Source organism: Dyadobacter sp. CECT 9275, from assembly GCF_907164905.1.
GTDB lineage: Bacteria > Bacteroidota > Bacteroidia > Cytophagales > Spirosomataceae > Dyadobacter > Dyadobacter helix.
The window spans coordinates 4,081,373-4,293,963 of the sequence record NZ_CAJRAF010000002.1; the positions used below are offsets into that span (position 1 = coordinate 4,081,373).

Genomic DNA, 212,591 nt, shown 5'->3' on the forward strand with positions numbered 1-212,591 from the left:
GCATCTACACTTTTGGCACTTCTTGGAACGGTAATCGGTATGATCAAGGCCTTCGCCGCTCTGGGTACTTCCGGATCTCCGGATTCAGCTGCTCTTGCAACGGGTATCTCTGAAGCCCTTATCAACACAGCACTTGGAATTGGTACTTCTGCAATTGCAACCATTTCTTATGCTTATCTGAACAGCCGTGTTGACGATCTTACTTACAGCATTGACGAGATAGGAATGAGCCTTCAGTCAAATTTTGCTGCACATTATTAATAGTTTGAAACTATTAATATGAAAGTTTCGTTAATATCTAAAAAACTTATATATTTGCTATGGGAAAAGTAAGGCCTAAGAAGCATGCGCCACATACTGATATGACGGCGATGACTGATGTGGCGTTCTTACTTCTGACATTCTTTATCATGACGGCTACCTTTAAGTCGAACGAGGCGGAGATTACTACTCCAACTTCGATTTCGCAAATCAAGGTGCCTGATGACAAAATAATGATCATAAGTATCGACAAAGACGGGAAGGTGTTTTTTGGTGTGGATGCTCAACCCGTACGTGTTGCAATGCTTGAAAACATTGCGCAGGCAAAAGGGATAACATTCACGGATACCGAAAAAGCGAAGTTTGCTCTGCAGAGTAGTTTTGGAGTGCCTCTGAACCAGTTGAAACCTTGGTTGAATATGCCAAAGGAGAAAATGGCCGAGGTGAAACAACCAGGTATTCCTGTAGATTCAACCGGAGCAAGTGAACTGGCTGACTGGGTATATGCAGCGCGTAAAGCAGATAACCTGCTTCGGATTGCACTGAAAGGAGATAACTTGTCTAAGTTCCCTGTTTTTAAGGATGTACTTGCCAATCTGCAGTCGCAGAATATCAACAAGTTTAATCTTATTACAGGTAGTGAACAAGCTCCTGCCGGTTACGGAGATGAGCCTGCTAAAGAATAAAATGTTTAAAATTTAACTTTTAATAAACATGGCAGCAATTGAAGAATCGGGTGGTGGTGGTCATGGTAAAGGTGATGGTAAGGTAAGAGGCAAGAAAATGTCCACCCGAGTGGACATGACACCAATGGTGGACTTAGGTTTCTTACTTATTACATTTTTCATGTTGGCAACGACAATGTCTAAGCCAACCTCCATGACACTTGCAGTACCTGATAAAATTGACGATCCAAAGGAGGAAAAGTCCGAGCCATTGAAGGCATCCAAAGTGTTAACTCTTTTTATGGGGGACAATGACGATGTATACTATCTGGATGGTGTAGCGGCGGATGACGAGAAAGCGGAAGCATCACTTAAAACAACCCGTTACGGGTTTGATTTGAGGAGTGTGATTTTTGCCTCTCAAAAAAGGATCAATTCGCAAAATCCAAAGGATGAAAAAGGAAATGACCCTTTTGTAGTGGTAATCAAGCCTACGGCAGTTTCTACCTATAAAAACATGGTGGATGTACTGGACGAAATGGCCATTACGAAATCGAAGCGTTATGCACTTGTAGATAACCTGACGGATTCTGAGAAGAAGTTACTGGGAGATAAAATTGTCCCAAAAGATAAATAAAATATTTAACCAATTAATCAAAACGCCATGGCAGAATTGAGCCCTAATGCGACATTGGACGACATCGTGTTCGCCGATCGTAATAAGGCGTATGGTGCGTTTTCACTCCGCCAGGGATACCGTGCGGATGTGACCAAGGCTACTCTTATTGGTGCAGCTCTTTTCATTCTTGCGATGTTTACTCCTTCCATTTTGAGTAAATTTTCGGCAGCGGAAGAAGAAGCACCGATGGTAGAAGTTGACTTGATGAAAATTCCACCTCCGCCAATAGATCCAGCAGAGCCACCACCACCGCCACCGCCACCGGTTGAACAACCTAAGGTGAATACGGTAAAGTTTTTGCCTCCTGAGGTAAAAAAGGATGAAGAGGTTCCAGAGGAAACGCCACCACCAACAGTAGAAGAAATTAAAGAAGCTGTTGTTGCCAATAAGACGGTTGAAGGTGACCCGAACGCAAATGAACTGATTGTTGCGCCGGAAGCTGTGGCTGCACCAAGCAAGGGAGCTGTTGTAGAAGCTGCTCCGGAGCCTGAGAAGGTTTTTACAGTTGTAGAGCAACAACCAGAATTTCCGGGAGGTACTTCTGAAATGTACAAATATCTTGGTAAAAACATCAAATATCCCAGCGCGGCTTCCCGTGCTAACGTTTCTGGACGTGTATTTATGTCTTTCGTAGTAAATACGGATGGAAGTATTCAGGATGTTCAGGTACTTAAAGGTTTGGGTTTTGGTTGTGACGAGGAAGCCATCCGTGTGGTGAAAGCCATGCCGAAATGGAAACCTGGAAAGCAATCGGGACGTGCAGTACGCGTAAAGTACAATTTGCCGATTAACTTCCAGCTAGAGTAACTCATGAGGGATAAACCATTGCATGAGAAGATCACTGATCTATCCTCTGTGTTAATGGCTTTAACATATGCAGGAGGAGGGATCTATCTGATCTTCTCCTCCTTGTCTTTTAGGTTTATGCCTGTTGGAAGTGTACCCAGATACGCTTTAGCTGGCATACTTATTTTGTATGGTTTTTACAGAGGTTACAGAGTGTGGAAAAATAGAGCCTGAGATCTGATATGAGGAAGTCAATTTTGAGCAAGGTACTTTTAATGCTTGTGTTGGGTCTGGCTTTTTATCACTGTTCAACAGATACGAAGCTTGACAACCCTACTCAGGGAGAAATAACCATTGCGGCGGATGAGTCTTTGAAGCCTTTGGTTGACGAACTCACAAACGGGTATGAGGGAATTTACCCCAATACTCATTTTAATGTTGATTATAAACCTGAACAGGAGGCTATTCTGCAACTACTGCAGGATAGTGCCAGGATTATATTTTCTACGAGGCAGCTGAACGAGAAAGAGAAGGAAATTATCAGAAAGCAAAAAGATACCCAAAAATTCCAGCATATTGCAACCGATGGCCTGGCGCTCGTGGTTGGAAAGGAAAATCGCGACAGTACGATAACCTTTAACGAGGTGAGGGGTATTTTTGAAGGTAAGATCAAAAGTTGGGCGGAACTTAAAGGAAGCAACCAGACGGGACTGATTACACTTGTTTTTGATAATGTTAATGCCAGTAATCTGAATTTTGTGATGAACAAATTTGGTTTGAAAGACATTAATCATCTTCGGATTATAGCTGCCGGATCCAACGAAAGGGTCATTGAAAGTGTAAGGTCCAACCCTTTATATCTCGGTTTCATTGGCGTAAGCTGGATTAGTAACGGGCATGAACTGAGGTCAGAAAACCTGTCTCGCGGTATTAAGGTCATGGGGATATCAGTGAGTGATAATCCAAAATCTGTTGCAGAATATATTCAGCCGTTTCAGGCAGGTCTTGAGTTTAAGAAATACCCGCTGCACCGGGATGTTTATATTTTGAGCAGGGAAGGATATCCGGGCCTGGGCGGGGGATTAATGACGTACATAGCCCGCGACGTGGGTGGTTTGATTATCCAAAAAATGGGGTTGCTGCCAACTATTCCATATCCCCGGGAGCTGGAGATTACAACAGGCAAAAATTTTTAGTATTGCCATGACATTTTAGTACATTTGGGATTTGTTATTGAAACACCAAATTTTTTATCATTATATTAACTGGGTAAAAAATGAACAGAAACATGAAAATTAAATTATTGACGCTGGTTTTAAGTGTTATTGCACTAGTGGAGGTACACGCACAAACGGTTCAGGATGGATTGGCATTGATTCATTCAGAAAAGTTGAATGAAGCGGGGGGCGTGTTTAAGAAACTGGCTGAGGGGACACCGTCTGCAGATAATCAATATTATCTGGGTTATTATTACATACAAGCTGGTCAGTTGGATGAGGCTCAGAAGGCTTTCGAAAAAGGGCTTCAGCTAGACGAAAAGTCCTATATTAATCAGGTTGGTCTGGGTACTGTGGCATTAGGTAAAGGTGATAAGGCAAAGGCAAAAGAGCTGTTCGATGAAGCGGAAAAGAAGAAGAAAAAGGATGCTGAAGTTCTTTTCAGAATTGGAGAGGCCTATACTTTGTTTGAAAAAAATAATGATCCTGCCGAGGCGATCCGTTTATTGGACGAAGCAATAAAACGGGATAAAAATCTTGCAGATGCTTACATCGCAAAAGGGGATGCTTTGATTTTACGTAATGAAGGGGGTGCCGCAGCTACTGCTTATGAATACGCTTTGACAGCGAAACCTAACTATGCAGTTGCTTATAACCGAATTGGCAAGATCTTCCTGAGAGGTAAAAATTATAATCTGGCATTAGAAAACTACAAGAAGGCTATCGAATCCGATGCCAACTTTGCACCAGCTTACAAAGATCTGGCAGAGCTGTACTTCTTTGCTCAGAAATTTAAACAGGCTGCGGAAAACTTTGATCTGTACCTCCAGAAAAGCGGTAATACAGATCCTGCCATGCAGCTGAGAGCGTCCAAGTTCGCTTTCACAGCTGATGATTATCCTAAATCACTGCAATTATTGGAAGCGGTAAAAGGCAAGACAAACGACCCTATGGTTAATCGTATGTATGGCTGGTCTTATTTTAAAACCAACGAGCCCGATAAAGCAATCGAAAATTTGAACGAACTTATCAAAGTAGCTCCTGAAAAGGTTATAGCAGACGACTATAAATACCTGGGGCGTTCCTATAATCTTAAAGCAGCTGCGGAGAGTAAGCCATATGATTCCCTCGGCGTATTGTATATGCTAAAAGGAGCAGATCTGGATACAAACAAAACGGAAGCTGCAACAACCTATAAAGAAGTTGCTGCTTTATATTATGCTGCCAAGGATTTCTCTAATGCTGCCAAGGCATATAAGAAGGGAATTGCGCTGGATACAACTAAGGCATCTCCGAATGACTATTTCTATTTGGGACTTTCTAACTTCCAGCAAGGTACTGCCATTCAGCCGGCTGGTTCGCCTGATAGTCTAGCGAACTTGCAAAAGAAAAGAGCATTTTATGCTTCGGCAGATTCGAGCTTTGCTATTGTAACGGCTAAAACCCCTGAATGGCCAATTGGATATTACTGGAGAGCCAGCTCGTTGTACAATGCATACGATAGACAGGAAAATATTGATAAGGGAATATCAGCACCGTATTATGAAAAGCTTGCTGAGCTTGCCGAGAAAGATGCTGATCCTTCTAAATATAAAGGGTACCTTAAATTAGCTTACGGTTATCTGGCATTCTATTATCAGACTACCAAGAACGATCCAGCCAAAGCAAAGGAATTCTGGGAGAAACTTTTGAAAATAGACCCTGAAAATGCCAGTGCAAAAGAAGCGCTTGGACTGGCAGTGGCTCCGGCTGCTGAAGCAGGTAAACCAGCGGCGGTTAAAAAGAAATAGGATATATTGGTGATATTACGCATTAAACCCCGCCAGGAATCATCCTGGCGGGGTTTAATGCGTAATATGAAGTTTATAAAGCAGAAAAGTTTTAATAAGTCAAAATGATAGCCGTTTTTCAGGATCTGCTATCATTTAATATAATTAGATTTTGGTAAGGTTTTCCACTTTTTTATTTTTATTTCTTAGGTTTATCATACGTATACGGGGCCAATCTACCCGAATTGTTGTAAAAGATATCTGATCGCAGCGGAGGGCAAGTGGTAAATATTTGCCACTACACAAAGGTGCTCCGTATGCGGATGTTGTCTTTTACATGTGGTTAGGTTGGGACCGGAGGTGAATACCGGAATAGTTCTGAAAACCCATCAATAGCGTTTTGAATCAAAATTCTCTTTCTTTTTACCTTCAAAAATTCCGATATTGTCCGGTACTGAGAAAATGGCGCAAGTATTGGCGGATGTCTTAGGAATCCCTTATTAATTCGTTGATGTGGCGTTATACAAAACGGAATGATCACATCCTTGCTATCTCAGAAATTTCATAAGCACACGCTTCTATACAATTTTCATGCTGGTACCTAACAGGGACCGCTAAGTTTCTGAGCCCGAATTCCCATAACAGTCCCGGAAGAGCCAGGGAAGGTCTGTTGATGCGAATAATTTCCTGTGATTATACATAGAGTGTCTTATGTTTGGATATAACAGAAGTACTATACCCATTCTGTTTGCAGAAAGTACAATATGTATATTAGGATGAATGGATACAAGTGAAATATCCATGGTTCAGAGATGATATTCAACAATTAATGCAGCGGATGATCTTTCAATCTCGTATGCTAAAATATGACTCATAATTAACCTCCTCATTAAAATACCTAATATGGAAATTAAGCCGCCTGAATATGTCACAATCGAATATGCCCCAGCGGTTCAGCCGCCGGTACTTCAAAGAGTTATAATTATAGATGTCCTGCGCGGATTTGCTCTTTTTGGAATATTGCTAATTCATTCCGTCCAGAAATTCTTAGGTACCTCTCAGGCTAAGCTGGAAGGTATGAGCAGCACCGAGAATCTGTTAAGGGATTCAATAGAATTTTTGATAGAGGATAAGTTTTATATAATCTTTTCAATTTTATTCGGATGGAGTTTCAATAACATGTATCAGCGTGCGCTCGACAGAGGGGAGCCGTTCCTGATTTTTTTTGTTACCCGTCTTACCGTGCTACTGGCAATTGGTGCATTTCATTCACTTTTTTTTAGCTCCGACATCCTGGAAACCTACGCGGTACTAGGATTGGTGTTGGTGATTTGTCATAATACTAGTAGGAGAAATCTACTTATACTGACAATTATGTTATCTATTTTGGGTCTGATCGCCGCTACTTATCAGCGGCAATTATCAGACATAACGGCGTTGGTCAGGCAAGGAAATATTTTGATTCCCTCTAAATTAAGTTATCTGATTAATACCGGAAGATTGTTTACTACAAGTGCAATGCTTCTCTTCGGACTTTATGCTGGAAAAAGTAAAATTTTTGAACATCTATGCCTTAGTCGGTTTCTAAGACAACGTGTATTGTTAATTATTGAATTGTTATTCTTGTTGAGTTGCATGCTTCTGATAAAAGTATTATTTACCGCATCGGCAGACACAACTGCAGCCTTATTTCAGAACACTTGTTTTGCAATACTGAATTTTACCCTTTCAGGTATGTATATCGTACTTGTGATAATGTTATATCACTATGTCTTTTTTAACAAACTATTTCAGAGTTTTATTGCAGTAGGAAAGCTCAGTATCACTAGTTACCTGATGCAATCCATTTTTTTGCAGGTTTTTTATAATCTGAATGATGGATTGAAAATGGGTTTCTATGGAGGGTTATCAATAACCATATTATTTTTCTTTGGACAAATCGTTTTTGCCAAGATATGGTTACGTTATTTTAAATACGGACCTGTTGAATGGGTTTGGCGCAGGCTTACCTACGCTATTTCAAGTAGAATCTAGTAACAGCTTGGCTTGGAGGCTGTCTTTGAAGACAGCCTCGTTATTTTTGGAGTGAGCCAGATCCGAGCCCTCTGTTTTACTTATTTTTGGTTAGAAGGCGGATGAAGTTGGTGCCTTAGGTCTTGATTCGACCAAGAAGAACCAGAAGTATGAGTCCAAATTTTCCTAAGAAAGAGGGAAGCAGTTGTTAAGAACGGGTAAATGAACCGTACTGTAATGCTCGTAACACCAAAGCTTTAAACGCTTAACCTCCGCAGGCATTAACATACGAATCGCCTTCCTCAACTCTTTTTCGAATAATCTGCTGTCAAAACTTACCTTGTGCAGAATAATTTTAATGTATTCAAGCATCGAGGCCATAGTATTATGTAGTTTTGTGGTTTAGGGAAGAAATTGCTAAAAACGGTAATTAGATATCTAAGCGGTACCAGAACATAATCACCATAAATGTAACGAATTTATTTGATGAAATTATATGTTGCGTTGGGTATAATTTTGTGTTTTTCTTGCACTATTTCCGCTCAGGGGGTTAACGAAAGTATGTCGATAGAATTTAACGGGAAAGTCTTGAAAATTTCGGAGCCACTGATTATTTCTGTACTTATTAAAGATTCTGAATCGAGGCCGGCGATTATTTTTCCGGAGATAACCGGTCTGGAAAAGCGAAGTAAATCGGCTACGAGCGCTATAAACATTGTCGATGGCAGAAAAGTTGTGGATCAGACCATCAGTCAGGAATATTTTGCACCGAAGCCAGGTACCTATGTCATCCCTGAATTTTCGATTCCGGTTAACGCTACCCGGCTGTTTTCTGAGGAAACGTCGATTGTTTTTACGGCCACCGGCGAGGAAGAAGTTATGTTAGGTTCGGATGCTATACTTCCTGAGCCGGAAACGGGTAGGGAAACCATTTTTTTTTCGGTTCAGGCTGACAAGAAAGGTGTTTTCATAAGAGAGGGGTTCTCTTTGCGTATTTCTCTGTATATCTCTGAGGATGCGCCCGTGGAAATGGAGTTTTATCGGTTCAATGAGCAATTGCAGCAAATCCTCAAAAAGGTGAGGCCCGCAGGCTGCTGGGAGGAAAATACAGGCATTGAGGAAATTGTGAGGAGGAAGGTAGTCATAACGGGTAAGAATTATACGGAGTATAATATGTATCAGTCTGAATTTTTTCCTCTTACTGCGGGAGACATCAATATTCCTTCCGTCACACTGGATATGCTGGTAATCGACAGGATGGGGACGGTTAATTCAGAAAAGCGGATTATCAAATCATTTTCTTCAAAGCCTCTCAGGATAGTTGTCAGCCAGCTCCCGCCACATCCATTAAGGGATCAGGTGGCGGTGGGGGAATACCGGTTGGTGGAGGACCTATCCAGTCAAATGGTGTATCCCGGTGAAAGTATCAGGTATGTTTTTAAGGTGGAGGGGAGTGGCAATATTGCGGCCATTCCGGCACCTGAAATCCAGGCCAATTCTGCTTTTGATTTTTATCCGCCTGATGCCAGCCAGGTGGTGAAGCGAAGCGCCGCCGGGGTGACGGGTGAAAAAGGGTTTAATTATTTTGTTGTGCCCCGAAAGGACGGGAAGTTTCCACTGGGGAGATATTTCCAATGGATTTATTTTAATACCGCCAGGGTCAGATATGATACGCTGCGTTCTGTTAAAATTTTGGAAGTAAGGGGCGAAGATTACAAACTTGGGAATATATCTTTGAGTAGTTCTTTGGGATTGTATGACAATCTGGAAAATCTGGACACCACTCGAAAGACAATTAATTATAAAGAATTACTAAAAAATCTGACCAGCGCTGTAGCTATTTTGTTACTGATAGCAATGGTTTGGGTCATCAGAAAATAATATTATGGGTAGTACATACGGAAAAATTTTTAAGATAGCCACTTTTGGAGAATCTCATGGGGTTGGTATTGGTGTTGTGATAGAGGGTTGTCCGGCAGGTGTTGGTTTTGATACCGACTTTATCCAGAGCGAACTGACCAGACGGAAACCAGGGCAGTCACGGATAACCACGCAACGCCGTGAGGCGGACGAGTTTGAAGTACTTTCAGGGGTTTTTGAAGGTAAAACAACGGGTACCCCAATTGCAATGATTATCCGTAATGAAGACCAGCGAAGCAAGGACTATTCACATATAGCGGCTCAGTACCGGCCTTCCCATGCCGATTACACTTATCAGGAAAAATATGGAGTTCGTGATTATCGTGGAGGAGGACGTAGTTCTGCAAGGGAAACTGCCGCCCGTGTTGCGGCAGGAGCATTGGCCAAGTTACTTTTAGCGGATCTGGGAGTCAGGGTTCAGGCTTATGTGTCGCAGGTAGGAAAACTGAAGCTTTCAAAGGAATATGCACAACTGGATCTCTCACTGACAGAAACCAATGCGGTGAGGTGTCCGGAGCCTGAGATGGCTGGGCAAATGTTCGATTATATTGACGAAGTCCGTAAAAAAGGGGATTCCGTTGGCGGAGTAGTCAATTGCGTGATACAAGGAGCACCAGTGGGATGGGGAGAGCCTGTTTTCGATAAACTCCATGCCGAATTGGGGAAGGCAATGCTCAGTATTAATGCTGTAAAGGGATTTGAATACGGCTCCGGTTTCGCTGGCGTTGAAATGCTCGGTTCGGAGCATAACGATGCCTTTTTCATAGATGGAAATGAGAAGGTTCATACGCGTACCAACCATTCAGGAGGTATCCAGGGCGGAATTTCAAATGGGGAAGATATTTATTTCAAGGTAGCATTTAAGCCTGTGGCGACTATCATGCAGGACCAGGAAAGCATTGATCAGCATGGAAACATCGCCATTGTACAAGGAAAAGGACGGCACGATCCGTGTGTGGTACCACGTGCAGTCCCCATTGTAGAAGCTATGGCTGCTCTTGTCCTCGCAGACTTCTACCTGCGAAACAAAACTAGTAAGCTGGCATAGGGGTTCTTTGACGGGTCTACTTTGCTTTTTTCCTTCGATGGTTAAGGTAGAGGACGAGCCAAATGGTCCCAAGAAAGAGAATGGCCAGACCCGTAAGGATTGTAGTATGGCTAACTATATGGTTTTGCTTTGACAGGAAAACGCCAATGATGACAACGACCATGCCTGTCACTAAAATCATTATCGCATGAGATAAACTAAGTTTCACACCGATCTATCCATTCGTTCAACAGACATCAAACGTAACTCAGGAGCTACTTTCAATCGAATGTAGTAAATTATACTTTAAAATAATCCGGGAAGTTGTAGAAAATAAAAAAGGGCCAAACGGCCCTTTTTTATTTTCGGTAAAATCCGATCTCAGATTACCTGAGTTTTTCCAGGAATAGCCACTGGATATAATCCATCAGGACCTGGAAGAACTTTGGGCAGAGCATCCCATGCCAGTCTGTCAGGGAACAAATTGATATCCGACTTCAAAGCTTCGTCCCACTTAATCAGCTTTCCAGAATACGTCGCCATACGCCCCATAATGGAAGTCATAGTACTTTTTGCGCCATTTTCTGCGTCAGCAAATTTGTATTCTCCCTTCGCAATAGCCGCAAATAACTCGTCGTGCTCAACCTGATATGGGTTTTTGTCCCCCTTGTCGTCATGCTGGTATAACACCCCGCCTTTATAATCTTTGAGTATTGTTTTTTTGCCGTCGAAGCTATCGATTCGGCCTTTGGTTCCTACGAAAGCTTCGTCAACGCGGTTCCATGTTCCTTCAAACTGGCGGCATTGGCTCGATATAACCGTTCCGTCTGCATAGACCAGATCAAGTGTATGGTGATCAAAAATCTCACCATAAGCTTTACCCGTACGCACCTGGCGGCCACCGGTTCCCTGGATCTGTACGGGGTAGCCACCTTTTACCCAGTTGGCCACATCAATATTGTGAACGTGCTGTTCAGAAATATGATCACCACAAAGCCAGTTGAAGTAATACCAGTTACGCATCTGATATTCCATTTCTGTCTGGTTAGGCTGGCGTTCTTTCATCCAGGGGCTGCTTCCCACCCAATATACCTGTCCGCCTACAATATCACCCAGTGCGCCATCGTGAATTCTTTTAATTGCTTCACGATAATTTGCCTGATAGTGGCGCTGCAGACCAACCACCACATTTAATTTTTTCCTCTTGGCTTCCTCAGCAACTTCCAGCACTTTTCTGATTCCCGGAGCATCCGTTGCCACAGGTTTTTCCATGAAAATATGCTTACCTTGTTTCACCGCTTCTTCAAAATGCCATGGTCGAAACCCGGGAGGGGTGGCCAGAATGACAACATCCACCTCTTTTAATGCGATGGCTTTCTTAAAAGCGTCAAAACCAACAAACTTGCGCTCATCAGGTACATCCACCTTTGTTTTTGTATCAACTACCGCACCGGCAGCATTTTTATATTTTTTCGCTGTAAGGTTTTTATAAGAGTCGTCAAGCCTGTCCTTGAAAGCATCTGCCATTGCCACGATCTGTACGTTTTGAGCAGTACTTAGTGCCTGTGCCGCAGCGCCAGTTCCGCGCCCGCCGCAGCCGATCAGTGCTACTCTGATGGTTTCATCCACCGCGCTGTGAAAGCCATATCCTGTTGCAGGCTTCAGCATCGCTCCTCCGGCAAAAAGGCCTGTGGCTTTGAGAAAATCTCTTCTATTTTGTTCCATTTTTAAAAGGTTAAGAGTTTAATATGGGATCAATAATCTTCGATCAGTTTTGGACTGTAATAGGCGTCAATTTCAGCCTTTGATGGGACTTTGAGCGGGCGCACTATTCTGAATCCTACAAAAGACGCACTGGTCATCCACCATTCGCTTTTGGGAAGCTGAGGGTCCAAAATCTTCCATTCGGGTTTAGATGCGGTACGTGCGGCACTTCTCAAGTCGGTGGGCTCGTCATCCCAAGAACCACCTCTTACAGCAGTTGGGTAAAGCTCAGTAACCGGTGCATAGGTTTGTCCTGCGGGATGTTTGGCGTAATAATCCGGAATATACTGATCCAGAGTCCATTCCATTACATTACCGTGCATATCATAAAGCCCCCAGGCGTTAGGCTTTTTCTGTCCGATTTTTTTGTAAGAAGCATCGCTGTTTTTACGGTACCAGGCATATTCATCAATTTTTGATGCATCGTTTCCAAAGGAATAAGCTGTTTTTGAACCCGCTCTGCAGGCATACTCCCATTCGGCTTCGGTAGGTAGCCTGTAAAATATCCCTGTTTTTTCATACAGCCATTTGCAAAAGAGAATGGCCGCGTATTGTGTCATGTTGATCGCAGGGTAACCCGAGCGGCCCATGCCGAAAGACATATCTACATAAGGAGGACTTGGCCTGGTACTTGCATCTGTTTTTAGTACACTTTTTTCAGGGTCCGGATGCCTTGCAGCCATTTCCTTCTCCATATTTTTGAAGGCATACAGATCATAAATGTCCCAAATCACTTCATGTTTACCCATCCAGAAGGGCTCAATTTTAACTTTATGCTGAGGGCCTTCATCTGGCCTGCGTCCTTTTTCCGTAGCCGGACTTCCCATGGTAAACTCGCCACCGGGAATGGCAACCATATCATAAACCTGCGGACTTCCACCGATTACCTGGGTGTAATTCTTAAAACTGGGATCTTGAGCGTGAACTTTTAAACTAAGAAAAACGGTGGTGATTAGGTAAAAAACTTTCTTGTACATGATAAAATGATGTGTTCTATGGAACCATATAACTGAATATAAAGAGCAATATTATGGTATTTACCTAATGAAAACGAATTTTTTCTTTCTTCTTTGATAACTGTTCTACCTTTGCAGTTAAAGAATTTGTTTTTAACTCATGAATTATCTTTCAGCAGAAAATATTTCCAAGTCATTTGCCGATCAATGGCTTTTCAGAAACATCAGTTTTGGAGTGAACAGGGGCGACAAGATAGCACTAATTGGTACCAACGGAACCGGAAAGACTACGTTTCTAAATATACTTACAGGGAAAATACCAGCCGATGAAGGCGAAGTTGGTTTAAGGAAGGATATCCGGCTGGGCTATCTGGACCAAAGCCCGGCTTTTGATGAAACGCTGCCTGTACTGGAGGTAATCTTCTCTTCCAATAATCCGGTTGCCCAGGTGGTGAAACGGTACGAACACGCCATTGAAACGGATAACCACGATGAGCTGGCGGAGGTAATGGAGGACATGGATAAATACAACGCGTGGGATTTTGAGTATAAAACGAAAGAGATCCTGGGACGTTTGGGTATTCATAATACTGAAAGTCTATACGGAACGCTGTCGGGCGGGCAAAGGAAAAGGGTTGCACTGGCGAAGGTATTACTGGAAGACCCCGATCTGCTGATCTTGGATGAGCCAACCAACCACCTTGACCTGGTTACAGTTGAATGGCTGGAGCAATACCTTAATACCCAAAATACAACTTTACTGGTAGTTACCCACGACCGGTATTTTTTGGATACTGTTTGCAACCAGGTTTTGGAACTGGACCATGGATCTGCGTACACTTACAAGGGTAATTATTCCTATTTCCTTGAAAAGAAGGCGGAGCGGGAGGAAGCCGAAGCAGCGGGCATTGACAAAGCAAGGAATCTGATGCGCAAGGAACTGGAGTGGATCAGGCGACAGCCCAAGGCACGGGGAACCAAAGCCAAATATCGGGTAGATGCCTTTGAAGATTTAAAGGAAAAAGCTAGTCAGAAAAAGTTTGATGCGCAGCTGGAGCTTAATGTTCGTACGTCGAGACTGGGCAGCAAGATCATTGAACTGGAAAATATCAGTAAAGGTTTTGGGGAACGCCAACTCATCAAAAACTTCGAATATACTTTCCGGAAGGGTGACAGGATCGGCATTGTAGGGCAGAACGGAATGGGGAAATCTACTTTGCTGAATATGATCACCGGAGAGCTGCTGCCGGACAAAGGTACCATTGTGAAGGGTGAAACAGTGCAGTTTGGTTATTATAAGCAGTCTGACCTTGTTTTTGATGAAAGCCAGCGTGTAATAGATATCGTAAAGGATGTAGCCGAAGTGGTACAGCTGGGAACGGGAGAAACCGTAACGGTTGGCCATCTGTTACAGGCGTTCCTGTTTTCTCCGGCCAAACAGTATGATTTTGTCTCTAAACTGAGCGGGGGTGAGAAGAGGAGACTGCAGCTTCTCCTGATCCTGATCAAACAGCCTAATTTCCTGATCCTGGATGAGCCTACCAACGACCTTGACATTAGTAGCCTGAATGTACTGGAGGAGTTCCTTTTAAACTTCCCTGGCTGTCTGATCATCGTATCGCACGACCGGTACTTCCTTGATCGTTTGGTGGAGCATATCTTTGTTTTTGAAGGAGAGGGCCGTATCAGTGATTTCCCGGGCAACTATACAGAACTGAGAGATTATCAGGACGAAAAGGAAAGAACCGAGAAGCATAGCGCGACAGTGGTGAAGGAAATTCCTGCTGTGGTAAAAGAAGAGGTGGTGGTAGCTCCGAAAGTGGAGGCTGTCAAACGCAAGCTAAGCTATAAGGAACAACGAGAAATGGAGAGCCTTGAAAAGGAACTAGCGGAGCTGGAAGTAAAGAAAGGCCAGTTTGTTGAAAAACTTAATGCGGGAGGTACCCATGGAGAACTCATGGAATGGTCTAATCAGATCGAAGAAATAGGGCGGAAAATGGAGGATAAAGAATTACGTTGGCTTGAACTATCGGAAAATGCTTAATTTTGGAATCCTCAGGTCAATTCCTTTTAAAATGTCCGTAATATTTGATTATGAACGATATCGCTGAATTTTTCCAGTATATATTGAATTCCGAAGAAATTATCCGGACGGGTGGTCTCATGGTCATTACTTTTATTGTTTTTGCTGAAAATGGCCTGTTTTTCGCTTTTTTTCTTCCAGGAGATTATCTTGTTTTTTTGGCAGGTGTTTTTTGCGGAACGGGAATACTGGACGTCCCTATTGCTATTTTACTGATCTGCATGTTTACGGCTGCCGTTCTGGGCTCTTTGCTGGGCTATATTTTCGGCAAATACTTCGGAGGTATTTTTGAGAACCGGCCCGATTCTTTTTTCTTTAAGAAAAAACACATAGAAACGACCCGGAAGTATTTTGAAAAATATGGTAGCAGAACACTTATCATCAGTAGGTTCCTGCCCATAGTCCGCACTTTTGCACCCATTCTGGCCGGTTTGGTGAGAATGTCTTTTCCAGGTTTCTTAACCAATAATGTTGTGGGAGCCGGAATCTGGATAGGAACGCTCACCGGAGGCGGATACCTTTTTGGCGAGCGCTTCCCCTGGATTGTAGATTACGTGCAGTACATCATTTTGTTCTTCCTGGCCATCACCACTTTCACGGTGATCAGGGGATATTTGAATGCCCGTAGAGAAATGAACTGACCCAGGGCCTATGCCTGCTTTTCTTCTTCGTCCCTGAACCAGCCTGCATAGGTCAGGTAATTATTGGCAGTCCGGTTCATTGCCTCGGCTAGTTCGGGACTCACATTTTTCAGAAAAGTAGCAGGGTTGCCCGCATAAATGGTTCTGGCGGGGACGCGGGTACCTTGGGTGACGATGGCGCCAGCTGCTATGATGGAACCCTCGCCAACAACGGCACCGTCCATTACGATAGCACCCATTCCGATCAAAACATGATCCTCGATTGTACAACCATGCACAATGGCGTTGTGGGCAACCGAAACATAATTGCCGATAATGGTGCTGAACCTTTGATAGGTACAATGGATGACAGCGCCATCCTGAATGTTGGAATGACTTCCGATGCGTATACTGTTTACATCTCCACGGATCACAGCGTTGAACCAGACGGTACAATGGGAACCCAGTTCTACATCTCCGACGATAGTAGAATTTTCTGCAAACCAGCATTCATCGCCAAACTGCGGGGTAAAACCCCTTACTGATTTTATAAGTGCCATATCAGAATCGGTTAGTTAGTCGAAAGCAAAAGCTCTTTCAAAAGCCAAAGTAGCCAAAAGCTGGATGCATGCGCCTAAGAGTTGATAAAAATTGTTTCTGAAAATAAAAATATTTAGTTTACCATTGGATTCATCGGACCATGAAAATCTTTTTCTATCGTGAACGTAGCAAAGGGAAGTTTGTTAATTGCCAAGCCCTATCTGGGAGACCCTAATTTTGAAAGGGGGGTGATATTACTGTGCGAGTATAACCAGCAAGGCAGCTTTGGTTTTGTGCTTAACCAAGTGACCGACCTGCTCCTTGGTGATGTGCTTGAGGAGACGATCTACCAGGACATTCCATTACACTTGGGTGGGCCGGTAGAAAAAAGCACGCTGCATTTTATACACAGGCGGCCGGATCTTATTTCAGGAGGCGATGAGATAATGAAAGGAGTATTTTGGGGAGGAGATTTCACCAAAGTAAAAACATTGCTGAATATCAACAGTCTCAAACCGCAGGACCTGCGCTTTTTTATTGGATATTCTGGCTGGAGCGGCGGCCAGCTTGATGATGAGCTTAGCCAGGAATCCTGGATTGTCACCAAAACAAATCCGGAGTTTATTTTTACTACTCCGCCAGGTGATTTCTGGCGAGAAATCCTTCGTAACATGGGAGGGGAATACCGCTCTATTGCCCATTATCCCATAGATCCGCGTTGGAACTGATCCCTGAAAATAAACTCACCTGTCTTTCAATTTGGACTGTCAAGACCGCTAATGGACTCATAGTCGGATTTAATCCGGGATACTTCTTTGGTCAGGAAATGTTGCAGCTGCTCATTAAATAGTTTTTTGTTTTCCTCTGAAAGTGCAGCATACAAATCCTTTAGTTCCTGATTAATGGCGGCGCGTTCTTCATTGGTTCCTGCATTCATGGACCGGATGTGATAACGCTTGAAATCGAATTCCATTTTCTCTCTCATTTAAATTGAATGCAAAGTTCGCCGTTAAAAGCAGAAATCCCGCCATTCAAAACATTAAAAATCCTTTAAACATTGCGATACATGATTTTTGTCAGTGGAACCGAACGAGAACCAGAACACTAACGTTAACTACCAGTATTTTATCATTTTTTGGTATGAACCGAACCATTTTTTTTATAATTCTTACCTTTATTCTCGTATCCATTGACTGGTATATCTGGCAGGGATTAAAATTAGCAATCCGAAATTTTACCCCAGGTACCCAGCGGCTGATCAGCGGCTTCTACTGGACGTTTACGGCGCTTACGTTACTGGCATACGTAGCCATGCAGCTGCTGCCGCCAGACTATTTCAGCCGGACTGCCCGGACTTTCGTTTTTGCTTTTATTGCGATACCTTATTTATCCAAACTGCTGGGGGTAGTTGTTTTGCTGGTAGATGATATCCGCAGGTTTCTTCAGTGGATGGTCAGCCTGGTCTTTCCTTCGGCAGCATCTGTTTCTCCTGATACGGGAGAGAAAGTAATACCTCGTTCCGAATTTCTTGCCAAAACTGCGATGGTAGCAGGTGCCGGGCTGATGGGTACCTTTGCTTTCGGAATCATATCTGGTGCCCACGACTACCGGATCAGGCGGGTGAAAGTGGCATTAAAAAACCTTCCCAAAGCCTTTGACGGAATTAAAATAGCTCAGCTATCCGATATCCATTCGGGGAGTTTTTTTAACAGAACGGCTGTGAAAGGTGGTGTGGAGATGCTCATGAAGGAAAAACCGGATATTGCTTTTTTTACCGGTGATCTGGTGAATGACAAGGCGGTTGAAGTGAAGGATTATATTGATATTTTCAACAAACTTAAGGCCCCCTTGGGAGTGCATTCCACGTTGGGAAACCACGACTATGGAGATTACGTGCAGTGGGCTTCTCCCGAAATAAAACACAGGAACCTGGAAGATCTGAAAAAGGCGCATGCCTTGCTGGGCTGGAATCTGATGCTGGATGAGAACAGAGCCATTGAGGTGGACGGAGAGCAGATCGGGCTGATCGGTATCCAGAACTGGGGAGCAGGTAATTTTGCAAAATACGGTAGTCTCGAAAAAGCCTATAAAGGTGCGGAGGACTATCCGGTAAAGCTTTTACTTTCCCATGACCCAAGCCACTGGCAGGCTCAGGTATTGCCTGGTTATCAGGATATTGATATTGCTTTTGCCGGGCATACCCATGGCATGCAGTTTGGTGTTGAAATTGCCGGCCTGAAATGGAGCCCGGTGCAGTACAGATACAAACAGTGGGCCGGGCTTTATCAGGAAAAAGATCAATATTTGTATGTGAACCGGGGATTTGGATATCTTGGATATCCCGGCCGGGTAGGGATCCTGCCCGAAATTACGATTATGGAATTGGTAAAAGCATAATTCGGATCAAAACCGGATACCTAAATAACGTATTGAGCGTTCATTTAGTAAACAAAAGCAAAAGGGTATGAAAAAGTTGTTTTCCTTTTTTCTCATATTTGTATTATTCTTTGGTGTCTTTACGTCAGGATCAGCCCGTGCTGAAACAGCATCGGTAAAAACTGAAAAGATATTTGGTAAAAAGAAAAAGTTTAAGGGATATAAAAAGCCAAGATCAAAGAAATTCCTCGGAATTTTTAAAAGAAAAACGGATTGCGGCTGTCCTAATCATTAAGAACTCTTTTTGATCTGATTTTTGTACATATTCAAGGGTAAGCATTGTTTTCAATCTGCTAAAGATTCGATTGCTTTTGCTTACTTTTGTATTTTATAACCATCTAACATCGGCATTGTTAGCCTCACATTGAATGAAAGTTAATCTTCACAGCCAGGATAAATTTGAAAATCGTCATCACGGGAAGGATGATATGGAATTACAGGAAATGCTCAGCGTTGTGGGCGTATCCGCTCTGGATGAATTGATTGAACAGACATTGCCTTCGGCAATTCGTTTACAGAAACCGTTGAACCTGCCTCGCCCCAAAACGGAACAGGAGTTTCTTGCAAGTATCAAAAAGCTTTCGCGTAAAAATATCATTTTCAAATCCTATATCGGAGCAGGCTACTATGATACCATCACGCCTGCTGTAATACTTCGTAACATACTGGAAAATCCGGCGTGGTATACCGCTTATACGCCATATCAGGCAGAGATAGCGCAGGGAAGGCTGGAAATGTTACTTAACTTCCAAACGGTGATTACAGATCTTACCGGTCTGGAAATAGCAAACGCCTCTCTTCTGGATGAAGCAACGGCCGCTGCCGAGGCTATGACCATGTTGCATAGTGTACGTCCTTCGGCCAGGAAGAAGGCGGATACTTTTTTTGTTTCGGAACTTTGTCACCCGCAAACTATTGATCTGGTCAAGACAAGAGCCAAACCCATTGGAATTGAAGTAGTAGTGGGGAATCATTTGGAACTGGACATTACGAATGAGAATTTGTATGGTGTGCTGGTACAATATCCGGCTACTAACGGTGAGGTAATTGACTACACTGATTTTATTGCCGCGGCACATGAGGCAAACCTGCTGGTTGCTGTGGCGGCGGATCTGCTTGCGCTGACTTTATTGAAATCGCCAGGAGAAATGGGGGCGGATGTCGTAGTCGGTTCTTCCCAGCGTTTTGGTGTGCCTATGGGATATGGCGGCCCGCATGCAGCTTTTTTTGCCACCAGGGATACTTTCAAAAGGCATATTCCGGGAAGAATTATAGGTGTGTCTGTGGATTCAGAAGGAAACCGAGCGCTGAGAATGGCGCTGCAAACCCGCGAGCAACATATCCGCAGGGAAAAAGCTACTTCAAATATTTGCACCGCCCAAGTTCTGCTCGCGGTGATCGCAGGTGCTTATTCAGTTTATCATGGACCGCAGGGTATTAAAAACATTGCGCAGCGGGTACATGGCCTTACCCGGCTTTTTGTAGATACTGTTGGTAAATTCAACTACAACGTTGTCACAAAGACGTATTTTGATACGGTAACCATTGAAACAACGCTGGCCAAAAAGCTCAGGGAACAGGCTGAAAAGTGGGGTATTAATCTCAGATATACTAACGATGAAACCGTTACGGTGTCGTTTGATGAAGCCAAGTCATTTCAGGATGTAATTGATCTGTTGAATGTATTTGCAGAGGTTTCCGGATTTTCGGGTGAAATGGTTATTGATGAGGAGATAGATCTGAATATACCTGAAAATCTGGCGCGTCAGTCTGCTTATCTTACGCATCCGATTTTCAATACGCACCATACCGAGCATGAAATGCTAAGGTATCTGAAATCACTTGAGAACAAAGATTTATCGCTGGTTCATTCCATGATATCGCTGGGTAGCTGTACCATGAAACTGAATGCAACTGCCGAGATGATACCTCTTACTTGGCCCGAATTTGGTGCCATTCACCCGTTTGCACCTACCAATCAGGTGGGAGGTTATGCGCAGCTGATTACCGAGCTGAACGCATGGCTTTGTGAGGTGACCGGCTTTGCTGCGATGTCCTTCCAGCCAAATTCAGGTGCACAAGGCGAATATGCGGGCTTGATGGCTATCCGGGCATATCATGACAACCGGGGTGACAGTCACCGGAACGTTGCACTGATCCCTTCATCTGCTCACGGGACAAATCCCGCATCGGCCGTCATGGCGGGAATGAAAGTGGTGGTTACCAAATGCGACGAACGGGGTAATATTGATGTGGCGGATCTGCGGCAAAAAGCAGAACAATATAGCAATGAACTTTCCTGCCTCATGGTGACGTACCCATCCACGCATGGGGTATATGAAGAAAGTATTATCGAAATATGTGAAATGATCCATTCATTTGGTGGCCAGGTTTACATGGACGGAGCCAATATGAATGCGCAGGTTGGTCTGACCAGCCCGGCTACCATCGGTGCCGATGTTTGCCACCTTAATCTTCACAAAACATTCTGTATCCCGCACGGAGGAGGTGGCCCGGGTGTAGGCCCCATCGGGGTGGCTGAGCACCTGGTACCATTCTTACCAGCTCATGTCAATTTCAGCAAATTACCCGAGCATCTTTCAAATGGCGAGGCGGGAGCTGTTTCTGCTGCACCGTATGGCAGTGCCAGCATTCTTACCATTTCATACGCCTACATTGCGATGATGGGGGGAGAGGGGCTTACAAACGCTACCAAGCTGGCTATACTGAACGCCAATTATATTAAGGAAAGGCTTAACGGACATTTTGAAGTTTTGTATACCGGAACCAACGGCCGTTGTGCCCATGAAATGATCCTGGACTGTCGTCCGTTTAAAGCGGCCGGCATTGAGGCGGAAGATCTTGCCAAACGTCTGATGGATTATGGATTCCACGCACCCACATTATCCTTCCCGGTAGCAGGTACGTTAATGATCGAACCTACGGAATCGGAATCTAAAACGGAGTTGGACAGGTTTTGCGACACAATGATCTCAATTCGTAATGAAATAAGGGAAGTAGAGGAGGGAGTAGCTGATAAGACTGACAATGTGTTAAAAAATGCTCCTCATACCGCCCGAGTAGTAATGAGCGAAAACTGGAATCGGTCGTACAGTCGGGAAAAGGCTGTTTTTCCTTTGGCACATTTACGTTTCAATAAATTTTGGCCGAGTGTCAGCAGGATTGACAGCGCCTATGGCGACCGCAATCTGATCTGTTCCTGTATTCCGGTTGAAGAGTATGCAGAGGCTTAGGAATAACAGATATCCTAATCAAAAACAAGGGAGGCGGTCAGATCTGACCGCCTCCCTTGTTTTTGATATCATCCTAAATTTTTCTGAGCTTCTCTGTTGTTTCAATCCTATTAGAAATGCCGTTCGCCAATTTCACGTTTACCCAGCATCACTGCTCCCACCATTGCCACTAAAAGCAGGATGGAGATCAGTTCAAAGGGAAACAGATAATCACGAAACAGTAAATGACCAAGACTTTCGATCATACCAACCTGTGAATCAAAAGTTTCAGGATTGTAACCGGTTATCACACTTTTGCGGTATGCCCCGAAGAGAATAACGAAGACGGTACCACCCACGATGGTAGCAGCTATTTTGGTAAGGTTAGTTTTGGATTCTTCATGATCCTGTTTGATATTCAGAAACATGATCACAAAAAGAAACAGTACCATAATGGCTCCAGAGTAAACGATAATATTAACCGCAGCAAGAAACTGGGCGTTCAGAAGAATGTAGTGTCCGGATAGTGTAAAAAAAGTGAGAATCAGATATAACACGCTATGAATTGGATTGCGTGCGATGATCACCATCAATGCGCTGAGAATGGTCAGAAACGAGAGGAAGTAAAAGAAAGAAAGAGACGGATTCATAATATGGTAATAAGTGTCTGCCAGATTTTTTAATCAAAAGTTCAAGGAACCGCACGCGGGATCACATTCGTTACTTCTCCGTTGGTACGTTTTACATCCAGGGTACGGGCCTCTTCTTTGGTCCATGCTTCCCTTGTATAGCGGTTGTTCATATCCTCTACAAGCATATCTTTTCCCCAGATCACCTGGTCGCGTTCTGTAAAAACAGGAACAAATTCATCATGACGCAGGTACACAGCCTGTTTAGGGCAAGCTTCTTCACATAATCCGCAGAAAATACAGCGGAGCATATTCACTTCGTAAACAGCAGCGTATTTTTCTTCACGATAAAGTGTTTCTTCCCCCTTTTCGCGCTCAGCAGCCACCATGGAAATAGCCTCTGCCGGACAGGCAACGGCACATAACCCACAGGCGGTACATCTTTCGCGCCCGTCTTCGTCTCTTTTCAGGATATGCCTTCCCCGGAAAACAGGCCCAAGGTAGCGCTTTACTTCCGGATACTCAATGGTCACTTTTTTCGCAAAAAAGTGCTTGATCGTAATGGCCAGCCCCGTTGCGATTGCAGGTAGGTAAGCCCTTTCCATCAAGGTCATTTCTTTATTGCTTACTTGCTTTGAGCGATTTGTCAATTGCATGGCAAAGTATTTTTATGGCATGGCAGTTATTACTGCCTCAATTTTTCAATATACTTCCCGAGGCTGTCCCATATAAAGATACCACCGGATTGTTAATTCTATTCTAATTCAGCAATGCTGTAATGAGCGGTTTCAGGAACAAAACACCAGCTCCGGTAATGATTATGTTGATAATCGCCAGCGGTATAAGTTTTTTCCAGCCCAGATTCATCAGCTGGTCATAACGGAAACGAGGGATTGTCCAGCGTACCCACATGTAAAAGAAGACAAAGAACAGCGCTTTTCCGAAGAAAACAGCCGTACCAATGAGCGTGGCTACATTATGGCCCGTGGTGGTACCCAATGAGGCGGTAAGCTGATTGTAAACCCAATCCATTCCGGGATAATTATATCCGCCAAAATATAGGACAGAAATAATGGCCGAGGAAATAAACATGTTGATGTATTCTGCAAACAGGTAAAAACCAAGTTTCATGCTGCCATATTCGGTGTGATAGCCACCCACAAGTTCCGTTTCGCATTCAGGGAGGTCAAACGGTACCCTGTTACATTCTGCAAAAGAACAGGTTATAAAAATGATAAAGCCAAGCGGTTGGTAAAAAATATTCCAGTTTCCTCCATGCTGCTGTGATACAATTTCGCCCAAAGATAATGAGCTGCTCATCATTAGAATAGCGATGAGAGAAAGCCCCATAGCTACTTCGTAACTGATGTTCTGCGATGCAGCACGGATGGCTCCAAGTAGGGAAAATTTATTATTTGAAGCCCAGCCGCCCACCATAATACCATATACCCCAAGGGCAACCACACCAAATACATACAAGATACCAATATTGGACTCTACGCCCTGTAAAGGAACTTCAAAGCCATTAAAACGGAACGTGCTGCCAAAGGGAATTACAGCACTGGCCAGAAGTGCGGTGAGCATGGCAAGGCTGGGACCTGCAATAAAAAGCCACTTGTTAGCTAATGCCGGGATGAAATCTTCTTTGAAAAACATCTTACCTGCATCTGCCAGTGGCTGTAAAAGCCCCCCTGGCCCCGCGCGGTTGGGCCCCATCCTGTCCTGGATAAAACCAGCCACCTTCCGCTCGCCCCAGGTGGAATACATGGCGATCAGCAGCGTGAGTACAAATACGCCGAGTATGGTGACGGTCTTGATGATAAACTCAGTTAATTCCATTTTAGAAGGTATTCAAATTAATTATTTCGTGCCGATAAAGACCGATGGTTTGCCTTATCATTGTTTTCAATACTTTGGTGGCGGATGGTGTCTTCATCCGTCACGTAGGGCCGGGAATCATCAATTTTCTTAAATTGTGAAGCCGCTAGCTGTAATGCAAAGTCTGGTTTTTTGACGAGATCAGCCCGGTATTTATTAGCCGAGATCACGGAGCTTCTTTTCACTTTGGTTGGCCCTTCAAGCGTCCATTCGCTGGTTTTCTTTCTTTCAAACCGGCATTTGTTGCAGATGAATTCGTTGACTTCACCCCATGTATTTTTACGGGCTGTCACACGGATGACCTCATCACCACGGTACCAGAGCGTCACTTTACCGGAACATTTGTCACAGTCACAGTGGGCGTCTTCCGGTTTGGAGAACCATACCCGGTTTTTAAAACGATAAGTTTTATCCGTTAGCGCTCCTACCGGACACACGTCGATGATGTTTCCGGAGAAATCGTTATCAATACTTTTCTGAATGTAGGTACTTATTTCAGATGCATCACCCCGGTTCATTACACCATGGACGCGTTTATTGGTAATTTGATCAGCTGTATAAACACACCTGTAGCAGAGGATACAGCGGGTCATGTGAAGCTGTACGTAGGGGCCGATATCTTCTTTTTCAAAAGTACGGCGTTCTTCCTCGTAACGGGTTTTTACAGAACCGTGTTCAAATGCAAAATCCTGCAGGTGGCATTCTCCGGCCTGGTCACATATGGGGCAGTCCAGGGGATGGTTGATGAGCAGGAATTCAACAATTCCTTTTCTGGTCTCAAGAACCGCAGGGTTAGTAGTATTCTCAACAACCATACCTTCCTGAACCTGTGTAATACAGGAGGGTACAAGTTTTGGCATAGGCCGGGGATCCTTGGCGGAGCCTTGGGCAACCCTTACCAGACAAGCTCTGCACTTACCGCCGGAGGCTGGAAGGGGCTTGTAGTAACACATGGCAGGAGGTACCAGGCCGGTTTGACTTTCGTCCGCCTCGGCAATTTTTCTGGCCGCCTGCATGATGGTTGTTCCCGGCGCCACTTCCACCTCAATGCCGTCGAAGGTTATCTTAACTAATTGTGGTTTTATTTCTTCCATGCCAATTAATATTTAGTGCCGCTGATCAATCTGCTTCAAAGATCTCATAGGCACCAATGGTTTTATCAGTTCTAAGGTGTTGAGTGAAGATAATGTTTTTATCAATCCAATGATAAGAATTTTTTAATCCCCATTACACCAATGCCATTTCGCCCTGATACACCGCACCAGGCTGCGAGGCCTCCTGCGGATGGGTGATATGCCAAACGAATTCATCACGGAAATGCCTTACTGCACTGGCTACCGGCCAGGCCGCGGCATCGCCAAGGGGACAAATGGTGTTCCCTTCTATTTTCTTGGAAATATCTACAAGCAAATCTATGTCGTGCATGCTACCATGACCGTGTTCAATGCGGTGGAGGACTTTTTCCATCCAGCCTGTTCCCTCACGGCAAGGGCTGCATTGTCCGCAGGATTCGTGGTGATAGAACCGCGAAAAATTCCATGTATTTTTAACGATACAAGCCGTTTCGTCGAATACAATAAAACCTCCTGATCCAAGCATGGTACCCGTGGCAAAACCACCGTCGGACAATGATTCATAACTCATGAGCCGGTTTTCACCATTGGCTGTTTTCATGATCAGATGTGCAGGAAGAATAGGTACCGAGGAGCCTCCTGCCACCAGAGCCTTCAGGTGATGTCCCTTTCGGATACCGCCGCAGTATTCATCGGAATTCATAAATTCTTCAACACTCAGGCCGAGTTCTATTTCGTAAACACCCGGTTTCTGGATGTGTCCTGATGCCGAAATAAGTTTTGTACCCGTGCTTCGGCCCAGGCCAATACCTGCATAGGCATCACCACCATTGTTGATGATCCAGGGCATATTGGAAATGGACTCCACGTTGTTAACAACAGTGGGGCTTTGGTAAAGGCCCTTCACGGCCGGGAATGGCGGTTTGTTTCTTGGATTTCCTCGTTTTCCTTCTAAAGATTCCAGCAAGGCAGTTTCTTCACCACATATATAGGCACCGCCTCCGGGCTGTACAACCAGTTCAAGATCATAACCCGAACCCAGAATGTTTTTACCCAGAAATCCTTTTGCCTTTGCTTCTTCAATGGCCTGTTCCAAAATACGAATGACGTACATCAGCTCTCCGCGTACGTAAATGAAAGATTTGTTGGCACCAAGAGCGTAACTGGAAACAATCATTCCCTCCACCAAAAGGTGAGGTATGGTTTTCATCAGGAAGTGATCCTTGAAAGTCCCCGGCTCCGATTCATCCGCATTGCAAACCAGGTAACGGGGTATGCCTTCGGGCTTGGCAAGGAAACCCCATTTCATTCCCATCGGGAAACCCGCTCCGCCTCGTCCTCTCACACCAGATTTTTTCGCTTCTTCCACCACTTCGTCGGGAGTCATGGTTTTCAGCGCTTTTTCTACCGCAGTATATCCTCCGTTTTTTCTGTAAACATCGAAGGTTTCAATTCCGGGAATATGGATGTGTTCCGTTAATATTTTCTTAGCCATTTCAGGATATATGATTAGCTGCCTGTGAAAAGCTTACTTACTAAGTTCGTCAATAATTTCGTCAACCTTTTCTTTGGTCAGGTTCATGTAGTATTTTTCCCGGATCTGAAAAACCGGTCCCCAGCCGCAAGCAGCGAGGCACTCTACTTCTTTGATCGTAAAAAGGCCGTCGGGTGTGGTCTGCCCGGCTTCTATCCCCAGCTTTTGTCTGAGATAGTTGTAAATCTCTTCTCCTCCCATCAGGCAGCAGGGGCCTGTACGGCAATATTCTATCACATGTTTTCCAACAGGATCCACGTGATACATGGTATAGAATGTAGCAACTTCATACACCTCAACCGGCTTGATATTCAGGATTTCTGCAACGTAATCCATCGTTTCGCTGCTTACCCAACCCCACTGCTCCTGCGCAAGGTGCAGAATGGGCAGTAATGCCGATTTCTGGCGACCTTCCGGATATCTTGCTATGATTTCTTTTACTTTAACCAGTCGTTCGGGGGTAAACGCTACGGTGTTTGGAGTATCAGTCATTGTTTTGCTAACTAGGTATTTTCAAATCTTCTGAAAGGTTAAATGACTATGTTTATCAAGGCTCGGACCAGGGAACAACCATGAGACACATTTTATTCAACGCTGTTCTTTCAAAATATCATTTTGTTTGGCTCAGGCATCCAGTTCACCGGCGATCACATTGAGGCTACTCATGGTAAGAATAGCGTCTGAAAGTGAGCTTCCCTTGCACATTTCCGGGTATGCCTGATAATATATAAAACTTGGTCTGCGGAAATGCAGCCTGTACGGAGCCCTTCCTCCGTCACTGATCAGATAAAAACCGAGTTCTCCGTTTCCGCCTTCCACAGAGTGATATACCTCCCCAATGGGGGCATCAATCTCACCCATTACTATTTTAAAATGATAGATTAGTGCCTCCATGCTCCGATATACTTCTTTTTTAGGAGGCAGATAAAATTCCGGAGCATCCGCATAGTAGGGGCCTTCCGGCAGGTTGTTGATAGCCTGTTCCACTATTTTCAGGCTTTGCCACATTTCTTCATTCCTGACCATGTAGCGGTCATAGGTGTCTCCGTTCTGGCCAACGGGTATGCTGAAATCAAAATCTTCGTACGAAGAATACGGATTCATTACCCTGACGTCGTAATCCAAACCTGCTGCTCTTAGGTTTGGGCCTGTAAAGCCATAAGATAATGCGCGCTCCTGAGAAATAGGACCAACATTAATGGTACGGTCCATGAAGATACGGTTACGGTTGAGAAGCTTTTCCAGTTCTCTTAAAACCGGTGGGAAGGTTTTGATGAATTCATGTATCTTTCTGATCGCCGTGCTGGAAAGGTCTCTTTCCATACCGCCCACACGGCCCATGTTGGTTGTCAGACGGGCACCGCAAACCTCTTCATATATTTCATATATTTCTTCCCTTTTCTGCATCACATATAAAAAGCCGGTGAAGGCTCCAGTATCCACACCCAGGATACTGTTACAGATGATATGGTCGGATATCCGTGCGAGCTCCATCATGATCACCCTGATGTACTGTGCCCTTTTGGGGACTTCTACCTGAAGGAGTTTTTCTACTGTCATGTGCCATCCCAGATTATTAATGGGAGACGAACAGTAATTCATCCGGTCGGTAAGTGTTGTGATCTGATAAAAGGGCCGTCTTTCGGCAATTTTCTCGAATGCCCTGTGGATATATCCGATGGTCTGCTCACCTGAAACAATTTTTTCACCATCCATTTTGAGGATGTTCTGAAAAATTCCATGTGTGGCAGGGTGGGTAGGCCCAAGGTTAAGGGTAGTCAGTTCTTCAACCAGCTCGGGTAATTCCGAGTTAGCAGGAACATTACGCGGTAATAATTCAATATCTGCCATAGCTTTATACTATTCTATGAGATTTACCTTCCAAAAAGTGCGTCAATCTTATCCTCCCGGGTAGCATCTTCGAGGGGGTATTCCTTGCGCATCGGGAAATAATCCATTTCTTCAATATTCAAAATTCGCTTAAGATTCGGATGGCCGTCAAAAATGATCCCAAAGAAATCATAGGTTTCGCGTTCCATCCAGTTGGCACTGGCATACAGGCCTGTGGCGGTAGGTATATGAATATCCAGCTGTGAGAGGGATACTTTGATCCTCACACGGAAGTTATGGATGAAGCTATGTAAATGATACACGACCATGAATTCCTTGCCGGCGTTATCGGGGTAATGGATCCCGGTGATGTCGGTAAGGAAGGTAATCTGGTAGTTTTTATGTGTGTTCAGAAATTCGAGCAGCGATATAATTTCTTCGCGTGTGGTGGAGAGCGTCAGTAGCCCGTATGGCTCCTCAAAATCAAAAACCTGATCCCCGAATTTTCCTAAAATTTCCTCTGCTACCTCCTGATTGCTAAGCATACGGTTATTGTATATTATAAGATTCCAGCAAGTGCTTATATTCATCGGTATTACGCCGACGGAGTTTTTCATTTTGAGCAAGGTACTGAACCTGCATGAGGCCGTCAATGATCTGTTCGGGCCGGGGAGGGCATCCTGGTACGTACACATCCACGGGGATGATCCTGTCGATACCCTGCAGTACACTGTAGGTATCAAATATTCCTCCGCTGGATGCGCAGGCTCCTACCGCCATCACCCAACGTGGTTCAGCCATCTGCAGATATACCTGTTTTACTACGGGTGCCATTTTTTTGGCGATGGTCCCCATTACCATCAGCAGGTCGGCCTGGCGGGGCGAAAAACTCGGACGTTCCGATCCAAAGCGGGAAATGTCATAATGTGCACCCATGGTGGCCATAAATTCAATTCCGCAGCAGGACGTTGCGAAAGGAAGCGGCCATAACGAATAACTGCGGGCTAATCCGATCGCCTCATCAAAGGAGGTTGCAAAAAAACCTGAACCGCTATGCCCCTGAGGTGCTTCTGCTATTGTTACTTCTTTCATAATATGCCAGTGTTGCGATATTCAATGATCTACTCTTCCCAGTTCAGTACTCCCTTGCGTATCACATAGTAAAACCCGGACAGAAGGAGCGCCATAAAAACTAACATTTCTATGAAACCAAACATTCCCAATCCTTTAAAGTTAACTGCCCAGGGATACATAAAAATAACCTCTACGTCGAAGAGGACAAACAGTATCGCCACCAGAAAATATTTAACGGAAATAGGTGTCCGGGCATCTCCAACGGATTCTATACCACATTCAAAGGGGTCGTCCTTTAACTTGCTTTTGCGGCTTGGGCCTATCAGGTGGGTGACGATCATGGTACCGCCTATAAAACCCACGGCCAGCAGAAACTGAACGATAATAGGAAGATAGTCTGATGGAAGATACGTATTTTTCATTTTTAATTAACAGGCATGTTGTACTGAATTCTGCCACAAATCAAAGAAATGGCAGTTTGCGCTCTTTCTTTCAAAGTTAGTTGCTGCAAATTTATCAATCAAATTCTTTGGTTTTTCTTTTGTCTAATTAGTTTCATACTAAATAAGCCCCGGATGGCCGGGGCTTATGAAACACTAAAATATGGGAAGGTTACCTGATGACGACCTGCTTGGTGAGACTTTGCCCTTCTCCCACCACTTTGAGAATGTACTTTCCGGAAGCTAATTGCTCAATCGGTAAATCAACCCTGCTTTTAAGAAGCGGAATGGTCTTGTGGAAAATCTCTCTGCCAAAAATGTCGTACATGGTAATCACTGCATTCCGGATATCATCTCTAGATTCGATATAGACGTAACTTTCCTGGCTGGGATTGGGGTATATCACCACTTCGTTCTGTTCGTTTGTCTTGAAATCTCTGGCGGAGGTATCGGAGTAGCAGGTCAGGGAATTGTTGCCAATTGTAAATACCACTTTCGCTTTTGTAGAATAAGTACCGGTTTTCAGGATCTTAATAATTTTGGCGGTGGTATCTGTGTCAGAGCCGGGTCTGCGCCATATGAATACTTCTCCCAGCTGCTGCTGACTAATATTTGCGGTAATACTGAATGGCCCGGAGGATTCAATGACCGGCTTATCAATTTTGGGCTGGATGGTCAGGGAAGCGTCGGAGGATTTTTCGGATGTACATCCGAAAATGTTTGACCTTTGCACGTAATAACTGCCGCTTTCAGCAATTTTGGCAGCAGCACCTGTTGCTACCAGGGTGTTACTTGTTTTTTCGTACCAGCTAAAGATATCATTCGCGCCATTTACCGAAAAGGTGAAGGTGGAGTCGGCACAAGCCTGTTGCTGACCTTGCTGGATGATAGAGGGAGTGGCGGGCTTGGCGTTATTTTCAAGTACCACCACCGGCGTTAATATTGAGTTACCGCTGGCATCTTTTACCGTTGCCCGGTAGGTGCCCGCATTGGTAACCCTGATTGAATTGCCGGTTGCTCCGGTATTCCATTGGTAGGAGGCATATCCGGCAGGTAAGGTAATCGTAACGGCATTGTTTTCGGTTACGCAGGTAGCTGATATCTGGGGCAGCGGAGCGGGGGCCAGAGGGGTCACCGTCGAGAAAAACCTTGCATCCAGTACATTATACCAGGCATTTGCAAGAATCTTTAGGGCTTCGTTTCCAACAAAGTGGGTTCTGTCGGGAAGGCGCTCTGGTACCAGCGGGTCCGTTTCGGGGCCAGGGTATGTTGGATTGAAAGGGGTATCGATGACGGCGTTCTGCGCTGCGATGATATTGGGGAACGTTCTGTTGGGCGTCTGGGAGTTTTCCGAGGTACGGGATGTCCTGGCAATTACCCAGGTGATTCTTTTTCCGCCGGTCTCATTACCAAGGCGGTTCATAATGTTTTGCAGATGGTCGCGGTAGGTTGAAGCCGGGGTTCCGAAAAGGCCATCCGTTTCTCCCTGCATCCATAAAATGGCCCGTACACCATACTGATTGGCGTAGTTTCTGGCCGCGATCCTGAGATTGGCATAAGGCATCTGATCGGGGTAAACAAAACCGCCGTATTTGTTTTTTGTAGGAAGTCCTTGCGAACTCAGTGCCCAGTTTTCAATGGAGGTGCCTTCCCATGCAGTGTTGATAAAAAGCACGGGTACGTTTAGCCTGGCTACCAGCTGATCTCCCAAGGTCCCCCAGCACCATGCACTCTGGCCCCGGGGGGACATGATGCTCAGATCTGAGGTTATTTTTGCAAACTCCGGAGGTGTGGGATCGGTGAGCCGATCCACACCATCATTGTTATAGTTGGATATATACATGACCCGGTCATCAACGGCCGACGGGCCTGGGTAATTTTTAAGGCCTTGCGCATTGGACTGTCCTGAAATGATAAAAACTTCCCCCACGCCCAATCTTTCGAGCACGTCACGGCCAACGACAGTCCCTGCTGAAATGGCTCGTATTTCAACAGCATACCAGCCTCCGGCGAGTGTGATATTCCCTGCAAAAACGCCTCCTTTAGGAGCTGCCTGCAGAACATCCCAGGGGGTTTCAATTCCCTGTCCTAAAATGACAGGTACCGCCCTTACCTCGATTTTATCAACCGGTATGCTAAAGGTTCCATTGATGGTAACTGTTCTTTTACCAGTGGCGTCCTGCTGATACACAGCCCGGGGTACCGGAGATGTGATTTTGATTTGAGAAAATACTGCCGAAGGTATGATACAAAACAAAAGAAAAGCCTTTGCCACTACCTGGTTAATAAAGTTATTGTACATTTTAATCTTTGAACAAGTAAAGTTTCTCAAATTCAGAAAGATAGTTCTAATAGCTATTGGCTCTGTTTACCGAATTATGCAACTGCAAATTTAAAAGATTATTTTGGCTATAATATAACTATTCCGGTTTTTTGAATAGACTAATTTACGCAGGTCTTAATGAGACAGAACGATTTTTTGTGCTCCGCTGTAATCAGAGGATATGATCCGGATGATATAGATGCCTGTCGAAAGGTCCGAAATGTTAAAAATCTTTTGTCCGTCAAATTTATTTACAAGAAAACTTTTGTGAATAACACCGCGGCTATCCATGACCTCCACTCTTGCATTGCTGATATTCTGGATGGTTTCAACGGTTATTATACCTGTACTTACGGGGTTGGGATAAACAACCATACCGCCGGTGGTCATATCTGCCGAAAAGATGAAAGGGGCCGAGAAGTCGGAATAGCAGCTTAATGTGGGACTGTAGACCACGGTATTATTGACGGTATATGTTCCGGACTGCACGACCTTGATTGTTGTACTTTTTTCCGATAAAACGGTCCCGTCTCTGAGCCACACATGATCTCCGTCGTTGATGTTGTTTTCCGATATCAGCGTGTAGGTTCCTGTTTTTCTGATCGTGGGAGTAGAAGGGGTGGGTTTAACATCTACCAGGATTGCTGTAGAGTATGGAGAATAGCAACCTTTGTCGTCCACAATACGGGCCGCGTAAGATCCGGAAGTGGTAACGTCTATAATTTCCGCTTCCTGACCACTCGTCCAGAAAAACGTTTGTCCTTCTGACGCCTGCAGCTGCACGGTATCTCCGTCACAAAATGTGGTAAGTCCCAGTGCGGTGGTTTTGGGGGCAGGAGGAAGTGCCAATGTTTGGGTGCTGATCTGATTACTCGGATCGGAGTAGCACTGGAATTCATTGATAGTCTGGACTGTATAAGAGCCTGCTGTGGTGATGGTGACGCTCTGGGAAGACTCGCCATTGCTCCATAAATAACCCACGGCGGTTGTCGATTCCAATTTGACACTCAAATCGGCACAAAAGGTTGTGGGGCCGACAGCCGTGATAGCAGGCTGTGGAGGCAGGGGATTCTTTACAACTTTGGTAACAGCAGAGGCGATGGAAATGCAACCCTTTTCATCTTTGGCTGAGATCGTAAAATCGCCGCTTTCGCGTATATCAATTTCACGGTTACCTGATCCGTTACTCCAGACGTAGCTGTAGGCTTCACTACTGCGGAGGGTGGTGTAATCCCGTTCGCAGAAAGTAGTAGGCCTCAGGGCGGTGACGGAAGGTGTGGCAGGCAGCGGATTCACCTTGACAACCACTTCGTCTGATCTGGATTCACAGCCATTACCGTCTCTCTGAGTCAAAGAAAAAGTACCGGATACTTTGACCGGTATAGTCTTCGAGGTGGCCGTTGTACTCCAAATGTTGCCGGTATCATAGTTTGAAGTCATGTTAAGTGTACCTCCGTCGCAAAATTCGGTAGGACCACTCAGGCTAATCTGGGGCCGGGCGGGAAGCGGATTGACTTTTACCGTAAGGGGATCTGAATCTGGTGAAAAACATCCCAGGTTGTCAAGCGCTCTGACCCGGTAGTCTCCGGATACCTTGGCGGCTATAGTTGCAGTGGTTTCTCCATTGGACCATACACTTTTTACGGCAGAGCTGGACTGCAAATTTACACTCCCGCCATCACAAAATGTGACAGCTCCGCCGGCAGTAATCGTGGGTTTGGGTGGTAAGGGGGCGTTCAGTACGGATATGGCATATTTGTCAGAAGTAGCTTCGCAGCCATAAATATTTTTGGTAGTAACGGTGTATTCGCCTCCCGTGGTAACACCTAGTCGCTGGCCTGCAAAACCGTTATTCCAGGTTACGTTTTCATTGGTGCTGGCTATTAAAACAGCTGTGTTTCCGATACAAACCGGATTGCTCCCTTCCAGCGTAATGGAAGGTTTGCCTGGCTGTATGGGCTCACTGATGCGGATCTCCGGGGAATAGATGAAATTCCCTTTGTCATCCCGGGCCACAGCGCGATAACTGCCGTTACCAACTTGAATGGTATTTCCGTTCTGTCCGCCAGACCAGGATATGGAATTATAACCGACAGCATCCACACTGATATTGACGGAATTATTTCCAGAACAGGAAATGCTTGGCCGTAGCGGACCCTGGCCTGTTTGCGGTTGCGACTGCGAAAAAAAGGAGTCGTTGAGCTGATTATTCCAAGCCGAGGCAAGTTCTGTTATTCCTGGCCCGTTGAAGTGAACTCCTTCTCCATTGCCACTTCCTTCTTGGCGGGGAATTTGGATTAAATCGGTATTAGGTCCTGCAAAAACATTGGCTACATTATTGATCACCTTTTTCTGGCCTTCAATCGTATTATTATTAGTGCCATGTGCATTATCATAGGAGGTAAGGGCCACCATCCAGCTTACATTTTTGCCGCTTTCGTTCCGACTGGCATCAATAACCGCTTTAAGATCACTAGCATATTCATCTGTTGTGGCAGGGAACAGATTTTCCGCTTCTCCCTGCTCCCATAACACCGCCCTAACGCCGGTAATAGGAACGTAGTACTGCATTACCCATCGCAGGTTAATATAGGGCATTCCGCTTGGAGAATAGGGCAAGGGGACATAAGGCGAAAAGGAGGTACCCGTGATACCTTCGCGCCAGGATTTTACCCGGGTACCTTCAAAAGCTGTATTGTAGAACAGAATCGGAACATCTAATTTTGATGCCAGCAGATCACCAAGCCGGCCCCAGGCCCAGGCAGACTCCCCTCTGGGGGATATGCTGGAGGAAGAATTCAGGTGACTGAAATGGGGATAGGGCAGGCCGGAAGCCTGCATATCGTTGGTATTGTTATAATTGACACAACTCACCCGGTCATCTGCTGCATCTGGCGAGCCCCGGTTCAGAAAACCCTGGCCGTTGGATTGTCCGCTGATAATGAAAACTTCTCCCGCCCCAACATGTTCAACAGACGAGGTACCAACCACTTGGTCGCCCAGCATTCCACGAACTTCCAACCGGTACCATCCACCGATAATTTCTATGCTTCCTGAGTAGAACCCACCCTGAACATTGGACTGGATGGTTTGCCAGTCTGTGGAATTCCCGCCGTCCCCGATCTTCGTAACTTTGGCATCGACGCGATCAATGCGCCTTGTGTAGTTGCCGCCAATATGAATTGTAGCGTGATTGGTGTTATTCCTCTGAAAGACAGCCCTATCCATGGGATAATCGATGCTTAACTGGCCGTAAGAATTAGCAGGTAAGAGAGAACAGAATAGAAATGCTACTGTTAAAAGTCGCAGACAAAATATCATGATAACCCAGAATTTCAAGACAAAGTATCGTTGGAGACACCAAAATTGCAATAAAAGGTTGCCTCGGGCAAAAAAAATTATCTAACGGGTAACGTCTCGTTGATAGATCTCCAGATAGCGTCTTTTAATTGTTCTATTCCTTCTTGAGTTATTGCAGAAATGGGTATAACCCGAATTTCGGCAGGGGCAGTTAATTTTAGTTCATCCCATTCTTCGGGTAAAAGAATATCCATTTTGGAAACCGCCAGGATACGGTTTTTGTCGAGCAAAGAGGGGTTATACAGACGGAGCTCCTGCAGCAAGGTCTGATATTCTGCATTGATATTTTCGGTTGTTGCCGGAATCAGAAAGAGTAGGATAGAATTTCGTTCAATATGTCTTAGAAACCGTAGCCCCAGTCCTTTGCCCTGCGAAGCTCCTTCGATAATCCCCGGGATATCCGCCATGACAAAGGATTTGAAATCCCTGTAGGAAACCACACCCAGGTTCGGTACCAGGGTGGTAAAAGGGTAATCGGCAATTTCGGGCCTGGCCGCTGAAACTGCCGACAGTAATGTTGACTTTCCTGCATTGGGGAAACCCACCAGTCCAACATCCGCAAGTACCTTAAGTTCAAGAATTACCCAGGCTTCAAGTCCTGCTTCGCCGGGTTGGGCATACTGCGGGGTTTGATTGGTGGATGATTTAAAATGGTCGTTTCCCATTCCGCCGCGCCCGCCTCGCAGCAGAATTACCTGTTGGCCATCCTCCGTAATTTCGAACAGTTCCTCACCTGTCTCCGCCAGTTTGGCAATGGTGCCGAGTGGTACTTCCAGTATGATATCCTTCCCTTCGGCGCCGGATCTTCTGCCGCCTTCTCCGCCTTTTCCGTCAAAAGCTTTGATATGCTTTGTGTATTTAAGGTGGAGCAGTGTCCAGAGCTGGGCATTTCCTTTCAGAATTACGTGTCCGCCGCGCCCGCCATCACCGCCATCGGGCCCGCCTTTTTCGACGTGTTTTTCTCTGCGGAAGTGCATGGAACCCGCACCACCCGCGCCCGACTTGACATTTAACTTTACGTAATCAATGAAATTGGAAGAGGCCATAAATTTTAATTCTGAAAATATTAATTAGCCAATTGCCTCTGTAATCATCTGGAAGATAGTTTCTACTTCTCCGATACCGTCAATAGATGTGTATTTATTTTGGGACTGATAATATTCCGCAACCGGCGTGGTCTTTGTGTTATACTCATGTATTCTCTTGCTGATCAGTTCTTCGTTCTGATCATCTGGCCTTCCGGAGGTTTTTCCCCGGTTTAAGAGACGGGCCAGTAATTCATTGTCATCCACCACCAAAGCCACCATCAGGGTAATGGACTCGTTATAGGTAGCAAGCAGTGCGTCAAGTGCCTCAGCTTGTTTGACTGTTCTTGGAAAACCATCAAAAATGAATCCTGCTGCATTTCGGTGTTCCTTAAGCTTATTATCAATCATCCCGATCACCACCTCATCAGGAACAAGTATCCCCTGGTCCATCAACGTTTTGGCTTTTAGCCCAAGCTCGGATCCTGCCTGGATCTCTGACCGCAAAAGATCTCCCGTTGAAAGGTGGATCAGCTTATATTTTGCTATTATTTTCTCACTTTGGGTGCCTTTCCCAGCGCCCGGAGGGCCAAAAAGTATAAGATTGAGCATGGTGGCTTAATAATTGGATGTCGCTTTTTCAGGTTGATTTTCGGCAAATTTACAATTCTTACCACATGACAGCCTAATTATCATCAATATTTTCCAATAAAAAATCCCCTTAGTTATCAAAAACAAGGGGATTTTTAAGAAAGCCAGAAATGGCTCAGGGAATAACAATCCTTTTTACTGCTCCGTCTTCATTTTGTACAACGGTAACAAACAGCGTTCCTTTGGCATTTTTCTTTATTTCAACTTGTCCCACAAACTCTCCGGAAAAGTCTTTTATTTCTTTTTTGCCCACTTCCTTTCCTCTCGTATCGGTTACCATAATGGCAACATCCCCCTTGCCAGGAGCCAGGAAACGAACGTTCAGGCTGCCATTATCGGGATTGTTGCTATAAACATTAAGCCCTTTTATCGAAGAAGGCTTCTGCACCTCTTTGTGCCATAAGTCACCCATTCGTTCGCCCCAGTCTTCCATATCTTTCATCATTACCTTTGCCTTTGGCTTGAAATCCCTTTCGAAGTTACGAAGATGGGTACGTAGCTTTTCGGTATCGAAATCGAAATCATGGTTGAAGTTATCGTTATAGTGAAATGCTAGCGGCTCCCGCTCATCGCGGTGGTTCATAATCGTTTGCTTTTTCCTGCGGGTGGTAATGCTGGGGCCATCGCCATCATCCACTGTTACCGAAACGGTTCGGTTTTCCTTGCCATCCACACCAAGGGAGTCCAGAACCTTATCTACAAATGCCTTGCGTTCCTGGTCAGACATTTTAGGCATCACATAGCTTTTTTCAATATCACGGATCTTGCCATTATTATCCTCTGTCACTTTGATTTTAATCGAAGTTTTTTGAGATTCACCTGATTGGGCAAAAGCAATATCCGGCAGCACCATGCAGGCCATAACCATCATGTATACTACCATTCCTTTGAGTCGTAAGTGCTTCATGTCTTTGATGTTAAGTGAATGAAAGTTGGACCATTACAAAATTATCAGTTGTTCACCGGCAGTGCTGTTAAATTATGTTAAAAGCATGAACAGCGCCTGTTTTCACTGTAAATTTGTTAATATGAGGTAAGGACGGGAAACAGGTATGTGCCGTTGCATGTGATCAAAAAATGATGACAAAAAGAAAAATTCAGATTATAGTAGGCCTGATGTGCCTTGCCCTGATTGGGCTGATCGGCTTCCAGTGGTACTGGATCAGGGAGGCCATTGGTATAAGGAACGATCAGTTTGACCATAAAGTAGCTGAATCAGTACAGCAGCTGATACATCGCCTCGAAAAGCAGGAAATGATGTATCTGTTACAGCAACGTATCGAAAGTGAGCAGCAAAAAAACCGGCTGGACAGGATTGCGCAGCTGCGAAATATGCCTTTGAAGAAGTCTCCCGCTCCAGCTAGGGAGGTAAAACAAGAGCCCAAGGCGCCCTCAAAATTCGAAGTATTTCTCGGTCCGAACGGAGAAGAGATACATTACCAGATTGTGACGGAAGCCGTTCCGACGGATGTTTTAAGCCCCAATATCCGCATCATGGCGGAGCATCAGCAGCAGATTATAGAGGAGTTTTTTCAGGCCCAGCAATTCGGGATGGCGGGTATGGACGAGTTCGTGAAGAGGCGCATGGACGATGAGCGCCGCCTTGGCAATGTATTTAATGAAGCCTTTGCCGCAACCGGGAAGCCATTGAATACAAAGACCGGAGAGGTACAGCGGGATTCGGTCCGCCAGTTCAGGAGTTACAAGGGCCAACGAGTGAAGGACGGCCGTGCCCCGATTATCCGTGACCTTACGATTAACGGACAAAACCCCGACAGGGTGAATCTGCTGCGGGATGTAATGAAGGATCTGATGTATACCAAAAGGCCAATTCAGGAACGTGTGAACCGTTTTCTGCTGGATACCCTGTTAAAAAAGGAACTGAATGAAAATGGTATCACCTTGTCTTATGAGTTTGCAGTACAGGAAAATGAGAATAATAATTTTGTGTTCTCAACCGCCGGACAGAAGATCGGAGACTGGCAGGCCAAATCATTTAAAGCAGCGCTTTTTCCTAACGAAACCACCCAGGCTCAGAATTACTTGTATGTATATTTCCCAGATCAGGAAAAGTATATCTTAAGCAATATGAGCGTAATGTTCGGTGGGTCCGGTATCCTGATCCTCGTGGTGATGACCTGCTTCTATATGGCTGTTACCACAATCCTGCGGCAAAAAAAGCTCTCTGATATTAAAAATGATTTTATCAACAACATGACCCATGAATTTAAAACGCCGATCTCTACCATTGCACTGGCAACGGATATGGCGCAGGAAAACGCAAGCCAGGCGGATGAGGCTATAAAGGCTTCCCGGATGTCGCGGTATCTGGGGATTATCCGGGAAGAAAATAAAAGACTGGGCGTCCATGTTGAAAAGGTACTGCAGATGGCATTGCTCGACAAAGGGGAAGTGAAGCTCAAAAAAGGATTGGTAGATATGAACGACCTGCTGACGGGCGCCTTGAACAGTATGAGTATGCAGATCGAGCAGCGGGGCGGGCAGGTCGGCCTGGAATTAGAAGCCGAGGAGCAGACCATAGAAGGAGACGAGGTGCATTTGTCCAATATCATGAAAAACCTGATTGACAATGCCATTAAGTATTCTCCCCAGGAACTGACCATCGGTATTTCAACCCGGAATGTAAATGATGGTATCCTGATATCCATTTCTGATAAGGGAATGGGAATGAACAAGGAACAGCAGCACAGAATATTTGATACCTTTTACCGTGTACCAACAGGGAATGTTCATGATGTGAAAGGCTTCGGACTGGGATTGAGTTATGTAAAAAAAATGGTGGAAGCTCATCACGGAACGGTGCGTGTAGAAAGCAAAGTGGGAGCAGGGAGTACATTTGTGCTGTGGTTTCCCAACGTTACGCCGCTATAATATTTTAGAAAATTTGCGATTCAAATCCTAACTTGCCTGCTTTTTAAGGCAGTAACGTGCGACTTAACGCAAATTTTTAGCTACAAAATGATTTCCAAAACTTATGCCCCGCAGGAAATAGAGGACAAATGGTATTCCTACTGGATTGAAAACAGATATTTTAATTCAAAACCTAATCCCAAAAAAGAACCCTATACCATTGTAATTCCGCCACCCAATGTAACTGGCGTGTTACACATGGGGCACATGCTCAATAATACGATACAGGACATTCTGATCCGCAAGGCCCGGATGGAGGGAAAAGAGGCCTGCTGGGTACCCGGCACGGATCACGCCTCCATTGCCACCGAAGCAAAAGTGGTAGCTATGCTGAAAGAAAGAGGTATCAGTAAAAATGACCTCACCCGGGATGAGTTTCTTGAGTACTGCTGGGAGTGGACGCACAAATATGGCGGTATCATTTTGAAACAGCTCCGGAAACTGGGTGCTTCCTGTGACTGGGAACGCACCAGGTTCACTATGGAACCTGACCTGTACGATTCGGTTATTGACGTATTCATTGATCTGTACAATAAAGGAGATATTTACCGCGGACACCGCATGGTGAACTGGGATCCGCAGGCCCGTACTACGGTTTCGGATGAGGAGGTGATCATGAAGGAGGTAAATCAGAAACTGGTTTATCTGCGCTACGAACTGGTGGGTGCGGCGGATGCCGAGCACGGGGTAATTGTGGCCACCACGAGGCCGGAAACCATCATGGCCGATGTGGCTGTTTGTGTTAATCCCAATGACGAGCGTTATCAGCACCTCATAGGCAGGGAGGTTCGCATTCCGCTCATCAACAGGGCTATCCCCATTATTGCGGACGACTATGTGGAAATGGAATTTGGAACGGGCTGCCTTAAGGTAACCCCTGCACATGATACCAATGATTACGAACTGGGCAAGAGGCATAACCTTCCGATTATAGATCTGCTGAATGAAGACGGAACACTCAACGAAAAGGCACAGATACTGGTGGGAGAGGACCGTTTTGCGGCTCGTAAAAAGATCATCCGGTTGCTGGACGAATCGGGTAGTCTGGTAAAAACAGAAGAATATAAATCCAACGTAGGACATTCGGAAAGGACGGATTCCGTCATCGAACCAAGGCTTTCGGAACAATGGTTTTTGAAAATGGCAAAAATTAGCCAGCCCGCTTTCGAAAACGTAATGAACGATACGGTCCAGCTTATTCCACCTAAGTTTAAAAATACCTACCGGCATTGGATGGAAAATGTCCGTGACTGGAACATCAGCCGTCAGTTATGGTGGGGGCATCGGATCCCTGCCTTCTACCTTAAAGATGGTACGCTGATTGTAGCAAAAAATAAACGTGAGGCTTTGCGTAAAGCACAGCACGACTACCAGCTGTTTGCTCTTACGGAAGAAGATATCGAACAGGACCCGGATGTGCTGGATACCTGGTTTTCGTCCTGGCTGTGGCCTATATCGGTTTTTAACGGTATAAAAGAGCCTGAAAACGAAGATATCCAATATTACTACCCGACCAATGACCTCGTAACAGCACCGGAGATTCTCTTCTTCTGGGTGGCGAGGATGATTATTGCCGGTTACGAATACAAGGGTACTTATCCTTTTAAAAACGTATATCTCACAGGGATCGTGAGGGATAAACTCGGGCGAAAAATGTCCAAATCCCTGGGTAACTCACCGGATCCTATCGATCTTATTGAGCAATACGGTGCAGATAGTATCCGTACCGGTATGTTATTTACCTCCCAGGCAGGAAATGACCTGCCTTATGATGAAAAACTGATTGAGCAGGGCCGAAATTTCTGTAACAAGATATGGAATGCGTTCAGGCTGGTGAAGGGATGGACGATAAACCCGGAAACCGCCTTTTCTGGTAATCCTTCGTTTGGATCACTTTGGGTTAATTATCAAAACATGGACAATGAAATCGCATGGTTTGAGTCCAAATTCAACCAGACGTTGCTAGAGGTTCAGGACCATTTTTCGAAGTTCAGGATTTCAGATGCCCTCAACGCCGTGTATAAGCTGATATGGGACGATTTCTGTGCGCAGTACCTTGAAATGATCAAACCGGAGTTTGGTCAGCCGATAGAAGAAGTTGTTTACATGATCACCCTCGATTTCTTTGACCGGTTGATGCGTCTGGCTCATCCGTTCATGCCATTTATAACGGAGGAAATCTGGCAGAATATTGCGGACAGAGATAACAAGGAATCGATTTGTATCGCCAGTTTTCCCAAACCAGGATTGGTCAATTCGGCTTTGTTAAACGATTTTGATATACTGTTTGAACTGGTATCGGCTATCCGGAACGTACGGAATAGCAAAAACGTCAGCCCTAAAACAGCCCTTCCTTTGGCAATAAGAACAGAATGGAAGGCCAGGTACGAAAAGCTGGAACCTCTGATCAAAAAACTAGCCAATACCGAAAGTATCACCTATGTTGAAGGAGATGTGGCAGGTACATCTTTCCGTGTCAGGGCTGACGAATTTTTTGTAAATCTGGAAGGGGAGGTTAATGTAGAAGAGGAAAGGGAAAGTTTGTTAAAAGAACTGGAGTATACCGAGGGATTTCTGAATTCGGTTATCAAAAAGCTCTCCAATGAACGGTTTGTACAGAATGCCAAAGGGGATATCGTGGAAAAGGAGCGCCAGAAACAGGCGGATGCGGAAGCTAAGATTGTAACGTTGAAGGAAGCGTTGTCGCGGTTATCCTGATACTTGTTGCCAGGAAGCGTAGCCATTGGGCTCTCACTTCCTGGCAATAATTTGAATTCACTTTGATTTTATGAACTTGGAGCTTTCTTCTGTCCCGTTGGTAAAAATAAGTTTAAGCAGGTAGGTACCGGTGGACAAATTTTCAACATTAATTTCCGGATTCGGAGTACTATCTGACTGATACATGACCTGGCCGTTGGTGTTCAGGATTTGTACCTTTTCAACAGGCTCTGTTTCGTTTGACGAAAAAGTAAGTGTCTTACTGACCGGATTCGGATAAACCGATAATTTTTCTTTATCGAAAGTAACATTTACAATCCGGCTATAGCCGAATGTATTGTCACGATCGATCATTTTCAGCCGGTAAAGGTTATTGCCGTTGGCGGGAGAAGCATCGGTAAGGCCATAAGTTGAAATGGCATCTTTCACATCCCCCTGAGCCATTACCGTACCAATGGTCGTCCAATGCTTGCCATCATTGCTTCTTTGAACTTCAAACCGGTCGCTGTTTGTCTCTGATGAGGTTTGCCAGGAAAGTACCGCCGTTTTTCCTTCGGGACGTGCTTTAAAGTCGATGAGTGTCACAGGCAGCGCTGTATTGACTGCGAAAGAGGTAGTGACCGTTTTATTCATACAGCCACTGCGTTTTACCAGCATGGTGTAGGTATAGGAACCTTCTGTCTGTGGAGCAGTGATGCTGATGGAATTTCCGGAAACATTATTCACACCGTTGCCACTCCAGGTGTACAGGGCTCTGTCGCATTCTGCTCCTGAACATGTGGTATTTAAGGTCACCGATTCCCCGGGCCTTACCGATGAGTTGGAAGGAGAGGCGGATAGGGAAAACGTACAGGGGAGATAGTTAGATGTGCTCCAGATACTTTCCCAGTAGCCGTCGTCCTGCATTTTAATCGAAATGGGCTTGGCGTCTGCAGTAGCCCAATCCCTGCCTCCCAGCGTCTGCCATTGGTCAAAGAGAGCGTTGCCGGTAAAGACATTCGGAAAAATGTTGATAGAAACAGGCGCTGACCGGGTTGGTGGAGTATAAGCTGTATTGATGTATTTTTGTTTGTTAAGGGCAATTCCTTCTGCAAGCTGAGCAATTTCATTGTCATAAAAGTGCATGGCAATGTGAACATAGTCCGCTCCGTGAACAAATGCACGTTCGAACCAGGATGTTGCCAAACCTCCCCAAATACCGGATCCTCCACTGGGCTGGCCCAAATCCTCGGGGTCAAATTCGACAGCCGCAATTTTATTAATATTAGAGCCTTTTATACAATCAATCCCGGATATTTTCCGCCACAGATCACTGTCATTGGTACCATCGGAGGTGTAAATTCCATCACCCAGATCCAGCGCCAGCGGAAGCGAGCTGTTGTGAAGGTGACGAATATTTCCCTGCTGCCCACCAAAATCGGAAGCAAAAAACAGTACTTTGATGGAAGAGCTTCTTGCTTTAACGGTTTGATAGAACTTTTTATACAGATTGAGCAAGCCCCAGGCAGCAAACCTGTGAAAATCGCGGCCAATTTCTGAGTTCCAGTCCACATCAGCTGGCTGAGGGGCCTCGGTTCTGTTATATGTATTCCTCCCCCAGGTAATGGTGTTGGCGCCGGGGTATCTGCGCGTTAAGAAATCGTTTCTCCAGGCCATCCTTGCTTTGTAGTCATACATCCCGATATAGGTAACATCATTTTTGGACAAACTGGGGACATAATATTCTTCCGTTGGGTTATTACCCACTTCAACGTAAAGTATTTTTGAATAATAATCCGAAAGCTGGCTCAGGGCGTGATCAACATAGGCCAGGAATTTTGTATTGGCCGCATCGGAATAAAGGGAAGGGCATGTGTGGGCAATGTTTGTTTGGACGAGCGTGCTATCCTGGATCCGGGAAATATCAGGACTACTGAAATAGGTATCATTCCATGAGCCAGGCCGCAGATAGGAAAAGTGCAGGGCTACCTTCATATTAAGATCCACAATTGCTTTGATGGCTGCCTTAAGTTTATCTCCCTGGTAATTGCCAGCCGTAGGCTCATAATGGTTCCATTCGATATGCAGCCGCACTGCCGTGGGGCTGGCACTCATCTGGCTACCGCCCGATGGAGTATGCGTTAAATTAGCAAATTTTTGGATATACGTCCATTGATTATCGGCAATACCGTTGGTGGTGTTGCGGTCAAATCCATATCCTGTGGTGTTTAGGATGATCTCCCGCTGAGCATGTGAGTTATGGCAGCAGATAAAAAAAAACAGGGGGAAGAGGAACTGTCTGACCAGAGATGGAAAGATAAAACTAACTTTTTTCAGGGAACTTTTTTGTTGCATACTTAATAGATAATACCTACAACTTTGGCTTAAAGAAACTATAAAATGTAGTTTTAGTATTTTGTGGTGTAGAATATTTACTACAAAACGAGGCTGTAGAGAGCTTTTGTTCATATAAACCAAAGTACTTATTTCCGGCTTTCCAAATTTTTCTTCAAAAAATGTACTATTTTCTTAGTAGAATTTATTTTGAAACAAGGATAGAGATCCTTTTGTTTTGATCAACACAGCAGAAAACCCATTTCATTGGGTAAAAAGCACCATGTGAATTTGTTTATAACAAAAGCGGGCACCTGATTCATGATGAACCAGGTGCCCGCTTTCAGAATGGCGAAACGGATCGGTTATACTAATTTCTTATATTTTATGCGGGTTGGCGTAGCTTCCGATCCCAGCCGCTTTTTCCGGTTCTCTTCGTATTCCGAAAAGTTTCCTTCAAACCAATACACCTGTGAATTTCCTTCAAAAGCAAGGATATGGGTTGCCACCCTGTCCAGGAACCACCTGTCGTGCGAGATGATCACTGCACAGCCTGCAAAGTTTTCGAGGCCCTCTTCCAGTGCCCGCAGGGTATTCACGTCGAGGTCGTTGGTAGGTTCATCCAGTAACAAAAGATTACCGCCTTCTTTGAGTGTCATGGCCAGATGCACACGGTTTCTTTCTCCACCCGAGAGCGTCCCCACTTTTTTCTCCTGGTCGCCGCCACCAAAATTGAACCTGCTGACGTATGCCCTTGCGTTGGCCTGCTTTCCGGCCATCATGATCCAGTCATTGCCGTCAGCAATACTTTGGTACACTGTTTTGGCTGGGTCCAGGTTATCATGTTCCTGATCTACGTAGGCGAGCTGTACGGTTTCTCCCACTTCAAAATGCCCGCTCATCGGTTTTAGCTGGCCGGTAATTAATTTAAAAAGAGTGGTTTTACCTGCGCCGTTCGGCCCAATTATACCTACAATACCATTGGGCGGTAATGCGAAATTCAGATTTTCGTAAAGAAGGCGGTCGCCAAAACCCATGGAAACGTCGTGAGCTTCAATCACCTTGCTACCAAGACGGGGGCCCGCCGGAATGAAGATTTCCAGTTTTTCTTCTTTTTCACGTCCTTCTTCTCCCAGCAGTTTTTCGTAAGCTCCAAGGCGTGCCTTCGATTTTGCCTGGCGTGCTTTAGGCGAAAGACGTACCCATTCCAGTTCCCGCTGTAAAGTTTTCTGGCGTTTGGATTCAGTTTTTTCCTCCTTCTTCAGGCGTTCCTGTTTTTGCTCAAGCCAGGAAGAATAATTTCCTTTCCAGGGGATACCTTCTCCACGGTCGAGCTCCAGTATCCAGCCCGCAACGTTGTCTAGAAAGTACCTGTCGTGGGTAACTGCAATGACGGTACCTTTGTATTGCCTTAAATGTTCTTCAAGCCAGAGTACCGACTCTGCATCCAGGTGGTTGGTAGGCTCATCGAGCAAAAGCACGTCGGGCTGGCGCAATAATAAACGGCAGAGAGCAACGCGTCTTTTCTCACCACCTGACAGTGTGGAGATAAGTGCATCGGATGGCGGGCACCGGAGCGCATCCATTGCTACTTCCAGGCGATTATCAAGATTCCAGGCATCCAGGGCGTCCAGTTTTTCTTGAACCTCCCCCTGCCTTTCCAGAAGCTTGTCAAAATCGGCATCTTCTTCCCCGAATGCTTCATTGATCTGGTCAAACTCTTTCAGGAGATTTACAATTTCCTGAACGCCTTCTTCCACCACTTCACGAACTGTTTTGGCAGGATCGAGTTTGGGCTCTTGTTCCAGCATACCTACGGAGTATCCCGGGGAGAAAACCACATCCCCCTGAATATCCTTATCTATGCCCGCAATGACACGCAGCAAGGTTGATTTTCCTGATCCGTTAAGACCCAGAACACCGATTTTTGCACCGTAAAAAAATGATAAATAAATGTTTTTTATAATATGCCGGTTGGGGGGAATGATTTTGTTAACACCCGACATTGAGAAAATAATGGTTTCGTTACTCATTTTTTAGTTAATTTGTGCGTAACAAATATCGTTATATATTCCCTACACTTAGCAGATAAAAATTGAAATAATGGAAAATGCCACATTGAATGATGAATACGGCTATGTTAAAGACAGCAAAGTATTTTTAAAAGGGTATCTGGATTATCCGGACAGGCAAATTGGAGAAGTTAAGAGGACCGAACAGGAAGCCATTGATTACTTTAAAAACCGCTTCAACATTGTACTTAACAAGGTGGAGCAGCTTGAGAACGAAATCGATGAGGCGCTTAACAAAGGTTCTTACCTTACAAAGCTCATTCAGCTGCAGCGTAAGTTAAAAGGTTTCGACGCGCTGGGTGATTTTGTACCGCTGCTCAACAGGCTGGCAGAAAAAGAAGAGTATCTCAAAGGGCTGATCGAAGTAAATCAGCTAAAAAATCTTGAGATCAAAAGAGCGCTTATTGAGGACGTTAAAGTGGCGGCAGCTGTAGAGGACTATGCGGCGGCTACCGACCAGATCCAGGAAATTAAAGCCAAATGGATCAGGACGGGCCCGGTGGAAAAGGAATACCAGGAAGAGGTGGAATCAACGTTCCAGCAGATTCTGGATGATTTCTTTCAGCGGCGCAGAGACTTTTTTGATGAGCAGAACCGTGTGAACCAGCAAAGGATTGACGAATACGAACGTCTGATCAAGATCACCAAAACGCTGAGCTACTCGCGTGATCTGGACGATGCCTATGCCAAGGCACGTGATGTACGTAATGCGTGGAACAATGTGGGAGAGGTACCTCCGAAACGCTTTTTTAAAGTGAACAAAGCATACAGACACTTTTTAAAGTTGTTTTATGACAAGTACAACCTTGCCAAAGGCATTGAACCCAAAGTGCGTGTAGACCCGCGGGTTTTGGAACAGCAAAAACTGCTGCAGACCGCGGAACAACTCTTGCGATCGCCCGATATTATATCTGCTTCTAACGAAGCGAAGGTGTTGCTAAGCAAATGGAAGGAGATCAAAATTCCTTTTAAACTGGTAGATAAGGAAGTTGCGGACCGTTTCAGGATGGTTTGTGATAAAATATTTGAACTTAGTTACCTGGCACGGGTGATCAGCAGGAAATATCCCGCTTTTGAAATGAAGAGCCAGGAAGAGCAGCTGAGAACTAAGTACCGTGAGCTGGAATGGCTGGCGAAAAGGGAAAAAAGCGACCTTGAATTTGCTATCCTTGAATTTGACAGAACTGCTACCGGCGATCCAGAGCTCGATAAACAAGCCATGGGGCGTATCAATATTCAGAAACGTAAGGTAGCGATGAAAGAACGTATCCTTTCGGAATTTGAACGGAAGCTTAAGTCAATCTCCTGATGATGATGTAAAGTATGAGGAGTGAAAGTTAAAAGGGAAGAATAAAGAGTGAAGAGTATATGCTTTAGCTTTCAGTACTTTGATTTTAAAATCAGGTTAGTCTGTCCGTAACGACGATTTTTTAATAACAAGATTCGACTGAAGTACCCTGGTTTCGAAAGAAGCCGGGGTACTTTTGCTTTCAATCAGATCTAACAGAAGAGAGGTCGCGTGTTGGCCCATTTCAAAGGAAGGTTGCGTAACCGAGGTAACAGGCGGGTCCATCAGGGATGACATCGCCAGATCGCAAAAACCGACAACCGCGACGTCGTCGGGCATACGGTAACCCAGCTGGCGCAATGCCAGATGTATCCCCATGGTAAGCCTTTCGCTTGCGCCGAAAATGGCATCCGGCCGGTTTTTCAGTGCCATAAGCTGGTAAGTTCTATCGGTTCCTCCGGCCTGCGTGATTTCGGTATGCATCACCCATTCTTCCCTGAACTCAATCTGATGTTTGATCAGCGCGTCACGGTAGCCCTCCAGCCGGTTGGCTGTGATGGATACCTGCTGCGGACCAGCTATGTGTGCAATGGACCGGCAGCCCTGGTGGATAAGATGTTCGGTTGCATCGAAGGCTCCCTTGTAATCGTCTACTCTAACCTTGTGGCTGTTCATGGATTCACTCACCCTGTCAAAGTATACCACCGGTATTTCCTGTTCCTGTAATTCGGTGAAATGATCTGTGTTTTCCGACTGGCTGCAAATGGCCACAACCAGGCCGTCCACCCGGCGCATGGCAATATGGCGGGTCACAGCAAGTTCCCGTTCCAGCTGTTCGTGACTTTGGTATATCATCGTATGGTACCCCCGGCTGTATGCGATGTCTTCTACACCGCCAATTACCGACGAGTAAAACCGGTTGGCAATATCTGGTACAATTACTCCAATGGTTTGTGTCTTATTTTTAAGCAGACCCAGCGCAATAGGATTGGGGGAATATCGAAGCGCTTCGGCAAGGTCGATCACCTTTTTCTTTGTTTCCGTACTGATTTCCGAACTGTCGCGCAGAGCCCGGGATACGGTGGATTTTGAAATGTTCAGCTGCCGGGCAATTTCTTTAATAGTAACAGAAGGTTTTTTCATGAAAGTATTAGTAAAATAATCCAATTCTTATATTTTCTCTTAAAAATACAATAATCTAAACAAGTTGCAAAAAAAAGAAAAGTTGGCCTGTTTTCCGGGAAGTTCCGGAGTTTCGGGAACGGTTCCGGGAACGGTTGCGTAAACTTATTGATTTTTTACAAGAATATTTTTTGCATAAAAGCGATTTCTATTTTAACATAGGGAACTGATTGATGAAACCAGCAGGTGAGCCGATAAGGGCTATCCAGGAAATTTTCTATTCTTAACCTATATGAATCTTATGGAATCTAAGACATCTTCTCCTTCCTCGCTGGCAGGCAGCCCCCCGAAAAATGTTTTGGAAAGTTTGTTCGGCAAAGTGGTGACAAAAGGAGATTATTATGCTTTCCGTGAGCTTTTCACACACCACTACAGGTCTCTGTGTAACTATGCCATGCGGGTGGTGGTCACCAGAGAAATTGCAGAGGAAGTGGTTTCGGATGTATTCGTCAAACTCTGGAAAAATCGGGAACAGATTGAGGTCCATACCTCATTTCAGGCTTATATTTACCGGGCGGTCAGAAATCAGGCACTCGATTACCTCAAGCTGCGCGTGCATCGCCAGTATGAGCGCGAGTCTCTGGATGCTGTCCAATGGAACCTGACACACGCCGACCATTTCTCACCCGTGGAAGAAATGTCTTTCAACGAAATTTACGATCATATAGAAGGTTGTATCAAAGACCTGCCCAGGCAGTGCCAGCTGATTTTCAGGTTGAGTCGCGAGGAAGGCCTGCGGTATAGAGATATCGCCGAAAAACTTGATATATCGGTCAAAACGGTAGAAACTCAAATGAGCAGGGCCCTGAAAGTCCTTCGTGAAAGAGTACCTGAACACAGGCTGGTTGCCTGATTCCAGCAGTTTTTTGATAGACTGCCGGTTGAGAATTTTTCAAAAACGTATTTCCATTTACTAATAACCCAGGGTAATCGTAAACCAAGGTCGGGACCCGGCAGGGGAACGAATTACAAACTGTTAATACTTATGTCTTTAGAACAAACATGGCGCTGGTTCGGACCTAATGATCCGGTATCTCTCAGCGATATCCGCCAGGCAGGAGCAACCGGTATTGTTACTGCATTACATCATGTTCCCAACGGTCAGGTGTGGGAAACGGAAGAAATCCTTCAGCGCAAACAAATGATTGAAGAAGCAGGGCTTACCTGGTCGGTTGTGGAAAGTGTACCGGTACATGAATCGATAAAAACCCGCACAGGAAATTATCAGCAGTATATTGATAACTACAAGCAATCGCTGGTGAACCTTGGTAAATGCGGCATTGATACAGTTTGCTACAATTTCATGCCCATTCTGGACTGGACGCGGACAGACCTTGATGCTCCCATGAAAGACGGTTCAACGGGGTTAAGATTTGATGCAACACAATTTGCGGCATTTGACCTGCTGCTCCTGAAACGTCCCGAAGCCCAGGAACTGTATACGCCTGAGCAAAAGGAGAAGGCCGGTAAGTGGCTTCAGGCGGCGTCGGAAGACGAAGTCAGGCTCTTGGTCAGGAATATTATAGCAGGGCTGCCGGGCTCTGAAGAAAGTTTCACGATCGAAGAGTTCAGGAGCGTGCTGGAAACTTACAAACATGTGGGTGACTTTGAGTTAAGAACCCATTTGTATCAGTTCATTCGGGCAATTGGGCCGGTGGCTGAGGAGGCCGGGATACGCCTGGCGATCCATCCGGATGACCCTCCCTATCCTATTTTGGGACTACCCCGGGTTGTGAGCACCGAACTGGATGCCGCTGAACTTTTGCAGGCTTATGACAGCACGGCCAACGGGATTTGTTTCTGCACCGGCTCTTATGGCGTAAGGCCTGACAATGATCTTTCCGGTATGGTTTCACGCCTGGGGAACCGTATCCATTTCGTTCATTTACGCGCTACCAAGCGGGAAGCGGACGGTAGTTTCTATGAAGCCGACCACCTGGATGGAGATGTGGATATGTATGCGGTGATGAAAGCTTTGCTTACCGAACAAAAACGACGGGTTGAGGAAGGAAGGACTGACCTGAGAATGCCTTTCCGCCCTGACCACGGGCACAGGATGCTGGATGACCTGTCGGCTGTGAAACGAACCAATCCGGGATATACTGCCATCGGCAGGCTGCGCGGACTCGCCGAATTGCGCGGTTTGGAGTATGGAATAGAACGAAGCCTGTAAACCAAAATGCTATGATAACAGCACCCACATCCACTGCCAGAAAAACTTTCGTAGATGAAGATTTTCTCCTGAGATCGGAAACTGCGCGTATCCTGTACCATGATTATGCAAAGGAGATGCCGATCATTGATTATCACTGTCACCTGCCACCCGATCAGATCGCGGCGGATAAGCAGTTTGAGAACCTTACACAAATCTGGCTCTATGGCGATCATTATAAATGGCGGGCTATGCGTGCCAACGGTATCAACGAAAAATATTGTACCGGCGAAGCCAGTGACTGGGAGAAATTTGAACAATGGGCGGCAACCGTTCCGTACACCATGCGTAACCCGCTTTATCACTGGACGCACCTGGAACTCCTGAGATATTTTGATATAGATATCCTCCTGAATAAAGATTCTGCCCGTGAGATATACGATGAATGTTCGGCTAAGTTAAAAAGGCCTGATTTTAGCGTACGCAGCTTAATGAACCGGATGAAGGTTGAAGTGGTATGTACGACCGACGATCCGACCGATTCACTGCAGTATCATAGTGAAATTTCAGCCAGCGGTTTTGGGATCAAGGTACTTCCCACTTTCCGTCCGGACAAAGCGATGTTGCTGATCGATTCCCCTGCTGATTTTATTTTATACCTTGATAAGCTGGCGGTTTCGGCCGGAATGGGGAAAATCGACAGCTACGCTTCTCTGCTGGCCGCCATGCAGAACCGGCATGATTTTTTCAGTGCAATGGGCGGGAAACTTTCGGATCATGGACTTGAGCATATTTATGCCTCCTTTGATGAAGAAGCCGCCAAACGTGCTTTCGCAAAAACACTGGCCGGGGAAGCGGCCTCGGAGCAGGAAAGGACCGCTTTTAAATCCGTTCTGCTTTTTGATCTTGCCAAAATGGACCATGCCAAGGGCTGGACGCAGCAGTTCCACCTGGGTGCTCTCAGAAATAATAATGAGCGGATGCTGCGTGAGCTTGGCCCGGACACCGGCTGGGATTCTATCGGAGATTACAGCCAGGCAGAAACATTGTCGCGTTTTCTGAACAAGCTGGATTCAACCAATCAACTCGCCAAAACGATACTGTATAATTTAAATCCTGGCGACAATGAAGTACTGGCCACCATGACCGGAAACTATAACGATGGAACCGTTGCCGGAAAAATGCAGTTTGGCTCGGGCTGGTGGTTTCTGGACCAGAAGGATGGTATGGAAAGGCAGATCAATGCACTTTCCAATATGGGACTTTTGAGCCGGTTTGTAGGTATGCTCACTGATTCCCGTAGTTTTTTATCATATCCCCGGCATGAATATTTCCGCCGGATCCTTTGCAATCTCATCGGGCAGGATGTTGAAAACGGAGAATTGCCAAAAGATATCCCATGGCTTGGTAAGCTGGTTTCAGATATTTCTTACAACAATGCCAAAAATTATTTCGGCTTTTAAAGGGGAGATTTGATACGGACAAGCCTTGTTGCCAAATAAAATAGCCCGGAACATGATGTTTGGGGCTATTTTAATTTACAATCCTTTATTTTTGAACCAATATTTATTTTAATTAAAAATCCCCCGGTCAAGTTGTTCAACCAGATCAACAGGACCGGCATTTCCGAAACATGGCTCAGATTATCTCCTTCGGGGAAGTATTAATGCGACTTTCCACTCCCGGTTTTTCCCGTTTTGAACAGGCCCGCCAAATGGACGTCACCTATGCGGGTGGTGAGGCAAATGTATCCACAGCCTTGGCTTATTGGGGACATCATACCGCCCACGTTACGCGTTTCCCGGCTTCACCCATTGGAAGGGCGGCGGCGCAGTATCTTCATTTTCATGGTGTCGATATTTCGCATATCCTATACGGTGGACCGCGGATGGCCGTTTATTTCCTTGAAACCGGGGCAGCACTGAGAGGAAGCCAGATCGTGTACGACCGGGCCAATTCTTCACTGGCTGAAATAGATCCGAAAGAGATTGATTGGGATGTTATTCTGAAAGATGCAAAGTGGTTTCACTGGGCGGGAATAACACCGGCATTGTCGCAAGGTGCGGCTGACGCGCTGCTTGACGGTATCAAAACGGCCAGGAAATATGGTCTGACGGTTTCAGGGGATATCTTTTATCGTGCCAATTTGTGGAAGTACGGGAAGAAACCTTCGGATATATTACCCGAGCTCACAGCCGGAACCGATATTGTCATAGCCAACAAGGAGAATATTCTTGAAATATTCGGTATCGGTGGAGAAGACTTTCAGGCAGCATGTATCAATTTGCAAAAGGAATTTCCTCAGGTCAAAACAATTGTGGATACCAAACGAACCTCCATCAGCGCCTCACATAATCTGCTCAGGGCCTATTTGTGGAATGGGAAAGAGCTGCTGGAAACTGACGATATCGAGATCAACCCCATTGTAGACCGCGTAGGCGGAGGGGATGCCTTCATTGCCGGGCTGATCCACGGGCTCATTACCTTTGAAGATCAGCAGAAAGCGCTGGAATTCGGAGTGGCGGCGTCAGCACTTAAACATACGATTGAAGGAGATGCCTTGATATCCACCATTTCGGAAGTAGAAGCAATTCGTCAGGGAGAAACCAGCGGAAGGATTAAGCGGTAATCTTGAGAACCATTCACGCGCCAGTTAGCGTTCATATAGTCAGTAAGAATTCAGAAAAAAGTTAACCGCCGAAAGCCAAAAGCTAACGGCCATCCAAATATGGCGACAATAGATAAAGATACGACATTGATCCTGCTGAACGAGATCGGCATATTACCATTGTTCTACGATGCAGATTTTGAAATAGCGAAAAGGGTTGTTGAAGCAAGTTATAAGGGAGGAGCAAGAGTATTCGAATTTACCAATCGGGGAGAAAACGCATATCCGGTTTTTGTTAAACTGCTGGAATACATAGCGGAAAACCTACCAGGCATGGGGCTGGGAATTGGTACTATATATGATGCCGAGACGGCTCAGAAGTACATTGACGCCGGAACGGATTTTATTGTTACACCCTGTCTGAACCCGGAGGTAGGGAAAGCTTGCGTGAAGGCAGACATTCCCTGGATACCGGGTGTTTCCACCCTCACAGAGATATATAATGCCAGGCAGGCCGGTGCGCAGGTAGTAAAATTATTCCCCGGAGAAGTGGTGGGTTCAAAATTTGTGAAGGCGATCAAAGGACCGATGCCTGACGTTAAAATTATGGTAACCGGAGGAGTGCAGCCGACTGCTGAAAGTATTACTGAATGGTTTGGAGCCGGGGCCTATGCGGTAGGTCTGGGATCAAACCTTTTTCCAAAAGATATCATAGCGCAGGGTAATTATGAATGGATCGCGCAAAAGGTTTCGGAGAGCATTGCTTTGGTAAAACAATTCAGAGGAGAGGCCTGAAAAATTACGGCAAGATGTGAAGAAAAAAACGGCTTTTCGGGCAATCCCGGGAGCCGTTTTTTGTATCCATGCCGGCTCATTTTTTAGTAAAGCTGTATGAGAGTTCCTTGCCCTCCTACCAATTCTTGCTAACTTCGCTCCGAATCAGCTTGCGATCATACCAATGAGTCAGAATTTATCTTCAGGAAACATACATTTCATATCGATCGGTGGCAGTGTTATGCATAATCTAGCCATTGAATTACATTTAAAAGGATTTAACGTAACCGGCTCCGACGACGAGATTTATGAACCGTCTCTGAGCCGTCTGGCAGCGTATAACCTACTGCCGGGCAGTATGGGTTGGTATCCTGAAAAGATCACCACTTCGCTGGACGCGGTGATTCTGGGCATGCATGCCAGGGAGGACAACCCGGAGCTTGCCAAAGCCCGGGAATTGGGTATTAAGGTATACTCTTATCCGGAATACATTTTTGAACACAGCCAGAATAAGCAGCGGGTGGTCATTGCCGGGAGTCATGGAAAGACAACCATCACTTCCATGATCCTGCACGTCTTAAAATTCAATAACAGGCTGTTTGATTACCTTGTAGGTGCGCAGCTGGAAGGTTTTGACAACATGGTAAAGCTATCGAAAAACGCTCCGCTTATCGTGATTGAAGGAGATGAGTACTTTACTTCACCCCTGGATAAAACTCCGAAATTTATGCACTATCAGCCGCATATGGTGTTAATAAGCGGAATAGCCTGGGATCACTTTAATGTTTTCCCGACCTGGGAATCTTACGTGAAACAATTTGAGTTACTCGCGGATTCCATTCCGAAAGCAGGGGCGATCATCTTTGATGAAACAGATAATATGCTTGAGGTGATTGGCCGGAAAGGACGTGCAGATGTTGCCGCAATTCCCTATGCTGCGCATCCTTCTAAAATTTCCGAGGGGAAAACAGTCCTGCTGGCAGAAGGTGGCAAGGAGTTTCCGGTTCTGGTTTTTGGGGAGCATAATATGAAAAATGTGAGTGGAGCCAAGGCTGTTTGTGAACGGCTTGGGATAGCGGATGATGCTTTTTACAATGCGATCAGTACTTTTAAAGGAGCCTCCAAAAGGCTGGAACTGCTGGGGAGCAATGCAACTGTGAATATCTACCGGGATTTTGCCCACGCACCTTCGAAGGTAGAAGCTACTGCCAATGCTGTTCAGGAGCAGTTTCCCAACCGGGAGCTGATTGCCTGTGCCGAACTGCATACTTTCAGCAGCCTGAACAAAGCATTTCTGAAACAATACAGGAGAAAACTGGATGCAGCGGATATTGCGGTGGTGTATTACAATCCGGAGACGATCGAGCATAAAAGACTTGAACCGCTAAGCGAGGAAGATATAAGAACTGCTTTCAAGCGGGACGACTTGCACGTTTTTACAGATTCGGACAAGTTGGCTGCATTTTTGTTGTCTCATAATTGGGAAAATAGGAACCTCCTGTTAATGAGTTCAGGGACCTTCGGAGGGTTGAACCTCCAGACGCTGAAAGAAGATATTCTAAAATAGGATCATCCATACCATATGAAATCTGTTGTAGTATACTGTGGTTCTAATCCGGGAGCGAACCCGGTTTATCAGGAACAGGCATATCTGCTGGGAAGGGAGCTTGCCGGAAAGGGGATACATGTTATTTACGGCGGAGGCAAGGTTGGGTTAATGGGTCGCGTTGCCGACGGGGCTCTGGAGAACGGAGGTACTGTTACAGGCATTATCCCTAATTTTCTTGCGAAACTCGAGGTGGCGCATCAAACCCTCACGGAACTTCAGCTGGTGGATACCATGCATGAGAGAAAAGCACAAATGGTATCCATATCAGACGGTGTAATTGCGTTGCCCGGAGGATATGGTACTTTTGACGAGCTTTTTGAAATTCTGGCCTGGGTGCAGCTCCGAATTTATGACGGACCGGTTGGTTTGCTTAATATCAACGGGTTTTATGATTTGCTACTCCTTCAGCTCGATAAAATGGTGGAGGAAGGTTTTTTGAGGCCGGAAAACCGTCAATTGCTATTAGTTGATCAGGAAGTAAATTCTCTTCTGTTGAGAATGGAAGAATTCAGGGGAAAACATCAGGGAAATAAGCCGCTGGATCTTTCGTTATACGTTGAAAATAAAAAGGATTAAACAGTATTTTAGCTATTGTATAAGATAGGCCCGCTAAGCCTGCCTTCCTGACATTCATACATACACCCTTCGTTATTAAAAAAAATGCGGTTTTTACTATTCATTCCATCCTTTTTTCTGATCCACCAAATGGCTTGGGCACAGTTAGAAAATCTGGGAAAGACGGTCAATTCAGAGTATAACGAAATTGCCCCTATCATTTCTCCGGATGGTAAAACCATTTATTTCTCACGGATCAGTCATCCCCAGAATACCAAGGGTGCCAAAGGAAGCCAGGATATATGGTATTCCGAACTGCGAAACGATAAATGGGGGCTGGCAAGAAGATTACCCTCACCGCTGAATAAAGAGGATTACAATAGCCTGTACAGTATCACTCCTGACGGCAATACAATGCTGATAAAAGGAGCCTATAAAAACGGCGTGTATGAGACCCGGGGGTTTTCAATCAGTAAAAAAACAGCCCGGGGCTGGGGGCCTCCTAACAAAATAGACGTTCCGGGATACACCAAAATCAGCAAGGGACAGTTTGACTGCGGATACTTGTCCAATGACGGGAAAGTACTGGTGATGTCTTTTAGCGAAAAGAAGAATAGCAAGGTGGATGACCTCTACGTCAGTTTTAAACAGAAAGACGGAAGCTGGTCCAAGCCGTTAAACCTGGGTCCTGAAATCAATAGCGAGGAATTTACCGAAACAACACCTTTCCTTGCCTCTGACGGTGTAACCATTTATTTTTCCAGCGACAGGAAAGGGGGGCAGGGAAGTAACGATATTTATTACAGTAAACGTATTGATAAATCCTGGAAGCGATGGAGCCGCCCGGTAAACTTGGGGCCGGCAATCAATACCGACGGCTATGATGCCTATTACACCATTTCTGCCCTGGGAGATTATGCATACATGGTCTCGTTCAAGGATACCGAAGGAAAGGGGGATATTGTCAGGTATAACCTGCGTCCCAAACCCGTACCGGGTGATTCTTCCAAAACGCCTGTTGCATTGATTCCCGCCCCGGATCCGGTAGTTATGATCAGCGGTAAAGTGATTGATTCCAAAACCGGCAGGCCGATTGAAGCAACGATCATTTATGAAAATCTGGCGGATGGCGAGGAAGTGGGTACGGCAACTACCAATCCTACCACAGGGGAATATAAGATCGTACTGCCTTACGGACTGAAGTTAAGTATGCGTGCGGTAGCCCCTAATTTCATTGCGGAGGGCGAAAATGTAGATCTGACGGATACAACCGGTCAGGGAGAGAAAGGTTTTAAGGAAATTGCGAACAAGTCCTTAAAACTGATACCCATTGAAGAAGGACAGGTGGTGCGGCTTAATAATATTTTCTTTGCGACCGGGAAATCCACCCTGAGCAATGAATCTTTTCCTGAACTGAACCGTATTGCCATCACAATGACCGAAAATAAAACGCTTGAAATAGAACTCGGCGGGCATACAGACAATGTTGGCGGCAATGATTTTAACCTTAAACTTTCTCAGGATCGCGCGGATGCTGTCAGGGAGTATCTCATCGGAAAAGGCATAGAACCGGATCGGGTAGCGAGCAGAGGATATGGTGAAACGGTTCCTGTTGCAAAAAATGATACCCCGGAGGGCCAGCGGCTCAACCGCCGTGTGGAGTTTCGGATCCTGAAGAAATAAGGATATCTCCGCTCATTTTGTTTTCCGTCTCTTATGACATTAGGCGAAACCTACCTTTTGAAATCTGTCCTTTACCAATATGGCTCAGAAAAAATCTCCTGCTCTTGGTTTTATTTTCGTAACACTGCTTATTGATATCATTGGTCTGGGTATCATTATTCCGGTAATGCCCAAACTGATCGCTGAGCTCACGGGTGACAGTATCAGCGAGGCCTCTCGGGACGGAGGCTGGTTACTGTTTGCCTATTCCTTCACCCAGTTCATCTGTGCGCCAATTATTGGTGGCCTGAGCGACCGATTTGGCCGTCGGCCCGTTTTGCTGGCATCCCTGTTCGGCTTTGGTATTGATTATATATTTCTGGCTTTTGCCCCTACACTGGCCTGGCTTTACGTAGGCAGGGTAATCGCCGGACTCATGGGAGCAAGTTTTACAACAGGAGCCGCCTACATAGCAGATATCAGCACTCCTGAAAAAAGGGCGGCTAATTTTGGATTACTTGGAGCGGCATTCGGGCTGGGGTTCATCATCGGACCTGTGATGGGGGGACTGTTGGGACAGTACGGGTCCCGTGTGCCGTTTATGGCTGCTGCCGGGCTTTCACTGCTCAACTTTTTGTATGGTTATTTCATTTTACCAGAATCTTTGCTGCCCGAAAACCGGAGGAAATTTGAATGGGGCAGAGCCAATCCGATAGGATCGCTGCAGCGGCTGAAAAATTATCCGGTTATTTACGGGTTAATCGCCTCTCTCACCCTGCTGTACATCGCACTTCACGCAGTCCAGAGTAACTGGTCCTTTTATGTGATCGAAAAATTTGGCTGGAACGAAGCACAGATTGGGTATTCTCTGGGAGCCGTCGGGTTGTTAAGTGCATTTATTCAGGGATATCTGATCAGGCTTATTTTGCCGAAGCTTGGACAAAAACGCGGTGTTTATCTGGGACTGCTCTTATACGCTGTGGGCTTTGGCCTTTATGCGTTTGCCTCGGAAGGCTGGACTATGTACGTTTTCATGATACCTTATATCCTTGGCAGTATTGCCGGGCCCTCATTACAAGGAATTATTTCAACCCAGGTAGCACGAAATGAGCAGGGTGAATTACAGGGAGCCCTGACAAGCCTTCAAAGCCTCACTTCCATTATTGGGCCTCCGTTAATGACCAACCTTTTTGCGGTATTCACAAAGGCTGGGACACAACTCTATTTTCCGGGAGCGCCAATGCTCGTGGCTGCATTCCTTACGTTGATCAGCACTTTTTTGGCAAGAAGAAGTTTGAAGAAAAACTTTGAGCACTAGTGATAAAGGACCACCAGAAATAAAAATACAACCAGCCAAAGAGCATCCACAAAATGCCAGTAACGGGTAATGAGTTTGATCCGGAGCCTGTTGGGGGGATTCACACTGTAGACAAAAGAATCTACGTAGGTTCTGTTTTTGACGGCTTTTCTGAAAAGCATGGCCAGGTAAACAACACCAACAAGAATATGAAGTAAATGCAGGCTGGTCAGAAGATACACGAAACCGATGGAAGTATTGTGCTTTACAAAAACCCAGCTGTCGGCCATCTCAATCCAACCGTTGCTTTGCAGTAAAATAAAGATGATCCCCAAGATAAGGGTGGAACCAAGAAAAACACGGTAATGCAAAAACCTTTCCTGAACAAAAGCCAGGTTGGCTTCGTGCAGCGTTATACTGCTGAACAGGATTACAAGCGTGCTGAGCCAGAAAAGATCAGGAAGTGATACGTAATTTCCGCTAGAAGTATCAGCTTTCAAAAGATAGGTAATAAAAATAGCAGCGAATAAAATTGAACTGCCTGCCACACCTAGCCAAAGCATGAAACCAAACGGCTCTCGGCGTTTGGTGAAAAGATTTTCCTGCGATTTGGTTGAGTGCTTGGGACTCATTTTTTCTATGGCTATCTTTTTAATCCGGAACAAGTCCAAAGTTCAGGTGAATATAACGCTTAGTTTTAAGGTTATGACATACCTTTAAGTAAAAATTATACTAAATAACCCTGCCAGGTCAGATATTGAGCATACATGGGTGCTAAATTTATTTCTTTTTCAAAAATTCCATATACGGTGGACCCTGATCCCGTCATGGACGCATAAACGGCACCCTGGGTATACAGGCTATTTTTTATTTCAGAAAGTACCTGATATTTAGAAAAAAGACTATCCTCAAAATCATTCTTTACTGCATCCTTCCAGCTGTGCAATGGCTGTTTGAGTAGTTCCCTTAAATCCTTTTCAGGCTTTTGGGGAACAATACCTGCATAGGCATCTGCGGTTGAAATGTGCAGGCCAGGGTTGATGAGGGTAATCCATTTGCCGGTCAAATTCAATGTAATCGGTTCAAAATGATCTCCTTTTGAAAAACAGTAGGCGGGCTCGTTTACAAGAAAAAAAGCGCAGTCACTCCCCAGTCTGCGGGCATAGGCGAGTTGTTTTTCCAGGGAAATTCCGAGAGAAAACAAATCGTTGAGGGCTTTGATGGTGAATGCAGCATCAGCGGACCCTCCTCCAAGCCCCGCCCCTATGGGGACTGTTTTAAGCAAATGTATGTCCACATGGGGTAAATGATAGTCAGCCGCAAGCAACTGGTAGGTTTTTAAGCACAAATTATGCTGAGGCGCGCCGGGGATATCAATTCCTGAGGATTTAAATGACAATTCATCAGCAGGCAGAATCTCCAGAGCGTCTGTCCAGCCCACGGGATAAAAGCATGATTCAATATTATGAAAACCGTCGTTGCGTTTTTCAATAATATTTAATCCAATATTGATCTTTGCATTTGGAAATACAACCATAACCGTTACTTATTGACATTGCAAATATCAGTACTAATTTCTGAACCACTTTCCTGAACCATCCTGATTTTACTTAATGAGAAGACATAAAATAACAACGGTACGTTGCATGACAGTATTAACAGATGAAAAACACGATTGAAAAGATAAACAGTTTCGGGCTCGACGAATCCCTTGTTCCGCTGCTGTCGTCTCTGCTGATCAAAGCGGAGTATCCGAAGGGCCACGTGCTGATTCGTGAAGGCCGTAACGAAAGGTCCTTGTATTTCCTTGAAACAGGTATTGCCCGAGCTTTTTCTAACAAGGAAGAAAAGGAAGTGACTTTCTGGTTTGGAAAGGAGGGAGACGTACTGCTTTCCTTAAAAAGCTATTTTGCCAATGAACCGGGTTATGAAAGTATTGAATTGCTTGAAAAGGCTGTGGTTTATCAGCTCAGTCATCAGTTGCTGGCCCGTCTTTACGATACCAATGTTCAGCTTGCCAACTGGGGACGGAAGTTTGCAGAATATGAGTTGATATTGGCCGAGGAGCGCCATATTTCCAGGCATTTTAAAACGGCTTCTGAGCGTTATGATGATTTTATGATCCGTTTCCCCGGCTTGATCAACCGTGTTAAGCTCAGTCATGTGGCGTCCTATCTGGGCATCAGCCAGGTATCTTTAAGTCGTATCAGGGGAGAAAGAAGATGATGTTTTTTTACAATTGTTAAATTTTCTGCACTACCGTCTTCCGACCTTTGCAAGAGGATCTTCCAGCTGCACCTTGTAAACCAGTGGCTGCGAAGGTTTGGATTTAACAACAGGATGATGGCTTGGTTATATCTTTTGGCGGCAGGTTTGTTTGAAGTGGGATTTACTGCGTCCTTGAAACTATCCGGGAATTTTTCAAACATTCGCTGGAGTATTGTTTTCCTGGTTTGCGTTTCGATGAGCTTTTTATTGCTCAACAAAGCGGCACAAACCATACCACTGGGTACTGCTTATGCCGTCTGGACGGGTATAGGGGCAGTAGGAACTGTGGTGACCGGCATCGTTCTGTTTAGGGAGCCGTCAGACTTTTGGCGCCTTTTCTTTGTATTTCTCCTGATAGGTGCGCTGATCGGTTTAAAAATAGTTTCGAAATAACTCTGCGTGCTTTCTGCAAGTGGAGTTCATTCTCCCCAGCGCCATTCCTGGCCAATCACCAGTTCCTGTTTCAGCCCCTGCGAGATGAGGAAATCTCTTGTTTTGGTATCCGACAGTTTTTTGACAGCCAGTGTTTCGGCATTGGCAAGTGCATAAAGGTACATGGAAGCAACACGTACGGTATTTTCAAGCTGTGGTTTATTTACAAGAGAAAAATCGTCACAATCAGCATGATAACATTGCAAGACATTGGGATCCAGGTGGCCCGACAGGCCTGCAATGGGGATTCCTTCCAGCATAAATGGCTGGTGGTCGCTGTGCAACCCGGCGCGATTGCTGAGTTCATTTTTGTAGGAGGGGTGCACGTTTTGGACAGACTGGCTCACGCCTCTGAAAAAGGGCTCCATATCGTCACGCCCGAATATATTGACACCTCTTGGATCGTTGGTCATGTCGAGGTTCATCATGTAACCAACTTTATTGATATCTCCCGTTCTTTTTAATTCACTTACAAAATGCTTCGAGCCTAAAAGTCCCTGTTCTTCTCCCATGAACAGTACAAACTGAATCGTACGCTCCGGCTTGATCTTTAATTTACGGAACGTGCGGGCAATATCCATCACCGCGAATGAGCCGATTCCGTTGTCGATCGCGCCAGTAGCCAGATCCCACGAATCAAGGTGGCCGCCAATAATTACTTTTTCATCTGATTTTCCTTTTAAAGTAGCAACGACATTCCGGGCCTTGATGGCCCTGGAAATATTGTGCATGCTGATTTGCGCCTCCAGAGGGCCTTCTTCCGCTATCCATTTTCTGAGTTCAGTTCCGCTGTCATTTGAAATGCTGACTGCCGGAATGGAAATAATGGCGCCTGTTACCGAAGCTGTCCCTGTCAGCAGGATTTTTCCCGGTGCTCCGTTTACCATAATAATGCCGTTGGCACCGTATTTAATGGCAAGTGCCGTTTTTTCAGACCTGTGCAGGTTTTTTTTGCCTGTAACCCCCGAAAGCCCTATGTTGGCAAGCACAATTTTACCTTTGACTTTGTTTTTTGCGCTCTCAAAGTCTTCTTCCAGGCCGTTGCCCACGTCCACAATTTCGCCCTGGAGGTTGGCGTCAACAGGGGAGTGCGCAAGAGAAACCACGGGAATATCCCTGAAATTATCGCTGCTTCCTGGTGCTACACTCAGCGTAACCGTATCACGCATCCAGGCTTCCACTTCAAAGGGCTGGTAAACAACGTCCGTAAAGCCGTATTGTCTTAAAAGCGTGTAAGCGTATTCCTCCGCTTTTTCCCCGTTGGCACTTCCTGTAAGGCGGTGCCCGATGGTGCTGGTTGCTATCTCCAGTGTTTCATACACCTTGCTATGTTTTCTGATCTCGTTATCGAGGCGTGAAAAGGGTTTGTCCCAATTCTTTTCACTGAACCTAAATCCGGTAAAGCATAACAAAATGCTGCCAGCCACAACCACCAGTACATTTCTTTTCATAATTCCTTTATATGGCAATTTGTTGTCAAAAGTCTAAATTTTATGGGAAAGTCCAGTAATTTTTAGCTTTATTAAAGTTAACACAATTTAGGCTGCAAATTGATTCCCCTGACAGCGAGAACTTTTCAAAACAGTCATCATTTTTTATATATGAAAATTAACAGGGCAGCACAAATTCTGATATTGGTTATAAAGTGTAGAATTAACACTTTATAATGTGAGTGATTTTGGGATAAATTCATCAAATTTGTGTGATTTAGTATTAATCTTTCTGTAAAATAGCATTTAAAGTTCCTGTATGTATTTCTTAGGATTTGATTTAGGCAGTTCTTCTGTAAAGGCATGTTTACTGAATGCCGAAACTGGTCAGGCAGTTGCCTCGGCATTTTTTCCTGAAAAAGAAATGGCCATCGCCTCTCCCAAGTCCGGTTATGCTGAGCAGCAACCTGACCTCTGGTGGGAAAATGCCTGCCTGGCTGCCAAGGCCGTCATGCAAAAATCGGGTGTTTCGCCGGATGCGGTAGGTGCAATAGGTATCTCGTATCAGATGCATGGGCTGGTTGTGGTCGACAAGGACCTGAATGTGCTGCGGCCGTCGATCATCTGGTGTGACAGCCGGGCAGTTGAAGTGGGTAACAAGGCCATGGAAGCTTTGGGTGAAGCGTATGTTCTGCCGCACCTGCTCAATTCTCCAGGAAATTTTACTGCTTCCAAGCTGGCCTGGGTAAAACAAAACGAGCCTGATGTTTTTGCCAAAGTTTATAAATTCATGTTGCCGGGAGATTACCTGGCGGCGCGGATGACCGGGGATATCGTAACAACACCATCCGGGTTGTCCGAAGGGATTTTCTGGGATTTTGTTGGTGAAAAACCCGCTGCTTTTCTTTTTGATTATTTTGGCTTTTCACCCGATCTGCTTCCGGAGGTATTGCCGTCGTTTTCGGAGCAGGGAAGACTTACCGCCGAGGCTGCGTCCGTACTGGGGCTCAAGGCAAGGATACCCATTACATACCGTGCAGGTGATCAGCCCAATAATGCTTTTTCGCTTAATGTACTGGAGCCGGGCGAGGTGGCGGCAACTGCTGGTACTTCAGGTGTGGTGTACGGGGTAAGCGAACAAATCAAATTTGACCCACAGTCCCGCGTGAATACTTTTCTCCACGTAAACCCGATCGCCGACGCAGCCCGTTATGGGGTATTACTTTGTGTTAACGGTACGGGAAGTCTCAACGGCTGGCTAAGGAATATTCTTTTACAGGGAAGCCTGTCTTACCCTGATATGAACCAGATAGGCTCACAAGCCCCGGTTGGTTCCGACGGGCTGTTATGTTATCCTTTCGGAAACGGAGCGGAACGGATGCTGGAAAACCGTGATCCAGGGGCTACTTTCCAGGGGTTACAGTTCAGCAGGCACGGATTGAGCCATTGGACGCGTGCAGCTCAGGAGGGGATTGTTTTCGCCCTTTATTATGGAATGGAAATTATGGAGACGGTCGGGGTATCTCTCAAAAATATCCGTGCCGGGGAAGCCAATATGTTTTTAAGCCCGGTTTTCAGGGAAACATTTGCCAATGTTTCGGGGGCCAGTGTAGAGTTATACAATACCGATGGCGCGCAGGGTGCGGCCAGGGCGGCCGGTTTTGGACTCGGCTATTATAAAACCAGGGAAGAGGCGTTTGTAGGCCTGTCCGCCGTTAAAACCATTGAGCCGGACACACAGCTGATTGACGCTACCCGTAATGCTTATGCCGACTGGAAAGCTGCAATGCCCGAATAGCAAGATATGAAGCCGTTAAGTTTTGAAAACAACACTTAACGGCTTCTCTGGTATACAAGATCAGCACTCATGCTTTTGAATCCTGCGTTTTTTTTGCTTCCTCCACTTTGAAGGCTACGATTTCGACCATACGCACCGTCTGATTCTCTTTGTTCTGATACTGCCTGTAGCTGAGCCTCCCTTCAACAGATACCATTTTCCCTCTCTCAAGAAACTTTTCGCAGCGTTCGGCCAGCTGGCCCCAGGCTACGATATTGTGCCAGGCTGTGTTTTTTACCTCTTCTTTGTTTTTGTTTAAATAGGTTTCATTGGTGGCCAGAGAAAAGGTTGCCACTTTACCGGTACCGAAATCTTTCACATTAATTTCGCGTCCCACGTTTCCGATTAATTTAACTGCGTTCATGTCCGTTTTTGTTTATAGGTGAATGTTGATAAGTCCGATGCAAACCGGCCTGACAAAGGTGAAAGGTTTGATTTGCATTCCTCGGTTAATAATCATTTACAGTCACCTATAAGCATTTGTAAGCGTTTACAAATGGTAAATGGAAGGGCTATCAACCAAGGAGGGAATTGATTATATTGCATGGATTTACACTTCCGAAACTAAAAATGAAACACTTATGAAGAATTGTCTGGAATGCGATAAGCCGCTGATGGGGCGGGTCGACAAGAAATTCTGTTCTGACATGTGCCGGAACAGCTATAACAACCGGCTCAATTCCGATTCACATAATCTTATCAGGAATATCAATAACCAGCTCCGCAGAAATCGCAGAATTCTGGAAGAGTTATGCCCGGAGGAAAAGGCCCGTACCAGCAAGAGTTTTTTGATCACCAAAGGATTTGACTTTAACCTCCTCACCAGCGTGCGTCCCACGCAGAAGGGAAGTATTTATCATTTTGTTTACGACTACGGCTATCTCGAACTTGAAAACGACTTTTACCTGATCGTAAAAGATAACAGGCTGGAAAAACAGCTGTCCGGCTCCAAGGATTACGGCAAGGCTGATAGCTAATTGCCACAGGTAAAACAGATCAGTACATTGCCGTTTTTAAAATAAAAGTATTTTTGCATTTCAATACAAACAACCACGTGATGAAAAGAGTTAGTCTGAGCGATTCCGGTCCCAAAGTTTCGGAAGCAATATATGGTTTCTGGAGATGGACGGACGAAGGATCGGAAACCACCGCCAAAATTGAAAAAACGGTTAATCTGTGTCTGGAACTGGGTATTAATACTTTTGACCACGCAGATGTTTACGGAAATTTTGCAGTGGAAGAGCATTTCGGTAAGCTCATTCAACGTAAATCGTTCAATCGGCAGGATCTTGTATTGTTCAGTAAATGCGGGATAAGGAAATCGGAAAACGGGCATTTTAATTATTTTGACACTTCCAGGGACCACATTGTTAACAGCATTGACGGTTCGTTGAAGAGGCTGAAAACCGATTATCTGGATATTTTTCTGTTACAACAAAGTGATTTCCTGGCCGATCCCGAGGAAACCGCCGGTGCACTGGCGGAAATCGTGAAGTCGGGCAAGGCACGGCATATCGGGGTCACCAATTTTTCGGTTTTTCAGCACCAGTTACTGGCGTCCTACCTGAGGTTGCCGATCGTGACCAACCATATCGAACTGAATCTGATGAATACGTCAGCTATCGAAGACGGCCGGATCGACTTCATCAAGCAGAGCTATAGCAAACCACTGGCCTGGGCACCACTTGCAGGAGGGAAAATCCTGAATGGGACAGACGAAAAAATTGTGCTGCTGAGGGCCAAACTTGAAAGCATCGGTAAGAAATATAATGCTAACATTGAGCAAATGGCGGTTGCCTGGCTTATGAAACTAGGGACATTACCCATCATTGGTTCCATGGCGGAAAGCCGGATCCGCAATGCAGCGAGCGCATCAGACATTAAACTGGAACGTCAGGACTGGTATGAGATCTACCAGTTTGCCGTGAGATAACCGTTGTCAGGATTTATTCTTTCAGCTGCTTTGCATCCAGTTTCCGGATAATCTGTTTTTTGTCAAACAGTAGTCTCCAGAGCGCGAAGCCGGTTTTTTGAGATACCGCGCAGGCCTTGCAAATGACATTGTCTCCTGGTACGGGAGTGTTGTATACCAGCAGCGAATCGTTAAGCTGCTGGATATTATCTTTACTTGTCGGGTTGTTTTTGGCGCTGTAAAGGTATGCCTGCAAGAGCTCCTTTTCTTTGGGGAATAGTATTTTACTGGCAGTATCTGCCTCGGTGAGCAGGTGTATCGCCACGCCGTATTCTTTTCGCAGAGCGGCCAGCACGGGGATTGTTTCCGGGTTTTTGCAAACTTCACCTGCTTTGTCCGGAAAGGCCGTAATTTCCTTCTCAAGCGCTTTTTGGGCGATCTGGGATATTTTTTTACCCCATTCATCCACCGTGTAGATCAGCTGGGTATTGGTTACACGTTTGATCTGGCTTGCCTTTATTTCCTTTGAAAGCTCTTTGGTATTGTCGAGCCGTTTGGAATTACAGCTTAAAAAGACAGTAGAAAAAGTCAGTAGGAGGATAAGGTTTTTCATAACAAGATCGGTACAGCATTGGAAATGGATATGCAAAGCAACAAACGGAAATTGATTAATCAATTTTTTTCGGGCTTAAACATTGGCGGAAATGTCAGCAGGAAGCCCAAAGTGGAACAATCGTGCGCATTGACATAGCAACCGAATATTCCGTATCTTTGTGCCCCGAACAAGTTGGGTAATAGATACCAGTGCATCATGAAAGATAAGTTAGAAGCCATAAAAGAGCGGTTTGAAGAAGTTTCCCAGCAGATTATACAGCCAGAAATTGTTTCTGACTCCAGTAGATATTCCAAGATCAGCAAGGAGTACAAGGAGCTAGGCCGTATTGTGGAGCAGTATGAGAAATTACAGAAGTTACAGAAAGATATAGCAGGCACCAAGGAGCTCATTGCTACTGAAAAGGATGAGGAACTGCGTGAAATGGCAAAAGAAGAGCTGGATGATCTTAACCCGAAACTGGAAGAACTGGAACAGACGATCAAAGAACTGCTGATCCCCAAAGATCCTAATGATAGCCGGAATATAATCCTGGAGGTAAGAGGAGGAACTGGTGGCGATGAAGCCGCTATTTTTGCCGGTGACCTTTTCAGGATGTACCAGCGTTTTTTTGAAAAAATGGGCTGGCGGTCGTCTATCATGGATTTTACGGAAGGTACCAACGGCGGGTATAAGGAAATTATCTGTAAAGTGGAGGGAGAGGACGTATATGGTAAGATGAAATTTGAATCAGGCGTACACCGCGTTCAGCGTGTTCCGCAGACCGAATCTCAGGGGCGTATACATACCTCGGCCGCGTCGGTGGCGGTGTTGCCTGAAGCGGAAGAGGTGGATGTGCAGATCAACATGAATGATGTAAGGGTTGATACCTTCCAGTCGTCAGGTGCTGGCGGACAGTCTGTTAACACCACATACTCCGCCGTGAGGCTCACCCACATTCCTTCCGGGCTTGTTGTGAGCTGCCAGGATGAGCGGTCGCAGCTGAAAAACAAAGACCGGGCTTTGAGTGTGTTGCGGTCACGCCTTTATGAAATTGAACTGAAGAAACACAACGATGCCATCAGCTCGCAGCGTAAATCTATGGTAGGAAGCGGTGACCGTTCGGACAAGATCAGGACCTACAACTACCCTCAGAGCCGCATCACGGATCATCGTATTGGTTACACCGTTTACAATCTTCCTGCGGTGATGGAAGGAGACATCGGAGATTTTATAGAGCAACTGCGTATCGCCGAAAACGCGGAGCGTATGCAGGAGGGAGAGACTGTGTAAGTTTCAAAAATATTTATAAGACAAATCAAGTCTTGGCTAATTCATATTAGGCGTGGCGAAAGTCACGCTTTTTTATGATATACCGGGAGGTTTAATCCTTTTTAAATTCTCAATATCTTCCAAATCCTTTGGTCTACCAAGCGCCAGCTTGTGTTTGATCAGGTCGTTGTAGCCTATCACCGAAATTTCAACCCCGTTTCTGGTAAATACTTCCCTTCTCATGTAGGCCTCGATGAATTTTGCCGGAGTGTTTAGTTTTGGCAGAAGGTCGAACGTACAGTCCTGCAGATCATACTGGAAGAATTCGGGCTTTGGGGGATTTTCGGCCTTATGCTTTTTTACGTCAATTTGAAGATCTTCTAAGGCATCAAGCAAATGGAAGTAGTTATCGTAAGATGGGCTGTATCAGATATCTATATCGGGCTTATCTACATATTCGCCATTTCTTCCTATCGTTTGCCTGAAATACCCGTGATAACCCACAGCTAGTCCGCCGACTATCGGACATCGTGTTTTTTTAATGCGGTAGCGATATTAACCAGGGTCTCATAGATATTCATGCTGAGACACTACCTTAACGAATGGCTTTTGTTTGTAGCAAGGGATTTTCCTTTTACATCGTCACCCCTAAGAAAATAGACAAGGCCCTCGAATTTTTCCTGAAGATCCCTTAATACGTCAGCGCTAACCGTATTGGTTTTTGCGTTGGCTTTCAGCTGTTCGAGGCTTTCGTATTTGGTTAGCTTACTCATGAGAAATTACCTTTTTTCTATCAGAACAGAGAAAGTACAAATGTAGTGCAAAAAGTCAATGAGAAATTAAATGATGCCCTGGAAATAGTCTGGATATAGCCGAAAAATAAACTTGGAGTGTCCAGTTGTATGCACATGAGGGATTTTTATTTCAATAAAAAAATGACCTGATAAGAGTTTACTGGGCGCTATTTAGGCACTGTAATATAATGCCAGCGAAAAATACATTTATTTCATTAAAGCCATTGTTGACGTTTAAAGGGGTTTTTACAAAACCACCAAAAATTAAAAGACCGCCTCTCTCTTTTCCATACAGCTATCTCACAGCAAAAAGAGTTGGGTAAATTTTCGTTTTATAATCTTCGAAAGCTTCTTTTTTATGATAATTTTCTCCGAAGAAAGTAATCACTTCATGAAATTCTCTTGCCTTCATATAACCGGGTAAGGGCTGGATCATCTGAAATTGATCGTCCAGGAAAACTGTGGTAGGGTAGCTGGGCTGATTGTTCGTCAGAGACAAAGCAAGCTGGTGAACCCTGTTTTCGGGAAGGTATTCAAATTTTAGGTTCCCCAGAATGACGGGCTTGGTTTGCTCCGCATTGAACTTGACGGCGTAAAATTTTTCGTTTATATATTGGGCCACTTTCGGATTTTTAAAAGTTTCGCGGTCCATTACCTTGCACCAGCCACACCAGTCGGTATATACATCAATCAAAATTTTGCGCGGTTCCAGCTGCATTTTTGCATAAGCCTGCTCTATTGTCAGCCATTGGATAGCTGCATTTTTCGGAACATCTGCATCAGACCGGAAGCCTGTTAATGCCAGCATACAGGAAGCAAAAAGAAATGCCGGGAAAATTAGTTTCTTCATACCGAAATGAATTTCTTTCTGAACAAGTTTATATGGCGTATTAGTTTCGGAATCAATAACGGCATACCTTATCAATTTTAATACAGAAAAATGACAGCGAACCAGGTATCCGGAATTAAAGCGTAGGTTCTGCTTTTTCAGTTTTATTTTTAGCCGCGGATATCAGTATTCCGCCGACAATGATCAGCACCATACCGGTGAGCATGGACAGGGAGGGAATGGCTTCGCCCATTATAAATCCGAGGATTGAAGAAAAAAGGATGTTGGAATATCCCACAGCGGCTACTCTGCCCGCCTTGTCATACGTGAAAGACTGAGTAAGCATTCTTTGGCCGATCAGCGCGGCTAAACCCAGGGCCAGAAAACCAGCCCATTGGGACGTCTCAACCGGCCAGCGAAAAGTGCCCAACAGGAAATTAAGAGCGGGTATTGGAAAATAGGTACCTGCAACCATCGATAGTATGGGCATCAATATCCCGCTCAGCATGAATGACAGGATGATGGCGCGGGTATCGTAAACCTGGCCAAGCTGACGAATGGAAAGATAGGAAACGGCTGTGAGTAAGGCATTGCCCAGTCCGAGGGCATTGTCTTTAAGAGAAACCGAAAGGTCGGGCCGGAAAACAAAAAGAATTCCTACAAAACCAATAAAAATAGCGCTCCATTCCTTGGGTGTTAGTTTTTCTCCTATTAACAGCCATGAAAACAATGCAAGGAAAATAGGATAGGTATACTGGTAGGTAGAAGCTCTGCCCAGCCCTAATACCTGGATCGCATAAAAGAGCATGTATAACGATAATGTACCCACAATTCCCCTGAATACCAGCAATCCCAATTTTCCGCCACCTTTTTGTTCAAACGGACGTTTCCTGATACTTGCATATACGAACACCACACCGACTATATTTCTGAAAAAAACAAGCTGAACAGTATGGAAATCTTTTCCGAGCCATTTGGAAAGAGCTGAGGTAAGCGAGAAGAAAAAAGCGGCGCCAAGCATCAGAAATATTCCTTTTTGCGAGGCAGGTATTGCGAAACGATTTGTTACTGTGGAAATCAAAGCAAGGATTTTTATACAAAGATATTATTTTAAAATGATGCAGTTTTGCAAATGCCATGCAGAAACGATTCCAAATTAATTACCTTTGTGCCGTTTTGGTGCCTGAGGCTGTGATGTACAGTCCAATGGCTTAATAGGGAATCCCGTAGATCCGGGAGCTGTCCCCGCAACTGTAAGTCTTAAAAGGTTGATTTTAAACTTCAGGCCACTGTCCGGCATGGATGGGAAGGCGCAAAATCAATACGACGAGCCAGGAGACCTGCCAATCATTTTGTTGCACTGCTTTCGGTGGAAAGGCATTGATTAACAGTTGTGTTATGGTTCAGTCGGTGTTTTATTGCGGGTTTGGTCGGGTTCGGCGTACTTTTCTTTGTACGTTGGTTTTCCTGTTTCCGGCCTTTGGATTAATGGCACAAAAAGATACTGTTTTTCTGGATCCTGTGACAGTGAAAGGTTTTACTCCCCACAAATATATGGCGGGGCTGAGGGTGCAGAAAATCGATTCATCCATTATTCAGCGGTTCAGGTTTCAGAATATTACAGAATTGCTTTTACAAAATAGCTCCCTCGCTTTCAGGAACTACGGGCCCGGACAGTTGAGTACCGTTGCCTTCAGAGGAACATCTTCGAATCACACCGCGGTACTCTGGAATGGCGTCAACATTAATTCCGCCAGCCTGGGGCAGACAGATTTTTCGACCATACCGGTGGCCGGTTTTGAACAGCTATCCGTTCTGTATGGTTCGGCGGCGAGCCTGGTTGGCTCAGATGCCGTGGGAGGGAGCATCCTGCTTGAAAGTGGCCCTGCTCCTTTATCCTATGGTTTTTCGGTTGGGCGCCGGCACGAGAGTTTCCGGAACAATCAGACCCAGTTATCAGGCCATTATTTTTCACATTTGAAAAGGGGATGGACTTTTGCGGGGAAAACAGCTGCATACAATTATCGTATGATGAATCGTTTTCCTTATTCAGAAAGGCAAAGTATACCGGTTTTACATTCCGAAACTTTTCAAAAAGGTATTGTACAGGACCTGATTTTTAAATCAGAAAAGGATCATGAGTTATCGGCACATATCTGGCTTACCGACAACAAGCTTACCCTGACGCCCGGAGATACCGCCGGTCGTGAGCTGACACGGACAACAGCTTACCGAGCCATGATCAGATACCACACCGGAGATTTTTCGTTCCGTACCTCCTGGGTGCGGGATGTTATTGATTATGGAAAAGGGAATTATGCGTTGCTTGATCACGCGGTTACCGACAGGCTTGCTGGCAGGGGAGAGTATGAATTCAGACGGAATATTGGTGATTCCGGTAATTATGTGAACGTACGTGCCGGAGGTGAATTCACCCATTACCTTGCGCGGATCGCCGGATACGAAAGGCCGTCCGTTTCTGAGAACCGCGGTGACGTATTTTTGCTGACCCGTTTGCAGGCGTCTTCCAGGTTGGCGGTGGCAGTAAACCTTCGGCAGGCTTTCATCACTAAATACAGTCCGCCGATTACTCCGTCCTTCGGAGGAGATTTTTTATTAATAAAACTGGCAGATTATACCCTGAAAGCGAGGGGTACCGTTTCCAGAAGTTACCGTGTACCTACCTTAAATGAACGGTACTGGAAAGCGCTGGGGAATCCCGACATCCGTCCAGAAACCGGCTGGAACAAGGAAGTAGGACTTGACGACAGGTATCTCATCAATGACCGCAATATTTTGACTACCTCCCTGACTGTTTACCATAACCGCGTCAGCAACTGGACTTACTGGAATCCGGCAAAAAATTACCGTGTTGAGAATCTGCAGCAGGTTCTGGCACGGGGTATTGAAGCACAGGCCAGCTGGACTTTGCAGGCGGTGGCATGGAGAACAAGCTTGCAGATGGGTTACGCATACACCAAAAGTACCCAGGAAAAGGCATATGATGCTTATTCTGCTGACGTCATTGGAAAGCAGCTGGTATTTGTGCCGATGCATAACGGAAATTTAAGCGCGTCCGTACAGTACAAAAAGACGAAAATTACCGGTCAGTTGCAGGCTATCAGCAGGCGGTACACTACTTTTGATCATTTGAGGTCACTGGATGGTTATGGCTTGGTGAATCTTTCAGCAGAAACTACTTTTACAACCAGGCAAATACATTTTATGGTACAAGGGCAGGTTAATAATCTTCTGGATACGTTTTATCTTAATGTCCGTAACAATGCCATGCCCGGAAGAAGTTTTGCCCTGAGCCTCGTGGTGTCATTTAAAGGAAATGCAGTCAAAAAAATATGATTAATGCGCCGGAGATCGTGCTGGCTTTACAATTTTACCAATCTTTTAAGAACAATGAAAAAACAATTATTCAGGATTTTAACAGCAACAGCGGTATCTCTTACAGTGTGGTCATGTAACCAAAGTGATCCAGCGCCCAAGGGGGACTATGCTCAGGGGGTGTTTGTGATAAATGAAGGTAATTTTACCCAAAACAACGGCAGTATTTCTTATTTCTCAAGAGAAGGGGGGCCGGCAGATGACGATATTTTTAAGGCAGTTAACGGTTTGGAATTAAAAGGAGGTGTTCAGGGTTATGCCGTGGCAGGCAATAATGGGCTCATTCTGGTTGACAACTCGGCGGCAGGTTTGGACAAAGTGGAAATTGTGGAGGCTAATACGTTTAAAAAAGTGGCTACAATAGGAACACCGGATATAGAAAATCCCCGCAGAGTAATAGCAATCAGCAGTGCCAAGGCATATGTATCATGCTGGGGAACAAATGCCGATTATACCTATCGTACGGGATATGTGGCTGTGATTGATTTAGCTACCAACAAGGTTATTAAAAAAATTGATATTCTGGGCGGTCCCGAAAATATGGTACTTCACGAGGGTAAAGTTTTTGTAGGAACAGTTTCTTATGGCGGAGGTAAGGCACTTAACGTAATCAATACCAGTTCGGATCAGATCGTGAAAACCATATCCACTCCAGGTGGAGCGCCGTCACCCATCGGGATTGACGCTAACGGGAAGTTATGGGTTGGGGCAGGAATTGAGGCCAGCAAAATTGACCCGGTTACCTATGCTGTGGAAACTACTTTAAAGATAGGAGAGAATGCGACAAAATCTGCCGGTAATTTTGTGTTTGGAACTGACAAGAAGACGATTTTCTTTGTTCTTTCTTATTATGATGCTAACTATGTAACGCATGGCGAAACATATAAATTCGGAATTGCGGATACGAAGATCAGCCTCACTACACCTTTGATCAAACGTGTTTTTACCGGTCTTGCTGTAGATCCTTCGCAGGGGCTGATTTATGCGGGCGTTACGCCATCTTATGCGCAGGCGGGATATGCAGTTCGTTACCGGACAGACGGTTCTGTGGTTGATTCCATCAAAGTGGGTATTGCTCCAACCGGATTTTTCTTCAAATAGGAAGCGGAATAAATTCCAATACTGATCATAAAAAAATGGGCCTCGAAGCCCATTTTTTTATGATATTTTATGCTCTTCCTATTTAAAGAAACCCTGGGGGTCAGGCATTTTTGATTTGAGAAGCTCTACAAACTCAAAGTTCAGCTGAGCAAAATCCAGAGAACGGCCTTTGTGTAAATGTTCCCAGGACTTTTCAAATTCATTCAGATTAAAATGTAACAAAGCCAGGTTATACTGGCCAAGGGCGTATGTAGAATCCTGGGTAATGGCACGAGTCAATAACGTTTTTGCTTCTTCCAGTTCTTCGGGACGGTTGGTAATGGCAAAAAGTTTAAGATCCACCGTAGACAAATCCACGAGCAGCGGTACATTGTTTCCCTGTATATTAAGACCTCTGCTCAGCATATCCTTTGCCTGTACCCAATCTTCCCGCTGATAAGATACTACACCCAGGCCCCAGTAAGCATCAACATTTTTGTCGTTCAGCAAATGGGCCAGGTTAAAACGGTAACATGCGGTGTCCAAAGATCCTTCCTGCAGATATTCCCATGCTCTTGCGGTGAAAAAATTGCTCGCTTCCTCCCGGGACGAGAACGATTTGTCACATTCACTCAGGAAACGGATTTCTTCATCAATTTGCTCGGAACTCTTACTGCCTTCTCCATAAAGGGGTAAAATGCGTTTTTCTTTAAGCTCAAGAGGGCGTTTTTGCGAAATATTAGTGTCAGAGGCAGGTCCGGCACTTGCTAAATGAGTGTTTTGTGCTAAGCTCAAAACAGGCATTAAAGTAGTGAACCAGATAACAACAGATTTTTTCATAAAATACTCAAATAGAGAACAGGTTTCTATTGTCCAAATTAAACGGAATTATTGAAAATGTATTGTATTATCTTCTTTTACTTCGTCCGGAGCTGTTTCTTTTAGAGTGTTGTGCTTTTACGGAGGATTTTACAGGCGGCCTGAAAGTCTTTTTCTTTTCATGAAAAGCCCCCAAAAATGTAGGATCTTCTCTTCGTCGCTGGTTATCTATTTCGCGGAGCATTTCCTGTTGTTCTTCTTTGGGAGTGGGAAGGATTTCCAGTTCTTCGGGAAGGTCGGTCCGGGGAATTTCCATCCTGATGATCTTCTCAATCTTCCGGATGTGATATTCATCGGCCATGGTCATGAAGGTAATAGCCTGCCCGACGTGGTTTGCACGCCCGGTCCTTCCGATCCGGTGCACATAGTCTTCGTAGATCAGCGGCACATCGAAATTAATGACATGACTTACCTCGGTAACATCAATGCCCCGTGAGGCAACGTCGGTTGCCACCATCACTCTCACTGAACCCTCCCGAAAGGCATCCATGGCATTTGTACGGGTATTTTGTCCCTTGTTGGCATGAATCACGCGTATCTCTTCCTCAGGAACTACTTTTCGGAGCAGATATTTGTATACGTTCCCGGCTACTTCCCTGCTTCTGGTGAAGATCAGCACACGTCTGAAAACTTCCGTATCTTCCAGCAGTAGGGTCAGCAGGTTCACCTTGGTCCTGAAATTAGGAAGTTCGTATAACACCTGTTCCACCATCTCGGCAGTTGTGGCCTGCTGGGTTACTTCCACCCGGGTAGGGAATTCAAGGAATTCGTAGGAAAGCCTCTCTACTTTATCTGCAAAAGTGGCCGAAAAAAGTAAATTCTGACGTTTTCGGGGCAATACCTCCAAAAGCCGGCGTATCTGCGGCATGAAACCCATGTCCATCATTTTGTCAGCTTCATCCAGCACCAGGGTAGTCAGTTGTTTTAGAATCACGTCCTCTTTGAGGTACAGGTCCATCAGCCTGCCAGGCGTGGCCACTATGATATCCACACCTTGATGGATGGCTTCGATCTGGGATTTGGGCCCCAGGCCACCGTAAAGAGCAACGGTTCGCAGGTCGGTATATTTGCTAAGCTGGTTAATGGAGCCGGCAATCTGCATCACCAGCTCCCGGGTGGGGGCCAGTATCAGTGCCCTTGCATGCTGGCCCTGGGCATATTTTATCTTCATCAGAATAGGCAATACATACGCGGCTGTTTTACCGGTTCCTGTTTGTGCTATTCCGAGTACATCGTGGCCTGCCATGGCCATGGGTATGGCTTGTTCCTGTACAGGGGTTGGCTGGGTGTAACCGGCATCCTCAATCGCATTGAGTAATTGCCGGTTAAGTTTAAATTGTTCGAAGGAGTTCAACGTCTCTTGCATCCTGCAAAGGTACGAAAACTAAATCAGTCGGTATCCATTATGCTTTTACAGCCTCCTGAACCATAAGCCGGGAGCCTATAAATAGAGGTGACCGTTGGTGGAATGTTGTTGGAACAATGTCAAGAATGCTGCCAAACCCGTCGCTCGCTCCTCCGCCCGATTGTTCTGAAATAAAGGCGAGAGGATAACATTCGTAGATCAGCCTGAGTTTTCCCCTGAGGTCTTTTTTGGTGGAAGGGTAAAGATATATACCCCCTTTGAGCAGATTTCTATGAAAATCGCTCACCAGGGAGCCGATGTACCTTGCGCTGAACTCGTTTTTCTTGCAGTGGACAATATAGTCCTGAACGGATTGGAGGTAACTGTTATAATGTCCCTCGTTTACGGAAAAAGTGGTTCCGTTGGCGGGTGAGCAAATGTTTTTATGTGATAGTATAAATTCTCCGAGAGACTGGTCCAGGGTAAAGCCGTTCACACCGTTGCCGGTAGAGTACACCAGCATAGTGGAAGAGCCGTACAAGATATAACCGGCCGCCACCTGTTTACGGCCACCTTGCAGGAAATCTTCGCGGGTAGCCGGTGCGCCCATGGGAGAAACCCGGCGGTAAATGGAAAAGATGGTACCGATGGATACCCCCACATCTATATTGGAAGAACCGTCCAGCGGATCCATGGCTACTACATACTTACCTTGGTTATTGCCTGTATGAATAATTTCTTCCTCTTCTTCTGATAAAATAGCACAGGCCTCACCACCGTTTTTGAGTGCACGTATAAAACGTATGTTGGCAATGATATCCAGTTTCTGCTGGTTTTCGCCCTGTACATTTTCAGTCCCGTTTCCTCCGGCGATATCCACCAGGCCCGCTCGGTTAATTTCCCTGTTAATGATTTTACCGGCCAGTGCTATATCCCTGAGCAACTGGGAAAGCTCTCCCGTAGCATACGGGAATGTACTTTGGTTTCCCATGATGAATCGGTCGAGCGTAACGCCAACGGGCAGTGCAAGTTCCTGAACAGTTTTAGAAATCATAACATTGAGTTTTAGGTTTTTTATGCTAATCGTTAAGGAAGTTAAGGCTTCCTTTTGCATATTTCAAAACGATTGATAACATAAATATTTTTGCCCTGAAAAGATCGAATTTGCTCAATATTAAGTAATTGGCAGGATAGGGGTGCTGCGGTTAAATCTTCGTCTGCGAGTGTTTTACTTCTTTTTTAATCCTGCCCTTTCCGGAGATGTAATAATACACCTCTGATTTCGGAATAGGAAAAATCGTCGCCCAGAGCAGTCTTTGCTTCACTCAAAGAAATGCTGCGGCCGGTAGTAAAGAAATCGGTGATCTGGCTGACTTTTTCGGCAGGATACAGCTCACGAATGTCCAGCTCATCGATGGCGATATAATGATGCAGGTGCGATTCGATCGTGGAGACACTTAATCCGCGGTCTTCTGCGATTTTTTCCAGCGGAACTCCCTCTCTGAACATCTCAAGGCTCACGGCTTTGGTATCAGGTTTTGCTTTTTTCACCGGGGCAATCACCGTTTGCTGTCGTTCTATACCATTTTCTTCACAATAAGTATTAATCATATCCAGCACCTGGCTGCCATACTGACGTACTTTTGTCTTGCCAATGCCTTTGATACTTTCCAGTTCTGCGGGGGTAGAGGGCAGTTTCTCGGTCAGTTCCTTAATGGCTTTCTGGGGCATGACGATGTACACCGGCACATTTTTCTGATCGGCTACCTGGTCTCTCCACTCTTTGATGGTTTTATATAAATCGTTGTGAAGTAAGCCTTTGCCGGTAGTTGTGGGTGCTTTTTGCGAGGTTTTAACTTTCAGTTTAAATTCAATATCGGCGTTGGCTTTCACGCGCAGGTATTGGGCAGTATTAAAATTTTCCTTAGCGGTAATCAGCGTTTCATGTTTCAGAAAAACACTTTTCTGAAAGTTTTCAAATGCTTCAAGAATAAGTTTCCTGACCGCCTGGTTGTCGGTATCCAGATTCATTTCTGTTGCGAGTGAGGTAAGCAGATCCGTTTTTTCAAGAAAGTAGGCACTTGCTTTTTGAATCCGTACCTGGGCATCACTGTTTTCTTCAGGCAACCCTCCTGAGAGAAACAGCTGTGATAACTGGGACCTGAATTTTTGAGCTACCGTCTGAATGGAAGTCTGGCTTATTTCCAGGAGTTGCTTGGATACCCTGATGGTTTCGGCATCCAGAATGCCGGTATTGCCTGAGAGAACCCTGTCCAGCTGAAACAGGTTTCGGTGAAGAGCGGAAAAGTCGAAAAGCTCATAAATAAGGGATTGTTGAAAGCTGATTTTTTCACTTTCAAGCCGTTGACTGTCCGGTTGATTTTTGCTTACTTCTTTGGTATAAACAGATATGGCGCCGTCTGTAATCACACTTCTCTCCCCGATCGGACTTCTCAGTACCATACCTTCATAACTTTTGCAGCGGCTGAGTGCTACATAAACCTGTCCGTGAGCAAAGGAAAGTTTTGCGTCGATAATTGCTTTTTCAAATGTAAGTCCCTGGCTTTTATGAATCGTGATTGCCCAGGCAAGTTTCAGCGGAAACTGTGTAAAACTGCCTATGACCTGCTCGTCAATTTCCTTTGTCTCCTGGTTCAGTACATATTTTACATTCGTCCATTCTTCCGGTTTTACGGGTATCTCAGCGTATTCACCTTTACATTTTACATAAATGGTGCCGCTATCTATTCTTGATACGAAACCAATTTTACCATTATAAAAAAGCTTGTCTCTCGATGAGTCATTTTTGACAAACATGACCTGTGCTCCGGTTTTCAGGCTCAGATCATAATTGGTAGGGTAGCTGTATTCAGGGAAATCACCATCGGTTTTTGCTTCGAAATACTCAGGTTCACCGGGTAGTGTTTTTAATTTGGTATGGTTTATTTCCTGCGCGGTGGAGTTGTGCGTCGTCAGCGTGATGTAACCTTCATCATCCGCGGGGACAAAATCCGGAAGGTATCTCTGGTTCAGATAGGCCAGGGTATCCGCATCCAGCCGGTTCTCGCGGATATGGTTGAGCAGATCGATAAACCTGTCGTCCGACTGGCGGTAGATATGCGTGAGTTCTATCCTGACAGGATCGGACTTTTGCAGGGCATGGCTGCTGAAAAAGAAAATCGTATCGTAATGTTCTTTCAGCATGCTCCATTCCTCGTCCTTAATAACCGGCGACAACTGGTGCAGATCCCCGATCATCAGCAACTGTACCCCGCCAAAGGGCTTTTCACGGTCTTTGTATCGTCGGAGTACCTCATCGATTCCATCCAGCATATCAGCTCTCACCATACTGATCTCATCAATCACCAGCAGATCCAGGCTTTTGATCAGGTTAATCTTTTCGCGGCTGAATTTCTGGTATTGCTGGGCAGACAAAAAGCTGCCCGGAATGTGCGGCCCGAAGGGCAGCTGGAAAAAGGAATGGATGGTGACCCCTCCGGCATTGATTGCGGCAACGCCTGTTGGGGCTACAATCGCCATGCGTTTGTGGAGTGTTTTTTTTAGATTATGCAGAAACGTTGTTTTGCCCGTTCCCGCCTTACCGGTCAGGAAAATATTCTTGTTGGTGAAATGTACAAATTCGGCAGCTAGTGCTAGTGTGGTGTTAGGTATCATGGCCGTGTCTCCTTAGGGTATTCAAAAGGTACTATAAAATTAGATTTTTTCTCAATCTAACCACTCATTAAGTCCGGATATCTGGAGGGTGTCACCGCATTTTGTATATACCAATGCGGGCACGTTATTGTTTTTTTATTGAATTTTTGTTTCATAAAATTCAATAATTGTTTAATATTGTTGAAATAATAATCGAAAATGATAAGAAACCTGCCGCATAAATGTCCGAGCTGTGAAGCAAGATTAAAGGTTTCAGCACTCACCTGCGAGGTTTGCGAAACCGTTGTGTCAGGCAGGTTTGAACTCCCACAGCTTGCCCAGCTCACCCGAAATGAACAGGAGTTTATCCTGGATTTTGTACGAAGTAGCGGAAGTTTAAAAGAAATGGCTCAAAAGCTGGGGCTCAGTTATCCTACTGTGCGGAATTTACTCGATGATATCATCATAAAATTAAACACGAATGAATAATACCCAACCCATCAACCGGACCCGCTGGTTATTTAATCCTTTCATATACCTGGGTGGAGAAATCGCCCTTCTGACGGGAATTTTCGGGATGTTTATCACTTCTGTTGTGGCATATTTCAGCCATGCGCACTTAGACGGTGTGCTGGATCTGCATATTGGAACACCGTCTTCTTATTGGGTTTTCGCGGCCGAAAGCATGATGGACTGGGCGGCGGTTGTGGTTGTTTTTTATCCTTTGAGCCTGGTACTATCCAAATCAAAAATACGGCTGATAGACATTGCCGGAACCATGGCACTGGCCAGGCTCCCGATGTTTTTCGGAGTTGTTATTGCGTTTTTGCCTCCCTTGCAGGGATTACCAGGCGGGCAGATCAGCACACTGGCCATTGCCTGCTCTTTCCTGATTCTGATACCGGTGATCTGGCTGGTCACCCTGATGTACCATGCCTTCACAATTTCTGCCAACCTGAAAGGGAACCGGGCCGTATTCGGATTTATCGGCGGGCTGCTGGCTGCTGAAATTTTGTCCAAAGTATTGATCGGTTATCTGATCATTCTATACCTGTCATGAAAAAAATACTATTCAGCGTTATTGCGTTTTTGGGATCACTTACCCTTTTTGCCCAGAATATTTCCGGCGACTGGCAGGGAATACTTAAAGTACCCGGCGGCCAGCTGAGGCTGGTCATACACATCACGGGGGAAGGTGATGGTTATTCAGCAACTATGGACAGCCCGGACCAGAACGCCAAAGGTTTCCCGGTTTCCTCTATTTCCTGTAAGGATTCGGTGCTTACTTTTTCCATCAGTAACATCGGTGCAAGTTATACAGGCAAGCTTGGGAAGGACCATGTTTTTGTAGGAACTTTCAGTCAGGGCGGACAGCCTTTCCCACTGGACCTTACGCGCGGATCGGCAGAAAAGGACAAGCCACGCAGGCCGCAAACACCTTTCCCTCCGTTTCCTTACCTGAGCGAGCAGGTGAGGTTTGACAATAAAACAGCGGGCAACAGCCTGGCAGGTACCCTTACTATCCCTAAGGGTGAAGGCAAATTCCCAGCCGTTATTTTAATTTCGGGGAGCGGCGCACAAAACCGTGACGAGGAGATTTTTGAACACAAACCTTTTCTGGTCCTGGCGGATCACCTGACGCAAAACGGCATAGCAGTCCTTAGGTATGACGACAGGGGCGTGGGGGCTTCCACCGGGGATATCAGCCTTGCTACTTCCAAGGATTTTGCGTCAGACGTAAGGGCTGCACTGGCTTATCTGCAAACCAGAAAAGAAATTAATACCGATAAAATCGGGCTGATAGGGCACAGCGAAGGAGGGCTCATCGCACCCATGCTGGCGTCAAAATCCAGGGATATTGCATTTATCGTTTTGCTCGCGGGGCCTGGTTTACCAGGGGATGAGCTGTTGTTACTTCAGTCGCGGGTGATGGGCAAGACCGCTGGTGTTGGTACCGAACAGCTGGAAAGTGCCGGCAAGTTATACCGGAAAGCGTATGATATCGTGAAACAGAATCAGGAACCTGAGCCAGGAAAGGCCCCGTTAAAAGTGCACTTTGAAGAATTCTTTTTTCACTCAAAACAATTTGCAGATGCCAGCCAGAAGGCGGCATATATCAATCAGCAGGTGATACTGCTGACTTCGCCCTGGATGAATTTCTTTATACAATATGATCCGGTGCCTGCGCTCGAAAATGTAAAATGTCCGGTGCTGGCTCTGAACGGAGAGAAAGATGTGCAGGTGCCTCCAAAGGAAAATCTTCCGGCTATTAAAACTGCGCTGCTAAAAGCAGGAAACAAGGATTTTGAAGTTAAAGAACTACCCGGCCTGAACCATCTTTTTCAGGAAGCGGGCACGGGGCTGCCTTCCGAATATGGCATCATTGAACAAACCTTTTCACCCATTGCTTTAAAAGAAATCACATCCTGGATTACCATTCACACCCGATAGCGTTATGTTATACATTGCAGCTTTTCTTTCGGTTATTTTTATTTCGGTTGGCTTCATTATTACTCCGAAAAATGCGAGATATATATTATCCGGATACAATACCATGTCGGAGACGGAACGGGCAAAGGTTGATATAACATTCTATCTTCGGCTTTTTCGCAGGTTTCATATTTTTCTCGGCATATCCTTATTTGCTGTTACTGCCGCACTGACAGTGATAAACAATAATATCGCCAGTATGTTCATGGTCACTTATCCGGTGCTGGCCTATATATATCTGGTTGTCAAAAGCAAGGTACTTTATGCTGGCAGGAACAAAGCGGGTACTTACGTGGGCGTATTCGTTTTACTGATTGTAGCTGCTGTCATTGGTGTTTCATTTGCTGATTTTAAAAGCAGCGAACTTGTGATAACCACTGATAGACTGGAGATTGAAGGCACCTTTGGAACAAGTGTACCTCGGGAAAAAATTGATTCCGTTCTGTTGGTACCTGCATTGCCGACTATTTCTTACAAGACATACGGCTTTGCGGCGGGGGATTATGCAAAAGGGGACTTCCGTACCAAAGACCGCAGAACGGTAAAACTGTATGTCAATAAAAAGATAAGCCCTTCTATTTTGCTGAAAACCAGCTCGGGAGATATTTATTATAACTCCGACAAGCTTGATATGCCTGCGCTTTACAATAAAATAATACAGTGGAAAGGTAAGTAATTGGTATTTTTAGTATCCTTTTGGTACCAAACCTTTCATGCACATGCGAGCCGCCTCACTGCTTCTGCTTATTCTTTTTCAAAGCTTTATTCCTCAAAAAGCAGCTGGCCAGGAGGCAAAGCTGCTCAATACTTTTCAGGTTAAGGAAGCAAAACAGGCCGTGGCCGTAGATAAGACTCATTTCTACGTAATCAACAACAGTACCATCCGTAAGTATGAGAAAGTTTCGGGCAAACTTGTTGCGGAGTGGGATGGAACTTCGGAAGGTATTAAACACCTGAACAGCGGAGTGGTGATCCGCGGCAGGCTGTATTGTGCAAACTCCAACTATCCCGAAATTCCAATGACAAGTGCCGTTGAGATTTTTGATGTGCAATCCATGAATCACATTGGGAATCACAGTTTTGGTATTGCGCAGCATGGCTCACTTACCTGGATCGATCAGAAGGACGGTTTCTGGTACATCGGTTTTGCGCATTACGCTGGCAAGGAATCCAGCGAGGGAAAGGATGTGCGGTGGACAACCTTGGTGAAATACAACCTGGACTGGCAGCAGCAGGAAGCATGGGTATTTCCAAGGAAGATCATCGAACTTTTCACTCCCAAAAGTAATTCGGGCGGTGCATGGGGAGCGGATAATGTGCTTTACTGTACCGGGCACGACAGAGAAGAGGTATATGCCCTGAAAATTCCCAGATCGGGTTATACCCTGGAGTATATCAGGACAATACCTGCGCCAATACAGGGCCAGGGAATTGCCATAGATGTTTCGGTAAAAGGAAAAACAATCCTGTACGGGATTAACCGGGCGCAGAACACCGTCACCGTTTCCGAAATCGAAGGGGAGAATCCCCGTTGAATTTGCTGCTTTTTACCTGCTAAACCTTTTGAAATGATAAACTTAAGATACCTGTACTTCTCCTTATGGCTTCTAGCGGTTGCTGTCCATCCCGGTTTCGGGCAAGCAAAAAACAAAACGCTCATTGTCTTTTTCGATGGCCTCAGACCCGACTATATTACCGCCGAACAAATGCCCAACCTCTTCGGATTCAGTAAAAAGGCCAGCAGAGGAAATCATCATCACAGCGTTTTCCCGACCGTAACCCGCGTAAATTCTGCCTCTTATGCCACGGGCTCTTATCCTGGCACACATGGGCTGCTGGGCAATTCGGTATACTTCCCGCAGATTGTTTCCAACAAAGCGATAGGCACTGGGATTGGTGACCTCACGAAAATCTCCAATAGTACATCGGGAAAGTTGCTGACTGCGGTTTCACTGGGGGAAGTGCTGCAAACGGCCGGAGAGCGCATGTTTGTGTACAGCTCGGGAACCACGGGACAGGCATTTCTCCAGAATCATAAAGTAGGCAAAGGAGCTATCATCAATCCCGACCTGGTATTGCCGGAAACCTTAAAAGCAGAGATTATCCGGGAAGCGGGGCCTATACCGGCGGACGATGAAACCCACGGCCATTTACGGCATCGATGGATTACGGATGCGCTTTTGAAATATACCCTGGACGACAATGGCCCGTTGGTGAGCGCGATTTGGTATTCGGACCCGGACGGTGCCGCACATGAGCATGGAATGGGTTCAGATGAGGCCGTTAAATCGATCAGATATGTAGACGGCCAGTTTGGGAGGATTCTGGAAAGCTTGAAAAACAAAGGTCTGGAAGATAAATTTAATATAATTATCTCTACCGACCATGGTTTCGTAACGCATGTAGGCAAACAAAGCGTGACCGATTTTTTGATTAAAAAAGGTTTTAAAAAGGACAAGGAATCCGATGACGTTGTGATTGCCGAAGGAGCCCTTTATGTGAAAAATCACGATAGAGAGGTTATTCAGAAAATCGTATCTGCACTTCAGGCAGAAGAATGGATCGGCGCGGTTTTTACCAAATCTGCCAAACCCGGAAACGACAAAGGATGGGTGCCGGGTACTATTTCCTTTGATGCGATCCACTATCATCATCCAGAGAGGTCAGGGGACATACTGGTGGCTATGAATTGGGACGACCGGAGAAATGAGAAGGGGTTTGCCGGTACGGATTATTCCGGAGGCGTGGCCGGGCATGGCGGATCGAGCCCCTATGAGATTAATATTGCCATGTTTGTTGCCGGGCCAGACTTTAAGGAAGGATTAAGTAATGAGCTGCCTACTTCCAATGTTGACATAACACCAACGATCCTGTCGGTATATCATCTTCCAAAACCTGCATCGATGGACGGAAGGGCCATTACCGAATTTCTTAGAACCGATAAATCGGGTACAAAAAAAGAGGGGAAAAAGCGTTGGATTAAAACAAGTGTAAATTACGACTGGGGGAAATACGAGTTACAGCTTGAGCAGACTATTTTAGGAAATTACAAATACGTGAACGCAACAAGGGTGACAAGAACGCTGAAAAAATAAAACAATAGGCGAGAATTCAGTATTTATACAGAATTCGGGTACAATTTTACAGGTATTTAAGGTTGAAAATTAATCCTCGGTAAGCTGTGAAAATCCTCATCATTGAAGACGAAAAAGAGCTCTCCCAAAGTATCCGGGCTTATCTTAAAGAGGAAAACTATCTCTGCGAGATTGCCCCGGATTTCCGGACCGGGCTTTACATGGTGGAATCCTTTGATTACGATTGTATATTACTGGATATATCCCTTCCGGATGGAAATGGTTTAAAGATACTGGAAGAACTTAAGGCTGAAAACAAGGCTGATGGCGTCATCATTATTTCGGCCAGAAATTCGATTGACGACCGTATTGCAGGCCTGAACCTGGGAGCAGACGATTACCTGAGTAAGCCATTCCACCTGTCCGAACTCAGCGCAAGGATTGCGGCGGTGATCAGGCGGAGAAATTTTGGAGGACAAAAAAACATCGTTTTACGGGAAGTTACGGTTGACCTGAACGCCAAAACAATTTCTGTGCACAACAAACCGCTTGACCTGACCCGAAAAGAGTACGATCTGCTGCTTTATCTTATTTCCAATAAAAACCGGGTTATTTCCAAAAATGCGATTGCCGAACACCTGGCAGGAGAGGAAGCGGATTTCTACAACAATTACGATGTGATATACTCCCACCTGAAAAACCTTAAGCGGAAAATCCAGGCAGCCGGAGGAGAAGACTATATCAAATCCATTTATGGTATGGGATATAAATATGAAATTCAAGCATGAAACTGCTTAACTACACCGTCCGCTCGTACATCGCTTATTCCGTTGTTATCCTGCTGATTTCTATACCGGCTTTCTACCTGGTGATGCACCGGATCATTCTCCGTACAGTGGATAAAGCTCTGATGAATGAAAAGGAACAGCTGATGAGCGAAATAAAGCTGGTGATGACCGAAGAGCAGTTAATGGCGTTTAAAAAAGTGGATGGGAATGTGGAGATCGTCGGAGTCGACTATAAGGTGTCGGACTCACTGTACACAGCTGGGTTTTCTGCTACCGGGAATAAATCAAAAGATTACAGGCACCTTGTAACACCGGTGAGTCTGGGCGACAAATCTTATAAAATGACGATCCATAAGTCGCTGGACGACAGCAAGGATCTCATCAAAAGTATTGTGTCGGTTCAGCTTTTTCTGCTGATTCTTTTACTGGCCGGGCTCATCCTGATCAACCAGGTGAGTTCCAGAAAACTTTGGCTGCCTTTTTATGGAACGCTCCGGCAGCTGCAGAACTATGATCTGGGAAAACATCACCCTATCCGTACCTCACCTACGGATATTGACGAGTTCAGGATTTTGGGCGAAACCGTTCAGCACCTGATCCAGAAAAACCATGATGTGTACCAGGCACAGAAGGAATTTACCGAAAATGCCTCACACGAAACGCAGACGCCGCTGGCCATATTTCGCAGCAAACTTGAGCTGTTAATGCAAACAGAGCCCTTGACCGGGCAGCAGGCACAGCTGATAGGCGATCTGGATGATGCAAGCCAGCGTCTGGCGCAGTTAAACAAGTCGCTGGTGCTGCTAACAAAAATTGAGAACAATCAGTACCCGGACACGGAGGATCTGGAAATTGCCCAGCTTGCCAGGCGGCTTGTAAGACAAATCGGTTTTCAGGCTGAAGAGAAAGGTGTTCAGATTGAAGAGGATTTTCGGAATGAAATTCATGTGACGGCGAACAAGGCTTTGATAGAAACAATGATGATCAACCTCATAAGCAATGCGATCAGGTATAACCATGACAATGGGAAAATTAATATTTCGGTAACAGAGAAGGTGCTTGCTGTCAGTAACACCGGGATACCTGACCCGCTACCATCTGAAAAGGTATTTGAAAGATTTTACAAAGCTGGGAAAAGCCGCCAGAGTACCGGGCTGGGTCTTGCAATTGTGAAGAAGATATGTGATTTATATGGTTACCATGTTGAATATCTGTTTCAGGGAGGTTTACACACCTTCTTCATCCATTTTGGCAAGGAAAAACCAGCATGAACTTCGATATGGTTAACTTAAAATAAAAATTCAGAATCTCTCCAGAATGTGCTTGTAGGTTTCCGATGTCTTAAGTTTTAAACATTTAAATCTGCAAAACGATGAAAAAATTGATGCTGGCCTTCATCCTCGTGGCATGCGCCGCAGGAGGCTCCTTCGCACAGACTGCTACACTGGTAATCACAAAAGTGGATAAAGCCACCGTACCCCTTAACATCAGGACAGCAGCAGATAAAGATTTTCCCGGTGGAGAAAAACTTAATTTTGGTACCGTTCCTGCAAAATTATATGCAGATGGCTATCGGATCACTTACAATGAAAATAACCTCGACGGAGCAAAACCGGAGTTCTATTACTTAACCATTTCGGGCAAAGGATACAAGGGGGATGCTGTTTATGACAAAAATGGCAATCTGATACACTACAAAGAAAAAATAGCAAACGAGATTTTACCCTTAGCAGTTATTGACGCCATCAAAATAAAATATCCTGATGCCGTGCTGATGAAGGATAGTGAGTCTATCAAAAAGGGACTGCGCTCAAAAGTGGAAACCTACCATGTAAGTTTTAAAAACAAGGGTAAAAAAGGATTTGCCATCGTGGACGTAAATGGACGTATCCTGCATTCCAGAGCCTGAAAATCGGTTTGTAGAGAACGCTCGGTTCAAAAAAAACTCAGGAACGATGGCTGCCATCGTTCCTGAGTTTTTTGATATTCGGGAATGATTACTCTGCGATAGCCTGCTTCTGTTTAAAGGCAGCCAGATTTTCTTTGACTGCATTCGCAAAACCTTCCAGCCTGGAAAGATCCGTTCCCCAGAGCGCCTGGTCAGCCAGAACTTTGTCTGCCACACTTTCGGGTGAGCTGCTGTCTTTCCATATTTTGTAAAAATATTCGGCAGAATCACATTTAACAGGATATAACTGCCCGTCCCGCTCCCCGTAAAAAATGCCATCCTTTTGACTCACCACTTTCATAAATTGCAGAAAGGCAGCAAATCCTTTTGCAAAAAGCACGGGAACTGTGTCCGTTTTTCTGTAGTGATTCAGCAGGGTAGGGATGTTGCGCATTTTCATCTTAGCGGTATACTGAACGGTAATATCTATCAGCTGATGCCGGATGAACGGATTTCTGAAACGGTCCAGTACCTGGTTTCCAAAATCCTGCGCCTGTTGCAGAGGCAGCTGATACGGAATTGCCGGAGCCAGCTCTTCCAGCATCAGGTCCCGGATGAAAGCCGATGTTGCAGCATTTTCCATACTTTCGCGGACCGTAGTAAGCCCGCTCAGATAACAGAGCCCCGAAGCAAGTGTATGGGTACCATTAAGCAGCCTGAGTTTGAGTTCCCGGAAAAGATCAATATTGGGAGCGATAACAACTCCGCTGTCTGCTTCTGCAAAGCTCAGAATTTGTTTGACTTTTTCACTGGAGGCTTCAATAGCCCATAGCCGGTACACCTCCGACACAATGAGCAGCCCGTCTTGAAACCCGTTTTTTTCTGAAAGTGTTTCAATCGTTTCCTGGTCTGGCTTGCCGGGAACGATACGGTCTACAAGGGAGTTGCAGAAATAGTTGCTTTCTTCAACCCAACGTAAAAAAGCTTTGTCGAGCTGGTGGCGCAGGGCCTGTTCCAGTACAATTTCTTTTAATTTTTCACCATTTCCGATGATCAGTTCCGTTGGGACGATCACCATCCCGGAGTCTTGTGAACCATTAAAAGTCTGATAACGACGATATAAAAAAGCCGTTAATTTTCCTGGAAATGATAACGGGGGATTAGCGAATATATCATCGTTGGTCAGCTGTATGCCGACTTCCGTTGTATTTGAAAAAACAATCTGCATAGCTGGATTGGCAGCGCATTCCAGGATTTGAGCCCAGTCTTTACTGGCTGATAAGGTCCGGCTGATGGCACTGTTAATGATCGTCTGATCAATCTGTTCGCCATTTTCAATCCCTCTGATGGTGTGAGAAAACAGGCTGGATTGTTCCTGAAAAGCATCCGTTCCACCACCGGACGTTGATTTTACCACGACAATTCTGCCGTTGAAGATACCCTGCTGATTCGCTTTGTTAACGAAGTAATCGGGAAGGCCCCGAAGAAGTACTCCGGTTCCAAACTGAATGATTTTTTCAGGCATAGAAAGCAGGGTTTCATATGCCGGTAATATTTCCGGCTGCTGCGAAAGCAGTGCGGGGGAAAGCTGAGGTAAAGACATTTTAATAAATTTCGGATACGGTAATATGACGCTACAAACAGCGGATAACCCCTAAAAAAACAAAGAGGCACCTGGTAGAGTGCCTCTTTGTGATGTTAAAGAAATAAGTATCAGGCGTTGAGCGTAACATAACCGCTCTCTTCTTTTTCTCTCTTTTCTTCCGGAAAAACAAAGTGGGTTGGATTATTTACCTTCTCGGGAAGTAAAGCAATGGCCAGTACTTCATCGATCTGATCCACGTAATGGAATGTAAGATCTTTAATATAATTGGCAGGTACTTCCTCCACATCTTTGCGGTTTTTGACACAAAGAATAATTTCCCGAACACCGGCCCTTCTGGCAGCGAGTATCTTTTCTTTTACTCCGCCAACCGGCAGCACTTTGCCTCTGAGGGTTATTTCGCCGGTCATTGCGAGGTAAGGTTTTACCCTCCGCTGCGTGAAAATGCTGGCCATGGACGTTACCATCGTCACACCCGCGGACGGGCCATCCTTTGGAACTGCACCGGCAGGCACGTGTACGTGCAGGTCATAATGATTAAAAATCCGGTAATCAATACCCAGCCTGTCTGCATTGGCTTTCAGATAGGATAGCGCCGCTACGGCCGATTCCTTCATTACATCACCCAGCTGTCCTGAGAGTGTAAGTCCGCCCTTTCCCCGGCTCAGGCTTGTTTCTATGAACAGAATTTCGCCACCGACGGAGGTCCATGCCAGGCCTGTTACCACACCGGCAAAATCATTATCCTGATACAGATCTTTGTCGAAGATTTCCGCACCCAGGTATTTCTCAATTTGTTCAGCCTTAATGGTTTTCGGATATTCCTGATCCATGGCAATGGATTTGGCAATTTTACGAATCACCGTTCCCACTTTTTGTTCCAGGTTCCTTACACCCGATTCCCGCGTATATCCTTCGATGATCTTCAGAAGAGAAGCATCGTCAATTTTGATATCCGTAGCTTTCAGGCCGTGATCTTTCCTTTGTTTGGGTACCAGGTATCTTTTTGCGATCTGGAGTTTTTCTTCAATAGTATAACCCGTCATCTCAATAATCTCCATCCGGTCTCTCAAAGCAGGGTGGATGGTATCAAGTGCGTTGGCAGTGGCTACAAAGAGTACTCTGGAAAGATCATATTCTACTTCCAGGTAATTGTCTGTAAATGAAGAGTTTTGCTCAGGATCCAGTACCTCAAGCAAAGCCGAGGAAGGATCCCCTCTATAATCAGAACTTACCTTATCTATCTCGTCCAGGATAAACACCGGATTAGCCGAACCTGCTTTCTTGATGTTCTGAACAATTTTTCCAGGCATAGCGCCAATGTAGGTTTTCCGGTGCCCGCGGATTTCCGCCTCATCGTGTACACCGCCGAGTGCCATACGGATATATTCCCTGTTCAGTGCCTTGGCGATGGACTTTCCCAGAGAAGTTTTACCTACGCCGGGAGGGCCATACAGGCAGAGGATTGGCGCCTTCAGGTTCCCTTTTAGCTTCAGCACGGCCAGGTACTCAATAATGCGTTCTTTCACCTTTTCAAGGCCAAAGTGGTCTGCATCCAGAATTTTTTGCGCACGTAACAGGTCAAAATTGTCTTTTGTATATTCGCCCCAGGGCAGATCCACCAGTGTTTCCAGGTAATTCATTGTTACCGGATACTCGGGCGCCATAGGATTAATTCGCTGCAGCTTGGATAACTCTTTATCAAAATGACTGCGCACATTTGCGGGCCATTTTTTCTGAGAGGCTTTCAGGCGGATTTCGTCCAGGTCTCTCTCCGGGCTGTCCATTCCCAGCTCATCATGCAGTACTTTTATTTGCTGGCGAAGGAAATAATCCCTTTGCTGCTGATCAATATCCGAGCTCGCCTTGCTCTGGATTTCCCGTTTCAGTTCCAGCATTTCAATTTCCCTCATCATGTACTGAAGCAACAGATTGGCCTGTTTATGGCTTATCTTTTCCTCGAGCAGTTTCTGCTTGTCGGCAACCTCAACATTGATATTGGAAGAAAGAAAGTGGATCAGGAAAATAGGGCTTTCTATATTATCCAGTGCGATACGTGCCTCCTGAGGTATCTCCGGATTCAGTTTCATGATCTTGTGTGCCCCGTCGCGGAGTGATTGCAGCAACGCTTTCGACTCCTTTTTGGTTTGTCCGGGGAAGTTATCTTCAATAGCCTGGACAGAGGCCGTCAGGTAAGGTTCTTCATGAATGATGGCTTTTATCTCAAACCGCTGCCTTCCCTGCACAATGATGGTCACGTTACCATCCGGCAGGGTAATCATTTTCAGGATTTGGGCAACCGTACCGATATTATAGAGGTCGTCGGCAGTGGGGTCTTCCTTGTTGGGCTTCGCCTGGGTTACAGCGCCGAGTATTCGTAAATTGATATCCGAATTGCGGTATATTTTTTTGACAAGGCGTATCGCTTTTTGCCGGACAACAGTCACAGGTATCACCATTCCCGGGAAAAGCACGGTTTGCCTTATGGGGAGGATAGCAAGTTCATTGGGAAGTTCAAGAGGTTCATCAGCTCCTTCGGGTCCACCAAGAGGTACAATTTCTAGGCTGTCCAGATCCGAATCGGATACAAGCAGCCGACTATATAAGTCAGAAGGTTCAAATTTCATAGGCATTCTGTCATTGTGACAGATAATCTTATCACAATATATAAATAAAGACTTTCAAAAGAAAGGGACAATAACAACAAAATAGGTATGCCACGTGAAATTATGTCAGACCTTAAACGCAATAAACGCTACAAGATATGAATCGGTTGCCCTTTTTTAAACAGGTAAGTTCTTTTTTCGTTGCCGTATTTAACATTGGTCATATTTACCTGGTCGGCAAATGTGTCCATTAGGGTACTATTTTGCAGTGAGCAGGCTGTGAGAGAAGCGCTGTAAGGTATTTCCATATAAATCCAGGTGGCATCTTCTTCCTGTTCTTTCCCCAAAAAATGTACCGGAACATTTTTTTTTCCTGAATCAAAAAAGACGAAATTCTTTCGGATATAACTTTCGATAAAAGAATTATTTTGATCGTTATTACCAATGACAAATCGTCGCTTTCCATTATTTTCTGACAATGCCCTTTCCAGGTCGTCTGTAAAAATGCGGATGCTTACCTCGATCAGCTTTTCAGCCGGGTTGTATTGCATGTGCGTTACACTCACATGGTATTCATGCGCGGGGATAGAGGCAGTCAGCAAAAAGCACAAAGGCAGAAAAAATAACCTCCCTTTTTCTGAAACGAATTGCAGAAGCATGGAAATTACTTTTTCTGCCCGGCGTTGTCCTCTATACAGCATGATCAGAACATCACTTTCCAAACATCGTTGAAAATGGCAAAGGCCATCAGGCTAAGCAGTAGTACCATACCCACTTTCTGTGCGTTTTCAAGGAATTTATCGGATGGCTTACGCCCTGAAATGATTTCATAGGACAGTATGACGGCATGTCCGCCGTCCAAAGCCGGAATCGGAAGTGCATTGGTAAAGGCCAGTACCATTGACAGCAGGCCTGTCAGATACCAGAACCGTCCCCAATCCCATATTCCACCAAACATCCGGGCTATGCCAATAGGTCCGCTGAGGGCTTTTGATGCGGAAACTTCACCACGGAAAATTTTACCGAATCCTTTGACATAGGTGTAAACAATCGTAAAGGCATCCTGTGTACCGACGGCTATGGCTTGTGCCAGGGTATATTCCACAATGGTGAAATGCAGAAGACTTTTTGGATAAAAACCGATGGTGCCTTCCGGGGCTACCTGTATGGAAAGCGGCAACTGTTTGCCCGCCCGTTGCACAGTGAAAGATGCCTGCTTATCTTTTAATTTCTGAAGTACATCCTGCAACTGGTTGAAATACCTGATATCCGATCCGTTTACGGCAATGATTTTGTCACCAGCCTGTAGTCCGCCTTTGGCTGCGGGAGATCCTACCACTATTTCACCTACCTCGAAAGGTTCAAGCGGTTTGATGAAACTGCCTTTCTGCTCCGGCTCCGATAGTTTTTCTATCAGGTTATTGGGAATGTCGATCTGCACTTTTTCGCCGTTGCGGTCAACCGTGTAAGAGCTGTTGGAGCCTAGGTATACATCTGGGCTCATGATATCGTTGAAATTCTGATAAGGTTTACCGTTGATTTCTACAATTTTATCACCAGTTTTCAGCCCGATCTCCTGAGCGAGTTCACTGGCTACGATACCATATTTGTTGACCTCTGCACCGGACAGAAATTTTTCGCCCTGGTTGTAGGCGATTACGATGAAAATAACAATGCCAACAATGATATTCACGATAATTCCTCCCAGCATAACAATTAAACGCTGCCAGGCGGGCTTGGAACGGAACTCCCATGGCTGCGGTTCCTGGCTCATGGCCTCGGTATCCATGGATTCATCTATCATCCCTGATATTTTCACAAATCCTCCCAGTGGTATGGCTCCTATACCATATTCAGTCTCTCCTTTTTTGAAACTGAATACTTTCGGTGGGAAACCGATAAAATATTTCTCCACACGCATTCCAAACAGTTTTGCCGCTGCCATGTGTCCCCACTCGTGCAATCCTACCAAAATGGACAAACCCAATAGGAGTTGTCCGGCCATAATTAATACTTCCATTCAGCTTATTTGTAATCGTTATAGGTTCAAAAAATGAGAAACAGACTTCATTTACATTGCGGTGTCAAACTAGACCAACTGCTCAAAGTGAGTTTGCGCTCCGCCCACTTTTTACTGCTCAGGGGGCCGGGAGTCGGTTGATACCGGTTTCGTTGAAATTATCTGACAGACACATCAACGTAAATGTAAAGGGTAAAGTTACGTAAAACCCCCGATAAGATCAGAAATGTGTACGAATTGCATACAATAGCTCATTTGTTTTGCATGTCGATATCAATTCCCATCATCCGCATCAGTTCGGAGGCGTTAAAACTCCGGCAGATGCCATCATAAAGTTTATAGTCAAATTTGAGCTGGCCGTCTTCAACATCCGACCGGAAATGGAAATTATGTACAAAATCCGCATGGGCTCCCCACTCTCCCAGCTCAAGGTCATGTGTGGAAACCATGCCGGCTGATCTTTTGGAATGCAGTTGTCGGATCAGTGCTTCCGCACCGCGATGTCTGTCCGCAGAGTTAGTGCCTTTCAGAATTTCGTCGAGTAAATAGAAAACAGGGAGTTTTTCGTTTTCATCGGAGAGTTCCAGAAGCTGGCGCAGCCTTTTTAACTCTGCGTAAAAGGAGGAAGTACTTTCTTCCAGCGAATCCTGTGTTCTCATACTGCTGAAAACCCTTGCCGGTGAGCATGAAAAGGAGGAGGCACAAACCACGGCCCCGGTCTGAGCCAGGACGATGTTCAGTCCGACGGTCCTCAGAAAGGTACTTTTACCCGACATATTAGAGCCGGTGATCAATACGGTTTGTCCCAGCCCATTCATCTGAAATGTGTTGCTGATCCTTTTTTCGGGCCTGATCAGCGGGTGTCCCAGATCTTTTGTCTCGATGCTAATCCCATTGTCCCAGGTAATCTGCGGGATGGTATAGGCCGGATTGGCAAACCTGAAACCGGCTATACTGTTCATTGCTTCGGTGTCGGCAAGTACATCCAGCCATTGCTGCAGATGAGCTGCATGTGTGGTTTTCCAGCTTTCCAGACCAGCCAGGCAATGAAGATCCCAAAGGGTGGGTATACCTACAAAAATGGCAAAGTAAGGGTTGTTCCTGAAATCCAGCTTGTCGAAAAGCTTCCCTGCTTTCAGCAGCGCATCATGCGATCCTGAAATTTTTGACTTTCGTTCTTTCCACCAGCGCGAGTTGCAGGGGGCTCCATCTGCTTGTTCAAGGAGTTCAGCGTATGCTACCAGTGTCTGTCCCAGTGCCGTGGTTTTGCTTGTCAATGTCTGGATAAGCAGTTGGTAACGTTTCAGAATAAGCAGATGCCAAAGCAGGCTGAGCGCAAGCGGCCAGACAGGTAATAGGTTAAACCCGGCCAGTATCGCGAGCACCAGCGTTACGACGGGCCAGAATCTCCATTTCAGGGAAGATACCAACTCCTGAGGCAAAGTTTCATGGAGCCAAACCTGAAAGGCGCCAATTTGCTGGTCGGCGTTTTTGTGTAAAAGCGCTATTGCTTCCCAGTTTTGTCTCCAATCGGGACGGGTGGAAAATTCGGCTGAGGCTTCCTGCCTCATCAGGATTTCTTCCAGTGCGGCAGGTGCTTTAAGCCATCCGGAAAGGCGCCGGCTACCTGCCGCGGTTCGGGTGCGGTTCAATAATTTGTACAGGGAGTAGTCGCCAAAGATGTCCAGGTCGGACGCATAAGGGTGATCCTTCTTCTGATACTCACTCCCGTTTTCCTTTCTTGTAAACCTAAAAGAAAGCCGTTGCAGTTCGTCTTCATTGATAATCTGAATGTTCCGTTGATAGTCCCTCAGCCGTCTGAAAATCTGTTGGCGACGCATCAGATAGAAAAATACAAGTACCAGTGCGGCCAATACGAGGCCCCAGGTACCTGCACCCGTGTTATTCCATAGCCAGGCAAAAGCAACTATGGACAGAAAGGACAACAGGCGTAAAATGGCAAGCAGGTTAAATGTTTTTTGCGCTTTTTTTTCTTCTTCCTGCGCCTTTAAAAGTGCTTCTTTAAAATAGATTTCAGGATGCTCCGAACGGTTTATTTTATTCATCAATGGCTTACGGCAGCTTCAAACTGCAATTTTATTAAGTTGGCATATAGTCCGTCTTCAATCAGGGACAGTTGGCGGTGTGAGCCGGATTCAACGATCTGCCCCTTGTTGATTACGTAAATGGTATCTACTTTTCGGATGGTGGCCAGCCGGTGTGCAATCACGATGGTGGTGCGGTTAGCCATGAGCTCATCCAGTGCAATTTGCACTAATTTTTCGGACTCTGCATCCAATGAACTGGTGGCTTCATCCAGAATTAATATTTTGGGATCTTTTAAAATAGCCCGTGCAATGGCAATCCGCTGGCGCTGCCCTCCCGATAACTTTATTCCCCTTTCACCGACAATCGTTTCAAATTGTTCGGGGAAGGTTTCAATAAATTCCAGGGCATGCGCCTTCCTGGCCGCTTCATAGACTTCTTCCTTTGAAGCCCCGGGTTTTCCGTAAGTGATATTTTCAAAGATAGTACCTCCAAAAAGCATGACTTCCTGCGGTACAATGGCAATGTTTTTTCTTAACTGTGTTATATGAAAATCCGTTACCGGAATACCGTCGATACTGATCTTGCCTTCCTGATAATTGTAAAAACGCATTAGTAACTGAACGATGGTTGATTTTCCGGCGCCGCTGTAACCCACCAGCGCGATTTTTTCTCCCTCTTTTATGTCCAGTGATATCCCCTTCAGAACGGGAAGGTCCGCGCGGGAAGGATAGGAAAAATGAACATCCTGGAAAGATATGTTTCCTTTTACCACACGAGCCTCGACAGGTGTTTCGCTTATCTGCACTTCCGCAGGTTCTTCCAGTATTTCAAAAAGCCTTTCGGAAGCTCCCACGGTTTTGTTGATCTGCGCATATAAATCTCCCATACCGTTAATGGAACCGCCAATAAAAGTGGTGTAAAGAATAAAAGTGAAAAGGTCCGAAAGCCCGAACTCCCCTGCTTCCACCAGCCCTGCTCCATACCAGATCACCCCTACGATGGCACCGAAAAGAGCGAAAATAGTAAAAGAGACAAAGCCGCCTCTAAAACGCGCTGCAATCAAAGAGAGGTCTACCACGCGGTTCAGAATGGTTTTGTACCGGGCCGCTTCCAGATTTTCGTTGGTAAAGGCTTTTACAACATTGACAGACTGCAGCGTTTCTTCTGCGACCACATTCGCCGCTGCCAGGGCGTCCTGTGCTTTTTTCGATAACCTCCGCATGTACCGGCCAAAAAAAACAGATGCGATCACGAGGATCGGGAAGGTGGCAAGCATGAATAAAGTAAGCTTCCAGGAAATGTATAACAACATCCCGATACCAATCACCAGGGTAGCGATTTGGCGGAAAAGCTCGGCAATTGTGAACGAGAGGAGCCCCTGCAATTGTCCTACATCCGAGGTGATCCGGCTGGTGAGCTCGCCTACCCTGCGCTGTTCAAGAAACTGGAGTGGGAGTGTAATGATTTTGCTAAACACGTCACTCCGGATATCGGTCATGGACCACTCACTGACCTTGGTAAACAGATAAATTCTGAAAAATGAAAAGACAGACTGAGCGATCAAAACTACAAACAGAAAACCCGTGAGCTGATTGATGGTATACTCCGACTTCCCGTCGATCACTTCTATGATGTTGCCTATTAATCTTGGAAATGCCAGGGAAGTCAGCGTGGATAAAAGCAGAAAGAGAAGACCCGTAAAAAAGGTATATTGATAAGGTTTTAGATACTCAAGAAGTTTGATGGTTATTTTAAGCCCCTGCCAGCTTATTTTTTTGATGGCAAAAGGGGATAACTCTTCTTCGCTTGATTTTTGGTCCGACATATTGGTACACTAAGATAAATACTTCTGCTGATTTACGGACCGGTATCGTAGCGGTCCCTGAAAAACACTCAGGCAGCTATATACAAAAGTAATTAATAATTAAGATTAACGGTCTTACTAAATACCTCAGTACGCCGCTGCCGGATTTGCAGGTTGGTATTTGTTGTTGAGAGATCTGATAAATGTGACAGCAGGCCTCTCAAAAAAACGTGTTACCAAATGGGCAATTAATATACAGAATATAATGGCGATGGCAATCGCCAGATATATGTTCGGGGAGAAATAGAGAAGAGCCAGATCCATGATTATTTTACCCACATACTGATGCAGCAGATAGAGGCTATACGATATATTTCCAAGAAAAAGTAAAGACGGCTGGCTGAGGAATTTGAGTTTTTTGTTAATAAACAGAATAAAGATGAAATGATAGAAGAGCATTAATGAGCAGTGCGGGCCAAATCCTATAATATACATGGTCCTCCCCCCTTTATCATGAAGATAACATGCTGATAAAAAACAGAATAGCAGAAACAGGTAACGTGTAAAGGTGTCCCCTTTAAATTTCAACTGATAAAATAGGATTCCGGATAAAAAAAGAGGAAAGTGATTAATCAACTGGATTTTCAGTTGAACGAACCGGTAAAGTTCCGGATAAAAATGCCTCCCCTGGTGAAATAGAAGGATAATGACCAGCGTGATCAGGCCAATTGTTTCGATCTCACCCGTTTTTCGGATCATATATACGGCAAATATCCAGGCATAAAAGGTAAGCTCAACAACCAGTGTCCAATAGGAGGGGTCCAGGTCTTCAACCGAGAAGAAGGCAGGAAACATGCTCAAATTAAAGAATATTTGTGGCAGGTTGAAGTTTTCATTTTCAAAAACGAATATGAAGGAGGAAGTGATAATGATACAGGCCCAAAAGGTAGGATAGAGCCTTGAAAAACGGGAAATGATAAATTCACTACGGTTTTTTATTTTGGTGATAGACATAAAAATAACGAAACCACTGATCATAAAGAAGAGGTCAACTCCGCTTACACCGTACCGGAATTCCAGTGACGGATTAATCGTTTTTTTGTTAAAGGTGAAGTGAAAGAGCATAACACCAAAAGCAGCCAACCCACGCAGTGCATCCAGTTCAAGTAATCTTTCCGGAATCATAGCAGAATTCTTCATGGAAGTTCAGATGGTATAGTGTGTGTGTTAAATTTTTTACAGAACGGGATGGAATTCTGATGGGTTAAGACGCTTATTATAAGCGGGAAGTAACGGGAGGTGATGGCCAATAGATAAAGCCATGGGAGTGCAGCCCGTTTGGACGGCAATACCGTACGAAGCAAGCGTTACATAACAGAAAGCCTGCTGTAAGGCAGTAATTGCAGAAGCAGAAATTTTTTCGTAAAATGAAAGAAGCCACGCAACCTCCCTGGGGTTATTCACGTAATTAGGTAAAAAAAGGAAAATAGCATGCCCGAGTATAACTCCGCCGTTCTTCAAGAACTACTCGACGGCTGTTTGAAAAGAAACCGCCGAAGTCAGGAGCTGCTGTATAAGCAGTTTTATGGGTACGCCATGAGCATATGCATGAGATATTGTAAGAACAAGGAAGAGGCAAAGGAGATTCTCAATGACGGTTTTCTCAAAGTGTTTACCAAAATAGAAAGTTTTGACGTATCCCGGTCTTTTAAGACGTGGCTGGGAAGGGTCATGATTAATACAGCCCTCGATCATTACCGGCAGGAAGTTAGGCATGACATATTTGTGGAGTATGAAGCGGCCGAGCAGGTTACCGTTGATGAGACGATTATCAGTAAACTATCCCATGAAGAACTTGTGCACTTCATACAGCAGCTCACGCCCTCTTACCGGATCGTTTTTAGTTTGTATGTTATCGATGGTTTTGCACATGAAGAAATTGCAGAGCGTTTAGGTATTTCGGTGGGCGCGTCCAAGTCCAACTTGTCGCGGGCCAGGGAAAAATTGCGAGAAATGTTATCCAGATTAAATATTGACAATTATGATAGAGTTACCAGATGACGAACTGGATAAGCTCTTCAGAAAGTCATCCGAAGAGCTTGATCCTACCTATGATCCCCAGGATTGGGGTAAAATGGAACAACTCCTGAATCAGGAGGATGGAAGAACTCCCATGTTTGCATGGATGAAAAAGTGGTGGCTGGCACTGTTAGCTGGTTTGTTGTTTTTGGGTGGAAGCATCGGCTACTATGCCTGGCAAAGGAATACGGGAGGTATTTCGGCTGAAACGCAGCCGGAGCAGGTGAATCTTGCCAAAAAAGAAAATAAAGAAAACAAGGCACCTGGTACTGCTGTAAAGACAGCAGATGAAGGAACGCCAGAAGTTGCGGACATTAAAATACAGCCCAAAGAAAAAGCAACAGAAACGACCGTAACTGCGTATCAGGATAAAAAAAGCCCGGCATCACCTGAAACTAAGTTTTCAAAAATATTGCCCCGGAATGGATCTAAGGCAGGCGGAGTGTTCTTAGAGCCGAACCGCTCAGGAAATCGGAGAGGATCCGGGGCACTTTTAACGAATTCAACCGTAAAGAATAATAGCAGAAACCAAAAGAGTGCAGGTCTGTACAGCCCTGAACCGGTGTTACGTCCAAACACGGAGCAGTCGCCCGTCAGGGAATTTAATTCTGTGGTTTCATCCGTTTCTGAAACGGATACACCCGCTGCCACCGGTTTGATCAGCCGGGCGGGGATACCTGGGAAGGAGCAGCAAATACCTGGCGAAGAGATAGGGAGGGCCGCGATTCCGCTGCTTGCCGCCAAACCTTTGGCATTCAGGGAGCTAATGCTTCCGACAGTAAAAGTACCATCCGGTGAAGAGCTCCCTGCGGTCATTTCTGTGGTGAAACCGCCTTCGCCCAGGTTTGCGGTCAGGTTTGGATATTCGCCGGACCTCAGCTCTGTAAAGTTTATGAATGGGCTGAAAGCAGGAAGTGCTGTGGCACTGTTGGGAGAGTACTCCTTTTTACCGAATCTCTATCTGCAGACCGGGGCAATCAGAAGTGTCAAAAAATATGTGGCCGGAGAAGGCGATTATGCATGGCCTTCTGATTGGAAACAATCAGTTCTTCCGGATAATGTTGATGGTTCCTGCAGAATTATCGAGGTGCCTTTCAACTTTAGGTATGATATCAGTTCAACCGATCGGCGGCGATGGTTTGCCACAACGGGAGTATCCTCTTATCACATGCAAAACGAAAAATATAAATATAATTATAAAAAACACGTTCCAGGAATCAAATGGTATAACTGGGAAGGTAAAACGGGCTGGTATTGGTTGAGCCATCTGAATGCCTCCGTTGGATATGAATACCGGTTGTCCGAAAAATTATCGGTTTTGGCAGAACCTTATGCCACAGTTCCGCTGAAAAAGGTGGGTTATGGCAAGGTAAATCTGTTTACCACCGGTATGTGGATTTCTGTAAGATACGTGCCTTCGTTCAAAAATAAATAAGCACTTACCGTCTGTTTTTTAATGAATCGGTTGTAAGGTATCCGTGAGTTAAGTCTCCCATTTTCAGTACCATGCAATTGGTTTCTGCAGGATTTTTATTGTTCAATTATTACTATTTTTTTATTATTCATCATGGAAAACACATCAAGAGAAACAATGAAAAGAGGCGAATTCCTTCGCAGCCTCGGCCTGAGCACTTCCACTTTAATGGCATTTTATTGCATGGGCACAACACTTACCTCGTGCGGATCAAGCAGCGATGATCCGGATCCGGCTCCCGGAACCGGGTCGGGAACGGGCCTCACGGGTACTACTACCGGAAGTGCCGTTAATTTTACCGTTGATCTTACCAATTCAACCTATGCCAAACTGAAAACGGCGGGTGAATACAAAATAATCGGAGATGTTTTAGTGGCGTTCACCTCCGGAAGTGCATACGTGGCGCTGGCAAAGGCCTGTACCCATCAGCAAACCGAGCTTCAGTATCGTAGCACTACCAATGATCTGTTCTGCAGTAATCATCAGTCGGTATTTAAAATTACAGGTGCTGTTGACAAGGGACCTAGTACCGGAGATACGATCACAGCTTTGAAAGTATATAAAATTACACTTTCTGCCGATGGCAACACACTAACCGTCACTGCCTGAAAAGATGCGTAAAAACTCCGCTTTGCTATTTCTTTTCAGTCTGTTATCTGTGCCGGCTTGGGCACAGGACGACTTGTTGAACCAATTGCAGCAATTGGATAGCGCCAAAACGTTCCCTGTAACAGCCACTTTCAAATCGACACGTATCGTAAACGGTCATTCGATTGAAACCATGAAAAAAAATCATCTGGACTTTCGGATTTCGCACCGTTTCGGAACGCTCAACTCCGGTGCATATCAGTTTTTCGGGCTGGATCAGGCCACTATGCGTATGGGGCTGGAATATGGCATCACCGACAGGTTTATGATTGGTGTGGGCCGGAGTACTTCCCAGAAGGCCTACGATTTTATGGCGAAGTTTAAGCTTCTGCAACAGACTTCCGGGGCTCGCAGTATACCTGTATCCGTCAGCCTTTTTGGAAGCACAGCAATCTATACGGTCAATAAGGAACTGGAATTTCAGGATAAGGTTTCCTATGTTGCCCAGGCACTGGTGGCCCGCAAATTCGGAGAAAGATTTTCTTTACAACTCTCACCCACATGGTTGTACAGGAACCAGGTTTTGGTCGACGATGACGAAAAATTGCTGCTTGCGGTAGGTATTGGCGGCAGGTTTAAGCTCAGCAAAAGGGTGTCACTTAATGGAGAATATTTTTACACGGCCCGGGAGAAAAACACTGTTACGGCACCCTACCACGACTCCATGTCGTTCGGTGTGGATATTGAAACGGGCGGGCACGTGTTTCAGCTGCATTTTACCAATTCCCTGGGTATGATAGAAAGGCAGTTTATCGGGGAAACTGCGGGGAGCTGGGGTAAAGGAGATATCCATTACGGATTCAATATCTCGCGTACATTCAGTTTTGACAAGAAATCTCGGGTCGGTTCCAAATAATTCAGGTATGATGAAATCAATTTCAGTCCTTATCTCCTTGCTGCTGGTATGTTCTTGCGGAAAGAGCTTTGGCCAGGCTTCCAGTGTCCTTTTTGCTACTTCTTCGGGAGAAACCCGCTTTTCATCGGATACTCCTCTTGAGAATATCCTGGCCGTAAACAAAAAAACGCAGGTGATCCTGAATACAGTTAAAAATGAAATTGCTGTAAGAATGAACATCAGGGAATTTGTTTTTCCGAACAAACTGATGCAAGAGCATTTTAACGAAAATTATATGGATTCGGATAAATTTCCTGTCGCAACGTTTAGTGGTACGTTAGACAGCGCACCGGATTTTTCCAAAGACGGGCAATATGATATCTCGGCGACGGGCAATTTTACCTTAAGGGGAGTTACCAAGAAACGTACGCTGAAAGGACTGATGAAGGTGACGGGTGGTACCATTTCTATCGCCTCTGAATTTGAAGTAGCACTGGAAGATCACAAAATTGAAGTACCACAGGTTGTATTCGTGAAAATTGCACAGGTCATTAAGGTGAAAGCCAATTACACGCTTGTGCCCTATAAAAAATAGGTATCACAAGCCGGGACGGTTTGTTCCCGGCTTGTGAATATTATCTTCTCCTTCTCCGTTTTTTGGAAGTCGATCTCTTCTTTGAGGAATATTTTCTTTTGGTAACGGTTCTTTTAGCCGGCGCAACCGTTTCTTCGGGGGTATCCTCCTGGTTAATAGTGTCTTCTGAAATGCTCTCCAATGGCTCGCCGCCAGTATTATTCAAATAAGGCAAAGTGCCTGAAATAACATCTTCAATTTTGGTGGTATGGTCAACAGCCCGAAGACGGTAGGCATAACGATAGGCTTTTGCAGGTATCCGGTACTGGTCGTGCACCCTGGGCGACCAGCTATCGTCTCCTCCAAGCCCCATTTGAGCAAGGTCAATATTCACCGTCGTACTGTTTCCCCGTGTAAGTACTGCTCCTCTGGCCTTGGCCGCCTGGAGTTCTCTGGCACTGTAGTCATGCACATTGATATTAAAAACGGAATCACTTACCGCCAATATTCCCAGTCCGTCACTATTGGTTAATAAAGCCCATCTTACATCCGTCTTATTGCCATTTTCCTGAGGCGATATATATGAAAAGTGCTGATCTGCTACTGTGCCATTGTACATACCGACCCTGCCACTCGTTTTTCGGTCGGCGTAGGTTTCATGAGGGCCTCTGCCGTACCATTGTATTTTGTTAAACGTATGAGGCATTTGGAAACGGCTTCCTATTTTGGCAAGAAAGGGCCATTGCCCGGAAAAATTATAGCGGTTATCGACATGTATATCTCCGGTAGCATAAACAGTATATACAGCGCTCATTTGTACCTCACCTCCTGATATTTTGTATATATTGGTAAAGGTTACCCTTTGGGCATGGGTATTAATCCGGTCGGTTTTAAGGTCAGAGGAGATAAGTTCCAGGGTATCTAAGCCTGCTTTGCGCCATTGTGCGGCAAAACTGGCATTTTTGCCTCCCTCATCATTATCCGTGGAAACCCGCCAGAAATCCGGATAAACCGGGCCTTGCAGCATTTCTTCTTGTTTATTTTTAAAAGAGACGAGGCCACCTTGCTTTTTGTCGAACAATACTGAAAAAAGCTGACCGGTGATCTGGAGGCGGGTACTGCTGACGTGACTGATACGCAGACCGGTATTTTTTGATAAACTGATCGTGCTCTTCGCAGCTGAAGGAACCTGGACAACAAACTGCTGCCAGGCGGTTTCATGACCTTTAGGAGCCCAGTCCGCTGCAACTTTCTGAACAAAGCTGATATTAAGAAAGTATTCGACACCCGGTTTAGGTGAGGCGGGAAGCTGAAACGGGATACTGATCTGCTGTGTTTGCTGTGGAGCAAGGTTAAGTGGTGGCAGATTCCCTTTTCCAATAATCTTTCCGTTTTCGAGGAGTGTCCATACGACTTCATAATTCGCCAGCGTAATGAAGTCATAAGCATTCCGGATGGTGATCAGTTTCTGTCCGGCTTTCAGGGTGTCAGGAGAATCAAATTTGATATATTGATATACCTTTTTAACTTCACTGAGTTCTGGCTGAGGGGTTCGGTCCGGGTTCACTAGCCCGTCTCCGGCATTGGCACCGTCAATATAGTTGAAGTAATCCCAATAGGCTGACCCGTCCGTTTTTTTCAGACGAAGCCCCTGATCAACCCAGTCCCAGATGAAACCACCCTGCATGGTTGGATTTCTTTCAATCACATCCCAGTACTCCTTCAGATTGCCGATGCTGTTGCCCATTCCGTGGGCGTATTCACAGACGATCAAAGGCCTGGTGCGGTCCTTTTTTACAAGTTCAGCCATATCCTTTAGGGAGGGATACATGACCGAAATGATGTCAAAGCTGCTCAGAGAAGTAGGGGAATAGTCTTTTCTGCCTTCATAATGAATAGGGCGGGAGGGGTCTGCCAGATGAATGAAATCGGCCATGCTCACAAAATTCTGTCCCATTCCTGATTCATTGCCCAGAGACCAGATGACCACACACGGGTGGTTTTTATCTCTTTCGATCATAGCATTGGCCCTTGCCAGAAATGCGGATTTCCACCTAGGATTGTCGGCCAGAATGATGTTTTTATTCCAAAGTTCATGACTTTCGATATTAGCCTCGTCCATCACGTAAAGGCCATACTGATCACACAGGTCATACCACTCCGAAACATTGGGGTAGTGCGATGTCCTGACGGCGTTGATATTGTGCTGTTTCATCAGCTTAATATCCCTTATCATGGATTCCCTGCTGATTACCCTGCCTGTTTCGGGGTCAAATTCGTGCCGGTTAACACCTTTTAAAGTGATTGCCCTGCCGTTTACAAGAAGCTGGCCGCCTTTTATTTTTACATCCCGAAATCCGACACGCTGACTTGCAGCCTCCAGTACCTTTCCGTCGGAGTTCATCAGCTGGATGGTCAATGTATACAGGTAAGGATTTTCTGCACTCCATTTTTCGGGATTGGCAATTGGGATATCAAGCCTGACGGGAAACTCCTGAAGTGCGGAAATACTGCTGATCGTTTGGCTGACGGGAGGCAGTACCACTTGCTTGTTAGCGTCAGTAAGTGTGAAAACCAACTGATGTGCATACGCATTTTCGGTTCCGTAGTTTTTTACAAATGCTCTCAATTTGAGTGTAGCATTGAGGTAGCTGGCGTCAAAAAGCGTGCGTACGGAGAAATCGGTCAGGCTTACTTCGGGATGTATGATCAGGTTTACGTCCCTGAAGATCCCCGACAGCCGCCAGTAGTCCTGGTCTTCCAGGTAACTGCCATCCGACCAGTTGATGACCTCCACGGCCAGATGATTGATACCCGGTTTCACAACATCGGAAACGTTGAATTCAAAAGGGGTCATTCCATCTTCATGGTATCCTATGGCTTCACCGTTCAGCCAGACATAACAGGCGGACTGCACCCCTCCAAAATGTAAAAAGAAGGTTTTGTTTTTTAGATTTTCATCTACGCTAAAAGTAGTTCGGTACAGGCCGACGGCATTCGTATCCGCATCAATGCGTGGCGGGTTCGCCCTGAAAGGATGTTTTATATTGGTGAAAATGGGGCGGTCGTACTTACGTCCTTCTCTTGCACCAATTACCTGCCAATTGGAAGGTACCGGAATATGATCCCAGTTGTTGTCGGGCAGCGAAGGCTCAAAAAAGTTGGACGGGGCTTTGGATGGATGCTGCGCCCATTTAAACTTCCAGGACCCGTTCAGCGATTTTACAAAAGGTGTTTGCTTTTCAAAGGCCAGGGCACTTTTTTCGTCAGGATAGGGAATGAAATCGGTTCTCGGCTTTTCAGTATTGATACTGGTTACCTCCGGATCCTGCCATTCGGGGATTACCTGTCCGAGAGAGGGAAAGAAGCCGGTTAGTGTGCAAAGAACGATCAGCGAGATCCGCATCTGGTAAAAATCAATCATATTTTTTGGACTTCTTAAATGTTAGAGTGTGCTGAGGGTAATTTCTTGATTTTAACCCAAAATTAGATATAATGACAAAGAAACACCTATTAAATAAATTCATAAATTAAGATTTATTTAAGCAATGCATTTAACTTTCCACCCGGATAGTAAGATAATTCGATCTTCTCAAAAGCCGGATTAACCGGTAAAAAATAAAAAAGATGTTACTAGCTGTTGACGTAGGGAATACAGATACCGTTTTTGGACTCTATCAGTCCGGCGAATGGAGCAGTGTATGGAGAACCCGCTCACTTGTACAGGAGGGCGATTCCCATTACGAATCGCGGCTAAGGCTTTATTTTTTGGAAGCAGGGCTTTGGTTTGGAGATGTCTCCACGGTAGTTTTAAGCAGTGTGGTACCGGCTCTCACACCGGTCATCCAGCGGATGCTCCGGTCGCTTTTCGGGGATGAAATCATATTGGTAGGACCGGATATCTACCCTGGGCTCAACATCGCCATTGATCATCCGCATGAAATTGGTGCGGATCTGATCGCCAATTCGGTGGCGGTGATGTCCCGGTATGAGCAAAATTGTGTGATCGTTGATTTTGGTACCGCGCTCACGTTTACCACCGTTTCGAAGAACCGTGAAATTCTGGGCGTAGCAATACTTCCCGGATTGGTCACCGCGGTAAAGGCGCTTTTTGCAAATACGGCTCAGCTTCCGGAAGTGCCTCTTCAGCTTCCGGCATCGGCCATTGGGAAGAACACCACAGAGGCTATCCAGGCAGGTATCCTGTTAGGTTATGAAGGGCTTGTGAAATCACTGATCCAGAGAATAAGAACCGAGCTGGGAGGCGACTGCATTGCCGTGGCTACGGGCGGCTTATCTTCTATCATAGATACCCTGCGGGACGAGTTTGTGGAGATCGACCGGAAATTGACCCTGGACGGACTCCGGATTATTGGAGAGAGTATTCAGGAGAACAGGAGTTAGCGGACCAACTTGACAGTTATCCGCCCATATTTCGGAAATTTCCATTCTTAATCAATTCCAGGCCAGCCACAGGCTGATTGTAGAGATATGCCCAGCAGTGCAATATTTCATTATTGGACAAGGTAACAGGTACAACACGCCGAAGGTAAAGACTTGCTTTTTCGTCTTCTGAAACATCTTCATAGTCATCAAGCTCCATAAATAAATCAGTTGGGTTATGCGGTTTATAAACCTCACCGTATACTTTTTCGGATGCCTGTGGCTCATACACCGCACCCGGGTACCAGCTGACCCTGTAAAGCTTCCCAGGAATCCTCCCAAGCCCCTGAAAGTAAGATGACTCCTGTAATCGTGCAGAGAAAGGATTGTCAAATCCCTTCATCAACGTACCGTATGTAAACAGAAAAGAAGACTCGGATACTGTCATGCCGGATAGGTTTAATTATATCTGTCAATAATAATAATTTATAGAATTTTTCTGTTTTGCAATATAATGCTGTGCTGATATATATCATTAAAAGTGGTATTTTTCTTATATTTACGAATAGAGCTTCATCTTTTTTCTTTAATGATTATGTACGAAAAGAATCTGGGAACCAAACAAAAGGCATTGCGGGTCAATCTTGATCGCGGAATATACGGATCGTTTGCGGAAATCGGAGCTGGGCAGGAAACAGCCGCATTCTTTTTTAAGGCAGGAGGTGCTTCGGGGACGATCGCAAAAACGATGTCTGCCTATGATATGACTTTCAGTGATGCAATATATGGAACGGAGGAAGGCGGCAGGTATGTGGTAGAATCCCGGCTGATGAAAATGCTGAACCGGGAATATAATCTGGTGGAAAAGCGTTTATCCGAAAAAAGGGGGAATGATAGTCTTTTCTTTGCATTTGCCAATACCGTAGTAGCCCTTAACTTTCAGAAAACCAATGAGTCACATGGGTGGATTGGCCTTCAGTTTCAATTGTCTCCGCTGGGCCCAACCAATTACGTTGTCATACACGTACGAATGCGGGACAACGAAAACCTTCTGCAGCAACAGGCTTTGGGGATCATCGGTGTCAATCTCATCTATGGCTGTTACTTTTACCACAAGTCGCCGGAAACACTGCTGTTGTCTTTAATGGATGACCTGACGCCCGAGCGGATAGAGATAGATATGGTTCGTTTCAGCGGGCCTGATTTTTCTGATGTGGATAACCGTTTAATGAGCCTCAGACTGGTCAAGAACGGGTTTACCGATGCCGCTCTTTTTGGTGCAGACGGTGGGGTGTTACAGCCATCAGAGGCGTTGTATAAAAAACATATCCTGATGATGCGCGGAAGGCTGCGGCCCATTACCAATGTACACATTGACCTGATCAGCAATGGGCAGAAACAGTTTCTGGCAGAGCCGGATGTGGACGAATCAAAGGTGGTGCTGGTATCGGAACTAACACTACATAATCTGAAAGGCGGTGCCCGAGATATTGACGAAAAGGATTTTCTGGATCGTGTGGATATTCTCTGTTCGCTGGGGCACATGGTGATGATCTCAAATCACCACGAGTACTACCGCCTTGTAGCTTACCTGTCGAGGCTCACCAAGTTGAAAGCCGGGCTGCTACTGGGAAGCCCGAGCCTGCAGGATATCTTTGATGAAAAACATTATGAATTCCTTCCCGGCGGTATCCTCGAATCTTTTGCAACGCTTTTCAGCCGAAAGGTGAAGTTATTCATTTATCCTACTTTGCAACCAGACGGTTCCGTATACAGCTGTGCAAATTTCGAGATTCCCGAGCATCTGCGTCCTTTGTTTCAATACCTGATCATCAATAACAAAATTGAGGACATTATTAACTACAACAAGGAGCACATGCACATTACAACCGATAGTGTGCTGGATAAGATCAAACGCGGGGAGCCCGGCTGGGAAAAGCTGGTTCCAGAGAACGTTGCAGCGATTATCAAGGAAAAATCTTTATTCGGGCTGCCCAGTACGGAAATCGTTTCGGCAGAGTGATCAAATGATTATAGAAATCCTGACAAGGTGAAATAATCAGTCAGGATTTCTGCTTTTCTGGAAATTGGTATCCTAAAAATCAGCTATTTTCATTAAATAATCCTGATGATTGGCCGGTTTTAAAGTAATACAAGAGGTTTTTTGGCTTTTGGAATAAATTAATTGCCAATGGCCACTATCCTTAACCCACCCTCAACTTTTTCAGGCCGGCTTCGTTATCTCGGTCCGGGTTTTATTCTTTCTGCAGCAATTGTAGGTTCCGGCGAGCTCATTGCCACCACTGCGCTGGGAGCAAAAGCAGGTTTTGTCCTGTTCTGGATCATTCTGCTGAGCTGCCTGGTTAAAGTTGCCCTCCAGCTGGAATTTGGCAAAAACGCGATCTACTCCGGTACCTTCATGATGCATAATTTTAACCAGCTTCCTGGCCTGAAACTGGGGAAAGCTCACTGGAGCATCTGGCTCTGGTTATCTCTTCAGGGCCTGAAATTACTACAGGTGGGTGGTATTGTAGGAGGCGTTGCTATTGTGCTGCATATGTCATGGCCGGGTATTTCTGTGAATATCTGGGCTATCATCTCGGTTCTGATCACGTCCTTTCTGGTTTACAGAGGGCACTACGGGCCCGTGGAAAAGGGGGCGCTGGTGATGATCATCCTGTTCACTGCTGTGATTCTGATATCCTTGTTACTGTTACAGGGAACCCAATATGCCATTCATTGGGTGCAGATAGAGGAAGGGCTTCAGTTTTCACTCCCTGCCGGTATGGTGGCGATGGCTTTCGGGGCGTTCGGTATTACAGGTGTGGGAGGGGACGAAATCATGTATTATAATTACTGGTGCATAGAAAAGGGCTATGCTGCATACACCGGCCCTAATGACGGAAGTCCCGAATGGGTTGCTCGTGCAAAGGGTTGGTTTAAGGTTATGTATCTGGACGCCGTGCTGTCGATGGTGGTGTATACCATTGTGACGGCTGCGTTTTATTTACTCGGTGCGGCAGTGCTGCATACCCGCGGCACGGTTCCCGAAGGTTATCAGATGATAGAAGTGCTGTCGGGGATTTTTACTGAAACGTTGGGCTCCTGGGCTAAAAACTTGTTTTTAGCAGGGGCATTTTTCGTTTTATATTCTACATTATTCACTGCCACTGCCAGTTGGTCAAGGGTATGGGGCGATGCTTTCGGGCAGTTGGGATGGATGAAGTATGAAACAGAGGAAGAGCAGCGGAAAGGTATTGGTCTGCTTTCCTGGATTTTACCGGTAGTTTGGTGCATCCTCTTTCTGTTTTTACAGGCACCGGTCATGATGGTGATACTGGGTGGGATTGCCACTTCTGTTTTATTACTCCTCGTGGTTTATGTCTCTTGCATTTTCAGATATCGAAGTCTTCCCAAATCATTGGAACCGTCGGCTGTTTACGACCTGTTTTTCTGGATAAGCGTGATTTCCATTCTTACCGTGAGCGCATACGGTATCTGGCAGATTTTGTAATAGTATCTTGAAAACCAAAGGAAATTGTCCGCACCAGCCTAAAGCAGCAGTTTACTGAAACTCAACTGGCTTAAAACTTTCCGGCATTGATATTACTGAATATTTTTCTGCTTTGACGGTAGTACAAAAACCAAAAATGGTTGTACTATTCACTAAGGGAAACCGATCCCCAAAAGCGTCTGTCAGGGTATATATCTGTTAACCGATCATTCCTAAATTCTGTCTATATGAGCGAAGAAAACCAGATTTCAAGAAGAGACTTTATTAAAAATTCCACCGGTGCCGCCGCCGCACTCTCTATTCCGTATATTATCCCGACGAGTGCTTTTGGTTCCAATGACCGTGTACGGGTTGCCGTGTTGGGTGTAAATGGTCGCGGACAAAGCCATATCAGCGGTTTTAATAACCTGAGTAACGTAGAAGTTGCATGCCTGTGTGACCCGGACAATAATATTGTACAGAAACGTGCGAAAGAATTTAAGGAGACTACTGGAAAAACAGTTAAAACAGAAAATGACCTAAGGAAGGTTTTTGAAGATAAATCGATCGACGCGGTAAGTATTGCTACCCCAAACCACTGGCACGCGCTTGCCACGATTTGGGCATGCCAGGCAGGAAAGGATGTGTATGTGGAAAAACCGGGATCTCACAATCTGCATGAGGGCCGGAAAATGGTAGAAGCTGCCAAAAAATATAAGCGGGTAGTACAGCACGGTGTGCAGCTGCGCAGCTCGGAAGCTCTGAAAGAAGCGGTTAAACATTTGCGTGACGGATTGATCGGGAATGTTTATATGGCACGCGGGCTGGTATATAAATGGAGACCGGATATCGGAGATAAGGGAACTTCACCTGTACCCGAAGGGCTAAATTATGACTTGTGGACGGGCCCGGCTGAAATGAAGCCGTTTTCAAAAAACTATGTCCATTATGATTGGCACTGGCATTGGAATTATGGTAACGGAGATATCGGCAACCAGGGTATTCACGAAACAGATATGTGCATGTGGGGCCTTGGTGTGGAAAGCTTCCCGGAAAAGATTACCTCGTCCGGCGGTAAATTTCTCTGGAACGATGCCAAGGAAACGCCGGAAGTGCTGAGTTCCTCATTCATTTATCCTAAGGAAAAGAAAATTATAGAATTCGAGGTACGTCCCTGGATGACCAACTCAGAAGATGGTGTCGGAATTGGAAACATTTTTTACGGGTCGGAAGGGTATATGGTGGTAAAAGGATATGATTTCTATGAGACTTTTCTTGGAAAGGAAAAGAAACCTGGACCAACCCGCAAAGCCGGAGGAGATCACTACAAAAATTTCATAGACGCTGTGGTGGCCCGCGATCCGAAGCTGCTGAACGGGCCGGTTGAAACAGCGCATTTATCGTCAGGTCTGGCGCATCTTGGAAACATTGCCTACCGCACCGGACGGGCACTCACCTTTGATCCGAAAAAGGAAAAATTTGTAGGCGATGAGGAGGCTAACAAATATCTGACACGTAATTACCGGTCTCCTTACAAACTGCCGGAGATCGTTTAATATGTTAATTTGATGTGTGTAATGGTGATTTAGCCCGTGCTGTTAGTGCGGGCTATTTTTGTGTTATGTGGTTTGGAAATCTTTTCCTTTCTCTGTGGCTCGCGCATTATGAAAGGGGTATTTTTTTCGATTTTTCCGGAACATAAGTGACGGTAGCGGTACTGCGTAGTCAAAAGCGCAATACACACAAAACCACTCTCTTATGTCAAACAACAACACGTTATGGTGGGCCGCTTTAGTGGCCTGGATGGCCGGGGCGACCTGGTGGCACGTATGCAAGGTCAAATTGCTTTGTGATGCTCCCATGGTATCTGCCAACCCCGCACCAACCGAAACTTTTGAAGTTGTCCCGCTTCACATTAAAGACGGGACCAGCCTGGACCTTCATTCGCCCGGGAACTTTGGCTTTGCCAAGTCAGGTTTCGAAGCCAATGTTTCGGCTGTAAAAGTGCAAATTGATTCTTTATCGGCCTACCTTAAGGCCAATCCGAACAAAAAAGTAACCATCACAGGATACTATTCCTCCGAAGAAACCAACGCTACCTCATGGCTCAACCTGGGTATTGCCCGTGCAGAAGGAATTAAGCGTTATTTTGTGGCCAACGGATTGCCGGCAGATGCGTTTACCACCGTAAGTGAGTTGCAGGATGGCATACAGTTTAGCATGGATTCCTTAAAAGGAGGCATCGGTTTTGCAATTGCTGACCTGGCAGGGGTGACTGAGAAAACACTAGCCGAAGGGCAGAAATATGAAAGTATATTCAAGCCATTGGATATCTATTTTAGTACAGGAAGTTCGGAATACATCAGGACTTCTGACAATGCGAAATTTATACAGGAAGCAAAACAGTTCCTTGCGGAGCACAGGGATAAAAAGCTTCTTTTGACCGGACATACCGACAACGTGGGCAATGAGGCCGCTAACGCTTTGCTGTCCGGCAAGAGAGCTGATTATGTGAAGCGCCAGCTTATTGCTGCTGGTTTGCCGGAGAGTCAGCTTTCGACAGACGCAAAAGGTCAAAATGCACCGAGGGAGTCCAACGATACAAAAGAAGGACGCGCCGCCAACAGGCGTGTGACGATCGTGGTGCAATAAGTACGTATCCCTTGTTTTAACTCATTAAATCCATACAAATATGTTTCAATTAAATCCGCATGATTTGCCCCAGGCATGGTGGCAACATCTGCTCATGTTACTCGTAGCTGGTATCATTGGATATATTATCGCTTTCCGAAACGGGAGCAGCCTTATTGCTGACCTGGAAGAGAGATTATACGGTTTGACGCACGATCTTGAGATGTGCAGGAAAGGGCTTGTTACAGTGGATGTACCGCTGGCAAAGACGGGTAGGGTAACGGACGACTTTAAAATTATTGAAGGAATAGGGCCGCAAATAGAAAAGCTTTTGCATCGGGCAGGTATCCTCTCGTATCATGAATTAGGCAATGTTTCGCCGGATTTGCTGAAGGAAATTCTGCTTAGGGGAGGGGAACGGTTTTATGCGCATGATCCTGCAACATGGCCACGGCAGGCCATACTTGCTGGGGCAGGCAAATGGGAAGAACTGAAAAAGTGGCAGGAGGTCCTGGATGGTGGCAGGGAGTAGCGTCTGCCGGAAATCATCCTGCTTTCGATAATGACCAGTTTTTAAATAATCGTTTGATCCTAAATACGCACTATAATGATATTACTTGAAATAACACCGTTAAGCAAACCAGTTGCGATCTCTGAAATGCTCATACTTCTGGCCGCGGCCGCTTTCATCGGATGGCTCATTGGCAAATGGGTTACCAACGGAAGGGTAAATATTCTGAGGAGCTCTCTGGCAGACAAGAAGGATGAACTGTCCGATTGCCGTGAAAAAGCCGGCAGGCTTTCATTTACAGATAAACAATCCATTTCTGCCAGGGATACCCTGGTGGCGGATAACCTTAAAGTGATAGAGGGAATTGGACCAAAAATAGAACAGCTTCTTCACAGAAACGGTATCCTCACACTGGGACAATTGGCGGAAACAAGTGCCTCCCGGATGAGTGAGATACTGCGTGCCAACCCACGCTTTCAGATGCATGACCCCACTACCTGGCCACAACAGGCCGCTTTGGCAAGAGATGGTAAATGGGATGAACTAGGCGAACTGCAGGACAGACTGGATGGCGGACGGCTGGTATAAGCGGGTTCACAGTAACAAACAAAAGGAGCTGGTGATGTCCTCATCCCAGCTCCTTTTACTTGTTTTTCTATGGTATTTGACAAAGAATTAAAGTGTGGAAAAATCAAAAGTTTCCAGATACTTGGTCGTGAAATTTCCTGATTTGAAGCCAGGATCGTCCATGAGTTTAATATGGAACGGAATGGTTGTTTTAATGCCCTCAATTACAAATTCCTGCAAGGCTCTTTTCATCCGTGTAAGTACTTCCTCGCGAGACTGGCCGCTTACAATCAGCTTGGCGATCATCGAATCGTAATTGGGAGGGATTGTGTAGCCGCTGTATACGTGGCTGTCAATCCGGATACCGTGGCCTCCGGGGAAATGCAAGTTGGTGATTTTACCAGGTGAAGGCCTGAATCCATTTGCTGGATCCTCCGCATTGATCCGGCACTCCATTGCAAAAAGCTTAGGCGTATAGTTGACTCCCGAGATAGGTTCACCAGCTGCTACCTTGATCTGCTCCTTGATAAGATCAAAATCTGTAACTTCTTCTGTTATAGGGTGCTCTACCTGAATACGGGTATTCATTTCCATAAAGTAGAAATCTCCGTGCTTATCCACAAGGAATTCAATGGTACCAGCACCTTCATAACCGATCGCCTGAGCACCTTTGATGGCGGCAGCACCCATTCTTTCCCGTAATTCGGGAGTAATGATGGGTGAAGGTGTTTCCTCTACCAGCTTTTGATGCCTCCGTTGAATGGAGCAGTCACGTTCTGAAAGATGACATACCCTACCATATTGATCTCCGATAATCTGAATTTCGATATGACGGGGATCTTCCACGAATTTTTCAAGGTACAGCCCGTCGTTCCCAAAAGCGGCGGCAGATTCTGTACGGGCATCGTTCCATGCTTTTTCAAATTCTTCCGGTTTGTTAATGATCCGCATGCCGCGGCCTCCGCCACCGGCAGTTGCCTTCACAATAACCGGGTATCCGATGCCCTTTGCAAGGCGTTTGCCTTCCTCGACGGATTCAAGCAAGCCTTCCGAACCCGGAACAACCGGTACGCCGGCTTTAATCATGGTTGCTTTGGCGGTTGCTTTGTCGCCCATGCCATTAATCTGTTCAGCGGTTGCACCGATAAATTTGATTCCGTAGTCAGCACATATCTGAGAAAATTCAGCGTTTTCAGATAGGAAGCCGTATCCGGGATGTATGGCGTCTGCTCCGGTTACCTCGGCAGCAGAAATAATATTTTGGATACTTAAATAAGATTGCCTGCTGGTTGGGGGGCCAATACATACGGCCTCGTCCGCAAAACGAACATGGAGACTTTCCCGGTCGGCAGTAGAATAAACTGCTACCGTTTTGATGCCCATTTCCCGGCAGGTTCTGATGACACGAAGTGCTATTTCACCCCGATTGGCAATGAGTATTTTTTTGAACATGAAAAATCAATTAATTAAAAGCCGGAAAACTGCTCGGGTCAGACAGGCTCAACAAGAAACAATGGCTGATCAAATTCAACCGGAGTAGCATTTTCTACCAGTATTTTGACGATTTTTCCTGAGTACTCGGATTCGAATTCGTTGAAAAGCTTCATGGCCTCAATCACGCAGAGTACCTTGCCCGGTTTAATTTCATCACCAATACTCACAAAATTTGGAGTTTCAGGACTGGAAGCCCGGTAAAATGTTCCGATCATCGGGGATTTGATGGTGATCAGGTTAGACGCAGACGTTTCTGCCGGAGCTGGTTTTTCAGCCACTACGGGCTGGGGGCTCACCACGGTAGCAACCGGGGGAGCTATCGGAGCAGGTGCTGAGGTTACTACTGGCGCTGATCCGTATCTTTTAACTTTTATTTTAAGATCTGCAGTTTCGATATTCACTTCATCAAGGCCCGACTGGGCAATGAAGTCAATCAATTTTTGAATTTCTTTGGTTTCCATTTATTCAGTTTTAAGCAGTGAGGGATGAGGAACTGTTAAATGCCTATCCATAAGCAGCTAACAGGGTTCATTTACCTTTCACAGAAAATAAAATTATGATTTAACCCTTTCTACATAATCGTAGGTGCGGGTATCTACTTTAATTTTTTGTCCTTCTTCGATAAATAAAGGAACCATAATTCTTGCACCGGTCTCTACTTCAATCGCTTTTTTGGGAGAGTTTGCCGTATCCCCCTTCAATCCTGGCTCCGAATAGGTAACTTCCAGCTCAACAAAAGGAGGCAGTTCACACAAAAGAGCTACATCGTTTTCCGTGTTGATCAGGATTTCAACTTCCTGACCTTCTTTCATAAGATCGGCACTGGTAACCAGCTTCTCGTCTATTAAAACCTGGTCAAAAGTTTCCGAATTCATAAAGTTGTAACCCACTTCATCCTTATACAGGTACTGGAATTTATGACGTTCCACACGAACCGGGAATATTGTAGCACCTGACGAAAACGTATTATCCAGCACTTTTCCGGAAGTCAGGCTTTTAATTTTAGTCCGGACAAAGGCATTTCCTTTGCCAGGTTTTACATGCTGGAATTCGATTACCTGGAACAGATCATGGTTGAAATCAATCACTAATCCGTTACGTAAATCTGCAGTAGTTGCCATCTTAATTCAATAATAATTCAAAATTGATTTGGTCTTAAAAATGCTCAGGGAAGTAGGAAGATGTACACTTCCATTCCTGCATTTTAATGCTATATTATGCTCAGTATGCCCATTTAAGATACAAAGCACCCCAGGTAAAACCGCCTCCAAAAGCGGCTAATATCAAATTATCCCCTTTTTTTAGCTGAGATTCATAATCCCACAAACACAATGGGATGGTGGCGGAGGTGGTATTACCGTAATTCTGAATATTCATCATTACCTTGTCCATCCCAACGCCCATTCGGTTGGCCGTGGCTTCTATGATTCTGCGGTTGGCTTGATGCGGGACCAGCCAGGCAACGCTGTTACCTGTAAGGCCGTTTTTTTCCATGATTTCGGCGGATATGTCAGCCATATTGGTCACAGCAAATTTGAATACCTGCGATCCGTCCTGGAAAACATAATGCCAGCCCTTGTCAATCGTTTCATGTGTGGGCGGGTAGCGACTTCCTCCTCCTTTTTGGTTCAGATAAGGATAACCTGCTCCGTCTGACCGTATGATGGAGTCAATGATTCCGTTTCCTTCGGTGTTTGGCTCCAGTAAAACAGCTCCGGCACCGTCGCCGAACAATACGCATGTTTTACGGTCAGTATAGTCTACGATAGCAGACATTTTGTCGGCTCCGACAACGATAATTTTTTTATACTTGCCGGTCTCAATAAATTGGGAGCCCAGTGTGAGTGCATATACAAATCCCGAGCAGGCCGCCTGGATATCAAAACTTCCAACGTTTTTGATACCAACCATATCGCAGATGAGATTGGCGGTGCAGGGGAAAATAAAGTCCGGGGTGGTGGTGGCGCAGATCAGCAGATCAATTTCAGAAGGTGAAGTATTGGTTTTGGCCAGCAAGCCTTTAACCGCTTCGGCGCCCATGTGAGAGCTGCCTAATCCTTCTCCTTTCAGTATGTGTCTTTCCTTTATTCCGGTGCGGCTTACGATCCATTCATCGTTTGTAGCGACCATCTTTTCCAGCTCGGCATTGGTAAGGATGTAGTCGGGCACATACCCTTGTATTCCTGTAATAGAGGCTCTGATTTGGGTCATGATTTAATTGTAGCAATCAAAATCCGGATGGATTTGGGTAAGGACAAGATCGGTTATATTCATTATCAGTCAGTTTTAATAAATAACCATTAGTTCAATGCCTGGGCAATGTGCAAATAAGCTTTGGATTTAACCTGCTTATAAGCCCATCCAATCATATTCCTGATAGCGAGCGGGGAAGAAATACCGTGAGCGATCATGACGTTGCCATTTACGCCAATGATGGGGCTGCCACCGATGGATTCGTAATTGGTCTTGTCGATGAATTCGTCGTTGATTTCTCTTTTACGGGCTATCTCGTAAAGTGATTCTCCGAGCTTGAAAAGAATATTACCCGTAAAGCCATCTGTAACAATTACATCTGCTTTGTTGGTAAAAAGATCCTTACCCTCGATATTACCTATAAAATTGATTCGTTTGTTTTGTTTGAGCAGCGGATACGTTGCCTGTGACGTAAGAGAGCCTTTTTGCTCTTCTTCTCCGATGTTCATCAGTGCAACCCTTGGCTTTTCGAGTTGGAAGGTATACTGGGCAAAAAGAGAGCCCATCTCGCCAAATTGTGCCAATACCTCAGGCTTACAGTCTGCATTGGCGCCAATGTCCAGCATAACGGCGTGGCCGCCTCCAACCTGGGGAACCAGGCCGGCAATCGCTGGCCTGAGAATGCCTTCAATGGCCTTAATACTAAAAAGTGCTCCTACATGCATGGCTCCCGTGTTGCCTGCACTGCAGAATATATCAATCTCCTTTTCTTTAAGGAGTTTAAATCCGACAGCAATACTGGAATTAGGCTTTTGAGAGAGGGCTTTTGTGGGATGTTCTCCCATTTCTATCACATCCTCTGCATGAACGATGTCAATATTGGTAGGGACAAAGTTATGCTGCCTAAAGATATCCAAAATTGTATTCTCCCTTCCGATTAAGACGATTCTTGCCTCCGAAGGTAGCTCTGAAGAGGCTTGTATCACCCCTTCAACAATTGCCTGTGGAGCCAAATCTCCCCCCATAGCATCTACCGCAATTTTCATTTACACGCAGTTTTGTACTGATAAGTTTAGAAATCGAAGGTGTAAATTTAGCAGATGTGCCTTAGTAAAAAAGAATTTCGCAACAACTTTTACCGGGCTGCTGCGAAATACATATTCTCATCTTCTGAATCTAGACCGTTTTGGTATAGTTTTCAACTACTACTTTGCCTTTGTACACCAGATTGCCTTCGTGTACGTGTGCGCGGTGAAGCTGGTGTATTTCGCCAGTGGACGAATCAACTCCCAATTGCTTTCCTGTAAGAAAGTCATGCGCTCTGCGCGAATCGCGACGGGTAGAAGAATGTCTCCGCTTAGGATGTGCCATGATACTTTATGTTCTGATTGTTAATTATCTGTTTATCTATATCGAATTACCTTATTCCACTTCTGTTATTCCCCTTTTAGCTTTTTAAGAGCCTCCCAGCGGGGATCAATCTGTTCCTTTTTTTCTTCACCTTCCGTTTCCTCCTGCTCTCCTGACGAATAGACCAGGACCGCCTCAACGTCGTCGTCCGGGAATTCTTCTTCATCTTCCTCGGTCCGAAGATCCGGATGGATTTTTTTTATGGGCAGCGATAATGCAATAAAATCAAAGATATACCGCGCTACATTAATTCGGTTGGTATTTCGGTTGATGATCTCAATTTCGTCTGTCAGTTCTTCATCCCGGTCACCAAATTTGAGGATGATCCGTTCATTGGAAGAAAAAGCTTCGTCAAACGGCTCAAGGCTTCGGTCACAAACCAGGCGCAACGTTCCTTCTGTCTTAAAATTCAGCTGAAGCATTGTGGCCGATTTGTTTAAAACAACATGGGTTTTGAAATGGCCATGTTCTATAATATCCTGGTCCAACTCTTCAAAGAACGCATCTCCGGACTCCATATCATAGTCATACTGTTTGTCTTCCAAACCGTAAATGTCTATGTTATATTTACTTAGCTCTTTCACTTTTAATGCCAAAAGGACTGCAAAGGTAGTATCTTTTTCATACGAATAAAAACTATATGAGAATTTTCTTCTTCATACAGCTGGGAGTCATTCGTGCCGGATGTGAGGCAGTTATATTTTCCGGGCCGGATTTCCAAAAAATGTGGCTCCTGCCGGAACATTTTCAACCACTACGGAACCGGCACCGATCCGGGCATTTTTTCCTATTTCAATACCGGCAACGATAATGGCTCCGGCTCCGATGAAGGCTCCGTCATTAATTTTAACCCTGTCGTTAATAATGGCCCCGGAACCAATTGTCACAAAATCTCCCAGAGATGCCGACGTGTCTATAACGCCTGCAGTTAAAACAAGGCAATGATGCCCGATGGTGGATAACGGCCCTATGATTACCTTGGCACCGATCAGATTCCCGTGCCCTATTCCCGCAGATTCTGCGATGACGGCGGTATCATGAATGGCATTCACCGGCATTACTTTATATGTTTCATTCAGGTTTTCCACAATTCTTTCCCGCACCGACCGCTCACCGATGGCCAGGAAGGCTTCGCATTTTGATCCGATGATATTCAGGTAGGAAGGGTCATCGGTGGTTCCCAGTACGCTTACTTCGCCAAATTCCTTCCCCTGCAGATCTTCCCTGTCGTCCAGAAGGCCATATACCAAAACATTATTTCGTTTAAAAATATCAAGAGCCTTCATGCCTAGGTCACCTGCCCCGATGATCAATACTGGATTTTCCATAAAATTGTTTAAAGTCCGGCTTCCAAAGTACCGGTTAATGAATGATATGCTTCAACAGCAAATATTAAAGAAAAGTTACCCTGAAAACGAAAGGACTACTATATGGCGACAAATTCTGGCCACTATACTGGTCGATCTGATTGTTGTAATTTAAATTATAAAGTATGGTAAGATGGGCATATTTGATAAACCTGCCGCCTATGGGTTGCGAGTAGGCAGCGCCAATCAGCGGAGAACCCAGCCACTGGCGTTTCTGATAGGAACCGATCACATTCATGCCTTCAAATTCACCGATCACGTTCACCATGGGAAATAGCTGGTACATCATAAATGCACGTCCTCCGTAATAGAAATCGTTGATATCGTAATAGCGGCTCCGAAAATACATACCCGTTACGCCCACACCCGCCACCAGTTTTTCAGTTAATTCGTATCCGGCCATCGGGGATAAATTGACATTGGTAACGGTTCCGAAACTGAGGCCAAAACTTCCTCCCAGGCGTACGCGGTCGATAAACGGACGGTCCTGGAAGTCGGCCAGCCTTTTTTTACGTTCGATCGAATCCTTTTTCATGACCACGGGCTCATCCTGTGGCGCAGGTACAACACGGTTTTTTTCTTTCCTCAGCGAGTCGGGCCTGTAATACTCGTCATTTTGTGCAAAAACAGAATAAAGGCTAGTAGTCGTTAAAAGGAATATCAGGAGGGGAATGATTTTATTTTTCATCTAAAAGTCGTTTATTTGATTATAGTGTTACCTGTAACGCTGAAATATGGTGTTTTGGTTTATCGCCGGGCTCGACAATACGCTTCATTCCACAGTTTCATACCTATGCATTACAAAATTGCTGTCACCAAGCCGGAATCACATTTTCTCAATATCACATGGACCATTCCGGGGATTGATCAGGATGTCATAGAGATTCAGCTTCCGGCATGGCGGCCCGGGCGTTATGAGATTCAAAACTTTGCCAAAAATATTCAATTTATTGAAGCATCTTCCAAAGAAGGTAAGAAACTGATCATTGAAAAGATAACAAAGGACAGGTGGCGGATTGATACTCAGGGAGAAACAGTGGTACAGGTTACTTACAATTATTTTGCTGCGATACAAAACGCGGGAAGCAGTTATGTTGATGAGGAATTGTGGTACCTGAATTTTATCAACTTCTGCATGTATCCCGAGGGGAGAATCGACGATCCCTTCACCATTGACCTTGAATTGCCAGGGCCGTGGCACATAGCCTGCGGTTTGTCAAAGCAAGGCAACAGGTTATCTGCCCAAAATTTTTATCAGTTGGTAGACAGTCCCCTGCTGGCTTCTGCCACCATTCAGCATAACGCGTATGAGGTGAGAGGGGTGAAGTTTCATATATGGATGCACGGTAACCTGAAGCCAAACTGGAAGCGTATTGAGCGCGACTTCCGCCGGTTTTCCAGAGAGCAGATTGCTACTATGGGAGAGTTTCCGGAAGACGAGTACCATTTTTTGAATCTTATTTTGCCCACGGCTTTTTATCACGGGGTGGAACATCATAATTCTACAATGGTGGTACTAGGGCCTGATGATGAGGGAGAGGGGTTGTATACTGATTTGCTGGGAGTAAGCTCGCATGAGTTATTTCATGCCTGGAACATCATCAGAATCCGGCCGGAAGAGCTTTTGCCGTATGATTTTACGAAGGAAAATTATTTTCAGACTTGTTTTGTGGCGGAAGGCTGCACGACTTACTACGGAGATCTTTTTCTAAAAAGAGCGGGTGTTTTTGATGAAAAGGCCTATATCAAGGAACTCCAGGTTTACATGAAGCGGCATTTCGAAAACAGTGCCGAGGCCTCGCAATCTCTTATTGAGTCATCTTTTGACCTTTGGCTCGATGGTTATGAAAGAGGTATTCCCAACAGGAAGGTATCCGTTTATCATAAAGGAGCATTAGCTGCGTTGATTCTGGACTTATATCTGCGTAGAAAAAGCAACCACCGGCAGTCTCTGGATAAGGTAATGCAGCTTTTATGGGAACGCTTCGGGAAGCCGTTTGTAGGCTATAGTCTGCAGGATTATATGAATATTGTGGAGGAAGTAGCCGGAGAACCTGTTGGCTGGTACTGGGATGAATGTATAATGGGGAATGAGCCGCTTGAAAACCGGCTGAACGAGGTACTGTCATTTGTCGGGCTGCAGATGACCATTTTTAGTAATGGCAATGTGCAACTCAATGTCCATGAGGATTTTAAAGCACAGCTTCAGAGGAGTATCTGGTTGTCGACCACGCAGCAGTTAACGCCGTCCGAGGAAGAAGAATAAGTGAATTAGGGTTTGAAAATATTTTCCAGAGCGTTGGTGAGCTGCGGAAATTCGTATATAAAGTTGGTTTCAGTTTCAATCCGGTAATTTTCCACATAATTGCTTCCTAAAACGACACCTGCCATTTCTCCGAAAATCAGTCTGAGAGCAAAAGCGGGCACAGGAGGGAGCCACTGAGGTTTTTGAAGTATGCGGGAAATAGCAATAGTAACCTGCCTGTTGGTTGTGGGTGGAGCCGAAACGGCATTGTAAGCCCCTTCCCAGGAGTCATTTTCCATGGCCTCTATATACATCCGGCAAAGATCATCTATATGTATCCATGACATCCATTGCGTGCCGGGTCCTAAGGGCGCCCCCAGGCCAAAGCGTATGGGCAAGGTGATTTTTGGAAGTGCGCCACCCTTTTTACTAAGGACCACACCGGTTCTGAGCTTTACGGTCCTTACCCCGAGTTCCCTGACCTGGTCAGCTGCGTTTTCCCATAGTACCGATACCTCCGCCAGAAAGTCGTTTCCCGGAGGGCAGTCCTCGGTATGTTTTCTGTCGCCGGTATCGCCACCATAGAAGGCGCTGCCCGAGGCGGAGATAAATGCTCGTGGGAAAATTTGTTTTTCTCTGAGTTTTGAGGTAATCAGGTTAATGGGCTCAGTCCGGCTGGATATGATGACTTTTTTTCTTTCTTCTGTCCAACGCTCGTCTGCTATACCCGCACCTGCCAGATGTATCAGGTACGCCATTCCTTCCAGCGCCCCGTCTTCAATATATCCTTTTGCGGTATCGTACTGATACACCGGAACAGAAGATTTTTTCTGTTTTTTCCTGCTCAGATGGGCTACGGAGTATCCTCTCTCCAGCAATAGTTCTGTGAGGCGGGAACCAATGAGTCCCGTTCCTCCTGTAATGAGTACCTTATTAACCATAAAATTCACTGAGTGGGGAGGTAATTGCCATAATTTATTCCAGAACTGAATAATTCAAAAAGTGTTCCAGTATAAATGAAGCTAGGGCAGGGGAATCAGGCCATCTTTGAGGGGATCTTGTTCAATGGCCTGGGTAACTCTTTCAACAATGCGTTCAACAGACTCGTCGGGAGAGAAATGCATTGGTGCTTTGAAGTGGACGGTAATTTTGGTGTTGCGTTTTTTGAAACGTAAGCCTTTTTTATCAAATGCTCGTCGGAAACCATTGATCACCACCGGAATGACAATAGGATTATGTTCTTTGATCAGGAAGCCGGTGCCTTTCCGTACCGGGGCAAATGGCTTGGTAGTACCTTGCGGAAAGCTCACAACCCACCCATGACGGAGTCCCATGCCTATTTTGTCCTGAGCGGCATTATCCAACTGGCGCTTCACATTCTCTCCATTGGCACGCCACGATCTGTCGATGGTGATGGCCCCACCCATACTGAACAGTCGTGGAATGATTCCGCCCTCTTTCATTGTTTCCGAAGCCGCCACATAATAACATCTTGCCCGGGGAGAAAAAAGGTAAAAAGGAGGTGAAATGGTATCTTTGTATCCCCACTTGGTGGCGCAGAAGATATGGTAAAAGGCAATGACGTCAGCAAAGTAAGTCTGGTGGTTAGACAGGAAAATAACACCATGATCCGGCAGGTCTACCAACTGGTCGCTGCCTTTGATACTGATCTTGTTTACGGCTGTATATCGGTAATAGGTGAACCAGCCAATGATAAATATAAAGAAGCGTTTGATCGTCAGGTAATTGCCAAAAGGGTCCCGTTCAAAAATGCCCAAAAAATCGAGTCTTGCCAACCAGGGTGGCAGCAGGCTGTATGTTGTTTTTTTTGAAGTCATTATTTAACAAATAACCCGGTTTGCGTTATAAAAGCAACTACTGCATTTTTCGTTACCTTTTGGATATTTCAGCGTAATTTATAAATTAATGTAAAGGCAAAGCAAAATTATTACGGGCAGTATAATATTTCTTCACTGGCATGGTTCTTTGATGGGGCAAATATTGGTGCTTACTTTGAAAAACTCACCCACGCTTAAATTTGTACATTTTAATATGAAAATGAAGATTCAATACAACATCCTTTTTTGTCTGGCGGCACTTGGAATGCTGGCGGGATGTTCGCGTAATCCGGTTACCGGTAAGAAGGAAATTATATTTATGTCCCAGGAAAAGGAAATTGCCCTGGGTGCAGAATCCCACCCGTCGGTAGTTGCCACCATGGGGCTTTATGATGACAAAAATCTTCAGGCCTTTATCAATGAAAAAGGACATGCTATGGCCAAGATTTCGCATCGGCCCGATTTACCCTATCAATTTTTTATAGTGGATTCGCCGGTTGTAAACGCTTTTGCGGTACCAGGGGGATATGTTTATTTTACCAGGGGTATCATGGCACATTTTAATAACGAAGCTGAATTTGCGGGAGTTTTGGGCCATGAGATAGGGCATATTACCGCCAGGCATTCCGCCAGGCAGCAAACCACACAGATACTTGGGCAGGTAGGTTTAATGGCGGGTATGGTATTGTCCCCCCAAATACGGGGCATGGCAGATCAGGCGCAGCAGGCGGTGGGTATGCTTCTTTTAAGTTACAGCCGGGAGCACGAAACCGAGTCGGATGAGATCGGTGTGCAGTATTCAAGTAAAATCGGGTATGATGCGCATGAAATGGCCGACTTCTTTGGAACATTGAAGAAGATCAGTGAAAAAAGCGGACAGAGTATTCCAACGTTCCAGTCGACCCACCCGGATCCGGGCGACAGGCTAAAAAAGGTGGATGCCCTTGCCACCAAGTATCAGGCAGCGAATCCGGGAAAGTATAATGTCAACCGGGATGCCTACCTGCGTAAAATCGAAGGGCTGATTTATGGCGTTGATCCGAAGCAAGGTTTTGTAGAAAACAATCAGTTCTATCACCCCGAACTCAGGTTTCAGTTTCCGGTACCGAGTGGCTGGCAATACGAAAACAGTCCTGTACAGTTTCAGATGGCACCCAAGGATGGAAAATCCATGATGTTGTTTACCCTTGCCGAAGGAAAAACACTGGAAGATGCCGCCCAGACGATTATCAAGAATTACAGTCTGCAAGTGTCTGAAAATAGCAAAACCACCATCAATGGTAATCCGGCGCTCGTAATGGTATCCAAGCAGGTTCAGCAAAGCCAGGGCGGTCAGCAACAGGCCACCCAGACGGCCGAAAATACCACACAGGTTGCAACCTGGCTTATACAGTACAATGGGAGTATCTATGCCATACATGGTGTGGCAACCGCTGGGTCCTTTGCAGCCAGTACAGGGCAGTTTAAAAATGTGGCGCAGGGATTCAAGTCCCTGACAGACCCCAATATACTGGGAAGGCAGCCCGAGCGGGTTCGTATAAAAACGGTACAGAGAGAAGGTTCGCTTCGTGACGTACTCAAGGATTTGAATATGCCGGACAGTAAAATGGATGATCTGGCTATTATTAACGGAATGGATCTGAAGGATAGGGTAGAAAAAGGTTCGCTGATCAAAACGCTTGGAAGATAATAATTTAAGGGAAGGTTCAGAACGGTCCGTTGTGTGATACGACGGGCCTTTTTTTTGTTTTCTAAACCGGAGTAAATTATACTTAATCAAGAATCGTATGGTTTTCAGGAATTTCTATTAATAAAATTTGGTTGATACATCAACTTAAAATACTTTTGCGTTATGAATGTTACATCCCTAAATAATGATGGCCAGGCAGGCAGGCAGGAAATGAAGGACACACTTCAATTTAAACTCGGCAATGTTACCCGGCTTGTATTTAAGAAAATGAATTCGGAGCTGGTACAGGAAGGAATTCCGGTAATGGCAGAGCAGGTACCTATCCTTATGGTAGTATATTTCAAAGAACACGATATTACCCAGCAGGACATTGCAAACGTACTTCAGAAGGATAAAGCAGGTATACAGCGTTCTGTGCAAACATTGACGAAGGATGGATTTCTCCGGATAGAAAGTGACATAGAGGATAAAAGAAAGAATATCATTTCGCTTACAGCCAGTGGTAAGTTTGTTTGTGAGAAAATTCAGGCACTGGCAATCAGCTTTAATAATCAGATCATGGAGCATTTTACCGAAGAGGAGCGCATCACTTTTTTGTCCTTTCTGAACAGAGTTGCAGGCATTATTGAAAAATAAAAAATTTATATATATATAGTTGATATATCACCAGTAGATGTATCAACTATCGGAACAATTAGCCACAATAAATTAAAACAAATGAAAACGAATAGGATTATTGCAATCCTGGGTTTATTGACCCTCGGCAATCTGGCCCATGCCCAAACCAGGTTGAGTTTAAAGGAATGTATCAATTACGGGCTCAAGAATAACAGTAATGTTAAAATGGCACAGTACAAGGAAGGAGTAGCTGCGCAGCAGTCGCGGGAGGCCCTTTCCGGCTACCTGCCGCAGGTGAACGCCACGGGTATGCTGGACGACAATATCAAGCTGCAGTCGACGGTAATTCCTGCTGGCGTTTTCGGTTCTACCGAAGACCGCCGTATCACCCTGGGCAGTAAGTATTCGTCCAATATATCAGCCCAGGCAGACCAGGTACTGTTTGATCAGGCACTTCTTACAGGTTTGAAAGCCAACAAGCCGAATATTGAAAATGCGGCTCTGAATGCTCAGAAAGTAAAAGAAAACATCATTTACAATGTGGCTAACAATTACTATCAGGTATTTGTAACCAATCAGCAGATCGCTCTTTTAAAAGATAATCTTGACAAAACACAGAAAATCCTGGCTGTGTTGCAGTTGCAACTGGATAATGGGGTGATCAAAAAAGTGGACTTTGACAGAACCCAAGTGAGCCTTAACAACATTAAGTCGCAGCTTACCCTGGCAGAAAGCAATCTGACGCTGGCACAGAATCAATTGAAATTTCAGATGGGTATGCCCATGAATGAACAAATTGAACTGACGGACAATCCGCTTAACAAACCATTTCAGGTATTTGAGCCGGGTGTTTTTGATCCTTCCAATCTCACTGATTTTAAAACGCAGCAGGTCAATATGCAACTGCAGGGTATCGAAAAAGACAGGATCCGTGCTGGGTATCTGCCAAAGGTATCCGTTTATGGGCGGTATGGTTTCCAGGCGCTGGGGAATAACCTGGGAGATTCATGGGGTAACTGGTTCAGTTTTGGGGCAATCGGCCTTAAGCTGACCATTCCGATCTTCGACAGCTTTAAAAGGGATGCACAGTACAAACAGGCCGATCTGAACCTGATGACCCAAAATGAGCAACTGAAGTTGAATGTGCAGAACTATGAATTACAAAATCATAATGCAACCACTCAGCTCCAGAAGGCCCGATTGAATTTGTCGAGCGATGAAAATAATGTTAGCCTCGCCAAAGAGGTTTACGACGTAACGTCCCTGCAGTATAAGGAAGGTACCGTTCCGCTGTCAGATCTGCTGAATGCAGAGACCTCCTACAAGGAGGCGCAGAGTAATTACATCAATTCGATGCTGAGCTATTATCAGGCACAGCTGAGTATCGAGCAGTCTCAGGGAACCTTGTTATCCTTTTTGTCTGAGTTGCCATAAAGGGCTGGCAGCGCTGATAAAGCAGCAAAATTCAGGAAGTATTCTAAAAATCAAAATATTATAAGTTTCGTAAAACATTAGATCATGAAAAAGAAATTATTAGTAATAGGTGCTGTGATACTGATTGGTTTCCTGATCGGATACCGGCTGGTTGCAAACAAAGCCAAAATTGATGAAAAAAATAAGATGCCGGAAAACAAGAATACCAGCATTCCGGTGACGGTTTCGGTGGTGGCCGAGGCGAACGCCGACCAGCAGCTGACACGTACCGGCAGCCTGATTCCTTTTAAACAGGCGGATATTATGGCGACTTCTGCCGGTAAGGTGATTTCTGTGAAGTATGAGCTGGGTAGTTATGTAAAAAAAGGTGCTACGGTTGTCAGCGTTGACAGCCGTTTGAAAGAGCTTACTCTCCAGGCTACGGAATTGAATATCAATAAACTGAAAAAAGATACCGACCGCTACTCCAAACTGCTGGCGGGTAATGCGGCAACTGAGATTCAGGTTAACGATACTAAGTATAACTATGAAAATGCATTGAATCAGGCTGAGCAAATCAAACAGCAGATCAGTGATGCGACGGTGGAGGCACCCATCAGTGGAAGGATCATTAAAAAGAACATTGAGCCCGGGGAATATGTGAATGTAGGTACTTCGCTGGGTACTATTCTTGATGTATCCCGCCTTAAAGTACAGGTCATGATCAGTGAAAATGATGTTTACAAGTTGAAGGAAGGGCAGCATGTGAAGGTGAAAACGGATATTTACCCTGACAAAACCATTGACGGTACCATTTCATATATTGCTCCCCAGGGCGATGAGTCCCATAACTACCCGGTTGAGCTGGTAATCACCAACTCGGATCAACTGCGTGCCGGAACATTTGTTACTGTATCATTCCCTCAGAAATCCGCCCAAAAAACTTTGCAGATACCCCGGAGTGCACTGGTGGAAAGCATCCGTAATCCATACGTGTATGTGGTAGAAGGAAAGATCGCCCGTCAGCGTAAGATTGAAGTGGGACGTGAACTTGGAGATAATATTGAAGTACTGTCTGGACTGGCGACCGGTGAAACCGTTATCACCAGCGGGCAGATTAATTTGAGCGAGGGTGCTGCGGTTCAGGTAACCAAATAGAGGACGGAAGCAGTTCCGGCGTTTAATCATTAAAATCCCATATTTTGCCATGTCAATTACAGAAGTAGCCGTAAAAAGACCGCTCTTCATCACGGTAGTATTCACAGTGCTGATACTATTTGGATTGATCAGCTATAATCAATTGTCTTACAATCTTTTGCCGAAATTTGAAGCAAACGTTGTGAGCGTCATGACAACCTATCGCGGTGCGGGTGCCGATGAGGTTGAAACCAATGTTACCAAACACATCGAAGATGCGGTGTCGGCTATTGAAGGCCTTGACCAGATCAACTCTACTTCGCAGGAAGGGGTTTCATCGGTGATTATTCAATTGAAGCAGGGTATCAGTGTGGATCTTGCACAGCAGGAGGCACAGCGGAAAGTGGAGCAGGTGATCTCTCTGTTGCCAGATGATGCAGACCGTCCTGTGATCAATAAATTCTCTACCGACGAAATTCCGGTATTGAGGATGGGGGTTACGGCGGACCTTTCGCCTTCGGAACTGTATGATCTGATCGACGATAAATTGAAACCGCAGCTTTCCAATGTTGCGGGTGTGGGCCAGGTGACGGTGATTGGTGGAAGTGAGCGTCAGATTCAGGTCAATATTAGCCAGGATAAGTTAAAAGGATACAGGCTTTCGATCGGGCAGGTAGCCAATGCGATCAATAGCGCAAATACTTCATACCCGGCCGGTCAGGTAAAAACCCAGGAGGATCAGCTTTCCATCCGGTTTGATGCCAAGCTGACAACCGTGGAAAATCTTCGCAATATCATCATTGGACGTTCTGCAAGTGGCGGCCAGGTTTTCCTGAAAGATGTTGCCGAAGTTTTTGACGGAGTGGCCGATGCTACCGCCGTAAACCATATCAACGGCCGGCCTTCCGTTGCTTTGCAGATTCAGAAACAGTCGGACGCCAATGCAGTGGAGGTAAGTAAGTTCACCAGAGAGCGGCTGACCAATCTGGAAAAGCAATATCAATCTGTTAATCTGAAATTTAATATTGCCTCAGATCAGTCGATCTATACGCTGGCTTCTGCTGATGCGGTTGTTTTTGACCTTGGGCTGGCGGTTATGATCGTGTCGGTTGTCATGCTTCTTTTCCTGCACAGTTTCAGAAGTTCCATGTTCATTTTGGTGGCGCTGCCATCTTCCATGATTCCGACCTTTATCCTGATGAATGTACTGGGTTTTTCGCTTAATCTGATGACCCTCATGGCCCTTTCACTTGTGGTGGGTATCCTGGTGGATGATTCCATCGTGGTACTGGAAAATATTAACCGCCATATGGAAATGGGGAAAAGCAAATTCAGGGCAGCCCTGGACGGACGGAGCGAAATTGGATTTACCGCTCTGGCTATCACCCTGGTAGACGTGGTGGTGTTTGTGCCCCTTGCGCTTACTTCCGGGCTGATCGGCAATATCTTGCGTGAGTTTTCACTGGTGGTTGTTTTCTCAACACTAATGAGCCTGATGGTATCTTTTACGCTCACGCCTTTGCTTGCATCCCGCTTCGGGAAAGTGGAGGTCCTGGATAAAAACAGCCTGTGGGGAAAACTGAATATCGGTTTTGAAAATTTTCTGGATCGTATTAAAGAGGAATATGGTAAGCTGCTCACCTGGGTACTTGGCCATAAAAGATACATTTTCCTGTTATCCATGATCCTGATCGTCGGCTCCATTGCGCTTGTGCCGGGAGGATATATTGGTGCAGCCTTTATGCAGCAAAGTGATCGGGGTGAACTTGCCGTAACCCTCGAACTTGCCCCCACGGTTTCAATTTATCAGACCAACCAGCTCACTCAAAAAGTTGAGAAGATATTGCTGGAGAAGAAGGAGGTAACCAAGGTATTCACCAATGTCGGTTACAGCAGCAATGGGCTGGGGACCACCTCAAACAGTAACCTGGCCAGCTTGACCGTTCAGTTGGTTGATAAAAAGGACAGAGCGTTTTCAGCGGAGGAATTCGGTACCAAAATTCAGAAGGAGATCCTCCAGATACCCGGTGTAAAAGTGACCGTTGCGCCTACTTCTATCACGGGAAATGCCAACCAGGCACCTATCCAGGTGGCCGTAAAAGGTACGGACATGGCCGTGATCCGTAAAACAGCTGCGCAGGTTAAAGATATCGTAGCTTCTATCCCGGGATCATCCAATGTGGATTATTCCGTAGATGACCCCAAACCTGAAATTGGCGTGACGCTGGACCGTGAAAAAATGTCACAACTGGGTATCAACGCCTCCGAGGTGGGTATTGCGCTGCAAACGGCTTTCCGCGGTGATGACCGTTCCAAGTTCAAGCAAAACGGTAAGGAGTATGATATCATGATCAGCCTCGATAAATTTGATCGCTCCCGGGCAGATGACATCCGGCACCTGACCTTTGTAAATGCGAACGGACAGACTTTTGAGCTTTCACAATTTGCTACCATTAAGGAAGGGATGGGAGAAAGTGTACTTGAACGTATCGACAGGCTTTCGTCCATTACCATCAATTCCCAGGTTGTTGGCCGTCCGTCAGGGTCGATCGGTGCTGATATCCAGAAGAAAATGGAGACTTTCAAGCTCCCTGAGGGCGTGAGTATTGAATACCGCGGAGATCTTAAGAACCAGGCCGATGCCTTTGGCAGCCTTGGGATGGCACTTATTTTGGGTATTGTGCTGATATACCTTATTATGGTAGCACTTTACGAGAGTCTGGTATATCCCTTTGTGGTACTTTTCTCCATTCCCGTTGCGCTGGTTGGTGCACTCACCGCTCTCGCTCTGGCCATGGAAAGCCTCACCATATTCTCAATCGTGGGTATGATCATGTTACTGGGGCTGGTTGCTAAAAATGCGATTTTAATTGTGGATTTCACCAACCAGTTAAAAGAAGAGGGCCACGGTCTTAAAGAAGCGTTGGTGGAAGCAGGAAAGGAACGTCTGAGGCCCATACTCATGACAACCATTGCGATGATCGCCGGGATGTTGCCGATAGCCCTGGCTTCCGGTGACGGAGCCGAAGTGAAAAATGGTATGGCCTGGGTTATTATTGGAGGCTTAACAAGCTCGCTGCTGCTTACCTTGCTGCTTGTACCCAGCGTTTATTATGTAGTGGATAAAATTAAAGAACGTTTAACGAGACGTTCAGGTAGAAAAAAAGAAGAGCTAATGCTGGAAGTTTAATTGTTGTTTATATTTTTTTCATCCCTGCTGAGTTAACATCATTTGTTAGATCGGCAGGGATGGTTTGTTTTGAAGGGGTGCCTTCACTAACCTCTGAGGTAAACCTGGAGTAGAAACGTCCCGGTCTTTCATCGCTTACTTCCGGAATGCAGCCTTCCCGCTGTCCAGGAATGCCCCAAACTTAACCGGATCAAGGTCATAGTTTTTAGGCGCAACCAGAAGTTTCCCGTCTCCATCGACCAGGCAATAATGGGGCTGAGCATTATTGTTATACTTCACAATCTGGAGGTCCGCATTTTGTGCACCTATGGTCTTTTTTACTTTCTGATCGTAGGTTGAAGTATACCATTCTGCTTCGGGCAGTTCGCTTTTATCATCTACGTAAAGCGCCACAATTACAAAATCGTTCCGTAGTCTTTGTAACACAGCGGGATCGGACCAGACCCTTTCTTCCATTTCCCTGCAATTGACACAACCATGGCCTGTAAAATCAATAAAAACAGGTTTGTTCACTGTCCGGGAATAGGCCAAAGCTTCTTGGTAGTCGAAAAAACCATCCAGATCGTGAGGCAGGTGGAATAAATTCGTATACTTTTTGGTCACTCCGGGTGATGTGACCATAGTACCTGACCCTCGTTTGGTGAGATCAAAATCAATGGTGGAGCGGGGCGGAAGATAACCTGCAAGTGCCTTCAGTGGTGCTCCCCACATACCGGGAATCATGTAGATGACAAATGTAAAAGTGATGATGGAAAGCAGGATCCGTGGAACGCTTACTTTTTCTACCACGGAGTCATGAGGGGTGCGGATTTTGCCTAAAAGATAAAAACCCAGCATTCCGAAAATGACGATCCAGAATGCCAGATATATCTCGCGATCGAGCAGTCGCCAGTGATAGACCTGATCCGCAATACTGAAAAATTTAAGGGCCAGCGCAAGTTCCAGAAATCCCAGTACCACCTTCACCGTATTGAGCCAGCCGCCAGATTTGGGCAGTGATTTGAGCCACTGGGGAAACAGGGCAAACAAGGTAAAAGGAATGGCAAACGCAGACGAAAAGGCAGCCATCCCCACGATCGGCTTCACTACTTCGCCACCAGCGGATGCTACCAACAGGCTGCCTACGATCGGCCCGGTGCAGGAAAAGGAGACCAGTACTAAAGTAAAGGCCATGAAAAACACGCCAACATACCCGCCCTGGTCTGCTTTCTGATCCATTTTATTCACAAAACCACTGGGCAGTACAATCTCGAACAACCCTAAAAAGGAAAGTGCAAAAACAAAAAATATGGCAAAAAACAACAAATTGGGAAGCCAATGCGTACTGAGAAAGTTGGCAAATGCCGGTCCGTTGATTCGTGACACCACGGTACCTATTAAAGTATAAATCAGTATGATGGATATGCCATATACGAAGGCCTTGATTTTCCCGCTCTCCTGATTTGTAAAAAAACTTACCGTCATCGGGATGATCGGGAAGACGCAGGGAGTCAGCAAAGCCACCAGGCCCGAAAAAAATGCAGCCAGCGCAAATCCCCACAAGGAGCTTCCTGCGCCGGCATTGTCGTTTTCGGGAGTGACCGTAACCTGAGCGGTGACAGACGCTTTTGACACCGCTGTATCTTTCACAGCCAGCTGTCTGGGCAAAACAGTATCTTTTTCAGATTTTACTTCTGATTTTGCCAGCTTGTTATCCGTGGCCGCAGCAACGGTTTCGTTTACAGGTTGTCCGGTAGCACCCGGTGCGGAGGCAACCACTTTTAATCCCGTAAACTCGAAATCGTTGTTTCCCAGAATACATAAGCCCGTAATGTGGCTGCAGGTCTGGTATTCCGAGCTTCCTTTGATAACAGGATTGTTACTTAATATTTTTACGGTTTGCTTAAAAACGCCTTTTCCTTCAAAGTACTTTACATTACCATTCCAGATTTCTTCAAATTTGGTTTTGGGTCCCTGAGGTTTCAGTTTTCCGATGGTTTCAAAAGTGCTGTTCTTTTCTAGTTTAAAAGTAGTCAGGATAGGTCCCAGGTCAGGATCAAAATCGGAAGAATACAGATACCAGTCCTTATCAATCGTTGCCGTGAAAATCAGATCCACTGTTTCACCCTTTTTTACTTCACTTTTAGAGAAGGTATAGGTCCATTGCGCTTTGGGTTTCTGTATCTGAGCAAAAAGGGATATGTGGCTCAGGGCGAGTAAAATAGCGAATGATAAAATTGGGATACGTTTCATTATTTCGGGAAATATTAGCTTATACCGGGCCTTGGAAGGTCAACACAAGTTATTTGTTGAGCCACCAGGATTTACATTACTTGTATGTCAACGTAATTTTGTCAAAAAAATTCATGATTTAAAATTATGCTTCTTCCAGCAGAATCAAAGCGGGGCGGGGAGCTTTACCTATCTCCCAATGATGAATAGAAATATGGTTTTATATTACCTTTGTTATTTGTGACTAAAAGTAAAAGAGAAACCGTCTGATGGCTGAAGCGCTGTATATTATCAAAATAGGAGGCAATGTAATTGATAACCCTGAGGCCTGTTCAAGGTTTCTGAGTGAATTTTCAAAGATACCTGGACCTAAAATCCTGGTTCATGGAGGCGGGAAAATTGCCACGCAGATAGCGGCCAGGCTTCAGATCGAAACGCAGATGGTTGAAGGGCGCCGGATTACTGACAAGCCTATGCTGGATGTTGTGACCATGGTGTATGGTGGGCTCGTCAACAAAACTCTGGTGGCCCAGCTGCAGGTATCCGGCTGTAATGCCATCGGGCTCACCGGGGCCGACGGCGGGATAATCAGATCCGTTAAAAGGCCTGTCAAAACTGTTGATTATGGGTTTGTGGGAGATATAGAAGCGGTGAATGCCAGCCAGATAAATGCACTTCTGGAAAGTAATTTAGTTCCCGTAATAGCCCCTCTGACCTACGATAAAGCAGGTACCTTGCTCAATACCAATGCGGATACGATGGCTTCGGCTACGGCCATCGCGATGGCTTCTTTTTATACGGCCAACCTTATTTATTGCTTTGAAAAAAAAGGAGTACTCTCTGATCCTGACAATGATGATGCGGTTATACCTTCCTTGAGTCCGGTATCATATCTTGAGCACAAAGAAAAAGGAGTTATCAATAAAGGGATGATCCCAAAGCTCGATAACGCTTTTGCAGCTTTACAGGCCGGTGTGGGCAAGGTGACCATTTGCCATGCCGATGATTTGCTGAAGGCCATTGGAGAACAGGCAGGAACTACCATTACGCTGTAATTTTTAGAAACAATCGGTAAATAAACCGCTTATATTTAGGATATTAGTCTGTATTGTAATGGTTTTATCAAACTTTTCGGGGATGTTAAATACCATCCGAAGGTTTTGTCAGTTCTATAGGTAATAGTTTTTTTGATTTAGTTAATAACAAAAAGAGACAGACTGGTTGGTTTGTCTCTTTTTTATGACAGCACCTGCCGAAAGTAACAGGCTGATGTTAATATATGATGCTGGAGGTATCCCCATAAACATGCTTTTTTGTAGAACTAGAAATTTTTCTAGCTCAAAATCCATTTTCCACTACGTATGAAGTTAATTGATACCCTTAGCTTTGAAACTTAAATTTTTAGGCTGAACCATTGACAATCAAAGCTGTGTGAAAAACTAAATTGTGCCTGACACCGTCCTATGCACACTATCCCTGTTTCAGTAATTTTGATGGATCACTTCATCTGATTTGCGTTCTATACACACGTTCAGGGCACAATTTGATTTTTTTTTACGCTGGTATTACCAGGCTTTTTTGTCAGTTCTCCGATACTTTAACCATTAGGATATGGGCTGCCCCTTTAAGGACGCAGTCGGACGATAAAAAATTTACTTCAGAATTACAACCGGCAGAAATGCCACCTACCTGTAGGCCCTAGGGTTATGGGGATTATGGTTGTTATGCGGTACCGGGTAAAGTGCCGGATGAGAAATCCTCCTGTTAGATGATATAAATCCATGAAAAAATTATTGCTCTTCGTTTGTAATGACTTCTACCGCATTGGAATGGTGGTTTCGGTCAGAGAATTTGATCCCGAAGCGGACTTTCATTATGCCGAAAGCCTCGAAGATTCTCTGAATGCCTTAAAAGAGGTTGATTTCGATATACTGATAGCGGATTTACGCCTATCCGATCCCGCCAGCCTGGCCTACATCGGTATGATTCAGTCGGTCCGGCCGTCCATCAAAATTATGGTTTTGGGAGAAGAAAATGAAAAAGTATGGGCACTGCCGTTCTATAAAAATGGGGTCCATGCGATATGTCTGAAATCCATGCGAAAGCAAGAGTTTTATATGGCGCTGCAGGCGGTTTCCAACGGAAAAAAATATATGTTCGAAGGCCTTACAGACTTTTTACTGGAAGGGTTGGTGGAGCACAATCTGATGAATCTGCTGTCAAAACGGGAGACCGAAGTACTTGATTACCTGGTCAAGGGATTTAGAACTGCCGAAATTGCGGCACATCTCGCACTGAGGCCCTCCACCATCAGTACCGTTAAAGCCAATGTTTACCATAAAATGCAGGTCACCAATCTGATAGACCTGATCTCAAAGGTGAAGTTCAATCCTAAATATGCGGAATTCTGATTGTCCAGGTGAGCAGTGAGGTCCTGGTACTTCTAGTTGTCGGGAATTAAGTCATTAATTTTTTTGCTGCTTTTGTTACAAAAAAATTCTTAACTATTCGCCCCTTCCCAGCCAGAGGATTGCATTGGTGATCAGCTTATTTTGTTCCTCATTTTCAAAAGTGAATGATAGTTCCCTGTTGGTTTTGTTTTCGTAATCAATATCATTATGCCCCATATTGAAGTATACCATCCGGTATTTCTGATTACTCCAAACCACGGGATAATAACCACTGTGCCAGATTTCATGCGCTTTCGGTCCGGTACCGAGCGGGAAGCTGGAGGGGTCTATGGAGAGTAAAATATTAATATCCGGGTTGGCCTTCAGGTCCTTTTCCCACCGGTACCATTCATTCGGAGATGCTTTGATGGTAGCGGGTAAATTCTTGGTTATCGGGCTGCTGCGGTCTTCCACACGCAGAATAGCTGAAGTTGGCCGCCAGGTATTACTGCCATACTGCCCCGATCCCAGAAAATCATGATGGTACCAGTCCCAGTTTTGCGGATATGCTGAGGGAGTAAGTGCAAAAGCGGCAAAGTGGAAACCCATCCACCCACCGCCATTTTCCATATATTTCTGAAATGCAGCCCTTTGCTCGGGTTTTTCGGGGCGTGTATCCAGGAAAAGAACCACCTGGTACCTGGAGAGAAATTCCGGATTGAGGTTATCCCAGTTGCTGGTTGAGTCGTAGGTGAAATGGTTGCTGGCAGCAAGTTTGGGAAACCATTTATGTGCTTCACCCACAAAGCTTATATGCGCTTTGTCGTTCTTGCCGGTAAAGAATGCGATAACCTTAAAGGTTTTATGGTCCTGGGCAACGATTTTCGGGTAAGTAAAAAGCAGGCCCAGTACGGCGCATAGCAACCCTTTTCTACTAAATGAGAGCATGTTACAAGTAAATTCAGAAGTGACAGATTTCTTCAAAATAACTCATAAATAGTATACGATTTAGTATCTGGTTTATTTTTGTTATTGTACCACCAGGATCTTCTGGCTGATGCTTTTTTCGGATGAGGTTAAGCGCACGATATACATTCCGGAATTCAGCTGGTGTACGGGCATATCAATCGTTCCGGAGCGGCCCGAAATATCCGTTTTCAATTATATTGTTCCGCGACTGTCCAGTACTTCCAACTGATAATAGGGTTCCTTAACTGTTACATTCATATTCCCGGTGTACGGCATGGAGAAAACGATAGGCTGATCCGGCGGGTGAAACAGAAGCTGTTACGGTTCCTACCTTTTCAAAGGCGGTTGTCCAATGTAGCAAAGTGCCTTCGGCAATCACAGTCCCTTTGAAATCAACGAGTGTAACGATCAATTCGCCTTCTTCTTCAATCAGGATGAAAAGAGGCTGTATCAAAATGAAAATCAGCCAAATATAGTTCTGCAAATTACTGAGCTAGTTGCTCTGGCTCCGAACGGAACTGAATCAAACAAAAAGAGGCTGTCGTGGAATAAAATTTTTCGAAATTTCATTCTGAGACAGCCTCTTTTTGTATTTATAATCAAGGTGTTAGTTATAGAAAAACTCACCATACTCACTTTTTATGGTGAGTTTTTTCAACGGTGATGCTTCGACACGGCCGATGATCTGTGCGTCAATCCCAAAGGATTTTGAAATTTCAATCACTCTTGCGGCATACTCAGGAGAAAGATATATCTCCAGCCGGTGCCCCATATTAAAAACCTTATACATTTCCTGCCAGCTGGTACCACTTTGTTCCTGAATGAGTGCGAACAAAGGAGGAACAGGTAACAGATTGTCTTTAATGATATGCAGATTGTCCACAAAATGGAGAATTTTGGTCTGTGCGCCGCCGCTGCAGTGGACCATACCATGGATCAATGTCCGCATTTCGTCCAGCAAGGCTTTGGCCACCGGAGCATAGGTGCGGGTAGGAGAAAGTATCAGCTTGCCGGCATCCACTGGTGATCCTTCGATGTTATCCGTAAGTGATTTGGTTCCGCTGTATACCAGTTCCGGGTTTACTTCCGGGTCAAAACTTTCAGGGTATTTTTCAGCCAGGTATTTGCCGAGCACATCGTGGCGGGCTGAGGTAAGCCCGTTGCTGCCCATGCCCCCGTTGTATTCATTTTCGTAGCTTGCCTGGCCGTAAGATGCAAGCCCCACAATCACATCTCCTGCCTGAATATTTGCATTATCAATTACTTCAGATCTTTTCATACGGGCAATTACCGTACTGTTCACCGTCACCGTTCTGACCAGATCACCCACATCCGCCGTTTCGCCACCTGTACTGTATATTTCCACACCATAACTTCTCAGCATTTCCAGGACTTCTTCAGCACCGTTAATCACTTCCGCGATTACTTCGCCGGGTATCCGGTTTTTGTTTCTGTCGATGGTGGAGGAGTACAACATGGGTCCTGTGGCACCAACGCAGAGCAGATCATCGGTATTCATTACGATGGCATCTTGAGCAATACCCTTCCACACCGAGATATCTCCGGTTTCTTTCCAGTAAAGGTAGGCCAGCGAGGTTTTGGTACCGGCACCGTCAGCATGCATAACGGTACAATATTCAGGATCTCCGGCAAGGATATCAGGTACAATCTTGCAAAATGCTTTGGGGAAAATACCCTTGTCAATCTTTTCAATCGCTTTGTGAACGTCTTCCTTTGAAGCTGAAACGCCCCGCTGCAGGTACCTGTCGGTGTTTGTCATACAATTTATAACCTGTTTAAGGGCACAAAAGTAGGAAAAAAGGCGGGGGGAAGGAAGAAAAATCCTGATGGCGGGTTATGTTAAACCATAACTTTCATGTCTGCCGACTTTCCTGCTGATAATAAGGTGATTGGGTGATTAACTGTAAAATGAAGTGATTTTAAAATAAAATAAATGCAAAAACCTTTTTAACTTTACAATTAAGAAGTAAAAAATACTTTGACAATATAATCTCTGTTACTGAGCTTGTATTCTCAATAAACACCTGTCCTTCATGATGATATTCAAGTTAGAACGGTTCATTTTTACTGCGTTACTAGGCCTGGTGCTAAATATCACAGCACAGGCGCAATCCACCACCAGGGAGTTGGCAGAGGCCGATACCCTCAATACAATAGAATCGCTGGTTTCTTTTGCCACGAAACACCTGCATATTCCATACCGGTCTGGCGGAACTTCCAAAAGAGGATTTGATTGTTCGGGTTTTGTAAGATACTGCTACAATAAGCTGGATATTACGCTGCCTCATTCCAGTTCTGCACAGGCAAATCACGGGGAGAAAATAGAACTTGAACAAGCCCGGCCCGGGGATCTTATTTTTTTTAAAGGACAAAGCAGCAAGAGTTCCAGGATCGGGCATGTGGGCATTATCACGGAGGTAACCCCATCATACGTGCGTTTTATTCACTCGGCATTCAAAGGCGGCATTCGTTACGATTTGCTCAGTGCCAGTTACTACCAGAAAAGATTTGTAGCGATCAGGAGGATGATCCAATAATTGAGACCGCTCCGGTTTGCTGAACCCACGCGTGTATCCGTTGCTCCGGAAGTGATATGGCGCTTCTATCTTAATCCCTCTCTTTAGTTCCGTTAATGGAAAAACCTGATTAATTTTGCCATCAAAAAGAACCTTGCTTTGGTAGTCGCAAGCTTTATCGGGCAGTCCGACACGCAGCGGTTGGTTTTGTTTTATGTACCATCCGGCCTCGACAATCTCCAAGCGATATTCAGAAGCCATCTAAAAATCAGGTAATATTTTGAAACTCTGGCAAAAGGAAAATACGGTTACTTCCGAAAAAATTGAGCGTTTTACCGTTGGAAGGGATCGGGAAATGGATTTGAATCTGGCAGAATTTGATGTGCTGGGTAATCTGGCGCACGCTCAGATGCTGGAGTCGATCGGCCTCCTGAGCGCCGGTGAACTTGCCAGCTTACAGGAAGAACTTTCTGTGATCTATGCGCAGGTCCAGCGTGGTGAATTTGTGATAGAAGAAGGCGTGGAAGATGTGCATTCTCAGGTGGAGCTCATGCTCACGCGTAAACTGGGAGATACCGGCAAGAAAATTCACAGCGGACGTTCCCGTAATGACCAGGTACTGGTGGACATGAAGTTGTATACCCGTGATCGTCTCTTTAAAGTGGTGCAGGCCACGGATAAACTTTTTTCAACACTCATAAAGAGGTCGGAACAGCATAAAAATGATCTGTTACCTGGGTATACCCATCTGCAGATTGCAATGCCGTCGTCTTTCGGTTTGTGGTTTGGAGCATACGCCGAAGGTTTAATAGACGATGTGATCCAGCTCAGAGCCGCTTACCGGCTGGCTAACCGAAATCCGCTGGGGTCGGGTGCTGGTTACGGATCGTCATTTCCGCTCAATCGGAAAATGACAACCGATCTGCTCGGTTTTGAGGGGATGCACCACAATGTGGTTTATGCGCAAATGAGCCGCGGCCGAACCGAACAGGCAGCTCTTACCGCAATTTCTTCACTCGCCGCAACAGTTTCCCGTCTGGCCATGGACGTATGTCTGTACAATAGCCAGAACTTCAGTTTTATTATATTGCCAGATGATATGACCACTGGCAGCAGTATCATGCCACACAAGAAAAATCCGGATGTGGCAGAATTGCTTCGTGCCAAAACAAACCGGATGAAGGCGTTGCCGATGGAAGTAACGATGGTGTTGAGCAATCTGCCATCGGGATATCATCGGGATATGCAGCTGCTCAAAGAAATATTAATGCCCGCTTTTGACGAAATACTGGACTGTCTGGATATCGCCAATTTTATGCTTGAAAACATGCAGGTAAAACAGGATCTACTGAATGAGCCGAAGTATGATCTGTTGTTCAGTGTGGAGAGGGTCAATGATTTGGTTATCAAAGGGGTACCATTCCGCGATGCCTATCGCCAGGTTGGAGCGGAAATTGCAGACGGAACCTATGAAGCTCCCCGTGTATTAAATCATACCCATGAGGGGAGTATAGGAAATCTGCAAAACGATCTGATACGGGCAAGAATGGACGAAGAACTGGAAAGTTTCGCTTTTGAAAACGTAGAGCAGTCAGTTAAGAAACTGTTAGCTTCTGCCGATGCGGGGATTGTTTAGCAACCGTCATTCGGTTTCTACCTTATGATGGGACAATGAACGGTCTGTAGTGGTGCGTTGGCTATCCGGCCCGATGCCGAAACAAGCGGGTTGTTGTCGAGGCTGGTAGCAATGGCTGGTTTTTGCCTGATGTTGTATTGGGTGACTAAAGCATCTGTTATGACAAAACGACATTAATATTGCTCTTGACTATCCTTGCTTACCAACGCTCCCCGGTAGGGAAGCGCACTCCCATACGGGCTCGGACGCATTCACTTTGTCGATTTATGAGATGAGTTGACGCAAACCAGATTGTACAGGGTACTGGAACGATTAATGATACAATGAAATAATCTTTCGTTTACTGGACTTACTAAATATGACATCAATGCTTTGTGTTACATTTGAAAAAGCGGAATTAATTGGAATACTGGCAAATGTTATTTTTCTGAGTGTCGGCGGGTATTTGCTTTACCTAGTCATTCGGGCTCTTAAAAAATACATCGGTCAAAAATAGTAAGAAGAAACTTAGGCCCTGGTTGATGCCGGTGGGCCTCGGGCGTCCAAAAGATCTGTCGGAGCTTGTCCTGCCCCTGACAAATATTCTATTTTGGTTCCGATTGCTTAGTGAGGAAATTCATGATTAACCATGCTGCAGAATAGATAAATCCACAGAGGGTGAAAATGACATCATAACCCCCTCGCAGATTTCCCACGGCCTTATACTGGTCTAGTATTGAGCCAATTAGCATGGGGAATAGTATACCTCCTGCCGCACCGGCCATACCTGCGATACCTACCACGGAGCTTACTGATTCTTTGGGGAAAAGGTCAGATGCTAACGTAAAAACATTGGTTGCCCATGCCTGGTGCAGCGCAACCGCCAGGCTTAACAAGGCTACGGCAAACCACACGTTAGTCATAAACTGAACCAGGATAATCGAGAATTCTAACAGTGCAAAAATCAATAACGCACTCTTTCGGGCTTTAAGAACCGACCAGCCTTTTTTGATCAGCCACGAAGAGAAATAGCCTCCGCCAACGGAACCAATGGTCGTAGCCGCGTAAATGACCATGAGCGGTAAGCTCGGCTTTTTTAAGTCCAGCCCGAACGTTGAAGCGAAATAGGAAGGCAGCCAGAAGAGGAAAAACCAGTAAATAGGATCGATCAAAAATTTCCCGGTCACAACAGCCCACGTCTGTGGCATACGGAAAAGTGCGCCCCATTTTATAGCCGGGGCTGGCTGCTTCGCCAGATCCTGACCTTCATGGATCATAGCGAGCTCATCTGCGGTTACGCGGCTATGTTTTGCCGGAAGCTCATACACCAGCCACCAGACAATTAGCCATATAAACCCGAAAAAACCTGTGATCCAGAAAACTTCCTGCCAGCCGTAAGAGCTTAAAATCCAGGGAACGATCAGGAGCGCTGCCACCACACCCACGCTGGATCCTGCATTGAGAATACCCGTTGCCAATCCTTTTTCTTTTTTTGGAAACCATTCCGAGACCGCTTTCATAGCAGCCGGAAAATTACCTGCTTCGCCAATGCCAAGAATCATTCTCACTGCCGCAAATCCCGAAACACTGCGGACGACCGCATGCATCATACCAGCCAGGCTCCATATAATCACGGCAATTGCATAGCCCCATTTGGTGCCTACTCTGTCTATGAGCCGTCCCATGAGCAGCAACCCAGTAGCGTACGCAGCACTGAATGCCATTACGATACGTGCGAAATCGGTTTCGGTCCAATCGAATTCCTTTTCCAGAACCGGTTTTAGTAAGCCAATTACCTGGCGGTCGATATAGTTGATTGTGGTTGCAATCAACAGCATGGTCACGATGAACCATCGGTAGTTTTTCATAGTTGTTTTTTTATGGTAGCCTAACAGATATCCTGACTCGTGGTTTTGCTCAGTTACCCAACCCGCTCAGGAATTTAATCAGGTCGCGCACTTCTTCTTCGGAGTAACCGTCGGCAAGTCCGCCCGGCATGATGGAGCCGCTTTCTGTTTTGACGGCTATTTCTTTTTTATCGATTATAACCGGCTTTTTCGAATCTGTGGTTGAGACGCTAATCATATCGGCATTCTCAAAAAGCTTTATACCTTGAATCAGTCCGCCTTTTTTTGTTTCAACCATGATCCTGTTATAACCCTCCTTTACATTTTGATTTGGCCAGAGCAACTCTGTGATAATTTCACGTGGCGAAAGCCCCTTTCCGATTGCAGAAAGGTCAGGGCCAATGTTTCCGCCTTTTCCCTGAATCGTGTGGCAGGAGGCGCAGGAGGGATTTGCATAGTACAAGGCTGCTCCCTTTTTTGCATCACCTCTTTCGGTGATGGCGGCATTTAATTTCTCCACATAATCAGGACTATAAGCCCGGGTTGTGAGAGCCCCGTTTCCCGACATCCTTTTCAGCTGCCTTTTGAGTTCAGGCGCGTCGATTCCTTTCAGATCAAGGATTTCAATCACCTGTCTGGAGCGATCAGCCGACAGGTCAGCATTTTTGAGCAGGTTCGTAAAAGCAGGAATCCCGCCTTTCTGATCTATCACGGGAGAAATCATATCACGCAAACTGGCAGGGTCCGAAGTTTGTATGACCTCCTTTAAAGTAGCGCGGGCAGCCGTTTGAATGTCCAGTAAACTCAGGCTTTTGAGAGATGCCATCTTCATCGACTTGGAGGATTCAGGATTATCCAGTATTTTTTTCAGAAGAACCAGGCTTGCTTTGCCTCCCAGTTCCACGACAGCCTGAAGACTTTCACCCTGTATTTTTTCACTAACGGTGTTTCCGGCTGCAAATTCCTGTAATGTGGGCACCATTGCTTTGATGTTCCATGCTTTTACGAGACGGATGATCTGGATTTTTACATGGTCCTGCCCGGGAGATTGCAGGATTTGTTTAAGCCTGGAAACAGATTTTTCTGGCAGCAGCCGTGGTTTTGTTTTACCTAAACTTTCAAATAATAACGCATCGGATTCAGAAAACGGATGATTGATTACAAACGTGATATCTTCCGGGGTTCCTTTCCGGGCCAGGTTCAGCAGCAGGCTTCGTTTCGTGTCGGCCGAGATGTTTTCCGTTTGGGCCAGGGATCGGAATTGTGCTGCCGTGTACCCGTCAGGCGGCGAAACAGCCACCATATACGCAAGATGTGACGGCTTGTTGAAAGTAATATTTCCTGTTTGAAGAGCGGGAGACCAATACGGCTCTAATGCGTGGATCGCTTTTTCAAGAGCATATTTTATAAATTTATCCACTGGATGATCCAGCACCTGAGCGGCAGTAACGATAGCCAGCGGTGTACGCATATTGGCCACGGCTACCAATGCTTCAAGCCTTACGCCGGGATCGGTATCGTTGATGAGGGGTATCAACATCTGCAGCGGATCTGGTAATCTGTCCGCCCACCGTCCTGCTGCATGTGCGGCATAGCTTCTAGCCCCGGGATCTGATCCTGCTGCCAGAATTTTCAGTAGTTTTTCATTGACTATTTCATGGCTTTCGTAAACCCCGATGGCTTCCATGATATGGTGCTCATAGCCGGGGTCGCCAGGGTGTAATTTAGCAACCCAGTTAGACATTGCTGTTTTTACTTCGTCAACCGGACTTTGCGCCAGCAATCGTTTTACCTGATACCTGACCCAGTGTTCATCCGATTTCAGGTACTCCGGCAGATCGGCAACGCGGGTTCTGGCAAGGTCGGGCGGAGTGAGCAGCTTTCGGTTGTTCGCCGTGATCCGCCATATTCTTCCATGGGTCTTGTCACGATCGGGATGGCGCATGGATGCCTGATAATGACCAATAATCGGGTTGTACCAGTCAAGCACATAAAGCGCACCATCGGGGCCTACTTTGATATCGATCGGCCGGAAGCTCCTGCTGGTGGAGTTGAGCAGAGGTTCCAGTAATTGCGAGATGTATCCCGAAGAATCCTTTGTTACCCGCATGCGCTCAACTTTGTTGTTATAATAGCCGGCGACTACAAAATCTCCCTGTAGGTCGTCGGGCAGGTGTTTTGTGCGAATAATTTCAATGATAGAGCCTTTGATCACGAGCTTGCCGATGGGTGGCAGCAGGGCGCGGTGGCTGCTTTTGATCATCCCGGGCACGGTATAGAACAGTTCGGGATCATTGGCCTTATGGAACATTTGTCCCCAGTCCCCGAAATTCATTCCCCAGGGGTTTACACTCGCCATGGAACCATCCAGAAACCCGTCGAGCCTTCGCTGCAGTGGGCGGTACCTCCATATACCGGCGCGGTCGGCCTTTTCTATTCCCCAGGGCGTTTCCACGCGGCTGTAAATGCTATGGCCCTGCGAAAAGAAGAGCTCACCCCCGGGACTCCAGACAAAGGAATTGATCGTTTGGTGTGAGTCGTTGGTGCCAAAACCAGTGAGCAACACATCCCTTGTATCCGCTTTACCGTCTCCATTGGTATCCTTCAAAAACAGCAATTCCGTTTGTTCTCCGAGGTAAACACCGCCATGGCCCAGCTCGAAGCCCAGCGGCATATGGAGCCCTTCCGCAAAAACAGATGAAAAATCGGCTTTACCATCCTGATCCCGATCTTCCAGGATCATCAGTTTGTCATTGGGTTTTGTGCCGGGGATCAGCTGGGGATACGAAGGGATCGTCAGAACCCAAAGCCTGCCTTTTTCATCCCATCGCATTGCACAGGGATCCGCGATGCCCAGCTGTTCCGAAGCATAGAGCTCTATTTTGTATCCATCTGCAATTTGAAATGACGCCATTTCGGCTTCAACCGAGTTATCCTTCTCCGAGGCCGCCACGGACATGGTATTCACCTGAGCACGGGTAACACCGGTGATGAGATGTAACAAAATAATTGCGGATGTAACCGGGTATTTTTTTGTGAACATAAAAAGGTATCTATGTTAGTCAATAGGCTCTCACCAATTTGGTTTGTTCCGTATAAATTCGGTTCTCAGCATCTTTCATCAGGTTTTCAAATAATTTCATTTCTTCCGGAAAAATGCGTTTGCTTTTGTCTGTCCAGTCGTGGCTGAAAGGAACGGTCATCCGGTCGCCATACAAAAAGGCCCAGTTGCCAGGCCTCCAGTAGTTAAACCACAGGATGTTCTTCCTGAGAATTTCATCACGAAGCGGCTCAAGCTTTTCGGTATAATCATCAGGGAGCTTTAATTCCCGAAGAATAGCCGAAGCCATCAGTCGCTGCCCCTCCGCAGTGAGGTGTATGCCATTGGTTGTTAAAGTGCCTGCCAGCGCAGACTTCTGCAAGGGATGGTACACATCCACAAACCCAATTCCCAGCAAGGCCGCCAGATCCCTCACGGCTTCCACATATTTTTCGAGAGGTGCCGCCGCAAGCGGGTTTTCGGTGGTGTGGCTGAGTTTGTCTGGTTCAAAAGGAGTAGGCGAGAGGAGGAAAATCCGACGTTTGTCGTGGCGGATCGTGTTGAGCAAATTTTTGTAGGCTGATACAAATGATTCCAGACGGCCCATACCTTCCAGAGATTCCGTTTGTCCGAACTGTACAAATACGGTACCTGCTCCCAGGCTGTCGATACTGCTGCTCCATGATCCAAACCCTACATCCCTGAACTGCTCATACACTGTATCGCCATCCCATCCCAGATTTCTCAACTTCAACTTAAGCTGAGGATTACCAGCCAGGAGCATGGTTTCCAGATAGGCGTCCTTGCGCATGTTGGCAATGTTGGTTCCTCCTGCAAAAACGATGGGGTCTGCGCTGCTGAAATGAAGGGGGGTACTTCCCAGCCTCTTGTCCAGAGGCTCTTCCAGCATTTCATTGAGTGCCGACTCCCCCAAACCAGCCAGGGAAATCACAGGATTGTGCACCAGTTTTTTGATTTTGTACCGCACAGTCTGGGGGTCGCCGCTGTGTATCTGTAACGCGATATACCCCGATGTATCTCCTCCTTTGTCTCTGACTGCAACCGCAATTTTTCCATTGATAGCGGTCCAGATCCGGTCACCGGAAGCCAAAATTTCGTAATGGTTCCACTGGCCCGGCTTTACCGCTTTCTCGCCCCGATCAGACCAGAATAATTTACCCCGACCGTGCTCATGATATAACCTTCCCCAAACATCCTTCCCCATGTCGGCCTGGTATCCCCTGGCCTGCCCATATGCATTCACTTTTTGAGAGCGAAACTGAATGCCCGCATTCCGGTCGTTGGGGCCGAGCTGTACATCGATACTGAGATAGAAATCGGCTACTTTTACCTCAGACCATAGAAACTGGTTCTTCCCGACCTTTTTTGTCGCTTTGCCGATAATGACGCCATCCTGAACAGACCAGAGCGTTAAATCAGAGGCGGTCCAGCCATTCAGACTTTTTCCATTAAAAAAACGGTTATCAGTCGTAGGCTGTGCGTACATTGGGGTCATCGACAGCAGCAGCAATAAAGTCTGCAGGGTTTTTACAGGCCGACAAAAGATTGCTTTGGTAAACCGAAGATACAATAACCGCATGTTTCTGAGTTTAAATTTAGATACGTACCGCCTGACGAGCGAGCAAAACCCATTTGCCGTTCTCTTTTTGCCAAACCATCAATACTTTGAGTTTAACTGTACCCGGTTCCTTGCCGGCATCATGCGTATGAGCAAAAAACGTGTGACGAACAATGGCCGTTTTGTCTACGATCCTGATGGTCTGTTCCGTTAATTCAAGAGAATTGAAATTGTATTTGCCGGTAACCATGGACGCTATGCAGGTCTTTTGATCTTCAACCAGGCCGTTGGAATGTCCATAAGTAAGGGCAGCGGAAGTTAGTTCTTCGAAGGTAGCCTGGTCGGGGTCCACCATTGTTTTTCTAAATTTTTCAACGGCTTCGGCCACCGCTTTTTCATCGGCTGACTGTGCGATCACTGAACCTGCGCTCATAAAAAAAATGATTAGGATAAATAATAGGTCTTTCATATAAACTGAATTTGGTTTACTTTTTTTGCTGTGCCCGGTAATTGGCAATGGCCTCGGAGATCGTCAGGGCTCGGGCATATATACTGACCTTGCTTACCAGTCCGGGGCCTTTTGGACTTATTTTTAATTCCTTTGCACCGGCAACGGATTTCAGGTTCGGATTGAAACGGCCCCATCCAAACTGCCTGGTATGCCCGCCATCGTTGAGTATACCGTCAACGACGAAAGATATAATCCTGGGGCCGCCGTCAAGGATGATGCTGGCATAGTGGTCTTTACCTGGCTTCAGTATATCTACATCACAGCTCCATGCCGATTGCACCCTTCCGTCGTTCAATGTTATTTCAAGGGCCTTTTTGTCGTTTATTCCTACAAACCAACCTTTCCCGGTCGAATCCCGGGCGTCCAGAAGAACAGGAGCTCCTGCCAGGTCTTTAAGATTAAAAGTGATGTCGATCGAAAAACCGTTCGTCAGCATCATACCGCCGCCATCCATACGTGCAGGATCTCTTTTAACAAAGTCTGGCAGCAGGGGGGCTGGCACTGTTCGGGAAGACTTTTGTCCCTGACCCGGCCAGCTCATAAGAATGCCCTCGGCTTTCTTTTTGTTTTCGAATTGTGCCCACAAACCATTGAGCAGTTTTGGGTCAATATGATGTACCCTTGCAATATCCTTTTGTGTTTCGGTGATATAGTAATTTCCCCTGTCTTCAACCAGGTCGGGATAGCTCATTCTGATCAGGGGATCGTCATCGTACAGGAGTACCTCCGGCTGTGTCCATTGAATGATCTTTCCTTTTGGAGAATCGACCTCAATGCCACCGCTTACCCAGGCTGGATTACGGTCTTCGTAGGCAATATTCCGGCGGTTGGGGTGATTCCGGATAAAAACGCCGCCGTGGTTATGAAACCAGTAGAGGTACTTCCCATTTTCACATTTCCACACAAAATTGGCAGCCCGCGGATGTTTCATGAGGCGGCCGTCGGCATATCGCATGTATTGCGGTGGCTCCCAGGAATGGCCCTTGTCTCGGCTGTAAGTATAAGCGGGATGTCCGTCAATGGTTCGGTATACGCAGAAAAAAGTGCCGTCGCTGAGTACGACCAGGTTCTGTTCTTCGGCGATCGGTCCGCCGCCCTGGGCAGGAGTGCGCAGCCCGACCTCTCCGTCTGGGAGCGTCAGCCATTGGGCTTTTGCCGGGTCCGGGACGGACAGAAGGTCTGGGCTTTGTAACAATGCGCCCTCGCTCGTGGTGAAAAAGCCTTCCCCAAATCCACCCACTTTGTGAATCGGCACATACGCCGATTTTTCAAATGCAAATGCTCTCCCCACATTCCAGAAGTACTGTATCTTGCCCTGATACGGGTTTTTCCGGTCAATGTCAAAATTCCTGACCGGAATAGTGATCCTGCCGGGCGACCAGCTTTTGCCGTGGTCATCGGAGTATTTGAATACAAAATAACCCTGGCTGTCAACCCGCTTCACAAGTCCGTCCCTGTAAGGAGGATTGTCCCCCTTGACGGCACGGGTATTGTCCGTATTGTGATTGTAAAAAACAAAAATTCTTCCAGACGGAGCTTTTAATAAAACTGCATAAGATGCTTCTGGCCCTCTGGAGGGTTCTACGTCCACTTTGTCGATCCAGGTTTTACCCTGGTCCAGGCTTCTTTGGGAAATTACGTGCTGTCCTGACTCACCCTCATGGCTTTGGCCGGTCGTCAGCACGCATAGCCAGGCTCCGTCATTGGTTTTGACAATATAAGGCTGGTCACTGTAACTTTCATCAGGAATGACCAAGCCCGTTTTGATGTTCCGGGAGTCGGGCTGGGCCAAGGATTGCGTTTTGAAAAGTAGTAAAGCAGCAGCTAAAAATGCCAGTCCCATTATTTTTGAATTGAATTTCATATTTCTTGTTACCGACAAATTCATTGTTTCTTTATTTTAATGATTGCATAAGGAGAAAGTGCAGGAATTTCAAGAATTACCCGGTTATCCTGAATTTGGGGTTTTAAAGAGGTGCTTTTTATCAGTCTTGCGTAATCGCCAGTAGCCTCCGCCTGGTCATGTTTGTTTTTAGAATAGGCATCCGGCAGAAGCAGAGTGAACTCCCAGTCCTTGTCTATTCCCATACCGGACATATCAAGCGAAACAGAAAACGGCTCTGCATGGGTACCCCATTCAACCAGATGTAAGGCAATGGCCTGGTTTGTCTTCTCGGGAATGGTTCTGATGAATGCATACACCTCCTCTGAACCACCGGTTATCGTGACGAAGGGTTTGCTGTACCGGCTGTCCGTGAGGTTCTTGCCGCTAACGGCTGCATCCTCGTAACCATCCATCAGAGCCGCATTTCCACGAACAAAGCCGTACAAATCCGCATATTCTTCTGGCCTTCCATAGTATCTGACCGAGCCGGTAGGGGTTGATTTCAGGTATACATCCCAGGGGACGATCAGGTGCCCGCCGCTGGCGTAGCTGGTTGCGATTACCCTCCTGGTAAAATTGACATCTTCCGAAACGAACGTGAAAACCTGTGCTTTCCCAAGCTTTTCGGTGGCTTTGAACTTGGCATATATAATTTGAGGATTGGCTTCCTTTACCGGCAGTTCAGCCATACCGAAGTCAAACAGGTGATAAGGTGAAGTCCAGTCGCTGTTGTAATTGTTGCTTGAAAAGGGCACATGATGTCCGGCATACGCATCGAGTTGTTTACCCATATCCTTAAAAAAATCTTCAACGGAAGCTTTCTGGATATCCTTTACAGTTGCTCCCGAGGCTGCAGCCTTGCTTTTGCAGAAGCTGCAGTAACAACCACCCCAGGCCATGGCCGCCATATTCATCCTGGGGTCATCTACCTGAATAAAATCCGCGCCGGCATCGATAAGTCGCTTGGTGTGCGCCAGATACGTGGCCCGGTAATCATCGCTGTTCACACAACCCCAAAATACGCCCCAGCCTTCCATCCAGGGTGCAGTTAGTCGGGCTCCTCCCGAATCCAGGATCCGGCCCAGGGTTTGTCCTCCTTTTGTGTCGGGCAGGTTGGCATTGACCGTGCCGCCATATTGGTATCCACGTTTTTTTACCTCCTGAATCCACGTCTTATCGTCATTGTATACCCAGTCGAGCCTGGAAGCATGGAAAGCAGCTGCAACAGGGAAAGTCTGAAGGGTGTCAGCAGCATTGGCGGGATGCTTCCAGCGTGATGAAAAGCAGACATCGCTGTAACGCGGCGCACCCGGAACGGCGACCCGTTTCGAGGCCATCAGTTGAGATCCGGGTCCGGGTATTTCATTTTTTTTACAGCCCGATACATTCAGTGAAATTGCCAGCAGAAACAAAAGAAGAATAGTTCGGGCGTTAAAACACCTGTTATATCCAAAAGCTGATTTTCTATGCAAAAATTGTTTACCGTTCATAAGGTCAGATAAAAAGTTCAGGAATAGTTTGGATGTTTTGGTGAAAAACAATCTGCTGTTCGGAGGATGTTTACAGAGATACAACGCTTGGGAGGTGGAAATACTGCCATCATGATTCGTTAATTGATGCTTCCCTTCTGGCCAGGGGATACTCGTGACAGAGGTAATACCGCCGTTCTTCGTCTTCCTCAATCTCGGGAAACCGCTGGCCGTAATCTACCAGGAACACATTATCGTTGTAGTCGTCGCATACGCTGGATATCTCGGCACTCAGTGTGTATCCGGTTCCGTCGATCTGATATCCTGTCCCTTCTTCTCCCCAAAACTGATGAATGGTCCTCGGATGTATGGTGAGGCTTTCTCCCGGCCGCAAGCGCACGATTTCGCCGGGACCGAGACGGCGTGTGCAACCGTCTACCTGCGTCAGAAAAGTTTCTTTGGACGGGTTTCCGTCTGCATCTGCTTTGGTAAGCTGAACCAATACGTTACCTCCCGCCCGGCAAATGATATCTTCTCTTTTGGAAAGATGGAAGTGCGCAGGTGCACGTTGATTTTCGGGATCGATAAGCCACTTTTCTGCATATTGTTTCAGATAGGCAGGATGACTGGGGCGTCCGTTTCTAACGGTAAACAAGGTCCTGCCGATATTGTGAAAATCCTTGCTGCCAAAATCGGTAACATCCCAGCCCAGCATACACTGCCTGATCTCGTCATATTCTGTACCAATGGTTTCCCACACCGCGGGCGTCCAGTTTGCAAAAGGGGGAAGGTGGGTGCCGAAATGTTTAATGACTTCCCTGGCAGTATCGATGCTGTTGTTAATAATGGATCGTTTTAAGTTCATTTTATTGAATAAATGCTCTGGTTGGAAATTTTTTGAGGACAATACCCGGTAACCCCTCCCGGCAGCAACTCGCCGGGAGGTTAGGGGGGGGTGTTTGAAAAAGGGAGTTCTTAGTAACCCGGATTCTGAGGAAGCAGGTTGGGATTGATTAATATATCATTAATATGAACAGGGAGCAGCGCTTTCTTATCTGTATTGAGTACCGCCTTCACCCGGCCAGTCCGCAGCAGGTCGTACCAGCGGTGCCCTTCGAAGCACAGTTCGATGAAACGCTCTTCCTCGATCGCGATGAGGACGGCTTCTTTAGTTGTAGCGGTGGTATTGGGCAGGCCGGCGCGTTTTCTGATGGTATTCAGCAGGTCAATAGCCTCGGTAACTTTGCCAAGCTGGGCTTGCGCTTCGGCCTTCATAAGGATCACATCGGCAAGCCGGAGAATGATAAAGTTACTGTCACTGAACCGGCTCGCACCAACAATGGTGCCCTGGTATTTAGCCACTGACCGGACATTTTTATAAGTGGAAAGACTGTCGCTGTAGAATATGGCCCCTGCTTTCCTCAAGTCACCATTTACAAATGCATTTTCGATTTTTTTGGAAGGAATCAGTATCTGTTCTCCGCCCGTTTGCACTTTGGTACTTCTGGGGATAAATAATCTGACCAGTGTATTGAGTTCCTGATTATTATAATTGTACTGAAGCTCCCAAATGGATTCGGCGGTATTTTTGGCCGTAAAAATTGAAGCATAACTGGCTCCCGGAGCCAGGCTGTATACCGGACTGGCTATAACCTTTGTGGTGTAATCCACTACTGACTGCCATTCGTTGGTTTTATTATACGAACTTTTCCAGAGATACACCCGTGCCAGTAGTGCCTGCGCAGCGCCTTTGGTTGCTCTGCCTCTTGTATCTAAGTTAGCGGAATACGAAACTGGTAATTTGCTTTCAGCCTCTTTCAGGTCAGCAACTATTTGATCCAGTACTACCTCAGCAGGAACTCTTGATACCTTCAGATCCACATTCAGGGAAATGGTGGGTTCCAGAACCAGAGGCACCGCGCCCCATAAACGGGTAAGGAAAAAGTAATTAAACGCCCGGAGAAAATAGGCTTCGCCCAATATGCGGTCTCTCACTGCATTGATGGATGGGTCCTGAATGGCCGGGACTTTGGCCAGGATGTTGTTAACGCGGTTAATGGATACGAAAAATTTATTCCAGGTTGCGTAGGTACTGCTGGTGCTAATGTTATCCTGTGTGAACTCCAGCACGGTGGGGTCGGTAATGCCGATGATATCCACCGGCACCTCCAGATTATCGCAGCGCGCATCTCCCCAAACGATCCACCTCGGGTCGTCTCCTTGTATAGCGTCGTAGGAGGCGGTTACCGCGGCTTCGGCATCATTGGCTGTTTTGAAAAAAGTAGTTTCGGTAAGGGCGCTTGGCGGTACCTGATTGATAATCTCCGTGCAAGCAGACACAGACAGGATCAAAACAAAGGCTATCAAAAATGAATATGGTCTCATGATCATTGACAATTAGAATGTAAGATTAATACCTGCAAGGAAGGTGCGTGTCTGTGGATAAACACCCAGGTCAATACCTCCGAGCAGCGGATAACCACTCCTGAAATTCACCTCGGGATCCAGCCCCGAATACTTGGTGACGGTAAACAGGTTTTGCCCTGTCACATATACTTTGGCTCCCTTTATCTTTATTTTCTGAATAACCGAAGAGGGTAAATTGTATGCAAGGGTAACTGTTTTGGCCCGCAAGTAGGACCCGTCTTCCATCCAGCGCGTGGAAACCAGTCCGTTTCTGGCAACGGTACTTGTTGTACCGCGTGGTACGTCGGTGATGTCGCCCTCTTTTTTCCAGCTTCGTAACACTTCTGTTGTGGACGCGTTAAATACAAACCCTCGGTTGGAAGTCAGCCGGGTCTGGTTGAAAATCTCATTTCCATAAGACCATTGCAGCAAAAATGAAAGATCAAAGCCCCTGTATGAAAAAGTGTTTGTCATACCGCCTGTAAACTTTGGATTTGCATTTCCGATGATGGTCCGATCACTGGCGGCATTAATGATCCCGTCTTTGTTCAGATCCACATATTGCATGTCCCCTGCCTGGAAAAGTGGCCCGGAAGCACTGCCATCTCGCATATTAGCGGCCTTTGCTTCTTCTGATGTTGCATAAACCCGACCCGTGGCTACATATCCGTAAATTACCCCGATCGGCTCGCCTACCCGCGCCAACCCCACCGGCGTTTCGCTGTAGTATGCGGCGTCACCTACGGTTTGAAGAATATCCGCATTGTTCTGCGATAGCTTAATGATTTTGTTTCTGTTGAAAGAAAGATTGAAATTGGTGGTCCAGCGAAGCTCCCTGGCCAGGTTCAAAGTACTCAGACTGAATTCGAGGCCCTTGTTCTGGGTATTGCCGACATTTTGAAGAGACGAGGAAAAACCGGATGTGGAAGGGAGATTCACCTGTAGCAGCAAGTCCTTCGTCCGTTTAAGATATACTTCCGCCGAGAACTGAATGCGATTGTTGAGTATTGCAATATCCAGTCCTATATTCGATTGTGTGGTAGATTCCCAGCCCAGGTTCGGATTTGGAATGGCAGAAGGTGCAATTCCAGGTTTTCCACCATAATTGCTTCCCACATTGTACAATCCCTGCCATCCGTAATTGCTGATCTGCTGATTGCCAACCACCCCTATACTTGCCCTTAATTTAAGGTCCGTAAGGAAGTTAGCGTCTGCAAGGAACGACTCTTTCGACAACCTCCAGCCCACAGAGGCCGACGGGAAGAACCCAAATCTTTTGTCGCTCCCAAACCTGGAAGAGCCGTCCCGGCGAATGGAAGTTGTGAACAGGTATTTGTCATCAAATGCATACGTCAGTCTTCCGAAATAGGAGACCAGGCCCCAGTTTGAGTTGGAACTGGAGGCACCTGTAGGTTGTGCCGCGGCATTCAGCGTGGCAATATTATCAGTAGAACCCTGGTTGGCAGAAGCAAATATAGCCTGCGATTTAGACTCCTGCTGGCTGTATCCTGCCAAAACAGAAAGCGTATGGTGCTGTGCAAAAGTCCGCTGGTAGGTAAGGGTATTTTCGTTGACCCAGCTAAAAATCTGGTTATACCCCGTCGTGGAAGGTCTGGCCGCTCCTCCGCTGATGTAGCTGGGGATAAAATAATCATCCTTTATACCCAGAAAGTCGATACCCAGGCTCGTGCGAAAAGAAAGATTTTTCATGAGCAGATATTCCCCGTAGACATTGCCTATCAGCCGGTTATCCTGCGTTGTGAATTGGGTAGACCGGGCCACCGCCACGGGATTGGGGCGTCCGCTCGGTGCAAGCGTATAACTTCCGTCAGTATTGTAAATTGCTTCTGTGGGTAATATCCGTATCGCGTTGGTCAACACAGAATTGGCATTGTCTCCCTCCGGTACCCGGTTTCGGAAACCACCCGAAACCGCAATACTGGTTCCAAGTTTCAGTCTTGACAAAGAACTGTAATCCAGGTTTACACGACCGTTGTAACGCTTGTACCCCGTATTGATAATCACTCCTTTCTGATCGTAATATCCCAGACTCATCGCATATTTCACCTTATCACTTCCACCACGGAGAGACAGGTCATAATTTGAAACCGGGGCATCCCGGAATATTGCACTTTGCCAGTCGGTATCATAACGACTGGTGTCGATACCCATATTAACCGGCTGACCGGCCATCAGCAGCGCGTTTTTGATGTAATCCTTTTCCTGTGCAGCATTGAGCAAAGCAAGCTTCTTCTTCACCTGGGCAACACCGGTATAGGCGTTAAAACTAAAGGAAGCGTTGCCTGCTTTTCCCCGTTTGGTGGTGATAAGTACCACGCCATTCGCTCCCCGTGCACCGTAAATGGAGGAGGCCGCAGCATCCTTCAAAATTTCCACAGATTCAATGTCATTCGGACTGATGGCAGCCAGCGGATTGATGCCGTCACCTCCAAAGTTGCCGATCGGGGAGGGGGTGTCGCTGCTAATGGGCACACCGTCCACCACATACAAAGGGCCATTCCCTGCATTCAGAGAAGTATTTCCACGAATCCGAACGGTGACGCCGCCCCCTGGCGCACCCGTGTTCTGCACCACCTGGACCCCTGCCGCACGGCCCTGTAATAACGCATCGGCGCTGGCAACGGGCTGATTTTCCATTTCCGATCCCTTCACGGAAGCAACGGACCCTGTGATATCTTTGCGTTGCTGGGTTCCGTACCCCACAACCACAACCTCTCCCAGCGCTTTGGTATCGGACTGGAGGATCACATCCAGTTTACTTCGATTGACAACCTCGATTTCCTGTTTTTCATAACCCACTGAACTGAATACGAGCGTCACTTTCCCGGCAGGAATGTTGAGGCTATATTTCCCCTCGGTATCTGTGGTGGTACCGGTTGTTGTGTTTTTGATGACTACGTTCACACCCGGCAGCAATTCACCGGATTCAGAAGATACCTTCCCCTGAATAATGGTATCAAATAAAAGATGCTGATTCACGGCATCAGATTTTACAGCTGCCCCCATGGCAAAGGAGGGCAGACAGGCCACCACGATCCACAGACCGAGCGCATGCCTGAAATGAAATCGATTTTTAAGTAATAAATTTTCCATAGATTAGAATAGTACAATTTTAAGGGTTTGAAAATGCTTTCTCGGCTTCGTGTTTATCCTTTGGCTACACCTTCGATACGGGCGTTGCTTCGGTACAGTTAGCTGCCTTCAATAAGATTATATCCAAAAATAAATGAACGATTCTTTTAAATCCGCATTAAAATCAGGGCAGAAGAGCCGGTGAACTGAAAAAACGTTACCGGAAACGTTGCCGGTAAAAAAATAATTATCATAAAATATCTTCGAATATTTTTATCGGAACTTTAAGCGCTCCAATTTTAGGCATTTAAAAAATTATAAATTAGTGAACTGAACCCAATGAGGCTTACCTCCGAAACAAGTGATGATCGTTGTGTTCTATTTTCTATATTTGTACTGTGCCACACCATATACCCTGTAACTAATGAGAGGTAAGCAAGCTACCATTTGGGATATCGCAGTCAAGCTGAATATTTCTATATCCACAGTTTCAAGGGCACTGAGAAACGCTGCGGATATTAATCCTGAAACAAAAAAGGCTGTATTAAAACTGGCAAGTGAATTGGATTACCAGCCCAATGCCATTGCCTCAAGTCTGAGAAACAGCAAGACCAACATCATCGGTATCATTGTTCCGGAATTTATCCATGCCTATTTTCCGAAGGTGATTCTCGGCGTACAGGATGTTGCCAATCAATCGGGTTACAAACTGATGATCAGTCAGTCGGGGGAATCTCTGGAGATAGAAAAAGCCAATATACATGCAATGGTATCCAGCCGTGTGGACGGTCTGATTATGGCGTTATCCCGCGAGACAGATACCTATGACCATATTCTTTCCGTTCAAAAAAGAGGTATCCCGGTAGTCTTTTTCAACCGGTTTGCAGATGAACTTACGGGTTCAAAGGTGCTTGTGGACGATTATAAAGGTGCTTTTGAAGCAGTGGATTACCTGATCAGGACCGGATGCAGGAGAATTGCGCATCTTGCGGGCCCCGAAAAACTGACGATGAGCGGCAACCGGATCAAAGGCTATCTGGACGCTCTGAAAGCGCATAACATTCCTGTTTTGGAGGAGCTTATTATTCCTTGTGATTTTATGGAAGGGAAGGCCAGGCAGGCCACGCAGCATTTACTCAATATGAAAGAACGCCCAGATGCTATTTTTGTAGTGAACGACCCGACGGCAATAGAAGCATTGATATGTCTTAAGGAAAACAATGTGCGTATTCCAGATGAAATATCTTTGATCTGTTTCTCTAATGCGCCACACAGCACCTTTGTAGATCCGCCGTTGTCCGCCATCGTTCAGCCACTTTTTAAGATCGGGCAGACAGCCGCCCGATTATTGATAGGGCAGGTTGAGCAGGGCAAAAACTTTATACCATCTACCGAAAAGCTTGAAACCGAATTGGTGATCCGAAAATCGACCAGGCCGCTTTTTTAAATATGCTTCTTGAATGGCTGCTACCAGCGCTCATTACAAAAGGGCAATAGCTGTTTATTGATTTCATCACACATATTGCCTTTCGGAAGCAATGGCAGTTTTTGGCAGGTATTTAATCGTTTCCCAACAAATACCTGTAGAGTTTATATAAAAAGAGAATCGAGGCCAAAGTAAAAACCCATAATGACCAACAATCCGGTTAGCCAGACGAAAGGAAGGTGCTGACGTTTCCCACTCCTGGCTAATCTCTTATTTGCAGATAGATTCACGATGATGCAGATGATGAGTATTGGCACAACAATAGTTCCTGCTCGTGCTCTTAAAAATCCTATGCTAAACGTATAAATATCTCCGCCTTGGGATAAACGTACTTTTTGGACCGCGTTAGTAAATATAGATCGCATTAAAGTGATTCTATCTCCCTCGTTTATTTTGTAAAATGCAGCCCTTGTTACCGTGAGGAGGCCGTTTTCCGTTTCAATTTCATACGTTTTATAAGTTGTGTGTCGGCCTCTCGTGCTAGTAATTTTCTTGTATGACGGTTTTGACATCCACTTTAAGAGGTACTAAGTATGAATCAGCATACATCAGCGCACACATTGAAAGGCAGAATAGAAGAAGATTGCGGTTGAATCTTTCTGTCGACATCATCGCAGTTTTTTGAGAGAGATTTGGGTTGTTATAGGTGTTGAAAGTTGAAAAAATGCCTGTGGTTTTTGGTGGTGGTAACTGTGATTTTGCTGGGGTAAAGTTGCGAATTTTATTGCGCTTTTTGAACTTGCTTACTCGGGAGGTAAAAATTCAACCTTGGGTTTAGGTATGTAAAAAGTTGGATAGAAAAATGGGCCGCCACCATCTTTGTAGGTAGTAACCTTATTGCCGCTCTTTACGTAGGTCCAAGCTGCTTCGCCATCGTGAGAATTTGCGAACTTGACTTCGGTGGTGTCATAGGGGATGTTCATTAAAAACTCTTCCGTACCATCATAGTAGAAAAACGGTACTCCTTTAATCTTAATAGTCCTCCTTCTTGGGTTTTCTGTGAAGTATCGCCGGTAAGCTGATTTGGTCTGAACTGTAATAATTGTGCTGTCGGGTAAAATCTTGTCAATTGTGATCGAGTTTAAGGCATCCTCGCAATGCTCCTCAGCTATAAACTGTTCGACAAAATGAATGACTGAACTATCTAGCTGGATTGACGTGTAAGACTTAGGCTTTTCGGTTTCTTGACGACAAGCACTTATTGTAACTATAAGAAGGCAGATTATCCCGTTTTTCATCAACCGCTTTATAAAGGCTCGTTTAATAATCAACTTTCAGTTTTGACACAAGATCATGAAAAAACTGAGGACTCCAAATGTCCAAAACACCGGCATTCGGTATAAATCTCCGAATATCATCCTTGATCCGCTGGAATTTAACCGAATCTATCTTCGCATTCAGCAAATCCCGAAACTCCATTTCATTGATGTCCTCTCGATCCCAATCTCCGCTATCTTTCGCACGTAGCGCGAAGTGCTTTATATCCGATTATCTAATAAGAATACGACATACTTACTCATAGCGGCTAATGATTAGATTTACTAGTTGCTCTTCGGACATTTAGCACTCTTCGTATGAATCTTAAATGTTGATTATTTTCAACATTACTTATATTTTAGTTTGTAATAATCATATAGCTGGGAGTAATCCTTTACTACGTGAGAAGCAGTGAATATAAAGTACATTCCTTGGTCATGGAAAAACACTCCTGACCCTAATGGCCTGATTATCCCCTTACGCGGAGACATTAGGGCAATAGTATGTCGGTTAATATGGCTTTCGGAAATATCAAACAGCTTTCTGTGAAATTCATTGAAAACTGGATTTGCGTCGGAGTCTGTCATCTGCCTTAGATCGTATTTATGAACTACGCTTAACCGCTTCCTCAATATCTTCTTTAATAAACTCCCAATACTTCCCTTTCAAACAGATTGGGTTAAAATCCTCATCTGCCAGCATGAATTCGGTAAGATTTTTTAGAATCACGGGTTTGTCGTGAGTATACTCGTAACGTTGCTTGTGCAGTTCAAGCATGGCGTCAATGCTGTATTGCGGCAGAAGCTCATGTAAATCCCAAAAGTCCTTTTTTCGTCCACCTCGTCGGACGACGTCAATCTTCATCGCTATTATCTCTTCGACGGTTGCCATTCTGATACCTTCCACAACCCTATCGGGCTGGATAAATGGGTCGGTATAATAGACATCGAGCTTAATAACATTGCCACGATCACTACCTATCGAATAGGATTTGCCCATACCAGGTAGCAAATTTGCCGCATGACTTACATAGGAATATGTTTTGTGTAAGTAATGCTCCAATGCTTCAAAGTCAATACTTCCATAAGGAGCATCCGTGAATAGATCTATATCGACAGAAATCCTGTGTCCTAGCTGCAAACTAAGTGAAGTACCCCCGACAAGCCTAAAAGGATTGAAAGGTTCCGCTGCCATTAAAGCTGAAAGCGATTCTCTTAAAAGGGGATTTACGGTATTGTAATAAAGCATAGCAAATCATCGGGGTATACTAATTGTGAGACTAGCTTGTTTCGGAAGTTTCTATTGCTGATTGCACCTTTTCTTGCCCATAGAATCGCGAAATTTCTCGTTTCTCGTCATCGTCACCACGTTCGAAGACCCGCTTAATTACAGCTTTGGCCTGTGCTTCCCAATCGATTTTTGAAATATCAGTATCCCAAAAAAGTGATTTTCTCAAAACCGTCAAATTGGGTGCTTGATGTTCATGTTTTTCCTTCTCCTTCTTAATGTCGTAGTAGGCTTGCAGAAGAACTAATGTGCCCTCATCAAGATCAAGCCCCTTTTCAATCTTAAGCGCTAATGCAGTATTGATGTTGCGCTTGCCTTTAAGTATCGCATTGAAGCTTTGTGGATGTTCGGCGATTGATAACGCAAAAGGGCGTTGTTTGATAGATCGCTTTTTTAGCTCTCGATCAAGAATGATTCCTGGATGAATACCTTTGTATTTTTCAAACTGCTTTTCCATGATATCAAATATAAACAATTTTGCTTATATTTTTTCGACTCAGGGCAATCACTCTCCCCATTCAAAGTAAAAAGTCGTCACTTTTTGCTTTGTACCTTTCGTTGCACTGAGGTGTACAAGCGTGTTACCATTGATCTTACTTGCTACTCTTTGGCCGCCCAGAGAGCCAAGGTTTCAGCACCTTTGTAACCTGCGGCATCACTACCCATGTCAGCAATCCCACCATGCACCCGGCTACAATCAAAGTCCTGAATGCAGGATGTAGTCCCTGTATGTATGGGCCAATTACATAGGTCAAAAACAAACTGGTAGGATACACACCGCAAAGCGTAGCCACCGCCATTTTCCATCTCGGCGGAGGAATAGGTGAGCGGAACCAGGCTTCCAAGCCAGTAAGCTCCCGGTATACCGGTTCTTCCGTCAAGGTCGACGCATAGGCTTCCCAATCTTTAAAAAGCTTCGAATTGTAAAAGGCATCCCGCTCGGCCTGATCGGCGAAAGTCCTTAATATGCCAATTTCCCGGCTTTCGCTGCCGGGCAATGCAGTCATCATTGCCGCGCCGTGCACGCCGCCATGTAGAAATGAATCTCCCAGAAAACGCCGCAAAGCCTCTTTGAACTCTTCTTCTTTTCCAGGGATGGAAAATTCGGTGAAACTGACCACCCCAATTCGGTTTAAACTGACCACCTGTTCCGGGCGAAATTGACCACCCCATTTCGGATCAAACTGACCACCTGATTCCGGAGTAAACTGACCACCTGAGAGATTAGAAAATGCTGTAGAATCAACCATATTTTTGGCACGAACCAATCGTGTAAAAGGTATGGCCAATTCGACAATCAGCATGAGCAAAATAAGACAGATTTTACGGATGTACAGCCAGGGCCGCAGCAAGCTCTGGATAGCGGAACAGACAGGTGTTTCCCGCAATACCGCTAAGAAGTACATGACCACTTTTGATGCGAGCGGACTTACCTTTGAACAGATCAACAGCCTGAATGATAAAGAGCTGGATGACTTTTTCGGAACGGTTAAACAGCAGCCACCGCAAGACAGATTGTTGAATCTGCAACGTTGTTTTCCGCAAATAGACAAAGAATTAAAACGGACAGGTGTTACCCGTCATATGCTTTGGGAAGCCTATAAAAAGGAATTTCCGGAAGGATTTGCTTATACCCAGTTTTGCTTTCATCTGACCAAATGGAAGGCCCGCGTTAACCCTGTGATGCATCAGGACCATAAGGCCGGCGATAAGCTGTACATCGATTTTGCAGGTGTTAAATTAAGTATTGTAGATAAAGAGACTGGTGAATTAACTGAGGTTGAAGTGTTTGTGGCTATCCTGGGAGCGAGTCAACTCACTTACGTGGAAGCAGTCAGTAGCCAGCAAAAAGAAGATCTGATCGCAGCTTGCGAGAATGCACTTCATTATATCGGTGGTGTGCCGGCAGCAATTGTTCCGGATAACCTTAAAGCTGCTGTTATAAAAAGCAATAAATACGAACCTACGCTGAACGAGGCCTTTGCCGATTTTGCTGATCATTATGGGACTACGATATTACCTGCACGCGCTTACCGGCCAAGAGATAAGGCGTTGGTGGAAGGTGCTGTCAAAATCGTTTACAGCCGTATTTATGCGCCTTTAAGAAAGCAGGTTTACAACTCACTGACAGAGTTAAACGCAGCTATATTGATTGCTCTCGAGGCTCATAATAACCAACTGCTTCGGGGCCGTAATTACAGTCGCAGACTCCAGTTTGAAGAAATTGAGCGCAGTGCTCTGGCCCCGCTTCCGATCCTGCATTATGAGTTCAAAAAACAGCTACATGCCACTGTAATGAAGAACGGACATGTCTGCCTGAGCGTTGACAAGCACTATTATAGTGTCCCATACCGGTTTATCGGCAAGAAAGTCAAGTTGTTGTATTCCAATTCTGTGGTTGAAGCATATTATCATTACGAACGTATCGCCCTTCATAAAAGGCTTAAAAGTCCCTATAATTATTCTACCGATAAAGAACATCTGGCCAGTACACACCGCTTCGTAACAGACTGGACACCAGATCGATTCTTGGAGTGGGCTTCCTCGATCCATGAAGATGTCAGGTTGTATATTCTTAAAATCCTGGATCGCAAACAGCATCCCGAACAGGCCTACCGCTCCTGTATTGGTATCCTCTCTTTTGCGAAGAAAGCTGGTGAACAACGCCTGATCAGCGCGTGCCAAAGGGCTTTAAGCTATGGTATCTACAACTATAAAACAATCCAGACTATACTGGAAAAAAATATGGATCAATATGAAGACAGCCTGTTTGCAGACGAATTACCCATGCCCAAACACGATAATATCAGAGGCGAAGACTATTATCAATAATCCTTTAAACAATTAATAAAAATGAACACAAACACTTTGGAAAAGTTACGCAAGCTAAAATTTTACGGCATGTTCCATGCCTTTAAAAGTAGCCTGGAAAGTGGAAAGACTAATGATTACACGGCGGATGAGCTTTTAGCTCATCTAGTTGACGCTGAATGGGATGACAGAAATAACCGTCGGGTCGAACGCCAGATCTTGTACGCACGGTTCCGCTATAAGGCCATGGTCGAAAATATCCACTATCATGCTGATAGAAGTATTGACCGTAATCAGATCATGCGCCTAGCAGAATGCTCCTTTATTGGCCGAAATGAAAACCTACTGATCACAGGCAGTACCGGAATCGGTAAAAGCTATGTAGCATCTGCGATTGGTCATCAGGCATGTATACTTGGCTACCGCGTAATGTATGCCAGTACTCCCAAATTGTTTGCCAAACTCAAAATGGCCAAGGCGGATGGATCCTATATCAAAGAAATTACAAAAATAGAACGGCAACAACTTCTTATCCTGGACGACTTTGGTATCCAGCCGTTCGATGCCCAGAGCCGGGCAGCACTGATGGAAATCATAGAAGACAGGCACGGAAAAACATCCCTGATAATTACTTCTCAGTTGCCTGTTAGCAAATGGCATGAAGTAATAGGAGAAAAAACCATTGCTGATGCCATTTTAGATCGTATAGTACATGATGCACACCGGGTTGAATTAAAGGGGGAATCAATGAGAAGAAAACGAAAAACGGAGCTCGAAACCAGCTACGAATAATTATAACTTTTATTTACTAATTTTGAATCGCTTCTACTAGCATTTTCTACTACCGGCCGCCAGTTAATTAGGTGGTCAATTTGCCACGGAATCAGGTGGTCAACTTCTCCGAAATACCCATATACCCCCTGCTTGTGGAAGATCAGTGTATTCAGCCAGCACTGATTACGAAAGATGTTCTTTGCTATCAGGTTGTCCGAATTTTCAGTGATAAAGTATAATCCCCACCCATCGCCGGGTAATTTTTGTATTATCGCACACAAGCGTTTTGTGATGCCACAGGTTTTTTAATGTTTACCAAACAACAATAATTGTCCATTTAATGAAATGGACAATTATTGTTCACATTTGATGTCTATAATATGAATTATATTTATTCTAATCTAAAAATCTGAAAGAGGGAAGATGGTACCCTGGTTTAGGAGGATTTTGGTCTGAAGGCAATATTACAGTTATCACGCGGGTAAATTCTGTATCCTCGCTCATTTCAAATGGAAATGCGGTCGATGTTTGCATATTCCGGGGAAAGTTTACCAGTGATTCCGGACGAAAGGTTACCAGTTTTTCCGGATGAAAGGTTACCAGTAGCTGCTGGTTTAGATCACTAAGAATGTGTCTATGATTTATCAATATTAAAGTTTTATTTTCTTCTTCTCAAGGAGCGGCCTAAAAGATCGATTTTATTAGCCGAAGCTGTCAATCTGTCAAGGATCGCATCAGCGACGGTGGGCTCGTTTATGAATGCATACCAACTGTCGAGTGGAAGCTGAGAGGTGATTATGGTGGCACACTTTCCATACCTGTCTTCAAGGATGTCCAGCAAGGCGAGTCTGGCGTCATGGGTAAGCGGTTTTAAGCCAAAATCGTCAAGGATTAAGACCTGGTGGCTGGCGATATTCTTGATCCATTTGAGGTAAGAGCCATCCAGTTTGGCCTGAATGAGTGTTTCCAGGAACTTGTTCATTGCAAAGTACAGGGTTTTATAGCCAAGTAGACAGCAGCTGCGCCCTAAGGCGCAGGCAAGGTAGCTTTTACCGGTCCCGGTAGCGCCGGTGATTAAGACGTTTTCTCCCTTTTCGATAAACATTCCGTCTGAAAGACGCATCAGCATTTCTCTGGACAACCCCCTTTCGGGGGTGCAAACAACTTCTTCTAAAATTGCATTATACCGGAGCTTGCTGTTTTTTAGCAGTCGCTCTGTTCGGTAGTGGTTACGGTATTCCATCTCAGCCTGACAGAGCAAAGCAAGTAGCGAATGTGCATCCTCTTGTTGGTGTGAGGGAAGTGCGAGTGCAGCCTGATAGCGTTTGGCCATACCCGTAAGTTTGAGGGTGTTCAACTGTTCCAGTGTCATTTGGGTGTTCATATCGTTATTTGATTAGGTTGGTTACTTTGTTTTGTAGTTCTCCGCTCCTCTGAGATTATTATGTGCAGGGATTGGCGAATGAGCTTCACTGGCTTCTGCCAGAAGATCCATGTTGTTTTCCAGGATGGTATTGATTACACCATAGTTGTACTTATGGCCTTGCAGGGCTCTTTTGCAGGCTGCTTCGACTCTGTCCCCTCCGTGCTCTTTCACCAACCTGAGTATGCCCAGGCAGGGACCATAGGCTTGGTGAATGGTGATCTTGCTCTTCATCAACTCATCGAAAAAAGCACGGGTAGATGGGCCGTTTTCAGAAGCCTTTCTGAGGTAGTATTCCGGATCCCATCCTTTTTGCTGCGCTATTATTTTATGATTTTCAGGCATGTGCTCCAACTGGGTACTGTATCCATGACTCTTAAAGTTTCTGGTATGCAGCGCAATACGTCCATGTCCATAATATATTTCTACATGATCACTGTCGTAAACAATCCGGACTTCTTTTCCAACATAGGTAAAAGGCACGCTGTAAAAGTGCCAGTCTTCCCCAATAACTACATGGTAGTTTTTATGTACTTTACCGCGGGTGTAATGTCTCAGATGGTAGACTGTATCAGGCAAAGCCTGTAATAAACCTTGCTCCTGAGAGACGAAAAGTTCTTGTCTGCTGTAAGTTTTCTTCTGAAAATTCTTCCGGTGATGCTCTTCCAGTTTTTGCATAATTCCTGTATTTATCTCCGCCAGACTATGGAAGGTGGTATTTCGCAGAAGCGCATAAATACGTCGGTACGTGATCAGAACCTGGTTCTCTACAGATGCCTTATCCTTCGGTGAGGCAGGTCGCGTAGCGAGTAAACCGATGTGATTGTGAACAGCCCATTGCTGAAGCATCTCTGGGAAGGTAGGTTCGTATCGGCAGGTTTTACTCACCCACTGTTTCATGTTATCCGAGATAGCGTTTAGGGGTACACCACCTAGATAATCCAGCATATTGTTCAAAGCCGATACGACTTGTGGAAGACTCGCATCCACAAGAGCCTGAACAAAAGAGTAGCCGCTAAAAGGAAGCACACCGACAAGCACAGGGCATTCGATTACCTCGCCACTATCCTGATCAACATAATGAAGCTTGGAGCCTGCAAAATCGACCTCCATCAGCTCTGCTGGAATATGGTATAAATGCATGCTGGGCTTTCTGGTACTCATGGCAGAATCCAGCAACTCACAGAACCGCGAATATTGAAAACCATCTGGATAAGCCTCCAGGTATTCCTGCCAAAGCAGATAGCGTGTCACACCGACCTTTCTGAGCTCCGAAATGAAGTAGTCCGCCTGCTCAAAAAAATGTACTTTGCGAAGATCAGGAACTTGCACCTTACCTGACTTGCCGCCTTCAACCAGCAAATTTAACTCCTGGTCGGTAAGCTCCATGAGTGTGCTATAATTATAATCACTCCCAGCACTCGAGAATATAACGCTGTAATGATGAATTGTAGGCCGTGAGACCTGGGTCTGTTTCGCTATGGATCGCTCTGAATGACCGCGCGAAAGAAGCAACAGTATTTGACGTATTTTTTGCATACTAAGGGATTTGTTAGCCATTCTCTGATAGATTTTGATCGTAATCAAATGTATCAGACAGCGTATTTTAAATCCTTAGTGGTAAACTTTGCAGCGGTCGGCGCTCCGACGGAATAACTGGTAAACTATACGTCGGAATGTCAGGTCGTTATTAACCCAATTTATCCAAAAGTGGTAAAGTTTGCTCCGGAATAAGTGGTAAACTTTCCAATGGAATAACTGGTAAGGTTTGCCCCGGAACAGTGGTAAACTTTCCAGCGGAATGCCTGGTAAACTTTGTAGCGGAATCGTGGTAAACTATAGAGTGGAATATGCACGATGTTTGAGTGAGTACCCCAGCGCAGCGTGCAAATCCCATATTTGAAGTAGTTGCCGTAGGAGGTGTGACAAACTTAACAGATTTATCAGTTTCATTGGAGAGATGTATTGTATATCTGTATAAAGTATTATGATTCTTGTCCGAATCTTGGCAACCTTTTACTGATTCTACCTCATATGACATCTTAACCCCTTTGGTCGAATACAGCGTCGTCTGAGCATGAGTGAATTTGGTAACTGCAAAAAATAAAAGGATAGAGATTTGAAGATTTTTTTTCATATTTTTTTTAGTTATAATTAGATATTAATTGTTGGGCTTTCCCATTGCAAAGGTGCAATGAGAGGCAAATTGATACAATACCAACTAATTGGTATTTTAATCCGTTTAAGTGGCATGTCTAACTTTTTTAGCTTTTCAGAATACCTTTCTAACTTATCGATACATGGTTGTGGAAACAACACATCAGACTATGGAATGTATCTAAGGGACATTTCAGTCATGCGCAAATTTGCTGACCATACCTCTACTCTAATGTTTCTAATCGACTATAAGACAATGTCCTATCCTTTTATGGATGATAATGTTAGGCAGGTACTTGGCCACCCAAAGGAGGCTTATGTTGAAGGCGGATTAGAATTTTCCTTACATCAGAATCAAAACTTTTCTTTGCTTAACAAAGAAATATTTGCTGACAGGAATAAATATTTAAGTGAAGTAAGCAATGACAAACTTCCTTACATAAGATTTTCAATGGGATTTGGATACAGAGATGAAAGAGGAAGTATCAGAAAAATTTTGCAGCGAAATACCATCACCGAACTGACCACCGACAATTTCCCAAAGGGCATTTTTGGCTTTTGTTGGAATATTACTGATGAAGATTCCAACCCTAAAATTTTTCACAGTATTGAAATTTTGGATAGGGATACCAGGGAGTGGACCACCATATTGCATAAAAATTTCTTTCCTGGTATTGACCCAGAAGAATTGCTTGGCAAGAGAGAAATTGAAATATTAAAATGGATGTCTGATGGATTGATTGCAAAAGAAATAGCTGAAAAATTATACCTAAGTAAGTATACGGTCGACACACACCGAAAAAATATGCTCCATAAAACCAATAGTAAAAATATAGCTGAACTTATATTATACGCAAATAGATTAGGCTTGATATAGTCGTTTTTAATAACTGATTTATAGTTAGTTTGCTTAACCATTATTGGTCTTCTGAATTTTCCATTAGTACCACGCCGATGCTCTATGAGTGGCAGCAATCCGTCCGCCTTCTTCTTGCAGTGCATGAACTGCTTCGATACAACACATAACTACCTGCCACCTCATAGCAAAATTCGGCCGTAAAAGGGAATTGTGATAGGTGCCTGTGCGAATTCAGAGAAATACAAATTTTAAAAGACGTAAGTTATTAATTTCTCTTTAATATGACAGAGAATCTAATTTCAAACAATGCTTTGCCCAGGTTACTGGTTTAATGGAACGAGTGGGTCGGCATCGACAAAATGGATTAATAAAGGATTCTTCACAGGATAAGAATTCTTTAAATTAAAGTAATTTAGCATCTTGAATGCATTAGGCGGGTCAGGAAAATGAATATCCAGGAGGGCCGCAATTGACTAAATAAACCCTTTGTATCATGGATAAAAAATTTATTGTGACCTACAATTCTGATACTATAATAAGCGATCCAGCAGAATTGGCAACTTTGTGTGTATTTTACGATCAGGTATTATTACCTTGGGAAAATCCATTTAACCCAAGTGGATTCGTTAAGCTATTAAAGTCTGAAAACGGGAATTACGTTTTTGAATCCGATGATTCAAAAGTTAACTTCATAACTTTTGAAAAGGATGGTAAAGTTTGCAATACATTAGATTATCCTGCGATTTGGTGGGAGGAGAATACAATATTGTTTAAAGAGTCGGTTCTGGATCAAGTGCCAGTGCCCAATTCTTTTACGCTGGACAATAATATTGAATTAACTGATATTGCAAGAGCTTTGCTCCAATCTCCCCACCTGATGCGCACACATTCGCCTAACGAATTCTATGTCCATAGGCAGCTACTGCTGCATCTGATGCGTCAAGATCTGGATGGGCCTGGCATCATGAGTTTAAACAGAGACCAAAACCGAGCAACTTACACCTTTTACGAGGCTAAAAGCGTGTTTAAGTATTTGATTCCGAAAGTGAATAGACTTAAACCTGAGGAAATTATGGAGTTGAGGCATAGAGTTAAAGACACGCGAGAAGGATTTAGTATGCACCTTCAGAAATTATCTCTAGCTGTTGAAAATGCTCTGAAAGAAAATGCCTCACTTAGGGACATTTCGTACGAAGCTCAAAAAATCATTGAGACGGACCTGATTCCGGATTATTATGAGTTTCGAAGACAGTTACAATTTGAAAAGATATCAACTGTAGGTAAGCTACTTGAATTGTCAGGTAAATTTTTTGAAATTGACGCAGCACCTTGGACGCCAAAATTTTGGGGACAACTCATTACCGGAATCGGATCAACATTTAGCCATGCCGCAAATAAAAAATCGGATCTCTCAAACGTTCAACAATCTTTTAAATTCATGCACATCTGCGAGGAAAAATCGTAATTCTCCGATTTACAGCAAAGCCCCAAACTACTATTTAAATGAAGTTATTAGACATTTCAAAGGGTAAAATCAGAAGTTGAAAATTAGTTACCATCCAGAGCAAAGACAGAATCAAACCAACGAAGTACAATCGCAGATCATGGCTCTGGATCTGTAAGACTCTCAAAATAATTTGTAAAATCATCTGAACCAATGGGCCGAGTAAATATGGAATCATATTGATGAGGAATTATTCCTAAGGAGAACCCGATATCTTTAAAATACCCTTTGAGCTTTTAGTTGCATTGAATAAAGTTAAGGAATTGAAATAAGCTGTTAATTGACAAGTCAAAATAATTGCAGGGTATGGCGCTCCCTTGCATATTATGTATCTTTAAGTTAACTTTAATATACTTGGTTTTGCTGATTATATTTTAGGTGATGAGCGATATGGAAAAAATTGAAACCAAACCGTACCGTGACGAAAACCTCAAAGATCGGCCTGGTGAAATCTGGAAAGATATTCCCGGGCTGGAAGGATACTTTATGGTATCTAACCACGGCCGGGTGAAACGGCTGGAACGTGTATCTTTTGATCAACTTGGAAGAAAATTTACAACCGCCGCCAAAATTAAACTCCCAGCAATTAACAAAAGTGAAAATAAGATTAAGGGCGATTTCAGGTACAGGTTCCAGATACAAGCAAAAATCGACGCGGTCTATTATTCCTTTCAGGTCCAACGCATGGTTTACTACTGCTTCGTAGAGCCTTTTGATCTAAGTGATGCAAAAATCGTAATCACATCTGAGCAGGATAACGGACTGGATATAAGGCCACAATTCCTAAGGAAAACGAATTGGTATGAGCAGACCAGACGCACATACGAACTCGGCAGGCAAAAAGCAACCTACGAGTATGATCCCTCATATCGTCACGCTTCTACGTCGGCATCCAAAGCGGTGACTTCCAAAAAAATATCCTGCTATGATACTTCGGGTAAACGAATAGACACATATGACAGTATTTCAGAAGCAGCCAGAACCACAGGTTTTTCAAATAGCAGGCTGGCAATTGCTGCAAAGAAGCCTTACATTCTGGTTGACGGTAAGTTCTGGCGAAATGGAGACAGCCCTTCCACAACACTTTCACAGCGACCGACAAGAGACTATAAAGAGAGTCGTGGCATGCGCATCACTCAGTTTGATAAACACGGAAACCCTTTGGCGCAGTTCCTGGCCGTTTCGGAAGCGGCCCGTGTTTCTAATGAGAGTCATAGTAGTATTCTGAGTCATGCACGGCTAGGAACAATCAGTAAAAGCGGTTTCCGCTGGAAATTAGGTCTGCATACCGGCAAACTTGATATTCCAGGTAAACAAGACCAAGATTATGAACAAGGATAGTGAAAAGAATATGCCCCGCCCGCCTGCTCATCGAGACAAGAGCCTGAGCGACCGATCGGGTGAAAAGTGGCTTCCAGTACCCGGCTTGGAGCCTTATTTTTGCATCTCTAACCACGGCAGGGTAAAAAGATTACAGCGACTCAGCAGGGACAGCAACGGTAGTTTACAGGTTCTAAAAGAAATGATCTTGTTTCCTGCTATTGCCAGGAACTATAATAAGTACACAGGTGATTACCGGTTCGCTCTGCAACAAGAAGCAATGGTTGACGGAGTTGATCATTCCTTTCAACCGCACCGGATGGTTTACTACTGTTTCAAAGAACAATTTGATCTCAGCGATCCGGACATTATTATCAAAGTTCTGGGTGATGGGCTGGATATAAGACCGGAGAACCTTGTAAAACTTAACCGCAGGGAAGCAGCCAACATCTTGTATGATACGGGCAGGTTACCAAGTCCATTTCATGATGATAAATATATTCTGACATCGTCCAAACAAGATGAAGATATAAATCCGCTCAGAAAGCTATCCAGTTACAATTCAGAAGGCGAACTGGTGAAGCTGTATGCTGATATACTTGAAGCTACATCTGATTCCGGGGTTCCAATAAAATCAATCAGAAGGGCTGCCAGGTGGCTCGTATGCGTAACCAAGGGATTGTACTGGCGCTATTCACAAGAAGAACGTATTGATACAGTCCGGATAAAACAGATATTGGCAAGACCGGATGTAAAGACAATCGAAGATGCTTACCGGGTATTGACAGAGGCCAATGGTGATGTAGATACAACTCCTCCTAGCATGTGAGCCACCCGTAAATTCGTAGGCATCCATTTAATTCCAAGTAAAACCTTCTATTTGAGATTTATATCTGAGAAATAAAGTCGTAAAATTTCGCGCTGGCGGGATTAATGATGGGCATGATTTAGTGATAACAATACTTAAATAAGGTATTTTATTGTAGGAATAGGGTACATGATTGTATGAGCGATTAAGACGACTCGTATAAAATATCGCTGCATTCGTATAAAAATTTTGCACAAGCTGTTATATAGTCCGAGCTTTGAGATAAGCAATCGCCCGGATTGAAGAAATAATTCAGGTCCATTCAAACATGGTTCTAAATCCTGTCAGAGCATGCATTACTGAGTAATATCCCTCAGAAATAACATTTACATACTTCTGGACCGATGCGGCGCAAGATGATCCGTTGAAAAAATATTGCTATGTAGCCGATTTTTGAGCAATGCTAATATATTTTTCAGCACAGAATAACAATTGCGTTAAGTTTCCAGTGATGGATAGCGCCTGGCGTAAAAGGGGGCAATCATCAACAATCAGCCATCGTTATGAAAAAGGTATATACCGTACAGTTTCCTGCCTTAATTATTCCGAAAATAATCTCGGGAAGGAAAATGCCTGTTGACTGCCTTTACCCTATCAGGTACGCAGACTGCAAACAAATGCAATGGTCGACAGGAATGATTATCAGGCAACGTGTCGTTACATATGACTTTCTGATAGAGCTTTTTGAAAGCCGCGTGAACGAGGATTTACAGATCGAGGTAGTATTTAACAAGCCATGTGTAGTATTTTATTACGGGTTTAGCGGGACAGTGATCTGTGAAAATAAAGAAAGCGGTGGCTTGTTCACATTACAGCAAGGTCAAGCCGGAGCGATTAATGTGCCTCCGGGAAAATACCATTTGCTCATTAGGAGTGGGTGGAGCACAGGCCTTCTATATATCTTCGACAATAAATATCTGGATAGTGTATTACAGATGGCACCATTCGATTTTCGGGCAGTGGGCCTTTTCGGAATTGGTTCTTCTGATTGCTATAGATTCCCGTTTTTTATGATTGATAGTATCGCTCAAATAATGATGATGCTACAGAACATTAACCCTGAACAGAGATCATTGTCGCTTAAGATGTCCTTATTTGAACTCCTGAAGCGGTATGGAGAACAATTAGCCAGATACAAAAATAAGCCGGCCGGAGAAGCTTTAGAAAGGGTAGTAACAGTAAAGAATTTCATTGAAGCACAGCTCACAAATGGCCCTCTACCAACTGTTTTTGAAATAAGTCAACAATTCAATATTCATCCTGACGCCTTGAACAGATCATTCAAAAATACTTTTGGCGTCAGTTTAAAGAAATATATAAACCAGACAAAGATGCATCTGGCTTTTCAGCTTTTATCACAGGATAAGATGTCGGTTCAAAAAGTGTCCGAACAAACTGGCTACGGGAGTCCATTCAGTTTCAGCATCCAATTTAAGTTGTATTACGGCTTTTCCCCTAATCGGTTAATTGCCAAGTAACGAACTGAGTAAGCGCGATAAAAGATGATATTTTCCAATGCAATGCCGGAAAATCGTATGTAATTAGTCGGAAAACCGTATGTCCTATCTCATCTTTAGTCATGAACTTTGTTTCGGTCATCCTTGTAGCAGTTAATAATCTCACGGGGGGCCGAACACAAATTTGTCTTAGGCTGGATCATGTATACGATCAGTTAGCCTGTTTACGGTAGCTCAGAAGCTGAGTACGCAAATGATGGTCGCATTGGGAAACGTAAAGAAAAATAAGCCAGATTAAGCGAAAGTAGCAGGTTCAACCAACGAGACGTTTGTCGGTATTTTACTTTGACTATTATAAAGGGCAAGCAGTAGTAAACAAAAAAATATGCAACGGTACCGGTGTTTTTTAGCTGGATAAAGATCTACATATATACACCATCGTTAGACTAGTAAATCCTTTAGCTAAAATAGATTAACAGGATAAGGAAGATTAAAAGGACTGGCATTTTTGAATCAACGTCATAAAATGAGGCCAACCAAATAGCGCTATCGGAATGACCACTCATACCATGGAAATGTCCACAGTATCTGGTATGAGAAAAAAATACGGTCAATTAGCACTGGTATGTACCGATTTGAATTCAATACCAGACCAGATTTCCAAACTGGATATCCTGCTTTGAAGTTATATACTTTTCAAGAGGCTGTTAGCTTGAAGAAATGCGAAAATCCCGAACAAATCGTCAGAGAATCATATTGCCCAACAAACCGTAATGCTATGAATATCTCTATCACCTCCGCCAAATGCTTAATACAGATAATTACCGCTATGCTGATTATCCTGTTTTTCTATACATCAGCCGTTAAACTGCTGGATATGGATGAATTCCACAGGCAACTTGCCAATCAGACCCTACCGGTCTTGACGGTCGCTCCCTTACTTTGGTTGATTCCAATCTCGGAGCTCTTGGTTAGTGTATTATTGGTTTTTAGCTCTACGCGCACGATTGGTTTGTACGGTTCAGCTATACTGATGCTAATTTTTACCGGGTATGTTGGTTTGGTGCTGATGAATGTTTTTGGAAGAGTTCCGTGTTCCTGTTCCAATTTAATCCGGAACATGGGCTTTAAAACGCACTTCTTTTTTAATCTGTTTTTTCTGACCCTATCAGTTGTAGGTATATATATGTCTAACTCGCAAAGGAAAGGAGGACCGGTGGCAGCAAGTGATTTATGAACAGAAGCCGGAAAGGCATGGCCCAGGGCTATTTCTTTCTGCCAGGGATTGCCTACTCTACTGAAAAACAATGTAGGCAATTATTTATCAATTCACATTTCAAAGCTTCCAGGAAGCACAAATGCTTTATGAAATCTGTTTTTAAATTGAATTATTTACCCGCTTTTGCATTGGTATTAGCCGGCGGTATGGCTGTCGCTACTACAAATCGCAGCATGGCTCCACAGTATTTCAAGGATTCAGCCGGCGAATGGCAGCCGCTGGGTAGCAGGCAGATCGGCACTCAACCCGGTCAATACAGCTGTAATCAAAGTGATAATCAATGTACAGCCGAAGGCCTGGATGCAAATGGTGAACCTACCGGTAATATTACCGAAGGGCAGCTCGTTCAAAACTAGCATCATAACGTTGTCGGTATCTTAAAACAAAAAGTCCCCGAATCCGGGGACTTTTTGTTTCTATCTAATATTCTGCTCAATACCACTTCCCAAAATCTCGTTCTCGGGAATGCTCAGCACGTACCGATTGTCGTTGGCCGGCAGCTCCAAAAGCTCTGCAGCCGGTTTTCGGTATAACGTCCTTGCAATCCGGGGATCTTTGTTAAGCCGTCTGAGATCCGCCCAGCGGACGCCTCTTGAAAAAAGCTGCTTTCTTCTTTCCAACAGGATCAGTTCCAGAAGCTGCAAGGGCCTGGCCTCCGTGATGGGCTTATACATGCCTTTTTTGTAGCGGGTGACCAGCAGTTTATTCAGATCATCTAAAGCTTTGCTTTCCTGACCCAGCCGGGCAGCACACTCACTGCGGATCAGAAGCACTTCATCAGTGGCAAGCCCTGCAAACAAAGCTGCCGTCCCGGTGTAAGTACCAATGAATCTTCCGGTACCTTTCTGAAAAAACAGGGATTTTCTTAAATCATTGCCTTCAAAGCTGCGGACAAGAACCGTATCCGGATAAATCAGACTTGAACTAAAAAACCCGTATTTAACCAGCGTAGCCTGGAAGAGCACCTCCGGATTCGCGTTCAGTATTGATCGGGGCATCGGGCGCGCCAAAGTAGAATCGACCGTGCTGTAATCCAGCAACTGATCTTTCAGCGCCAGGCACGAATCTGCATATAGCGCCGCAACCGGGTAGTGTTCCATCGTATGATGCACACGCGCCAGAAGCCCGTAAGCCGCCGGTTTACCAGGCTGCGTAGGAACAGCTGTATTGATAGGCAGCAGCCGTGCGGCCATTGCCAGGTCCTGGTTTATCCTCTCGTAGGTCTGATGCAGCGTACCTCGGGGCGCTTTGGTGTTGATATCAGCCTGTAGTTTCAACGGAATACCTAAAATGTTATCTGCCGTCGCTTGATCGTAGGCCTCAGCAAACCCCTGTGCCAGATGATAAAAAGCCCAGGCCCGAAAAAAAAGAGCGCTGCCTTTGAGTCGGTTCCACTCGCCCTGCTGCGTTTGTTGAGGCGTGATCTTTTCAAGTCCTTCAAGCACCACATTCGCATAAAAAACCTGACGATACGGCGTGGTCCAGTCTGGGGCAAACGTGGTTCCCTCGTACAGGTCCTTTGCCCAGAAATACGTATTTCTTTCGATCTGATTGGTCAGCGCATCCAGACCGCTTTGAGGCATGTAGTATTCATCCCCTGCAAGCACACCCAGCGCAGGCACATCGTTCATGTAGGCGCTGTTGTTTAAAAGATCATTCATATCGGCCAGTGAGGTGGGTACCACCAGCGCCTTGTCGGGCTTTTGCTGCAGATAATCCTGGCAGCCAAGGCTCACCAAAGCCATCAGCACAATTAAATACCGTTTTTTCATTTTGATCCTGTCTTTTGATTAAAAATCTGCTCTTAGTCCAAAGGAAATCGTGCGCGGCGGCGGATAGCCTGCGTAAGAATAGTCGGGATCAAGGCTGGTTTTTGCCGCCTTCCAGATAATTCCCAGATTATCTCCGTACGCATACAGCTGCAAGCTTCGCAGGGGCAGTTTCCCCAACTGCCGTCTGGTAAAATCATAGGAGAACTGAACGTCTTTCAGCCGGATATGGTCTGCTTTCTGCACGAGCGCCTGAGAGAAAATATAAAAATTATCCCGCGCTGTAAGGCCCGTTTGCGGCACTGAAGGGACATGGGTCCTGGTTTCATCGCCCGGCTTCTGCCAGCGCATGCCATAGTCACCATGCTGGGAGGCCAGTCCGGAGTTCAGACCATAACGGATCGAGTTTCTTCTGAAATAGTATCCTGCCCGAAAATTCAACATGGCTGAAAGAGAAAAGCCCTTGTAGCTAAACTGATTTCGGACCGAACCGAAGAGCGCCGGCCGCGCCGGCCCGTAGTAGACCAGGTCTTCTGGCTTTGTGGTGCTCAAAATGCTGCTGTACACCTGACTCGGCGCTCCGTTTAAAAAACCGACCGGATTACCCTTCTCCGGGTCCAGCCCTTCAAAACGGTAGGCATAGACTGCCATCAGGGGCCGGCCTTCCATCGGAAGCGCGCCAGAGGACATATTATCGCCCCCCTGGGCATAGGCAAGCGAAGTGGCCTTGATGTCATAGTGGGTGACCTGGTCTTTGGCATGGCTTACCAGAAGGTGGGTATCCCATTGAAAGAGGCCGGTAATATTCTGGCTGTTTACGACCAGGTCAAACCCGCTGCCTTTGGTTCCGGCATTGTTTCCCCTAAACGTGCTTACCCCGACCGAAGGCGGAACCTGCGCCGAACCGATCAGATCGATGCCTTTCTTGGAGAAGTATTCCACGCTGCCTGACAGTCTGCGGTTGATACTGGCAAAATCCAAACCCACATTGATCATCCGGATCTTTTCCCAGCGAAGCTTCGGATTCGGCGGGTTTACGATCTGCGCATACGGAAGCCCGCTTTCGATGTCGGTATATCCCGACCGGGCTGTCGTATAAGCCGAGACGGTTTTATCGATGTTGCCATTATAGCCCGCCGTAGCCCGGAGCCTCAGATAAGGCATGGCTTTCCACTGGTAGAATTTCTCCTGGCTGATCTCCCAGCTACCACCAACCGAGAAAAGCGGTACCCCTTTCTGGTTGGTGGCCACACCAAACAGATTGCTTTTATCAAGCCTTCCGCTGGCAGAAAGTGTGTAGCGGTTTTTAAAGCTGTATGCGGCATTACCATAAAAGGAAACAAACCGGTCAAAGGTCTCAGAGAAACTGTCCATGTTTGGGATCACGCTGTTAAACCCGTTGATATAATTTGGAAACTGCCGCACGTAATCCACCGGAATAAGCGAGGCATAGTCATCATTGTAGCCGTAGTGCCGGGTGTTGTTTGCTTTACGGGTGCGGCTCCGGATCTCTGAGCCCGCAATCGCATCAATGCGGTGATACTGTTTCCAGCTTTTGGCGTAGCTGGCCTGCAGGCGGGCATTGTGGCTAAGCGCTGCTGACCCGCTCAGATCCAGAATATCACCATAAGGAAGGTTCCGGGTCAGGCTGCCATCGGCATTAACCTGGGTAAATCTATTGACAAGATCCCTTGCAAAATAGCTCTGACGGCTCTGCATGTTGCGGCTCGAACTGTTTTCTACTCCGTACTGGTAAAGCCCCTGAAAGGTCAGCACCTTTCCTACCCTGTAGCTCACATCGGCATTCAGCCGGTAATCGGTCAGCACGCTTCTGTTGTCTGCCAGCTCCAGCTCATCGAGCGGCATATACTCCCACGATAGCAGACCTTGTGCAGATGCCTGAGTAATCACCGAGCTTCTCACATCCCGGGGTAGAGCCAGTGGTTTTCCGGTTTCATCCGCCAGCCGGGCATACGGATAGATCATATTATTATTGAGCGTGAAGCGGTCGGTGCCATTATTATCCTGGCTGCTAGCCGAGTAGTAGAGCCCCGTAGCGATGCGAAGTCTGTTCTCAAGAAGCTGAAGCGTGTTGTTGACATGAAGAGAAGTTCTCTGATAGGCGTTTCCGACCAGCGGGTTCAGGTTGCGGTCATGGCCCAGCGATAGCAGCAGCTTCTGGTGCTCGGTTCCTGAGCTCAAACTCAGCGCATACTGCTGGTTCACACTTTTGCGGTAGACATACCGGCTAAGATCCCTTCTGAAATCATGTGTCGATAGCGCTGCGATCTGACTGGAAAGCTCACTGTCAGAAAGCTGCCCGTCCCTGTTTTTGATCAGCAGCTCAACGACAGGTGAGAGCGCCACCTTGTTCACCGAGGTCTCATCGGCCTTAAAATACCCTGACTTGAAAAGACTGGTTTCTATCGCTGTATACTCTGCACCCGACATAAGCGGCTGGTAGTACAAATCGGGGCTTGCGCCAAGCGTCACATTGCTGTTAAAGGAAAGCTGGACCGGCTTTTTAAAGGAGCCTTTTTTGGTGGTGATCACAATCACCCCGTTACCGGCCCTTGCCCCCCAGATAGAAGCGGCCGCGGCATCTTTTAAAACTGTTATGCTTTCGATATCATTTGGATTGATCGAGTTTATATCGCCTTCATAGGGAAAATTATCGATCACGATCAGAGGGTCTGCCTGGGCAAAAATCGTGCTTTGCCCACGGATCCGCAGCGCGCTGCTTCTGCCCTTGTTAAAGATCACCCCGGGCACAACATCCGAGATTCGGGTCAGCACATCCGGGCTGACCCTTCGGCTCAAAAGCTTGTTGTCTGCGAAGGCAAACGATCCTGTTGCCCTTTCTGCCGGAATTTGCTGGTAACCCGTTGAGACCACCACCTCACTAAGTTCGGAGGGGTTGGGCTCCAAAGCGATCGTCAGCGGGCCGCTACCTGAGGCTTTCACCTGCCGGGTTAGATAACCAATATAGGAGATAACCAGGGTAGCTGAGGTATCAGACACCGTCAATGAAAATCGTCCATTTTCATCACAGACCGTTCCGGATTGTTTGTCTTTCACACTGACCACAGCACCGGCAAGCGGCTGCTCATCGGATGCAGATAGCACGCTGCCTTCCATCCTTATTTGTCCGAAAACATAACCAGTCAGGACTGAAAGCAGTATAGATAGTAGTATCGTTTTTTTCATCGCCGTCTATGTTAAAGATTATCCGAAATCACCAGCATATCAATTTCGCGTACCTTCTCAGTCAGCGTCAGCCCGTAAGGTTTTAGGGCTCTGTTCAGATCTGCTACGTCCGAAAGATCTGCATCCAGTATCAGGTCCACAGGATCTGTATAGCCCGTTCCATCCACGACCGGATAAGGAGAATCCTGCATCGAGATCACATTCAGCTGCGAGATCAGAAACAGCAGTTTTTTGTTTTGTAGTGTGAACTGACCGTATTCAGCGGACATCAGCGGCCTGCCACCTTTAGAGCTCATGTGGTCAACCGAATCAGTTCTTGTCAGCACCAGGCACGTCCGGCTTCGCCTTTGCATTTTGGCCTTGTAACGGCTAAAAAACCGAGCAAAATCCTGCTGCATGATCGCGTAAGCTTCTTTACCCGCTGCGGCCGGCACTTTTACCTCGTAGCAAAAGGCGTTGCCCTGTTTTTTCCAGTCGGTGTATTTTTGACCTGTGAGATCAGAGCGTAGACGGCCCGGATCGTTTACTTCAAGAATCATCCTGTTTTTGCCCAGATAGCCATTGCCTCCATAGGCAACGCGGAACATTGAGGAAAGCGGCGTATTGCGCAGCACGATCCGAAGCTCGGTGCTGTCTTTTAGAATAGAGTATCCAGCGCTCAGAAGGCCCTCGGTGTAATTTGCCAGTATCGAGTGGTAAATTAATTCTTTGCCATCGCCACCGTTGCCGCCCACCAGAAACGGCTTCTTCACATCGTAGGCAATGCCTTTTTCATCTTTTTTCTGCCGGATATCATCAGCTTTCCCTTTCAGCACTTTCCCGATCGTAGAAGCATTCATTTCTTCCATGCCGGTGAAGGTCAGCACGACGCCTTCGCTACTAATCCAGACATAATGCGGCAGGTAAGTATGCGGAAATAGCTGGTGAAGCACGCTGTCTGCCGTCACTTCCGGTAACGCTATACGTCGACCAGTTTTCGCCTGATACTTGCTTAGAAAATTTTGGACAGTCTTTGCATCCTGGTAGGCTACCGGAAGAATCTGAATTCTGTTCTCAAACTGTTTTTGAAGCGAATCCAGACGCGGAAGCATCGACACGCAAGCACCGCACCAGCTGGCCCAGAAGTCCAGGATTAACAGCTTGCCTTTAAAATCTGAGATTTTGGCTACCGGAGTTTTATATTGATAAATGTTTCTGATCGTTACATCGGGGATCTTGTCTCCAACTTGTAATGGTTTGTATTGTGAAATGTCCTGTGCAACAGCTGGTTTCCAGCACCAGAGCAGCAAGTAAAGGAGTGAAAAATAGAATAGATTGGGCAGTATTCTGCATGGGGAGCAAAAACGTGAGTTCATTGCAACAAGGATTTTATGGAGTGAAAAATGTAATAGAGTCTAGTTCTGGCGTTGTCACAGACATCGTCAGTTTGGCGAGAAAACTGATCCAACAGAATGTTTTAATGAGAATCTGCCAAACATAAGTTATTGAGGTTTTCTAATAACCAGCTGAAAAATGAAGTTGGGATAAAAGTTCATAATTTTATTCAAGTTTACAGTTGACCAACCGGCAATGAAGTTCATAACGAATACATTAGCAGGTATATAACTAAAAATAAATTAGAAGCTCCATTTCGGGAGATTATATTGAACCGGTAGATAAGGGGAAGCGATACAACAAAATCGTGGACTCCTATCAACCGAGCTACAAGCTTCTGACGGCTTAACGGAACGGAATTACGACAGGAGCCCACGACTTCAATTGCACAATATAGCACAATATACAATCATGGGCATTCACCTATCGTCTCGTCCGCTTAAAAAATTGTCAGAATTTGTAGCCGAGACTCTTAATGAATACTCATTATAAATCAAAAAGAACAAGTAGCAATTTGAAAATGCCGCTGTTATACGGTCGTTACCTCATCAAATCGATGTTTCAAATATAAACATAATACCTTTATCGTCAAAATAAAAATACCTACTTAAATAGGTTTTTGTAAAATTTTCATTTGGCGTATTTTATATATGTCAAATAATGAAGAAAACACAACTAAGCTAACCACAGATTCAGGCCAAAAATTGTTCCAAGAAAAACTTGGAGCTTACCTCTCTCGGCTTCGAAAAGCTTCTGGCTACGACAATGCATACGACTTCGCAATAGCGATAAATATTACTGAATCTCAATATGGGGCTTACGAACGCGGAGAAAGAGATATTCGCCTTAGCACTCTGCGGAAAATACTTCTTGGCAACAACATTAACTTAGAAGATTTGCTATTACCGAATAGCATTGATGGAGATAAAATAGACTCGGCCTTAATAATCAAAGGAAACGAGAGGAGAATGGAACAAGTAAGAAAACAAGTAGAAATTCAAAATGGTAAAGCTGATAGCATCGCACTCGGTGAAAACGATATAGATCGTATCATTAAGATTTTAATTTATTGCATAAGACCGCGTAGCAAAAAAGATATTTTGGATAAGCTTATGCTATCCAATACGGTCAATAATTTTAACCGAGTTGCTGGATTGGTAGAGAAAAATCAGTGGATTGCGAAAACTACTCCAGAAAGTCCAAACAATCCTAAACAACAATATTACACCACCGAAAATGGAAAACGTATTTTAAATATGATGAATTAATTATTCTTTCTAATGCGATACACCCTCAGAGTTACTTTCTTCTACTTACGATAGCAATCGTGAGCAATAAGCCGGCATTTTTTGTTTTTGGAAGAGATCAAATGAATGCTGAACAATTAAGTTGTAAATCACTGCCGGATCCAGTATGCTGGACCTGGACGACAAAATCCAGCTTGAAACTTTCCCTACTTTAAAATAGTAACCGACCTTATTCTGAGTTAAGATCAGGATTAAGTTTAAATTACTGCTTTATCTTGTCGAGTTGTGCGTTGCCTTTAGATACTTTTCAAAATGTGAAATAGTAAGTGTAGAGATGGTACGATATACTTCGGGAAGATCACATTTGCCTGACGATCTTACAACCGTTGCTAACGAAGAAAAATCCTGATGTCCAGCAGAGTCAATTTTTGTCACCTGCCTTGTCGCATTTATCTTGCTCAAAAAATTATACGTAGAATCCTTGTTTAAAGTCTTGGGCTCTGGGTTACTCTCTAAACGTAAGTAAGGTACAGACAAGGCAGCCTTCTTGAAAAATGGGGTATTGATAGTCTCCTCAAAATCTTGATCCTCTGACCCGGAATAGCCATAATGGTGAACCTCAGAGCCGTCCAATGAAACGATAGCTTTTACTCCGCGAGGTTGCATAGCCCAGAGTGCACCGGCCAACCCTCCCCAACTATAACCTAGTACCCCTATGTTCGTCGCGTCTATCATGTTATAACGTTTCAATCGATTCAATCGATTCAATATCTGATCAGCGTCTCTTACTTGTTCCATCAAGTCAGCATTCTTCATAGTCATGTCTCCGGGATAACGACCGATTGAATTAACGGCGGCAACAATGTAGCCCTGACGAGCCAAAGATTCAAATAGTAGATAATTTTCGTAACCCATCGAGCCGAAACTTGCAAAGTATAAAATCAGTGGGAATTGTTTAGGTATCGGTTTCGCTGCATTAAAGGTATTGGTTCTATGTTGTAATAAAAGGTTAGGCTGTGAGCAGCCGAACCCATCGCAGAATGACTTAGCAATGGTAATTGGTAAACTGTCAAACTTTTGGGGAGCACTGTATAAATTTGCCGGGTCTTCGAGTAATTTCAGAAAGTACCCAAATCGTAGTGTGGAATCAGAGCCAACTTGAGAAGTAGGATACGATAGATCAATGTCAATCGGTCGAAAATATAAAGGGTCGCTCTGGTCAACGTTTGGTCTGTAAGTTCTGGAACTATCGAAAAAAGATATAACCTGATATCCAACTTGATAAGCTTTTGTACCGTCCGTCGATCGTTGGTTGGTATTGTTGTCCGAGCCACATCCTGCCATCATTATGGCGAATAGCAGAAAGAGAAATATTTTCAGCATGAGGGTTGTCTAAGTTGGTTACTGGTTAACATTATTGACCGAAGTTATCCGAAATCTTTCCAAGGAATTGTATATTTAACAAACTTTAATGGAAGTCCGCAGTCCCTCTATTAATAATTTTAATTTTAAAGAAATACGTTGTTGGGTTGGTCACTATTGACGTTTATAACAGTTTGCAGAATAGAATTTATGCATTTATATCATTATTATAACGACTTAAAATCAGAACATTGAGGGAGCCTCAGCCGACACAGGCAGCAGAAAACACTCTGCTGCCTGTCAAATACTTGTCGCCAGTTATTTATTTACTCGTTATAAGTCATCAACCAATTCTTAGACCCTGTTTTTTCTCTTTTTTCACATCCTTGCTCAAATCCTGTTTCAGCTCAATCTGCACGGGTTGCCCTAACCGTTTTTCCAGATTAGCCAGAGAATACTCCCTGCCGATCTGTGATCCCTTGAGTTTCATACCATTTTTGATGTTCATGAAAGCAATCCCTCTGCCCAGATAGGTTTTGTATCCCTGTTTTTCAAGCTGTGACTTCAGCTCTTCCACACTCTTGACAGCAGGCAGATGCTGATCGATCATTTCTTTTAGTCGAAGGACCGCTTTGTTAGTTTGTCTGTTTTCCTGTCTGTTCGCATCTGTCAGATGCATTTCTGGCGTGATAGACAAGCCCAGTTCCAACTCTATTCTACGACAGAATTTTCCAGTTCGAGCATAATTATTGAAATGATCCGCCGTGTTTTTACCATTATAGTTAATACGATTGGCGACCAAATGGAAATGCGAATGCATCGTGTCCGTATGTCTAAATACCAGCATCTGGTTCTCCTCGAACCCGAAGTCTTTCGCAAATTCGGCAGTGATCTGTCTGATCTTATCATCACCCGGATTCTCACCGGGCGGAAAGCTAAAGGACTGGTGCCATACAAATTTATTGAGCTTTGTATTCTTGTCACGGTTGTCTAAAAATTGCTTGATCAGATTATCAATATCAAATCTTCCATCAGGCAGTTTTTGAAGTGCGAGGTGCTGGATGTAAACCAGCTCCCCGCGAACATCGTCCGGCCCAACCATCTTACGCTGCTGTGGTGTGAGGTGTTTGTCGTAATAGCAATACTCAATGATCCGTTTTGCGTAATTGCCCAGTTTCACTTGCCCGATCATAATCTTCTGTTTTTAATAAGCTCCTCGGCTGCCTGCCTGATCATTTCATGGACTTCCGCCGGCCGGGTGTTTTCTGCTCCTTTCCAAATAGGTAGAAGCTCATCAGGTATTTCGTCTTTCAGATAATGCGCTTCGTACTTTTTCAAAAGTTCACCGCTGGCCTGATACAGCTGCTGAGTCTTTTCCAGTACAGTGATTTTATTTTCTGTCTGTGGCAAAACCATATCCAGATAACTCTGCAACTGAGATGTCCAGTCCTGAATATCAGACAAAGTCTTGCGCACCGTTCTAAGCTCAAAGTCCTCAAATGCAAAGAGCATGATCAGTTTAGAAAGTAGTCTGACCTGCTGGCTGCTTTGCTGCCACTGGCGTGAAAGTATATCAGCACTTGATGCTTTTAACACCGCTAGTGAGAGAATTCCACTGAGCTTTTCAAGGATCAAAATCGTTTCAGCCGTCTTAGCAGGAAGCGATTTTTTCTGTGGTCTTTTAATAGGTGTGTCCAGTGCCAGCGTCAAAAAGAATTGGCTGGCTGAAAGCCCGCTTTTTTCGATCAGCACATTGACGCGCTGCTTTTCATCGGCATTAGCCCATACGGAAAAATGAGACCTTCTGACAACCTTTTCGTTTTTAGGCGGTCTGCCTTTTTGTTTTTTATTTTCCATCATCTTTAAGATTTAAAATGGTCTGTCACAATGAGCTATGAGCCCAAAGGCGAATAGCGAGGGGGTCAAGGGGGCGTAGCCCCTTGCAAGCTCCCGCCGGTCGCCGTTTTTCACGGCGTACCGGCGATAGCTTGTTTTGGCAAAACCAACACCAAGGCTCATAGAAGTTTACAAATGGCAGCTTTTGGCAGCCAAAGTTTAAGAAAGTTCACAAAAGTTCACTTGCAGGATTTCAGATTTTATTTTACACCCAGAGGCACCAAAACCCGCTTGTTTTTATGATCGTAGATGTATTCTTTTCCGATCGTGATATCGCCCTTTTTAGGCAGCGGATAAAGAACAAGGCAACTGACGCCGTCTTTTTCAAGGATCTCTCCGTTCTGCATCAGAGTCACATAATCAGAAACATTTTCGTAGGTATCGAGGATCTCTTTTCTTTCCTGGTAATCCTGACTGCTGCTGGCATACCAAAAAATCAGGATCGAGGCCACAATACCAGCAACGGCAGCCGGAGCGGTTATACCAAGCCCAAAGAAGAGGGCTTCACGGTCGCTTTTGAAATGAATGGACTTGTGACTTCCTCTAATTTGTGCTGCTGCTTTGCTGATCTCCAGAACCGACATTTTTACACTTCTTTCAAACTGCCTGAAATTTTCATGCATTTCGTGAAACAGGATAGGCGACCACTTATCCATTAGTCTGCCATATTTCTCCGTATACCTTCCCCGGATACGGTCGATTTCTTCCTTACTGACCTGGTTCATCATTGAAATTATTTTCAAGTTCCGTTTCCAGGCATATCTGTGCTCCAAATGGATATTCATCAAGGCTGTAACCGTTTCTGATTCCATCCAGTATCTGGTTACCCAGAAGCGTATCGGCATCAAAGTCGCCGAACTGCCGTAGTTCAAGACCAAACCTGGTGCAGTTGTCAGACAGCTCGAGGGCTAGCTTGGGAAACTGGCTGAAGGTGTTGATGTTCTGCCAGACAATGACCCTGAACCTTCCCTGTGTTACCTGTATCATTTTTTCAAGGTATTCAACACACGCACGGTAAGCACCACCACCTGCGATGATGATATGAAAAATAGCTTCATTGCCCAGCCTGTCACACCAGGTTTTAAAATTCAGATCCCTGGAAAGCAGAGAAGGGAACTGTTCGCTTTCCGGAGCTCCGAAATCCATAAAGATTTCATCAAAGGGAGCATTTACAAGGCTTTCTACGTAGCCGATGAAAATGTCCCGGACGATCATATCGCGTTTCCCGATCAACGAAAGGGTTTCCATCCTGGAGTCTCCCAGAAATTTTAGTTGACGGGTAGATGTCTTTGTAGAATGATCGACATCGACAAACAGGGAAGATCCGTCCCTCTCAGAAAGCGCTTTTAAATAGGTAAAAAGACTTTTGCCTACACCGCCCTTGGCTTGCAGGACATAATGGAATTTGCGTTTCATTTTTTAGAGAATTTAGATTGAACAATAATATTTTCCTGTGTACTCATGGTTTCCGGGTCCGAACAAAAACTGGCAAAGCCGTCTTCGGGAGTTTCCGTTCGCGGTTTAGCTGTGACCGCGGAAACCGGACTTTGAACGATCGGTTTTGCGGTCACTGGCCGTATCGTTTGGTTTTTGAAGTGAAACCGGCAGAATTTGATATCAGCTGCACGCACCATCTCAGCCTGGCCGAGATCGTTACAGATCATTTCGGCGATGTAACTCGCTGTCAGTTTTGATGTGATCAGATCAAAATAGAGCTCATAAAGGATCCGTCTTCTTTTCTTATCTCGCCGCTCAAAAAGATTGATCAGTGTTTTCTTGTCCATTGATCTTCTGGTTTGAGCTTCCGTTATCCCGGCCGGTCAGTGCTATACGGCTTGCACGCAGCGGATGATAAGAAGGCTGGTAATCAATATGCCCGTAATGTGCGAGCTCTTTGATGCAGCTGTGGTAGGTAGCTATTGATCGGATTCTGGCAGATCGCATCAATATTCTCCGGCTTATCCGGATCTGATTTTGATTTGCCTTGCCGCAATGATGCGCAATGGCGGCATACAAGCAGATATGCACAGCCCGAAGTCTGGGATCATCCCATACTCCTTCTATCAACCCGGCTCCCGCCGGATTGATAAAGTTTTGTTTCGATGCCCGCATGATCTACCGTTTTTTAGAAGGGTCTTTTGCCAGCATAAGCTCAATATCCTGATACTGGTAGTAAAAAATGCCGCCCACTTTGGTGTAACGCAGATGACCGTTGACCCGCAGGTTCAGTAGCGTTCCTGGTGATATGTTTAAAAGCGCACGCACCTGGGCGCTTTTTAGCCATTTGCCTTGCGGACCAGGTTTAGCTGCCGTTAGAATGGTTTTTAATTCGGTAAGAAGTTCAGTTTTAAACTGGTGCAAGTCTTCCCTCGTGATCATCTCTACATGCATGACTGCTTTTGTTTAATGGTGAAACATAAACCGTGACAGAAGGCCGGGTACCACGGCCAGATGTCATCAAAAGCAAACATACAAGGTGAGAGGGTCAAAATAATGACCAAAACATTCGGCTGGTCAAAACTAATTTATCCATTTCGTTTTAAGTGATTGATTTTAAATAACTTTTGAGATGAATAAATTTCAGTTCCTTTGATAAGTGTTTTATCTTTTTGTGCCGGAAAGTAGTTCCGGGCGGTGTTGACAGGGATCTCATTGCTTCCATGAAGGAAGTATTTGGCAATCATTTTATACCAGCCGCTCTGGCCAGAGCTGGTCAGAAGTTTGTTTCCATCCGGTAGTTCCAGTTCCTGCATCTGTTTAATCAGGTCCAAGAAGGTTGGTAAATAGTTTTCGCGGATCTGGATTTTTTTGCTCGTTTCAAACTCTTTCAGTTGTTTATTCTCCTCTTCCAGAAAAACAACCCTGGCTTTAAGTGAAGAAATCAACTGGTCTTTTTCCGTAATGACTGATTCAAGCGGCTGATGCACATGCCACTGATCGATCGAGTGAAGAAAAGATTGAAAGGATTCGAGCTTGGCTATGTTGGATTGATATAACTGCTGTTTTGATGAGAACGGATCCTGCATCTTGTAGTAGGCAATTCTTTCAGAGGTAATTCGGTAGAAGTGCGCAAAGAATTCTTTCTCATGCCGTGGATTTGATTGCAGGTAGTAATCAAGATGATATTGGTAAAACAAAGGATAATCCGCTACGCTTAGGCCATATACCTTTTTAAATAAATGATTGTAGCTGAAATGCCGACTTTGGATCAATGGGTTTCCGATCTCAAAAGGGTGCGGTGAAAAGTCAAATCTGCCTCTGATTTTAAAGTATGATCTTATCATGCCAAGACGAATTTTTAATTAAGTTACTGACAGATACTAAAAATTCCAATTCGCCGGTGAAATCAAACGGCTCAGAACCAGGCCCGAAAGTATTAAAACCGCTTGATTTTAATCTTCTGCCAAGTAACCTACAACTGCCATTCGACCTTTTTTTTAATTTAGGAGTCTGAAAAAATTATCAGACTCCTGAAAAACATTTAAATGTCGATAAAAACATGACCGTTGTATTCGGTATATCCTTCCAGGAATAGATCCCTTCCGAAGGCTTCATAGTCAAAATATCTTTCAAGAGTTTCCGGTACTCCCGAAAGCATTCCGGTATCTTCTACATATTGATAGGTAAATTCTGTTTTCGGATCTTTAAAAGCCCCTCCATAATATCCCTGATAGGCCTCTTCAAAACCTTCCAGTGTTTCTTCCAGTTCGTTTCCGTTGGCTGGCCAGGATATAATGTCTGAGCAGTAAATCTCAAAAGCTTCAGCTCTGTCATCATCCATTTCAGAGACTGCTTCAAAGTACTTGAATGTGTCCTGATGTAAACTGCTTTCTGAGATCATAAAAGCTGGAATATATTCCCAGTCCTGGAACATTAACTCTGGCCGGCAGCCGCTGCTGAGGAACTCATTGCGGTGGTATTCATAACAGTCTTTATAAAATTCCTGTGCATCTGAGTAGTCTGAAAGATCAAACCACTTTCCGAAAAGCGATCCGGAATTGTACATTCCGTAAGTTCCTACGTAAATCTTTGGAGTGTTTTTTGAATTTTTCATGAGTGAAGACATTTGAAGTAGCTAAGCCCGGCTCTGTGCCAAAGGGCAATCGCATGTCCCACACGAATGAAAAATGACGGGGTTTATCCCCTTGGATTCAAAGCCCAGACGGCGGTTTAAGGAGCGGCCTGTTGCCGCGGTAAATAGCCGGCTGACGAAGTGAAGGCTTGAAGCCGTCATTTTTCACTTCGTAACTTTCGTTTGCACTGACTGGTAAACGTGCGGCTGGTTAGCTTACATTAGCTATTGAATATAAATTTCAGTTACATAACAAATGGTGCATTATAATATATCAAGTATAGGCAATTTCACACCAACTTTGTAAACACCAACATAATCCTTAATAGCAGTGCCTTTCAGATCTGTGGGTAGTTCCACCAACCCATTTTCTTGATCAGGATAAATGATTAGGCAATCAATCAATATACCTTCTTGTATATCCAAGGCACTGTACACTTTTTCCAGCCTCGCATATCCGCTGACCTGTCGGATGTCGAGATGGTCAACACCATTCCGGTATTTAGTTTTGTATTTGGCATCAACCACCATTTTGAACTGTGTTGAATTTAAAATGAAATCGAGCTTGCTACCTCTATTGCCGAATTGATAATTTATCATACTTACATCGCGGAACCGGTCTTTCAACAATCCGAAAACGTATAGCTCAAACAGCTTACTCATATCAATCCAAAAGGGCGGTGTTTTTACCACCTGGGTTTGATGAGCATTCGTAATATTGTAGCCAAATCTTTTCAGGATTAGACGAGCTAGGGAGGTAGCTTCAGTGTATTCTTTGTAAAAGGAATTAATTTTCGAATGTTTGACTTCGGCCAGTTTAATATCTTCGTTGACTGCTCCAAATCCAGGTATGATGTAATTAAGAAGCGTCAATGCATACTCCGTAGAATGAGTGATTTTCAATGAGGGCAAATACTGTTGAACGAACATTAGTGCCTTCTTCAAAAGTCGATTTTCTAGCCCGCTTACGCCAAATTCCTCATAAGAACAAAATGTATGCAAAGGTTTGTTTTTTAGAACATTGTGTTTAATAGTCGGTCCTACCATTACCTTGCCTTTTACCTTGGATTGCAAATTTTTGGTGACCTTGTAATAGGATTTTTTAAGCCCTTTCCTGACTATTTGCTGGGTAACTCTCAGAAATTGCACAATCAACAGAGGCGTCAATAAATCCTGCTGCTGAGATATTTCAATGTATGGCGCTTCAAACTTAATTTCAAAAAGTTCGTCGGTATGTATTGCTATATCCGGATGCTTCAATGCTGTAAAAAGCATTTTCAAATAATCAGTTTCTCCAGTGGATTTGTTCAACTTAGGAGCGACGTATAGTGCTATTTCATTTTCCACTACCCAGTCAACACCAACAAAGTAAGAAAGGGTACAATGATGCTCCCCATCCTTCTTTATAATTGTATAGCAATTTTGTTCTCCTCTTTTTTTTAGAAAATTGTATTGATACATTTCAGATATCAAAATAGTAGATGCACCGTCTATTTTACCATTGAAATGCTCGAAGTAAGGTAAGATTTTATACATGTAGCTCCTTCATTAACTCCTCAGTCTCAGGCAACAGAATACCATCTTTTAAGTACTCTTTCAACAATGGGAGGATTTCATATTTGAGTCTGATCTCGAGGTCAGCTTTTACCCCTTCGTCATCTTGCTTGTCAGACATAAAGTAGCTGTGGCCGATCCAGATATCCTCTGGACGAAAATCTGTTGCAACATACTGCGATCTCATCGGTTTGGGATCTTGCCAATCGATCAAATCGTAATCCCTTACAAACAATTCAGAAACTTGCTTGAAAAGATTCTTGGCAGCCGCATGTACATGCACGGGAGATGGAAGGACATCCACAAATGCAAACCTCCGCCGAATTGCGTAATCAATATGACCAGCACTCCTGTCGGCTGTATTCATCGTGCCAATGATATAAAGATTGGGAGGCAAAATTAAAGTTCTATCGCCGTCGAGATCATATGTGCTTTCCACTGGCTCACCACGATATTCCAAAGCATAAATCAGTTCACCGAGGACGGCTGGCAGATTTGCGCGGTTTATCTCATCTATTATTAGAATGTACTGCTTTTCATCAACTTTTGTTGACGAATTTTCAAAGGTTGGCTCTGTTGGTAGAAAACCACGCAGTTTCTCTAGCACCTTAAAATCATAGCTCGCGTGCTGTTTGGCTCTTCCGGAAATTTCATTTATTGCTTTAATGTCTTGCCTGTTTTTTGCATTATTTAAATATGAGATAATCAAATCAGAAAATTTCATTCTCTGTTTATTATCAACAGCCCAGGAATCGCCCACATATCGAAACGCATTCTTATCAACTTCAAAGATTGAAACCTTATCATTTATAGGATACTTGCCATTTTTATCAATGATTTCTTGAACTGAATCAGCAAACAAATTCACTTGCTCCTTAATCCATATTTCTCTTGAAAGCGTTTTGACCTCTTTTTGCGAATCCTCGTAGTTTTCCAATGCCTGGCTTGCAAACTCTGCTAATATCCGATTCTCGGTCCGATATTCAACTGATGAGCCTGAAGTCTTGGCAGTAATTCCCCGAACAAAATCTTCGTATGAATAAGCAGGATGAAACTGAATGAGCCGTATCTGCGACGACGAAGTTTCTACGTACTCGCCACGCTTATTTTTTTGCAACCATTTTTTTAATATGTATTCGGAAAGTGCATGCAAGTATGCATCCCCGCCCCTGCGTGTAAAATTTCCGGAAGCAATGCAGTCAGCAATACGGTTAAACTTTAGCGAAAAGAATTTCCCCTCGCGATAACTTACTTTGACGCTCCTATCAGATAGCTCTGCAACTCGAATAGATTTATCGGAATTCCGCATCGGCACATGCTCGCCGTCAGAAAGTAACGTCTTCACATCATCTGCATCAGGCAAAACTTGGCGTCCACCAGAATCTGTTGAGATTAGCTGCCTGGCGATTTCTTTCGCGGTATACGTCTTTCCTGTTCCAGGAGGTCCCTGCAAAATGATCTGCTTTTTGTATTCAAGTAATTTTATGATGTCCTTCATATCGTTCCCTGCTCCTTCAAAAAGAGAGCTGTTTTTAACTTCTTCGTAAAGCGTAGATGTATCGTCTATTTCTTGCAGCTTTTGCCAACCGAAATCAATGCTGACTTCTTTTATTGCACTATAATTTGATCGTGTTATGGCAGATTGCTTTATTCCATCATATGGAACGCCTTGTTCATTATCATCTTTGCTCTTTAAAAACCACTTTTCTACTAAAATCCATAGATTCCAAGAATCATTTTCCTGCTTTACCGACCTGATTGCCTTACCATATGCCACAAGGAGTCCGTTATATTTCAACAAGAGAATACTTCCCGGCTGAATTTCATGATAAGGACCTTTCTGCTCAGCCGTCTCATCCAGAATATAAGCCGAATTAGCAATTATTCTTTCGAAGTTTTCTTTGGCGTAGCTTTGGAATTGCCTCCCTGCGCTGCAAACGTAGAATTTTGGCATTTTTCTGTGAGTGAGGTTATACTATAACTGATGCAATGTGACGTAACCTCTCCCATTCGTACAGATACCTGCAAAGCTGAGAACACCAACAATCGCAGATATTCTACGGAAAGTCGTTTGCCCGATTGCTTTTCCAAAAACTTTGTGCGCGACGCGACCTTCAATGGAATCCAAGGGAAGTTCGATGCTTCCAAGTCTGAATCCGACAGCCTTTCCTTTCAGAACATGAGCGCCTATGTTTTGGGTATTCTTTTCGATCATCAGCTCAATCGCTGTTTCAAATACACCCCAGGGTAATAATGGCTGGCTACCCAAATTATCAAGCCATACGCCCCGATCGTCCCACTTTGCAGTAAATGACTGACCTGCTTTCATCAATGGGATCTTTACTACTCGGTTCCTCTCCCCGAGTTTTTCTTTAATCCTTGCAATTCCGTTTCCAATGATCATAACACTGTTTATATGAGGGTACATTAACTATAATTTCCTTTCCTGATGTTTCTCATTCAAACTGCCCCCAAAACCCGCTTTAGCGAATCAATAAAAGCCATCTTCGTCGCATCGTCTTTGGAAATTGCGCGGTAAAGATCCAGCTCGTTCCGCCGTTGCTTACCCATCACTTCTTCGAAAATCCGCTTGAACGCAAGCTCACGGTTTTGTATATCGGGGTTGTTGAGATATTTGTCTTCATAATCGGGATGCACCTGCATCGATTTTGCCAGACTCACAAACTTCACACGTTGTTCCTCAGGTGTAGCTTCCCAGCCTTGAAACCAGCGTTCGTTAAAACTGTTGACAATCAAATCAAGTGCGTCTTCGGTTGTATCCGATCCATGAGCGCCGCGCGGATTCGGATTCTGCGGCTCTAATTCTGTTTCTGATGCATCTAAACCAATTGATGCGTTTAGTCTAACACGCTCGAGTCCGTATGTAGAAAGATCAACGGAACCCAAAAGTTCATCGTAGACGGCATCTTCGTTAGTCTTAATGATAAGTTTGGGAATCAGGAATTTGAGAAACCAGAACAGCTTCTCCCAGTTCACAATTTCGTACGGAAGTATGGACGCCATTTGACCGTAAATCTTCACGAACTGTTTGGCTTGAATCTTGATTTCGGCTTTACCATTGTCATCCAATTCCAGGTCTGAGTTGAACCTTTTGGCAGCTACATCAATAATTACACTGAGTTGCTGCGCGTCAACGCCAGCGAAATACTTCTGAACAAACTCCTCAACCTCAGTCCATTCGTATACGCCCGTATCATCCAATGTACTTTTGATATCATGCAGTACATTTACATCAGTTGCGGAGTTCAGTGTGGTGGATGTGTAAAATGGATCGAAAGCGACCTTAATCTCGTCCGTTGAATTGAAGAAATCCAGTACAAATAGATCTTCCGTTTTCTTTCCCAACTGATCCGCAGACCGGTTTAGCCTGCTTAATGCCTGCACTGCTAATACGCCTTGTAGCTTTTTATCAACGTACATGGCCGAAAGTTTGGGCTGATCAAAACCTGTCAGATACTTGTTGGCCACCACCAGCATACGATAGTCATCCATGTTAAAATACCTGGCAATTTTGTCGCTGATATAACCCGAGTCTGTCGGTTTGGTGGTATCAAGTGCTGTTGGAAAATTATTGATCGTATCCTCCGTGTGTTCGATGCCATCCACTTCCTTTTTTCCGGAAAACGCAATGGCGATACTGAAAGGGTCTCCTTTGTCCTTCAACAATTGTTTTAAGGCAAAATAATACCGCACAGCCGACTCTATACTTTGGGTCACCACCATCGCTTTGGCTTTACCTTTTAATTTTTTGGTATTAACTACCTTCGAAATAAAATGATCCAGCATGATCTCCGCTTTTGTACCAATCGTCTGCCGGTGCTGTTCTACGAAACCTTTCAGTTTCTTCTGCGCTTTTGCTGTATCAAAAAGTGGATTATCTTCTATTGATTTTTCAATTTCGTAATAACTGCGATACGTGGTGTAATTGGCCAGCACATCCAGAATGAAACCTTCCTCAATGGCCTGCTTCATTGAATACAAATGAAACGGACGGAAACCGCCGCCTTCCCTTGGCACGCCAAATTTTTCGAGTGTACTGTTTTTTGGCGTAGCTGTGAAAGCAAAGTATGAAGCATTGCCACGCATTTTCCGCGACCGCATTACTTCCAGAATTTTGTCCTGAGGATCCGGGTCTTCCTCTTCGTTTGCCGAAGTACCCAATGCCCGGTTCATGTTGTCGGCCGCGCTGCCGCTTTGGCTTCCGTGGGCTTCGTCGATGATTACAGCAAACCGTTTTTCGCTCAGATCGGCAATGCCATCAACGATGAAAGGAAATTTCTGAATCGTAGTGATAATGATCCGCTTCCCACTTTCCAGGCTTTCTTTCAACTCTTTGGAAGAATACGCAGGTGCGACAATATTTTTCACCTCCGAAAATTCTTTGATATTTTCACGTAGCTGTTTATCAAGCAAACGCCTATCTGTAACCACGATTACCGAATCGAATAATGGGTTTTCGACTCCTTTGCTGCCCGGAACCTGATCGTTTTCAGGGTAGGTTTCAATGAGCTGATAAGCAGCCCAGGTAATAGAATTGGACTTTCCGGAACCAGCAGAATGTTGTATCAAGTAACTTTTTCCAACACCAAACCGACTGGCATCGGCAATCAGTTTGCGCACCACATCCATTTGATGATAACGTGGAAAATACAAACGCTTTTTGGCTAACGGATCGGTGTCCTTGCCATCGAACCGGACAAAGTGTTGCATGATGTTAGCCACACTTTGCCGTGTAAGCACTTCATTCCAAAGGTAAGCGGTTTTGTGTCCGAGAGGATTGGGTGGATTGCCTTTGCCGTAATCATCTCCCAGGTTGAATGGCAAAAAGAAAGTGTTTTTGCCGTCCAGCTTTGTCGTCATGTACGCCTCGTCGGTATCCACGGCAAAATGCACCATACATCGGCCAAAGTTCAGTAGCGGTTGTGTAACGTCCCGCTCATTTTTATATTGATTTTGCCCGTGAAACTTCGCGTTTTGTCCTGTCCAGTGGTTTTTAAGCTCCATGGTCGCGAATGGTATACCGTTCAAAAACAGCACCATATCAATTTCCTCGCCGGGTTTGGTGAGGGAATAACGTACCTGCCGCGTTACACTAAACTGATTGCTCTCGAACTTCTGTTTGATCGCCTCACTACTACTGGCCAATGGCAGCACATACAGAAATGTAAAGTGCGCATCTTCCACATCCAAACCTTTACGCAGAATACTGATGATTCCTTTCTTTTTCAGCATCCGGTCAAGCCGTTCCAGTATTTTCAGTTTCCAGTCACTTTGCTTTTGCAACTTGGTCAGCTCGTCTTTTTGAGTTGTTTCCAAAAAATCCCACAGCCTCACCTCGTCTACCGCATAACGTGCATTGAAATCACCTGGCAATCCCAAATAATACCCCTGACCGCTTCTGTATAGCGGCCTTCGTTCTTGGAGTGTTGGAAGTGATGAAATGGGTTTCAGATATTCTTCCAGGGTTGTTCCTGTTAACTTTTTTTCAATGGCAGATTCGAGGGCGGCTTCGTTGGTTTGGCTGGGCATCAGGAGGTTTTAGAAATTACTAAAATTAGGTTATATTTGAAGGTATGAAATTATTTGAAAAATATTCCAAGCTGCGCCAGAAGGCATATGTTACATCCATGGTCACCGATATGGTTAGCGGTAGCATGGCGTTGGAAAATCAGGAAGTTCCCCAGCCACAGATACAGGCTATCGTCATTGCGCTGCTACGTGAAGCAGAATTAAAAGGCCGTGAGTTCATTAAGAATTAGGTTTGTAAGTCCATGAGCATCGCCTCCGTCCGCTTTTCGTAAGGCCTGAATATACTCTTTTCTAGCTTCCCCTTCTCTGTGATACAATTGTACCGGTTCAAATCCTTTTAGCATCGCCGCCGCATTTAGAAGTAAGCGGGCGGTGCGTCCGTTTCCATTATTGAAAGGATGAATCCATACAAAGCGGTGATGTAAATAGGCTAACAACTCCGCGACTTCAACCTTTTCCTGTACAAATTTCAATCTATAATTTACATCATCTGCATACTGGTACATCAAGTTCGGCACTTGTGATGGATGAGGTGGAGTTAACTTCCCAACCTGAACTTCTATCGTCCTCCATTTTCCTGCCCAATCATACAATTCACCAAAAGCAGTCCTATGAATGTTCAGAATCAGACTTATATCAAACTCAGCTTCCTCGTCCAGTTCCTGAATCATGATTTCAGATTTCGCAATACCACTAGCCTCATATAAGTTCAAAAGATCTTTTTCTGCAATATTTAGCAGATTCTCGTCAATTGAAGGTGTATAATTCGTCCCGTCAGTCATGTTGTTTTGGAGTTTGATCCATTTATTTTTGATTGCTATGATTACCAGCAATTAATCAGATGTAGAACTGTCAATCTTTCCAAAACGTTAAATGCTCGCCCGGCTGGCAACAATAAAGCCTCTCATCAAATCAACCGAGTCAGTAAGTTGTTGAAAGGTATATCTTATGTTGTTTGCATTCTCAGGGTGGTGAATCTGATGTCTTATGTACTCTGTCAATATTACAGGAGTCGGACCGACCGTACCGTTTCTAAATATCTTATTGTACGTAACGGTTTGTTTTCCCAATCTATATGCGCCAAGGAGCTCCTCAGCTTCAATATATCCATAAAGCTCATTGTGGTATTCTTCCGTCAAGTCTCTAAATGCTATATAATTAATTTCATTTAATGACGGATACGGTAATTGATGAGGTATAATACTTTCAATGCATTTGCTTCCAACTGCATCAATTGAAACCAATCTCAGATGGTCAAAATTGAGCCCTTTGACAATTGTACAACTATGGGTCGTAAGTAACACCTGCGTGTTTGCAGCACTAGCCAACTGCTTAAAAGCTCTGATTAGCATTTTTTGATGGTCCGTATGCTGTGACGTCTCAGGCTCTTCAATAGCATAAATGATTGATCTCGAATTGCCTTGCTGCTGCCTTCGCTCTGCCTCTGCTCGGAAGAAGTTCAATAACACAAGCCGCTTGATTCCACTCCCTCTTTTATTGATTGGAATATTCTCATCACCGGTTATCGAAACTGATTTAAACACGTCAGCCCATTTCAGAGCGTTGGCGGGAGGAATTATCGGCTTTAACGACGAGGCGACTTCCGGATTCATTTCCCGTAACTTTTCCAAAGTGCTATTGGAAACATCTATCAGGCGTTGCTCAACACGCTCAGCGACATCTGCCAATAAAGCAGTAATCGTGGCATCTGCCATGATCTGCTTCACAGCCTCTTTGAGTGGATCCTGTACTTCACTGTCGCTATCGCTATTCTTTCTGTCGGACTGGAATAGTGTATAGAGCGGTAAATACGTTTGCAGCTTTTCCCAAATATCCTTTGTATCTCCTTTGGTTACGTCAAGCTCAATCTCTCCAAGTTGCAAGTCTTCGGCAAAGTGATTCCAAATAGCCGATCGCATCTCCGCGTTTACAGATTGATTCGAGCATTCTATGCTATTGTCTTTGACTATTTTCTTTAACTCTGCGTTCTTCTTAACCAACAAATCTGCACAATTAGAGTTATTGGGATGATTTGCATTGACGAATACTTTGGCAGCGCCCGCATTTGGATACCTCTTGATCACCTCCAAACACCCATCAGAATTAAGCAAATATTCGCCTTCGAGCGTAGTTTCGTAAGAACTGTCAATCACCACCGAAGCTGGCAAATCATCAAAGAGCACGGCAATTGATATATTAGTATCCCCGGCAGCTAGTGCAGTCTTGTTACATCGTCTTTGTCGAGTTTTACAACCCCTTTACCATCATTGAAGAAAATATCCAAAGCTTCCAGCACGGTAGACTTTCCGATATCGTTTTTGCCAACAATTACAGTCAAGTCATCGAAGTCAATGGAGGTTTCGTTGTAATAACCCCGGAAGTTTTTAAGACGTAGAGATTAATGCGCATTTTAAAGGTAGTTTTATGGAGGATTTGTAATTGTTATTGAATTCTAGGCGATCTTTATTTTCCCGTCACCGCACTATTAATCAAAGTCGATCTGTACTCCTTTAATTTTTCAATCTCTTTTTGTTTCAGGGAAATGGCGGTGGCAATTTTGCTGGTGACATCCTTCAAGTATTCAAAGATTGCTTCTCTCTCTTCCTTCGGAGCAATGATAACAGGAAAATTCCAGTTTCGTGCTATTAGTAGAAGCTAGATGGTTGTTTTATTTGCTGTATTGGTAAAATATTTTCTACCATAATCTGATTCCATTAATATAGAGGCAAATTGGGGCGAGATTACGAAGTATCTACCCGAACCGCAAAAACATGATTTTGGTGTAAGCAATTTTCAATTTCTCCATTCCAAAACTGTACCTCTTCCAAGCTTATCTAAATCTCCACCTTCCGTCACCAGAATGTCTCCTTTTCTAACTAAATATTTATCCGCTTCTCTTTTAGGCATACTAATCTCAGCCATTTTGATCAAGATTAAAATAACCTGATTGTACATTTGCAACCCTCAAATATGGGTAGGTTTATAACATTCTTAGGATACGTAACTTTTACCCAATGTTATTCCACTTTGAACAACTGAAAAATATTTCAATTTCTCACTTCCCAATTCTCCGGAATCTCCCCAATCCATTCTACTCCCGAGTCCCTCATCTTCACATCCGGAGTCTAACCCCCGCGTAACAGCATTGTGAATCAGTATTTGCCTGCGATCTTTGAGTAATTCTATTGTTTTTCTTTGATGGAAATGGCCTGGTCAATTTGGGCCGTTTTACGATCGAGGAAATTGGCGATGGTGGTTTGTTCGGCGAGGGATGGAATTGCCACAATGATGGCTTTCATTTCATCATATCGTGTAGTCCAAAGGTCAAGCAACGATCCCATGTCCCATTCGATAAAACTCTTCGATGAAAGAATAACTTTTTAGATAGTAATGACAAAACTTTGAATTTAGATATCTTTGGCTCCATCACAATATTTATCAAAGAAACTGAGCCATCCAGATTTGAAACACCGCTTGATCCCTTTCTATGCTGACCGACTATTTAATAACAAAGTCTCCTGACTTAACGAGCTTTCTGTTGTCTCCATCATTACTTTTTGCCGCGCTGTCAAGTTGCGGCAAAATTCCATTTTTAGTTACTGAAAGAGGTGCAAAGTCTTTGTCAGAAAACTTTTGTGCGCATTTCTTCAAATCTTGTCCCCAATCGAGTTAGCTCCCAATTCTTTGGAACTTCTCCTAACCATTTTACGCCCGAATCCCTGTACTCACTATATTTCTCAAACATCAATATGATCATTTAAAACGTCCACACCCTTCACCCATAGCTAAAATCTCCGAATCAACCCATCACTTTCCGCTTCCAAAGCCAATATATCAGCAGCCACCTCTTTCAATACTTCTCAAAGGCTTGTGGCGGTAGAAATACTTATTGAAACTGATCTCGTAACCAATTTTGGTAGCATCCAATGATATCCAGGCTTCTTCCACGTGGGTTTTACTTCGCGTAGAAAGTACTCGTATATATTCTCGTTAAGCGTTACATTCTCCGTATCCCGCAAATCGCTTTCCGTTTCGTATTGCAGGTATTCGCCTTTTTTATTGGTTGGAAAATATCCATGGTCGGATAGTTGCTCTTCTGTACAGTTTAGGTAATCCAACAGCTTTTCCAGTTTTTCACCCGGCAGTTTTGGTAATTCCTTTCACTACTTTTTCGGCCCCGGCATCATACCAGCTCACTGCATTCAGGATTGCGTTCTTTTCAGAAGAAGACAGTTTGGCACCTTGCTTTTTAAGAGCGGCATCTACTTTTTCCTTGAAAATATTGGAAGTCGGCTAAATTCTGCTGTACCCATTGCCGGCCAGCAAATCCGTCGCATTGTTCAACAGATCCAACTGCTTTTGCCAGGTATCTTTGCTGGTGAGGCTTTGGCTTGTTATGGCGTTCAGGCTCAGGTCGTTTTTTTCACAGTAATCCAAAATCGCCTTTTCGTGTGCTGCGAGATTGGTGTACACTTCTTCTCCAAATTCTTGTATATGCCCAGGTCATGGGTTCGCGTAAGGACTTGTCGAAACGGAGGTCAGCAATGCGTTTCTTCGGTAAACTGTGCTTTCAGGCGTTTTGGCCGATCGATGGTCACTTTGTAATAACCAAAATCGGCATGTTTCAAAAACCTGTGAAGCAATACCATCATCGCCTTGGCGTTTCGATTGCTTCCAAGCTGGTGTACACCTGCACAATCTCTTTGATGTGCTCAGGAGCAAATTCACAGTTTTTGTTACCAGGTTTTTGCGAAGCTTGCGGTAAAGCTGTCCGGCGTCAATAAGCTGCACTTTTTCCCTGGCGGTGCGGTGCTTTGTTATTGCTTAAAATCCAGATGTAAGTCGTAATGCCGGTATTTGTAAACAAGTTATTGGGCAACTGCACAAGTCGCTTCCAGCCAATCATTTTCAATAATATAACGGCGGATATTGCTCTCCCCCGCCACCAGCATCACCCGTAAACAAGCTCGACCATTGTGTACAGACGCAATGCGCGAGCCAGTTACGCTTTTCTCTTTCGATTTCATTTTAGAAACCATTTCCATCAGTGAAAAGCAGCTGGCCGTCCGACGAACGCGGCGTAGCATCCGCATCATCCTCCACGCCCCAGTAATCTTTCAGTTTGATCTGGGAAACGCGGATCAATAATATCTTTTCCATCCTTGATATACTTCTGTTCACTCGCCCAGGATTTCCCATAAGGCGGGTTTGGACAGCATAAAATCAAAACTCGTTCCGGCAAATTCATCCGTAGAAAGCGTAGAGCCCACCCGGATATTCTCCGGATTGTTGCCCTTGAATCAATCATATCCGACTTACAGATTGCATACGTTTTCGTCGTTGATTTCCTTGCCATACAGATACACAATCACCTTTTGCGGCGGATCTCGCCCTCTTCATCTTTGATAAAATTCGAGATTCCGTGAGCATACCACCACTTCCACAAGCAGGATCGTAGATCGTCATCACTGGCGAGCAGCTTATCTTTGATCGGATCAAAAAATAATATGCGTCATCAGGTCAATCACTTCACGCGGCGTAAAGTGCTCCCCGGCTTCCTCATTATTATCCTCGTTGAATTTCCGGATCAGCTCTTCAAAATACATAACCCATTCCTAAATTGGAAGCGGCTGTAGCTTGCGACCATCCGGGTCCACCTTTTCAAAAGGCGTCAGGTTGATGTAAGAAGAAGTAAATTTTTCCAGTACGTTCAGCAGCACGTCCTTACTGGCCATGTGCCGCACCTGACTTTTCAGCTTAAACTTGTCAATGATCTCCTTCACATTGGCACTGAAACCATTGAGATATTCTTCAAAATTACCTTGTAAAATTTGCTGGCTGTTGGTGGCAGTGCTGTGCAGTCGCTGCAAAGTCCATGGACTCGTATTGTAAAATACATAACCCGAAGCCTGCATCAGTCCGTTTTCATCCATTCGGTGAAACCTGCTTCGTCTTTTTGAAACGCCAATTCCTCCATCACAGCTTCTTTAGTAGGTTCCAGTAACGCATTCTAACCGCCTCAATACTACCATTGGAAGAATTACATCCCGATATTTCCACGCACATATACATCACGCAGACAATCGTCTGCAATGGACCAGATAAAAGAAACAAGCTTATTGTGTTACTGTATTATTCATGTAATTTGATAAAATCGTAAAGGGTTTGTTTGCTCCTGCTCTGTAAAATAGTCTGTTTTAAGGGTTGTCCTAAAAACAAAATTTTGATTTTGACTAGAAATGAGACAAATTAAGCTCTCGATTCAGCCCGGGGTACTCTGCTGAAAGCAATATAGATAAGGCATCTAGATCTTTTGAAGTAATTTAATGACCCTGGCCTTTAAAAATAAATAATTTTTACAAAATCAAGCTTCTTGATTATAAACCGTAAGGAGACTCAATATAACTAGTAAGTAAGTTCACAACTAAACAAACCACTGGATGAATTTAAAATACTTTACTCTGACAAATTCGAACACGATAAATGTGTAGCATCAAAGACATTCTGGAACTAGATAACTATGATCCAGTTATGTCAGTTGTAAGGTCAATTTCCAACTTAACATAGCCCAGTAATTCTAGCATCTTTAAACGCAAGAAAGTAGGAAAGATCCCGCAGAGGAAATCAGAAAATCTTCCACTATTCTTGGTAGTAATATAGAAAATGCTATCGAGTACAAAAGGAAATATATTTAGACATCGGCAGAAAGTACGCATGTACTATATATTATGTTTGATTTAGTTTAAAAAGCCCATCGAGGTAATAGACATACAATTATTTTAGCGAAATCCTTTTTTCCGAATATCACTTTCGACAGTCTGATGCTTTTCTTATCGATCAAGCGGGCTTACACATCGATTCCCAAGATATCAAGATATCCAGTCCAACCTAGATAAGTTGATTGAGGAATTTAAAACCTTACAAGAAGATAGTGAGCTTCATCCTTTAGTTATAATAACATACTTTCATTACCGACTATTGGCCATCCATCCATTTCCTGACGGAAATGGTCGTATTTCAAGACTGATATTGAATGTCATGCTGGAAAATTCGGTGAAACTGACCACCCAATTCGGTTTAAACTGACCACTGTTCCGGGCGAAATTGACCACCCCATTTCGGATCAAACTGACCACCTGATTCCGGAGTAAACTGACCACCTGAGAGATTAGAAAATGCTGTAGAATCAACCATATTTTGGCACGAACCAATCGTGTAAAAGGTATGGCCAATTCGACAATCAGCATGAGCAAAATAAGACAGATTTTACGGATGTACAGCCAGGGCCGCAGCAAGCTCTGGATAGCGGAACAGACAGGTGTTTCCCGCAATACCGCTAAGAAGTACATGACCACTTTTGATGCGAGCGGACTTACCTTTGAACAGATCAACAGCCTGAATGATAAAGAGCTGGATGACTTTTTCGGAACGGTTAAACAGCAGCCACCGCAAGACAGATTGTTGAATCTGCAACGTTGTTTTCCGCAAATAGACAAAGAATTAAAACGGACAGGTGTTACCCGTCATATGCTTTGGGAAGCCTATAAAAAGGAATTTCCGGAAGGATTGCTTATACCAGTTTTGCTTTCATCTGACCAAATGGAAGGCCCGCGTTAACCCTGTGATGCATCAGGACCATAAGGCCGGCGATAAGCTGTACATCGATTTTGCAGGTGTTAAATTAAGTATTGTAGATAAAGAGACTGGTGAATTAACTGAGGTTGAAGTGTTTGTGGCTATCCTGGAGCGAGTCAACTCACTTACGTGGAAGCAGTCAGTAGCCAGCAAAAAGAAGATCTGATCGCAGCTTGCGAGAATGCACTTCATTATATCGGTGGTGTGCCGGCAGCAATTGTTCCGGATAACCTTAAAGCTGCTGTTATAAAAGCAATAAATACGAACCTACGCTGAACGAGGCCTTTGCCGATTTTGCTGATCATTATGGGACTACGATATTACCTGCACGCGCTTACGGCCAAGAGATAAGGCGTTGGTGGAAGGTGCTGTCAAAATCGTTTACAGCCGTATTTATGCGCCTTTAAGAAAGCAGGTTTACAACTCACTGACAGAGTTAAACGCAGCTATATTGATTGCTCTCGAGGCTCATAATAACCAACTGCTTCGGGGCCGTAATTACAGTCGCAGACTCCAGTTTGAAGAAATTGAGCGCAGTGCTCTGGCCCCGCTTCCGATCCTGCATTATGAGTTCAAAAAACAGCTACATGCCACTGTAATGAAGAACGGACATGTCTGCCTGAGCGTTGACAAGCACTATTAGGTGTCCCATACCGGTTTATCGGCAAGAAAGTCAAGTTGTTGTATTCCAATTCTGTGGTTGAAGCATATTATCATTACGAACGTATCGCCCTTCATAAAAGGCTTAAAAGTCCCTATAATTATTCTACGATAAAGAACATCTGGCCAGTACACACCGCTTCGTAACAGACTGGACACCAGATCGATTCTTGGAGTGGGCTTCCTCGATCCATGAAGATGTCAGGTTGTATATTCTTAAAATCCTGGATCGCAAACAGCATCCCGAACAGGCCTACCGCTCCTGTATTGGTATCCTCTCTTTTGCGAAGAAAGCTGGTGAACAACGCCTGATCAGCGCGTGCCAAAGGGCTTTAAGCTATGGTATCTACAACTATAAAACAATCCAGACTATACTGGAAAAAAATATGGATCAATATGAAGACAGCCTGTTTGCAGACGAATTACCCATGCCCAAACACGATAATATCAGAGGCGAAGACTATTATCAATAATCCTTTAAACAATTAATAAAAATGAACACAAACACTTTGGAAAGTACGCAAGCTAAAATTTTACGGCATGTTCCATGCCTTTAAAAGTAGCCTGGAAAGTGGAAAGACTAATGATTACACGGCGGATGAGCTTTTAGCTCATCTAGTTGACGCTGAATGGGATGACAGAAAATAACCGTCGGGTCGAACGCCAGATCTTGTACGCACGGTTCCGCTATAAGGCCATGGTCGAAATATCCACTATCATGCTGATAGAAGTATTGACCGTAATCAGATCATGCGCCTAGCAGAATGCTCCTTTATTGGCCGAAATGAAAACCTACTGATCACAGGCAGTACCGGAATCGGTAAAAGCTATGTAGCATCTGCGATTGGTCATCAGGCATGTATACTTGGCTACCGCGTAATGTATGCCAGTACTCCCAAATTGTTTGCCAAACTCAAAATGGCCAAGGCGGATGGATCCTATATCAAAGAAATTACAAAAATAGAACGGCAACAACTTCTTATCCTGGACGACTTTGGTATCCAGCCGTTCGATGCCCAGAGCCGGGCAGCACTGATGGAAATCATAGAAGACAGGCACGAAAAACATCCCTGATAATTACTTCTCAGTTGCCTGTTAGCAAATGGCATGAAGTAATAGGAGAAAAAACCATTGCTGATGCCATTTTAGATCGTATAGTACATGATGCACACCGGTTGAATTAAAGGGGGAATCAATGAGAAGAAAACGAAAAACGGAGCTCGAAACCAGCTACGAATAATTATAACTTTTATTTACTAATTTTGAATCGCTTCTACTAGCATTTTCTACTACCGGCCGCCAGTTAATTAGGTGGTCAATTTGCCACGGAATCAGGTGGTCAACTTCTCCGAAATACCCACAAAGAACGGTGACCAAGCCTTTTTGACACTGTCTCAACAGGAATTTTGTTACTAAGTGTAACTGCCGTCGCAAAGGTGTTACGGGCGATAT

Annotated in this window: 185 protein-coding genes, 3 pseudogenes and 1 riboswitch (1 of these 189 cut by a window edge); of the genes and pseudogenes, 84 read left to right on the forward strand and 104 right to left on the reverse strand. The window is 45.0% G+C overall.

The window, feature by feature from the left end; all coding sequences use genetic code 11:
- The 7 genes from KOE27_RS24825 to KOE27_RS24855 form a co-directional block, all read left to right on the forward strand.
- Nucleotides 1-261: the 3' end of a MotA/TolQ/ExbB proton channel family protein gene (locus KOE27_RS24825; RefSeq protein ID WP_215241391.1), read on the forward strand. It extends 579 nt beyond the left edge of the window; only the last 261 of its 840 coding nucleotides appear in the window; its start codon lies off the left edge, out of view; the stop codon is at nucleotides 259-261.
- Between the two features lie 59 nt (nucleotides 262-320).
- Entirely contained in the window at nucleotides 321-947 is a 627-nt protein-coding gene (locus KOE27_RS24830) for an ExbD/TolR family protein (protein ID WP_215241392.1), read from the forward strand.
- A 28-nt stretch (nucleotides 948-975) separates the two neighbouring features.
- Nucleotides 976-1,563 carry an ExbD/TolR family protein gene (locus tag KOE27_RS24835; RefSeq protein WP_215241393.1) on the forward strand — a complete coding sequence of 196 codons (588 nt, stop codon included), beginning with the start codon at nucleotides 976-978 and terminating at the stop codon, nucleotides 1,561-1,563.
- A gap of 27 nt (nucleotides 1,564-1,590) precedes the next feature.
- Nucleotides 1,591-2,412, forward strand: a complete 822-nt coding sequence (locus KOE27_RS24840) for an energy transducer TonB (protein WP_215241394.1) — start codon at nucleotides 1,591-1,593, stop codon at nucleotides 2,410-2,412.
- A 221-nt stretch (nucleotides 2,413-2,633) separates the two neighbouring features.
- Nucleotides 2,634-3,587, forward strand: a complete 954-nt coding sequence (locus tag KOE27_RS24845; RefSeq protein ID WP_215241395.1) for a PstS family phosphate ABC transporter substrate-binding protein — start codon at nucleotides 2,634-2,636, stop codon at nucleotides 3,585-3,587.
- 92 nt (nucleotides 3,588-3,679) lie between these two features.
- On the forward strand, nucleotides 3,680-5,398 hold the full coding sequence (locus tag KOE27_RS24850) for a tetratricopeptide repeat protein (protein WP_229252939.1): 1,719 nt from the start codon (nucleotides 3,680-3,682) through the stop codon (nucleotides 5,396-5,398).
- A gap of 882 nt (nucleotides 5,399-6,280) precedes the next feature.
- On the forward strand, nucleotides 6,281-7,411 hold the full coding sequence (locus KOE27_RS24855) for a DUF418 domain-containing protein (protein WP_215241397.1): 1,131 nt from the start codon (nucleotides 6,281-6,283) through the stop codon (nucleotides 7,409-7,411).
- Between the two features lie 165 nt (nucleotides 7,412-7,576).
- On the opposite strand, the gene KOE27_RS29730 is transcribed toward KOE27_RS24855, so the two are convergent.
- On the reverse strand, nucleotides 7,577-7,771 hold the full coding sequence (locus tag KOE27_RS29730; protein WP_229252940.1) for a hypothetical protein: 195 nt from the start codon (nucleotides 7,769-7,771) through the stop codon (nucleotides 7,577-7,579).
- Nucleotides 7,772-7,951: 180 nt separating this feature from the next.
- Between KOE27_RS29730 and KOE27_RS24860 the strand changes: the two genes are divergently transcribed.
- Nucleotides 7,952-9,271, forward strand: a complete 1,320-nt coding sequence (locus tag KOE27_RS24860) for a BatD family protein (protein ID WP_229252941.1) — start codon at nucleotides 7,952-7,954, stop codon at nucleotides 9,269-9,271.
- 4 nt (nucleotides 9,272-9,275) lie between these two features.
- Entirely contained in the window at nucleotides 9,276-10,358 is a 1,083-nt protein-coding gene (aroC, locus tag KOE27_RS24865; RefSeq protein WP_215241399.1) for a chorismate synthase, read from the forward strand.
- A 360-nt stretch (nucleotides 10,359-10,718) separates the two neighbouring features.
- Here the strand turns inward: aroC and KOE27_RS24870 are convergent, their stop codons facing one another.
- Nucleotides 10,719-12,062 carry a Gfo/Idh/MocA family protein gene (locus KOE27_RS24870; protein WP_215241400.1) on the reverse strand — a complete coding sequence of 448 codons (1,344 nt, stop codon included), beginning with the start codon at nucleotides 12,060-12,062 and terminating at the stop codon, nucleotides 10,719-10,721.
- 29 nt (nucleotides 12,063-12,091) lie between these two features.
- Complete coding sequence (locus KOE27_RS24875; RefSeq protein WP_215241401.1) at nucleotides 12,092-13,078, reverse strand: formylglycine-generating enzyme family protein; 987 nt, start codon at nucleotides 13,076-13,078, stop codon at nucleotides 12,092-12,094.
- Between the two features lie 139 nt (nucleotides 13,079-13,217).
- Between KOE27_RS24875 and KOE27_RS24880 the strand changes: the two genes are divergently transcribed.
- Nucleotides 13,218-15,101, forward strand: a complete 1,884-nt coding sequence (locus KOE27_RS24880) for an ABC-F family ATP-binding cassette domain-containing protein (RefSeq protein WP_215241402.1) — start codon at nucleotides 13,218-13,220, stop codon at nucleotides 15,099-15,101.
- 50 nt (nucleotides 15,102-15,151) lie between these two features.
- Nucleotides 15,152-15,781, forward strand: a complete 630-nt coding sequence (locus tag KOE27_RS24885; protein ID WP_215241403.1) for a DedA family protein — start codon at nucleotides 15,152-15,154, stop codon at nucleotides 15,779-15,781.
- 8 nt (nucleotides 15,782-15,789) lie between these two features.
- Here KOE27_RS24885 and KOE27_RS24890 read toward each other — a convergent pair whose 3' ends face one another.
- Nucleotides 15,790-16,320 (reverse strand): gamma carbonic anhydrase family protein, encoded by a 531-nt coding sequence (locus KOE27_RS24890; protein WP_215241404.1) that lies wholly within the window; start codon nucleotides 16,318-16,320, stop codon nucleotides 15,790-15,792.
- Between the two features lie 159 nt (nucleotides 16,321-16,479).
- Here KOE27_RS24890 and KOE27_RS24895 point away from each other — a divergent pair, with 159 nt between their 5' ends.
- The gene (locus KOE27_RS24895; RefSeq protein WP_229252942.1) at nucleotides 16,480-17,028 is read left to right on the forward strand and encodes a YqgE/AlgH family protein; all 549 of its coding nucleotides are present in this window, start codon (nucleotides 16,480-16,482) and stop codon (nucleotides 17,026-17,028) included.
- A 26-nt stretch (nucleotides 17,029-17,054) separates the two neighbouring features.
- Here KOE27_RS24895 and KOE27_RS24900 read toward each other — a convergent pair whose 3' ends face one another.
- Nucleotides 17,055-17,273 carry a hypothetical protein gene (locus tag KOE27_RS24900; protein WP_229252943.1) on the reverse strand — a complete coding sequence of 73 codons (219 nt, stop codon included), beginning with the start codon at nucleotides 17,271-17,273 and terminating at the stop codon, nucleotides 17,055-17,057.
- Between the two features lie 167 nt (nucleotides 17,274-17,440).
- On the opposite strand from KOE27_RS24900, the gene KOE27_RS24905 reads away from it, so the two are divergent.
- The 3 genes from KOE27_RS24905 (at nucleotide 17,441) to gcvP (ending at nucleotide 21,990) form a co-directional block, all read left to right on the forward strand.
- Nucleotides 17,441-18,697, forward strand: coding sequence for a metallophosphoesterase (locus KOE27_RS24905; protein WP_215241405.1), 1,257 nt, complete (start codon nucleotides 17,441-17,443; stop codon nucleotides 18,695-18,697).
- Between the two features lie 67 nt (nucleotides 18,698-18,764).
- Complete coding sequence (locus tag KOE27_RS24910) at nucleotides 18,765-18,971, forward strand: hypothetical protein (protein ID WP_215241774.1); 207 nt, start codon at nucleotides 18,765-18,767, stop codon at nucleotides 18,969-18,971.
- Between the two features lie 133 nt (nucleotides 18,972-19,104).
- Nucleotides 19,105-21,990: an aminomethyl-transferring glycine dehydrogenase gene (gene gcvP, locus KOE27_RS24915; protein WP_215241406.1), complete on the forward strand. Its 2,886-nt coding sequence runs from the start codon at nucleotides 19,105-19,107 to the stop codon at nucleotides 21,988-21,990.
- Nucleotides 21,991-22,100: 110 nt separating this feature from the next.
- Here gcvP and KOE27_RS24920 read toward each other — a convergent pair whose 3' ends face one another.
- From KOE27_RS24920 to KOE27_RS24990, 15 genes are all read right to left on the reverse strand, one after another.
- Nucleotides 22,101-22,619: an NADH-quinone oxidoreductase subunit J family protein gene (locus KOE27_RS24920; protein ID WP_215241407.1), complete on the reverse strand. Its 519-nt coding sequence runs from the start codon at nucleotides 22,617-22,619 to the stop codon at nucleotides 22,101-22,103.
- Between the two features lie 41 nt (nucleotides 22,620-22,660).
- Nucleotides 22,661-23,254 carry a NuoI/complex I 23 kDa subunit family protein gene (locus KOE27_RS24925; RefSeq protein ID WP_215241408.1) on the reverse strand — a complete coding sequence of 198 codons (594 nt, stop codon included), beginning with the start codon at nucleotides 23,252-23,254 and terminating at the stop codon, nucleotides 22,661-22,663.
- Between the two features lie 103 nt (nucleotides 23,255-23,357).
- Nucleotides 23,358-24,437, reverse strand: coding sequence for an NADH-quinone oxidoreductase subunit NuoH (gene nuoH / locus KOE27_RS24930; RefSeq protein ID WP_215241409.1), 1,080 nt, complete (start codon nucleotides 24,435-24,437; stop codon nucleotides 23,358-23,360).
- Nucleotides 24,438-24,454: 17 nt separating this feature from the next.
- Complete coding sequence (locus KOE27_RS24935; RefSeq protein WP_215241410.1) at nucleotides 24,455-25,570, reverse strand: 2Fe-2S iron-sulfur cluster-binding protein; 1,116 nt, start codon at nucleotides 25,568-25,570, stop codon at nucleotides 24,455-24,457.
- A gap of 133 nt (nucleotides 25,571-25,703) precedes the next feature.
- Entirely contained in the window at nucleotides 25,704-27,044 is a 1,341-nt protein-coding gene (gene nuoF / locus KOE27_RS24940) for an NADH-quinone oxidoreductase subunit NuoF (RefSeq protein WP_215241411.1), read from the reverse strand.
- Nucleotides 27,045-27,077: 33 nt separating this feature from the next.
- The gene (gene nuoE, locus KOE27_RS24945; RefSeq protein ID WP_215241412.1) at nucleotides 27,078-27,575 is read right to left on the reverse strand and encodes an NADH-quinone oxidoreductase subunit NuoE; all 498 of its coding nucleotides are present in this window, start codon (nucleotides 27,573-27,575) and stop codon (nucleotides 27,078-27,080) included.
- A 132-nt stretch (nucleotides 27,576-27,707) separates the two neighbouring features.
- Nucleotides 27,708-28,934 carry an NADH dehydrogenase (quinone) subunit D gene (gene nuoD / locus KOE27_RS24950; RefSeq protein ID WP_215241413.1) on the reverse strand — a complete coding sequence of 409 codons (1,227 nt, stop codon included), beginning with the start codon at nucleotides 28,932-28,934 and terminating at the stop codon, nucleotides 27,708-27,710.
- Nucleotides 28,935-28,957: 23 nt separating this feature from the next.
- Nucleotides 28,958-29,458, reverse strand: a complete 501-nt coding sequence (locus KOE27_RS24955) for an NADH-quinone oxidoreductase subunit C (RefSeq protein WP_215241414.1) — start codon at nucleotides 29,456-29,458, stop codon at nucleotides 28,958-28,960.
- A 4-nt stretch (nucleotides 29,459-29,462) separates the two neighbouring features.
- Nucleotides 29,463-30,005 (reverse strand): NADH-quinone oxidoreductase subunit B, encoded by a 543-nt coding sequence (locus KOE27_RS24960; protein ID WP_215241415.1) that lies wholly within the window; start codon nucleotides 30,003-30,005, stop codon nucleotides 29,463-29,465.
- Nucleotides 30,006-30,034: 29 nt separating this feature from the next.
- Entirely contained in the window at nucleotides 30,035-30,409 is a 375-nt protein-coding gene (locus KOE27_RS24965; RefSeq protein WP_215241416.1) for an NADH-quinone oxidoreductase subunit A, read from the reverse strand.
- Between the two features lie 190 nt (nucleotides 30,410-30,599).
- Entirely contained in the window at nucleotides 30,600-32,729 is a 2,130-nt protein-coding gene (locus tag KOE27_RS24970; RefSeq protein WP_215241417.1) for a sialate O-acetylesterase, read from the reverse strand.
- Nucleotides 32,730-32,885: 156 nt separating this feature from the next.
- Nucleotides 32,886-35,978: a T9SS type A sorting domain-containing protein gene (locus KOE27_RS24975; protein WP_229252944.1), complete on the reverse strand. Its 3,093-nt coding sequence runs from the start codon at nucleotides 35,976-35,978 to the stop codon at nucleotides 32,886-32,888.
- 170 nt (nucleotides 35,979-36,148) lie between these two features.
- A complete protein-coding gene (gene obgE / locus KOE27_RS24980; protein ID WP_215241419.1) occupies nucleotides 36,149-37,156 on the reverse strand; it encodes a GTPase ObgE in 1,008 nt (335 codons plus the stop codon).
- A gap of 24 nt (nucleotides 37,157-37,180) precedes the next feature.
- On the reverse strand, nucleotides 37,181-37,747 hold the full coding sequence (locus tag KOE27_RS24985; RefSeq protein ID WP_215241420.1) for an adenylate kinase: 567 nt from the start codon (nucleotides 37,745-37,747) through the stop codon (nucleotides 37,181-37,183).
- Nucleotides 37,748-37,901: 154 nt separating this feature from the next.
- Entirely contained in the window at nucleotides 37,902-38,693 is a 792-nt protein-coding gene (locus KOE27_RS24990) for a T9SS type A sorting domain-containing protein (RefSeq protein ID WP_215241421.1), read from the reverse strand.
- 170 nt (nucleotides 38,694-38,863) lie between these two features.
- Between KOE27_RS24990 and KOE27_RS24995 the strand changes: the two genes are divergently transcribed.
- Together KOE27_RS24995 and KOE27_RS25000 are read left to right on the forward strand one after the other, a co-directional pair.
- Complete coding sequence (locus KOE27_RS24995) at nucleotides 38,864-40,678, forward strand: sensor histidine kinase (RefSeq protein WP_229252945.1); 1,815 nt, start codon at nucleotides 38,864-38,866, stop codon at nucleotides 40,676-40,678.
- A gap of 87 nt (nucleotides 40,679-40,765) precedes the next feature.
- Entirely contained in the window at nucleotides 40,766-43,435 is a 2,670-nt protein-coding gene (locus KOE27_RS25000; RefSeq protein WP_215241422.1) for a valine--tRNA ligase, read from the forward strand.
- Nucleotides 43,436-43,492: 57 nt separating this feature from the next.
- On the opposite strand, the gene KOE27_RS25005 is transcribed toward KOE27_RS25000, so the two are convergent.
- Both KOE27_RS25005 and ettA read right to left on the reverse strand, forming a co-directional pair.
- Nucleotides 43,493-45,769, reverse strand: coding sequence for a T9SS type A sorting domain-containing protein (locus tag KOE27_RS25005; RefSeq protein WP_215241423.1), 2,277 nt, complete (start codon nucleotides 45,767-45,769; stop codon nucleotides 43,493-43,495).
- Nucleotides 45,770-46,113: 344 nt separating this feature from the next.
- Nucleotides 46,114-47,781, reverse strand: coding sequence for an energy-dependent translational throttle protein EttA (ettA, locus tag KOE27_RS25010; protein WP_215241424.1), 1,668 nt, complete (start codon nucleotides 47,779-47,781; stop codon nucleotides 46,114-46,116).
- 70 nt (nucleotides 47,782-47,851) lie between these two features.
- Here ettA and KOE27_RS25015 point away from each other — a divergent pair, with 70 nt between their 5' ends.
- A complete protein-coding gene (locus KOE27_RS25015; RefSeq protein ID WP_215241425.1) occupies nucleotides 47,852-49,129 on the forward strand; it encodes a DUF349 domain-containing protein in 1,278 nt (425 codons plus the stop codon).
- A gap of 96 nt (nucleotides 49,130-49,225) precedes the next feature.
- Here the strand turns inward: KOE27_RS25015 and KOE27_RS25020 are convergent, their stop codons facing one another.
- A complete protein-coding gene (locus KOE27_RS25020) occupies nucleotides 49,226-50,251 on the reverse strand; it encodes a LacI family DNA-binding transcriptional regulator (RefSeq protein WP_215241426.1) in 1,026 nt (341 codons plus the stop codon).
- 280 nt (nucleotides 50,252-50,531) lie between these two features.
- On the opposite strand from KOE27_RS25020, the gene KOE27_RS25025 reads away from it, so the two are divergent.
- The 9 genes from KOE27_RS25025 to KOE27_RS25065 all read left to right on the forward strand — a co-directional run bounded on the left by KOE27_RS25025 (nucleotide 50,532) and on the right by KOE27_RS25065 (nucleotide 60,968).
- Nucleotides 50,532-51,143, forward strand: a complete 612-nt coding sequence (locus tag KOE27_RS25025; RefSeq protein WP_215241427.1) for an RNA polymerase sigma-70 factor — start codon at nucleotides 50,532-50,534, stop codon at nucleotides 51,141-51,143.
- Nucleotides 51,144-51,275: 132 nt separating this feature from the next.
- Nucleotides 51,276-52,463: a mannonate dehydratase gene (gene uxuA, locus KOE27_RS25030; protein WP_215241428.1), complete on the forward strand. Its 1,188-nt coding sequence runs from the start codon at nucleotides 51,276-51,278 to the stop codon at nucleotides 52,461-52,463.
- A gap of 11 nt (nucleotides 52,464-52,474) precedes the next feature.
- Nucleotides 52,475-53,905 (forward strand): glucuronate isomerase, encoded by a 1,431-nt coding sequence (gene uxaC / locus KOE27_RS25035; RefSeq protein ID WP_215241429.1) that lies wholly within the window; start codon nucleotides 52,475-52,477, stop codon nucleotides 53,903-53,905.
- Nucleotides 53,906-54,075: 170 nt separating this feature from the next.
- Nucleotides 54,076-55,071, forward strand: coding sequence for a sugar kinase (locus tag KOE27_RS25040; protein ID WP_215241430.1), 996 nt, complete (start codon nucleotides 54,076-54,078; stop codon nucleotides 55,069-55,071).
- 99 nt (nucleotides 55,072-55,170) lie between these two features.
- The gene (locus KOE27_RS25045; RefSeq protein WP_310590074.1) at nucleotides 55,171-55,845 is read left to right on the forward strand and encodes a bifunctional 4-hydroxy-2-oxoglutarate aldolase/2-dehydro-3-deoxy-phosphogluconate aldolase; all 675 of its coding nucleotides are present in this window, start codon (nucleotides 55,171-55,173) and stop codon (nucleotides 55,843-55,845) included.
- 163 nt (nucleotides 55,846-56,008) lie between these two features.
- Nucleotides 56,009-57,391 carry a UDP-N-acetylmuramate--L-alanine ligase gene (locus tag KOE27_RS25050; RefSeq protein WP_215241431.1) on the forward strand — a complete coding sequence of 461 codons (1,383 nt, stop codon included), beginning with the start codon at nucleotides 56,009-56,011 and terminating at the stop codon, nucleotides 57,389-57,391.
- Between the two features lie 15 nt (nucleotides 57,392-57,406).
- Complete coding sequence (locus tag KOE27_RS25055) at nucleotides 57,407-58,009, forward strand: LOG family protein (RefSeq protein WP_215241432.1); 603 nt, start codon at nucleotides 57,407-57,409, stop codon at nucleotides 58,007-58,009.
- Between the two features lie 84 nt (nucleotides 58,010-58,093).
- Complete coding sequence (locus KOE27_RS25060) at nucleotides 58,094-59,671, forward strand: OmpA family protein (protein ID WP_215241433.1); 1,578 nt, start codon at nucleotides 58,094-58,096, stop codon at nucleotides 59,669-59,671.
- A 79-nt stretch (nucleotides 59,672-59,750) separates the two neighbouring features.
- Nucleotides 59,751-60,968 (forward strand): TCR/Tet family MFS transporter, encoded by a 1,218-nt coding sequence (locus KOE27_RS25065; protein WP_215241434.1) that lies wholly within the window; start codon nucleotides 59,751-59,753, stop codon nucleotides 60,966-60,968.
- Here KOE27_RS25065 and KOE27_RS25070 read toward each other — a convergent pair.
- Both KOE27_RS25070 and ispE read right to left on the reverse strand, forming a co-directional pair.
- Nucleotides 60,965-61,579, reverse strand: coding sequence for a cytochrome c oxidase subunit 3 (locus tag KOE27_RS25070; protein WP_215241435.1), 615 nt, complete (start codon nucleotides 61,577-61,579; stop codon nucleotides 60,965-60,967). The two genes, KOE27_RS25065 and KOE27_RS25070, sit on opposite strands and share 4 nt — an antisense overlap.
- A 95-nt stretch (nucleotides 61,580-61,674) precedes the next feature.
- Nucleotides 61,675-62,484, reverse strand: a complete 810-nt coding sequence (ispE, locus tag KOE27_RS25075) for a 4-(cytidine 5'-diphospho)-2-C-methyl-D-erythritol kinase (RefSeq protein WP_215241436.1) — start codon at nucleotides 62,482-62,484, stop codon at nucleotides 61,675-61,677.
- A 125-nt stretch (nucleotides 62,485-62,609) separates the two neighbouring features.
- Between ispE and KOE27_RS25080 the strand changes: the two genes are divergently transcribed.
- The gene (locus KOE27_RS25080; RefSeq protein WP_215241437.1) at nucleotides 62,610-63,173 is read left to right on the forward strand and encodes a Crp/Fnr family transcriptional regulator; all 564 of its coding nucleotides are present in this window, start codon (nucleotides 62,610-62,612) and stop codon (nucleotides 63,171-63,173) included.
- 117 nt (nucleotides 63,174-63,290) lie between these two features.
- Nucleotides 63,291-63,608, forward strand: a complete 318-nt coding sequence (locus KOE27_RS25085) for a DMT family transporter (RefSeq protein ID WP_215241759.1) — start codon at nucleotides 63,291-63,293, stop codon at nucleotides 63,606-63,608.
- 26 nt (nucleotides 63,609-63,634) lie between these two features.
- Here KOE27_RS25085 and KOE27_RS25090 read toward each other — a convergent pair whose 3' ends face one another.
- Complete coding sequence (locus tag KOE27_RS25090) at nucleotides 63,635-65,098, reverse strand: M28 family peptidase (RefSeq protein WP_215241438.1); 1,464 nt, start codon at nucleotides 65,096-65,098, stop codon at nucleotides 63,635-63,637.
- A gap of 298 nt (nucleotides 65,099-65,396) precedes the next feature.
- Here KOE27_RS25090 and KOE27_RS25095 point away from each other — a divergent pair, with 298 nt between their 5' ends.
- Nucleotides 65,397-66,875: a xylulokinase gene (locus KOE27_RS25095; protein ID WP_215241439.1), complete on the forward strand. Its 1,479-nt coding sequence runs from the start codon at nucleotides 65,397-65,399 to the stop codon at nucleotides 66,873-66,875.
- A gap of 67 nt (nucleotides 66,876-66,942) precedes the next feature.
- On the opposite strand, the gene KOE27_RS25100 is transcribed toward KOE27_RS25095, so the two are convergent.
- Nucleotides 66,943-67,278 (reverse strand): single-stranded DNA-binding protein, encoded by a 336-nt coding sequence (locus KOE27_RS25100; RefSeq protein ID WP_215241440.1) that lies wholly within the window; start codon nucleotides 67,276-67,278, stop codon nucleotides 66,943-66,945.
- A gap of 139 nt (nucleotides 67,279-67,417) precedes the next feature.
- On the opposite strand from KOE27_RS25100, the gene KOE27_RS25105 reads away from it, so the two are divergent.
- The gene (locus tag KOE27_RS25105; protein WP_229252947.1) at nucleotides 67,418-67,891 is read left to right on the forward strand and encodes a hypothetical protein; all 474 of its coding nucleotides are present in this window, start codon (nucleotides 67,418-67,420) and stop codon (nucleotides 67,889-67,891) included.
- 80 nt (nucleotides 67,892-67,971) lie between these two features.
- Entirely contained in the window at nucleotides 67,972-68,847 is an 876-nt protein-coding gene (locus tag KOE27_RS25110) for an aldo/keto reductase (protein WP_215241441.1), read from the forward strand.
- Nucleotides 68,848-68,860: 13 nt separating this feature from the next.
- On the opposite strand, the gene KOE27_RS25115 is transcribed toward KOE27_RS25110, so the two are convergent.
- The gene (locus KOE27_RS25115) at nucleotides 68,861-69,439 is read right to left on the reverse strand and encodes a hypothetical protein (RefSeq protein ID WP_215241442.1); all 579 of its coding nucleotides are present in this window, start codon (nucleotides 69,437-69,439) and stop codon (nucleotides 68,861-68,863) included.
- A 198-nt stretch (nucleotides 69,440-69,637) separates the two neighbouring features.
- Between KOE27_RS25115 and prfA the strand changes: the two genes are divergently transcribed.
- Nucleotides 69,638-70,711, forward strand: coding sequence for a peptide chain release factor 1 (prfA, locus tag KOE27_RS25120; protein WP_215241443.1), 1,074 nt, complete (start codon nucleotides 69,638-69,640; stop codon nucleotides 70,709-70,711).
- Nucleotides 70,712-70,783: 72 nt separating this feature from the next.
- Here the strand turns inward: prfA and KOE27_RS25125 are convergent, their stop codons facing one another.
- The 4 genes from KOE27_RS25125 to KOE27_RS25140 form a co-directional block, all read right to left on the reverse strand.
- Nucleotides 70,784-71,086, reverse strand: coding sequence for a hypothetical protein (locus KOE27_RS25125; RefSeq protein ID WP_215241444.1), 303 nt, complete (start codon nucleotides 71,084-71,086; stop codon nucleotides 70,784-70,786).
- A 194-nt stretch (nucleotides 71,087-71,280) separates the two neighbouring features.
- Nucleotides 71,281-71,463, reverse strand: coding sequence for a hypothetical protein (locus KOE27_RS25130; RefSeq protein ID WP_215241445.1), 183 nt, complete (start codon nucleotides 71,461-71,463; stop codon nucleotides 71,281-71,283).
- A gap of 316 nt (nucleotides 71,464-71,779) precedes the next feature.
- Entirely contained in the window at nucleotides 71,780-72,334 is a 555-nt protein-coding gene (locus KOE27_RS25135) for a thioredoxin family protein (protein ID WP_215241446.1), read from the reverse strand.
- A 115-nt stretch (nucleotides 72,335-72,449) separates the two neighbouring features.
- Nucleotides 72,450-73,394 (reverse strand): DMT family transporter, encoded by a 945-nt coding sequence (locus tag KOE27_RS25140; RefSeq protein ID WP_229252948.1) that lies wholly within the window; start codon nucleotides 73,392-73,394, stop codon nucleotides 72,450-72,452.
- A gap of 79 nt (nucleotides 73,395-73,473) precedes the next feature.
- Nucleotides 73,474-73,675: riboswitch (cobalamin riboswitch) on the forward strand.
- 126 nt (nucleotides 73,676-73,801) lie between these two features.
- On the opposite strand from KOE27_RS25140, the gene KOE27_RS25145 reads away from it, so the two are divergent.
- Together KOE27_RS25145 and KOE27_RS25150 are read left to right on the forward strand one after the other, a co-directional pair.
- Entirely contained in the window at nucleotides 73,802-75,670 is a 1,869-nt protein-coding gene (locus KOE27_RS25145) for a TonB-dependent receptor plug domain-containing protein (protein WP_229252949.1), read from the forward strand.
- A gap of 54 nt (nucleotides 75,671-75,724) precedes the next feature.
- The gene (locus tag KOE27_RS25150) at nucleotides 75,725-76,810 is read left to right on the forward strand and encodes a YncE family protein (protein WP_215241448.1); all 1,086 of its coding nucleotides are present in this window, start codon (nucleotides 75,725-75,727) and stop codon (nucleotides 76,808-76,810) included.
- Nucleotides 76,811-76,888: 78 nt separating this feature from the next.
- Here the strand turns inward: KOE27_RS25150 and KOE27_RS25155 are convergent, their stop codons facing one another.
- From KOE27_RS25155 to KOE27_RS29950, 4 genes are all read right to left on the reverse strand, one after another.
- Nucleotides 76,889-77,629, reverse strand: coding sequence for a tetratricopeptide repeat protein (locus tag KOE27_RS25155; protein WP_229252950.1), 741 nt, complete (start codon nucleotides 77,627-77,629; stop codon nucleotides 76,889-76,891).
- A 67-nt stretch (nucleotides 77,630-77,696) separates the two neighbouring features.
- Nucleotides 77,697-79,034, reverse strand: a complete 1,338-nt coding sequence (locus KOE27_RS25160) for a DEAD/DEAH box helicase (protein WP_215241449.1) — start codon at nucleotides 79,032-79,034, stop codon at nucleotides 77,697-77,699.
- A 37-nt stretch (nucleotides 79,035-79,071) separates the two neighbouring features.
- Nucleotides 79,072-80,067 carry a class 1 fructose-bisphosphatase gene (gene fbp, locus KOE27_RS25165; RefSeq protein ID WP_215241450.1) on the reverse strand — a complete coding sequence of 332 codons (996 nt, stop codon included), beginning with the start codon at nucleotides 80,065-80,067 and terminating at the stop codon, nucleotides 79,072-79,074.
- Between the two features lie 185 nt (nucleotides 80,068-80,252).
- Complete coding sequence (locus tag KOE27_RS29950) at nucleotides 80,253-82,688, reverse strand: helix-turn-helix domain-containing protein (RefSeq protein ID WP_215241451.1); 2,436 nt, start codon at nucleotides 82,686-82,688, stop codon at nucleotides 80,253-80,255.
- Between the two features lie 198 nt (nucleotides 82,689-82,886).
- On the opposite strand from KOE27_RS29950, the gene KOE27_RS25175 reads away from it, so the two are divergent.
- The 9 genes from KOE27_RS25175 to KOE27_RS25215 all read left to right on the forward strand — a co-directional run bounded on the left by KOE27_RS25175 (nucleotide 82,887) and on the right by KOE27_RS25215 (nucleotide 90,928).
- The gene (locus KOE27_RS25175) at nucleotides 82,887-83,156 is read left to right on the forward strand and encodes a DUF2089 family protein (RefSeq protein WP_215241452.1); all 270 of its coding nucleotides are present in this window, start codon (nucleotides 82,887-82,889) and stop codon (nucleotides 83,154-83,156) included.
- Nucleotides 83,149-83,727, forward strand: a complete 579-nt coding sequence (locus tag KOE27_RS25180; RefSeq protein WP_215241453.1) for a hypothetical protein — start codon at nucleotides 83,149-83,151, stop codon at nucleotides 83,725-83,727. Before KOE27_RS25175 ends, KOE27_RS25180 begins: the two co-directional genes overlap by 8 nt.
- Nucleotides 83,724-85,118 (forward strand): alpha/beta hydrolase family protein, encoded by a 1,395-nt coding sequence (locus tag KOE27_RS25185; protein WP_215241454.1) that lies wholly within the window; start codon nucleotides 83,724-83,726, stop codon nucleotides 85,116-85,118. The genes KOE27_RS25180 and KOE27_RS25185 overlap by 4 nt, the downstream gene beginning before the upstream one ends.
- Nucleotides 85,119-85,122: 4 nt before the next feature.
- Complete coding sequence (locus KOE27_RS25190; protein WP_215241455.1) at nucleotides 85,123-85,833, forward strand: DUF3784 domain-containing protein; 711 nt, start codon at nucleotides 85,123-85,125, stop codon at nucleotides 85,831-85,833.
- A gap of 43 nt (nucleotides 85,834-85,876) precedes the next feature.
- A complete protein-coding gene (locus tag KOE27_RS25195) occupies nucleotides 85,877-86,692 on the forward strand; it encodes a hypothetical protein (RefSeq protein ID WP_215241456.1) in 816 nt (271 codons plus the stop codon).
- A 33-nt stretch (nucleotides 86,693-86,725) separates the two neighbouring features.
- Nucleotides 86,726-88,252, forward strand: coding sequence for an alkaline phosphatase family protein (locus KOE27_RS25200; RefSeq protein ID WP_215241457.1), 1,527 nt, complete (start codon nucleotides 86,726-86,728; stop codon nucleotides 88,250-88,252).
- An 86-nt stretch (nucleotides 88,253-88,338) separates the two neighbouring features.
- On the forward strand, nucleotides 88,339-89,019 hold the full coding sequence (locus tag KOE27_RS25205; RefSeq protein ID WP_215241458.1) for a response regulator transcription factor: 681 nt from the start codon (nucleotides 88,339-88,341) through the stop codon (nucleotides 89,017-89,019).
- Nucleotides 89,016-90,290 (forward strand): sensor histidine kinase, encoded by a 1,275-nt coding sequence (locus KOE27_RS25210; RefSeq protein ID WP_215241459.1) that lies wholly within the window; start codon nucleotides 89,016-89,018, stop codon nucleotides 90,288-90,290. The genes KOE27_RS25205 and KOE27_RS25210 overlap by 4 nt, the downstream gene beginning before the upstream one ends.
- Before the next feature lie 101 nt (nucleotides 90,291-90,391).
- Nucleotides 90,392-90,928: a nucleotide exchange factor GrpE gene (locus tag KOE27_RS25215; protein WP_215241460.1), complete on the forward strand. Its 537-nt coding sequence runs from the start codon at nucleotides 90,392-90,394 to the stop codon at nucleotides 90,926-90,928.
- 88 nt (nucleotides 90,929-91,016) lie between these two features.
- On the opposite strand, the gene KOE27_RS25220 is transcribed toward KOE27_RS25215, so the two are convergent.
- From KOE27_RS25220 to KOE27_RS25250, 7 genes are all read right to left on the reverse strand, one after another.
- Nucleotides 91,017-92,510, reverse strand: coding sequence for a tagaturonate reductase (locus KOE27_RS25220; RefSeq protein ID WP_215241461.1), 1,494 nt, complete (start codon nucleotides 92,508-92,510; stop codon nucleotides 91,017-91,019).
- A gap of 110 nt (nucleotides 92,511-92,620) precedes the next feature.
- Complete coding sequence (lon, locus tag KOE27_RS25225; protein WP_215241462.1) at nucleotides 92,621-95,137, reverse strand: endopeptidase La; 2,517 nt, start codon at nucleotides 95,135-95,137, stop codon at nucleotides 92,621-92,623.
- Between the two features lie 128 nt (nucleotides 95,138-95,265).
- The gene (locus KOE27_RS25230; protein ID WP_229252951.1) at nucleotides 95,266-95,775 is read right to left on the reverse strand and encodes a DUF6702 family protein; all 510 of its coding nucleotides are present in this window, start codon (nucleotides 95,773-95,775) and stop codon (nucleotides 95,266-95,268) included.
- Between the two features lie 44 nt (nucleotides 95,776-95,819).
- Complete coding sequence (gene rseP / locus KOE27_RS25235) at nucleotides 95,820-97,136, reverse strand: RIP metalloprotease RseP (protein WP_215241464.1); 1,317 nt, start codon at nucleotides 97,134-97,136, stop codon at nucleotides 95,820-95,822.
- Between the two features lie 251 nt (nucleotides 97,137-97,387).
- Entirely contained in the window at nucleotides 97,388-99,202 is a 1,815-nt protein-coding gene (locus tag KOE27_RS25240; protein ID WP_215241465.1) for a MutS family DNA mismatch repair protein, read from the reverse strand.
- Nucleotides 99,202-101,010, reverse strand: coding sequence for an ABC transporter ATP-binding protein (locus KOE27_RS25245; protein ID WP_215241466.1), 1,809 nt, complete (start codon nucleotides 101,008-101,010; stop codon nucleotides 99,202-99,204). Before KOE27_RS25245 ends, KOE27_RS25240 begins: the two co-directional genes overlap by 1 nt.
- A gap of 126 nt (nucleotides 101,011-101,136) precedes the next feature.
- On the reverse strand, nucleotides 101,137-102,189 hold the full coding sequence (locus tag KOE27_RS25250) for an acyltransferase family protein (RefSeq protein WP_215241467.1): 1,053 nt from the start codon (nucleotides 102,187-102,189) through the stop codon (nucleotides 101,137-101,139).
- A gap of 291 nt (nucleotides 102,190-102,480) precedes the next feature.
- Between KOE27_RS25250 and KOE27_RS25255 the strand changes: the two genes are divergently transcribed.
- The 5 genes from KOE27_RS25255 to KOE27_RS25275 all read left to right on the forward strand — a co-directional run bounded on the left by KOE27_RS25255 (nucleotide 102,481) and on the right by KOE27_RS25275 (nucleotide 106,620).
- Nucleotides 102,481-103,050: an RNA polymerase sigma factor gene (locus KOE27_RS25255; RefSeq protein WP_215241468.1), complete on the forward strand. Its 570-nt coding sequence runs from the start codon at nucleotides 102,481-102,483 to the stop codon at nucleotides 103,048-103,050.
- A complete protein-coding gene (locus tag KOE27_RS25260; RefSeq protein WP_215241469.1) occupies nucleotides 103,031-104,503 on the forward strand; it encodes a porin family protein in 1,473 nt (490 codons plus the stop codon). The genes KOE27_RS25255 and KOE27_RS25260 overlap by 20 nt, the downstream gene beginning before the upstream one ends.
- A 132-nt stretch (nucleotides 104,504-104,635) precedes the next feature.
- Entirely contained in the window at nucleotides 104,636-105,151 is a 516-nt protein-coding gene (locus tag KOE27_RS25265) for a QcrA and Rieske domain-containing protein (protein WP_229252952.1), read from the forward strand.
- Nucleotides 105,152-105,155: 4 nt separating this feature from the next.
- The gene (locus KOE27_RS25270) at nucleotides 105,156-106,046 is read left to right on the forward strand and encodes a DUF5777 family beta-barrel protein (protein ID WP_215241470.1); all 891 of its coding nucleotides are present in this window, start codon (nucleotides 105,156-105,158) and stop codon (nucleotides 106,044-106,046) included.
- Nucleotides 106,047-106,053: 7 nt separating this feature from the next.
- Nucleotides 106,054-106,620, forward strand: coding sequence for a YceI family protein (locus KOE27_RS25275; RefSeq protein WP_229252953.1), 567 nt, complete (start codon nucleotides 106,054-106,056; stop codon nucleotides 106,618-106,620).
- 40 nt (nucleotides 106,621-106,660) lie between these two features.
- Here the strand turns inward: KOE27_RS25275 and KOE27_RS25280 are convergent, their stop codons facing one another.
- The gene (locus KOE27_RS25280; protein ID WP_215241471.1) at nucleotides 106,661-110,023 is read right to left on the reverse strand and encodes a glycoside hydrolase family 2 TIM barrel-domain containing protein; all 3,363 of its coding nucleotides are present in this window, start codon (nucleotides 110,021-110,023) and stop codon (nucleotides 106,661-106,663) included.
- 203 nt (nucleotides 110,024-110,226) lie between these two features.
- Here KOE27_RS25280 and KOE27_RS25285 point away from each other — a divergent pair, with 203 nt between their 5' ends.
- Complete coding sequence (locus KOE27_RS25285; protein WP_215241472.1) at nucleotides 110,227-111,003, forward strand: type III pantothenate kinase; 777 nt, start codon at nucleotides 110,227-110,229, stop codon at nucleotides 111,001-111,003.
- 16 nt (nucleotides 111,004-111,019) lie between these two features.
- Here the strand turns inward: KOE27_RS25285 and KOE27_RS25290 are convergent, their stop codons facing one another.
- A complete protein-coding gene (locus KOE27_RS25290; RefSeq protein WP_215241473.1) occupies nucleotides 111,020-111,430 on the reverse strand; it encodes a gamma-glutamylcyclotransferase family protein in 411 nt (136 codons plus the stop codon).
- A gap of 147 nt (nucleotides 111,431-111,577) precedes the next feature.
- Here KOE27_RS25290 and KOE27_RS25295 point away from each other — a divergent pair, with 147 nt between their 5' ends.
- The 6 genes from KOE27_RS25295 to KOE27_RS25320 all read left to right on the forward strand — a co-directional run bounded on the left by KOE27_RS25295 (nucleotide 111,578) and on the right by KOE27_RS25320 (nucleotide 118,205).
- Nucleotides 111,578-113,005, forward strand: a complete 1,428-nt coding sequence (locus KOE27_RS25295; RefSeq protein ID WP_215241474.1) for a TonB-dependent receptor — start codon at nucleotides 111,578-111,580, stop codon at nucleotides 113,003-113,005.
- Between the two features lie 168 nt (nucleotides 113,006-113,173).
- Entirely contained in the window at nucleotides 113,174-114,496 is a 1,323-nt protein-coding gene (locus tag KOE27_RS25300; RefSeq protein ID WP_215241475.1) for an Nramp family divalent metal transporter, read from the forward strand.
- A gap of 227 nt (nucleotides 114,497-114,723) precedes the next feature.
- The gene (locus tag KOE27_RS25305; protein WP_215241476.1) at nucleotides 114,724-116,031 is read left to right on the forward strand and encodes a Gfo/Idh/MocA family protein; all 1,308 of its coding nucleotides are present in this window, start codon (nucleotides 114,724-114,726) and stop codon (nucleotides 116,029-116,031) included.
- 202 nt (nucleotides 116,032-116,233) lie between these two features.
- Nucleotides 116,234-117,127, forward strand: coding sequence for an OmpA family protein (locus KOE27_RS25310; protein WP_215241477.1), 894 nt, complete (start codon nucleotides 116,234-116,236; stop codon nucleotides 117,125-117,127).
- Between the two features lie 40 nt (nucleotides 117,128-117,167).
- Nucleotides 117,168-117,638, forward strand: coding sequence for a hypothetical protein (locus tag KOE27_RS25315; protein WP_215241478.1), 471 nt, complete (start codon nucleotides 117,168-117,170; stop codon nucleotides 117,636-117,638).
- Nucleotides 117,639-117,713: 75 nt separating this feature from the next.
- Nucleotides 117,714-118,205 (forward strand): hypothetical protein, encoded by a 492-nt coding sequence (locus tag KOE27_RS25320; protein ID WP_215241479.1) that lies wholly within the window; start codon nucleotides 117,714-117,716, stop codon nucleotides 118,203-118,205.
- Nucleotides 118,206-118,292: 87 nt separating this feature from the next.
- Here KOE27_RS25320 and accC read toward each other — a convergent pair whose 3' ends face one another.
- From accC to KOE27_RS25365, 9 genes are all read right to left on the reverse strand, one after another.
- A complete protein-coding gene (accC, locus tag KOE27_RS25325) occupies nucleotides 118,293-119,636 on the reverse strand; it encodes an acetyl-CoA carboxylase biotin carboxylase subunit (protein WP_215241480.1) in 1,344 nt (447 codons plus the stop codon).
- A 38-nt stretch (nucleotides 119,637-119,674) separates the two neighbouring features.
- Nucleotides 119,675-120,139 carry an acetyl-CoA carboxylase biotin carboxyl carrier protein gene (gene accB / locus KOE27_RS25330; RefSeq protein WP_215241481.1) on the reverse strand — a complete coding sequence of 155 codons (465 nt, stop codon included), beginning with the start codon at nucleotides 120,137-120,139 and terminating at the stop codon, nucleotides 119,675-119,677.
- Nucleotides 120,140-120,232: 93 nt separating this feature from the next.
- On the reverse strand, nucleotides 120,233-120,799 hold the full coding sequence (efp, locus tag KOE27_RS25335; protein WP_215241482.1) for an elongation factor P: 567 nt from the start codon (nucleotides 120,797-120,799) through the stop codon (nucleotides 120,233-120,235).
- Nucleotides 120,800-120,899: 100 nt separating this feature from the next.
- Nucleotides 120,900-121,889, reverse strand: a complete 990-nt coding sequence (locus KOE27_RS25340; RefSeq protein WP_215241483.1) for a beta-ketoacyl-ACP synthase III — start codon at nucleotides 121,887-121,889, stop codon at nucleotides 120,900-120,902.
- Nucleotides 121,890-121,978: 89 nt separating this feature from the next.
- On the reverse strand, nucleotides 121,979-122,917 hold the full coding sequence (gene plsX, locus KOE27_RS25345; RefSeq protein WP_215241484.1) for a phosphate acyltransferase PlsX: 939 nt from the start codon (nucleotides 122,915-122,917) through the stop codon (nucleotides 121,979-121,981).
- 130 nt (nucleotides 122,918-123,047) lie between these two features.
- Nucleotides 123,048-123,242, reverse strand: coding sequence for a 50S ribosomal protein L32 (rpmF, locus tag KOE27_RS25350; RefSeq protein ID WP_215241485.1), 195 nt, complete (start codon nucleotides 123,240-123,242; stop codon nucleotides 123,048-123,050).
- A gap of 65 nt (nucleotides 123,243-123,307) precedes the next feature.
- Complete coding sequence (locus KOE27_RS25355) at nucleotides 123,308-123,865, reverse strand: YceD family protein (RefSeq protein WP_229252954.1); 558 nt, start codon at nucleotides 123,863-123,865, stop codon at nucleotides 123,308-123,310.
- A 111-nt stretch (nucleotides 123,866-123,976) separates the two neighbouring features.
- A complete protein-coding gene (locus tag KOE27_RS25360; protein WP_215241486.1) occupies nucleotides 123,977-124,609 on the reverse strand; it encodes a NeuD/PglB/VioB family sugar acetyltransferase in 633 nt (210 codons plus the stop codon).
- A gap of 64 nt (nucleotides 124,610-124,673) precedes the next feature.
- Complete coding sequence (locus KOE27_RS25365) at nucleotides 124,674-125,336, reverse strand: hypothetical protein (RefSeq protein WP_215241487.1); 663 nt, start codon at nucleotides 125,334-125,336, stop codon at nucleotides 124,674-124,676.
- Between the two features lie 105 nt (nucleotides 125,337-125,441).
- Here KOE27_RS25365 and KOE27_RS25370 point away from each other — a divergent pair, with 105 nt between their 5' ends.
- Nucleotides 125,442-126,914: a M61 family metallopeptidase gene (locus KOE27_RS25370; protein ID WP_215241488.1), complete on the forward strand. Its 1,473-nt coding sequence runs from the start codon at nucleotides 125,442-125,444 to the stop codon at nucleotides 126,912-126,914.
- A gap of 5 nt (nucleotides 126,915-126,919) precedes the next feature.
- Here KOE27_RS25370 and KOE27_RS25375 read toward each other — a convergent pair whose 3' ends face one another.
- Together KOE27_RS25375 and KOE27_RS25380 are read right to left on the reverse strand one after the other, a co-directional pair.
- A complete protein-coding gene (locus tag KOE27_RS25375; RefSeq protein ID WP_215241489.1) occupies nucleotides 126,920-127,834 on the reverse strand; it encodes a TIGR01777 family oxidoreductase in 915 nt (304 codons plus the stop codon).
- Between the two features lie 81 nt (nucleotides 127,835-127,915).
- Nucleotides 127,916-128,731, reverse strand: a complete 816-nt coding sequence (locus tag KOE27_RS25380; RefSeq protein ID WP_215241490.1) for a lysophospholipid acyltransferase family protein — start codon at nucleotides 128,729-128,731, stop codon at nucleotides 127,916-127,918.
- A gap of 214 nt (nucleotides 128,732-128,945) precedes the next feature.
- Here KOE27_RS25380 and KOE27_RS25385 point away from each other — a divergent pair, with 214 nt between their 5' ends.
- The 5 genes from KOE27_RS25385 to KOE27_RS25405 all read left to right on the forward strand — a co-directional run bounded on the left by KOE27_RS25385 (nucleotide 128,946) and on the right by KOE27_RS25405 (nucleotide 136,779).
- Nucleotides 128,946-130,421, forward strand: a complete 1,476-nt coding sequence (locus tag KOE27_RS25385) for a M48 family metalloprotease (RefSeq protein WP_215241491.1) — start codon at nucleotides 128,946-128,948, stop codon at nucleotides 130,419-130,421.
- 162 nt (nucleotides 130,422-130,583) lie between these two features.
- On the forward strand, nucleotides 130,584-131,057 hold the full coding sequence (locus KOE27_RS25390; RefSeq protein ID WP_215241492.1) for a MarR family winged helix-turn-helix transcriptional regulator: 474 nt from the start codon (nucleotides 130,584-130,586) through the stop codon (nucleotides 131,055-131,057).
- Nucleotides 131,058-131,138: 81 nt separating this feature from the next.
- Entirely contained in the window at nucleotides 131,139-132,473 is a 1,335-nt protein-coding gene (locus tag KOE27_RS25395) for a TolC family protein (protein ID WP_215241493.1), read from the forward strand.
- 84 nt (nucleotides 132,474-132,557) lie between these two features.
- Nucleotides 132,558-133,610: an efflux RND transporter periplasmic adaptor subunit gene (locus tag KOE27_RS25400; protein WP_215241494.1), complete on the forward strand. Its 1,053-nt coding sequence runs from the start codon at nucleotides 132,558-132,560 to the stop codon at nucleotides 133,608-133,610.
- Nucleotides 133,611-133,659: 49 nt separating this feature from the next.
- Nucleotides 133,660-136,779, forward strand: coding sequence for an efflux RND transporter permease subunit (locus KOE27_RS25405; protein WP_215241495.1), 3,120 nt, complete (start codon nucleotides 133,660-133,662; stop codon nucleotides 136,777-136,779).
- A 135-nt stretch (nucleotides 136,780-136,914) separates the two neighbouring features.
- Here KOE27_RS25405 and KOE27_RS25410 read toward each other — a convergent pair whose 3' ends face one another.
- Complete coding sequence (locus KOE27_RS25410; RefSeq protein WP_215241496.1) at nucleotides 136,915-139,011, reverse strand: protein-disulfide reductase DsbD family protein; 2,097 nt, start codon at nucleotides 139,009-139,011, stop codon at nucleotides 136,915-136,917.
- 248 nt (nucleotides 139,012-139,259) lie between these two features.
- Between KOE27_RS25410 and argB the strand changes: the two genes are divergently transcribed.
- A complete protein-coding gene (gene argB, locus KOE27_RS25415; RefSeq protein WP_215241497.1) occupies nucleotides 139,260-140,045 on the forward strand; it encodes an acetylglutamate kinase in 786 nt (261 codons plus the stop codon).
- A 726-nt stretch (nucleotides 140,046-140,771) separates the two neighbouring features.
- Nucleotides 140,772-141,401, forward strand: coding sequence for a response regulator transcription factor (locus tag KOE27_RS25420; RefSeq protein ID WP_215241498.1), 630 nt, complete (start codon nucleotides 140,772-140,774; stop codon nucleotides 141,399-141,401).
- A 93-nt stretch (nucleotides 141,402-141,494) separates the two neighbouring features.
- Here the strand turns inward: KOE27_RS25420 and KOE27_RS25425 are convergent, their stop codons facing one another.
- From KOE27_RS25425 to KOE27_RS25440, 4 genes are all read right to left on the reverse strand, one after another.
- On the reverse strand, nucleotides 141,495-142,328 hold the full coding sequence (locus tag KOE27_RS25425; protein WP_215241499.1) for a ThuA domain-containing protein: 834 nt from the start codon (nucleotides 142,326-142,328) through the stop codon (nucleotides 141,495-141,497).
- An 81-nt stretch (nucleotides 142,329-142,409) separates the two neighbouring features.
- Nucleotides 142,410-142,502, reverse strand: coding sequence for a T9SS type A sorting domain-containing protein (locus tag KOE27_RS30065; protein WP_406566873.1), 93 nt, complete (start codon nucleotides 142,500-142,502; stop codon nucleotides 142,410-142,412).
- An 88-nt stretch (nucleotides 142,503-142,590) separates the two neighbouring features.
- Complete coding sequence (locus KOE27_RS25435) at nucleotides 142,591-142,833, reverse strand: hypothetical protein (RefSeq protein ID WP_215241501.1); 243 nt, start codon at nucleotides 142,831-142,833, stop codon at nucleotides 142,591-142,593.
- 123 nt (nucleotides 142,834-142,956) lie between these two features.
- Nucleotides 142,957-144,129 carry an AIR synthase related protein gene (locus tag KOE27_RS25440; protein ID WP_215241502.1) on the reverse strand — a complete coding sequence of 391 codons (1,173 nt, stop codon included), beginning with the start codon at nucleotides 144,127-144,129 and terminating at the stop codon, nucleotides 142,957-142,959.
- Nucleotides 144,130-144,403: 274 nt separating this feature from the next.
- On the opposite strand from KOE27_RS25440, the gene KOE27_RS25445 reads away from it, so the two are divergent.
- Together KOE27_RS25445 and argH are read left to right on the forward strand one after the other, a co-directional pair.
- Entirely contained in the window at nucleotides 144,404-144,907 is a 504-nt protein-coding gene (locus tag KOE27_RS25445) for a C40 family peptidase (RefSeq protein WP_310590075.1), read from the forward strand.
- 259 nt (nucleotides 144,908-145,166) lie between these two features.
- Nucleotides 145,167-146,522 (forward strand): argininosuccinate lyase, encoded by a 1,356-nt coding sequence (gene argH / locus KOE27_RS25450; protein ID WP_215241503.1) that lies wholly within the window; start codon nucleotides 145,167-145,169, stop codon nucleotides 146,520-146,522.
- A 584-nt stretch (nucleotides 146,523-147,106) separates the two neighbouring features.
- Here the strand turns inward: argH and KOE27_RS25455 are convergent.
- The 9 genes from KOE27_RS25455 to KOE27_RS25495 all read right to left on the reverse strand — a co-directional run bounded on the left by KOE27_RS25455 (nucleotide 147,107) and on the right by KOE27_RS25495 (nucleotide 162,352).
- Nucleotides 147,107-148,369: an MFS transporter gene (locus KOE27_RS25455; RefSeq protein ID WP_215241504.1), complete on the reverse strand. Its 1,263-nt coding sequence runs from the start codon at nucleotides 148,367-148,369 to the stop codon at nucleotides 147,107-147,109.
- 49 nt (nucleotides 148,370-148,418) lie between these two features.
- Nucleotides 148,419-151,391, reverse strand: coding sequence for a PVC-type heme-binding CxxCH protein (locus tag KOE27_RS29955; protein WP_215241505.1), 2,973 nt, complete (start codon nucleotides 151,389-151,391; stop codon nucleotides 148,419-148,421).
- 19 nt (nucleotides 151,392-151,410) lie between these two features.
- Entirely contained in the window at nucleotides 151,411-152,988 is a 1,578-nt protein-coding gene (locus tag KOE27_RS25465; RefSeq protein WP_215241506.1) for a family 16 glycoside hydrolase, read from the reverse strand.
- Nucleotides 152,989-153,004: 16 nt separating this feature from the next.
- Nucleotides 153,005-153,400: a nuclear transport factor 2 family protein gene (locus KOE27_RS25470; RefSeq protein ID WP_229252955.1), complete on the reverse strand. Its 396-nt coding sequence runs from the start codon at nucleotides 153,398-153,400 to the stop codon at nucleotides 153,005-153,007.
- A gap of 52 nt (nucleotides 153,401-153,452) precedes the next feature.
- Entirely contained in the window at nucleotides 153,453-155,366 is a 1,914-nt protein-coding gene (locus KOE27_RS25475) for an exo-alpha-sialidase (protein ID WP_215241508.1), read from the reverse strand.
- The gene (locus tag KOE27_RS25480; RefSeq protein ID WP_215241509.1) at nucleotides 155,363-156,700 is read right to left on the reverse strand and encodes a hypothetical protein; all 1,338 of its coding nucleotides are present in this window, start codon (nucleotides 156,698-156,700) and stop codon (nucleotides 155,363-155,365) included. Before KOE27_RS25480 ends, KOE27_RS25475 begins: the two co-directional genes overlap by 4 nt.
- 262 nt (nucleotides 156,701-156,962) lie before the next feature.
- Complete coding sequence (locus KOE27_RS25485) at nucleotides 156,963-157,697, reverse strand: D-lyxose/D-mannose family sugar isomerase (protein ID WP_215241510.1); 735 nt, start codon at nucleotides 157,695-157,697, stop codon at nucleotides 156,963-156,965.
- A gap of 110 nt (nucleotides 157,698-157,807) precedes the next feature.
- Nucleotides 157,808-159,217, reverse strand: coding sequence for a RagB/SusD family nutrient uptake outer membrane protein (locus tag KOE27_RS25490; protein WP_215241511.1), 1,410 nt, complete (start codon nucleotides 159,215-159,217; stop codon nucleotides 157,808-157,810).
- Between the two features lie 12 nt (nucleotides 159,218-159,229).
- On the reverse strand, nucleotides 159,230-162,352 hold the full coding sequence (locus KOE27_RS25495) for a SusC/RagA family TonB-linked outer membrane protein (RefSeq protein ID WP_215241512.1): 3,123 nt from the start codon (nucleotides 162,350-162,352) through the stop codon (nucleotides 159,230-159,232).
- A 403-nt stretch (nucleotides 162,353-162,755) separates the two neighbouring features.
- On the opposite strand from KOE27_RS25495, the gene KOE27_RS25500 reads away from it, so the two are divergent.
- A complete protein-coding gene (locus KOE27_RS25500; protein ID WP_215241513.1) occupies nucleotides 162,756-163,778 on the forward strand; it encodes a LacI family DNA-binding transcriptional regulator in 1,023 nt (340 codons plus the stop codon).
- A gap of 782 nt (nucleotides 163,779-164,560) precedes the next feature.
- Here the strand turns inward: KOE27_RS25500 and KOE27_RS25505 are convergent.
- The 4 genes from KOE27_RS25505 to KOE27_RS25520 form a co-directional block, all read right to left on the reverse strand.
- Complete coding sequence (locus KOE27_RS25505; RefSeq protein WP_215241514.1) at nucleotides 164,561-165,055, reverse strand: hypothetical protein; 495 nt, start codon at nucleotides 165,053-165,055, stop codon at nucleotides 164,561-164,563.
- Between the two features lie 622 nt (nucleotides 165,056-165,677).
- Nucleotides 165,678-166,322, reverse strand: a complete 645-nt coding sequence (locus KOE27_RS25510; protein WP_215241515.1) for a nucleotidyl transferase AbiEii/AbiGii toxin family protein — start codon at nucleotides 166,320-166,322, stop codon at nucleotides 165,678-165,680.
- 31 nt (nucleotides 166,323-166,353) lie between these two features.
- A complete protein-coding gene (locus tag KOE27_RS25515) occupies nucleotides 166,354-166,818 on the reverse strand; it encodes a helix-turn-helix transcriptional regulator (protein WP_215241516.1) in 465 nt (154 codons plus the stop codon).
- Nucleotides 166,819-166,954: 136 nt separating this feature from the next.
- Nucleotides 166,955-167,611, reverse strand: coding sequence for an antibiotic biosynthesis monooxygenase (locus KOE27_RS25520; RefSeq protein WP_229252956.1), 657 nt, complete (start codon nucleotides 167,609-167,611; stop codon nucleotides 166,955-166,957).
- A 31-nt stretch (nucleotides 167,612-167,642) separates the two neighbouring features.
- Between KOE27_RS25520 and istA (KOE27_RS25525) the strand changes: the two genes are divergently transcribed.
- On the forward strand, nucleotides 167,643-169,193 hold the full coding sequence (gene istA / locus KOE27_RS25525) for an IS21 family transposase (RefSeq protein ID WP_215236846.1): 1,551 nt from the start codon (nucleotides 167,643-167,645) through the stop codon (nucleotides 169,191-169,193).
- 21 nt (nucleotides 169,194-169,214) lie between these two features.
- Nucleotides 169,215-169,964 carry an IS21-like element helper ATPase IstB gene (istB, locus tag KOE27_RS25530; RefSeq protein WP_215236847.1) on the forward strand — a complete coding sequence of 250 codons (750 nt, stop codon included), beginning with the start codon at nucleotides 169,215-169,217 and terminating at the stop codon, nucleotides 169,962-169,964.
- A 640-nt stretch (nucleotides 169,965-170,604) separates the two neighbouring features.
- Here istB (KOE27_RS25530) and istB (KOE27_RS25535) read toward each other — a convergent pair.
- The 3 genes from istB (KOE27_RS25535) to KOE27_RS25545 form a co-directional block, all read right to left on the reverse strand.
- Entirely contained in the window at nucleotides 170,605-171,330 is a 726-nt protein-coding gene (gene istB / locus KOE27_RS25535) for an IS21-like element helper ATPase IstB (RefSeq protein WP_215238296.1), read from the reverse strand.
- 21 nt (nucleotides 171,331-171,351) lie between these two features.
- Complete coding sequence (istA, locus tag KOE27_RS25540) at nucleotides 171,352-172,929, reverse strand: IS21 family transposase (protein ID WP_310590060.1); 1,578 nt, start codon at nucleotides 172,927-172,929, stop codon at nucleotides 171,352-171,354.
- A 130-nt stretch (nucleotides 172,930-173,059) separates the two neighbouring features.
- Nucleotides 173,060-173,506 (reverse strand): hypothetical protein, encoded by a 447-nt coding sequence (locus KOE27_RS25545; protein ID WP_215241517.1) that lies wholly within the window; start codon nucleotides 173,504-173,506, stop codon nucleotides 173,060-173,062.
- A gap of 114 nt (nucleotides 173,507-173,620) precedes the next feature.
- Here KOE27_RS25545 and KOE27_RS25550 point away from each other — a divergent pair, with 114 nt between their 5' ends.
- The 7 genes from KOE27_RS25550 to KOE27_RS25580 all read left to right on the forward strand — a co-directional run bounded on the left by KOE27_RS25550 (nucleotide 173,621) and on the right by KOE27_RS25580 (nucleotide 181,169).
- The gene (locus KOE27_RS25550) at nucleotides 173,621-174,403 is read left to right on the forward strand and encodes a response regulator transcription factor (RefSeq protein WP_229252957.1); all 783 of its coding nucleotides are present in this window, start codon (nucleotides 173,621-173,623) and stop codon (nucleotides 174,401-174,403) included.
- A gap of 475 nt (nucleotides 174,404-174,878) precedes the next feature.
- On the forward strand, nucleotides 174,879-175,850 hold the full coding sequence (locus tag KOE27_RS25555) for a hypothetical protein (protein ID WP_215241518.1): 972 nt from the start codon (nucleotides 174,879-174,881) through the stop codon (nucleotides 175,848-175,850).
- A 429-nt stretch (nucleotides 175,851-176,279) separates the two neighbouring features.
- Nucleotides 176,280-177,230 carry an NUMOD4 domain-containing protein gene (locus KOE27_RS25560; RefSeq protein ID WP_215241519.1) on the forward strand — a complete coding sequence of 317 codons (951 nt, stop codon included), beginning with the start codon at nucleotides 176,280-176,282 and terminating at the stop codon, nucleotides 177,228-177,230.
- Complete coding sequence (locus KOE27_RS25565; RefSeq protein WP_215241520.1) at nucleotides 177,217-178,038, forward strand: NUMOD4 domain-containing protein; 822 nt, start codon at nucleotides 177,217-177,219, stop codon at nucleotides 178,036-178,038. The genes KOE27_RS25560 and KOE27_RS25565 overlap by 14 nt, the downstream gene beginning before the upstream one ends.
- 542 nt (nucleotides 178,039-178,580) lie before the next feature.
- A complete protein-coding gene (locus KOE27_RS25570; protein ID WP_215241521.1) occupies nucleotides 178,581-179,555 on the forward strand; it encodes a helix-turn-helix domain-containing protein in 975 nt (324 codons plus the stop codon).
- Nucleotides 179,556-180,159: 604 nt separating this feature from the next.
- Nucleotides 180,160-180,771 carry a MauE/DoxX family redox-associated membrane protein gene (locus KOE27_RS25575; RefSeq protein WP_229252958.1) on the forward strand — a complete coding sequence of 204 codons (612 nt, stop codon included), beginning with the start codon at nucleotides 180,160-180,162 and terminating at the stop codon, nucleotides 180,769-180,771.
- Nucleotides 180,772-180,788: 17 nt separating this feature from the next.
- Complete coding sequence (locus KOE27_RS25580) at nucleotides 180,789-181,169, forward strand: DUF6520 family protein (RefSeq protein WP_215241522.1); 381 nt, start codon at nucleotides 180,789-180,791, stop codon at nucleotides 181,167-181,169.
- Nucleotides 181,170-181,229: 60 nt separating this feature from the next.
- Here KOE27_RS25580 and KOE27_RS25585 read toward each other — a convergent pair whose 3' ends face one another.
- The 3 genes from KOE27_RS25585 to KOE27_RS25595 are packed head-to-tail and all read right to left on the reverse strand — an operon-like array spanning nucleotide 181,230 to nucleotide 187,144.
- Nucleotides 181,230-182,585 (reverse strand): RagB/SusD family nutrient uptake outer membrane protein, encoded by a 1,356-nt coding sequence (locus tag KOE27_RS25585; protein WP_215241523.1) that lies wholly within the window; start codon nucleotides 182,583-182,585, stop codon nucleotides 181,230-181,232.
- Nucleotides 182,586-182,603: 18 nt separating this feature from the next.
- On the reverse strand, nucleotides 182,604-185,789 hold the full coding sequence (locus tag KOE27_RS25590; RefSeq protein ID WP_215241524.1) for a SusC/RagA family TonB-linked outer membrane protein: 3,186 nt from the start codon (nucleotides 185,787-185,789) through the stop codon (nucleotides 182,604-182,606).
- Nucleotides 185,790-185,800: 11 nt separating this feature from the next.
- Nucleotides 185,801-187,144, reverse strand: coding sequence for a TlpA family protein disulfide reductase (locus KOE27_RS25595; protein WP_215241525.1), 1,344 nt, complete (start codon nucleotides 187,142-187,144; stop codon nucleotides 185,801-185,803).
- 669 nt (nucleotides 187,145-187,813) lie between these two features.
- On the opposite strand from KOE27_RS25595, the gene KOE27_RS25600 reads away from it, so the two are divergent.
- The gene (locus KOE27_RS25600) at nucleotides 187,814-188,431 is read left to right on the forward strand and encodes a helix-turn-helix domain-containing protein (protein ID WP_215241526.1); all 618 of its coding nucleotides are present in this window, start codon (nucleotides 187,814-187,816) and stop codon (nucleotides 188,429-188,431) included.
- A 249-nt stretch (nucleotides 188,432-188,680) separates the two neighbouring features.
- Here KOE27_RS25600 and KOE27_RS25605 read toward each other — a convergent pair whose 3' ends face one another.
- The 14 genes from KOE27_RS25605 to KOE27_RS25670 all read right to left on the reverse strand — a co-directional run bounded on the left by KOE27_RS25605 (nucleotide 188,681) and on the right by KOE27_RS25670 (nucleotide 202,844).
- Nucleotides 188,681-189,793 carry an alpha/beta fold hydrolase gene (locus tag KOE27_RS25605; RefSeq protein ID WP_215241527.1) on the reverse strand — a complete coding sequence of 371 codons (1,113 nt, stop codon included), beginning with the start codon at nucleotides 189,791-189,793 and terminating at the stop codon, nucleotides 188,681-188,683.
- Nucleotides 189,794-190,115: 322 nt separating this feature from the next.
- Entirely contained in the window at nucleotides 190,116-190,964 is an 849-nt protein-coding gene (locus KOE27_RS25610) for a relaxase/mobilization nuclease domain-containing protein (protein ID WP_215241528.1), read from the reverse strand.
- Nucleotides 190,961-191,632 carry a hypothetical protein gene (locus KOE27_RS25615; protein ID WP_215241529.1) on the reverse strand — a complete coding sequence of 224 codons (672 nt, stop codon included), beginning with the start codon at nucleotides 191,630-191,632 and terminating at the stop codon, nucleotides 190,961-190,963. The genes KOE27_RS25610 and KOE27_RS25615 overlap by 4 nt, the downstream gene beginning before the upstream one ends.
- Before the next feature lie 236 nt (nucleotides 191,633-191,868).
- The gene (locus KOE27_RS25620) at nucleotides 191,869-192,396 is read right to left on the reverse strand and encodes a hypothetical protein (protein WP_215241530.1); all 528 of its coding nucleotides are present in this window, start codon (nucleotides 192,394-192,396) and stop codon (nucleotides 191,869-191,871) included.
- Nucleotides 192,377-193,084: a P-loop NTPase family protein gene (locus tag KOE27_RS25625; RefSeq protein ID WP_215241531.1), complete on the reverse strand. Its 708-nt coding sequence runs from the start codon at nucleotides 193,082-193,084 to the stop codon at nucleotides 192,377-192,379. The genes KOE27_RS25620 and KOE27_RS25625 overlap by 20 nt, the downstream gene beginning before the upstream one ends.
- Entirely contained in the window at nucleotides 193,081-193,452 is a 372-nt protein-coding gene (locus tag KOE27_RS25630) for a hypothetical protein (protein WP_215241532.1), read from the reverse strand. Before KOE27_RS25630 ends, KOE27_RS25625 begins: the two co-directional genes overlap by 4 nt.
- The gene (locus KOE27_RS25635) at nucleotides 193,421-193,780 is read right to left on the reverse strand and encodes a hypothetical protein (protein ID WP_215241533.1); all 360 of its coding nucleotides are present in this window, start codon (nucleotides 193,778-193,780) and stop codon (nucleotides 193,421-193,423) included. The genes KOE27_RS25630 and KOE27_RS25635 overlap by 32 nt, the downstream gene beginning before the upstream one ends.
- A gap of 3 nt (nucleotides 193,781-193,783) precedes the next feature.
- The gene (locus tag KOE27_RS25640; protein WP_215241534.1) at nucleotides 193,784-194,059 is read right to left on the reverse strand and encodes a helix-turn-helix domain-containing protein; all 276 of its coding nucleotides are present in this window, start codon (nucleotides 194,057-194,059) and stop codon (nucleotides 193,784-193,786) included.
- Between the two features lie 134 nt (nucleotides 194,060-194,193).
- Entirely contained in the window at nucleotides 194,194-194,952 is a 759-nt protein-coding gene (locus tag KOE27_RS25645; RefSeq protein WP_215241535.1) for a hypothetical protein, read from the reverse strand.
- A 197-nt stretch (nucleotides 194,953-195,149) separates the two neighbouring features.
- Nucleotides 195,150-195,722 (reverse strand): antirestriction protein ArdA, encoded by a 573-nt coding sequence (locus KOE27_RS25650; RefSeq protein ID WP_215241536.1) that lies wholly within the window; start codon nucleotides 195,720-195,722, stop codon nucleotides 195,150-195,152.
- 282 nt (nucleotides 195,723-196,004) lie between these two features.
- Nucleotides 196,005-197,276 carry an McrC family protein gene (locus KOE27_RS25655; protein ID WP_215241537.1) on the reverse strand — a complete coding sequence of 424 codons (1,272 nt, stop codon included), beginning with the start codon at nucleotides 197,274-197,276 and terminating at the stop codon, nucleotides 196,005-196,007.
- Nucleotides 197,269-199,248: an AAA family ATPase gene (locus tag KOE27_RS25660; protein ID WP_215241538.1), complete on the reverse strand. Its 1,980-nt coding sequence runs from the start codon at nucleotides 199,246-199,248 to the stop codon at nucleotides 197,269-197,271. Before KOE27_RS25660 ends, KOE27_RS25655 begins: the two co-directional genes overlap by 8 nt.
- 21 nt (nucleotides 199,249-199,269) lie before the next feature.
- Nucleotides 199,270-199,698, reverse strand: a complete 429-nt coding sequence (locus KOE27_RS25665; RefSeq protein WP_215241539.1) for a hypothetical protein — start codon at nucleotides 199,696-199,698, stop codon at nucleotides 199,270-199,272.
- Nucleotides 199,699-199,754: 56 nt separating this feature from the next.
- A complete protein-coding gene (locus KOE27_RS25670; RefSeq protein WP_215241540.1) occupies nucleotides 199,755-202,844 on the reverse strand; it encodes a type I restriction endonuclease subunit R in 3,090 nt (1,029 codons plus the stop codon).
- A 44-nt stretch (nucleotides 202,845-202,888) separates the two neighbouring features.
- Here KOE27_RS25670 and KOE27_RS25675 point away from each other — a divergent pair, with 44 nt between their 5' ends.
- Nucleotides 202,889-203,074 carry a hypothetical protein gene (locus tag KOE27_RS25675; protein ID WP_137340549.1) on the forward strand — a complete coding sequence of 62 codons (186 nt, stop codon included), beginning with the start codon at nucleotides 202,889-202,891 and terminating at the stop codon, nucleotides 203,072-203,074.
- Here KOE27_RS25675 and KOE27_RS25680 read toward each other — a convergent pair.
- The 10 genes and pseudogenes from KOE27_RS25680 to KOE27_RS29780 all read right to left on the reverse strand — a co-directional run bounded on the left by KOE27_RS25680 (nucleotide 203,045) and on the right by KOE27_RS29780 (nucleotide 208,777).
- A complete protein-coding gene (locus KOE27_RS25680; RefSeq protein ID WP_215241541.1) occupies nucleotides 203,045-203,626 on the reverse strand; it encodes a Fic/DOC family protein in 582 nt (193 codons plus the stop codon). The genes KOE27_RS25675 and KOE27_RS25680 overlap by 30 nt on opposite strands.
- 87 nt (nucleotides 203,627-203,713) lie before the next feature.
- Nucleotides 203,714-205,230, reverse strand: a pseudogene (locus KOE27_RS25685) (ATP-binding protein); the annotation flags it as partial.
- 407 nt (nucleotides 205,231-205,637) lie between these two features.
- A complete protein-coding gene (locus tag KOE27_RS29920; protein WP_255573945.1) occupies nucleotides 205,638-205,766 on the reverse strand; it encodes a restriction endonuclease subunit S domain-containing protein in 129 nt (42 codons plus the stop codon).
- A gap of 260 nt (nucleotides 205,767-206,026) precedes the next feature.
- Nucleotides 206,027-206,185 carry a restriction endonuclease subunit S domain-containing protein gene (locus KOE27_RS25695; protein ID WP_215241542.1) on the reverse strand — a complete coding sequence of 53 codons (159 nt, stop codon included), beginning with the start codon at nucleotides 206,183-206,185 and terminating at the stop codon, nucleotides 206,027-206,029.
- A 952-nt stretch (nucleotides 206,186-207,137) separates the two neighbouring features.
- A complete protein-coding gene (locus KOE27_RS29760) occupies nucleotides 207,138-207,317 on the reverse strand; it encodes a hypothetical protein (protein WP_229252959.1) in 180 nt (59 codons plus the stop codon).
- A 304-nt stretch (nucleotides 207,318-207,621) separates the two neighbouring features.
- The gene (locus KOE27_RS29765; RefSeq protein ID WP_229252960.1) at nucleotides 207,622-207,750 is read right to left on the reverse strand and encodes an N-6 DNA methylase; all 129 of its coding nucleotides are present in this window, start codon (nucleotides 207,748-207,750) and stop codon (nucleotides 207,622-207,624) included.
- The gene (locus tag KOE27_RS29770; RefSeq protein WP_229252990.1) at nucleotides 207,713-207,871 is read right to left on the reverse strand and encodes a hypothetical protein; all 159 of its coding nucleotides are present in this window, start codon (nucleotides 207,869-207,871) and stop codon (nucleotides 207,713-207,715) included. Before KOE27_RS29770 ends, KOE27_RS29765 begins: the two co-directional genes overlap by 38 nt.
- A gap of 1 nt (nucleotide 207,872) precedes the next feature.
- Nucleotides 207,873-208,004, reverse strand: coding sequence for a hypothetical protein (locus KOE27_RS29925; protein WP_255573946.1), 132 nt, complete (start codon nucleotides 208,002-208,004; stop codon nucleotides 207,873-207,875).
- A 335-nt stretch (nucleotides 208,005-208,339) separates the two neighbouring features.
- Nucleotides 208,340-208,450, reverse strand: a complete 111-nt coding sequence (locus tag KOE27_RS29775) for an N-6 DNA methylase (protein WP_229252961.1) — start codon at nucleotides 208,448-208,450, stop codon at nucleotides 208,340-208,342.
- Between the two features lie 9 nt (nucleotides 208,451-208,459).
- The gene (locus KOE27_RS29780; protein WP_229252962.1) at nucleotides 208,460-208,777 is read right to left on the reverse strand and encodes a type I restriction-modification system subunit M N-terminal domain-containing protein; all 318 of its coding nucleotides are present in this window, start codon (nucleotides 208,775-208,777) and stop codon (nucleotides 208,460-208,462) included.
- A gap of 919 nt (nucleotides 208,778-209,696) precedes the next feature.
- Between KOE27_RS29780 and KOE27_RS30070 the strand changes: the two are divergent.
- The 6 genes and pseudogenes from KOE27_RS30070 to KOE27_RS29785 form a co-directional block, all read left to right on the forward strand.
- Nucleotides 209,697-209,930, forward strand: a pseudogene (locus KOE27_RS30070) (Fic family protein); the annotation flags it as partial.
- A 138-nt stretch (nucleotides 209,931-210,068) separates the two neighbouring features.
- Nucleotides 210,069-210,461: a helix-turn-helix domain-containing protein gene (locus KOE27_RS25710; protein ID WP_215241543.1), complete on the forward strand. Its 393-nt coding sequence runs from the start codon at nucleotides 210,069-210,071 to the stop codon at nucleotides 210,459-210,461.
- 7 nt (nucleotides 210,462-210,468) lie between these two features.
- Nucleotides 210,469-210,645 (forward strand): hypothetical protein, encoded by a 177-nt coding sequence (locus KOE27_RS25715; RefSeq protein WP_215241544.1) that lies wholly within the window; start codon nucleotides 210,469-210,471, stop codon nucleotides 210,643-210,645.
- A 285-nt stretch (nucleotides 210,646-210,930) separates the two neighbouring features.
- Complete coding sequence (locus KOE27_RS25720) at nucleotides 210,931-211,122, forward strand: hypothetical protein (RefSeq protein WP_215241545.1); 192 nt, start codon at nucleotides 210,931-210,933, stop codon at nucleotides 211,120-211,122.
- Nucleotides 211,123-211,309: 187 nt separating this feature from the next.
- A complete protein-coding gene (locus tag KOE27_RS25725) occupies nucleotides 211,310-211,612 on the forward strand; it encodes a hypothetical protein (protein WP_215241546.1) in 303 nt (100 codons plus the stop codon).
- A 277-nt stretch (nucleotides 211,613-211,889) separates the two neighbouring features.
- A pseudogene (locus KOE27_RS29785) lies at nucleotides 211,890-212,323 on the forward strand (ATP-binding protein).
- Nucleotides 212,324-212,591: the final 268 nt, after the last annotated feature.

Excerpts from the sequence above, each read along its gene's own strand:
- KOE27_RS25135 (WP_215241446.1), bottom strand. The coding sequence starts at position 72,334 with ATGAAGAAACTAATTTTCCCGGCATTTCTTTTTGCTTCCTGTATGCTG.
- KOE27_RS25615 (WP_215241529.1), bottom strand. The coding sequence starts at position 191,632 with ATGATGGAAAATAAAAAACAAAAAGGCAGACCGCCTAAAAACGAAAAG.
- KOE27_RS29770 (WP_229252990.1), bottom strand. The coding sequence starts at position 207,871 with ATGAAATCGAAAGAGAAAAGCGTAACTGGCTCGCGCATTGCGTCTGTA.
- KOE27_RS25555 (WP_215241518.1), top strand. The coding sequence starts at position 174,879 with ATGGATAAAAAATTTATTGTGACCTACAATTCTGATACTATAATAAGC.
- KOE27_RS25550 (WP_229252957.1), top strand. The coding sequence starts at position 173,621 with ATGTCTAACTTTTTTAGCTTTTCAGAATACCTTTCTAACTTATCGATA.
- KOE27_RS25245 (WP_215241466.1), bottom strand. The coding sequence starts at position 101,010 with ATGTCGGACCAAAAATCAAGCGAAGAAGAGTTATCCCCTTTTGCCATC.
- KOE27_RS29950 (WP_215241451.1), bottom strand. The coding sequence starts at position 82,688 with ATGATACCTAACACCACACTAGCACTAGCTGCCGAATTTGTACATTTC.
- gcvP (WP_215241406.1), top strand. The coding sequence starts at position 19,105 with ATGAAAGTTAATCTTCACAGCCAGGATAAATTTGAAAATCGTCATCAC.
- KOE27_RS24995 (WP_229252945.1), top strand. The coding sequence starts at position 38,864 with ATGATGACAAAAAGAAAAATTCAGATTATAGTAGGCCTGATGTGCCTT.
- KOE27_RS25585 (WP_215241523.1), bottom strand. The coding sequence starts at position 182,585 with ATGAAAAAACGGTATTTAATTGTGCTGATGGCTTTGGTGAGCCTTGGC.
- KOE27_RS25285 (WP_215241472.1), top strand. The coding sequence starts at position 110,227 with ATGTTACTAGCTGTTGACGTAGGGAATACAGATACCGTTTTTGGACTC.
- KOE27_RS25115 (WP_215241442.1), bottom strand. The coding sequence starts at position 69,439 with ATGAAAAACCTTATCCTCCTACTGACTTTTTCTACTGTCTTTTTAAGC.
- KOE27_RS25715 (WP_215241544.1), top strand. The coding sequence starts at position 210,469 with ATGCATCAGGACCATAAGGCCGGCGATAAGCTGTACATCGATTTTGCA.
- KOE27_RS25085 (WP_215241759.1), top strand. The coding sequence starts at position 63,291 with ATGGCTTGGTTATATCTTTTGGCGGCAGGTTTGTTTGAAGTGGGATTT.
- KOE27_RS25060 (WP_215241433.1), top strand. The coding sequence starts at position 58,094 with ATGCGGTTTTTACTATTCATTCCATCCTTTTTTCTGATCCACCAAATG.
- KOE27_RS24840 (WP_215241394.1), top strand. The coding sequence starts at position 1,591 with ATGGCAGAATTGAGCCCTAATGCGACATTGGACGACATCGTGTTCGCC.
- KOE27_RS25160 (WP_215241449.1), bottom strand. The coding sequence starts at position 79,034 with ATGCAAGAGACGTTGAACTCCTTCGAACAATTTAAACTTAACCGGCAA.
- accC (WP_215241480.1), bottom strand. The coding sequence starts at position 119,636 with ATGTTCAAAAAAATACTCATTGCCAATCGGGGTGAAATAGCACTTCGT.
- KOE27_RS25190 (WP_215241455.1), top strand. The coding sequence starts at position 85,123 with ATGTTATACATTGCAGCTTTTCTTTCGGTTATTTTTATTTCGGTTGGC.
- KOE27_RS25680 (WP_215241541.1), bottom strand. The coding sequence starts at position 203,626 with ATGACTGACGGGACGAATTATACACCTTCAATTGACGAGAATCTGCTA.
- KOE27_RS25590 (WP_215241524.1), bottom strand. The coding sequence starts at position 185,789 with ATGAAAAAAACGATACTACTATCTATACTGCTTTCAGTCCTGACTGGT.
- KOE27_RS25145 (WP_229252949.1), top strand. The coding sequence starts at position 73,802 with ATGGCACAAAAAGATACTGTTTTTCTGGATCCTGTGACAGTGAAAGGT.
- rpmF (WP_215241485.1), bottom strand. The coding sequence starts at position 123,242 with ATGGCACATCCTAAGCGGAGACATTCTTCTACCCGTCGCGATTCGCGC.
- KOE27_RS25480 (WP_215241509.1), bottom strand. The coding sequence starts at position 156,700 with ATGGCCTCGAAACGGGTCGCCGTTCCGGGTGCGCCGCGTTACAGCGAT.
- KOE27_RS29730 (WP_229252940.1), bottom strand. The coding sequence starts at position 7,771 with ATGGCCTCGATGCTTGAATACATTAAAATTATTCTGCACAAGGTAAGT.
- KOE27_RS24920 (WP_215241407.1), bottom strand. The coding sequence starts at position 22,619 with ATGAATCCGTCTCTTTCTTTCTTTTACTTCCTCTCGTTTCTGACCATT.
- KOE27_RS25375 (WP_215241489.1), bottom strand. The coding sequence starts at position 127,834 with ATGGTTAATAAGGTACTCATTACAGGAGGAACGGGACTCATTGGTTCC.
- KOE27_RS24925 (WP_215241408.1), bottom strand. The coding sequence starts at position 23,254 with ATGCAATTGACAAATCGCTCAAAGCAAGTAAGCAATAAAGAAATGACC.
- KOE27_RS25100 (WP_215241440.1), bottom strand. The coding sequence starts at position 67,278 with ATGAACGCAGTTAAATTAATCGGAAACGTGGGACGCGAAATTAATGTG.
- KOE27_RS25295 (WP_215241474.1), top strand. The coding sequence starts at position 111,578 with ATGTACGAAAAGAATCTGGGAACCAAACAAAAGGCATTGCGGGTCAAT.
- KOE27_RS25260 (WP_215241469.1), top strand. The coding sequence starts at position 103,031 with ATGATAGAGTTACCAGATGACGAACTGGATAAGCTCTTCAGAAAGTCA.
- KOE27_RS25240 (WP_215241465.1), bottom strand. The coding sequence starts at position 99,202 with ATGAATAAAATAAACCGTTCGGAGCATCCTGAAATCTATTTTAAAGAA.
- KOE27_RS25065 (WP_215241434.1), top strand. The coding sequence starts at position 59,751 with ATGGCTCAGAAAAAATCTCCTGCTCTTGGTTTTATTTTCGTAACACTG.
- KOE27_RS25390 (WP_215241492.1), top strand. The coding sequence starts at position 130,584 with ATGAATGTTACATCCCTAAATAATGATGGCCAGGCAGGCAGGCAGGAA.
- KOE27_RS25130 (WP_215241445.1), bottom strand. The coding sequence starts at position 71,463 with ATGAGTAAGCTAACCAAATACGAAAGCCTCGAACAGCTGAAAGCCAAC.
- KOE27_RS25465 (WP_215241506.1), bottom strand. The coding sequence starts at position 152,988 with ATGCGGTTATTGTATCTTCGGTTTACCAAAGCAATCTTTTGTCGGCCT.
- KOE27_RS25445 (WP_310590075.1), top strand. The coding sequence starts at position 144,404 with ATGATGATATTCAAGTTAGAACGGTTCATTTTTACTGCGTTACTAGGC.
- KOE27_RS25490 (WP_215241511.1), bottom strand. The coding sequence starts at position 159,217 with ATGAGACCATATTCATTTTTGATAGCCTTTGTTTTGATCCTGTCTGTG.
- KOE27_RS25475 (WP_215241508.1), bottom strand. The coding sequence starts at position 155,366 with ATGAATTTGTCGGTAACAAGAAATATGAAATTCAATTCAAAAATAATG.
- KOE27_RS25095 (WP_215241439.1), top strand. The coding sequence starts at position 65,397 with ATGTATTTCTTAGGATTTGATTTAGGCAGTTCTTCTGTAAAGGCATGT.
- KOE27_RS25150 (WP_215241448.1), top strand. The coding sequence starts at position 75,725 with ATGAAAAAACAATTATTCAGGATTTTAACAGCAACAGCGGTATCTCTT.
- KOE27_RS25515 (WP_215241516.1), bottom strand. The coding sequence starts at position 166,818 with ATGGAAAAGCAGTTTGAAAAATACAAAGGTATTCATCCAGGAATCATT.
- KOE27_RS25570 (WP_215241521.1), top strand. The coding sequence starts at position 178,581 with ATGAAAAAGGTATATACCGTACAGTTTCCTGCCTTAATTATTCCGAAA.
- KOE27_RS25275 (WP_229252953.1), top strand. The coding sequence starts at position 106,054 with ATGATGAAATCAATTTCAGTCCTTATCTCCTTGCTGCTGGTATGTTCT.
- KOE27_RS25630 (WP_215241532.1), bottom strand. The coding sequence starts at position 193,452 with ATGGACAAGAAAACACTGATCAATCTTTTTGAGCGGCGAGATAAGAAA.
- KOE27_RS25495 (WP_215241512.1), bottom strand. The coding sequence starts at position 162,352 with ATGGAAAATTTATTACTTAAAAATCGATTTCATTTCAGGCATGCGCTC.
- KOE27_RS25050 (WP_215241431.1), top strand. The coding sequence starts at position 56,009 with ATGAGTCAGAATTTATCTTCAGGAAACATACATTTCATATCGATCGGT.
- KOE27_RS25640 (WP_215241534.1), bottom strand. The coding sequence starts at position 194,059 with ATGCATGTAGAGATGATCACGAGGGAAGACTTGCACCAGTTTAAAACT.
- KOE27_RS24960 (WP_215241415.1), bottom strand. The coding sequence starts at position 30,005 with ATGAAAGAAGTAACAATAGCAGAAGCACCTCAGGGGCATAGCGGTTCA.
- istB (WP_215238296.1), bottom strand. The coding sequence starts at position 171,330 with ATGAACACCCAAATGACACTGGAACAGTTGAACACCCTCAAACTTACG.
- fbp (WP_215241450.1), bottom strand. The coding sequence starts at position 80,067 with ATGATTTCTAAAACTGTTCAGGAACTTGCACTGCCCGTTGGCGTTACG.
- KOE27_RS25215 (WP_215241460.1), top strand. The coding sequence starts at position 90,392 with ATGAAAAAATTGATGCTGGCCTTCATCCTCGTGGCATGCGCCGCAGGA.
- KOE27_RS25485 (WP_215241510.1), bottom strand. The coding sequence starts at position 157,697 with ATGAACTTAAAACGATCCATTATTAACAACAGCATCGATACTGCCAGG.
- uxaC (WP_215241429.1), top strand. The coding sequence starts at position 52,475 with ATGATAACAGCACCCACATCCACTGCCAGAAAAACTTTCGTAGATGAA.
- KOE27_RS25305 (WP_215241476.1), top strand. The coding sequence starts at position 114,724 with ATGAGCGAAGAAAACCAGATTTCAAGAAGAGACTTTATTAAAAATTCC.
- KOE27_RS24985 (WP_215241420.1), bottom strand. The coding sequence starts at position 37,747 with ATGCTCAATCTTATACTTTTTGGCCCTCCGGGCGCTGGGAAAGGCACC.
- KOE27_RS24955 (WP_215241414.1), bottom strand. The coding sequence starts at position 29,458 with ATGCTTAGCAATCAGGAGGTAGCAGAGGAAATTTTAGGAAAATTCGGG.
- KOE27_RS25000 (WP_215241422.1), top strand. The coding sequence starts at position 40,766 with ATGATTTCCAAAACTTATGCCCCGCAGGAAATAGAGGACAAATGGTAT.
- KOE27_RS25105 (WP_229252947.1), top strand. The coding sequence starts at position 67,418 with ATGGAAGGGCTATCAACCAAGGAGGGAATTGATTATATTGCATGGATT.
- KOE27_RS25110 (WP_215241441.1), top strand. The coding sequence starts at position 67,972 with ATGAAAAGAGTTAGTCTGAGCGATTCCGGTCCCAAAGTTTCGGAAGCA.
- KOE27_RS24970 (WP_215241417.1), bottom strand. The coding sequence starts at position 32,729 with ATGTACAATAACTTTATTAACCAGGTAGTGGCAAAGGCTTTTCTTTTG.
- KOE27_RS24900 (WP_229252943.1), bottom strand. The coding sequence starts at position 17,273 with ATGGAATTCGATTTCAAGCGTTATCACATCCGGTCCATGAATGCAGGA.
- KOE27_RS25230 (WP_229252951.1), bottom strand. The coding sequence starts at position 95,775 with ATGCTTCTGCAATTCGTTTCAGAAAAAGGGAGGTTATTTTTTCTGCCT.
- KOE27_RS25635 (WP_215241533.1), bottom strand. The coding sequence starts at position 193,780 with ATGCGGGCATCGAAACAAAACTTTATCAATCCGGCGGGAGCCGGGTTG.
- KOE27_RS25255 (WP_215241468.1), top strand. The coding sequence starts at position 102,481 with ATGCCCGAGTATAACTCCGCCGTTCTTCAAGAACTACTCGACGGCTGT.
- KOE27_RS25665 (WP_215241539.1), bottom strand. The coding sequence starts at position 199,698 with ATGATCATTGGAAACGGAATTGCAAGGATTAAAGAAAAACTCGGGGAG.
- KOE27_RS24855 (WP_215241397.1), top strand. The coding sequence starts at position 6,281 with ATGGAAATTAAGCCGCCTGAATATGTCACAATCGAATATGCCCCAGCG.
- KOE27_RS25365 (WP_215241487.1), bottom strand. The coding sequence starts at position 125,336 with ATGAAAAATAAAATCATTCCCCTCCTGATATTCCTTTTAACGACTACT.
- KOE27_RS24845 (WP_215241395.1), top strand. The coding sequence starts at position 2,634 with ATGAGGAAGTCAATTTTGAGCAAGGTACTTTTAATGCTTGTGTTGGGT.
- KOE27_RS25660 (WP_215241538.1), bottom strand. The coding sequence starts at position 199,248 with ATGCCAAAATTCTACGTTTGCAGCGCAGGGAGGCAATTCCAAAGCTAC.
- KOE27_RS25400 (WP_215241494.1), top strand. The coding sequence starts at position 132,558 with ATGAAAAAGAAATTATTAGTAATAGGTGCTGTGATACTGATTGGTTTC.
- KOE27_RS25650 (WP_215241536.1), bottom strand. The coding sequence starts at position 195,722 with ATGAAAAATTCAAAAAACACTCCAAAGATTTACGTAGGAACTTACGGA.
- argB (WP_215241497.1), top strand. The coding sequence starts at position 139,260 with ATGGCTGAAGCGCTGTATATTATCAAAATAGGAGGCAATGTAATTGAT.
- KOE27_RS25620 (WP_215241530.1), bottom strand. The coding sequence starts at position 192,396 with ATGATGAACCAGGTCAGTAAGGAAGAAATCGACCGTATCCGGGGAAGG.
- KOE27_RS24850 (WP_229252939.1), top strand. The coding sequence starts at position 3,680 with ATGAAAATTAAATTATTGACGCTGGTTTTAAGTGTTATTGCACTAGTG.
- KOE27_RS25265 (WP_229252952.1), top strand. The coding sequence starts at position 104,636 with ATGGAAAACACATCAAGAGAAACAATGAAAAGAGGCGAATTCCTTCGC.
- KOE27_RS25045 (WP_310590074.1), top strand. The coding sequence starts at position 55,171 with ATGGCGACAATAGATAAAGATACGACATTGATCCTGCTGAACGAGATC.
- aroC (WP_215241399.1), top strand. The coding sequence starts at position 9,276 with ATGGGTAGTACATACGGAAAAATTTTTAAGATAGCCACTTTTGGAGAA.
- KOE27_RS25695 (WP_215241542.1), bottom strand. The coding sequence starts at position 206,185 with ATGGGATCGTTGCTTGACCTTTGGACTACACGATATGATGAAATGAAA.
- KOE27_RS29925 (WP_255573946.1), bottom strand. The coding sequence starts at position 208,004 with ATGGAAAAGATATTATTGATCCGCGTTTCCCAGATCAAACTGAAAGAT.
- KOE27_RS24830 (WP_215241392.1), top strand. The coding sequence starts at position 321 with ATGGGAAAAGTAAGGCCTAAGAAGCATGCGCCACATACTGATATGACG.
- KOE27_RS24835 (WP_215241393.1), top strand. The coding sequence starts at position 976 with ATGGCAGCAATTGAAGAATCGGGTGGTGGTGGTCATGGTAAAGGTGAT.
- KOE27_RS25455 (WP_215241504.1), bottom strand. The coding sequence starts at position 148,369 with ATGAAAAACTACCGATGGTTCATCGTGACCATGCTGTTGATTGCAACC.
- KOE27_RS25070 (WP_215241435.1), bottom strand. The coding sequence starts at position 61,579 with ATGAGTCCCAAGCACTCAACCAAATCGCAGGAAAATCTTTTCACCAAA.
- KOE27_RS25055 (WP_215241432.1), top strand. The coding sequence starts at position 57,407 with ATGAAATCTGTTGTAGTATACTGTGGTTCTAATCCGGGAGCGAACCCG.
- uxuA (WP_215241428.1), top strand. The coding sequence starts at position 51,276 with ATGTCTTTAGAACAAACATGGCGCTGGTTCGGACCTAATGATCCGGTA.
- nuoH (WP_215241409.1), bottom strand. The coding sequence starts at position 24,437 with ATGGAATTAACTGAGTTTATCATCAAGACCGTCACCATACTCGGCGTA.
- KOE27_RS24880 (WP_215241402.1), top strand. The coding sequence starts at position 13,218 with ATGAATTATCTTTCAGCAGAAAATATTTCCAAGTCATTTGCCGATCAA.
- KOE27_RS25420 (WP_215241498.1), top strand. The coding sequence starts at position 140,772 with ATGAAAAAATTATTGCTCTTCGTTTGTAATGACTTCTACCGCATTGGA.
- KOE27_RS25510 (WP_215241515.1), bottom strand. The coding sequence starts at position 166,322 with ATGCTTTATTACAATACCGTAAATCCCCTTTTAAGAGAATCGCTTTCA.
- KOE27_RS25210 (WP_215241459.1), top strand. The coding sequence starts at position 89,016 with ATGAAACTGCTTAACTACACCGTCCGCTCGTACATCGCTTATTCCGTT.
- KOE27_RS25580 (WP_215241522.1), top strand. The coding sequence starts at position 180,789 with ATGGCCCAGGGCTATTTCTTTCTGCCAGGGATTGCCTACTCTACTGAA.
- nuoD (WP_215241413.1), bottom strand. The coding sequence starts at position 28,934 with ATGGCAGATATTGAATTATTACCGCGTAATGTTCCTGCTAACTCGGAA.
- KOE27_RS25315 (WP_215241478.1), top strand. The coding sequence starts at position 117,168 with ATGTTTCAATTAAATCCGCATGATTTGCCCCAGGCATGGTGGCAACAT.
- KOE27_RS25005 (WP_215241423.1), bottom strand. The coding sequence starts at position 45,769 with ATGCAACAAAAAAGTTCCCTGAAAAAAGTTAGTTTTATCTTTCCATCT.
- KOE27_RS25405 (WP_215241495.1), top strand. The coding sequence starts at position 133,660 with ATGTCAATTACAGAAGTAGCCGTAAAAAGACCGCTCTTCATCACGGTA.
- KOE27_RS25080 (WP_215241437.1), top strand. The coding sequence starts at position 62,610 with ATGAAAAACACGATTGAAAAGATAAACAGTTTCGGGCTCGACGAATCC.
- KOE27_RS25015 (WP_215241425.1), top strand. The coding sequence starts at position 47,852 with ATGGAAAATGCCACATTGAATGATGAATACGGCTATGTTAAAGACAGC.
- KOE27_RS25020 (WP_215241426.1), bottom strand. The coding sequence starts at position 50,251 with ATGAAAAAACCTTCTGTTACTATTAAAGAAATTGCCCGGCAGCTGAAC.
- plsX (WP_215241484.1), bottom strand. The coding sequence starts at position 122,917 with ATGAAAATTGCGGTAGATGCTATGGGGGGAGATTTGGCTCCACAGGCA.
- KOE27_RS29955 (WP_215241505.1), bottom strand. The coding sequence starts at position 151,391 with ATGTTCACAAAAAAATACCCGGTTACATCCGCAATTATTTTGTTACAT.
- KOE27_RS24935 (WP_215241410.1), bottom strand. The coding sequence starts at position 25,570 with ATGGAAGAAATAAAACCACAATTAGTTAAGATAACCTTCGACGGCATT.
- KOE27_RS25595 (WP_215241525.1), bottom strand. The coding sequence starts at position 187,144 with ATGAACTCACGTTTTTGCTCCCCATGCAGAATACTGCCCAATCTATTC.
- KOE27_RS25320 (WP_215241479.1), top strand. The coding sequence starts at position 117,714 with ATGATATTACTTGAAATAACACCGTTAAGCAAACCAGTTGCGATCTCT.
- KOE27_RS25645 (WP_215241535.1), bottom strand. The coding sequence starts at position 194,952 with ATGATAAGATCATACTTTAAAATCAGAGGCAGATTTGACTTTTCACCG.
- KOE27_RS25270 (WP_215241470.1), top strand. The coding sequence starts at position 105,156 with ATGCGTAAAAACTCCGCTTTGCTATTTCTTTTCAGTCTGTTATCTGTG.
- KOE27_RS25520 (WP_229252956.1), bottom strand. The coding sequence starts at position 167,611 with ATGGTTGATTCTACAGCATTTTCTAATCTCTCAGGTGGTCAGTTTACT.
- istA (WP_310590060.1), bottom strand. The coding sequence starts at position 172,929 with ATGGCTAACAAATCCCTTAGTATGCAAAAAATACGTCAAATACTGTTG.
- KOE27_RS25560 (WP_215241519.1), top strand. The coding sequence starts at position 176,280 with ATGGAAAAAATTGAAACCAAACCGTACCGTGACGAAAACCTCAAAGAT.
- KOE27_RS24870 (WP_215241400.1), bottom strand. The coding sequence starts at position 12,062 with ATGGAACAAAATAGAAGAGATTTTCTCAAAGCCACAGGCCTTTTTGCC.
- prfA (WP_215241443.1), top strand. The coding sequence starts at position 69,638 with ATGAAAGATAAGTTAGAAGCCATAAAAGAGCGGTTTGAAGAAGTTTCC.
- KOE27_RS25195 (WP_215241456.1), top strand. The coding sequence starts at position 85,877 with ATGCGAGCCGCCTCACTGCTTCTGCTTATTCTTTTTCAAAGCTTTATT.
- KOE27_RS25025 (WP_215241427.1), top strand. The coding sequence starts at position 50,532 with ATGGAATCTAAGACATCTTCTCCTTCCTCGCTGGCAGGCAGCCCCCCG.
- KOE27_RS25155 (WP_229252950.1), bottom strand. The coding sequence starts at position 77,629 with ATGAAAAAATCTGTTGTTATCTGGTTCACTACTTTAATGCCTGTTTTG.
- KOE27_RS25040 (WP_215241430.1), top strand. The coding sequence starts at position 54,076 with ATGGCTCAGATTATCTCCTTCGGGGAAGTATTAATGCGACTTTCCACT.
- KOE27_RS25470 (WP_229252955.1), bottom strand. The coding sequence starts at position 153,400 with ATGAGCGCAGGTTCAGTGATCGCACAGTCAGCCGATGAAAAAGCGGTG.
- KOE27_RS25370 (WP_215241488.1), top strand. The coding sequence starts at position 125,442 with ATGCATTACAAAATTGCTGTCACCAAGCCGGAATCACATTTTCTCAAT.
- KOE27_RS25655 (WP_215241537.1), bottom strand. The coding sequence starts at position 197,276 with ATGTATAAAATCTTACCTTACTTCGAGCATTTCAATGGTAAAATAGAC.
- KOE27_RS29920 (WP_255573945.1), bottom strand. The coding sequence starts at position 205,766 with ATGGCTGAGATTAGTATGCCTAAAAGAGAAGCGGATAAATATTTAGTT.
- KOE27_RS25185 (WP_215241454.1), top strand. The coding sequence starts at position 83,724 with ATGAAAAAAATACTATTCAGCGTTATTGCGTTTTTGGGATCACTTACC.
- KOE27_RS25310 (WP_215241477.1), top strand. The coding sequence starts at position 116,234 with ATGTCAAACAACAACACGTTATGGTGGGCCGCTTTAGTGGCCTGGATG.
- ispE (WP_215241436.1), bottom strand. The coding sequence starts at position 62,484 with ATGGTTGTATTTCCAAATGCAAAGATCAATATTGGATTAAATATTATT.
- KOE27_RS25220 (WP_215241461.1), bottom strand. The coding sequence starts at position 92,510 with ATGTCTTTACCTCAGCTTTCCCCCGCACTGCTTTCGCAGCAGCCGGAA.
- nuoE (WP_215241412.1), bottom strand. The coding sequence starts at position 27,575 with ATGACTGATACTCCAAACACCGTAGCGTTTACCCCCGAACGACTGGTT.
- KOE27_RS25500 (WP_215241513.1), top strand. The coding sequence starts at position 162,756 with ATGAGAGGTAAGCAAGCTACCATTTGGGATATCGCAGTCAAGCTGAAT.
- KOE27_RS25625 (WP_215241531.1), bottom strand. The coding sequence starts at position 193,084 with ATGAAACGCAAATTCCATTATGTCCTGCAAGCCAAGGGCGGTGTAGGC.
- KOE27_RS25340 (WP_215241483.1), bottom strand. The coding sequence starts at position 121,889 with ATGACCCAAATCAGAGCCTCTATTACAGGAATACAAGGGTATGTGCCC.
- KOE27_RS25200 (WP_215241457.1), top strand. The coding sequence starts at position 86,726 with ATGATAAACTTAAGATACCTGTACTTCTCCTTATGGCTTCTAGCGGTT.
- KOE27_RS25505 (WP_215241514.1), bottom strand. The coding sequence starts at position 165,055 with ATGAAAAACGGGATAATCTGCCTTCTTATAGTTACAATAAGTGCTTGT.
- KOE27_RS25300 (WP_215241475.1), top strand. The coding sequence starts at position 113,174 with ATGGCCACTATCCTTAACCCACCCTCAACTTTTTCAGGCCGGCTTCGT.
- KOE27_RS25385 (WP_215241491.1), top strand. The coding sequence starts at position 128,946 with ATGAAAATGAAGATTCAATACAACATCCTTTTTTGTCTGGCGGCACTT.
- KOE27_RS25710 (WP_215241543.1), top strand. The coding sequence starts at position 210,069 with ATGGCCAATTCGACAATCAGCATGAGCAAAATAAGACAGATTTTACGG.
- KOE27_RS29780 (WP_229252962.1), bottom strand. The coding sequence starts at position 208,777 with ATGGATGAAAACGGACTGATGCAGGCTTCGGGTTATGTATTTTACAAT.
- KOE27_RS29775 (WP_229252961.1), bottom strand. The coding sequence starts at position 208,450 with ATGTATTTTGAAGAGCTGATCCGGAAATTCAACGAGGATAATAATGAG.
- KOE27_RS24990 (WP_215241421.1), bottom strand. The coding sequence starts at position 38,693 with ATGAAGCACTTACGACTCAAAGGAATGGTAGTATACATGATGGTTATG.
- KOE27_RS24890 (WP_215241404.1), bottom strand. The coding sequence starts at position 16,320 with ATGGCACTTATAAAATCAGTAAGGGGTTTTACCCCGCAGTTTGGCGAT.
- KOE27_RS25575 (WP_229252958.1), top strand. The coding sequence starts at position 180,160 with ATGTACCGATTTGAATTCAATACCAGACCAGATTTCCAAACTGGATAT.
- KOE27_RS25410 (WP_215241496.1), bottom strand. The coding sequence starts at position 139,011 with ATGAAACGTATCCCAATTTTATCATTCGCTATTTTACTCGCCCTGAGC.
- KOE27_RS30065 (WP_406566873.1), bottom strand. The coding sequence starts at position 142,502 with ATGCCCGTACACCAGCTGAATTCCGGAATGTATATCGTGCGCTTAACC.
- KOE27_RS29765 (WP_229252960.1), bottom strand. The coding sequence starts at position 207,750 with ATGATTGGCTGGAAGCGACTTGTGCAGTTGCCCAATAACTTGTTTACA.
- KOE27_RS25290 (WP_215241473.1), bottom strand. The coding sequence starts at position 111,430 with ATGACAGTATCCGAGTCTTCTTTTCTGTTTACATACGGTACGTTGATG.
- accB (WP_215241481.1), bottom strand. The coding sequence starts at position 120,139 with ATGGAAACCAAAGAAATTCAAAAATTGATTGACTTCATTGCCCAGTCG.
- KOE27_RS25600 (WP_215241526.1), top strand. The coding sequence starts at position 187,814 with ATGTCAAATAATGAAGAAAACACAACTAAGCTAACCACAGATTCAGGC.
- KOE27_RS25380 (WP_215241490.1), bottom strand. The coding sequence starts at position 128,731 with ATGACTTCAAAAAAAACAACATACAGCCTGCTGCCACCCTGGTTGGCA.
- KOE27_RS25610 (WP_215241528.1), bottom strand. The coding sequence starts at position 190,964 with ATGATCGGGCAAGTGAAACTGGGCAATTACGCAAAACGGATCATTGAG.
- KOE27_RS25360 (WP_215241486.1), bottom strand. The coding sequence starts at position 124,609 with ATGGAAAATCCAGTATTGATCATCGGGGCAGGTGACCTAGGCATGAAG.
- KOE27_RS25175 (WP_215241452.1), top strand. The coding sequence starts at position 82,887 with ATGATAAGAAACCTGCCGCATAAATGTCCGAGCTGTGAAGCAAGATTA.
- KOE27_RS25425 (WP_215241499.1), bottom strand. The coding sequence starts at position 142,328 with ATGCTCTCATTTAGTAGAAAAGGGTTGCTATGCGCCGTACTGGGCCTG.
- KOE27_RS25250 (WP_215241467.1), bottom strand. The coding sequence starts at position 102,189 with ATGAAGAATTCTGCTATGATTCCGGAAAGATTACTTGAACTGGATGCA.
- KOE27_RS25440 (WP_215241502.1), bottom strand. The coding sequence starts at position 144,129 with ATGACAAACACCGACAGGTACCTGCAGCGGGGCGTTTCAGCTTCAAAG.
- KOE27_RS24965 (WP_215241416.1), bottom strand. The coding sequence starts at position 30,409 with ATGAAAAATACGTATCTTCCATCAGACTATCTTCCTATTATCGTTCAG.
- KOE27_RS24905 (WP_215241405.1), top strand. The coding sequence starts at position 17,441 with ATGAACCGAACCATTTTTTTTATAATTCTTACCTTTATTCTCGTATCC.
- KOE27_RS24885 (WP_215241403.1), top strand. The coding sequence starts at position 15,152 with ATGAACGATATCGCTGAATTTTTCCAGTATATATTGAATTCCGAAGAA.
- istA (WP_215236846.1), top strand. The coding sequence starts at position 167,643 with ATGGCCAATTCGACAATCAGCATGAGCAAAATAAGACAGATTTTACGG.
- KOE27_RS24910 (WP_215241774.1), top strand. The coding sequence starts at position 18,765 with ATGAAAAAGTTGTTTTCCTTTTTTCTCATATTTGTATTATTCTTTGGT.
- lon (WP_215241462.1), bottom strand. The coding sequence starts at position 95,137 with ATGAAATTTGAACCTTCTGACTTATATAGTCGGCTGCTTGTATCCGAT.
- KOE27_RS24975 (WP_229252944.1), bottom strand. The coding sequence starts at position 35,978 with ATGGATAGGGCTGTCTTTCAGAGGAATAACACCAATCACGCTACAATT.
- KOE27_RS25090 (WP_215241438.1), bottom strand. The coding sequence starts at position 65,098 with ATGAAAAGAAATGTACTGGTGGTTGTGGCTGGCAGCATTTTGTTATGC.
- KOE27_RS25675 (WP_137340549.1), top strand. The coding sequence starts at position 202,889 with ATGAAATTATTTGAAAAATATTCCAAGCTGCGCCAGAAGGCATATGTT.
- KOE27_RS24875 (WP_215241401.1), bottom strand. The coding sequence starts at position 13,078 with ATGTACAAGAAAGTTTTTTACCTAATCACCACCGTTTTTCTTAGTTTA.
- KOE27_RS25545 (WP_215241517.1), bottom strand. The coding sequence starts at position 173,506 with ATGAAAAAAAATCTTCAAATCTCTATCCTTTTATTTTTTGCAGTTACC.
- KOE27_RS25180 (WP_215241453.1), top strand. The coding sequence starts at position 83,149 with ATGAATAATACCCAACCCATCAACCGGACCCGCTGGTTATTTAATCCT.
- obgE (WP_215241419.1), bottom strand. The coding sequence starts at position 37,156 with ATGGCCTCTTCCAATTTCATTGATTACGTAAAGTTAAATGTCAAGTCG.
- KOE27_RS25605 (WP_215241527.1), bottom strand. The coding sequence starts at position 189,793 with ATGCTGAAAATATTTCTCTTTCTGCTATTCGCCATAATGATGGCAGGA.
- KOE27_RS25670 (WP_215241540.1), bottom strand. The coding sequence starts at position 202,844 with ATGCCCAGCCAAACCAACGAAGCCGCCCTCGAATCTGCCATTGAAAAA.
- KOE27_RS24860 (WP_229252941.1), top strand. The coding sequence starts at position 7,952 with ATGTCGATAGAATTTAACGGGAAAGTCTTGAAAATTTCGGAGCCACTG.
- KOE27_RS25395 (WP_215241493.1), top strand. The coding sequence starts at position 131,139 with ATGAAAACGAATAGGATTATTGCAATCCTGGGTTTATTGACCCTCGGC.
- KOE27_RS25565 (WP_215241520.1), top strand. The coding sequence starts at position 177,217 with ATGAACAAGGATAGTGAAAAGAATATGCCCCGCCCGCCTGCTCATCGA.
- efp (WP_215241482.1), bottom strand. The coding sequence starts at position 120,799 with ATGGCAACTACTGCAGATTTACGTAACGGATTAGTGATTGATTTCAAC.
- KOE27_RS25280 (WP_215241471.1), bottom strand. The coding sequence starts at position 110,023 with ATGATTGATTTTTACCAGATGCGGATCTCGCTGATCGTTCTTTGCACA.
- nuoF (WP_215241411.1), bottom strand. The coding sequence starts at position 27,044 with ATGGCTAAGAAAATATTAACGGAACACATCCATATTCCCGGAATTGAA.
- ettA (WP_215241424.1), bottom strand. The coding sequence starts at position 47,781 with ATGAGTAACGAAACCATTATTTTCTCAATGTCGGGTGTTAACAAAATC.
- istB (WP_215236847.1), top strand. The coding sequence starts at position 169,215 with ATGAACACAAACACTTTGGAAAAGTTACGCAAGCTAAAATTTTACGGC.
- rseP (WP_215241464.1), bottom strand. The coding sequence starts at position 97,136 with ATGGAAGTATTAATTATGGCCGGACAACTCCTATTGGGTTTGTCCATT.